This is a genomic window from Drouetiella sp., assembly GCF_059504425.1.
Genome location: NZ_JCACIN010000040.1, coordinates 1 through 229,466, shown reverse-complemented (window position 1 = coordinate 229,466; position 229,466 = coordinate 1). Strand labels below are relative to the sequence as shown.

Genomic DNA, 229,466 nt, shown 5'->3' with positions numbered 1-229,466 from the left:
ATGCTCAAGAACTCTGCTACCAGCCCTTCAATCGGTTTAATTAATGTAATTTCCCGATTACTCATACTGAACCCTCAAGCAGATGCATGACGTTCGCAATCGCCGGGCACAGATAACTTTTTACTAGAAACAGCATACTTTAAAGTCCGGTGCAATACGGTTTTAGATGGTAGGCGATTTGCATGGTTTACGCAGTGGTGGCTCTCCTCCATTTATTAAAGTAATGGCATCCTCAGCTTCCTCACCCACAGACCACCACCCTTCCATAATTGTGTTGTCGGTCTGAGCTAATACTTGGAGTTTTGGCAATGCCTCCTCTATTTTTATCTCACTCACAGCAAAGCATGCCCAAAACCTAATTTCAGCGTCCGAATCATCTAGTGCTTCAATGATGACAGTCAGTGCTTCCTGATATAAATTTGGTACTAACTCGTGAGAGAGCCTATTGCCAAGTCCTTCTGGGGCTTGTGCTCGAACAGAGGGAGCCTCAACCCGATCAGCTGCAACTTTGCTCAACACACAGATCGCTTCTTGGGTTATTTGGCTCTTCGATAGAAAAGAAGGCGCCAAGGCGGTTAGAACGGGGACGTTTATGGTGGGGCGCGCAGCGCCCCACCATAAACGTCCTAAGTAAACTGGCGACAGCTATAGTTGGGGCAATCGCATACTCACCGATCACTGAACTAAACCGGAGCTTATTGGGGAGAAAACTCCCTGTTGCTACGCCATCTGTGAGACTGGAAAGCTAACAGTGACGGGGAGCGGCAGTAGACAACCTTGATCTCAAAATCAAAAGCCCTCGACTGTCCGCTCCACCACATTGCTGGACTGTTGGCACCACTGGTTGGTTTATGGTAGCCAACGCCCCTCAAACCACTTATGGTAGAGGGCATAGTCACCGCCACGAGCAAAAACATCAATCCTGCCAGCACTCCAAGAAACGGCAGCCGGATCAGAAGTCAAAACGCCGCCGAGAGATCCCCAGTCTGACCAACCATTCTCAAAATATTTGTGATAGAGCGCATTGTCTCCACCCCGGACAAAGATATCCAGTCGTCCGGGTGCCCATGAAGAAGCATCAGGGCTGGAAGTCAGCACTCCGCCAAGAGATTCCCAGTCTGACCAACCGTTCTCAAAATATTTGTGATAGAGCGTATTGTCTCCGCCACGAGCGAAAACGTCAATTCGACCATTACCCCAAGAGACCGCACTCGGATCAGATGTCAGCACTCCGCCGAGAGATTCCCAGTCTGACCAACCGTTCTCGAAATATTTGTGATAGAGCGCAGAATCCTCGCCTCGAACAAAGACATCCAGTCGTCCCGGTGCCCATGAACAAACATCAGGCCCAGACGTGAGATAACCGCCGAGAGATTCCCAGTCTGACCAGCCGTTCTCAAAATATTTGTGATAGAGTGCATTGTCTCCGCCACGAGCAAAAACGTCAATTCGACCATTGCCCCAGGAGACCGCACTCGGATCAGATGTCAAAACGCCACCGAGAGACCCCCAATCCGACCAACTATTCTCGAAATATTTGTGATAGAGTGCATCATCGCCACCTCGGACAAAGACATCCAATCGTCCCGGTGCCCATGAACAAACATCAGGCCCAGACGTGAGATAACCGCCAAGAGATTCCCAACTCCCCGCCGGACTGGGAACTCCCTCAATAGAATAAGCAACCACGTACACATTACCTTCAGAAGGCATAGCTACAATCTGATAACGCACGCCTCCCGCATGAGATTTGTCTACTGTCAGTCGTCCTAAGAAATCATCGCCACTGCCAGTGTCATATTCCCAGAAATTTACATCAACAACATCAGCAAAAGGCACCCGCAAATTTGGGCGAACAATTTGCCCGCCATTGATGCCGTAATACTTGCCTGGGGGCCAAATTTTAGCTTTACGCTCTTGGTTAGAAAGACTGAGATAGAGTTCGTCAGGATAGTTACCTGGTACATCAAGTGCGCCAATTAATCCTGGAACTATGCTAACCAATCCCTTTGCGGCTTGTAGGGCAGCACCTACGGCCGCACCTGTCGGGCCAAAGAAAGCTGCTGAGCCAGCGCCGACATCAGCAGCTTTTTTAACGGCGTCAACGACTGCTTGAACAGCACCGGCATCAACCCCAGTCGAAACCACTTTGCAATCGATCGCATGAATAACAAGTTCGGGCACGATTACTACTCCTTGGTAAATATTATTACGAACCTATCCAAATGAAATTAGACTATGTCTCTATGCCTCTTCAGGCAGTTCACCAACTACAACAAAATTGCACAAGAACTCAAGATCACTCTCATCTCCAAATTGAATATTTAGGGCTACAAAAGTAACTAGAGAAAAGCTCTCTACATCTTGATAATCAATATTAAAAAGTGCAAAGATGGTGCCAGATCCTTGCTTGCTATGGACAGTAGCAGTCACAACGGGTTCACTGACAAATCTCGGCAACCGAATCTGTGCTGAACGAGCATGTTTTCCACCGTCTGGAATTGACATTGCGATCGTCCCCGCTAAGGAAACCGTGTTTCCCGTCTGGATTAGATACTGATAGTCGTAGGGCATATTTCCTCGCTGTATTGTCCATAATTTCTGACTAGCCGCAGTATTATCTGAGTAATGCTTGTATTCATTCTGGGCTTCACGATCAAACTTTAGGTAGTACCCCTATGGGTAACTTTCTGTTCAGAACTTACCTTTGATGTTGCAGCCGAGATTGTACTGAGCAGGACTATAGTTTGGATTCTAAAGATAAATCAATACGTATGGATGCGTAGTTTGAGAGGTGGATCTCGACAAACTGCAATGGAGAGGTGTAGACAGCATAAAATAGTGGGTCAGATTTTGGCGATCGCCCCACTCACCTTTACAGTTGCCCTGAAAAATTTAGACAAACATTGCTATCCCCAGCTTCTGAAGTATTTGAGTAATTGCCGCAGAACGGTTATTAACACCAAGCCTGTCATAGATATTCTCACAGTGCTTTTGGACTGTACGGTGACTGAGATGAAGGATTTCACTAATTTGCTGATTGCTTTTATCACGAAAAATCCAATGCAAAATCTCTGACTCGCGCTGACTCAAACCCAGTTTTTGCAATAGCGCAAAAGATAGGTCAAGTGGTGCTTGCTCCTCTAATGTCAATAGATACTGATCATTCGCGGAATCAATGAATAGCCGAACAACAAGTGTATGTTTATCTTGAATCACTCGGAGCAGTGGCGTTGGTGCAGAAAGATCAGCTCCGATCGCCCAATTAGCTAGTCTTTTCTGTAGCCAATCTTTCATCATTTCTGGCAAACTATTTTTTTCATAAGGTGCAGCAGAGAAATATTTTCGCATTAATTTCTCTGCTCGCTCCGTTACAAATTTCGTTGAACCATCGCGATTGATGACAATACTACTGGTCTGGTCTAGAAATTGGTTCAACCGTTTGTACTCCCATTGCATCTGGCTAATCATCTGACTATTTTTATAAGCCTGTAGAATGTGGGGAGCCAGTAAATTTAGAATTTCGCGATCTCGTTCACTAAAGTTACGGCGATCGCGATGAATGATAACTACTAAATCAGGCAGTTCTTCATCTAGACAGACCGATGTAGGCGTTAATTTGACTACCCAATTATTGATTAGTTCGCGATCGAATTCTGTATGCTTTGGCGTGAAGGGTTGTTGTTCAGTGACGACCAACGACATCTGGTCTAACATTCCTAAAGGCTCAAGAAACTCTCCATACAATGCCTCACGCTGATACATCTCTGACTCATTCAGAAAATCAGAAATCTTGTGCGCCCTACTGTCACCCGTTGACAGATAGTGTATCGTCACGGGATTTTGCAAGAAATAAGACATTGATATGTTGGTTCTAGTCAGCATATTAGTGTCATTAGCAACTAAAACCGAAGCCAAGATTTTCTTGCCACTTTGATCATTAGGATTATGCTTAAAACTCCCCACCTGATCAGCAGCGGTTCCAGCCATTAATGTAAAATCGCTCTCGATCACCATCGACAAAATAGACAATAGCCGGGTTGGGAACTCTGATAGGTGAACGATTGTATTGAGCTGCTGTAAGAATTGACAAACTTGCTGTAAATCATATGGCGTTAGAGTTTGCATAAATTGTGATATCCTTTACATAATCTTGGGTGCTTGGTCAGAAAAATGGAATAACAATAGACCTCTTGCAGATTCAAATTTTTAGATTGGGTTGGGCGGGGCTACGCCCCACCCAACCCAATCTAAAAGAGGTTTAATGTAATACTCTTGAGGAAGTGGGCTAACTATGAATAAACCGAAAATTTCTGTATGAGATCTCGGTTTTACTGTTTAAGGGAATTGTTTCCGCATAGTACGCTGCTCAAGCTAGATAGCCCGAATCTTTCCACATATTTTCAGATTTCCGTAGGAAATAGGCAGACGTACTATTGAATGCACAGTACATCTGCCTATTTCTTATGCAGCTATCTCTCGAAAATCATCTGCCCTGTTTGGGTCTTAAATTAGCATTAGTTTTATCAGGAGTGAGGGTTCTATCGCAAAGTAAGATAGCCTCAAACGAGTTTCATTTGTCCTGATGCGTTAATCATTCGAGGTGCCCTAAGTAAAGTATTGATTAACTGACAAAGTTGCACCTGCTAAGGCATCTTGAGGGCGCTGAAAATTCATCCCCGTCACATCAATTACTAGGTCACGCTTCGGATTAAACCCAGCTTGATTGTCATTGACAGACAGATAGGTACGTCTCTTGTGAGCCACAATTACAGCTTCAGACACTCGCGCCCGCTGTCTCCCTGGAATAATTGGGTTGACATCATCGTAGGCTGCTGCGATCGCCTGTACTTGACCTCGCTGCACTGTTCCTCTACCCGGAAGCACAGGCGTTCTGACTTTACCCGCGTTGTGAATGCTGCTAGGAAGCTCAGCCGTACTTAAGTTGTTATCAAAATCGAGTTTGATTCTATCTCCTTCTAGGGCGTTGAAATCTGTGATCTGGTCAAGGCGACGACGAGTCAGTTTTGGAGAATTACTGATCTGAGAATCTGCTAATGCACGCCGCCGACTAACGCCTGTGTAAACAAACTGATCCGCACCTGCACTCCCTGTCACAACATCACCCCCCACGCCGCCCACAATCACATCATTATCCGCGCTTCCCAATAGCACATCCGACCTGTTGGTACCGATGACTCGTTTGGGCTGAGGCGCGATCGCAGGGGGTGTTTGAGGCGCGATCGCAGGGGGCGGATCTCCAACTCCTGGCGGCTGATCGCTGATGATAGGGGAAGTTGTTTCGTATGCGCCAATGTCAAATCCATTCCTTTGCGGACGGGCGACACCGCGTTGATCAACTAAGACATTGGCGTTAGGGTTAGCAGCGTCGATCGCCGGACTGTCGGCAAGCAGAGCATGGGTCGGTGTCGCGCCACCATTATTCTGTAGGGAACCGAGCTGAGGAGCGATCGGAGTGGCGCTGGTGCCTACCTTATTGCCATTCACGCCGTTGGTAAAGCCTGTGCTACCTGTGCCATCGCCAATTAGATTGAAGAGGGCTGTCGTAAAGCTACCCGAAACATCAGAATAGCTGCCTTTTGAACTGTCATTGTCAAAATTTCCGGCAATGATGGTGTTACTGATCGACTGTCCCGTCGCACCATTAATGGCACCCGTCGTTACAGTAGATGAGGCAATGCCGCCACCCGCAAGCGCCGCCTTGTTTTGATGAATGGTGCTGCTGTTGATAATGAGGCGGCTTGTCGCGCCATTATAGATGCCACCCCCCTCTGCATTGGTTTGGTTACCGCTGATGGTCGTGTTGGTGAGTGCGGTTACATGCACAGTTCCCTCGGTGCTGCCGCTCGAAATGCCGCCGCCGCCAAGGGTTGCAACATTGTTATTGATGGTACTGTTGGCAATGGATAGATTGCTGCTGCTGTCGATGCCGCCACCAAAGAGCGCCTTGTTATCTCTGATGACTGTGTGGGTTAGCGTTAGGGATTCTGCATTGAAGATACCAGCCCCACGGGATTGACTGCCGAGCGATTCATTAAGAAATCCATTGGCGATCGTCAGTCCATCAATCACAACTCTACTAGCACTGCTCTGTCCATCATCAATTTTGAAGACACGAGAAGCGTTGTTGCCGCTAATGGTTAATCGATCTGCTCCCAATCCGGTAATGGTTAGCCCTTTATCAACCACTAGGTCACCCTGAGTCAGGATGATAGTTCCACCTGCGAGGCTGGAAGCGAAGCTAATATTGTCTCCAACATTGCTCAGGGCGATGGCTTCTCGTAGCGAAACATTTCCAGCGCTGACGTTACCATTATTTTCATCTAGAAGCGTATCTACAGTGATCGCCATCTTACTGCCCTCGTGTATCGTGAAAGGGACAAAAATAGAACATGCAGTAGCTATCAACCAGAGTATTCAAGAGAATAGCTTTTTTCAGGAGATTGCTTAATCCAACTAGAATGTGGCTTGGTGAAGATAACGCAACTATTCTGTATAAAAGAATACCATTTAAACGCAAAGTTGAGAACAGCTTTTGAGGTAAAGAAAATTGAAGGGAACGTTCAATCGAATGTCGTCGGGACGGTTTGGACAATTACCGGATGAGGAGGTAGACGATGGAGCGATCGTCTAAATTATTGCCGGTTCTTTTCTGCGGCAGATAACCGCTGTAAATTCAAGACGCTCGATCGTCAGAGTGCCTGGATGCCCAGACATTCCCCATGCTTGTTAGACAATCCAGCCTGGTTAAGCCGATCGGGTGGACGCTCGGACAAACATTTGCCGCCAAATATCTCTACGCAAGGTTACAAAGTCTGAGTGAATTTTCCAGCCAGCATATTTTTCAATCAGCATAGATGGATGTTGCTCTCATCAAGAAATCAGGCTATGGCTCATCCAAGATTTTCTGTGGCTGCGATCGCGACCTTTAGCTAATTTTTCCTAACCTTGCATAAGTCAAAACTTTCGATCGTTCCTATCCTCAGAAGCCCAAGAACACTGACACAAAACTAGGAGAAACAACATGCTACGTAAAATCGCTTCAGTCTCAGCTTTGATTCTCGCCGCTGTTCCTGCAATCTCCATGTCTGCCTTAGCCTTGTCTGGCCCCAAAGTCACCGTCTTTAACCAGGGCGGCTATGTTGCGGACTACCAAGTTAGCTACACCGCCAATGGACAACGTAACGAAGTCAAAGTCTCTGGTCTGGTGGTCGGTAAAAAACAAACCGTCACACTGCCTGTGGGCAGCCAAAGCATCAGGGTTCGGGGACAAATGCTCACAGGTTTGTTCTGGGAGCCTAAGCGAGAGCTGTTCAATCAAACTGCCAATGATGGCAGCTGCTTCAAGACCTATGGCACCATTTTCAGAGGTGACTGGTCACGGGACTGTACGGCTGATTTCTAGGCAATACAGCGCTGCTGTGGCGTGGATTTTTCAACAAGCCCTGTCTAGCATGACGCAGCAAACCCCGATCGGTTTTCAATAGGTGAACTTTGCGATCGGGGTCATGCTTCGTGGAACCCGCAACGGGGGAGGCGTTCTTCCTGCAATTTCTTCATGTCGATACCGATTGCTATCAACGGGTTTTGGATGAGAGCGGCTTTAAGATAACCCAGAAGCGTCTGCACAGGAATCCCTTCTTCACTCGCATCTTAGTGACTGCCACTATTTCAATACGATCGCCTCTCCTCCCATTTCCTAACTCTGCACGAATTTATGCCAGTGATTTTTGCTGGGGGAGCGATCGCCTTGCTCTTCTAGGGCAGTACTAGAAAGCTCAAAAGTTTGTTATCGATATCTTCAGCTATGGGACAACAACTCGTGTTGGAGCTTGGGAGCGCGATATAGGCTTTGTTTTTACGACAATGTTTTTACGACGATTTCCACATCTTGACCGTCTGAATTTGGCGGTTACAGTATTGAGGGAACAGATGATTGGAAGATCACATACTATGTCCCTCTATTTCTCAAAGCTGTTGCCTCTGTTTATTTATCCCCTGGGGCTAGCTTGCCTGCTGCTGCTGCTGGCGCTGCTATTGATTTGGAAACGACCAAGGCTCTCGGCTTTAAGCATTGTGATGGCGCTAGCGCTGCTGCTGGTCGGTGGCAATAGTTGGGTCGCCAATCAGCTAACGCGATCGCTAGAGTGGCAAAATATTCCGGCGACACTGCCCAACGCAGAGGCGATCGTCGTTTTGGGTGGCGCAACGCGTCCACAAATCTATCCTCGTCCAGCAGTGGATGTGATGGAGGAAGGCGATCGCATGATTTACGGCGCACAGCTCTACCGCCAGGGCAAAGCGCCGATCGTGATCTTGAGCGGCGGTCGGACGCTGAATTTGCAGGAGGTTAGCTCCTCAGAATCGTCAGATATGAAGACTTTGATCGAAACGATGGGGGTGCCTGCGTCCGCTATTCTGCAAGACGCGACTTCGCTGAACACTTACGAGAATGCTGTCAACGTCAAGAAAATTTTGCAGCAGCGGGGAATTAATAAAATCCTGCTGGTTACTTCCGCTCTACATATGCCGCGATCGCTGAGAATCTTTCAAAAACAGGGGATTGAAGCGATCGCGGCTCCTACAGATTTTCTGGTGTCTCAAGAAGAGCTAGACTTCTCCGAAGATACCTTGGCTTCTACTGTGCTCAATGCTCTGCCAGATGCCAGAAATCTAAATCAGTTGACGCGATCGATCAAGGAATATATTGGTTTGTTTATCTACGGTCTGCGAGGCTGGCTGTAATTCGTTACGCTATTGAAAACGCTTACAGCAGACACCCATAGCAATGTCGCAATCCTGTCATGTCAATGGTTTCTCTTACCTGATTCCGCTTCCCCCCGCCGCGATCGATCCTCGGTTTGAGGTGTATCAAGACACGCGGGCTTTCTATGACGAGGCTCAGCGGCGACAAGCCCACGCTGATCACTGCCGCTGGTATGCCAAAATTGCAGCTCAGCATCGCCAAGAGCTGATACAAATGCAGGGCGAGCTGAACCCACTGCAATGGTTTTATCGGCGGTAGAACCCAAATCACCAGAGACTAGATTACCTCTAGCTCAAAGTCCCGCAGGTGTGCTTTGAATTTGCTCTCAAACTTTACCAGTATCGGGAAATTAGCGCTGATGGGCTTACCGTGATACTCGTTGGCAAAGGCAGCAATCTCGCCTTCCATCCCCTGAATATCGAGGGCTTGATTGCGATGGATGGGGTGGTGGTAAACCAAAACAGATTCTTTGACACGAACGCGATCGCCAACTTTCATAAACGGTTCAGATTCTATCCTAGGTCGGCTGAGCCAATGCTCTAGCCAGTATTGACATCAATTTCTTCCCCTATCCTACCGCTCAATAGACCTCTTGCAGATTAGGGTTTTAGATCAGACTGAGCGAGGGCTATGCTCCCACCCAGGCTAAGGAGATGGGGTGGATGGTTGGGGTAAGGATTGAGGCAATGACGGCGTAGGAGAACTAGATGAGGGCGATCGCTCCATCTGCTGCCAAATTGCCACACCCAAGATTCCGGCGATCGCGGCTAGAACCATCAGCCCTAGGAGTCTTACTCCTAATGTGAGAGGCTTCCAGGAAGAGACAGGGGCAGGGCGAAGGGTGGGCGGCGGTTCCTCGTCATAGAGCAGCGCCCGCGAGGAGTCTGCTAGGCTGTCATCGATATTGGGGAGGGCGATCGATGCTGTTTCGGGAGTGGGTGCGCTGGTGCTGATCTCTGGGCTAGGTGGCTGGCTCACCATACATCGCAGCAGCACGACAGAAGTGTTGTCATGTCCGTTTTTTTCGTTGGCGATGCCAATCCACTGCTGGACGGCTTCTCGCAGCGAGATTTTACCTTCTAGCACAGCTTGAGCGATCGGCTGCCAGGATTGCTCAATGCGATCGTAGTCGCTCAGACCATCAGAACAGAGCAGCAGTAAGCCATCTTCCTCAATGAAGAATCGCTGCACATTCACTTCTACCAAGTCTGCATTGCGGGTGCCGAGCGCCTGAGTCAAGGCTCCACCATCAGAGCGCCGAAGCGCCTCCTGGTAGGGGCTTCTTCCCATCAGCACTTCTCGCGTTGCTACATCGTCATCTAGGGTGAGCTGATGCAAATACTTTGAGGTGATCCAGTAAGCCCGACTGTCGCCGACATGCACTAGATAAAGCTCATGTCCGTTGCCCGTCGCTGGCTCTGATCCTGTCGGAATCTGCTGGGGGAGCTGGAGTGCCATCACTAGCGTGGTACCCATGCGCTGACGAAGTTCGCGCTTCTGAGTGTCGTTTTGGTTGGCAATCAGGTTGTTGACGACGCGCACCGCCTTTGTCAGCTGTTGCTTAACCACAGCGGGAGTCAGTGGTTCTGGCTGTCCAGCTAGTTCTGCTAGCAAGACGCGAATTTGCAGCTGGAGCGATCGCAATGCCAACTGGCTAGCCACCTCGCCGCCCTCATGTCCGCCAATGCCGTCGCAGATGATCCCCACATGGGGAGCCAGCGTCTCATCGGCGGGTGATGCGATCGGAAAGCAAGCATCTTCATTGTGGGTGCGCTGAGGACCTGTGGTGGTGGCTCCAGCAATGTCCAAGTAGAGCGGTAGCCGTGCGGTTTGCGCTAGCAGCAGCTTGTCTAGCTGTGCGGCGATCGTCTCAAAGTCTGCCTCTTCTGAGGTTTGCATCTGCTGGCAAATCTGTTGCAGAGGCTGCGGTGAATCTAGGCTCGACATGACCCAAGTTTGCCAGAGTGCCCCTAGGTCTTTGAGCGAGGGAAGGCTGGATTCCACTGCGGCAGGTTCACCTGGCACCTTCGTGGCAATGGCAGACTCATCATCTGGTAGCTGAGCAGATTGCGGAGGATCTTCAGGGCGATCGGGTAATAGCTCTCGCACCCGCACCCGCCAGCCTTCGATATGCAGGTTGTCAGGCACTAACAGACTGGTTGCCACACCTTGGTGTCTCAGGGGTTGCCAAAGCTGCAATATTTGCCACAGCCAGTAAATCTGCCGCACTGGAGGCGTGGTTTGCCAAGCGGCTTCCAGCATAGGCAGCAACTGCCCAGTTTCGTCAAGTGGAGCATTGTCTAGGAGAGCGATCGCCTCATCGTCTTCAGTTTCTGCGCAAAATCCGTATAGCCCCGGCAAGTGCAAGCGATGGGCGTAGAGGTAGAGATAAGACAGCGCCAGGTTTGGCATCAGGTTTGGCACATCTGCGGCTCTCGCGGGCTGAGTATCTAGCCAAATTTGGGGACGAGTCACCCAGTAGCGATCGGCAACTAGCGTATTTACGGGAATATCCGCAGGATTGGCTGCTCCACTCATGGCTCTGGTTGCCCAGAGGTAGCGGTATACCAGGGGGGTTTGACAGCGATCGCACAGGGTTTGCCCCAGAGCATTGTCTGGATGCAGGCACTCCGAATTAACGCATTGAATTTGCACTGAAGGATGACTCATGAATGAGAGGGGGGCAAGATTCTCTAACTATTATGCGGGAGACGCACGCAAGGACTAATGGTATAGCTAAATCACTGACCTGTTGCGCACTAACGAAGCATTTCTTCTTCACCCAATCTTGACTAAGCCGCCTATGCTCAGTAAAGCGCAACCCGAATCTCTAAAAAGTTGATTTTCAAAGGCGCGAAGCGCCTTTGAAAATCAACTTTTTAGAGCATTAACGAGCATTTGCAATCCACCGATACTCGCAGATAAAATTCCCACAGACGAAAATTCTCAGAGGATAATCACCCCAGGCAGGGGTATTGCTGGACACAAGAGTTTTGCCAGCATAAGCGATATCTTTAACCCAAGGATGCTTTTACGCTAGGCTGTTTTTAGCTGAAAGCCATTTTTGGCTAGAGGGCACAGCACTGCATAACGGTTAATCACAAAACTATTCTTGATCCTAAATTCATGGCTAGGTCGTTTTCTCTCAACAACTCGCAGCCTAGTCGGTGGCAATTGATTTGGCGGGTGGTGCGCCCGATGCTGCTGCTGTCTGTGGGCATCCATGCCTTGGCGCTGCTGGTGCCGCTGCCTCCTAAAGCCGTTGACGCAGAAAAAGCGGCGAAGGAGCAAGCCATTACCATCACGCAACTGCCGCCTGCTGAGCCGTCCACTACAAAGCCCAGTGCCGCCGCTGCCCCCGCTACCGCCAAGCCGACCGTGGCAGCAGTTCCAGCCCGTCCTGCGGTTGCAGTTGTGAGCACTCCTAGACCCACAGTTGTCTCTCAGTCTGCTGTGTATTCCAGCCCGTCCTCTCCTAGCGCACCGACCTCTCCTCAGTTGGTTGCTGCTACGCCCAGCCCGACTGTCGTTGATGCGTTTCCTAGCGACTTTCCCCAATATCCAGATGCACAACCGGGCACTTTTGGCTTGCCCTCTGCCTATGAGCCGTTTGGTCGCAAGACTTCCAAGGAGATCGGTGAGGTAGATGAGTGGTTGCAGCAGCAGTTGGCGCGTCAAGGCTACGGCGTTGAGCCTGTTGAACAGTCTTCTCAACGCATGGTTTACCGGGTTATGAAGGGGGGAGCAACTCAGTTCTTGAGCCTGATTCCCAATGCGGCAGGGGGAACTAATATTTTGGTGATCCCCGATCCGCTGATGCAGAGCGGCGATCAGGCGATTTTGCCGACCGGAGATTCAAAGTTTTTGGCTGACCTGACGAGCATTTTGCCGACTTCTAGCACTAGCGGCTGGCAAACCGTCAGTAACCCCACTGAGCTTTTAGCCGAACCTGGCGCGTTTTTCGAGAATCCGACTGAGGCTTCTCCCCAACTCAAGGCGGACGGAGAGAACGCGGCATATATCGAAAACCAGGATGTTGACGCTGTATTTGGCAGCTTACGACCTAAGTTTCAGGCGGCTGAGATTGACGTGGTGTTGCAAGGCAACTATGGCGGCGGCTTTATCTATGAAGCGATTCGTGGCAGTGACAGCCACTTTTTTAGCCTTGTGCCGACTAAAGACAGTCAGTCAACCCTGCTTGTAGTTTGGAGTAAGTCGCCGCTCTAGGGTGATTGCTCTTGGCTTACCGCTCTAGCCTTTTTCGATCGCCAGAAAAACGCGATCGCCCCCCAAGTCTCTCAGAGTTCTGAGCAGACCCAAGACATTTTCGTACTTCAATCCTTTGTCGGCTTTGAGGGTGACGATGCCCTCAGGGTTTTCAGACAAGAACTTTTGCACCCGTTGCACCACAGCTTGCTCGACCGCAGGCTGATTATCCATCACGGTTTTACCGTCTTTATCTAGCCCGATCGTCAGTTTGGCTTGCTTGGCTTCAGCCTGTTTATCTTCTTCAGATTGCCCGGTCGGTAGACTAACGTTGAAGATCTGTTCCCCTGTCAGTGTCATAGAAACAATGATGAAAAAGGTTAAGACCGTCATCAACACGTCTAGCATTGGAATCAGGTTGATTTCGGGCATTTGAGAATGCGATCGATTATTTTTGGTGCGCATGGGAGATAGACAGGGGGAGATAGACAGGCAAAGCAGGCTGCATTCACCATATCTCAGAACTTGCGCAGATCTGGTATTGGGTACAACACAGGGTGCATCAATTTAGCGTTAGAGTGCGATCGGTTTCAGCCAAAGGATGCGGATTATGGCATTGGGTCGCGGTATCCAGATCGGCGCAATCTTTTCTATGATCACGATGGTGGGTGGAGTCTTTGGCTATACCCTATTTGGCTGTCCGCTTTTTGATGCCATTTATATGGTGGTCATTACCATCTTTGGTATTGGCTATGGCGAATTTTGCCCTATTTCGATCGCCGAAAGGAGTTTCACGATTCTTGTCATTGTTGCTGGAGTGATCTCAGCCGCTTTTGTTGTGGGAGGATTTGTGCAAATGGTGACAGAAGGAGAAATTCATCGAGCCTTGGATAGCCGTCGTAAAACCAAAGATATTGCTCAGTTAGAGAATCACGCGATCGTCTGTGGCTATGGGCGAATTGGGCAAGTCTTAGCCCGCAAGCTAGTCGATGCTGAGCATCCGTTTGTCGTGGTGGACAACAACAGCGATCGCATTGCCAGTGCCGAAGCGATGGGATATCGGGTGTGCCAGGGAAATGCCAGCGAGGAGCAGGTGCTGCAATCTGCCGGAATTGGGCGGGCGAAGGTGCTGGCTACGGTGCTGCCTGATGATGCCATCAACGTGTTCATTACCCTAACGGCACGGGGCTTGAATCCTCACCTGATGATTGTGGCGCGGGGTGAAGTGCCAACCACCGAAAACAAGCTGCGCTTGGCAGGGGCAAATCATGTGATCTCCCCGGCCAGCATCAGCGGGCTACGCATGGCAAATTTGATTACTCATCCCAATACGATCGAATTTCTCGATCAAAGCGAAGAGCGTACCCGTCTGAATGAGCTGTTAGCCCAAATTGATGTACAGGTCGATGAGCTGGCGGTGCCTGCCAACTCGCCTTTGGTGGGACGCTCGATCGCCGACTTAGAGATTCGCGGCAAAGGAACTTTCATTGTTGTGGCGCTTCGCCGTCGAGAAGGCGATTTGCTCACCCATCCTAGCCATCAAGAGATCTTGCAGCCCGGAGATACGGTGATTGTCTTAGGGCATACAGGCGACATTCCGCAATTTTCTCGCCTCTATGAAATGAAGCGCTTGCCGCGCCATCGCGGTGGGTAGGCGCAGACTAGGGGTGGAGGCTACCGTTGGGCATAATGGCTCCTCGCAGGTCGGCGTTGCTCAGATCGGCGAAGAACAGGTCAGCATTTTGCAGGTTGGCTCCTGACAAGTTGGCTTTCGTGAGATTGGTGTTTCGCAGGTTTGCACCTTGCAGATTGGTCTTGCGGAGATCGGCACGGCTAATATTGGCGCCATGCAGGTTTGCGCCAGGGCAATGGGCGCTCGTGAGGTTGGCTCGGCTGAGGTTTGCCCAGCTTAAGTTCGATCGCTCAAGGTCGGCTTCCACAAGCACTGCCCCCACCAGAAAGGCTCGAACCAATTGAGCATCTCTAAACAGGGTGCGGTAGAGACTGGCTTTGGGAAAATAGGCGGCAACTAGCTCAGCACAGCAAAAGTTGGCGCAGCTCAAATTTGCGCCTGTAAAAATCGCGCCATTGAGACGGGCATGGGTCAAGTCTGCTTTCATCAAATTGGCATCGCTACAATCGGCTTCCTTCAGGTTTGCCTGACGAAAGTCGGTGCCGATCAAATTGGCAAGGCTGAGATTTGCGCCGCGCAGGTTGCCTTCTCTCAGATCTGCCCCCCGCAAATTGGCGCCCTGAAGCTCGGTAAAGCTGAGGTTGACCCCGATCAGATGGGCTTCTCTCAAATCGGCACCCGACAGATCGGCCGCCGTCAAATTTGCCTCATACAGGTTGGCATGGCTGAGGTTGGCTTCTCTCAAGTTTGCCCCCATTAAATTGGTTTGCACCAAGCAGGCTCTGCTCAGGTCGGTTTTGCCCAAATCTACCTGGCTCAAATCTAGCTCGCGTAGGTCGGCTGCACTTAGGTCTGGCTCAGCTTGAGGATGCCGCGATCGCCAATCAGCCCAGCCGATCGCCCCCCATTTCAGTAACGCCAGCAATTCTCCACTCGCCATTTTTGCCCTCGCCATTTTTGCCCTCGCCGTTTTTGCCCTCAGAGGCTTCGGCATCAACCCTGTTTAAAACTCATCGTGCTATTCGTTTCGAGCTGCGGGAACCTCTCGTCCGGCGATGTTTTCGATCGCGCCTAGCGCTGCCTGAGAACCCGCCATAATATCTCTCTCTTCGCCGCCTAGATACAGCCGCCCAAAGCTGCCCACTGCCGAGACTTGCAAAATGTTGATCAACGCCGCTTTCTCGGCTTCGTTAGCAGCCAGTGCCGCATAGGCAGCAGGTTCTACCTCCAGCACATACAGCGTCTGCCCTGCCAGGATCATATTGCCTCTGCGGGTGCGGTTAATTAACTGCGTGTGATGGGCATCAATATTGCGAATGATCTGGCTAGAGATGATGCGAGGCTTGAGACAGTCCCGTTCTTTTGCCCCGATCGCATCCAAGATGGCTCGTCCTGCGGCTTTGGTGTTACTCTGCTTGTCAGAGTGAACTTCTAGCAGCCCGTATAAGCGCTCAATCACCAATACGCCAGGGCGAACGGATGCTGCCTTCAGGGCAATATCCAGCAAGCGATTGATTTCAATACCAGGAGAGATTTCTACCCAGAGCGAAGAATCTCCAGGCAAGGGCAGAAATCCCAGAGCCTGAGTGCCTAAGTAGGCAGCGTGCTGACGCTGCAAGTTGTCCAAATAAACGTAGCTGCGAAGGTCAATGCCCAAGGTGGATATTCAGGTGCGTAAGATCATCAACTCAGTTTCCCATTATCCCTGACTTTGTTAACAAGCTTTAAGCGGTTTGGCGATGATCTAGCGCTAAAAATTTGAGGGGAAGTGCGATCGCTGCCGACTCGCGCTGTAGAATGCCCTCAACATTAATCTCGTTAATCCGTCATGCTGACTTTTGTACCGACTGCTATGGCAATTGCCAAGGTGTTGAGGACGGGGACATTTAGGGTGGGGCGCGAAGCGCCCCACCCTAAATGTCCTAAGCAAACTGGCAACAGCTACAGGTGTCTGAGATCACAGAATTGCCGCCGAAAATGAGGAATTCTTGTGTGAAGCAGTGAGCAGTTACAGCGACATTACGACCAAGCTACAACAGCACGTCACCTATCTAGCCCCAGGGTTCCTGCCTGTATGAATAACTCTAACCTGAGCGTTTTGCCCGCCTCCGGCGATCGCTCCTCCACTTCCCGTCCCACTTCTCGAACCTACAATCATTCAACCTTTGCTCCGCCTCAATCCCTAACCGTTGAAGCTGCCCTAGAATTTGACTGGCACAAGCTTACGGCTTTGGGCGTTTCAGCCGATGATGCCCAGGCGATCGCTCAAACCCTTGCCCTAAAAAAAATCATGTTCCTCTACTGGCGACGGCTGCTCAAATGTGGCGCACCTTTTGATGATGCCCGCCGTCTTGCCAGAGCGATCGCCAAGTACGATATTGCTAGACTGCCACCCACTGCTCAACAGCGACAGCTCATCACCCAATATTGTCCTCTCGTCTGTCGAGCAGGGCTTTGGCGAGCAGACCTGTTGCTGTCTGCTCAGCCCAGTCGGAATGCTTGCCAGCCAGAAGTTTAGGATTGCCCTTGCGGTTTGTGTCGATAATCCTCCAAGCGATCGCAGTTCTCCTCCCAGAACTGACGATATGGCATTACGTAATTGAGTTAGGACGAGTTATTTTTTGAGAGCCGCGCGGAGCGCGGCTCTCAAAAAATAACTCATTGGATCTAAGCGCGTAGCGCTGTACTGTTCAAGCCAGTCATTAAATGTCCTTGAGCGATTCTGCGTTGAGCTGGCAAGGTCGCCATTGAGCTTCACGGCTTTGCGTGATCAGTTCAATGAATGTCAAGCCCTTCGAGTGACCTGAGACGATCGCCCTTACGCTACTGTATTAGTGGATTGCGCTTAAAATACTGCGCTCGAAACTCCCTCCGATCTGCTTGATAATCTGGTTTGAAGTCTACAGTGCCCCTCCCCCATGTTTCAGTCCATTTCAAAGCTGCCGCGTCTGCTCACACTTGGGCTGACTTTCCCACTCATTTTCTTGAATGGCTGGCTGCTCTCGCTGCTGGCTCAAGAGCTACAGCCCTTGCTGACCATTTTGATTACAGCAACGCTGCTTGCCTTTTTGCTGGATTACCCCATTCGGTTTCTTAAAGATCGTGGGGTAAAGCGCGGCATTGCTGTTGGAATTGTGCTGCTAGCGTTTCTATTTATTCTGGGGGTGTTGGCAGTCTTTCTGGCGCCGCTGATTTTGCGGCAGGCCAACGAGCTGCTCATTCGCCTACCAGAATGGATTAAGTCGGGTCAGCAGCAGCTTAAAACCATTGAGGATTGGGCGATCGCTCAGCAGTTGCCAATCGACATCAGCACGACGTTCAACCAAACGGTGGCTCGGTTCACGACGGGGCTACGATCGTTTACTAGCCAAGCCTTTAGCATTGTGTTTGGGGCGATCGGCAGTGTCGTCAACGTGTTTTTGACGCTGGTTTTCACGATCTTTTTGGTGCTGCGGGGCGAAAGTCTTTGGGCTGGAATTTTAGGATGGCTACCCTTGGGCTGGAACAACCAGATCCGACAGGCGCTACCGCTTAATTTTGAGCGCTACATTGCAGGTCAGGCAACAATGGCTGCCATCATCAGCCTAGTGCAAACGACGGTTTTGCTGAGCCTTAGAATTCCTTTGGCACAGCTCTTTGGCGTGGGTATTGGGGTGGCTAGCCTGATTCCTTTTGGCGGTACGACGACGATTCTAGTCGTTAGCTTGCTGTTGGCGCTGCAAAATTTTTGGCTAGGCGTGAAGGTGCTGCTGGTGGCAGTCATCATCAACCAGGTGATCGAGAATCTTTTGGCTCCTCGAATTCTAGGAGAGCTTACGGGATTAAATCCGGTCTGGATGCTGGTTTCGCTAGACTTGGGCGTGAAGCTAGGCGGCTTTTTGGGGTTGGTGGTTGCTGTACCGATCGCCAGTTTCATCAAAGGTTCATTTGATGCTATCCGCACGAATCCGCAGGATTTGCAGCTAGTCTCCACCACAATCATGACTGAATCCACTGACCCAGACCTGCCTATGAAGCCTTCTCCGGTGGCTACCGAAGGGGAGTAGAAGTATGGCAAGCGCCAAGGCGGTGAGGAAGGGGACATTTAGGGTGGGGCGCTTCGCGCCCCACCCTAAATGTCCCCTTCCTCAATACCCTAAGCAAACTGGCGACAGCTACAGTTATTCTAAATTTTGAACTCCCCTGAAATCCAAAGTTGATCAGCTCTCCTGTGCCAAAATCCGCGTTGCCTCGGCACAAAGCTGGTCATGGCAAGCGCCGTTGCTGGCAATTAAGCAGCCCCACTGACTGACATCGCCCTGGTTATAGCGCAAGGGTGAGCCATCTGCGTGGGTAAAGCGCCCTCCAGCTTCGGTCAAGATTAGCTCTGGAGCCGCCATATCCCAATCTTTGGGCGCAGACTTGCCCGATAGAGAGAGATAAACCTCTGCTCGCTGCTCCACAATTGCCGCGATCTTGCCGCCAACGCTGCCGACAAAAAGCTGATCTTGGCAGGGAAGCTGTTTGAGGAGTTGGTTAAAGCGATCGTCCCGATGGGTGCGGCTAGCGACTAGCGTTAGGCTGGCAATATTGTCTTGCGACGACACCTGCAGGGGCTGGCTGCCGCCAGAAGTTTCTGCAAATGCCCCCCCGCCTAAAGTGGCGTAGTAAAGTTTTTCTAGCTCTGGGCAAGCTACAACGGTGATGACAGGGCGACCTTGATGGGTAAGCGCTAGATGAAAAGCATATTCGCCTGTTTTGTCAATAAAGTCTCGCGTACCGTCTAATGGGTCTAAGATCCAGACCCAGTCGTAGGGGAGAGGTGTGTCTGCGCCTTGGGCTTTGTAGGTTTCTTCGCTCAAGTAGCCGAAATTCTCTGTGCCAAAGATGGCTTCCAGCTTGCTCAAAACGTAGTGATTGACCGCTAAATCGGCTGCTGTTACAGGCCCATCTTTCTTGTCTTGAATTTCAAGCGATCGCGCCATCCCAGCCGCATCTGGCTCGCCTCGATAGTACGATCGCAAAATGGCTGCCGCACCCCACCCCAGCGAACGGACAACAGATAAGATCTCATCTACGGTCTGATCTGTCATGATCTGAAGTTCTTCCACGATCGCTTCTCCTGTGCTTTTTCGCCCATTATCTCTACAAAGATTGCAGGCGTAACGGCAACCGTCTAAACCTCATGAAATGATTACTTTTAGACGTGATGCTGCCTCCCCTAGACGGCATCACATTTTGCCAGCCCCGCAATTGAGGTGATGCAGAGCCATCCTGAGCGCCTTCATCCGGCAGATACTCAAGCAGATGCTCGCAAGCCCACGGCGGCGAAATCATCGTCACAGGTCAGATAAAGAAAGTAGGGAGCTGCTTTCAGGTGAGGCTGCCAGCGGGCAAAACTCGCGTTAATCTACTATTTAGCAGGTGTGGGAGCAGAAGGCGTTGTCTCTGGCACAGCTTGTTGCAGCTGATCAGGAGCAGGCTGAGCGGTAGGAGGCTCTGTCGAAGTCATGCCGCTGGGCATAAAGTTGGGCAACACATTCCGGGGGCGGTTGGTGGCGGCAATACAGTTTGATAGAGCAGCTGAGGTTGCAAAATCAACCTGGCTCCTTAGCCCCACCACACAAGCTGAAAATCTCAGCGGCAGCAGACTACGGCGGCAGTGATCGACAATGTTGAGCAATGGTGCCGTCTCCGTGGGGTTGTCGATCGCCCCAATGTCTACCACACAGGTAGCTAACTCAACAGGGCGACGAACTCTAGTGCAGTTAGCGATCGCATCTGCTGAAGTCAATGCTGTGCCAGCGTCAATGTTCGTCACGCACTTTGACAAGTCTCTAGGATACAGAGCCGCAGCACAGGCTGTTGCGGCATCGGCGGCAACAATCCCTGCGCCCGTAATTTGAGCAACACAGGTGCGGTAGTCTGCGCTGGTGCTGCGATAGGTTGTGTCAGAAGCGGGAGTGCTGTAGAAAAAGGCAGAAGCCGGGAGCGCAGTAGCCACCAACCCAGCCGATGCCAGTTGCGCAACAGACAGGCGAATCCAATGAGCTTTGCTCAAAAAACGGTGAGGCGATCGCAAATCAGAATTAGGCATAGCGGGAGTTTAGGCTAGACAACTGCAAGCACAGCCATGATACTACAGCCGCGCCACTTACAGCCATCTTCCCATCCGCCCTACAGCCATAATCATCGGGCTTAGAACATTTTTGAGGTCGTGGAGCACGACCTCAAAAATGCCCCTATCCTAACCGCTGTGAACACAGCTATAGATTGAGTTGCAGACCTGTAGAATAAATTTGGCGCTACAGGTCTGCCTCCATAGATTGCGGCTGCATACCATGTAATAATGTCTATAGAAAAGCTGCAAACTTCCTGCTGAGACGGTAGCGGCGATCGCACTCTCTGGTTTCCCCAACCTCGCAGCCTGATGTTTTTGTCTGCCTGATCCTCAATTTAAGAAGCAGACTTAAGAAAAAACGGTCGCATGGCAATACTGAATCTATTGCGGCTGATTGCAGCCTGTAGCGCCCTAAACATCCCATTCAACTGACACCCTTTGGTCAAATCATGACTCAACTCTCTGGAACTTCTGATGTACCCGATTTGGGTCGTCGTCAATTCATGAATCTGCTGACTTTTGGGGCAGTCACCGGAACAGCGCTAGGAGCGCTTTATCCCGTGGTCAAGTATTTTATTCCACCGTCGAGTGGCGGCACGGGCGGCGGCGTGACTGCCAAAGATGCTCTGGGCAATGATATTGTGCTGAGCAAGTTTTTAGAGGAGCACAAAGCGGGTGAGCGAGTTTTGGCGCAAGGGCTGAAGGGCGACCCGACCTACATCACCGTGGAAGGCGCAGATGCGATCGCTAGCTATGGTCTCAACGCTGTTTGCACCCACTTAGGCTGTGTGGTTCCCTGGAACGCCAACGAAAACAAGTTCATGTGCCCTTGCCATGGCTCTCAGTACAACAACGAGGGCAAAGTGGTACGAGGTCCTGCACCTCTGTCGTTAGCCCTGGTACACGCAGCGCCCACCGAAGACGGTAAGGTTGCCTTCAGCCAGTGGACTGAAACTGATTTCCGTACTCAAGAAGAACCCTGGTGGGCCTAGCCTTTAGCCCGCATTTTACGCCGATTGCTATGCCGATCGCCCTCTTCAACTGCCACCCCTTTTGAACTGCCATCCTTTGCAAAGAACGCCACCCATGAGACTAACTTTTTGGTCAACCCTATTGACCCGCAGTAAAAAACTGCTTCTCTGCATTGCTTTAGCGACGATTGCGCTATTCGGCAGCGATCTGGTCGCTCCTCAATCTGCCGCTGCCTATCCTTTCTGGGCACAGCAAAATTACGCGACGCCCCGCGAAGCCACAGGACGAATCGTTTGCGCCAACTGTCACCTTGCCGCCAAGCCTTCTGAGGTCGAAGTTCCTCAGGCAGTGCTGCCTGACACGGTCTTTAAGGCGATCGTCAAAATTCCCTACGACCTTAATACCCAACAGGTTTTGAGCAACGGTGAGAAGGGCGGTTTAAACGTAGGCGCAGTGCTGATGTTGCCAGAAGGCTTCAAGATTGCCCCAGAAGATCGGATTCCGGAGGACATGAAGGAAGAGGTAGGACCTGGCTACTTATTCCAACCTTACAGCGAAACCCAAGACAACATTATTTTGGTAGGGCCTCTGCCCGGTGAGCAGTACCAAGAGATCGTTTTTCCGGTTCTGTCTCCTGACCCAACCACCAATAAAGCGGTGCAGTTTGGCAAATATCAGATTCATCTGGGTGCCAATCGGGGTCGGGGTCAGGTGTATCCCACGGGTGAAAAGAGCAACAACACGGTCTACAACGCGTCTGCGGCTGGGGTGGTGTCGGCGATCGCCAAAAAAGATGATGGTGGCTATGACGTAACCCTCACCAAGGAAGACGGCACGACCGTAACGGATACAATCCCTGCGGGGCCAGAGCTAATCGTCTCTCAGGGCGAAGAAGTGGCGGCAGGTGCTGCCATCACCTCAAATCCCAACGTAGGCGGCTTTGGTCAGAAAGATGTGGAGATCGTTCTGCAAAGCCCCAACCGCGTCAAGGGTTTGCTGGCTTTCTTGGCAGCTGTGACGCTGTCTCAAATCATGTTGGTGCTGAAGAAGAAGCAGGTCGAGCGAGTTCAAGAAGCTGAAATGACCTTCTAGCTTGCTCCGTAGCTCATGAATGTCTGGAAAGCACTCCGCGATCGGGGTGCTTTTTCATGCTTGAGAGCTTTAGAAAATGTAGGGGAATATTAACCTCATCCCTATTTTCATCCCTAATGTAGCTATCCCGTTTACTTGTATAGCTGTCGCTAGTTTGCTTAGGATATTTTGGGTGGGGCGCAAAGCACTCCACCAAAATGTCCTAACCACCTTGGCAGTTGCCCCATACTTAAACCAAGCGCAAAGCGTTGTAAAACATTTTGGCAGTGACTTATCCCTTGAGGGCAGGATGCAAAGATCAATCTGATGGCTAATCAGGCGCATTTGGCACTGCTCAAACAGGGAATTTCTGTCTGGAACAATTGGCGAAATGACCATAGAGAAATTTATCCCGATCTGAGTCAGATTCATCTAGATCAGTTTAATCTCAGGGAGGCAGCTCTCGATCGCACCAACTTGAGAGCTGCCATTTTGCGCCACACCGACTTCTGCATGGCAAACCTGAGTCGGGCAAATTTGCAAAGAGCCAATCTGCAAGCTTCTCTGTTTTATACAGCCAATTTAGAAGCGGCTAATTTGCAGGAAGCCAACTTGTCGGGAGCCGATCTGCGGGAAGCCAACCTACAATCTGCAAATTTGCACAGAGCTAATCTCCAGAATGCCTCCTTACGGCTGGCGAATTTGCGGGAAGCCAACCTGCGGGAAGCCAGCCTACAGGCAGCTAACCTCAGCTTTGCCGAACTCAGCCATGCCGATGGCTGTCTTGCCGATTTGACCAAAGCCGACTTGACCCAGGCTGATCTGACCGCTGCGAAGTTCTACACCGCTAATTTTAGTCATGCAACGCTCTATGCCACCAATTTGAGCCATGCTGATTTGCGGGAGGCAAGCTTTATTCAAGCTAATTTGCGGGAAGCCAATCTGCGAGAAGCTGATCTCAGTGTGGCTGTGTTTTGTCTATCCAATCTGATTGGCGCAACGCTGTACAAAGCCAATTTATCAAAGGCAAATCTCAGCTTGGCAAATCTTTGTATGGCAAATCTGAGCCATGCAAACTTGATGCGATCGACCTTAATTGGCGCAAATTTGATTGGGGCAAATCTCTACACCGCTAATTTTCAGGGCGCAGTGCTCAATGAAGCTGACTTGCGAGAAGCCAGCCTGGGCAAAGCCAATTTAGCAGGGGCAAAACTGGTCAAGGCTGACCTAACCATGGCAAATTTGACGGGGGCAAATCTAACGGGAGCAGACTTGAGCCAAGCCAATTTGCATCAGGCTAATCTTTGGGAGGCTCGGCTAGAAGGAGCCTGTTTGACGGAGGCAATTATGCCCGATGGCAAGCTCCATTGGTAAAACAACCGCCAAGGCGGTTAAGACAGGGACATTTAGGGTGGGGCGCGAAGCGCCCCACCCTAAATGTCCTAATACCAATTTAAGTTGATGAGGCGTCAGATGATTTTCGAGAGCCGTGCGGAGCGCGGCTCTCGAAAATCATCTGACCTGTTTGGGTCTTAAATGTATAGGCAAACTGGCGACAGCTATAAAACTTGAAGGAAAAACTTGCAGCGCGTTTAAGCAGGGGATACTATCGCTTCAATCTCTTCATCTTGACTGCGGAAATAACCGATGCAACGAACTTTTTTAGGGTTGCTGGCTTTAGCTTTGATGCTCTTCTTTCAGCGTTCTCCGACAGTAGCCCAGATTCCCCTCCAGGCAAATCCCGCAGTGGCAATCGGTCATGGCGGCGCGATCGCCTCTGTCGATTCGCGCGCTACCCAGGTGGGTATCGATGTGCTGAAGTCGGGAGGCAATGCTGTTGACGCAGCGGTGGCTACGGCGGCAGCTTTGGGGGTGGTCGAGCCTTTCTCAGCAGGGATTGGCGGCGGCGGCTTCATGGTGGTTTATCTCAAGGATGTCGATCGCGTCATCACGATCGACGGGCGAGAACAGGCTCCGGCAACGGCAACGGTGGATATGTTCAAAAATCCAGATAGTCCGACGGGCGAGCTGCTGACCTTCATGCCCGATCGCATTAGCAACGGTGCCGCGGTGGGAGTTCCGGGTACGCTCTCAGAATGGGCAGAAGCGCTGAGCCGCTATGGCACTTTGAGCTTGTCTCAGGCTCTACAGCCCGCGATCGCCCTAGCGGAGAAAGGCTTCACCGTCGATGCCACCTTTGTCAGCCAGATTGCCCAGAATCAGGCGCGGTTTGCGGCATTTAGCTCTACGCGATCGCTCTATTTGCCGCAGGGCAAGCCGCCTGTGGTGGGCGCGACATTCAAAAATCCTGACTTGGCAAAAACTTACAGGCTGCTGGCAGATAAAGGCATTAACGAGTTCTACCGGGGCGACATTGGCAAAGCGATCGCCCAGACCGTTCAGAATCCTCCCGTCAGCGATCCACCCTTTCGCGTGATTTCGGGCGGCATGACCCTGGCAGATCTCGACCAATATGCCGTGCGGGTGCGACCTGCCATCAAAACCTCCTATCGCGGCTACCAGCTCTACAGTATGGGTTTGCCCAGCAGCGGCGGTATTGCTCTAGGCGAAGTTCTGAAGATGTTGGCAGGATTTGATCTTAGCCAGCTCGATCGCCCTCAAATCTGGCACAATGTCATCGAAGCTGAAAGGCTGGCATTTGCCGATCGCAATGCCTATCTGGGCGACCCAGAATTTGTAGATGTGCCGCTACCGGGCTTACAGAGTGAGAGCTTTGCAGAACTGCGGCGACGGGAGATAGGCGATCGCGCCCCGGCTGACGAGAAAGCCTTTCGCGCGGCTCCTGGAAACCCTTTGCCCCATCAGAAAGACCCTAGCCCCAGCCTGACTGCTCCTCCAGCGGTAGCTATGGCACAAACTCAGGAGGGGCTTTCTACGACACACTTGGTGACGAGCGATCGCTTCGGCAACGTTGTTTCCTACACGCTGACGATCGAGTCCACGGGCGGTTCGGGTATTGTCGTTCCGGGCTATGGCTTTATTCTCAATAATGAGCTGACCGACTTTGACCCCACTAGCCCCCACCCCAACGCGCCAGAACCGGGCAAACGTCCCCGTAGCAGCATGGCTCCGACGATCGCTTTTGCACCAGACGGCAGAGTGCTTGCCTTTGGTTCTCCAGGCGGCTCCACCATCATCACGACGGTAGTGGGCATTGCCGTCAATTTGATAGATTTGGGTTTGCCGATGAATGAGGCGATCGCTGCTCCCCGCCTGTCTCAGCGTAATGGCGGCATTACCCAAGTAGATGGCGGTCTGGAAGCGGAGGAACTGGGTCAGGCTTTGACGGCACTAGGGCATAGTCTGGAACCTGTTCCTGAGATTGGGGCAGCTACGGGACTGGTGATTCAATCTGATGGCACCCTTGTTGCGGTGGCTGAACCTGTGCGCCGAGGCGGCGGCTCTGCGATGACGGTCATGCCCTAGGGCAATCCTGAGCGCCAAGGCAATCCTGAGCGCCAAGGCAATCCTAAGCGCCAAGGCAATCCTAAGCGCCAAGGCAATCTTGAGCGTCAAGGCAACCCTGTGCGCCAAGGTAATCCTGACAGCCAAGGCAGTCCTGAGCGATCGCTTTTCACTCACTCGCTTTCTGCTTGCTAAGATAAATCTGATAACCTATCGGTAAAAATACCAACGTGGTCGTTAAACCAGACTGGCTGCGCGTCAAAGCGCCTCAATGGGAACGAGTCGGCAGCGTTAAAGAAATCCTCAGAGACTTGGCGCTCAACACGGTCTGTGAAGAGGCATCTTGCCCCAACATTGGCGAGTGTTTTAGTCACGGCACTGCCACCTTTTTGATTATGGGACCCGCCTGCACTCGCGCCTGTCCCTACTGCGACATTGATTTTGAGAAAAAGCCGCAGCCCCTCGACCCAACTGAGCCAGCGCGATTGGCAGAAGCCGTGCGCCGGATGAAGCTTAACCATGTGGTGATTACCTCCGTCAACCGCGACGACCTGCCCGACGAAGGCGCATCGCAGTTTGTCCGGTGCATTCAGGCGGTACGAACCGCCTCGCCTCAGACGACGATCGAAGTCCTAATTCCCGATCTGTGCGGCAACTGGGAGGCGCTGGCGCTGATTCTGCAAGCCCAGCCAGAGGTGCTAAACCACAACACCGAAACTATTCCCCGCCTCTACCGTCGGGTACGTCCGCAGGGCGACTATGGGCGATCGCTGGAGCTGCTGCACCAAACGCGCCAGATTTCTCCTGCAACTTACACCAAGTCTGGCATCATGGTGGGCTTGGGCGAAACGGATGAGGAAGTCCGTCAAGTGATGGAGGATTTGCGGGAGGCAAGCTGCGATATCTTGACAATTGGGCAGTATCTTCAGCCTAGCCAGAAGCATCTGGGCGTTCAGGAATTTGTCACGCCGGGGCAGTTTGACGCATGGCGAGAGTTTGGCGAATCTCTGGGCTTCCTTCAGGTAGTGTCTTCGCCGCTGACGCGCAGCTCGTATCACGCCGAGCAGGTGAGAGACTTGATGCAGGAATATCCTCGCTGAGGCTTTAATGCCGCACTAGAAAAAGAGGCGTTGCTGAATAGCGGTATGAGTAGCAAAATCCGCCCTCACCCTAGCCCTCTCCCGAATGAAGAGGGAACAAGAGATCTAGCTCCCTTCTCCTCAAGGAGAAGGGCTGGGGATGAGGGCAATTCATACCTGTATTCAGCAACGCCGAAAAAGAGATGGGGCGACACAAAAAATCCGGGCGGCAAAAACATCGAGCGGCAAAAACATCGAGCCGCTAAAGAATCTGACGACGCAAAAAATCTGACAGCGCCATGCTAACCTGCTCATGCCGATCTTCTTGGGGATAGTGCCCTGCTTCGGTCAGCGGATTCAGCTCTGCGTCAGCCGCAAAAGTTTCGGCCAGACTATAGGGCAGCCAGGGATCGCGCGTTCCCCAAAGCAGCAGCAGTGGCTTTTGCCATTGAGCAAATCCGGCTTGAATTTCGGCAGTTGCATCAGAAAGCTGAAGATTTTTGACAATCGCCAGCAGCGATCGCCCAGCCTCAGAACTTTTCAGAAAAGGACGACGATAAATCTCTAAATCCTCTTCGTCAATTACATAGCCGCCGCCGCCCTCTAGGGTGCGCTCAGTCAGCAATGGGTCTTGCGTTAGCATTTCGCCCACCAGCGGGATGCCCATTTGCCGGATCTTCCAGGGCAGTTTGGCAGCAGTCGTGAGCGGGGCGTTGAGAATGGCAAGGCGATCGATTTGCTCTGGATGGCGCAGCGCATACTGCAAGCCCATTGAACCCAGGAAGCCCTGCACGACGAGGGAGAATTTTTTGAGTTCTAGAGCCTGGACTAACGCTGCTAGCGCTGCAATATAGGCATCAGGGGTGTAGGCAAAATTGCGCTTGTCGGGCTTTGCCGAAGCGCCACAGCCAATCCAGTCGGGGGCGATCGCTCTGAAGCCATGCCCCGCCAGAACAGGCAGAACGTTTCGCCAGCCGTAGCTTTGGGAGGGCAAGCCGTGCAGCAGCAGCACCGGAGATTTCTCTGAAGGGTTCATTGGCTCTGCCGCTCGGTAAAACCACTTCAGCCCACCTACCTCGATCGTGTTTTCCTGCGTCGCCACGGCTTGCCTGTCCAGATTTGCTGACTTTTCATTGACCTTGCTGTTTATTGACCTTACTGTGTTGAGGGTCTCTAGCACAAGTTCTGGCAGACAAGTTCTGCTAGACAAGTTCTCGGCTCAAAGAGTTCAAGATTGCCGTAAACTAGGCTTCACATTGCACTGTAGATTGAGGCGAAACTATGATTCACGTCACGATGGAAACGGATAAAGGCACTATTCGGATTGAGCTGGATGACGAAAAAGCTCCCATCACGGTCAAGAATTTTGTCGATCTAGCGAAGAGCGGCTTCTATGATGGGCTAACCTTTCACCGAGTTGAGCCTGGATTTGTGATTCAGGGTGGTGATCCTGATGGCAACGGCACAGGCGGATCTGATCAAACAATTCCTCTAGAAATTTGGGCAGAAGGCGCGGCAGAACCGACCGTGGGCAAGACCCTCAGCCCCGGACAAAAGCCCATCATTAAGCACGATACGGCTGGCGTGATTTCGATGGCGCGTACCAATGATCCCAACAGCGCCACCAGCCAATTTTTCCTAACTTTGGGCAACGCCTCATTTTTAGATGGACAATATGCTGCCTTTGGTAAATCGGCAGATACAGACGTGATTCAGAAGATTCGCAAAGGCGACAAAATGCTGTCGGTGACGATCGCCCCCTAGCCCTGCTTAAAGAGATTCACCCTTTGCTTACCACTTGCTCACAACCAGACGACTGAGAGATTGAGAGGAGAAAACCATGTCAGAATGGCACGAGATTCCGGGAGGCGTAACGGCTCCCAAAGGATATAGAGCCGCAGGAATTACCGCAGGACTGAAGCCGTCGGGTGCCCCCGATCTGGCGCTGATTGTGTCGGAGGTCGATGCGATCGCCGCAGGAGTCTTTACCACCAGTCAGGTAAGGGCGGCTTGTGTAGACTATTGCCGTCAGCGGCTGCAAGCTAAGGCTTCGGCGCGTGCCATTCTTTGCAATGCTGGACAGGCAAATGCTGCTACTGGGGCACAGGGTTTGGCAGATGCCGTAGAAAGCACGGAACTGGTCGCACAGGCGTTGGGCATCTCGGCAGATTTGGTGTTGGTGGCTTCCACGGGCGTGATCGGGCAGCGGATTAAGATGGACAGTCTGCGAACTGGGATTCCGCAAGTCGTGGCGGCTTTGTCAGAGGCAGGTTCGGATCAGGCGGCTAAGGCGATCTGCACCACGGATTTGCTCCCCAAGACGATCGCCTTGGAAACCACGTTAGATGGTCGCCCCGTGAGAATTGGCGGCATCTGCAAAGGGTCTGGCATGATTCATCCCAATATGGCGACGATGCTGGCGTTTGTCACTTGTGACGCGACCATTTCGCCGCCCCTGTGGCAGCAGATGGTGAGTCGGGCTGCCGACAAGAGCTTTAACCAAATTACGGTGGATGGCGATACCAGCACCAATGACTCGCTGATTGCTCTGGCGAACGGGCAGTCGCGCACCCCTGCCATTACGGAACCGGGCGCAGAGGCCGATAAGCTGGAAGCGGCTCTCACTGAAGTTTGTATGCATCTGGCAAAAGCGATCGCCCGTGATGGCGAGGGCGCAACCTGTCTGATTGAGGTGCGGGTATCGGGAGCGACGGACGATGCGGCGGCGCGGCTAGTTGCTCGAACGATCGCGGGATCGGCGTTGTTCAAAGCGGCGGTGTTTGGACGCGATCCCAACTGGGGCAGAATCGCGGCGGCGGCTGGACGGGCGGGGGTGCCGTTTGAGCAGGATCATCTGCGGGTGCAGTTGGGTGATTTTCTGCTGATGGAGAATGGACAGCCTTTGCCGTTCGATCGGGCTGCGGCGAGTGCTTATATTAAGTCGGCGGCGGCTGGAGAGTATTTGAAAGGGGACACGGTGCTGGTTTCGGTCAGCGTCGGGAGCGGCAGTGGGTCTGGCATGGCGTGGGGCTGTGATCTTAGCTATGACTATGTGAAAATTAATGCGGAGTATACGACTTAAGCTTTTTGGGTATGGGCATCCAGGTCATGGTCTTTTCACCCTACAACAAAAATTATCTTTGTGCTTTCATGTCTAGTAGTGTTGGCAGTAGCTTGAAGCCTACTCATTGGTGTTCAAGATGATGCTAATAAAGCATTGATATGTCTCCGTACAAGGTATTGCTGTTGAATTGCGGAGAACTGCTCAGGGAAGATGACAACTCTAGAACCAATGCCATCTACTAGAGCGATAAGCGCATTGGCTTCAAGGGTTAAATCAAGGTCGGCTCGAATCAGCTTAGCTGTCTGTAAGTCAGCTAACTCTTGGCAAATAATCTGGCACAAAAAGTCATAGCGTCTTTGATGTTCCTGAACCAGATGTTCACGACCGATCGAATAGCCCAAAAACGCCGCCCAAACCTTCCAATCGTCTCTGTCACTTACCTCCAAAGGTAAAGCTGCAAAAATCATCTGCTCTAGTCTGTCAATGCCTTGCCGTTCCTTAGCACAGATCATATTTTCTACGACATTTGCAAACACTTGTTCTAGGGCAAACAGGGTGAGTTCCTCTTTATCTCGAAAGTAGTGGGTGACAACCCCGGTCGAGGAGCCAAGTTCTTGCGCAATTGCCCGCATACTGGTGCGGTCCAATCCTTCGCGGATAATTACCTTCCATGCAGCTTTAGCGACTTCCATACGGCGATCGTCATAACTCATAATTCTCTTGACTCATATCTTTTCTGGGTTTAGAGCAACGTGAAACGTCTATCTTGACATTTTATTACAACAGTTGTTATGTTTTCAATCAGCATAATAACTGTTGTAATGTTATTTCTCTATGATTCGATCCACTACGCCTGATGACATACCTGCATTAATTGCCTTAGCTGAAGCGACTGGTCTCTTTCCGTCGCATGAAACCGAGGAACTCACCCAAATGCTGGTCGAGTACTTCGGCAGCGAAACTAAAAGCCCAGACTTTTGGCTCACTGACGATGATGACGGGCCGATGGGGGTTGCCTATGTCGCGCCGGAGCGAATGACCCAAGGGACGTGGAATCTCTATCTGCTCGCCATTCGCCCTGACCGTCAGCGACAGGGACGCGGTGCCGCACTGCTAGCCCAAGTAGAACAGATGTTGGCGGAGCGCGGTGAACGTTTGCTGCTTGTGGAAACGTCGGGACTGGAGAGCTTCGAGTACGTTCGAGCGTTCTATCGCAAGAGTGGTTACGACGAGGAAGCACGAATCCGCGAGTTCTATAAGGCAGACGATGACAAGATCATTTTCCGCAAGACTCTAACTGCTCAGGGGAAATAAGCCTTGACGGGGAAGATTAGACCGCTGCCAAGACCTGCTGGGAGAGCTGAATTTGATCGGGGCTGAAGCCTGCTTCGTTTAGATATTCTAGAAAGTCTCGATCGGCATATCGGTCGTCTAGGGCGATCGCCTCTCGGTAGGATTCGAGGGCGCTTTGGCGATCGCCTTGACCCCACTGGGCGATGGCGATTGCTACCCAGGGGTGAGGATTGTCGGGTTCTAGCTGGGCGGCTTTTTGGGCTGAGGCGATCGCCCAGGGAAACTGTTGCAGTCTTTGATAGGCGAGGCTGAGGTTGTAGTGGGGGATTTCGTTGTTGGGGTCGAGCCAGCTTGCCCAGGTGTGGGTGAGGACGGCGGCGGCAAGATCATCGTTGACTAGATAAACAATGCCTAAGGCGTTGAAGGTTTTGATGTTGTAAGGGTCGTAGGGAATCGTTTGCTCCAAAACCTGGGCGGATTGGCGATCGCGCTTTGCCAAATGCAGCGTCCAGCCGAGATTGACCCTTCCCTCCAAATTTTCGGGGCTGAGTTCTACGGCTCGTTGAAAGGCGGCGATCGAGGCGGGTAAATCACCCTGGTCGCGGTAGGCGATGCCTTGCTCACGGTAGGGGATGGCTGGGTCTGCCCAGGTGGGTTGGGCGTTGAGGCAACTGAACCCTACCAGAAAGCTAATTATCCAAGTTTTCTGCCTTTCAATCCGCATAATTTTTGCGCTGGGTGATGGTCTAAAGGGGCTGACATTTTAGATCCGCTTAGTCAAGGCTGTTCTTGATCAAAACGATCGCCGTTTTGATCAATATCTCGTTGTTAGACATTGGCTGCTAGCAGAGAACAACAGGAGGATGAATATGAACTTGACACGTTTACAACGCCAGCAAAGCATAAAAGTAAAGCAAGGTCTACACAAGACGCTGAGAGAAGGTGTTAAAAGTGACGATCGCTCCCTGAATTGCTCCTAAGTTCCTCAAGTCTGGGGACTCTGAACAAAATTGGCTACAGGCTTCGCACATGCGATCGAGCGAAAGTCTCCCAGAATTGGAGAGCTGGGTCAATTCATGCTCAAACCCCCCGATAGGAAATCCATAATGAGAACAGCTGGGATTTTGGGGCGGCTCAGTCAGGTTGAGAGCTTGCTTGTATAATAATGGCTTGATATCCCTAGCTCTATATTCTTGGTAATTACGGCAGGGAGATGATTTTTTGGTCTTTGCAGCTTTAACCAGCTTCAAACACGCGCCTCAGTTCCCTAGATTCACGCCCGTAGAACCCGCCCCCAAAGACGTGTAAGAACCGTGATTGCGATTTATCCCGGCAGTTTTGATCCCATTACGCGAGGTCATCTAGATATCATTGAGCGCGGCTATCGGCTCTTTGAAAAGATGATTGTGGTTGTCTTTCGCAATTCCAACAAAACGCCTCTGTTTTCAGTACAAAAACGGATTGAGCAAATTCGTCAGTCTACTCAGCATTTACCTAACTTAGAAGTGGATAGCTTTGATGGTCTCACCGTCACCTATGCCCGGATGCGGAAGGCGAGTGTGCTAGTGCGGGGATTGCGCGCTGTCTCCGACTTTGAAATGGAGTTGCAAATGGCACATACTAACAAAACCCTGGCAAGCGATATCGAAACTGTTTTTCTTGCTACCTCCACCGAATACAGCTTTCTCAGCAGCAGTCACGTCAGAGAAATCGCCAGATTTGGCGGCCCAGTCGATCACCTTGTTCCTCATACCGTTGCCTTAGATCTTCAACAATGCTACGCCAAAACTCCAATCGCACTAGCCAACGACGATCGAATAACACCGGAGGCTCTGCCGGACGCAATCACGGAGAAACCCGCATCGGAGGAATCGATATTCAACGGGAGCTAAACAAGCTAGAAGAAATGATTCTAGACAGCATCCGCGTGCCGTTGAGTCGGCTGACCCTAGTGGATGAGGAGCAGTTGCTTGACCAGCTTGATTTGGTACGGCTTAATCTGCCGACTGCCTTTCAGGAAGCTACCGAAATTGTGCTGCACAAGGAAGATGTGCTCGTTGAGGCAGAGCAGTATGCCCAAGAAATCATCGCCGGAGCCGAGCAGAGATCCGCTCAGATTCTCGACGAAATCAGCATTATTCGTCAGGCTGAAGCCGAAGCCCAGCGCATTCGCCAACAGGTGCAGCTAGAGTGCGAAGCCATGCAGCAGCAAACTTTGGGAGACATTGAGCAGGTGCGGCGACGGGCACAGCAAGAGCTGGAGGAAATGCAGAGAATGGCGCTTGCCGAGTGTGAAGAAATCCAGCGGGGTGCCGATGATTATGCCGATCGCGTCTTACGAGACATGGAAGATCGCCTAGGCGAGATGATGCGCATTATCCGTAACGGTCGTCAGCAGGTGCAAACCAACCCACCAACCCGTCCTCCAGAGAACTATGCGCCTAATCGTTTACCGCCTTCGGGCGGACGATACTAGAGAGTTTACTCTTTGAAGCGGGGCAATCTGCATCCCTTTTCAAAGAGTGGTAGTCCTTACCCCTTAAGGACTACCCAAAGAGTAACTGATATAAAAACCAACGGAGAGGGGGAGATTCGAACTCCCGGTGACTTTCGCCACACTCGATTTCAAGTCGAGCGCATTCGACCACTCTGCCACCTCTCCAAACCTTTTGGGTGCGAGTAGGTGAATTTTACCCTAAATTAGCGTTTGTTTCACTACTGCATCTGTTTTGAGGTGAGCGTAGGATAAGTTATAACCAATCTAAGCGTATTTTCAGACGCACTGACAAACCGGGTTGAAACTGGCTTGGGTATGACGTTAGCAGATGCAGATCTTCTCAATTTCTCTGCTCATGCGAGACTTTTGCTCGCCATGACGGCGATCGTCTGGTTGATTCATTTCATCAATTGGGGCATTTTTGGCGGTTGGCTCAATGATGCTTTTGGTCTACGCCCTAGACACCTTTGGGGATTAGTCGGCATTCTCTTTTCTCCCTTGCTACATCGTAGCTACAAACATCTCACGGGCAATACCCAGGGATTTTTGCTGTTTGGCTGGTTTATCCTCATGCAGGGTATTCACCTGTTTTATGTGGTGACGATCGCCACTGCCTTAGCTAGCGGCATAGGAGCTTGGCTATTTGGTCGCCCTAAAAGCATTGGGGTCGGAGCCAGTGGCGTTGTCTATGGCTACCTTGGCTTTGTACTAATGTATGGCATCAGCTCAGGAAGCTGGGTTGCGCTGCTGCTGGCGCTGATTCTCGCCGTTAGGGATGCCTGGAGAGTGACGGGCAATAGATACAATGAGTCGCAGCTGCTACCTGTGGAGCGATCGCCCAGAATGGGATGGCGATCGCATCTATTCGGATTTATCGGCGGCGTTTTAACAGCTCTAGTCCTCAGCGACATGCGGCTAAGCTAACGGTTTGACCGGATTGCGCCAAATTATAAAGTTTTTAGAAAAAATTATGCCGTCGCTGAAAAAACTGAGATATAAGCCTTCTCAGACCTTTTCGGACTTTGAACTACATGGAATCTGGGGTGCTCACACTGCTCAGGAATTATTTGGAAACTGATCAGTCCAACCTATCTGAGCAGGTTAGAGTTTTGGGTAATCTGTCGGTTTTTACTTGGGCAATCCATACGCTAGATTGGGCCTTCCGAGTTGGAGATGATATGACTGAAGCGGGCAATCTCGGCGGATTTCTAGGAATTCGCCCTAGGGAGTGGACAGGACTGCCGGGTATCGTCTGCGCTCACTTTCTACATGACTTAGAACGACGTAAAGGTGAAACCGATAATTCTCATATTGTGGGCAATAGCGCAACCTTTGCCATACTGGGTTTGTTTCTGGCGCTCCAAGGGCTACGGTTTTTTTATGCGGTTTCGATCGCCGTTCTCTTATCCAGCGGCGTTGGCACCTGGCTGTTTGGTGGAAAAGACACAATTCATGTGGGTGCCAGTGGCGTAATCTACGGCTATATGGGGTTTTTGATGGCGTATGGCTTCACTTCCCATAACATTGGGTCGCTACTCATTGGTTTCCTCACATTTATTTTGTACAGCCGATCCGTGGTAGGAATTTTCCCACAAGATGAAAAAGCTTCCTGGGAAATGCATCTCTTTGGGTTTCTAGGAGGGATCTTCATGGCGCTAGCCCTAACCAGTCTGAGACCTAGCTTCTGAGGGCTAAAGAATTGCTCAAGATCAATGCCTGACCTCTGTAGTCAGACGAGGTTGATGCAAGAGAGTCTCAGTTTCGATCGCAAAATCAGCGCTTAGCCAAACCAGCGATGCCTGCGACACCGCACCTGCCTCTAAAGTCACCAGAGAGAAGTTGCGGATTTTGCCCTGCTCTGTTTCTCTGATGCGAGGGACGCTAGCAGCATTGAGATAAACGGTACCGTTCTGCACTGCGCTCATTTCGCGTAGCCGCTCTTTGGTGTGGCGCAAATTGTGGTGCATATGCCCAAAGGCAACAAGCGGAATACTTTTGCCTAGGGCAAGGGTTTGGGCGATCGCCTCTGCCAAATCGGGATCGCCATGATCGCCGCCGATCGGCTTCCAGTCTTTGCCGCATAGATCTTCGGGCGCACCTCCCAGCCCTGAAGGACCGCAGTGCCCAATGAAAATCAGTGTGTCATAAGCTGCTTTACTTGCCGCCTCGACAATTTTTGCCGTCGATTCTTCAAGGCTGTTAACCCCAAATCGGGACTTATAAAATCCCTCGTGCTTCCAATGTGCCCCGCCCCAGCTAAAGGGACGACCGCCAACCACGCTGACTCCCAAATCCGGAAAATCCAGCTTGCCGTAACCCACATGGGCTGCTCCCAGCAAATCAAGCTGCTTTTGTACGCCGTCCTCCTTAGAGAAAAGCCGCTGCTTTCTCCCCCAGTCTGTGGCGGTATACCAAGCATCGTGATTGCCCAGAATTACGGCTTTGGGCAGGTCGAGATTGGCAACTGACCGCACGACCTCGATCGCCTCATTGCCAAAATCGCCCACCAGCAGCACCAAATCGACTCCCAAATGCTTAAGAGCCGCTTCATCTTGGTCATCCCACAAATCGTGTACATCGCCCACTATGGCGATTTTGATCGAGGGAGAAACCCTGGTGACTATCTGGGCAGAAATCTCAGCAGAAATCTGGGGAGACGAAAAATTAGAGACCATCTATCTTTTCAATATGTTCGCGAATATCGTTGAGATCAATGTAGCGATCGGTAGCGTTCCGTAGCTCTCTGGCAATCATACCTTCTGTAGAAACCACGGTAATGTGCGTGTTTTTCCCCCGCAGCAGCTCGATCGCGCGTTCAAAATCACCGTCTCCGCTAAACAGAATCACGCGATCGTATTGATCGACGGTATTGAACATATCCACCACAATCTCGATATCTAGATTTGCCTTTTGCGACACTCGCCCTGAGTTATCGTCATAGTATTCTTTCAAGATCTTAGTGCGTACCGTATAACCTAAGCTAATCAAGGCATCTCTGAAGCCTCGCTGATCCTGAAGATCCTTTAATCCGGTGTACCAAAAGGCATTCGTCAGCGCCACTTCTGAATCACTCGTGAAATGATCTAGAACTCTTCGAGGATCAAAAAACCAGCCATTCTTCTGTTGTGCGTAGAACATATTGTTCCCGTCTACAAAGATTGAAAGACGGTTCATTGAGGAGAGCGACATATAATTTTTAGACCTAAAATTTTTAGCGGAAATTTCAACTAAGGGATTCAAACTTGACAATTCACTCCGCAGATTATCAACTGGGCAGATTGTTGGTTAGATAAGATTCCAAAGAATCTAATGGCTATTTAAGGTAAAAATCAAAATAGAAAGTAAAAGTTAGGATGTTATTCTAATCAAGTTCCAGAATTATGAATCTCTTAGTTTAGCAATCTCTCTCAATTTAGCTCAGTCAAGCCAATAAAGTTAGCTCAGTCAAGCTGATAGCGCCTGAGAGGTTCGTGGGCGGGGGCTAAAACCTGTCTTGAGAGAATTTTAGGTCGCCTCGTGGGGACAGCAGCGTATTACAAGGAGAAGATTATAAACGGGAGCACCAATCACTCCAGCCCCCGACATATAGCTTTCCTGTATCAATGCCAGCGATCGCCAATGACAGCAAGTTGACGCAGGCGGTCACCCCTGAGCCGCAGTACACCAAAATTTCTTCAGCCTCAGACAGGGCTGCCCAACGCTGCTGCTGTTCAAAGACAGGCTTACAGTAGCCTTGGGCATCTGTCACCTCTTGCCAAGGATAGTTAACGGCTCCTGGAATGTGTCCAGCGATCGGATCGATTGGCTCGCGTTCGCCTCGATAGCGCTCTCCTTCCCGTGAATCGACTAACACCACGCCGGGTAGGTCTTTGCGGCTTTTCACGGCTTCACGATCCACCACCCAATGCGATCGCGTCTGGGGCACAAGCCGTGAGATTTCAGACCCAGTCGTTTTAGCTCTAGACGCTTTAGCTTTAGACAGAGGCACTGCATCTGTAACCGGATAATTAGCCGCTACCCAACCGCTCCAGCCGCCGTCTAAAACCGCGACGCGATCGAAGCCCATGTATCGCAACAGCCACCAGAGCCGCGCCGCAAATCCAAAGCGAGAGTCATCATAGACCACGACCCAGGAGAAGCGATCGCTCTCGGCATCGGCTTCCTCAAAATTCACGCCTACAGACGACAATTTTTCTGCAAGCTGAGCCAGATCTGGCAGAGGATGCCGTCCGCCTTCTTGACCTACCGGACTCGATAAATCCTGGTTTAGATCAAAATAATGCGCTCCTGGAATATGGCTACATTGATACTGCCGCTGTCCCAAATCAGGCTCGGCTAGAGAGAAGCGACAGTCAATAATTACCCCTTGCGAGTCTTGCAAATTTTCGTAGAGCCACATTGCCGAGATAACGGACTCTTGGCTTATGTCGTAATATATACCAGAACTATTTACACTTTTATTCATAATTAAGGTCACAATAGTCAAAACTTAGCCATCGAGTATTCTAGGTTTCTTGCTCCTATTTTTCTCTACAAACTGCTCAGCTATCGATTTTATCGCTTGCCCTAGTCTAAAAAATGTTTCAGCATGTAGAAATATTTCAGTGCTTTATCTTGCAGAGTTGCTTAACACCTTTGTCTCCCTAATCTATCCAGTATCTTCTTAGACTATCCAGCAGCCTACGGTATGTTGCATTTGACTTAAATAAAGCCGTCACCTGAAAGCCTGACAGAGAGCTGCTCTTTAAATAATGGGTCTTTACGCAACTGAAATTTCTACGAACGCGCTCAATAGAGCTTACTTAGCTCAGCGTCAAGAGCGATCGGATTCGATTTGTGTATTATCTATCCAACCGCTAATGGACATGGGAAAGTTAAGGGGTGGAGCCAAGCAAATCTCCGTGAAAAACCTGATCTCCTGTTCACCGAGATTCATCATACTTGTATAGATGTAGGCAAACCTGCGTACATGCTCAGAAGAGTGTGAAACCTTATCGCTATGGGCTTGATCAGTGGCGGTTGATCAATGGCAATTGCTGAAACGGTATTCAGGTAAAGTGTTCATCCGAATCTAGCTCAGTGTCTCTACAGGCTTAGCATCCCATAGGCTTGGCATCTCTACAGATTGATCTCTACGGATTTAAGCGAGAAATTTTGTGAACTGCCTTAATTCTGAAAGACCTAAAATTTTGGTTGTGGATGATCATCCCTCCAGCCGGATTACCGCTGTTGCCTTGCTCTCTATTGAAGGCTACGAAGTTTTGGAGGCAGAGAGTGGGCAAATCGCCTTAGACTCAATTGCCAAGGTTAATCCCGACCTCATTCTTTTAGACGTGATGATGCCCGGAATGGATGGCTATGAAGTTTGCCGTCGCCTCAAGCAAGATGAACAAACTCGCCTGACTCCCATCATATTTGTCACGGCATTGCACGATCGCCGTGCCCGGTTGCGAGGCATTGAGGCTGGAGGCGATGATTTTCTCTGTAAGCCTTTTGACCAGCTAGAGCTGTCGGCTCGCGTCAAGTCGCTGATCTATCAAAGGCGCTTGAACGAGGATCTGGATCACGCGAGCAAGGTGCTATTTTCGATCGCCCGCACCGTCGAGCGCCGAGATCCCAACACAGGCGATCACTGTGAGCGCTTGGTTAGCCAGAGCAAAGCCTTCGGTGAATACCTCCGTCTTCCTCGGCTAGAGGTGCGAGATCTGATCTGGGGTAGCTACCTGCATGATATTGGCAAAGTTGGGATTCCTGACGCAGTGCTGCTCAAGACGGGTTCCCTCACCGAAGAAGAATGGGAAGTGATGCGGCAGCATGTAGTGATTGGAGAGCAGATTTGCCAGCCTTTGCGCACAATGAAAGGCGTTGCGCCCATTGTCCGCCATCATCATGAGCGATGGGATGGATCAGGATATCCGGATGGACTGAAAGGCAGCGAAATTCCGTTTTTGGCTCAGGTGTTTCAGGTCATCGATATCTACGATGCTCTTACCCACGAACGCCCCTACAAACGTGCCTTCACGCCTGAAGAATCCCTGAATATGCTGCTTGAGGAGGTCAAACGAGGCTGGCGTAATCCTGACCTAATGGAAAAATTTACTGCCTTTGTAACCTCAAGCCCCATCCTGATTCCGGTGCGGTAGCGCCAGATGTCGAATCTCACCAGAACCGCGCTATACTCCGGTGAAAAGAGTTATCACAGGCAAGCATGTTAGCGGTAGCAATTCTGGCGGCGGGTCGAGGGACGCGAATGAAGTCCCGCATTCCTAAGGTGTTACATGACTTGGGGGGGCGATCGCTCCTAGAACGAGCGTTAGCCTGTGCCGCTGGGATGCAGCCCTCCAAAGAGCTGGTCATCGTGGGTTATGAGGGAGAAAAGGTGCAGCGATCGCTAGCTCATCTACCCCAATTAGAATTTGTAGAGCAAGCTCAGCAGCTTGGCACAGGGCACGCCGTTCAGCAACTCATCCCTTATCTTCAGGGCTTTGAGGGCGATTTGCTGGTGCTCAATGGCGATGTGCCTCTGCTGCGTCCCCAAACGCTGGAGCTGTTGCTTAAAACTCATCGGGACAGCTACAGCAAGGCGACGATTCTAACGGCGCAGTTGACTGAACCGAAAGGCTATGGGCGTGTCTTTTGCGATGAGCAGGGCATCGTGACGCAGATTGTTGAAGATCGAGACTGCACCCCGGCACAGCGACAGAACAACCGAGTCAATGCCGGGATCTACTGCTTTAACTGGGCGGCACTGGCTGAGATCTTGCCAAAGCTCCAGTCCAATAACGATCAGCAGGAGTTTTATCTGACTGATACCGTCAGTCTGCTCTCTCCAGCCACTGCGGTCGATGTAGAAGACTGGCAAGAAATTTTGGGAATTAACGATCGCCAGCAGCTTGCCACAGCCTACGGCATTTTGCAAACCCGCATCAAGAGAAGCTGGATGGTAGCAGGAGTAACGCTAGTTGATCCAGACAGCATCACGATCGACGATACGGTGCAAATTTCCCCCGATGTTGTCATTGAGCCGCAAACCCATTTGCGCGGCAAAACCGTGATTGCAACAGGCAGCCACATTGGGCCTGGTAGCCTGATTGAGAACAGTAAAATCGGCGAAAACACCACGGTGTTGATGTCTGTAATTACCGATAGCGCCGTTAAGCCCAACAGCCGCATTGGCCCCTATGCGCATTTGCGGGGGCAGGTTCAGGTGGGTGAAGGCTGTCGGATTGGCAACTTTGTAGAACTCAAGAACTCGAAGCTGGGCGATCGCACCAACGTGGCGCACCTCTCCTACCTGGGGGATGCGACCTTGGGCGATCGCGTCAACATTGGCGCGGGCACCATTACCGCCAACTATGATGGCGTGAACAAACATCCGACCGTGATTGGCGATCGCACCAAGACAGGCTCTAATAGCGTGCTGGTGGCTCCAATTACCCTGGGGGCAGATGTGACGATCGCCGCCGGATCAACAGTTACAGAAAGCGTTGCCGATGACTGCTTGGTGATTGCCCGTAGCCATCAGGTCAATAAACCGGGCTGGCGGCTCAAGTTGCCTGCTCCCCAACCTAGAGCTGAATAGCCTCACGCCAAATTGTCCTTAAGGGTTTAGCCCGTAGCTTTACCAGGCTTCTTCGTAATCCAATGCGTCCTCGCTGGGCTGACTTTCCTCCAGTGAACCCTCTTCAGCATCCTCTGAAGAATTGACGGAAGGAGCTGGGACTGGCTGCTGAAGAACCTCTTCGGGTTTCGTGGGTTTGAGCTGCTCCATGGTGATCAGAGATTGCATGACTGACTTGACGATCGGTGCCGCCACTGTGCCGCCATAGGCATCATCCCCCTGCGGCTCATCCACAACAGCCAACACCGCATAGCGCGGAGCTTCAGCAGGCAGCAATCCGACAAAGCTTGTGATTCTGGCTCCTTCAACGTAGCCGCCGTCAATGCTAGCTTTTTGGGCGGTGCCAGTTTTTCCTGCAATCCGATAGCCTGGGATCTGCGCTGCTTTGCCTGTGCCTTCGTTCACCACATGCTCCATCATGCTCACGACGGTCTTGGAGTGTTTTGGAGAAATAATGGTCTTGGGTTCAGGCAAATCAGGTCGCCAGCTAAAGGTGCCCTTAGCATCCACTAAGCCCTCAACTACGTGGGGCGTGACCAGCCGACCGCCGTTCGCAACCATGCTATGCAGCTGAATGAGCTTCATTGGTGTCAGCGAGAACCCTTGACCAAAGGCGCTAGTTGCAGGCTCGATCGCCGCTTCGGTGAACTGCTGATAGGTTTTCATCTGTCCTGAGGCTTCAGCAGGCAAGTCAATTCCGGTTGTTTTATCCAGCCCAATTCGCTCTAGCCAGCCAAAGTAGACTCCTGGATTCATGCGCTGCATGATATGCACCATGCCAACGTTGCTGGAATATTGCAACACTTCGGTCACCGAAAGGTCGCCTCTGCTGCCCGCAGACTCTACATCAGAGTTTTGAATCGGCCAACCTTCAATCTGAATTGCCCCTTCGTCATAGATGGTGCTATCGGCTTTGATGGCGCTAGACTCTAGGGCGATCGCCAGATTTACGGGCTTAAAGGTGGAGCCAGGTTCATACAGGTCGCTAATCACCCAATCCTTGAGTCGCTCTAGCTTAGCTTCATAGAACTTGTTGGGATCATAGGATGGCTCCGAAACTAGCGAAACGATCGAGCCGTCATGCACATTCATGACAATCACCGCACCCCGTTTGGCGCTGTATTTCTTCATCGTCTGCTTCAACGCATAGCGGGTAGCACGCTGAAGATGGGTGTCTACCGTCAGCTGTAGCCGCAAATCATTTTTCTGAGACTGAAGGAAATCTTCAGGCAGACCGACCGGAATGATCGAGCCATCCCCAGCTCGGCTCAGTTCTAAACCCGCGATCGGCTGTTGTAATTCCTTCTCCTGCGAGGCTTCTAGCCCTGCCTGTCCCTGCCGATCAAGGTTGACGTAGCCGACGATGTTGGCAAACAAATCCTGCTGGGGATAAAGCCGCTGCTGATGAGGTTCTAGATCCAGCCCATCCTCACCTAACTCTTTAACGCGGCGAGCCAAATCTTCAGGAATAGCTTCCAAAATGCGAACGCCGCTGTCCCCAGAGCCAAATTTTTTGAGCAACTGATCGATCGGCAAATTTAACACTGGAGACAGCGTAGCTGCGATCGATTCTGGAGTGCCCTCAAACATATAGGGATGGGCATACAGCGTATAGACCGGACGATCGATCGCCAGCACATCGCCTGTGCGATCGACAATAGGACGGCGTGGCGTGATCGGGTTGAACGCCACCATGTGCTGCGATTTTGCCTGGGCTTGCAGCTGAGAAGCCTGAAAAATTTGAATCCGAAGTAGGTTGAAAGCAAGTGCCACCATGCTTACCAGTAAAATGACCCAAACTAGAGCCAGACGTGATTTGGGTGCCCGATCGATCGTGCCTTGAGCTAGGGGAGGCAAGCGTCGTTTCTGAGGCACCGAGCGACTCGAAAACCCCATTGGCTGGTGCGATCGACCAGAATCTAACGATCTCCCTGGCGTTCTGTTAACCCTAGCTTCCGTCTGTCTGCTGGGTCGCCCCGCTCTCATGCCAGCAGCTGTTGCAGACCTGGATAGAGTGCGTTTGACTGCGGCGCGGCGACGAAACGAGGGGAATGAAAGAGCCATCAGAAAACCTCGAAAATATCCTCAAACTCATGAGTAAACTCTGTGCTTAGGCGCTAACCCAGCGGCTAATAACCTGGAGGCTAGTAACCCAAAGGACGGGCTGGAATAGGCTGTGGTGGCGGTAAGTTTACTTCTGGCTCCACCGCAGCACGCTGCGGCGCAGGAGTCAGAAATACGGTATTGCCTGGATCAGGAAGCGCCAAGCCCACATCAGGAGCCTCCGCCTGTTTCGCCATTTGGTTTTTGAGAACCTCACTGGCTGCCGTCATCTGCCGCTCTTGCTTCTGTAGAGACTCTAGGTGGGTGTAGGCGCGTCCCCATCGCTGCTGAGTGTAAACAGTCCAACCATAAACTGCCAATAGCCCGATAATTAAAGAGAACGTCACAAGAGAGGAAGTTCTCTGAACATTCAGCAACATCTTTACCCAAGGTGGCGCTGTCTGAGGTCGAGGGAGCTGCTGAACCACAGAATTTCTAGCCGATTTAACAGCAGAAACATTCTCTGGACGAGGTCTTGCTACCGATCGCCCTGCCCCCGACCTTCTGGAGCTTGATCTCTGAGTGCTCCCTGAAAAGATCGATCGCGGCGCGGGTGGACGGCGATCGGCTGATCCCGGATTAGATCTCATTGCCGATGCCATAGGTTCAGCCTCCCTCGGTGATTTCTCAAATTTGCGATCGTCTTCATGCCTACACTACCTTTATGCCCACACTACCTTCATGCCCACATCACCTACGGCTGAGTCTTTACTAAATCAGCCTATTGCACCGAGGCTGTTCGATATGCTTAACATACCCATAAATATACGCTCAAAAAAATACTGCCAATGCTGTCTGGTCAGACCGTTTCGATATTGGCGATCGACCATCAAGAGCAGCGTCTAAGATAGTTAGTCCGCCACGGAATTAGATTTTCGCGGTGAGAAGTTCCCACAGTATAAGGGGGACTGGCAAAATGATCACCTGTTATAAAAATATCTTTCTCAGCTTTTTGTTCTTTCTCATCTGCACCCCATGCTGACTATCCCTTCCCCTGTTGATGCTCTCCTCAATCGCGCTTTGGCTGGCGAAGATCTGACTGAAGCAGAAGGCGTGGCGCTGTTGCTCCAAACCGATGCTGGAGCGATCGCCGCCATCCGTGAAACTGCCGATCGCCTGCGTCAACAGCAGTCTGGCGAGACGGTCACCTATGTGATCAATCGCAACATTAACTTCACCAACATCTGTGAGCAGCATTGCAGCTTCTGCGCCTTCCGGCGTGATGAAGACGAGGCGGGAGCCTACTGGCTAGATGAAGGGGCGATCTTAGAGAAAGCGGCAGATGCGGTGCAGCGGAATGCCACAGAAATTTGTATGCAGGGAGGGCTGCACGTTAAGGCAAAAGTAGACGATCGTGCCTTGCCTTACTATGTGCGGCTGGTGCAATCGATTAAACAGGCTTATCCTCATCTGCATCTGCACGCCTTTTCGCCGCAAGAGGTGCAGTTTATCGCCAGAGAGGACGACCTGAGCTATGCAGAGGTGATTGCGGCTCTCCAAGAGGCGGGCGTTGGCTCAATGCCAGGAACAGCCGCCGAGGTGTTAGACGATGCGGTACGACGAGTCATCTGTCCTGAAAAGATCGATTCGCAAACTTGGCTAGACATCGTTCAGACAGCGCATCGCTTAGGAATGCCTACGACTAGCACCATGATGTCAGGACACATTGAAACGCCCGCTCAGCAAATGCGGCACCTGGGACTACTGCGATCGCTTCAGCAGGATTCCCTCAGCCAGGGCTATTCTGGCATCAGCGAATTTATTCTCCTGCCTTTTGTCGGGCAAGAGGCTCCCAAACCTCTGCGCCGTCGAGTCGGACGCGATCAGCCGATCCTTGCAGATGCGCTGCTATTGATGGCGGTAGCCCGCATCTTTTTAGGCAATTCTATTCCCAACCATCAGCCGAGCTGGGTGAAGCTAGGTCTGGAGGGGGCAACAGAATCCCTCACTTGGGGCTGTAACGATATCGGCGGCACCCTGATGGAAGAGCACATTACCACGATGGCAGGAGCGATCGGTGGCACCTGTATGGAAGTAGAGACTTTGCGATCGGCGATCGAATCTCTGGGTAGACCCGCACAGCAGCGAGATACGCTGTATGGAGAAATTTTGAATGGAGAAATTTTGTCTGAAGTTGAGGTTTAGGGAAAAGTTAAGGCTTGAGGAAAGGTTCACGAGCTGGGTAAGTCTAGATCAAACAGCGCGGCGATGCCCGGAGATTCGGACGAGTCTGCGCTCTGGGGTGCTAAGGTCGCCAATCCAGAGTCTGACTCAGTTACTGAACTAGAGTGGATCTGCTCCGGCTGACTCAGCTTGGACACAGAAGAAGGCACAGTTCCCCCAAAGTAAGAGATGGTTTTCTCGGCAAACAAACGAGCTATGCCGATATCTTCAGAAAGCTTGTGACTTTCCTGGGCAACAGGTTGAGCAGTGGGTTGGGGCAGTGCAGGTTGAGGCAATGCAGGCTGAAACGGTTCAGGCTGAGGCAAGGATTGAGCGGGCTGGATGAGAGGCTGCTCATGAACGGCAATAGCCCGATCGATCGCCTTCATTCGCCGTTCTTGATCGTGAGTGATGCGCTCCTGAGTGTTACCCAATCCAGGCGCATTCCACCGCTGAAGATTAGGGTCAAAAAACGACTGGGTTCGTGCCCACAGCACCGCATCATCACCCGATAAACCGTTTTGGTGGGCTTTTGCCAACCAGTCAATGTAGCCCTCTCGGTCTAAAACCGCCTTGGGAGCTTGATTGGCGAGATCAATGCCGTTCAGGGCTTCCTCTAGCGTCAGAGAGATGCCCTTAGCTTGAGCTTTGGCTTGCATGATGCTTGCCTGATCTTGCAGCCGATTCAGCTGCTTGGCATCGGCATCTTCTGGCGTAGTGGCTTCATGTTGATAGGAAAAGCTGCCCAGATTCCATGCCTTGTTGCCAGGATCGACATGGCCAAAGTAAGCCGGAGTGCGATCGCCCTCCGGAGTGCGTGTGCCCTCTGCACTACCCACCGCCTTAGCAACCAGTGAATCAGAATGACCGACAAATAGATTGGCTAGGGAGGAAGTACCTACGCCCGGATCTGCTTCAGGAATCGCCGGAGAAACAGGTTCCAGAATCGCTTGAGAACTAGCCGTCTGAGGTTGAAAAGAGGGTTGAGGCGATAGAGCAAAGGCTAACTCAACGGGCTTTGCGGCTGTCTCAGCTTTGATGGTCTGAAGCAAGTTCGCAGCAACAGGAGCCGCTTGCAGACTAGCCTGTTTAGTCTCCGAGACAATGGGCTGAGCAGCAGCCTGAGTTGGAGCAGCCTGAGTTAGAGCAGCCTGATCAGGCGGCGGCAAATTTTCCCAAGAGCGATCGGCAGCCCCTACAGGAATCTCGGCGGCACTCGAAGGAATCTCTAGGCGATCGCCTTTGCCAACCTCAAGACTAACTGGATTAGAAGCCGTGACTAGAATCTCATCTGTCCCGCCTGCCTCTGCCTGAGCAACGGAGCAACAGCCCAAAGCAAGCACCACTAGCGTCACTGGCAGCAAGTGCCGACGCAACATATAAGAACGAGTGGATAGCTCTTCTGAAAACTCTTTTGGAGATCGGCTGTGCCAAACCTGCACAATTTTTAAGATCCAGCTTATCCAGTCAATGTGTTGCATGGTCGTTGCGTTTTAAGAGGGCTTAAGAATGCGTTCCAGAATATCCTTGGCAGGTTCAACGATCGTCCAAGTGCCGTCGGGCTGCTTGCGTAGCGTGGCAAAGTACAGGTAATCGCCTGAGCCGATCGCCTCTCCAGCCTGAACTTCGCCTAGATTAAGCTTGTCTAACCCGCAGAGCCGAAACAGATAAGCGGGCACATCGGGGCTAGAAAAGAGCGCACACTTGTTGCTGCTGGGCTGCACCTTTCCGGCAAAAGGGGCATATGCCCTATCACCTCCCAGTTGAATAGAGATGTCGCCTAATCCGGCAACAACAGAGTGCCCAGCAATGCGATCGCCCGGTTGAATAGCCCAGTTTTGCTGAATCTGGATTTGTCGAATCGGTTCAGAGTTGGGATCAAGACTACAAGCCGTGGTGCATAGCGCGATCGCTATCCCTCCAATCCATTTCTCAATCCCAATCATCCGAACCATAGTGCTTTAAAGGTAGTGTTCTAGACCTATCGTTTATTTTTTGAAAGGGGCGCACTCCATACTTTTCAAAAATAAGCAATGTACTTGAAACACGACCGCTTTACTCTGGAGCTTGAAACCGAAACTGATATCCGGCGTACTCTTCACCCTCATAAAGGATGATTAACCAGGTCTGGGGATCAAAGGCTAGTGGATAGATCTCCCGTTCAGACACTACCCCGGCTCGCACCTCAATGGTTGGCAGCTGGCAATAGGATTGTGGCAAAATTTCCTGGACGCGAAATTTTGGCTCGCGCTCTGATACGGTCAGAAAAGCTGCCAGATTCTCCCTTGAGAGCACCACATCTTCATGGATTTCGCCCTGACAGGTTTCAACTGGGCGAGAAGATTTCAGAGAATTGTCTGCAAAGCTATTCCAGCTCACTCTCCGCACATCCACCATTAGTGCAAACCCTACCAAAACCAGACCCACTAGCAGTAGAAGCTTTAGTATTGGCGGATCGCCCTCAAGATCGCTCATGGCTATTGTCCTTCGGTTCTATGAATGCAAAACAGGCGGTGACAATGAATAGCCACGCAACTCCTAAAATCAACGAACTCATAGTAGACCTCCAATCAAAAATCCAATCATGATGACGATCAACCGACTGCCCCAGGTAAGCGTCAGTTTGGGTGTAACCCTTGACCGATAGACGGCGATCGCTCCAGGAACCACCATTAGGGCAATTGCAGAGAACCGAAAGGCAGGATGAGCCGACAGCAAAAGATTGAGTATTACTCGCACCAGCACTGCGCCAAACAGGAGCGACATCCCCTCTTGAAAGCTGAGGCTGCGAATTTTGCGCTTTTGTCCCCTTGCCTGAGTCGATCGACTGTCTTCAGGGGAAGCTATGCCTTGGGGCGCTGGGCGGGTTTCTGAACTAGGAGCTGACTTGCTTTTCCCCAAGAGCAAGTCCCGCAGCTTTCGCGTCCAGCTCGATCGAGGCTTGAATGGGGGGGCTGTGCGAAAACGCAGCGATTGAGCCGTGATTGCCGCCTCACGCTCAGCTTTAAACAAGTCAATCGATCGATCGGTGAGCATCAAGACACCTACCCGGTTTTTCTCAACCAAGGGGACACTAATCTGTGAATACTCACAAACAGCTGGAATCTCAATATTTGAGGCATCATAACCTGCTCGTGCCGCATTCACGACCTCTAGCGTTTTCCAGTCTCTTTCAATCTGTTGAGCGATCGCCTTAAGTTCTAAAATCGCGGCTTCTTGAGTGATCGCAAGCTGATTGATATGCTGAGCTTGTGCTTCCAGGCGCTTCAGATCCGCGTCAATCTGGACGTTAGACCGATCTGGAGTGGGCTGGACAAACTGCTGCAAATACTGAACAGACTTCTGCTGCAAGCGATCGGCGGTCACATGAGTCTGAGCAACCGGGCGCACAGGCTCCCAATCTACATCTGCTTCAGGGCGATCGGCTGTTGAGCGCTGCGACGGTGGCGATGGGCTAAGCAAACTTGATACAGATGGACTTGTGGCAGGAACAAGCGGTAGATTAATTTGCGGCAGATCCACTGGCTGCCTAGCCTGGGGCGGCTTAATCTGGGGCGGCTTAACCTGGGGCGGCTGCTCTATGTGAGACTGCCTCGGAGGGGAAATCAGCGCAGCTTTGGCTGAAGCGCGATCGGGCTGAGGCAGATCAGCAGAGGCTTGTTCTGATAGCCATTCTGAAAAAGGATGGATAGAGCGAGTCGCCAAATTTTGCGGCTGAGAATGGGAATGGCTCTGATAAGAACTGCCCTGGTGAGAATGGGGCTGATACAACCGTAGATTTTGTTTAATCGCTCTCATTTCTGTCTGCGACTCGCTCATGTTGGCTCCTAGCTCGTGTTTGCTTCAGATATTTGCTTCAGATGTTTGCTTCAAATGGGGGAGCTACCTGACCTATTTGAAGCACAGCAAAACTGCTTTCAGTACCAATGTACTATACCTTAGTACATTGGTACTGAAATTTCAACCCGTTGAGCAAAAATTTTGTGCTAGGAGGAACTTCTCTATGGTTTTTAAGGAACTCCAAGAACTTCGCAAAGCGGTTTACGATAGCCTAAGACAAGCCTCTGAGCCAATCCAGAATGTTTGAATAAATTCCAATCTTTGAAGCAGTCTTAGAGGGGATCTGAAAAGCATTAAATGTTCTGCATTCGCCCCCAAACCTCCAATTCTGGGAATTTTTGAGCTAGTTTTTGTTCACCTTCCGCTTTTAACCCTCCACTTTTTAACCTTCCATGAGTGACTGGCTAGAGTACACCGTTCAAGTTGAAGTTGAAACCCCGATCGCCTTAGTGTGGGGTCTTTGGTCTGATTTAGAGCAAATGCCCAACTGGATGAAGTGGATTGATTCGGTCAAAATTCAGCCTGATAATCCCGACCTATCGCGCTGGAAGCTAGCAACGGGTGGCTTTGAATTTAGCTGGCTATCACGCATCACTAAGATCGTGCCGCACCAGATTATTCAATGGGAATCCGTAGATGGCTTACCCAACCGAGGAGCTATCCGGTTCTACGACCGGGGCGACAGCAGCATTGTGAAACTGACTGTCTCTTTTGCAGTTCCCAGTATTTTGAACAGACTTATGGATAATGGCTTCGTTGGACGTGTGGTGGAATCGACGCTGCAAGCTGATATGAATCGCTTCCGAGATTATGCCCTTAAAGCTAATCAATCAGGCTAATCAAGCGCCAGAGAATTAGTCAAGAACAAATGCGCTCAGGGGGTTTACTCAGGCTTTTGAACTTCAGCGATCGCTCTCTAACCCGCATGATGCAGGTTCAGTTATGGCATCCAATTTGATATCCAATACGTATTAAATTTGTTCGGCATCATCAGGTAGATTTTTTGACGCAAATTTATTTGCCAGGTATCAATGTCAAACTAGAGTGTGAAAAGCAAATGGGTTTATAAGACACGCCTTCATGGCTGAGCAAACGGGTAACACGGAAAAACAGCTTTCTGATCAGACGGATGCAGAGCTATATCTAGGGCTAAAAGCAGGGCACACAAACGCTCTGGGTATCCTTTACGATCGCCATGCCGGATTAGTCTATGGATTAGCCCTCAAAACTCTGGGGAATGCTCAAGAAGCAGAGGACCTGACCCAGGATATTTTTCTGAATCTGATTAAAGCGACAGCATACGATTCGCGTCGAGGGTCTTTCAGAACATTTGTGGCAATCCTAACGCGATCGCGGGCAATTGATCGAGTGCGATCGCGCAGCACGGTTCTTTCTTTTTTAGAGCGATGGAGACCGATTAGTCATTCAGAAAAAACTTCTCAGTCTCCTATTGAGTATCTGTTTCAAAATGAGCAATCCCAGGCAGTACAAACTGCACTTGCACAGCTATCGGAGAGTGAGCAGCAAGTTTTGCGTCTGGCTTACTATGAGGGTCTGAGTCAATCAGAAATTGCTAGGCAATTAGGTATTCCGCTAGGAACGATTAAAACAACGACTCGACGGAGTCTCCTCAAATTACGTCAATTCCTTACGGACTACATTAGATAATCGCAAAAGATACTCAAAACTATGACTTGGTCGATGTCCTCAGAACACTTACAGCTATTGATCGCAGGCTATGTCCTGGGCGACCTCGACCCCGATGAGGCGGCAGAGTTTGAGCGGCATTTGATGGAGCATCCGGCGATCGCAGCAGAGGTGAGCCAGATGCAAAAAGCTCTGGAACTGTCCTATGCACCCGAAGTTGAGCCGCCTGCCCATCTACGGTCAGCTATTCTGAGCGCTGCTCATGAGCAATTGTCTGTGTCAAATACTCCACTTGCTGCGGTCAAAAGACCCAGCCGCCAGTTCTCTTGGAGTAGGGCAATGAATGTCGCAGCCGCAGTGGCGATCGTGGCTCTAGGCATCAACAATTATCGGCTGTGGCAGACTCTACAGGCATCACAGGCTGAAACTCAGCGGTTGGCTGCTCTCACCTACTCCCTTCAGGGGACAAAAGCAGGCAATGGGGCTTCTGCGATCGTCGTCGTAAATCCCAACAATCTGGAGGCGGTTTTGACGGTCAAAAACTTGCCTCCCTTGCCTCCCGGAAAGGTTTATGTACTGTGGACAGTGCTAAAGCAGGACGCTCCCTTCACTACCGATAGCAAAAGCGCGATTCTGACCGAAGTTTTCACGGTTGATTCCCAGGGCAATATTTCCCAAACGATCGTCGTTCCTAAAGCCTTTCGTTCTCAAGGGCTAGTTTCTAACGTGGCTGTCACCGTAGAGGATGCTGCATCGCCTCAGCAGCATCAAGGTGCGCCAGTTATGATTACAAATTTATAAAAGTACGGGCAGTGGCATTTAAGTAAGGATTTTTTATTGCGTGGGCAAAGCCCACGCAATAAAAAATCCTTACCCCTTAAAAACTACCCAAATACGAATGGGCAATCGGCTAAATTAATCGGCTAATTAAAGGCTCAGGCAACCTGTGGCACTCTAACCCATTCTATTTGCGGCTGAGGAATCGTCCTGCCTACAGCTGTGGCGATCGCGCCCAGGCTATGAGCCAGCGTCACCATATCGTCTAACGAGAGGGCTTGTCGAGCGTCCGACACCGACTTTTCGGGTTCGGGATGGCATTCTACGATCACCCCATCAGCACCACAGGCGATCGCTGCTTTTGCCAAATCGGCAACGAGTTCCCGTTTGCCTGCCGCATGGCTAGGGTCAACAATGACGGGCAGATGGGTGATTTGCTTCAGGGCAACGACTGCCCCCAAATCCAGGACATTTCGGGTGTAGGAGTCAAAGCTACGGATGCCGCGTTCGCACATAATTACGTTGGGGTTACCGTGGCTGAGGATATATTCGGCTGCCATGACGAATTCTTCGATCGTTGCGGCAAGTCCACGCTTTAGCAGTACAGGCTTATTGGCTTCGCCTAGCGCTTTCAGCAGGTCGAAGTTTTGCATATTGCGGCTACCTACTTGCAGTACGTCGGCGTAGGCTGCGATATCAGCGATTTGGGAAATTGCCATCACTTCGGTAATGACAGGCAATCCGGAGCGATCGCGTACGCTCTGCAAGATTTTTAGCCCTTCTAGTCCTAAGCCCTGGAAGTCGTAAGGGGAGGTGCGGGGCTTGTAGACACCACCGCGCAGCGCCTGAACGGGGGCGATCGCCAGCCGACTGGCAACTTCCTCCATCTGCGCCATGCTCTCTACGGTGCAGGGGCCGCCAACAATCAGCAAATCCTGTCCGCCGACGCTAACGGAATTGGAGAGCTGGACGATTGTTTTGTGGTCAGCGTTGGCTTTGAGCGCGAGTTTAGCTTTCTGCATTGGAATTCTCCTGAGTTGAGGTAGTGAGATGAGTTGAGATAGTGAAATGAGTTGAGAACCTGGGGGTTAAATACTGGGGTTAGCTGTAGCAACAAAAAACCCGAAGCCTCGCTTGGCTCCGGGTTCAAGAAACGTTTGCACGACTCTCTCATCCAGAGCTTGTAAAGCTCCAGAAGTAAAATCCAAAAAACCAGGTGGAGAGGTAAGTCATGCGGCTGAGAAGATTGCGGTACTGAGATTTGACTGTGAGATTTGAGTAAAAGAGCCTAAATAAAACAAAAACCGCAGAGTTGAGTCTGCGGTTCACCTTGAGGTTCCATGCAAAGCTGGACTCACCTCAGGTGAACCTTGCTAAACCAAAAATAAAAGTACGGAGTTGCGTGGCGCATGACTCTAAAAATTTGCTTTGCTTTTACTTACTGCTTAAACTAACAAATGCTTTGCAGTTCGGTCAAGTACCTTCTAGGGGAAAGCACCTTCTCTCAGGGCACCTTCTTCTCAGGGCACTTTTCAGGGCACTTTAGTCAGGACAAAAATACTGCCCTCATTGCCGCGCCCGATCCGCAAATCTTCGTCCAGATAGGTGATATCTAACCAGCCCTTCTGTTCCCGTCCTGCAATGCTGAAGTCGATCGCCTTGAGGCTACCACCCGACGCAACCTGCTGGACAAAGTTGTAAGCCGCTTTGTCATTGGCAGCACTATAGTCCAACAAGCGCTGTAAGCCAATGATCGATCGCTCAAAGTTGACTTTGACCCGCTGAGCAGATAAGGGCTGAAAGTTTGCTGCAACGCTGACTATGCCTTCGAGATAGGGCAAACCTGAGATCTCGGCAATGTTATAAATTTTGGCGGTCTCCATCTGGATATACTGATAAATTTGTCCCAGCCGGAGCAAAGGAAACTGCTCAATGCCCAGCAAACCTCGGCTGGTGGTGTATAGCAGCCGCCAGTTGCCGTTAAGCCTGTCTGCGGCTTCTGTCGGTCGGGGGGTAGGATTGCGGTCTTCAAGCTGAGCAGCGGCGGCTAAAATCATTTGCCGATCGCGCTCGGATGCCAACAAACCGCGATTTTTCCCGGCGATCGCCTCTAGTAAAGCTGTTTTACCCAGCATGTTGACTCTTCTCCGCTTTACACTGGTAATTGACAGACTGGAAAAACTAAGCTAACACTATCCAGAGCTACTCAGTATCTGCTAGTGAGCTGATTATCTTTTAGTCGCTTGGTAAAGATCGGCTGCGACAGCCGATGTCGCCGAAGCTAATGTCTAAATGCTGTGTGGGAACTATATTTGCACCAATGCACAGATTGCACCAATGCACAGATAGTTTGCACCAATGTACAAACAGTCAGCGCCAGCATCTACACAAAAATTAAGAAACCTAGTGAGATCATTTAGAGAAAACCATGCATAATCCTGCTTTATACGAAGTGCCTCGCAGCCAGCCCGCACCTGTCATTCCCCCTCAGCAAAATGCTTCAATCTTAGATTGGCTAGAGGGTACTGGGCGACTGCTGTCTCGTGACATTGCGGCACCTGACTACCGGGATGATGAGCAAGAAATCAACGAACTCATGGCAGGAGAAGATAATTCTTTTGAAATTGACGACGATGATGACGATGCACTTGATCTAGATGATTGATCTTCATATATTCTTTATGTAGACATTTCTATCCGGAATGTCTACGCAGAGAACAAGCGATCGCCAGATTGCAGGTATTCAGGTCAAGCTTCTAGAACAGGGTGCTTTCAAAGCAAGGCGCTTTTAGCCCAGGTTAGTTAGGTTTCCGAAGAAGGGCTAATTGCCTTTGTAGTGTGTGGAGTGGAGTGGAGTGAGTAAGACGTGGATGCCAAATTAATTCCAGACAGACCCATCGGTCTTTCTGGCAACCATCTGTTTTTAAGCCTGAGCGCCGGACTCAGCATTGCATCTTTAGGATTGGATTGGTTCACAGGGCGACCTTTGCTTTCAGGTGTAGGGCTAACCTTGCCCCTGTGGATTTGTGGGCTGCTCGCTGCGGTTGCGGGTCATTGGGTGGTGCCCATGCTGCGATCGCTGAAGGCAGGGCAGGTGATTCGCCAAGACGGACCGCAGGCTCATCTCAAGAAAGCCGGAACGCCCACGATGGGCGGTATTTTCTTTGTTCCGGTGGCGGTTCTCGTAGCTCTGCTCTGGACAAGATTTTCATCCAACGTTGTAGCAGTTTCGGCTCTGACGCTTGCCTATGGCGCGATTGGCTGGCTGGACGATTGGCAAATTCTGCGCCTCAAATCCAACAAGGGCATCTCCTCAAAGCTAAAGCTGACGCTGCAAATCGCGTTTGGGCTGCTGTTCTGCTTCTGGATGTTTTTGACGCAGCCGATCGAAATTACGACGCTTATTCTACCTTTCGGATTGGCTCTGCCTTTGGGAGCGCTATTCTGGCTTCTAGCTGCCTTTGTGCTAGTGGCAGAGAGTAATGCAACAAACCTAACAGACGGTTTGGACGGCTTGGCAGGAGGAACGGCGGCGATCGCCCTCATGGGTCTGGGTGCCCTGGTTGCGCCCACTTCTCCCGATCTAATGATTTTTTGCGCTTGCTTGAGCGGCAGCTGTCTGGGATTCCTGGCACACAATCACAACCCGGCGCGGGTGTTCATGGGCGACACAGGTTCTCTGGCGCTGGGTGGGGCGTTGGCAGCCGTAGCGCTGTTAAGCCATTCCCTGTTTGGTCTACTGATTCTCAGCGGTATCTTCCTAGCGGAGACGCTTTCAGTCATTGCTCAGGTGACTTACTACAAGGCGACCAAAGACGCGAATGGAATTGGCAAACGACTCCTCAAAATGGCTCCTCTACACCACCACTTTGAGCTAACGGGTTGGTCGGAAACTCAGGTTGTTTCTCGTTTTTACATGATTGGAGGTGTTTTGGCGATTTTCTGTCTGCTGGCTCAGTAGCGATCGCCACGCCAAACTTACAGTAATCTCCAATTGCATAAACCACAGTTATTTTTGCAGAAGCCGCGCGGAGCGCGGCTTCTGCAAAAATAACCCATACTTAACCAAGCGCAAAGCGCTGTGAGATACTGGGTTTGGGGAGCTAAGAAATCTTGGCTCCTTTTTAGTTTCTTTTCGTCAAACTCTTTCAGTTGACTGTGAAGCGTTCTTAACGATAGCTTTAGAGAGCATCTTGTTGAAAATGAAGTCGGAGCGATCGATTCATCAGGTGAATATCAGCAGGTCAGGGAATGAATGTGATTAGGAAACTGTTGCTGCTAGGTGCGCTACTGGCTTTAGCTCAAATCCTTGGAAGAACTGCTCTGGCTCTTAGCTCGGCAGATTCTTTAGAAAATTTGCCTCAGTCACCTTTGGATAGAGCAGAAAATAACTCAGACAAAGCAGATGGCTCTGACAAATCGACCGAAACGCCTAATGCCCCACTCCATCAGTTTCTGCTCTCGACTCTAGTTCTGCCCCTGCCGCCCCTGTTAATTCCCGATCTGCTGCTGCCTCCCTACAACTTTCCCTCGTTTAATAGCCATCGGCTGGATCAGGAGCTAAGACTCTACACGCAGTACCTTAGGACGACCGGAACCCCCGATATTCTGATTGTGGGCAGTTCGCGATCGCTCCAGGGCATTGACCCAATTGCCATGCAGACTGCTTTAGTCAAACAAGGCTACCCCAAGCTCAAAATCTTTAACTTTGGCATTAATGGCGGCACTGCGAAAGTCAATGAGCTGCTGCTGCGCCGCATTCTCACGGCGGAACAGCTCCCAAGGCTGATTATTTGGGGAGATGGATCAAGGGCTTTTAATAACGGGCGACCTGATTTGACCTACAACGGCATCGTTGCCTCTGAAGGCTATCGGCGGCTGGCAAGTGGCGATCGCCCCATTCCCTCTCACGCCCGATGGGATCTGCCCGTCTTACGCGCGGCGGCGAATAAGGCATTGTCTAGCCCCCCTTCAAGTGCAGCTGAACCCTCCTCTGATCTAGATGCCAACGGCTTTCAGTCAATTTCAGGAGTCTATAATCCAGACACTTACTATCAACGCTATCCCTGGGTTCCGGGGTCTTATGATGCAGACTATCAGCGGTTTAATTTAAACGGCGAGCAGCAGAAGGCTACGGTGGCGGTTGCCCAGTTTGCGAAGAGCCGTAATGTGCCGCTAGCGTTTGTCAATTTGCCCCTGACAGCAGACTATTTGGATGCAACTCGACTCAGCTATGAGCAGCAGTTCCGGCAAAGTATGCAGAAGTTGGCGCGGCAGTCAGAGTTCATTTTTTGCGACTTGAGCCAGCAGCAAGATCTGATGCAAAACGCCTACTTTGCTGATCCTAGCCACATTAACCGAGCGGGCGCTGAGGCGATCGCGATTTATCTCACCAGTCTGCGATCGATTCCCTGGACGATGTTCAAGGCAGACTCTGAAGCAAATGCTGCCGCAAATACTGCCGTACCGGATCAGTAGTCTGCGATCAACTCATTTTTTGTATAGTGCTGCGTACTTAGATCCAATGAATTATTTTTCGAGAGCCGCGCGGAGTGCGGCTCTCGAAAATCATCTGCCGCCCCACCATAAATAGTCCTAAGCAAACTGGCGACAGCTATACAACGCGAGAAGTCTTAGGCAGAAAGTTTGTGCTTTCATTCCCAATCATCAGGGTTTGACTTTACGCTGATCAAAGTATGTCTGTTTCCTAGCTGCGTCATGGATCTTCCTTTCGTTTACCATCCCGACTACGTCGTGCCTTTGCCTAACGAACATCGGTTTCCGATGCAAAAATTTAGGCTGCTTCAGGAGATGCTGATTGCCGATGGAGTTGCCGAGAAATCGCAGTTTCATGCCCCAGAGCGTCCTCCGATCGCCTGGATTGAGCAAGTCCATACCCCAGAATATGTCCAGGCATACTGTACGGGAACGCTAGATACTAAGGCACAGCGGCGAATTGGGTTGCCCTGGAGTCCAGCATTGGTAAACCGCACCTGCGTGGCGGTGGGCGGCACGGTACTAACGGCAAAGTTGGCGCTGGAATGCGGATTAGCCTGCAACACAGCCGGGGGAACTCACCATGCTTTTCCTAGCTACGGCTCCGGATTTTGTATTTTTAATGATTTGGCGATCGCCGCCCGCGTTATCCAGCATTTCGGTCTGGCTCAAAAAATCCTGATTGTCGATCTAGATGTGCATCAAGGCGATGGCACTGCGCTAATTTTCCAGGACGATGCTAGCGTATTCACTTTCTCAATGCACTGCGAGGTCAACTTTCCCGGCACTAAGCAAACTAGCGATCTGGATGTGGCGTTACCCGAAGGCATGGAGGATGAGACTTATCTGCAAACTTTAGCGGCTCACCTGCCGGATCTGCTCGATCGTGTTAAGCCCGATCTAGTGCTGTACGATGCGGGCGTAGACGTACATATGGGCGATCGTCTGGGCAAGCTGGCATTGAGCGATCGCGGAGTTTTTTGTCGCGAGATGCAGGTACTAGAAACCTGCGTGGGGCAGGGCTATCCGGTGGCTTGTGTCATTGGTGGCGGTTATGCCGAGGATATCAAGGCGTTAGTGTATCGCCATTCACTGCTGCACCGTGCTGCTAGCGAAGTGTATACGCGTATCTTCTAGAACAAACTTTGGGGTTCCATAAGACATTAAGCAAAGGGGCGACGGCTATATCTGAAAAGCGTTTTGCCCTAAACATGTTGGATGACTTAGGCAACCGAGTAACGCGTAATGAACCTCGATAATCACTACCAGCTACCCCAATCGAGATTGAAGATGGATGTGTCAGGAAACTCGATCGGATTCTCTTGGGCAATCAACTGAGCCTGTAATTTTTGCAGGAGCGGCTCTGGGTTGGGAAGCTGATCGACCAGCTCATAGGGAAAGACGTTCTCCGTCAGAGCAAAAGCTGCCGTTGTGCCTGCTGCTGCACCTGCCGACCACTCAAAGGAATGTACTCGATAGGCTGCTGCCGCCACAAAACTGGTAGCAATACTTTTGCCCGTTACCAGCAAATTGTCGAGCTTCTGCGGAATCATGGCGCGTAGAGGAATCTGCGCTGGATAGGCTGGCCCATGGGCGCGCCGTATGCCTTCCCTCTCGGTGTTGCCAGGAGCTTCGGGAGGTGAAAGCGTCATGCAGGGGTGAAAGTCGATCGCATATTGCGAGATGCCCACTGAATCAGGATAAATTCTGGAGCGAGTCCGCCGCATGATCTGCTCAGAAGGCGTGTTTTTGATCGCAACTTCTGCCGGACGTGCCGAGAGCGCTGTCCAAAGAGCGCGATACATGCGATCGGGTAGAGTGGTCTGATAGTAAGGATCAAGGTAATCGACTTTAGAAATATCAATTTCTGAGATGCTGAAGCCCTGATCGTAACCAAAGGCAGGTCGCCCAATGATCCGTCGTCCCTCCCGCATGTAGGGATATTTTGACAGACCGTGAGCCGTGCCCATAGGCGATTCAAAGCCAGACAGAAAGCGATGGTTAGGCGCGGGTTGCTTGATGCCCTCTCCTAGCTGCGAATCGGTAGTGCCTGCCACCAGCCAGTGATAGAACCCCAGGGCATTTTCTTCGCCCTTGCGCAGAGTTTCGGTGCGCAGTCCGCCCATCCAGCCGCCGGGAGTCAGTTCACCACGCTGTTCTAACTGTTCGCGGGTGTAAACCAAGTTATCGGCAGCAGTGCCAGGGCGATAGTCGTTGCCCCAAGTCCAGTTTTGCATGGAGATGTCGCCTGGTTTGGGCTGCGACACGCCAAAGGCTTTTTGTTTCGATCGCGGCTTGGGGCTGAGAATTCGCCGATAAGTAAACACATAATCAAAATAGTCGTTAGTCGATCGCGGCCTCTCGTAGCTGTAGTAAGGCTGATATTGCGAATACAGCGATGGCGTCGGCTGAGGCTGAGGATCTTGGGTGCGCTCCATGGCAAACGTGTAGGTGAAGCCTTGAGTGCAGTAAGGATCGCCTGTAGTGCTTGGCGACGAAGGATCAAGATAAGACAGCGGATCGATGCCCAAGCGGTAGGGAACATCGGCAAGGGCAATCAGTTCGCCTGTTTCGGTGGCATCAATCACAAACCATTGAGCAGCAGATGAACTTGGCTGAGGCGCAAAGCGAATGATGGTTTTGGTGAAGCGATCGGAATCTTCGTAGCGGTAAGTGTCTTCGATCGCCACAGACAAAGTTTCAGTGTTCAGGGGCGGCGTGCCGGGGGCAGGACTATGTTGGATGGCGATCGCGCCCTCGATTTGCTTACCGTCAGCGCTAAGTTGCAGCTCTTTGATCACCGTTGAGGGAAACCATTTCAGCTTGCCCTTTCCGGCTTTAGCAGCATCCTCTAACTCCTGCCAGAGAATAGCGTGAGCATCTTTGGGCAAAAAACAGGAGGCGCTAACCCAGCAGTCACCCGGATTCAGCATTCTGTACTTTTTTTCAATTCGCTCTCTAAGCTGCTTATAGCCCCGTGAGTAAAATAGTTCTTCCCGCTGGCGCTTGGCCTCATCTAATGCCGAGGTGCCCTGAGACGAAATCTGCCCACCCAGCCAGTCTGTGATTTCTGTTAGGCAAACGGTGCGTCCTGCCATCAAGGCTTCATAGGTCGCTGCCGTGCCTGCCAATCCGCCGCCTGCAACCAGCAATTCACACGGTTCGCCCTGTTGTTCGCCCTGTTGTTTGACCTGATCGGTAGCCTGAATGGCATCTTCTTGAGGAGGAGCTTGGGCAAAGCTCGTTGTAGCCAAAGCAGGTACAGACAGTATCAGCAAGAGGGCAATTAAAAACCAGGAGAAAAAGCGATCGCAACGCATAAAGCTACAAGCTCAGTGTTTAGGCAGAGAAAGAGGCGAATTTAGGATATTTTCCAAGAAACCCCTCTCTGTAGAGTACATTCTTCAGCGCAATGTTCCCCACTCCAAGTAGCTGTGAGGAACAGTCTTTGGACTGTTCCTCGCTCCCCGCTTTCTGGGCATTCTATAGGCATGTTCTGTAGACATGTTTTGTAGACATGTAGACCTGCCAGTCTGCGAAAGGCCATGGCTAAATCACGGAGGATTTGTGGGAATTTTTTGAGTCGTCAAAATTAGGCAATAGAGGCTATATTCTAAAGAACACAGCATAAGCCATTGCTGTCAGTGCTTCGGGAGCATATTTTGGCGGCTTATCCTAGGGTTTACACACTGCAAAGTGGTCTTACACTTCAAGTTTTCTCCTTGCAGTTCTGTTCAACTTTGGGTGTCATTAGGGAAATAGAGCCTTGCTCTAGATCATGCATTTCTCTACTTATATTTTATCCATTGTTTATGGGCAATGCTTTCAGTCAGTTGTTTAGGTTCAGAACAGAGTGATGATAAAGGTGTCGCTGATTTCAGGTATGAATTTTTTTGAAAGGGTTGCTCAGCAATCTTTTCAAAAAAACTCATACCCAGATTCAGCAATGCCATGATAAACATGTTTCAGCGTGCGAACTGCCGCTAAAGTTCACATCCGGTTGAGTTCTACGATCGCGGATTTTTCATATTTTTACTGAGGCTGTTGAGTAGGTGGCACTGACGTTACAGAGGGTTCTGACCCATCACATCACCGTTGCTCGGCTAGGAAATGCCCTTAATTTGAAGGAGAGGCAGACCCTTTCCGTGGACTGGTTGCCATTATCCGAGCCATCACTATCCGAGCCAGTGTCGTTATCCGAGCCAAGGAGATAGGGCGATGATGACAGATACGAATGTGGGGCGTATTCTACAAAATCGCTACCGTCTTTCCCGTATGTTGGGGCAAGGATCGATGGGGCGAGTCTATGGTGCAGAAGATACGGCTCTAGGCGAGGTTCCAGTCGCCATCAAGTTTCTTTCTCAAGCGCTGCTCAACCGCAGGATGCGCGATCGCTTTGAGCGAGAGGCTAAAACTTGCGCCCAGCTTGGTCAGCGGAGCATCCACATTGTTCGCGTCACGGATTATGGCATTGATGAAGAGGGCATTCCGTTCTACGTAATGGAGTATCTGCGGGGCGAAAGCCTTAGCGAGATTGTCAGTCGCCAAGCGATCGTTCTTCCCCGATTTTTGGGCTTAATTCGCCAGGTTTGTCTGGGCTTGCAGTGCGCCCATCAGGGCATCCAGATTGAGGGCAAGGTTTACCCGATCGTCCATCGAGATATTAAGCCTAGCAACGTCTTGGTCAGCCACGACGAGAGCTTGGGGGAGCTAGCCAAAATCTTGGACTTCGGTATTGCCAAAATGCTGCAAGGCGAAGATCAGCAGACGAGCTGTTTCATGGGGACGCTGGCTTATTCCTCTCCAGAGCAAATGGAAGGGCGTGAGCTTGATGCTCGTTCTGATATTTACAGCCTGGGCGTGATGATGTTCCAAATGCTGACGGGCAAAATGCCCCTCCATGCTGACACCCATTCTTTTGGCGGTTGGTACAAGGCACACCACTTCTTTCAGCCCCAAACCTTTGAATCTGCCAATCCTAGCCTCAAAATTCCCAAAGCTTTAGAAATCCTGGTGATGGGATGCCTTGCCAAGGCGGCAGGCGATCGCCCTCAAACAATTGGTGCAGTGCTAAAGGCACTAGAGCCGCTAGAAGAGCGCTTTGGCACTGGACGGCAAATTGCCCGGAGAATTGGAGCTTCCCTCTCGCGCATTCCGGTAACTCCTAGCCTTTCAGAATCTCAGCCAACTCTCTCTGCTGCAACTGCGTCTGCGCAGACTGACTCATTACAAGAGCTGCGACAAGCGGCGGCTTGGCCAGCAAATATGCCGATCGCGGAGATTGTCTTTCCTAAATCTATGACCACCAGCGATGGCACCATTCCTACGCTGTGGGTGATGTTACCCCAGCGAGAAATTGCGAAGCGTCTGGTTTGTACTCGCTACAATCAGTTCCTATTCATGGAAGCGCCCCACCCGATGGCACTATGGCTAACGGTGCTATACAACCGCGAACATGAGCCGCGCTGGTTGCCTTGTTTTATTGATTTAAAGACTCCTGCAGGACGGCAAATTGCCTCGCTTTTGGGCAAAACCGGGCAATATCGCATTATGTTTTTTGCCCAAGAAAGTCCGCAGAGCTGCGCCAACATGCAAACCGTAAGCATCGCGGCGGCTCAATGTCGGCTGCTACAAGATTGGGCAAATATTGGGCAAATGTCCAAGGCTTCACCCAATCCCACTGTTAGCAAAGACTATTTGCGATCGGCGCTAGATGAGATCAAGCCCAAGATTGTGATGAAGCTAGAATCCATTTACACCGATCGCGGCAGTGCGCTGAACTAAGGTGCTCAATGGGTCAGATACAGCGCTACGCTTAGATTCAAAAAATAACCTGTCTTAACTCAATTACGTAGTGCTATGGAGGGGCAGCTCAGCCTCTCTTGGGTGGGAAGTAAAGCACTGGATGCCAACTCCGCTTCAGAATTTCGCTGGCAAAGCTGGGAACTGACCACTCCATCAACGTGCCGAAGCTCCCTGAAGAGCAGACGATCGCGCTAATATCTTCCTCGATAGCAGCGTTGAGAGTCTGAGGAACAGGTTCTCCCTGACTAATTTCGCTAGACACCTGTAGACCCACTGCCTGCAACTCCGTTTGCACAAGCTCTAGCTTTTTGCGGGTCGCTTGGGAACTGCCGCTCTCCAGTAGCTCCGTGTATTTGCCTTCACCGATCACCCAATAGAGCAAGCATTGCTGCAACGATCCAGAGGGTTGATTTTGCGCTAGTTCTTTAACCTGCTCGATAGTGTAATCTGAGGCTTTGCTGCCATCAAAGGGAATCAGCAGATAGCGAAACAGATGACGACAGCGAAGATCTAGCTCTTCGATCGTGTAGGTAGACAGTAGCTGAGGTCTGACAATCAGCAAGGGGGCAATGGCTCGTTTGCTCAGCTCTGAAACGGTGCTGCCAAAAAAGCGATCGCTCAATGCACCCTGGCTGGAGGTGCCCAAGATGAGCAGATCGGGCTGATGAACTTTGGCAGCGTTTAGGATGCAGTCGATCGGTTTGCCGCCCTGAACCTCAACGTTGACCTGCACTGCCCCAGCAGCCTCTGGGGGAATGGAGAGGCGATCGCGCGCAGCCTGCGCCTCAGACTCGTCAATTTGAGGAATAGTCTGCCTCTGAGGAAAGGGAATGGCGTGTAGAAACGTAACCTGCTGAATTCCATTAACGGCTAGGCTGGGGATGAAGTGAACCAAACGCTGTAAGCCATCGGTTAAGTCAGTGCAAATTAGGAGACGCTTAAACATATGAAGAAGTTGGGAGAGCGATTAAGCTGCTCAATAACCCTAGCATTCTTAGCTAAATATTCGATGCTCGTGTAAAAGCTTGTATGGAGGTTGAGATGTTGAGGTATTGAAGTTGAGGTATCGAAGCTTCTTTGGAAACAGCTTTTGTAACGTGAGCGCAGAGCCAGCGCCCCAGCATCCCCAGCTTCTTTCCGGTCTGGAACAAAGCAAGAGAGGGAGGTCGCCTTCTGCGGCGAAATGAACTAGGTTTGAGACCCAGTCTCAATTCCCCACTGATGCTTGAGAAAATGTCTGTACATCGTTTCTTTCAACATCATTTGCTCGTAGAGCTGAACTAAAAAATGCTGAGCCTGTTCACGGCTCATATGCTCCACCTGGGACTCGAACGATCGCAAACTAAACTGTTGCTCTAAGCTAAGCTCGATAGGTTGATTCATTGTGAACTCCTAGTTTTGAGATAAGGAACGCATTGAGCCGATCATGTACCCTTGTGAGGCTTGCGATCGGAGTCTAGCCAGTGAACAAGGCTGTATTTATCAAGATTTCCCTAATCAGCCTTGTACTCACCATAGTATTACAAAAGATAACAATTGTTTGACAAAGTGCCCACCCCCCTAATGGGTACTTCTTGAATTGAGGTAGTTTTAGCAGGCAACCCTAGGGTGGTAATGTTCTGGCTGAACTAAATTAAAAAACCGCCATTCTGCTTAGGCGCAGAAGGCGGGATATCCGTTTTATTTTTCTCGTATTTCTTCTCAGAAGTCAGATAGAAGTCGGCGAGCTGAACTGTCTCAAGAGCTTTCGACCCTAACGGATGGCTAGGATGGAACGATCGCTCAAAGCCAAATGGTCAGAATCCGAAAGACGCTGCTGCTTCAGGGTTCTTACCTGTTGAAGCAGAGCCTCAATTTCAGCGTGAAGATGCAGCAGCTCCACTTGATGGGTTGCCTGGTAGGGAAGCTTAATTGCTCTAGAGAGGGAAGCTTTTGCAGAATCAGAAGAGAAAGAACTGTTGAGATTTTCTTCAGATCCCGTGTCGGGCAGCTGTGCTTCGGAAACTTGAGTAATGATGGGGTCTACTCCAGGGAAGCTAGATATGTTATTGAGCATTTGATTTGGACTAGTCATTATTACTTATTCACACCACGGAGGTATTGTACCCCAAACCGTAAGTCCGATCATATTAGGTGTCTTTAGGCATTTTGAAAACGATGTGGCGGTTTGCAAAGTGGTCGTCACAGCTCTCAGAGTGTATGACATCACGTAATTGAGTTAGTAGGACGAGTTATTTTTGAGAGTTGCACTCCGCGCGGCTCTCAAAAAATAACTCATTGGATCTAAGCGCGTAGGGCTAAATACTAACGGAGTTAGCAGAACGCTTTATCATGAACGCAGAACTCAGCCCAAAGCGGTGTACAGCTTGCAGGATAGCGGCGATTTTGGCACCCATCCGACACACATAACAGCCTGCCTATTCAAACGCTTTTCTCTTGATAGCTTAAAAGCCTGGAAACGCTTTCCTGTTTGGCTTCTAGAACGGAGAGAGAGGGATTCGAACCCTCGTTAAAGTTGCCCCTAAACAGCATTTCCAGTGCTGCGCCTTCAACCACTCGGCCATCTCTCCAGAGCTTGCTTCTGTGGCATCGTCTTGCTCAACCACAGAATTGTAATCCTAGCAGAATTTAAGTCACTCTGAGAACAGGCTTTGCAAATTCCCTATTTTTGTCACAGTATTCAACGCACTATTATAGGGTTTGGGTAAGGGTTAAATCAAAACTTTTTCGGAACTCAAAAGATTCATGACTCGCGTTTTTACCGTTCAAATTTACGATCGCCAAACCAACACTCGCTCTACGATTCAAGCCCCAGAAGACCGCTACATTCTGACAACCGCCGAAGCCCAGGGCAAACCCCTCCCCTTCGCGTGCCGCAATGGAGCTTGCACTACCTGCGCCGTCCGGGTCATCTCTGGAGAAATACACCAACCCGAAGCCATGGGTCTTTCCCCTAAGCTGCGGGAAATGGGCTATGCCTTACTCTGCGTCAGCTATGCGCGATCGGACTTGCAGGTCGAAACGCAGGACGAAGATGAAGTGTATGAGCTTCAGTTTGGGCGCTATTTTGGCAGAGGCAAGGTGCGACGCGGGGTAGTTTTGGATGAGGATTGAGGGGATGGGTAGATGGGCAGATGGGCTTTGTGTACTACGTCGCTTGATCTGTAGCAAAAGTCAAGGGATAACTATTAGGCAGCGCGTCATAGAAACCGAGGCGTTCCCACAAACACGAGTTACCTAATCCCTTACCCCTCACCCTCCTACCCCTTACCCTCCTACCCCTCACCCATCCACCCTTCATTTCCCTCCCATGCCCTACTCCCCTCAGCAGCTCCAAATCTTCCTCGACATTGCCACCGAAGCTGCGATCGCCGGGGGAGCCGTCCTCCAGCACTATGCAGGCAACCTCAAAAACATCCAAGAAAAAGGGCGACCTGGCGATCTGGTGACAGAAGCTGATAAAGCCGCAGAGGCAGCAATTTTGAGCGTCATCGATCGCCATTTCCCCAATCACGCCATTCTGGCAGAAGAGTCGGGAAAAATCGGCGACCAAGCCAGCGAGTTTTTATGGGCGATCGATCCATTGGATGGCACCACCAACTATGCCCACCAATACCCTTTTTACGCCGTCTCCGTGGGGCTGTTGATTAGGGGAATACCTGCGATCGGCGTGATTTTTGATCCATTCCATGAAGATCTATTTCAGGCAGCTCAGGGGCTAGGGGCAATGCTAAACCGTCGTCCTATCCAGGTTTCTCAAGTCACTAACCTGAGTCGAAGCCTCTTAGTGACAGGGTTTGCTTACGATCGCCATGAAACCCCAGACAACAACTACGCTGAGTTTTGCCATCTTACCCACATAACCCAGGGCGTGAGGCGTGGAGGCGCGGCTTCACTGGATTTAGCTTATGTGGCGTGCGGTCGGCTAGATGGATTTTGGGAGCGGGGCTTATCGCCTTGGGACATGGCGGCTGGTGTTGTTATAGTCGAGGAATCGGGGGGTAAGGTCACTGCTTACGATGAAGGGGCGTTTGTCATAGAGTCAGGGCGAATTCTGGCGACCAACGGACATCTTCATGCTGCCCTCAGCCAAGAACTGCTCAAAACTCAGCCTTTAGCAGAGTACAGCTCTTTATAAACCTATCTTCGCCAGCCTATCTCTGCCAGCCTACCTCCGCCAATGTTCTGGCTTTGGCACTCTACGCCATCTGCATGAACACTGCTAAAATGCTCTGCGCGATACATCGGGTAACGAGTTAGACCAAGTAAACTATAGGGAACCCTTAGCGTAGAAGGGTCGTGGGATTAGTAGAATGTCTCTGAAGATTGATCAAGGACTGTTTAATTTAGATTTCACAGACTACCATGCCATTTTGGGTACTGCGGTAGATGCAGACCTCAAAGAGATCCGCAAGCGGTATCTGACAATCGCCCGTCGGCTCCACCCCGATAGCTGCATGACGGAGGATATAAGCGATCGCCAGCGTGCCTCTGAATTGCTCTCTAAGCTCGTCAACCCGGCATACGAAAAGCTGTCCCAGGAAAAAACCTACGCCGAATACTGCATTCTCCTCCGGCTCAAGGGTCAACAGGCAGTCAAGCAGCAAGAAACGATTGTGCTAAACAGCGACTCGGCACGTCTGCTGGCTGCGGCTTCTGACATTGACACCTCCTATCGGCTCGCGTTGAGAAACTTGGCGGAGAAACAGTACAATCAGCTCGATCAAGCCATAGAAATTGCTGGACAAATTAGCGAGCTAAACCTGGTCTACTTGATGCGGAAAGAGAGCCGGGGTGAGGCTGTGGGCACCCGACGAACCGCTGCCCCAAGTGCAGGGGAAAACTCCACTCCCATGCGCTCGCCTACGCCGACGACACCCGTCAGAGTGCCTGCCACTCGTGAAGCGCTGATAGCGGCATACCTGCGGCGATCGCAAGAGTTTGAGACTAAGCAAAACTTTCCCAGAGCCATTCTGGAGCTGCGTGATGCCATTAAGATGGATGCTTCCAGCAGCGAATGTCATAGTCGCCTGGGGCTGATCTACCTGAAGACAAACCAGAACACGATGGCAAAAATCCACTTCAACAAAGCGTTGGAGTTAGATCCCCAAGATGCTGTAGCCTTGGAGGGTAAGCGCAGATTGGAGACACCAACCAGCACAGCGATCGCCCCGGCAAAAGGCAAGCTTGAACCTCAAAAACCTGGGGTAAAAGGCGGCAAACCTGACCCAGGTAAGCTAGATAAGAAGGGCAAGTCAAGCAGCAAGGATAAGCCTGACAATGGCAATGGCGGTCTGTTTGGACTGTTTGGTAGTAAGAAAAAATAGATGTACCAGCCTCCTGTAGGAGCCAGAGACTTATTTCCTCTGGATGTCGCCCAAAAGCGATGGATTGAAGAACGGCTTCAGCATGTGTTTCATAGCTGGGGGTATCACCGTATCATCACCTCGACTCTAGAACGGCTAGATACGCTGATGGCAGGAGGTGCCGTAGAGCAGTCAACCGTGATTCAAGTCCATGATGTGGACAACGTGGGTTTGCGCCCGGAGCTAACGGCTTCAATCGCCCGTGCGGCAGTGACACGTATGGCGGGCGTGACCCATCCGCAGCGGCTATACTACAACGCCAACGTTTTTCGACGAGACGATCGCGGTATCCAAAACCAGCAGCAGGAGTTTTATCAGGCGGGTGTGGAGCTGTTGGGCAGCGGTAGCGTTGCCGCCGATGCCGAAACATTGCTAGTTTTGTCCGACTGTCTGAGAAATCTTCAGCTCGACTCTTGCTACCTGGTGCTAGGTGATGCAGGACTGACGCGATCGCTGCTTTCCCCTTTCCCCAATTCGTTGCGCGATCGGATTCGGGAGGCGATTGCGACCCTCGACCGGGTTACGCTCGAAACCCTGCCTATGTCTGCTGACCTACGCGATCGGGCTTTGCTGTTGCTGGATCTGCGAGGTCAGCCAGGGAATGTTTTGCAGCGCGTTTCTAGTCTGGATTTAGACCCAGAACAGCGGGCGATCGTCAGCAACTTAAAGGCATTGATTGAGCTGCTACAGGGTTCTGAAGCCGCTACTCCTGCTCTAATTCTGGATCTGAGTCTGGTGCAGCTCTTCGACTATTACACAGGCATTGTCTTTGAGGTGGTCAGCGCTACGGAATCAGGCAAGCGTGTTTTAGGGCAAGGCGGTCGCTATGACCAGCTTTTGAGCCTCTACCATCCCCAAGGCGAGTCCTGTCCCGGCATCGGTTTTGTGCTCAACATTGAAGATTTGCATCAGGTCTTGCTCCCCACGGGGCAGCTGCCCAGCCAGACTGAGAATAGCGATCGCCTCCTGGTGCCCACAGACCTCAAAGCCTACGCGGCGACCTTTGCTTATGCTCAAACCCTACGCCAGTCTGGACTGCGAGTTGAGGTGGAGCTTCAGGGACAAAGCGCCTCAGCCATCCGTGAATATGCTCAGCAGCGGCGAATTGCCCAGATTGTCTGGGTGAGTGAAACGGGAGAGCCTCAAAACGAAACGGTGGAATTGCCGACAGGCGTGATTTAGCTTTAGCTCAAATAGCGCTAAGTTCAAATAGCGCTAAGTTCAAATAGCGCTAAGCACGAGCTGTGCCCGTTCGACTTGCCGAGGCGCGTTCATTTGCTGAAACAGGTCGATCGCCGTTCGTAGACAGTTGCGACCTTCCTCTAGCTCATTCATTTGTCGATAGGTGATGCCGAGCTGATAGTTGACCTCGGCTAAATCGCCTTTGGCTTCAATCCGATCGAGCAATCGTTTTGCCGCCAGATGGCTGGCTACCGCGCCTTTGAAGTCTTGCCGCGCTCGACAAATCATCGCCAGTCCGTTGAGCGCCTCGGCTTTGACCTGCGTGTAGCGGCTTTGCTCGGCGTAGGTTTTTGCCAGGTTATACATTTTTTCAGCCTGTTCTGAGTCGCCGACATTCCGAAGCGTAGCGCCCAAATACAGCAAACTATAGCCTCGGCTCCAGGCGTTGCCGCTAATAACCGCATACTCATCTAGCACCCGCTCCACCAGACTCAGGGCTTCTGAGGTTCTGCCCGTGCAGGAGTAGATCAATGCCAGACAAAACCAGCTGCTCACTGCACACCTGTGCCACTCCGTGTTTTCAGCCTGAGTATTGGCTTGTCCAAACAGGGCTTCAGCTTCCGGCAATTCCCAAAGGCTGAGTTTGCATAAGCCAAGGTTAAACAATGCCTGAATTTCTAGATCTTTGAGCTGAAAGGCGATCGCCATCTCCCTAGATTTCTGGTGTGCGACGATCGCAGCCTGCAAGCTGCCCTTCAGCCAGTACAAATTACCCAAAATGTCGTAGAGCTTGCAGAGCGGATATCCAGGCTGAAGGCGATCGAGAAGACGGGTGATGGCGCTAATCATTCGCTGGAGTAAGCCCAAGCGGTAAAACGAGATACCCAGCGGCTCGGCTTTTTCCCACTGGCAGTCGCGTCCGTAGAGAATGACAGCGGCAGCAGAGTCCCAGTCTTCAATCTGCACATAGTGGCGATAGGCTTCGGCAGCCATTAGCGCCTCCTCCACAGTGGCGATCGTCACCACCCGCTCTGTCCAAAAATCGGCAGCTTTGCGGTTCGCCAAGTCCCACTCTTTGGGGTTCGCCCGCAGCATGACTAGCGCCTTAGACTGAATTACGGGGTGCAGTCGATATTCTTCGTCATCCACCTCCACCAAAAATAGGTCGCGCAAAAATCGGACAATGCTCCGGTGCTTAAGCGTTGGTACATCCCAAAGCAAGCAATATAAACTTTCTACGGGCACGGTCGCCACGTCCTGAAACCGATAGCAGCCCATCCGACGCAGCAGCACATGGGCTTCGGGATAGATTTGCTGGAGACGGTTGAAATGACTAGAAACTAGGTCTGCCAAATCAGAGGTGTTTAGCAAATTTGCCTGATGATCGCGCCAAAAGGCATCCATGTCACCGCCGTAGTCAACGTTGATGGCGCTGCAAAGAATCGTCATAGCTTTGGCATTGCCGCTATACGCACGGTGCATCTCGCCCAGCGCCGCAGATGGGGTAGATAGACTGCGGCTCCCCCAAAACTGCCGCCATGCCGTCTCGTCTAGTCCAGAGAGCCTGTAGGGTTGCGAGGCGATCGCGGCTTCATGCAGCGGCTCACGGCTGGTAATCAGGGTGACGCAACCCAGCGCCGGATCGGCTAAAACCTCTAGCAATGCCGCATAGCCGCGATGGGTAGGCAAAATCTGACCATTGCGATCGAGGGCTGGCTCCAGGTTGTCGATCAAGACTCCAATTTTGCCTAGCGCGTGGCTAGGGCTAAATTTTGGGTTCAGATGTCGTCGCAATTGGTCTAGAGAGGCATCAAAAGTCCGTCCTGCCTCTTCTTTGAAGTATTTTTGCAGCCAGCCCAACACCACGCCTTCAGCGGAGGTAATGTTTTGGGTTTCCTTTGCCATCCAGCATTCCAGCACAATATCAAAGCCAGACTGGCTAAAGTATTGCTGTGCCAGAACGGTTTTGCCAACTCCACCTTCACCCAAAATTGTGACAATTTGCGCCTTTTCATCCACCAGCCGCTGGAGATCGGCGATCGCCCGATCTCGCCCGACGAAGTTCAGATCATCTTCTGATCTAGCCTGAAGCTCCTGGGCTTCTGATTCATCTGCCTGATCTAGCTCTGCCTCAGAATCGCCATAGCCGACGACCTCTTTCCAGGACAGATTCAGCGCTTCACAGCAGGTCTGAAAGGTTTTGAGGTAAATGGGTTTGCCCTGAATGAAGCGCTGCCAGGTTTCCGGAGCGATCGCCGACGCACTCTGCAATTCTCGCGATAAAAACTCGGCGATCTGCTTGTCGGCGGCATGTCCCAGAATCCGCGATCGCTGTTCAATCACCTGCCGGACTTTGGTTAGTCCAATGTACGAAGCGCTCAGCAAAAAGGCAGGCTCGACCAGTAGCGTAATATTTTGGATGCCGATGACATCGACTAATTCGTGGGGCGAAATGTTGACGGGCTGATCGCAGCGAGCAAACCAGCGAGAACCCTTAAACCTGACGCGCCCAGGTTTATCTGGCTGAATCATCTGCTCTACGATCGCCTGTCCGCTGTAGTAGCCCAGATTTGCAGGGAGGGGCGATCGCGGGGTGGATCTGACAGTCTTATCTGAAGCTCTAGCGGAAGTCTGAAACGCTTGAAAAACGTTGGTGAAGTTGAAGTTCATCGCCGACCTGCCCCTGATGAATATCTGATAACGATTGCTGCTGCTGGAGAGGATTATGTTCCAAGATAGCGCTACCTCATGACCAGATCCTAGGTTCGATCAGATTTTTATTGCTTGACGCAGCGCTAATTCAGAGCTTCCGCCTGATTTTTACAGATGAGTTCTGCAATTACGCTTGGGTTTTGCAATCACATTGAGAGAGGAGGCTTGCACCGCAACCCTCCTCACAGACCAGCAATAGAGTTAAAGCATTATTCTAAGCTTCAACAACCTCTTCTTCCACTACAGGAGGCTCAGGCTTCAACGTCATGAAGCGGATCACTTCATCGCTGAGGCGCATCGACCGCTCCAGTAGGGCTACAGTGCTTCCGGGTGCCGTATAGTTCATCTGGACATAGACACCTTCGCGGTGCTTCTGAATTTCATAGGCTAGGCGGCGCTTGCCCCGGTGCTGAGTTTCCAACTCTTCAGCGCCCTGCTCACGCAGGATAGCTTGATATTTCTCGATCGCCTGATCAATCTGCTCATCTCCCAAATCGGGGCGCAGAATATACATGGTTTCGTAAAGCGGCATCAACGTTTCTCCTTATGGACATGAGGCTCTTGCCACAAGAATTGTTACCTGATCTTCAATATGCAGCCCAAAGGACTGAAAATTAGAGCGGTCTATACTAGCCTTGACTTGTATTAACCTTGGCTTGTATTAACCTTGAAAGATTGGCAGCTTTTCTTGAGTCAAAAGCAAGGATCTCCAATCATACACCAGGATAAAGACCACACACCAGGACAAAAACAATCCACTATGGCGCAACGGTATGTTCGGTTGCAAAAAACCACAGGAAAACTCTGCTACGGGCTACTTCAGCTCGATCGCCAGGTGCAAGTTTTAGACGCGCCTCCCTGGCTGAGCGGGCAACCCACCGATGAAGTGCTTGCCGCCCATGAATATCATCTCTTGGCTCCCTGTGCGCCTTCCAAGATTGTTGCGGTAGGGCGAAACTATGCCCAACATGCGGCTGAGTTGGGCAATGAAGTGCCAAAGCAGCCTCTGCTGTTTTTGAAGCCTCCGACTACGGTGATTGCCCCGGAAGGAATTATTTACTACCCGCCGCAGTCAAAACGCATTGACTATGAGGGAGAGCTGGCGATCGTGATTGGCGATCGCTGTACCGACTGTCCGCCTGACCAAGCCCAAGCCAAAATTTGGGGATACACGATCGCCAATGACGTGACAGCAAGAGATTTGCAAAAAACGGACGGGCAATGGACAAGGGCAAAAGGCTTTGATACTTTCTGTCCGCTGGGACCTTGGATTGTGCGAGAGCTAAACCCGGAAGCGCGACTGCAAACTTTTGTGAACGACGCACCCAAGCCCGCGCAGTCGGCAGTGATTAGCGCCATGGTGTTTTCGCCCAGCGTCTTGGTCTCCTACATTAGTCAGGTAATGACCTTACTGCCCGGAGATGTGGTGCTAACAGGCACACCCGAAGGCGTAGGAGAACTCCAGGTGGGCGATCGCGTTCGCGTCGAGATCGAGGGGATAGGCTCTCTAGAGAATACGGTCGCTTCCAAGCCTATGCCCTAACGGCTGGTGCTCTATCTCACCTGCATATACACAGCTTCCGAGAGGGTTGGAATTTCTGCATAGCGTCCCAAAGCGGACTGAATAACCGAGTAGACGATCGCCGCAATGGTTCCCAAGAAAATGACGTTAAACAGCGTATCCAGCAGCAGCGTTCCATCGCCCAATAGAGGTCTGAGCAGGTAGTCTACAATGATGCTGCACAGGACTAAAACGATGTCTATGAGAATCGCCTGCATGGCATTGAAGCGAATGAAGTGCGAAATGCTTTCGTTTCTAACGACCAGTAAAAACAGGGCAAAGAAAACAATTAGCCCCATAAAGGGAACGCCGCGATAGATATTTAACAGCGGGATCAGGGGGAGGACAATGGGCTGCAATACGGGGAATTGCTGGAAAAAAGGGCCTGAAAAGGTCAATCCATCCAGAAGGGGCAAGAGATAGGGAAGACAAGCAAAGACGCGATCGAGGGGAGCTGTAGAACCGGACAAAGCCATTTTGCACTCTCCAAAAAATTAGCTAAAAGTCGAACAGGCAAAGCTCAAGACACTCTGCTGCGTAAGCCTCTAGAATAGCTCAATCTCCAGTTTGAAGGGGATGCAGCCGACCTGATCAATCTAGCTAATCAATATTGGCAACCCGGAAACCCATCTGACACTCATACTGCTCCGGCTGGCTGTCAATAGGCTGGGTAAGAGCGCGACCGCAGCGAAGTTTTCCTGGCTGCCACCGAGGTTGACCGCTTTGATCAGCCATCAGGCAGGCCTGACAAACTTTGTACGTGGGGAGGAGTTGATTCTCCATGATGATGACGAGCATAATGACAGCTCCGGTAATCCTATCAGTTCCCTTAGTTCCATCTTATGTCAAGGCTTTGAGACATTGGCGCTATCTTATTGCATCGTCTTATTTAAGCCTTAGTGGACAGAATAGTAGATTCGTGCATGAGTAGAGGTATTCTCTGAGTCAGTTTTACGCTTTTCTTTTTAGGCTTTTTCTAAACCAGACGGCTGAGGAGATCCAGCAACTCGTCAATTTGCGCTAGTTCGCTGCTGACATCTACATCGACCAGCTTAGATTCTTGCAGCAATTTCAGCCAGTAGCGCGTCTCTCTGGCGCTTCTAGAAGCTACTGCCACCCGATCGCCAAAAGTTTCGCGGCTTGGTTCGGCGATCGCCTCTTCCACGCTCACGCCGATGCTAGTGCCGCACTTCAGCAGTTGAGGAGAGAGAATAAACTCCTGCCGTGCCTGCAATTTTTTATAAAGCCGGATGATGCCAAGGGCAAACTCAAAGCTTTTTCGCTGGACAGCCTGCCGGATCAGATATTCTCCCATGGCTCACCGTTTGAGCGGCTCATTATTAATGCACTCTCTAGACCCCTAATTTACCGCACTGAATGAGCCAGATCGATTTTGGACTTTAGATGCAGTCCAAAATCTCAAGCCACAAAATCTCAAGTTACTTGAGGGGAATCGCATATACCCAGTCTTTGTACTCTGCGTCCCGATTTTCAGTGATGGCAGAGAGCTTTTCCCGGAGCTTGTGGGTGATGGGGCGATCGCTCGACAGTTCGTAGCTCTCGACGCGGCGTACGGGCGTAATTTTGGCGGCGGTGCCGCTGAGGAACACTTCGTCGGCGATCATCAGCTCAGTTTTGTCGATGGGGCGCTCGATGACCGGAATGCCCAGGTTACGGGCGATCGTCAAAATGCTGTCGCGGGTGATGCCTTCGAGAACGTCTTGCTCAAATCCTGGTGTAATCAGCTTGCCCTGACGCACGATAAACACGTTCATTCCTGAAGCCTCGCAGACTTTGCCCTGAGCATTCATCAAAATAGCTTCGTCAAAGCCAGAATCAACGGCCTCCGTTTTTGCCAGAGAGGAGGTGATATAGGCTCCGCTAATTTTGCCGCGCAGCGGCAGACTTCGATCTTCCTGGCGGTACCAGGAGCTAATCCGACAAGAAACCCCGTCTGGAGAAAGGTAGTCCCCTAGCTCTAGTCCGTAAACGAAGAAGTTTTTCTCAATGTTGTGTAAGCGAGGGGCGATTCCCAGATCGGAGGTGTAGACAAAGGGGCGGATGTAGAAGGGCAGGGAAGGCTGGTTCTTGTGAACAAACTCAGTAATGACGCTCTGAATTTTTTCAGCGGGTAGATCGTACAGTAAGAACCGAGCACTGTCGCTGAGCCGCTGACAGTGGCGATCGAGTCGAAACAACAAAATCTGGTCGGGATTTTGGGGGTCAGGGATGCCGCGCATACCGCCAAATGCCCCAGTGCCATAGTGCAACGCATGGGTGGCAATGGACACTTTTGCTTCCGCAAACGGAATAAACTGATTTTCAAAGTAGGCGATCGGCAAAAAGTTGTGCATTATAAAAACTCCCATGAGAGGCTAACTTGGCGTTTTGGAATGTTAGCCATTATCACATAAGGGTTAGAAGTTGAGAATCAAAGACGGTCAGCAACTTCTGAGGTCTTGAGGGCAAAGATTTGCTCAATTACCTGGGCAACCACTTTGTCGGGGGTAGAGGCTCCTGAGGTGATGCCCACCACGATCTCTCCAGGTGGCAGCCAGTTCTCCTGAATTTCTAGATCGCGGTGGAGTGGCTTATGCTCTAGGCGATTGCTGGAGAGAATGCGATCGGCGCTGTCGATGTGATAAGAGGGGATGCCGCGCTCAATGGCGATTTCCTGAAGGTGGGTGGTGTTGGAGGAGTTGTAGCCGCCGATTACCATCATCAGATCGAGTTTTTCATCCACAAGCTGAAACATGGCATCCTGACGTTCTTGGGTTGCGTCACAGATGGTGTTGAAGCTGAGGAAGTGCTGATTGAGCTGGTCAGGACCATACTTTCGCATCATTGTATGCTCAAACAGTTTGCCGATTTGCTCGGTTTCACCCTTGAGCATGGTGGTTTGGTTGGCAATGCCCACTCGTTGCAGATCGCGATCGGGATCAAACCCTTCAGAATGGGCACGGCTGAATTTAGCCATAAACTCGTCTCGGCTGCCTCCCTGCAAAATGTAGTCGGCAACGTATTGGGCTTCCGCCAGGTTAAGAACGATCAGATAAGTCCCGGCAAAAGAGCTGGTGGCGATCGTTTCTTCGTGGTTATATTTGCCGTGAATAATTGAAGTGTGGCTAACTTTCTTGTGCTTTTCGACGGTGTTCCACACTTTAGACACCCACGGACAGGTGGTGTCCACGATCGTGCAGCCTTTGTCGTTGAGTAGCTGCATTTCCTGGACGCTGGCTCCAAAGGCGGGCAGAATGACGACATCGCCCTCGGCTACAGCCCCAAAGTCTTTTTTGCCCGCCTCAACGGTGATGAAGCCGACCTCCATCTCGCGTAGGCGCTGATTCACGGAGGGGTTGTGGATGATTTCGTTGGTGATCCAGATGCGATCGGTGGGGAAGTGCTGACGGGTTTCATAGGCCATGGCGACTGCCCGCTCGACTCCCCAGCAAAACCCGAAGGCTTCGGCTAAACGAATGGTGACGTTGCCCTGTTGCAGGGTGTAGTGATTGTCTCGAATCTGCTGGATCAAATCACTCTGGTATTCAGACTGCATCTGCCCAAAGACTTCTGCTTCGTGACCAAAGCCTTTGCGGTGATAGAGTTCAGAGCTGTTGAGCGATCGCTTGAAGGCTTTTGTGTCCATCCTGGGTTTTGGGGTTGATGGGTTGTGAGTGATTGAGTCCTGTTCATCTCAGCGTATCAAACTGGGGACAGGGCGATTGGTAAATTCCTGAAATCTTGCTGAGGATCATAGATTGATTAACTTATTTTATTTTTTAGAAGTGTCGCGTGGAGTGCGACACCTCTAAAAAATAAAATAGCTGTGGTTTATGCAATTGAAAATTGCTGTAAGTGGGGGAAACAGCCGAACAGCCTTGGGGGTCTCCCCCAAACCCCCGGCAGGGGACGGGCACGTCCCCCACACCCCCTCCGCATGAGGCTACGGATGAGTAGCATAGGGCGCTTTGCATGGGTGGGGCGATCGGGCGTGTGGGAGAAAAATTTAGGGAGAAGATGCTTGGGGTGAAGCAGGAGCTTAGGATCTCGATCCTCGATAGATGCGATCGCTCTGTGCTGCCGATAGCCGGGGATTGCCCACGTACTGAGGGACGGTGCTTGGAGTTCCCACTTTTTGAGGCTCTGTGTTCTGAGTCCTTTGTCCAGGCTTCTGAGCTTCAGCCTTTTGAATTCCAGCCTTCTGAGTTCCAACCTTGTGAGTCCCAGCGCCGTTACTCCGATGCGCCATTGCCGCTAGCTCTTCCTCTGTCAGAGGCAACTCACAGGCAACAGGCGGTGCAACCGAGCTAACAGCGCGACTCACAAGTTTCTCATTCTCGGAAACATAGTCAATCTGACTTTGGGGCGCGATGTAGGAGTGTGTGTCTTCGTCGTACGCCAGCACTTCCCCTGTCTCAATCAGGTAAACCCAGCCGTAGATCTTCAGCTTGCCTTGGTACAAGCGCGATCGCACTACAGGGTAGGTCTTAAGGTTCTCAATTTGGGTGAGGACGTTTTCGGCGATCGTGATTTCCAGCAGCTCTTCTTTGTTGCGATCGCCGTAGTTCTCTTTCACCAAGCGCCGCGTCGCCTCTGCGTGTTTCAGCCAGTCATAGACCAGCGGCATTTCTTCTTCCAATTTGCCTAATTGCAGCAGGCCCTTCATCGCACCGCAGTGCGAATGCCCACACACCACAATTTGCTCAATGCCCAACGCATGAATGGCATACTCTACTGCTGCCCCCTCGCCACCATTCGCCGCGCCATAAGGTGGGATGATGTTTCCGGCATTGCGAATCACAAACAGATCGCCCAAATCCGTCTGCGTCATTAAGCTGGGCGAAATCCGAGAATCGGAGCAGGTGATGAACAAGACGCTGGGATCTTGACCATGGGAAAGGTTTTCCAGCAGATCGCGATGAGTTGAAACATAGTTTTCTCTGAACTCATTCACACCTTCGATCAGTTTTTTCATAAAGTCATCACCATCAGCAGCTTGGTCGGGCATTACCCGTAACTTAAACGATCGCTAACCTGATTGTCGCTCAAAAGGTGTCTCTTCAGGTTGCAAGTCATTCAGCAAGTTCAGGTTGGGCATGACGAAACCTGTCAGGCGAGCGACAATAAAATATGCGTTCTGTCTCACCTCTAACCAACAGTGCGATCGCCCCCCGTCTATGACAACAGCCAAGTCTACGACAACAGCCAAATGGTCAGTTGAAGACTATCACCGCTTAATTGAGACAGGGCTATTAGACGATCGCCCGGTTGAGCTGCTGAATGGAGAAATTATTGAGATGACCCCAGAGCGGGAACCCCATGCCAATTCTGCTAGCGAAGCAGGAGATTATTTAAGGGAGTTGTTGGGCGGTCTTGCCAAAGTTCGAGAAGGGCATCCCATCACCATTCCCAGCAGCAATTCTGAGCCAGAGCCGGATCTCGCCATTGTCCGTAAGCGCACCGAGGGATACCGCGATCGGCATCCTTACCCTGCCGATATCTTTTGGCTGATTGAGTTTTCTCATTCCAGCCTCGGCAAAGATTTAAGCCCGAAGGCTAAAGCCTATGCGGCGGCTGGCATTGCTGAATATTGGGTTGTCAACCTGAAGGCGCTGAAGCTAGTCGTCATGCGCGACCCTGCTGAGGATGGATATCGATCGCAGATAGCCTGGACAGAAAATACCATTAACCCGCTAGCGTTTCCTGACTTATCCGTGTCAGTGCGACGGCTAATAAGCTAGAAGCGCTCTTTTATAAAACCCACGCCCCAGACAGGACTCGAACCTGTGACCGATTGCTTAGAAGGCAATTGCTCTATCCATCTGAGCTACTGGAGCCTATACCTTTCAGAGTTTAAGGGTTTGATCCTCATAGGGTTCCCCTAAATCTTCCTTCAATAACTATACTAAACTTCTGAGACAGTCAGTCAATGAAGGTTCTTTCACGAGAAGCAAACGATTTCAAAATATCTCTCGAAATTTTTAAGAACTGGTTCAACCTCATGCCTGTGCCCGAAGCAAACCCAAAGTCAGTGGAGAATTCCGTGCCTCTACTCAATCTCTACGAGGCTGATTTTTATGCCTGGACACAGGAACAAGCAACATTGCTCCGCAGCAAGCAATGGAATCAGGTGGATTTGCCAAACTTGATTGAGGAAATTGAATCTTTGGGGAAGCAGCAGCGCCAAGAACTTCGCAACCGTTTGAGCGTGTTACTGGGGCACTTGCTGAAATGGGAACATCAACCCCAGCGCCGCAGCCGGAGCTGGCTAGCAACCCTGCGCGTGCAGCGGCGTGATACGTTACGACTCCTGAAGGACAACCCCAGCCTCAAGCCTGATCTGGATGATGCGCTGCAAGAAGCATATGAGAATGCAAGAGATTTGGCGATGGGAGAAACTGACCTGCCTCAGCAAACCTTTCCCCTAAGCTGCTGCTACAGCCTGACTGAGATTTTAGACGATCGCTTCTATCCTGGTGAATCTAGTCTACTGCTAGACGATTCTGAATCGTGAAAACACAAATATTTTCACCTCGGCTATTTCGACCTCAGCTCTGGGAACAATAGCCTGAGAGCGGCTGGCTCTGTGTCGATATGCCGATCGCTTTCGTGACCCATATCCCCGTCAGGCTACAGGAAATCTCACAAACTCATGTCGCAGAACTCTGAACCTGGAGTAGTTTGATAACAGGTGTACATTCGTCGCCCTTACACAATCTGCTATGGGCATGGCTGGGCATGACTGGCTAATGTGGCAGTTACGTTGGCGATCGCTTAATCTTATTCATTCTCCGACCTTCAGTAGGAGTCCTTGGCAACGTCATGTTTATCCTGAAACGGCAAGATGTTGAAATTACCAGCATTCAGCACCCTAAGAAGGATCAGCCGATTCCAATTTTGCATTATCAGGGACAGACGTTTCGCCTCATTAGTGTGTTTAATGCTGCTCAAGAGGAAGATGCTAAGGCGTTTTGGCGCGATCTCACCGACAACCGAGGCAAAGCCTGCGTTCTGCTAGAAGAACCCGATCGCTACAGCGTTTGGGGAAAAGTCCGCTTAGAACAGCTCACTGCCGAAGGGGCAGAAGCCCAAGTTGAAGCTGGAGAGGTGGCTCCCACCTTCGTTCAGGCGGCTCTGCTGCTGCTGCAAGCCGTGTACATCGACATTGAAGATCTGCTGGGCGCAAGGCAGGTTGGCGCTTTTCAAAAAGAAATTACGGCAGTTTTTCAACACTGGCGCTTTCCGCAAGCTACCTCTCCCGATGCTATTAATCAGCTTTTGACGGTAGACCCGCTGGGGTTCGCTCAAGTTCCCCTCTGGCAAGAACATCATCTCAACACCCTACTGCAAGAGCTACACCGCCTAGGGAAAGAACATTTTGGCAATGCCAACTTTACGCAGCGCGTCATGGATGCCCTCCAAGATATGCCTGCCAAAGACCGAAATCAATTCCTGACCTGGTTAAAACAGGCTCCGGCAGGCAAACTCTGGCACTAGCCGTTTGCTGGCACTAGCCGTTTGCCTGCCCTGAAAGCGAAAGTCCTGAAAAACAAAAGTTTTGAAAAGCAAAGGTTTTAGAAAACAAAAGCTCAAACTTTCTCAGCTTGGGCATAATACTCTAGATATTGACAAGATCGTCTGCCTTTTCCTCGTCACATTTTGAGGAACCCTCCCTTGAATAACAAAGCCTCTACCGCTAAGTCCGCTCTGTCTGTTCAGACAATCGTCCTGGCATCCACTGCTTGGGCAGTCATATCTCTGCTCTTTTTCCTCCTCTTCAGCATTTCCACCGGGCAAGAACGACCCGAATGGTATAGCATTGTCACCTATTTTTTGGAGGAAATTGCCTATGTGGTGGCAGGTTTTCTGTGCTTCCGCAACTGGCGCAGTTCAGCGATCGTCAGCGGTCGCACGGTTTGGCTAGCGATCGGGCTAGGCATGTTTTTTTACTTCGTTGGTAATTTGTTTTTTGCCTACTGGGAGGTGGGCTTGGGAATTGACCCTGATGTGTCTCCTGGAGACTTCTTCTTTATCCCGGCATACGTGTTTCTAGGCTGGGGCATCTTGCGTGCCGTCATGTCAAAACGGCTCGATCTGACGGCAATTCAGTGGGGGATTTTATCGGCGATCGCTGTTGCAGGAATTGCGATCGCGGTCATTGCAACGCAGCCTTTAAGTGATGCCCAGAGCGATACCCAGAGTGATCCTCAGAGTAGCTCTCAGATAGTCGATCCCTCAGATGCGTCGATATCACAGGCTGCCTCAAGTTCATCTGCACCCAGTCCCCTCGCTGCTGAGCCTCCCTCAGCGCCTGAATGGGCGGTTTCCCTTGAGAGTCAGCTTACGCCTTTTTCAACCTACATTACCTGGCTTTACATTGTGGGAGATGTGATTTTGGTTGTAATGGCAACCACGCTACTGCTGGCGTTTTGGGGCGGGCGGTTCGCCTTGTCTTGGAGGTTCATTGCTTTTGCGGCTTTTTCCTACTACATCGCAGATGTTTGGTTTAACTACGCGACCAATAATATTCCTAATTACCAGACAGGTGCTCTGCCAGAGGTTTTCTGGATATTTAGCGGTTGCTTAATCTCGATCGGTGCAGCCCTAGAGTATGATCTATCCACTCGTCGCCGAACAGGACGCAGACGCGGCTAGTGAGATAAATTGCGAGCGGCATTTAGGTAAGGATTTTTTGTGGCGTGGGCTTTGCCCACGCCACAAAAAATCCCTATCCCCGAAGGACTACCCGCGCAGTCAACCTGGAAGCTGGAGTTGGTAGCATAAAAGATATTGGAATCGAATTGCCTCAAATAAAGACACAAAGCCCCTGTGGCGTTTGCTACAGTAGATAGGCGATTTTGAGATAGGTCATTGAGGTAAGTTGTCGGCATGGCTCCTAGAAAACTATCTGAATCCGATAAACAGGAGATCCTCAGCGCCTATCGCCAGTCGGACGAGACGACATCAACGCTGGCAGGTCAGTATAGCGTCAGCGTCAGTACCATTAGCCGCATTCTGAAGCAGAGCCTGCCAGAGCGCGAGTATGAGATTTTGGTGCAGCAGAAGCGATCGGGTGTAAAAGTTCAACCGGAGCAAGAGCTGCTTCCAGGGATTGAGGCTGAGCTGCCAGACTCTTTGCCAGACCCACAACTGGACGAGATACCTAGCGACCTAGAAGAAGTTCTAGAACAGTCAATTTTGCCCAAGGTAGAAGCTTTAACCGTGGAAGCTTTTATAGAAGACCCTGCGCCAGTGCAGACTGACTCAAAACCCAAACCCCCTCAGTTGCGGCAAAAGCGATCGCACTTAAAAGAAGATCCCGAAGAACAGTCGATTGCTTCGCCAGTCGTCGAGCTAGATGACCCAGTGCCATCGGTGCCAAAGCCTCAGATCGTCAGCTTACCTCGGAGCAAGAACACATTAAAAACGCCTGAAATTCTCAAGTCATCGGCGGCATTAACCCATCAGCTGGAGGGTTTGGGCGGTTTAGACGAAGACTCTCTGGAGGACGAGCTGGATGATGACGATTTAGACGGGCTAGATGATGATGATTTAGACAGCGACCTAGAGGACGAGCTGGATGATGAGACTGATCCCAATGATGAGGGCAGCTTTGCTGAAATGCAGGTTCGGGGCGATCGCAAAATTCAGGTGATGCCGCTGTCAGAAGCGAATATTCCGCGCACCTGCTATGTAGTAGTCGATCGTGCCTCTGAACTCATTACCCGCCCGCTGAAAGATTTCGCCGAGCTAGGGCAAATTCCAGCCGAGGAGATCCAGGAGAAAACTTTACCCATCTTTGATAACCACCGCATCGCCAAACGCTTTTTGCGACGAATGCAGCGCGTCGTCAAGGTTCCAGATGGGCAGATTTTCAAGAAGGTTAGCCCTTACCTCCAGGCAAAGGGAATCACAAGATTGCTGATTGATGGACAAATTTACTCAATTTAGGTCTTGCTCACTCTAAATTTGTCCATTCTGAGGTCTTAGACCTTACTCAAAATCTTCGCGTTCAGAGAGTGCAACAGGTGACCGCAACAGGGGCAGCACGATCGCCATGCCCACCATACCCACTGCGGCGCTAAAGGCAATCACCAAACCCAGGGGCAGCTGCACAGATTGGAATGCCAGAAACCGCAGCGCTACGGGGGCAGCATTCTGCACTGAGAGGAGGGCGATCGCGCTGACCCAGAAGGCAACAATCACCATAATGACCAGCTTTGCCATAAATTAGCCTGAATGCGAACGATAGGTTTATGGACTGGGTGGGGCGCAAGCATCAGTCAGGCAAACGACCAAGACTGATTGAATGGTTGCCTCTGCACGGTAGTTCTCTGTTTCATTGTATTCACTCACAGGCGACCCATAGATACCCGCAGTGCTGGTACTGCCATTACCCGTTGCAAAAGAAATATTGGTGGCGGGCTGGCGCTCAAATCGAGCATATTCCCTCGATTCATTTCCGGTATTGTAAGACAAAGTTGCTTGGCCGTAAGCCTGTGCTGCATCTTGTAGCGTTGTGCCCGCACCCACGCCCTCAGCCGTGCGAAACTTGGGATTGTCGGTAAACACGCCCTGAATTACATCTTGATCAGCAAACGACTGACCCGCCAAGTAAAGAATATAGTATTGGGTCTCGCCTCCTTTGCGGACGGCGATCGCATCAAAATCAACGATAAACGGAGCCTTAACCAAAAATTCTGTGTCCTGACCTAGCTGCTGTTTCAGCTCTCCTAACGTTATGCCTAGCTGAGCAGCCCCCATTCCCTGTGCCGAAATTAAGGGGGCTTCTTCCTGAATCGGCTGTGGTGATTCAGGCGCTGCCGTTGCGGAAGGCGAGGGTGAGGCAGCAATCGGGCTAGGACTCGGCGATTCGGACGAGCTGGAACTCGGCGAACTGTTGCAGCCCGTTATAAGAACTGCGGTGAATAAGAGAGTTGAGCCAATCTTTAGAAGAAAATGCATCAAGTGGTAAGGTCAATAAAGAAACGGCGATCGCTTACTTTGTAGAGCGATTTCGACTAAAGAAGTTCCATTCAAGCTGTGGTACAGATTGGAAATTAGGTCGTTCTTCATTGCCTAGTCTAGCCTTACCTAGGCAAGGGTTGGTGTTCTAAAGCATTTTCCAGTCTTTCTTGAAAATTTCAGAGCTAGTCCAAAATCTGGCGTTGCTGAATCTCTGGAATGATTTTCGTCAAAGAGTAGCTTTTTGCTAAAGAGTGGCAATGTCAAGATCTTTTCTCGCCTCAATCTTTTTTTGCCTTAACACTTTTTTTGCCTTAACAAAGTAAGCGGTATCGCATTGAACTATTAATTAATCGTTAAAACATTTAGGATAACAGCAGATCGGCTCAACTTGACTTGCGCCATCAAGATAAGCCCAGAAAACCAACCTGCTTTACTGAAAATATCACAAGATAAACCATGTCATACGTGAGTGCATCTGCTGCCCAAACCCGCAATCTTCTGCCTCTCCCAGGTGCTATGGAAGCACCTTCTCAGTCTGGCGTTGCCTCTCTAGCTACAATTTGGGCTTCTAGATACGTACGTGTGGTCAATGCTTATGGATGTTCTGAACCCAAATATCTGGTGGAAAGTCCTGATGAGTTAGTGTCTGAATCGGGACGGGCAAAGACGGCGGATCTGGCTTTGAAGCATCTCAATCGGGCAAGTGCTGCGGCTTGGGCATTGACAGATGACCTCCTTTCAGATGAAATCCCCAAGCATGGCATTCCTCCAGAGGCGATCGATCCTTGGCAGATTGCTGCTGATACCCACAGCCTCTTTAAGCTGATGTTTCAAGCCTATGCTGAAGGCAACGTGCCTCAGAGGCTGTCTGTCCTTGTGGGTAGCCGCTTTGGCAAAATTCGTCAGCGGCATACGGCAGGAGATCCGCGCGTCATCGGCTTTGTGAGCATGCATCTGCATTACACCGGGCAAAAGCTTTTAGAGAAACTATCGCCGATGGAGCGATCGCTCGTATGCCCCTACTTTAAGGTGATGGATGACCATATGTATATGCCGCTCCGGGATGCCTGTGAAGCCGCCGCCAACCACGAGATGAATTCCCCGGCGCTGCTTGCCGCTCAGCATCTCTTGTCAGTCAGCACCACGATCGCCCGTGCCGTTTGTAACAACGTCAGTCGCGTTCATGTAGGCTATGAAACTTACAGCGGCCGGCTAATTTCTCCTACGGTACGGACTTCCAGCATCCGCGATGTGGAAATGTTTCAGGTGTATCTTTGCCTTTGCGCTTTAGAGGGCAATTTGCGATCGGTACAGCGAGAACTATTTCCCCTCTGCGTCATGCTTTACCCCAAGCTCAATGTCAGCTGGCAGTTGGTGCAAGATATGCTCAAAGTCTTGCGTTGGGAAATGCACGATCATCTCAGCCCTGAAGATATGCGGACTTTTTTGCCCCATTTGCAAGCATTGACTGAGATGTTCTCTCCTGTCGTCTTTCAGCCCATTTAGTCTTTCAGCCCATTTAGTCGCCAGCCCATCTAGTTGCCAGCTTTTACGCTAAGCTGATTTACTCAGCATCGTCAACAATGCTGAGGGCAAGCTGATAGATTTGGCGGCGCGGCAGAGCAGTTTGCTGAGCAAGCTGGCGGCTAGCTTGCGATCGCGAGATTCCCTGCCCAATGAGAGTTTGCAGTTCGGCAATTAGCGCCGACTCCGAGAGCATAGGCTGCGCTGCTTCATCACCCGCCACAATCAGCGTGTATTCGCCTTGGGGTTCACGGGTTTGGTAATAGCCGATTGCCTCTGCCATGCTGCCGCGCCAAAATTGCTCATGCAGCTTGGTTAGCTCTCTGGCAATCGTAACCAGCCGATCTGTGCCCAGCGTATCTGAAAAATCTTGCAGGGTTTGGCGCAGGCGATGGGGAGACTCGTAAAACACCAGGGTGCGAGATTCGGTGCCTAGAGCCTCTAGGCGATCGCGTCTTTCTTGACCTTTTACGGGCAAAAAGCCTTCAAACACAAAGCGATCGCTTGGCAGCCCTCCAGCACTCAGAGCCGTCGTAACAGCGCTCACCCCCGGAATCGGCACCACTGGAATTCCTGCCTCCACACAGACCTTCACCAGATCATATCCAGGATCAGAAATTCCGGGCATCCCGGCATCGGTGACTAGGGCAATTGCTTGCCCGTCTTGAAGCCGCTGCACTAGCTCAGGGTGACGCGTGCGGCGGTTGTGATCGTGATAGCTAATTTGCGGCGTAGCAATTTGAAAGTGGTGTAGTAGCCTTCCAGTATGGCGCGTATCCTCGGCAGCGATCGCATCTACTTTCTGTAAAACGACTACTGCTCGGAACGTCATGTCCTCCAAATTGCCAATGGGGGTGCCAACAATGTAAAGCGTACCAGCCTGTATATCCATATCTAATGCCAATTTAAGCTGGTTATAAGACAGATATTTTCGAGAGCTGCGCGAATCAAAAATATCTGCCCTGTTTGGACTTTAAAACAGTATAAGCATCTTAGGCTAAGCATTTTATCCTGCACCTGAGTTCTAAAACTTAATGACTAAGCATTCGAAAAATAGGTATAAAATATATCAAGAAGTTGAGGAAACTACGGTCAGTAAAACTAGGCGATCGCGCGCTCATAAATTCTTAATAAAGTGAGGATTTTACAGGTTAGTTTAGGGAGCAGAGTGTTCATACTGCTAAGTAAAATCTATATTTAGCAAGGACTAACTAGAAACTTGCTCTTGGCGATCGATATCTACCTGCTCTTCTCCATGTCACCATGAATACCTCGCGTAAAGTGCATCTTAGCTTCACTTCTTTTCTTAGAAACGTTTGCTTTAATACTCAGCCTCATCGTATTTCTAGCATCCACCCCTCCGTCCGCAGTAAAGCTAAGCGCTACATTGATATTGTTGGAGCGATCGCCGGATTAGCGATCACGGCTCTCCTTTTTGTGCCGATCGCCGCTGCTATTTATTTCAACAATCCAGGCCCTATTTTGTACAGCCAAGTGCGCTGCGGCTTCCGAGGTCGCATCTTCCGCATCTGGAAGTTTCGCTCCATGGTGGTCAATGCCGATCAAATTCAGCATCTAATAGCGAATCAAGCCGATGGTGGCGTTTTCAAAAACGAATGCGATCCGCGAGTAACGGCTGTAGGTCGTTTCTTGCGGCGGACTAGCCTGGATGAATTGCCCCAATTTTGGAATGTGTTGAATGGAGAAATGAGCCTGGTGGGCACTCGCCCGCCAACCTTAGAAGAAGTACAGCGCTACAGCATTCGCCACTGGAGACGGCTAGAGGTGAAGCCAGGAATCACAGGTGAGTGGCAGGTCAACGGTCGGTCGAAGGTGCTAAAGTTTGAGAAAATTGTCAGCATGGATTTGCGCTACCTGCGCCGCTGGTCGATCGCCTATGATCTGAAGCTGATTTTGAAAACCATTCAGGTCGTTGTGCGGCGGGACGGGGCTTGCTAAACACTCAGCGTTGCATAGAGGCAGGAGAGAAGTGTTTTTATAGGGAAAATGCTTTTCTACCAGTCCCCATCTTCCAGCCCGCTAATCACACTCTAACGTCTCGCGCGTGTTGCGTCCCGTGACGGGATTTTTGCCCTCAGCCACTTCGCAGAGCAGATCATGCATATCTTCCCGCATTAGCACATTGGTAAAATCGGCTCCCGCGATCGCCGCTCGATTAAATTTGGCATTGAAGGCAAATGCACCTTCCAAAATAGCGTTGGTCAAGTTGGCATCAACGAGTCGCGCAGAATCTAGGGTGGCGTTGGTCAAGTTGGCACCCTCCAGGTTTGCCGCTTCCAGATTAGTCCCAAAAAAGCGCACGCCCTCCATGTTGGTATGGCTGAGATTAGCGCTACGCATATTGGCTTTAGTGAATTCGTCGCCTGTCAAGTCCTGCCCCGAAAAGTCTTGACCCACCAAAAAAGCGCGGTTGAAATCTTCGGCGATCGCGACTGGCATATATAAGAACGAGAAGAGGCTGATCGCTAGACCTAGCGCCAGACTCACGAAAGAACGACATAATTTGACCATGATCGATCGACTCAAGATATTGAAATAACTCTATTAAAAGTAAGCGCTAGGAAAGTGAGTATCAGAGCCGCATGAGTGTTATCTGATCTTACTTGAATCTGCTGTCGCCCTGAAAATAACTCGTCCTAACTCATACCAATTTAAGACCCAAACAGGGCAGATGATTTTCGAGAGCCGCGCTCAGCGCGGCTCTCGAAAATCATCTGCCGCCTCATCAATTTAAATTGGCATAGCAAACTGGCGACAGCTATATCAATTACGTAATGCCATAGAAGATCATTTAAGGCGATCGGGCATTCTAAACTAGCTACCGATTCTCTACAGCCTCGACTATGCCTGATAAAGCGCTTAAATCACATCGGCAAGCTAGCCTGGAGCTAGGCAAACTGGCAGAGGATCTAGTGGCGCAATGGTTGATCGCTCAAGGTTGGGAGATTTTGCAGCAGCGCTGGCGCTGTCAATGGGGAGAACTGGATCTAGTCATCTATACTGCCAATCCGGCAAGTACCCAAACACCACTGGCTTTTGTAGAGGTGAAAGCCCGGAGCAGCGGTAACTGGGACACCAATGGGCTGCTTTCCATCACTTCTCAAAAGCGAGATAAGCTTTGGCGATCGGCACAATTCTTTCTAACCCAACACCCGCACCTAGCAGCCTTGCCCTGCCGATTCGATGTAGCGCTGGTTTCCTGTCGGCTTATCTCTGGTCAGGAGTCGCGATCGCCTCTGCTGAAAAAAACCTCAGTAGATATCGAAATTGGAAAGGCAGTGACGATCGATCGCCACTGCCTCACCCTTCAGCAGTATATTCCTGGCGCGTTTGACTAACGGCTAAATGACTAACGGCTTGCTAAAGGTTTATGCCAATGTCTCTGGACAGTATCCTAAGCCCTGAACAAACTGCATCCGAAACTCCTCGATCTCAGTGCGATCGGGGTTTCCGTGGGAGACGACAGCCACCTGATAGCGGCGCATCACCTCAACGGGCGATTGCCCTGTTTCTAGCCCCCACATTGCCATGCGCACTCGAATCTCAGGCTCGTAGGGAATGCCCAGTTCATTTAAAAAAGCTCGCAAGTCTCCGTCTTCTTGGGCATCTAAAGTGCCATCCAACTTAACCTTGACCACCCAGCCGTCGATTTGATGGATAACCGTCATGAAGCGAACTGGAAACCAGGGCATCCGATGCAGGTGTTCGACCACTCGTAACGTCAGGCTGGCATTCGCAAGGTAATAAATATATTCCATAGCGGACAGTCCTGGCAAATCCTACTCCTCTATAGTCACCGAAGATGAAGCCAAGCGGCTAGGGGAGAAATCCCACATCTCATAGGGAGTTTCACCCAACTTAATCCAGCTCCCGTCGCCCTTCCATCGCTCGTGCCAGCGTCACCTCATCGGCATATTCCAAGTCGCCGCCCATAGGTAGACCGAAGGCAATGCGGGTAACTTTGGTGAAAGGCTTGAGCAGCTGCCCGACGTAGAGCGTCGTCGTTTCGCCTTCCACGCTGGGGCTGATCGCCATAATCACTTCCTTAATGCTTTGCTTGCTGACCCGCCGCACGAGCTGGGTAATATTCAACTGATCAGGTCCCATGCCGTCCATCGGCGAAATCAGACCGCCCAGCACATGATATTTGCCGCTATATTCACGAGTTCGCTCCAGGGCAATCACGTCTCTAGAGTCACAGACAACGCAGATAGTGTAGGGATCGCGATTGGAGGCGCGGCAAATCTCGCAGACAGGTTCCGCCGAGAGGTGAAAACAGACCGAGCAAAAGCCTACCTGCTGTTTGGCTTCCAGCAGTGCCTGAGCGAGCGCCTGTACGTCGGCTTCAGGACGTTTGAGGATATGGAGTGCCAATCGCTGAGCCGTCTTAGGGCCGACTCCGGGAAGTCTCTGTAACTGCTCAATCAACCGAGCAAGGGGGCGTGTATAAACCGTCAGACTGCCTCCGAGTGCGTCTTTACAAGGCTTGATTCAGAACTCCATGATAGCGTTTGGGGGGCGATCGCGTTTCCCCGTCTAGCCGCTAATTTTAGGGATGATTGTTGAGAGGTGCCTATCCTTCAAAAGCCATCCCATGATGAAGAACTGCCAGCTACTTCGCCTCCATCCAGTTTTGTCCGGCGTGAATTTCGACTAGCAGCGGTACGCTCAGTTCTACCGCTGACTCCATAGCTGACTTAATCTGCGGCTGAAGTTCTGCCCACTCGTCAGGATGGACTTCAAACACGAGTTCATCATGCACCTGCAGCAGCAGATTGGCGCGGTAGGGCTTCAGCACTTCATGCAGCTTCACCATAGCGATTTTGATGATGTCGGCACTGGAGCCTTGGATGGGGGCATTAGCGGCGGCGCGCAGCATTTGGGCATCGTACTGATCGCGGGTTTTGATTTTGCCCAGGTCGATGCTGTGGGGATCTTGACCTCGAAGCGCCTTGAGATTTTCGCTGTTGAAGTTGAAATAGCGGCGACGACCGTGAATCGTGGTGACATAGCCATTGGCGATCGCCTCTCGCTGCATCTGCTGGAGATAGCCGAAGACCTGGGAATAGCGATCGTTGAAGCGTTCGATAAAGCCTTTGGCATCAGCAGATTTGAAGCCCGACTCGCGGGCAAACCGCTGTGCCCCCATGCCGTAAATCACGCCAAAGTTGATCACCTTGGCAAGGCGGCGCTCTTCGGAGGTGATGTTGTCCTTTTCAAACAGCAGTCGAGCAGTGAGGGCATGAACATCCTCATTTTTGCGGTAGGTTTCCAGCAGCACTGGCTCTTGACTCAGATGTGCCAGGATACGCAGCTCGATCTGAGAATAGTCGGCAGCCACCATTAGCCAGCCTGGTTCCGGCACAAAGGCGGCGCGAATTTGGCGACTAAATGCCGTGCGGATGGGAATGTTTTGCAGGTTGGGGTTGGAGGAGGAGAGCCGTCCCGTAGCGGTGATTGCCTGGTTGAAGTCGGTATGGACGCGATGAGTATCAGGACGCGCCAGCAGCGGCAGGGCATCCACATAGGTAGACTTGAGCTTGGCGAGGGTGCGGTTTTCGACGATCGCATCTACAACTGGATGATCGCCCTGAAGTTTTTCCAGGGTGGCGGCATCGGTGGAGTAGCCCGTTTTCATCTTGCGAGACTTTTTGCGATCGAGTCCGAGCTTCTCAAACAGCAGGTCTGCCAACTGCTTGGGCGAACCCAGGTTAAAGGTTTGTCCGGCGGCAGCGTAAGCCTGCTGGGCGATGTTGTCCAAGTCGGTTTCTAGCCGCTTCGAGAATTGCTGAAGGTAAGCAACGTCGATGCGAACGCCGACATATTCCATCTCTGCCAGGACAGGCTCTACAGGCAGCTCGACTTCTCGGAACAGGCGATCGAGTTCGGGGGTGGGCTGGAGGAGCGATCGCAAAATTGGCACGAGCTGAAACACAACATAGGCATCCATGCCGCAGTAGAGAGCCACCTGATCGATGTCAATATCGGCGATGTCTTTGCCTTTGGGCACCAGATCGGTATAGCTCTGAGACTTGAGGCTGAGATGCTTGAGTCCCAAATCGCTGAGGTTATGACTGCTCTCCGGATTGAGTACATAGCTTGCCAGCATCGTGTCAAACACTACGCCCTGAAGGTTCACCCCCTGACACCGCAGAATCAGGCGATCGAACTTGGCGTTTTGCAACGCTTTAGGATGGTCGGCACTTTCCAGAATCGGGCGCAGCGCCTCCAGCGTTTCAGCCTTGTCGAGGTTCTGACCCGATCGGTGCCTCAGCGGAATGTATGCCACCTGATCATATCCGGCTCCCCAGCAGCAGCCGATTCCCACTAGGTCAGCATCTCTGGGATCGAGGGCAGTGGTTTCTGTGTCCCAGGCGACGGGGGTGGCTGGATCTTGCTGCGTTTGCAGGAGCTGGATCAGGGTGGCTAGCTTTGCGGGGGTATCAATGACTTGGGGGGCGATCGCCGCTGTCACTAACTGCTGGCTGTCCTGAGTGTCTTCGGGGGTGAAGAACCAGGTGTCGTCGTTGAAGGAGGGACGAGGAGCCGGGAGCCGGGAGTCAGGAGTCGGGTCTACGGGTGAGTCGGCTGAGGATTCGCCGCTGAAGACGCGCTGAATTTTTTTGATTTGCCGTTGAAAGGTGCGTAGCTCTAGCTTTTCTAGCAGCGGATCTAGCTGAGTGGCATCGAAGCCTTGCAGCTTGCAGTCTTCAAGGTTGACTGCAACGGGCGTATCTAGATGAATCTGCGCCATGTATTGCGAGTGGAGAGCTGAGTCTTTGCCTTCCTCCAGCTTTTTCTTCGTCGCGCCTTTGATCTCCTCTAGCGAGGCGTAAACTTTTTCGAGAGAGCCATAGGTGTTGAGCAGGGTCACGGCTGTTTTGTCGCCAATGCCCCGCACTCCGGGAATATTGTCGGAGCTATCGCCACACAGCGCCTTATAGTCCACCACCTGCGATGGCAAGATGCCCATCTTGTCTTTGACTTCCTGCGTACCGAATTCTTTGGGCAGCGGCGTACCTTTGCCGAAGACCGTGCTGAGGTAGAGGATTTTCACCTGTCCTTCAGGGTCGATGAGCTGGAAGAGATCGCGATCGCCTGACAAGACCTTTACCTGAAAGCCGTCTTGACGGGCGCGGTGGGCGAGGGTGCCAATAATGTCGTCTGCCTCGTAGCCGGGAGCCGTCAGCACGGGCAAGTTTAGCGCTTGCAGCAATTCCTGAAGATTGAGCATATCGGGGGCAAAGTCTTCGGGGGCTTCGGGTCGTCCGGCTTTGTAGGTGTCGTCTGCCTCATGCCGATAGGTGGGGCCGCTGAGGTCAAAGGCGATCGCCAGATACTCCGGCTTTTCGGCTTCCAGGGTGTCTAGTAACGCCTTGAGAAACCCGTAGGAGATGCTGGTGGGGATGCCTGTGGAGGTGCGCAATCCGCCGTCTCGCCCTTTGGAGTGGGCAAAATACGATCGAAAGGCGAGGGAATGCCCGTCGATGAGGAGAATTTTGGGTGAACCAGCGGGAGCGACGGAGGACATAGGCGGCAGGATCAAATCGAGTAAGCCAAATCGAGAATAAGCCTACCGCATCTGAAGACGGCAGGGCTAGAACGCTTGTTCTGCTTCTCTATTGTACAAATTTGTGCAGATTTGATGCTGGGGACGATCGCGCCAAGAGTAAGACCTCCGAGGTTTTCAAAACCTCGGAGGTCTTGGTAGAGCTTGCCTATGGGCGGTCGCTCTCAGGTTTCTTTGCCTTCTTCGCCTGATGTTCTTTGACGGCTTGAGTCAACACATAGGTAGCAAGGCTGCTGATCGATCGGCTTTCTTCAGCAGCCCATTCTTCTAGTGCCTTCTGAATTTCTTCCGGCAGATATGCGGTTACGCGTCCGCGTGAAGCCATTGAACTCAGTCTCCTTTAGACCGTGAATCCTGCTGCCTAACCCACTCTTCTATTAATTCCGCAGCGACTTGACTCATATCCCTGTCTTGCAAAGCGCACAAGGACTTGAATCGAAGCTTTAGAGCTTTGTCAATATAAATCTTAAGCGAGTCTTGAGCCACGTCTAAGTCAAGCGTCAGGTTCCTTCTCAAAAATAGGGCACAAAGTAACTTATCTCTTGAATAGTCACTAAAGTAACTTGTCTCCTAGGAGACTAAGGTCTACAATTCTATTTAATCTAAAAAAGCTGAAAGCCAGCATTCCCAAGTTTCTCAGGCTCCGGGGTGCTGGCTCAGGCTCCATATTCTGCTGGAGACAAATTTATTATGACCTATCGAGATCGCCTTAACCATTGGGCGGTGATTCGGCTGCTGCCCAAAATGCAGCGCGTGGTGGTGGCGAGGTTCAAGAATCGATCGGATGCTGATGGCTATGTGATGACGTTGAGGCGGCTATTTCCTGACGGGGTGTTTGTGGTGGTGTTTGACCCGATCGGAGAGTAAGCCGTGTTTAGGCAGACAGCAAGCGACCTTGGGGTTCAGGAATCGATCGCCCCAATGCCTGAGCTGTTTCAATCCATTCCTGCATAATTACCTCTACGTTCTGAATTGCCTCAGCATAGGTTGAGCCGTTGGCTGCACATCCCGGCAGTTCAGGCACTTCTGCAATGAATGCCTGATCGACGTTGCTCCAATACAAAATAATTTCATAGCGAAGTGCCATCTTGACCTCCTAGCCTGTACTTGAGGATAACGACTTGACGCATTGCTGGATAAAAGGCGATCCCCCTAATCCCCCTTAAAAAGGGGGACTTTGAGTTAGAAAAGGGAAACTTTGAGTTAAAAAGGGGGAGTTTGAGCATATTTTGGTTCAATTCCCCCCTTTTTAAGGGGGGCTAGGGGGGATCATTAACGCTCGATCGCTTAACCGGGAAATATTGCAACGCTGCTAACTCAGCCGTTGAACCTTTGGACTCAGGTGACGCATCTCTGAACATAAGTGATGAGCTTTTGAGGTAAATCGCCCCACCTCCAACATTAACCGTCGAACCTCTGAACTCGGCGAATGAGGCTTTGAGGTGAATCGTTGAGGCTCTGAACTCGGCGGATGAGGCTCTGAACTCGGCGGATGAGGCTCTGAGGTGGAACGATGAGGCTCTGAACTCGGCGGATGAGACTTTGAGGTGGAACGATGAGGCTCTGAACTCGACGGATGAGGCTTTGGACTCGGCGAATGAGACTTTGAGGTGGAACGATGAGGCTTTGGACTCGGCGAGTGAGACTTTGAGGTGGAACGATGAGGCTTTAAACCTCATTCACCACAATATTTGCTGCCATCTAGCCATCCCCAAAGCTTTCATGCTACATCTGTAGCAAATTCTCTCCTAAATTTCCCCTACTCCCTACTGCCCATTCCCTACTTCTCCTCTTGCCTCCATGCCCTCCGATTTCTCTGGTCAAAACCTGCGCGGTCGCAACTTCAAGGGGCAAGATCTGACTGGGGCAAACTTCGCCAATACCGATATTCGAGGGGCAAACTTCACCAATGCGGTGCTGAGGAAGGCAAATTTTACAGGGGCAAGGGCAGGGGTTCAGAGGCGATGGATGATTGTTCAACTCGTCAGCTCTTTTTTGCTCTCTGGGGTGCTGACCTTCGTTTCAGTGCTGTTCAGTGCCGTATTTATTGCCTATTTCTTTACCTCTGATGCCATTCAGCAGTACACAATTTTTCCGGGTATTGCCGTTGTGTGCCTCAATGCTGTCACATTTTTGGCGATCGCCCGTCAAGGGTTGACCACTAAAGCTGCTGGGACAATTGTGCTGGCTATGGCGATCGCCATAGCAGTCGCAGGGGCAGTCGCAGGGGCAGTCGCAGTCGCAGGCACAGTCGCAGGGGCAGTCGCAGTCGCAGTCGCAGGTACAGTCGCAGGGGCAGTCGCAGGGGCAGTCGCAGTCGCAGTCGCAGGGGCAGTCGCAGTCGCAGTCGCAGGCACAGTCGCAGGGGCAGTCGCAGTCGCAGTCGCAGGTACAGTCGCAGCCGCAGTCGCAGTCGCAGTCGCAGGTACAGTCGCAGTCGCAGTCGCAGTCGCAGTCGCAGTTGCAGTTGCAGTTTTGTTACTCAGCTTCTACGTAGCATGGCGAGCCAACAAAGGAGACGAAAAATTTGCGCTAGTTCGCAGCTTTGGCGTAGCGTTTGGGGCTTTGGGCGGCACAAGCTTTTGTGGGGCAGACCTCACCGCCGCCAACTTCACAGGAGCCAACCTCAAAAGCACAAATTCTAATGCCAGTAAGCAAAAGCCGACTATCCTCACCCATGCCTGCTGGAAAGATGCTAAAAAGCTCGATCGAGCCAGAGTCGGCGACTCGCTCCTGGCAAATCCTGCCGTCCGAGAATTACTCGTCACCCGCAACGGCTACAAAAAGTCTTATGTTGAAGCTAAAAACCTTCGAGAAGCCAATCTCTTCGGCGCTAATCTCAACGAAGCCGTCTTGAAATGGACTGATCTGAGTGGCGCTAACTTGCAGCGTGCTGATCTCCGAGGAGCCAATCTCACCGAAGCGCTGGTCATCGGTGCAGATTTGACGGGGGCTGCGCTCACCGGAACTTGTCTCCAGTCCTGGAACATCGACACTTCTACAGTCTTGAAAGACATCGACTGCCAGTATGTTTTTCTGCTAGAGCAGCCCAACGAGTTTGGCAGCCGAGAGCGTCGCCCCCATGATCCCAACAAAATCTTTCAGCCTGGAGACTTCGAGAAATATTTCAAAGAAGTCTTGGACACCGTACAAATCTTGATCCGAGATGGCATCAACCCTGAAGCCTTCAAAACCGCGCTGCAAACGGTTCTAGAGAAATACCCTGAAGCCACCGTCCAAGGCATCGAGGAGCAAGCTCAGGATGTATTGCTCACCCTTAAAGTTGCAGAAAACACAAACAAAGGAGAAGTTGAACAAGACTGGGATGCCGTTTACCAGATCCGATTAGCCGCCGAAAAAAGCGCCGCCTTGCTGGAGTGCGAACAGCGCCATAGCCAAGATCTCAAAGCCATTACCCTCGCCACCGTCACCAACCTTGGCACACTTTTGTCGAACCTCTCCATCAACACCACCGCAGAGAGTAAAGCCATGAACGACAGTACCGACTCTAGCCGCAATCTCACCGTTGACGGCAACCTCAACGCCACAGGTAGCACCTTCAACCTGGGCGAAATCAGCGGCAACGTCACCAACACCCTCAACCAGCTCCAAGCCACCGCCACCCCCGAAGCCGCCCAACTCGCCGCCCTGCTGAAGGAATTACAGGAAGCGATCGCCACCTCTGACCTTACCCCTGCCGACAAAACCGAAGCCCTAGAGCAAGTCAATACCCTGGCAAAAGCCGGACAAAACCCCGCAGACGGCACCCTAAAAAAGCTCTCCGGAACCGCCGTTAAAGTGATCAAAGGGACGATCGCTGCCCTGCCCGACACCACAAAACTCGTCGAAGCTTGCAGTAAATTACTTCCGGCGATCGTCTCTTTACTGGGACTGTAAGCCTTGGAACTGTAAGCCCTTCATAAAAAACACAGCGCGGATAAGCTAGATTGGGAGATCGCCGACCCTATCCAAAACAGATCTAGCTAAATCCTCCATGACTCCATCGGTTCCCGAAGAAAATCTCACACTTAGTAAGTTAGCTCAAGAGCTAGCGAGAGACTTAAAAGCTTTAGATGACAAGCTCTCCAAGCGATTTATTGAACTTGACCCAGACGGCTATTTTTTGATTTATCTCGATCGCCCCACTCAATTAATTTGCGCCAAACACTTCGCCAATATCATTGACGACAAAGGCTTGGCTTGCGACCCTGAAACGGGTAAGCCTCTACCTACCAAAGGCAAAGCTCAGCATACCCACACGGCAGTCTATACGGGACGGACGGCAAAAGAGCTTTGTATCAAGATTTTTGAAGAAACTCAGCCCTGTCCGATCGGCTACCTAGACCATGCGGCATATCTGGGTCGAGAGTTTTTGCGGGCGGAAATTGCGCTAATCAATGGCGAAGAATACGTCCAAGATTAGCAAGATGTCCACCGGACACATAGTTTATAACTAAGGTGAGGGCTTCCCGTACCCGAAACTTTTTACCCCGTCTCACTACTGCCATGATGGAGCTATACCGTTCGGAAGACGCTCAGCAAATTTTGCAAATTGCGATCGCCCGCCAAGCCGAAGTGGGAGAACTGACCCGCACCCAGCTTTTTGAGATTGCCGCCGAGCTAAACATTGCCCCTGCTGACATTCAAGCCGCCGAGCAGGAATGGCTGACCCGTCAAGGAGAATCAGTCGAGCGTAGTGCCTTTGATCTGCAACGACGGCATCGCTTTCAGCAGCGTTTCGCCAAATTTGCGATCGTCAACGGTTTCCTGCTGACCGTGAATTTCCTCAACGGCTGGGGAGTCGGATTCCTGGTCTATATCTGCTTATTCTGGGGGTTAGGCATGGCGCTTGATGCCTGGAAAACCTTCAAGTTAGGCGGCGAAGACTACGAGGAAGCCTTTCTTCGCTGGCGGCAGCGGCGACAGCTCAAAAAATCTGTCTCTAGCCTAGTTAATCGCGTGCTGAGCATTGGCTAGTGATTTAGTCAAATAAGAGTGGATGAGTGGATGAGTGGATGAGTTTTTCCCATCGACCCATCGACCCATCGACCCATCTACATCCACCCGTCAGTTAATAATTGGCAAACCGCTATTGGTATGACCGATTCTCCTCAGTTCCTAAAACCGCTCCAGCGGCGGTGCGTTTTGGTGTGTCAGCATCGCTCCTGTCTCCGCAACGGTTCGGCTGAGGTGTTAGCAGCGTTTCAGGCGACTGTCCCCAATGGCGTATTTGCCAGCGGCAGCGAGTGTATGGGGCAGTGTGCATCGGGAACCACGGTACACATCATGCCCGATAACTTCTGGTATTGCCGGATTAAGCCGAGTGACGTACCGACGATCGTGCAGCAGCATTTATGGAGCGATCGCCCGGTCGAATCTCTTCTCCACCCTCGTTTCCATCCTCCGGCAGAATGGCTCTAAAGTTCACTGGTCTGAAAGGGGCGCAGATTTTTGGATGCGATCGCTCTCTACGATCGTATGTACCTGCCAGCTTGGCTCAGTATTGGGATAATCCAGTCGGTAATGTCCGCCCCGGCTTTCTTGACGAAATGCAGCGCTCTTGAGCATGAGGCAAGCCACGTCTAAAAGATTTCGGGTTTCTGCCCAGGCGCGGAATGTGGGAATAGGATCGGGCAAGTCGAGTCGTAGGGTCGAAAGCGATCGCACCTCTAATAAAGCCTGACTCAGAGGCAAAGCCGCAAACTCCTGCTGCCAGCCTTGGACTTGAGCGATCGCCCCCTCTAAAGTTTTCTGCTCTCGACAAATTCCGGCGCTCTGCCACATCAAGCGAGGCACTTCCTGCCGCCAGTGACGAATTTGGGCTTCTGAGTCTCGCCATTCCTGTAACAAATTCTGGGTCGTGGAAGATGGCGGGAGTTCTGCCGATCGCCACTCTGGCAGCTCTAGCTTCGCTAACTGCGACCCAAACACCAGACACTCCAGCAGAGAATTGCTGGCAAGGCGATTGGCTCCATGCACTCCCGTACTGGCAGTTTCGCCGATCGCATAGAGTCCCGGAATGCTGGTGCGGCACAGCGTATCTGTGGTGATGCCCCCCATCCAATAGTGAGCGGCTGGGGCAACCGGAATCGGCTGCTGAAACACATCCACGCCCCATCGCTGGCAGACCTGAATGATGTTAGGGAAGCGATGGCGAATTCGGTCTGGGGCGATCGGTCGTAAATCTAGCCAGACGTGAGCTGATGCCGGATCGGCTGCACTTTGCAGGTGGCTAAAAATGGCGCGACTGACCACATCTCTGGGGGCAAGTTCACCCGCAGGATGATACTTAAAGGCAAAGCGATCGCCTTGGTCATCAATCAGATGCGCCCCTTCGCCCCGCACGGCTTCGCTGATCAGAAATCGCGGTGCGCTTGGAACCGTTAGCGCGGTCGGGTGAAACTGCATAAATTCCAAATCGCGGAGCTGTGCGCCTGTCCGCCATGCCATCGCTACGCCGTCGCCCGTGCTGACATCGGGATTGGTGGTTTGGGCAAAGACCTGTCCGCCACCGCCTGTCGCCAGCAGCACGGCTCCTGCCCGTAGCCAGATAATTTGCTGTCCCTGCGGTTCTTGATACTGTGATGCTTGATACTGTGATTCTTGATAAAACAGCCGCACTCCCTGACAGCCGTTCTCCTCCATCCACAGATCCAGCACAAAGCTCTGGGGAATCACCCGAATATTTTTGCGGCTTAAAACCTGTGCCGTCAGCGTTGTCACCATGGCGCGTCCGGTGGTGTCAGCAGCGTGCAGCACCCGCCGCCGAGAGTGTGCTGCCTCTAGAGTCATGGCTAGCGCGTCTCCCTGGCGATCGAACCCCACGCCCATTTCCACCAGTGAGCGCACACATTCCGGGGCTTTTTCCACCAGCAGCGCCACGGCTTCTGGCTCACACAGCCCTGCCCCTGCCTTGAGGGTGTCTTCGATATGGAGCTGCGGCGAGTCATCTGGAGCGATCGCTGCCGCAATGCCGCCTTGTGCCCAGTCGCTTGCCGAGAGCGCCAGCGTATCTTTGGTGAGTAGCCCTACCTGAAGGTGCGGAGGCAAACAGAGGGCTGCATAAAGTCCGGCAGCACCGCCGCCAATAATCAGCACATCGAAGGGATTGGACGATAGATCGGTAGACAGAAGAGTTGCAACGCGATCGGGCACGATATTTAACCTACATAGCAACCGCCAAGGCGGTTAGGACGGGGACATTTTTGGATGAATTAACCTGAAGTAATTATTTTGAAAAAGTAGGCGTAGCCTACTTTTTCAAAATAATTACTTGGTTTTATTAAATTTGCGATCCTAAGCAAACTGGCGACAGCCATAGCAACAGGGTTTTGAAGCAGCATTTTGAGAATATAAAAAATTGCCCCTACAGAACCGTGGGCTTGGCTACCGTAAAGCTAGCAAGCACAACGCACAGGATGGGGGCAATTCTTGAAAGTAGTCTTGAGAAAAGTAGTCTTGAGAATTTGAAGACGGCCTTAAACCGCGAATCAGCTTAAGAGACTCTTAGCGATAGATACCATTATTGTAGCGATCGGCACCCTCTACAAACGTAGCTTCTGGCGCAGAAACCGTTAGTTTGTCAAGATTTTTGGTCAGGATATCCTTCTGGCGATCGGTCAAGCCAGGGATTTTTAGCACGTCATCGACGGTATCAAAGGGCGCGTACTTGATGATTGCCTTAGCAATGCTGGGATACATACCGGGATATTGGGTAAAAGCCCGCACATTCGTGTTGTTCAAATCAATTTTTTTACCAAAATCAGTCGCTAGCTTATCATCAGCGCTGTTCCGGGCTTCGGCTAAGACCAGAGATGAAGTATTGAAGCTAAGAACGTTAAACCCTGCTGCGTTTGCGGGTTGAGCGATGCCTAGCCCTCCCAAACAGCTAATCGCCAGCGCGATCGCCATCACCATGCCAAAGAATCGTTTCATTAAAAAGCGTCCTCCCAATTTCGACAAACCAAAATTCATATGTAAGCCCGTACACACAGCTATCTATATAGAGCCTACCACTTTCGACACCTATTTAACGTGAGATTAATTTGAGTCCAGACCGCACTCTTTCACTGGACGTTATCCCACAGACTTTCTGGGTATTCTAAGGACAACTTATTGTCCGTACAGACCGCTCTGTAGAAAACAATCTACCGGAAGTAAATTTATGGGAACGCGCAATCGTCCGATCGCTGATGCGGCTGCCAAGCGAGAAATTGAGCAGTTTCGTCAAGAGATGGATCACAAGCTAGAACATGCGATCGACCATCACGAATTCAAGATGGTATACATCGGCATTGCCACACTGATCGCATTTGCCGCCGCAATTTATGCCGCCTGGAAGCTATAGCGACAGTTTTTAGGGGCATTGCTTAATCTCAGTCGATCGCAAAGCTTACGTTCGATCTCCCCAACCCCCTTAAAAAGGGGGCTTCAGAACTCAAAGATCCCCTTTTTTCTAGCGTGAGCTTAATCTGGGTGTGAATTTTTTTGAAAGGGACGCGGAGCGCCCCTTTCAAAAAAATTCACACCTGAAATCAGCAGCGCCTTTTTAGTGAATATTTTAGAAAATATGCTGACCAACCTCTGGTATGCCGTTGAATTTAGCGCGGTGCTTGCCCAACAGCCCCGGCAAATTACGCTGATGGGCAAAGAATTTGTGCTGTACCGAGACAGTCAAGGGAAGGCGATCGCCCTAGACAATCGCTGTGCCCATCGCTCGGCGGCTCTGGCGCTGGGTCGAGTCGAGGGCGACTGTCTGCACTGTCCCTATCACGGCTGGCAGTATCAGGCGGATGGAGTCTGTGTCAACATTCCGGCAAATCAGCTTGGCATGGAAATTCCAAAACGCGCCCGCGTGGAGCCATACCCAGTGCAGGAGCAAAACGGATTTATTTGGCTGTTTGTCGGCGATCTTCCTGAAAGCCAGCGTCCGTCTCTTCCCGAACTGCCGCAGTTTGCCCCTAACTTCACAGAGTGGCATCAATCGATCGATGAGTTTTGCTGGAACGCAAACTATAGCCGCGTGATTGAAAACAATGTGGATGTTTCCCATCCTCCCTTTATTCATCGAAAATTGGGTCAGCGGGTCAATCAAGATGCCACGATTCAGCTTTTGCAGGTCGAGCCAGTTCAGGGGGGAGCCAGCGTGACGCTAACTGCCAAACTCGCTAAGCTCAAAGGCTTTTGGCAAATGCTGGTGGCACAGCAGGAGGAATTTGGCTCCACGCGTCGTCATAGCTTCTATCTCCCCAACTTCACCACCTTGGAACTCAATTTTGGCAAGTTTAAACTTGCGTTTTTAATGGCGCATGTTCCTGTCTCTGAAACCGTTACCGTTACCAAATCAATTATTCTGCGAAACTTCTTCAAGTGCCGATTATTCGATCGCAGCACCAACCAGTTTGGACGCAAGCTGCTCCGAGAAGATGAGGCGATCGTGAAAACACAGGTGCTCCAGGCGATCGGCACAAACCGCGAGCTGTTAGTCGCCTCAGATGCCATGATCCTGGCTTACCGCAAGCTCCATAAAGAACATGCCGACAAATACCCCACTCTCCACCCCTGAAGCAAGAATTGTTCTAAAATGGTGAGCCTGAGCTATGCCTAGACCTTGCTATGTTGAGACTGACAGAAATAAAGCTGCCGTTGGATCATCCTGAAGGGGCGATCGAATCCGCCATCCTCAAGAAGCTGCAAATTGCTCCAGAAGCGCTAATTCGCTACTCAATTTTCAAGCGTAGCTACGATGCCCGGAAGCGAGAAGACATTATTCTGGTCTACATTCTGGATGTAGAAACGACTCAGGAAAAGCAGATCCTTCAGCGACTCAGGAAAGATCAGCATGTGGTCGCCACACCTGACATGAGCTACCACTTTGAGGTGCAAGCCCCCAGGGACGCAATCAGTGAGGCAATGCGCCCGATCGTCATTGGCACAGGGCCTTGCGGTATGTTTGCGGGTTTGATGCTGGCGCAAATGGGTTTTCGTCCCCTCATCCTAGAACGCGGTAAAGCAGTGAAAGAACGGACTGCCGACACCTTTGGATTTTGGCGGAAAAAAGGGCTGAACCCTGAGTCAAATGCGCAGTTTGGGGAAGGCGGCGCGGGCACCTTTTCTGACGGCAAACTCTACAGTCAGGTAAGAGATTCCCAGCACTACGGACGCAAGGTGCTGACCGAACTCGTCAATGCTGGAGCCTCTCCAGAAATTCTGTACATCAACAAGCCCCACATCGGCACCTTCAAGCTGGTCAAAATTGTTGAGAATATCCGCAACACGATCGTCTCTCTAGGCGGCGAAATTCGCTTTCAGAGTCGTGTGGAAGACTTGGACATTGAGGAGGGGCAAGTTCGCGGCGTGACGCTAGCCAGCGGAGAATATATTCGCAGCGATTACGTCGTTCTGGCAGTGGGGCACAGCGCCAGGGACACCTTTCAAATGCTGTTCGATCGCGGTGTCTATATCGAAGCCAAGCCGTTCTCTATTGGCTTTCGGGTCGAGCATCCCCAGTCCTTGATCGATCGCTGTCGGTTTGGCACCCATGCCGGACATCCGCTGCTGGGCGCTGCTGACTATCGGCTAGTCCACCACTGCTCCAACGGGCGATCGGTCTACAGCTTTTGTATGTGTCCGGGGGGCATGGTGGTGGCTGCGGCATCAGAGCCGGGGCGAGTCGTCACCAACGGCATGAGCCAATATTCCCGCAACGAGCAAAATGCAAATAGCGCGATCGTCGTGGGCATCACCCCAGAAGATTATCCCGGTCATCCTCTGGCAGGGATTGCCCTACAGCGGCAGCTAGAAGAACGCGCCTTTGAGTTGGGCGGCGGCACTTATGAAGCTCCAGGACAGCTCGTAGGTGACTTTATCGCCAATCGTCCCTCTCAGGCGCTAGGTACCGTTACGCCCTCCTACACTCCTGGCGTGCATTTGGGCGACCTAAACGAGAGTTTGCCAGAGTACGCGATCGCTGCCATTCGGGAGGCGCTGCCTGCCTTTGAGCAGCAAATCAAAGGATTTGCCATGGCGGATGCCGTCTTGACTGGGGTTGAAACCCGCACCTCATCGCCGATTCGCATCAAGCGCGGAGAAGATTACCAGAGCTTAAACACAGCAGGGCTTTACCCAGCGGGAGAAGGAGCCGGATATGCGGGCGGCATCCTTTCGGCGGGGATTGACGGTATCAAGGTTGCCGAGGCAGTTGCCCTCAAGATTTCGGGGGGTGCTGTCGCTCAACTCTCAAGCAGTGCGCTCTGAATTAATTTCGTCGCAAGCCGATCGCCCCGGACAGGTCTGTGGCTAACGGCAAAGATCACGGCTTCCCCCTGACGTAATGAGACAATTTCTGCTTGCGACTGCATCCGGGGGCGCTGCATCTTATTTAGTTTGGCGCTGGAGATAGGGATAGTTCAAGGGGATAAGATCGATCGATCGGCTTACTGTGTTGGGATTCCTAATTCTTTGCAGTCGCGATCGGGGTTGACTTTTGCGCTTGGTGGTAATTTGGTTTTGCAAAGCTTGACAAATCTGAGCTTGGTACCTCTGAGGTCAGCACGGCTGATGTTAGCACGGCTGATGTTGGTATTGCTGAGGTCGGCACCTCTGAGGTTAGCACTGCTGAGGTCTGCAGCGCTAAGGTCTGCAGCGCTGAGGTTAACATCGCTAAGGTTGGCACGGCTAAGGTTGGAACCTCTGAGGTTGGCACTGCTAAGGTTAACATCGCTGAGGTCTGCACTTCTGAGGTCTGCACTTCTGAGGTCTGCACCGCTGAGGTCGGCTCTTGCCAGGGAAATTACAATCTGCGTTTTAGCTTCTCCCTTCTTAGGCTCGATCGCAATTAGCTTTAACTCTGATAAAAATCCAATCACTTGCCCCTTTCCGTTTCCGTCTAAGCTAGGGTCTTTCAGCAGCGCTAGCGTGGATGCTCTCGTCACACTCTGTAAGTCCTTATCCTCTTTGATTTTGCCGTCTAGGAAAACAGTTGTGAGCTGGCTCAAATAGGTCTTAATCGCCTCTTGCTGTCGAACCGCTTGATCCTGTTTATCCTTTTGCTCCTGGTAAGACTGGGTTGCGTACCACACCACCACGGGAATTAACAGAACCCCGATCGCCTCAAAGACTGGGCTAAGCCTCTCGACAATTTGGAAGAAGGCTGCGCGTTCAACCAGATTAGCCCCAGGCTCCCAAACCCGCTTCTCCAACATAAGGAACGGTTGATTCAGGAGGGAGGCAACCCAGCGCCAGCCCTTTAATCTTGCCGCCTGTTCTTTCTCTAATTGGAGCTTGGCTTCATTCCAGTCTTCCTCTGATGTGCTGCGTCTGCTACGCGATCGCCATAGCTCATGTGCCCTCTCTCGAATGGCTTCCTCCGAAATAGGCGCAAGGGGTTTTGTACTCTTTGTCTTTTTGGAGGGCTTTGGAGCGGTCATCGCGTATTTCTTTTCATGAGGCTATGCCTACTATTCAACCAGACGAAGTGCATGGGGATTCCGATCGTTGTTCGGTGATGATTCTCGGTCTAGTAATGCGCGCTTGCGCTCAACCCCCCATCGGTATCCGCTCAGCTCTCCATTACTGCGAACCACACGGTGACAGGGGATAGCGACTGCGAGTTTGTTTGCGGCACAGGCCGTCGCAACGGCTCTTACGGCTGTGGGACTGTCAATCTGTTGGGCAACTTCTGTGTAGCTTACAGTTGTTCCGGGTGGGATGGTCTGCAACGCTTTCCAAACTCGCTGCTGAAAGGCAGTGCCCTGGACATCTAGCGGCAAATCCAGCCCACGATCGGGGGTTTCAATCAACGCCATCACCTGCGCTACCCAACCGGAAAAGATCGCGTCTGATTCACGAATCTGGGCGTTAGGAAATCGACTCTGCAATTGCTCAGTCAAAGCCTTGGGGGTATCGCCAAAATCGATCGCGCAAATGCCCTTTTCTGTGGCTGCAACTAAAACCCAGCCCAAAAACGATCGCTCGATCGCAAACTGAATTTCAACATCTGCTGCCCCTGCCTTATATTGACTGGGTACCATACCTAACATATCGATCGCTCCTTCATAAAAATGGCTATTGGTGCCAAACCCTGCATCATAGAGGGTTTGAGTCACGGATCTCCCCTGTTGTAGACCGTCACGCACTCGCTTTTGTCGCTGGGCGATCCCATAGGCCTTGGGCGTGACTCCCACAATTTCCTTAAACAGCCGTTGAAAGTGATATTGGCTTAGTCCTGCAACTGCCGCCAATTCGCTCAATGAAAGCGAGATTTCTGAGGCTTCAATCTTTTTGCAGATTTTAGCGATTAACTGCACCTGCTCCGCGCGTGGCGATGTGGTGTTGGGTTGACACCGCTTACAAGGACGAAAGCCTGCCTGTTCGGCTTCGCTACAGGTTTGAAAAAAGTAGACATTATGGCGACTTGGCAATCGCGAAGAACAAGCTGGACGGCAGTAAACGCCTGTTGTTTTGACGGCATAGACAAAGGCTCCATCCGCCTGACGATCGCGGTTTGCTAATGCCTCCCAACGCAGTTCGTCTGTCGAAAAGAGTTCACCTGTCGCGCTTTGCATGATACGCTCTCCTAGAAATCGGCTAAAAATCGGCTAAAAAATAGTCTGCCTCTACCCGAAAAACCAAGCTCAGTCCGCCTTCAATCCTGATGTTACGGATTGGGGGAGCCAACTGCCATCTGATTCTTGCGGTCTAATTCAGCGGTCTAATTTAGCAGAGCCGATCGCGTAACCCTGCGTAGGTTGTATCATTCTTTTCTATGAGTAGAACCCTCTCTAAGCGAAAAACGATTGCCCAGATCTTAATTAAGTTTCGGCTGCTGTGGCTGATTCTAGTTGCGTTTTTCTTGCTCTCAGGCTGCGTTCGTGATGATATCAGCATTCGATTTAGCGATGCCAATCATGGAAGATTTGTGCAGCAGATTCGCATTGCTCAGCCTGTTACAGAATTGGAAGGCGTGATGGCGATCGCTTGGCTAGAGCGGCTGGAACACCAGACCGAAAGCCTGGGCGGATGGGTACAGCATCCTGGTAGCCAGGAGAGCATCCTGACCCTTCCTTTCTTCAATGTCAAAGATCTAGAAACCAAGTTTAATCAGCTATTTGCATCAGAGTTTGAGACTGGGTTTGACATGGGAAAGCTCAAAAATAACAAGTTTAAAGATAATGAGCGTGAAGCCTTGCCGACGATCGCCTCTCATCTCAAAATGCGATCGGGTAACTGGATTTTCTGGCAGCGAATGGTTTTGGACTGCGAGCTAGATCTGCGATCGCTCAATGAGATCTTTGTGAGAGGCGTTTCAGAACCTGGCGCGAGTTCGGGGATGGCAAAGGTGGCGATCGATCCGCGCCAAATCTTGAGTTTGGAGTTTCGCCTCAGTACGCCTTGGGGTGCGCGGGCGCTGGAGACGGCTCATACCCCGGCGCGGCGCAGTCAGGGACGGCAGCTCATCTGGAAGCTAGAGCCAGGAGAAATGAATCATATTGCCGCCATCTTTTGGGTACCCAGCCCAATCGGCACTGGTGCAATGCTGATTGTCTTTTTGATGCTGATCGGACTATACATCAAGGCTCAATCTCCCAAAGTTTTAACGGACTCGTAGCTAATTTTCCCTTGCGCGTTCCGTGGCAACGCTTCAACGATAACCCAGCGTTTTGGCTGCTTGAACCGACTAAGACGCGAAGCGATCGCTCCTTGAATCTGAGCTACCTCCACTTCTGGATGGCAAGGCACATAAACAGCCGTTACTCCTTCTCCCCACTGGCGATCGGGCAAACCCACTACACAGACATCGGCGACCAGACCCGTTGCCCGAATGGCAGCTTCAACTTCGTCGGGAAAAACATTTTCGCCGCCTGTGATGATCTTCCGGCTGGCGCGCCCCACGATATGCAGATAGCCTTCTGCATCAAGGTAGCCTACATCATCGGTTTGAAATGTCGTTTGGGGAAGTGCGCCCCAATTGCCGTAATAGCCCAACGCTAAGGATGCAGACTGAATGGCGATCGCTCCTACCTGTCCCCGCTCCATAGGCTGATTTTGCGGATCGACAATTTGAATTTTGGCATGGGGTAAAGCCCTGCCGCTGCCTGTTTTTCCTGCCAGGAAGTCTACAGGCTTCAGCGTTGCTACCTGCGAGGCGGTTTCCGTCATGCCATAGGTCGGCGCTAGCTGAATCTGATGCCGCCTTGCTGCCGCTAACAGGTCATCCCAGGCAGGCGCACCGCCCAATAGCACTGTGCGAAATTGAGACAGCCACGCGATCGCCTCTGGGTCTTGTAATAGGCGCTGGAGCTGGGTAGGCACGAGGGAGATAAAGAAGTCGGTTGGGTCAAATTCAGGCGGCTGTTTGAAATCTAGCTGCTTGAACGGCACGATCGCTAGCTTGCCACCTGTGAGGAGCGATCGCAGCATCTGCATTAATCCGCTGACATGATAGAGCGGCAGCGTGCAGCAGGAGTTGATGGTATCAGACTCAAAGTGTTGTTGAAATCCCATCACGGAAGCCGTTAGCGTTTGCCAGGTGTGGACGGCAAAGCGCACCTGTCCAGAAGACCCACCTGTAGGAATCATGATCCAGCCAGGTTCTGGGAGTTTCCCCTTCTTCGACCTTACCCCCTGAAATTCTTTTACCTCTCCCAGAATTACATCTGGCTGAATCTGCTCAAACACTTGCTGCCACTCCGCTTCAACCCAATGAGGATTACCCAAAAAAATCGGGCACTGCGCAGCACAGGCAGCAATAAAGCCTGCCACAAAATCCGCCGGATCGGGTTCAGCCAGCAGCACAGTCGGAGGTTTGCGATCGCCTTCCTGCATCAAGGTCTGCAACTGATCTTCTGCCCGTTTTGTCAGGCTGTGGCAGTCAAGTCCAATCAGCCAGGAATCGCGAGAACGCTGCCGTAGAAGTGCGATCGGAGAAGTCATGGCTGCTATTAAACCATGTATGGCAACCGCCAAGGCTGTTAGGACGGAAACATTTTCGGTGGGGCGCGCAGCGCCCCACCGAACATATCCTAAGTAAACTGGCGACAGCTACGTTAACTCAACCCCATAGCAATTAATCCTGAGCAATCAACCTGGTATCAACCCAGCAATTTGTCGGCTTTTAGCTCTCATTTAGCTTCAGGGAAAAAGAAGAAATTCTTAAGATAGGCTAATTTTTGTGCTTTTAGCTACAGAAATATATTAGGATTATATTAACAAAAAATATTCTTCTAAGAATTTAGCGTTTGGTACGAGAACTATGGCTACTGCACTTCATTTCAACCTGGACGAAATCGACGCTCAGCATCGGGCAGCGATCGCGGCTTCCTTGACCCGTCGTCTAGAAGTCGCTAAAGCGGCTCAGAATTTTCAGCTCATTGCGCTGTTAGAGCAAGAACAGCAACAGCTAGGGCTAGTCAAAAAACAGCATGGCTTGGCTCTTGTTGCCAAAGTCAAGCAGGTCTGGAATTCTTGGATGGATGCGATCGCCCATCACTCCATGCTTTCAATTGACCAAATTATGAGCGATTCTGGCACTGTTCTATGGCGCGCTTACGATCCACGCACAGGCAAAACGCTTTATGCAGAGTCTGAGTCTGAGGTCTTGCAATGGATCGAAGACAATGATCTAGGGCGGTAAGCTTTGGCTAACTCATTCAAGGGATGATTAGCATAGCCCTACGTAATTGAGTTAGGACGAGTTATTTTTTGAGAGCCGCGCGGAGCGCGGCTCTCAAAAAATAACTCATTGGATCTAAGCGCGTAACGCTACACCAGCTAATCATCCCCTGAATCTGCTGAAGTTTCGGCACGTTCGCACTGCGAACGTGCCGAAACTATTGGCATCCTATGCTTCCACCACTAACCGATCGACTGGGCGGGCAATGCAAGACAGGATGTAGCCCGCTTCCTGATCCGCTGCGCTGAGGGCAATAGGCTGACCCGCATACTGCACCTGACCTTCACGCGCCATAACCTTGCAGGCACCGCAGGAACCCACCCGGCAGGCGTTACGAATCGGGATGCCTTCCTGTTCTGCAAGCTCTAGAACAGAAGTATTGCCATCGGCTGGAACGCTGCGATCGGAGTTGGCAAACTTAACCAAGGGCGCAACTTTAACCGAGGTATTCCCCCCTAAAGGACTGGGCAGTAGATCGGGTGACTTGCTTTGACCATTGCGGCTGGGCGCGATCGAACTCTGAGCAGGCGCAGTTTTAGAAGGAGCTGTTTTGCTGACTTTAGACAAATTGGCAGCGCTGATAGTAGATGTATCCTGAGCAGAGACGGCAGGAGCAGTTTTTGCGGCTGGCTTGCCTCCAAAGCTTTCTTGCTTGTATTGCTGCATCGGAAAGTTGACGGACTCCAGCAAAGATTTGAAGGTCTGGACAAAGCCATCAGGGCCACAGGCATAGACTGCGCGATCGAGCAAATCGGGCACAACCACATGCAGCATAGATTTGGAGATCCGTCCCGTTAGTCCCAGCCAGGGATATCTCGCAGAAGGCTGAGTCGTGGTGATTGCCAAACGGAAATTTGACATTTGAGCCGACATCATCGCCAGCTCATCTCGAAAAACAATGTCCTCAGGCTTGCGGGCGCTGTGCAGAAATACAACGTCGCAATCTGCCAAGGTATCCTGTACCCACCGCGCCATTGACATCATCGGCGTGATACCGCTGCCTGCCGAAATCAGCAGGATCTTGGGTGGTAGATCGGGTAGACAGCTAAAGTGACCGAGCGGGGTACCCACAAATTTGACGCGATCGCCCACCTTAAACGAGTTATGCAGCCAGCTAGAAACCAATCCCGGTCGCACTTCTGGATGACCAGAGACTTCACGCTTCACGGTAATATGAATTGCATGGGGACGGGTTGGAGAGGAAGAAATTGAGTAGGGGCGAAGAATAGGCTTGCCGTCAATCTCAACCTCTAAGTTAACAAACTGTCCGGGCTTATAGTTAAACGTCACGGGCGGCTCGGCAACAAAGCAAAACGTTTTGACATCGGGCGTTTCGTCAATGATTCGGCAGCATCGTACCTGCAAATCACCTGATGTCCACTGGGGTTCCATTGCGGTAAGCGATAAGTCTCCCTCTGCAGCAGCAGGCGATGGCGGCTCCATCTCTTCAATGTGAATATAAGTCTCCCCAATTTGGAGCAAGTCTCCTACTCGCAGCGATCGCTTATCGTTCTCCTCAACTAGCTCTCCATTTAGCGATGAGCCGGAGGTGCTGCCATCATCCATAAAGTAATAGGTGCCATCCTGATAAATAATTTTTCCATGCACTCGGCTAACCTCTTGAGCAGACAGAACCAAGTCGCAAGTTGCATATCTTCCGATTACCCACTCTAGCTGTCCGGGACGAGACTGGGTCAGAATATGAGTTCCAAATTCTTGCTGCTCGAAGTTCACCGATTTGAGTTTTAACATATGTAGTCTCCCAGATAGTTTGTGTAGGATGGCGGTGCCGAAGCAGAACTCTTAAAGGAGATGCAAGCTAACGTCGCCGTTTTTGAGGGGGAACAGAGCGAGCAATCGTTCGGTTGGCAGGTTTAGCAACGGTTCTTGCCAGAGTTTCCGAATCTCCATCCGTAGCCGATCGCTCGGTAGAAGCGACCAATAGCTCTGGACGAGTGGTGGCGATCGTCTGGATGGCCGTAAAGTGATCAGAGTCTTGAATCTGGAGATCTTGACGCAGTTTTTTGCAGAACTCAAAACTTTGGGAAGGATCGGTGACGCGCTGTTCCAGCAAGTCTTGCACCACGCCTGTGTAGGTCTGCAACTGGAGCTGCTGCGAGACAGCCAACAAGACTTTTGCCAGTGTATACACCTCATTTGAGGTTAATTCTTCGAGAGAACGCCCATCCAACAGCTTTGGATCGATCGGGAACTGCTGGAGCTGCTTTCTTAGGCTGGTAGACATACTCTCCCGATTGTATTGAGCATGAGTCCGGCTCAGCGTTCGGTAAAGCCAGATTGCGCCCACCAAAACAACCAGCGCATTGAACCCCAGCAGGAGATAGGTTGGCAAGCGATTGAGGGATGGACGCGCACCATAGGAAAAGAACGTCCAGAAGGATATGGCAGTGAATAGTGTAAAAATAACGTGCTGAGCCTGTTCAGCTGAAGCAGGTTTCTTTCGCCATACCGTATATCGACGATAAAGCTTTTCTAAAATCAATCCCCAGACAAAAGTTATGGAAAGCAGAATGGCATAGGTGATGAATACGGCAATAAACTTGGGAATACCGATAGAGTGACCCTGAATGTAAAAGCCTGGATCAAATACTCTGCTCAGTAAATCTCGCTCATGCGTCCACATACCTGTGAAGTAGTAATCCCAATTTCCAGAGTACAGGTAATAGTACAGATAAAAGCCAATGACCATACCTAGATAACCATACTGCACCAGTCGCCGACCCGGTTTTTGCAGCTCTTGCCAGTAGGTTTTTTCAGCATCAATGTCGATACAGGGCAACTTGCAGCCGACGCAAGCACTCTGTTCTTTCCCAGTTTTGGGGTCTACTGTGCGGCACATTGATTGGGTAATACTGGGCTTTGGCGTAGTGTGCGCCTTGCTGCCCATCAGCGATCGCGGACCCGTGTAAATCATTTGTACAGGAGCCATCGGACAAAAGTAATTGCACCAGCTTTTCCCTGCGTAGAGATAGCCAATGAGCATAGCAGAAGCGATCGTCCCGATTAAAAAATAGGCTAGAGCGGTGCGATCGCCGTTGACAAACAGAATTCGTAGCCCCAGCCCCAGAAAAAACAGCCCAGACTGCACATACAGATGATTCTTTCCTAGCCAGGAATTCTCGCCAATTGTTACCAATTCGTACCGCACTGCCTGGGTGACTGGATCAATAACCTTGCGCTTACGCTGCATCCCCAAAGCGCGCGGAATCTGAGATAAAAAGGAGAGCGGGCAAATTCTTCGCCAAAACTCATGTCCAAATACCAGCAGAATAAAGATGCCTGCGGGCACAATCATTGCCCACCACATCAAAACACTCATCGAGTAAGATTCCTGCGGTAAACAGGTTTCTCGAATCTTGACGCACTGATCGAGATTGATGTGAAAGGGGCTAGCTAAGTTATCAGGATGGGTAAAGTGCGGCGTAATGGGGTCATAAAACAAGGATGCAATTAGCAGCAGCCAGCCCAGCGTCAGGAGCCACCGGACTCGGTGCATTGTGGTTTCTGGAACTTTGTTTAGCATCTGGATGTCTCTCTACGGGTAAGCTTCTCGTTACTTGGAAATCAGCATCAGTGGATGCTTTTATGGATTTTGCAAATCTCTAAGCGGATGGTTGAAAAGTTTAACTATGGGTAGCGAAACGTTTCAGATCCCCCTCAATCCCCGTGCTATCGCGCCGCTGCGCTAGAAAAAAGGGGAACTTTGAATTCATTTCGCCCCTTTTTAAGGGGGGCAGGGGGATCAACAGGTGCCTAAAATCACAGCCGACCACTTTTCAAACATCCTCTAACTTTTCAAACCTCTAACTTTTCAAATCTCTAACTCTGCCACTTTTAAGGGATAGCACGGGAACTAATCTGCCAGATTCGCAGTTGATTCTCTCGGTTCACTCCCACGAGATAGCGATGATTAGGGCCGAGGGCAACCGCAACATCTTGACCGCACTTGCTAGGCAACGTGGTCATCAAACTGCCTTGGGGACTCCAGACGCGGATGTTGCCGTCATTGTGAACGGTGACCGCGTGCTGTTTTCCTAGCAGCGTTGTCACAAGCTGGGCAGAATTCTGAGGGAATGCCCGCATCAGACCTTCTTGCTGCAAATCCCAAACCAGCGTCCGATCTTCGCCAAAGCTAAAGAGCATATGATCATCTGCCATACGGAGGCTAACGATCGCCCCTTTATGTCCGGCAAAGGTGCGACGGAGCTGCCCAGTTTGCAAATCCCAAAGCTGCAAATCGCGAGTACTGCCAGCCGTCACCAAACGGTTTGAATTGCCGCCGTAAGTCATTGCCGTTACCGGATTGTCGGTAGCCAAGCTGCGCAAAGGCGCTCCAGTTTGCAAATCCCAAACTCGCAGGGTTCCATCCTCACCGCTGCTGGCGATCGATTTTCCATCGGGACTCATCGCCACGGCTGCCACGGCTCCCGGATGCGCTTCAATGCTCCAGAGCAGCGTTCCGAGCGTCGTGTCCCAAAGCCGCAGGGTCTGATCTTTGCCGCCGCTGACTAATAGACGACCGTCCTGACTCATATCCAAAGCTGTCACTATATCCCTGTGCCCTGACAGAGTTTGCAGCGCCGCTCCGGTGGGCAGAGCCCAGAGACGCAGGGCATGATCCGCCTCTGCCGTAACTAGAAAACGGTTGTCTGGCGCAATCAACATGCGATCGACATTCGAGGGCAGCTTCATGTCATGCACCAGAGTAATGTCTTTTTCTGAGCGGGAGACAAAATGCTCTGCTTGAGACAGCATTGCACCCGCCTGTTCAATTCGGCTAGAGCCATACCATCCGCTCAATAGCAGCAGCGCTGCGACCGTGGGTTTCCAAAGCTGCCGAATAGATAGACTCTGCTTTAAAGACCGCCCTACAGGTTTTTGCTTCACCGGGCGCGATCGCAAATTTACCAAAACCTCGGCAGCACTTTCGTAGCGCTGTCGGGGATGACGCTGCACCATTCGGCTTAGAATTGCAGCCAGGTGAGGATCGATCGATTGCCCTTGCAAATGAACCTGCCAATCTAGCTCACCCGAAATCGGATTTTGCTGAAAATCTTGCGGGTGAACGCCTGTCATCATCTGAATAATCGATACGCCCAAAGCATAAATATCGCTACCAAACTCTGCCATGCCCAAGAGCTGTTCATCTGGCATGTATCCCGGAGTGCCAATGGCAATATCAGCGCTAGGTGCATTCGGCTCAGACACATAGCAAGCCGCTCCAAAATCAATAAGAACGATCGTATTTTTGCTGTAAATTAGATGACTTGGCTTAATATCCCGATGAATCACCTGCTGGGCATGAATGTAATCCAAGATAGGTAAGACTTTTTGTAATACGATGCTCGCCGCTTCTGAATTCAGGTATTGCCCTGGAGCGATCGCATCTTCCAAATTGTCGCCTTCAACATACTCCTGAATCTGGTAAATTCGTTCTTGTTCATGACAGTAGGCAAACAAGATTGGAATTTGGGCATGGTTTTGCCCAAACTGATCCAAAATCTGCGCTTCGGTTGCGAAGAGCTGTTGAGCTGTCTCCTGTGAAATTGTGCTGCTAGGCGATAGCTGAAAGCACTTGACAACGCAAAGCGGGTGACAGGGTAAATATTTATCCCGTGCCAAGTAGGTTTCGCTAAACCCACCCGACCCAAGTTTCTCTAGAATGAGATACCGTTCAGCTAAAAGTTGCCCAATCATATGTATCAAACCTCTGTACAGCCGTCCCGATGCCGAACTAATTTCTGCATCTGTGTTTTGAATAGATCCTTTCGCAAGGGCAATTTTGACAGCCCAATTGCGCTAACTGAGTTGAAAACGTTCAAAGCCTCATCTGTTCTGATGCCCCAAATGCTGCCTAGCAGTTCAGTAGACTGACATTGCTGAACTTACTTAAAGAAAGGAGGAGGGCAATGCTCGGCTCACTAGACCCACACCCAATGGCTGCGAGTCGCTTCTAGCCTGTCTTCTGCGCTTTGTTCATACTACTTATAACAGTTTAAACCACCGAAGATGTGATTTTAGTCACACTTCCAATTAAGTGCCTCTCGCCCACTTAATTGGAACACTATGCAAGATTGTATTCCAATTAGTGAAAAATTACCACTTTTGCACCAATCCGCTTTTGCTCTGTGATTGTCACGTAATTTCTTGCGGTAGCCGTCTATCCGGTAATTGCCCCGATCGCGCCAGCAGCAGCGACCGTTCAGCGATCGAACTGTATGATCAGGCAGATTGCCCCATTACGGATACTATAGACTAATTTTTTAATTGGAACAAGATCAGATAAAGTGTTCCAGACAAAATACCGTATCCTCTCACTGGTATAGCTGTATTCACAGCAGTTAGGACGGGGACATTTTTGAGGGCGCGCTCCGCGCGCCCTCAAAAATGTCCTAAGCCCGATGATTATGGCTACAAAGCTTGACAATAGGGCATTGCTTACAGCAATTTTCAATCGCATAAAACACAGTTATTTTTGTAGAAACCTCGCTCCGCGCGGCTTTTACAAAAATAACCCACACTCAACCAAGCGCAAAGCGCTGTAACAGAGGGATGTTTTTTTGTTGGAGAGGAGTACTCCGTGCTCCTCTCCAACAAAAATGGCGCTGCTGAATTGAAGTATGAATCTATCTGAGTTGACAGTTTTCTCGCCCCCTAAATCCCCCAATTCTGGGGGACTTCCGAGCCATTCAAAGTCCCCCAGAATTGGGGGTTGGGGGGCTTTCATACTTGTACTCAGCAACGCCCAAAAAATCATCCCAGAGATCACCAATGCCGACGATGGTTTGGGTCAGCTCTAATTCAGCTAATCTGGCTTCATGAACTGACTGAAGCTAAAGCATCCTGTAATCAGAAAGCATCTTTGATAGACACCCCACTATCCACCCCAGAAACATCTTCAATAAGGAGAATTTTGACAAGAGAGTTGCACCTGCTCAAAGATTATGAATAAAGAGCACTTCAAAACTCCCCGATCTACCTATCAATGCGACGCGCTTTTTCCATCCCATCCACCATCTCATGCGGAGGGGGTGTGGGGGACGTGCCCGTCCCCTGCTGGGGGTTTGGGGGAAACCCCCAAGGCTGTTGGCTCCTCAAGGCTGTTTCCCCAAGGCTATTCCCCGAAGCCATTAAGCCTAACCCAACACCCAATTCACCAGCGATCGCACCGGATACCCCGTCCCACCCGCATTGTTATAGCCACTCTCCTTATCCGTCCAAACTGGTCCAGCAACATCCAAATGCGCCCAGGGCGTATCCTTCACAAACTGCTTCAGGAACAGCGTCGCCGTAATTGCTCCTCCCGGTCGCGGTCCTGTATTCTTCATGTCCGCCACCACCGACTTCAGCCCCTCAAAATATTTCTCCTCGATCGGCATCCGCCAGAACTTCTCGCCCGCCAGATCTGCCGCCTGAGAAAACTGAGACGCGATCGCCTCATCTTCCGTCCAGATCCCAGCAATGTCTTCACCCAAAGCCACGACACAAGCTCCCGTCAGCGTCGCCAGGTCAATCACGGCATCCACCCCTAGCTTGTCAGCATAGACCAGAGCATCCGCCAAAGTCAGACGACCCTCAGCATCCGTATTGTTGACCTCGATCGTTTTGCCATTCGATGCCGTCAAGATGTCTCCTGGGTGCATCGCATGACCGCTAATCATGTTTTCCGTCACGGCGCTAATGAAGTGCACCTCCACATCCGGCTGAATGGCCCCGATCGCCTTTGCCGTCCCCAGAGTCGCAGCAGCACCCCCCATATCGGTCTTCATCATCTCGATGCCGCTACCTGCTCCCTTGATATTGAGACCGCCGCTGTCAAAAGTCACCCCTTTGCCCACGATCGCCAACTTCTTGCGAGGCGTTCCTGCCGGACGGTAGGTGAGGTGAATGAACTTAGGCGGCAAATCCGAAGCCTGCGCCACGCCCAAAAATGCCCCCATCCCCAGCTTCTCGCAGTCCGCTTTTTCTAAAATTTGTAGCTCTAAGCCGTACTCCTGGGCGATCGCCTCTGCTGCCTCTGCCATCATCAGCGGCGTAACGATATTTGCCGGAGCCGAAACCAGCTCCCGCGCAAGAATCACCCCTAGACTAATCTGACGGGCACGGGCGATCGCCTCATCTGCATTGGCAAAACCTTCATGACCAAACCCCAGAAGCTCAATCTGCTCCAGCTTCAGCTCCTTCTCTTCCTCCGACTTAAAGCGGCTGTCCTGATGTAGCGCTAGCTCGATGCCCTCAACGATCGCCTGGATGGTCAGAGCCGTATCTCCATTCCAGCTTGGCAAACTTAAGCCCAGGGTTTTCACCTTTTCCTTTTTACCCAGCCGCGCTGCCGCCGCCGCCGCTCGACGCAGAGCATCTAGCTTAAAGGGTTCAGCTTTGCCCAGACCCACGATCGCAATTTTGCGAATGCTGCTGCCGCCACCAACCCTGGTCACGGCGCTGCTCCCCTCCTTGCCCTTAAACTCTGCTTCAGCGATCAGTTCGGTTAATGTGCCGGACAGCTTTTGATCGAGATCCGTCAAATCGTCTGTCAGCTCGACAGCATCCTCAAACAAACCAATGACCAGACAATCTCCAGACCACTCTAAGCGCGGCGTATCTATCCCTCGAAGATCCATGATTGATGCGACTTGTAATTACGTATGGGTTAACTTGTGCTTCCAGTATTGCGCAAATTAATCTGCGGTTGTGTAGCAGTGAGCGATCGATTTTCAACAGAAGCGCTAGGATGGGGAGCCAGAGCCTTGTATATATTACGAGGTAGATTACTCGGCTGTAGATTGCGGGATGACTGAGCAAACGGATGGTAAATCAGTACAAGAAGCAGGTTTGGCTGGCGGGTATTGGGCTAACGGCGCTAACGGTGGGCGCAGGCGTTTCATCGCTCAATCTTGTGAGCGGGTTTCAAATTCCTTTCCAGATTCCTTTGGTGAAGGAATGGCTTTCGGTTGCCCCTGCTCCCGCCAATTTAGAGTTAACCTCAGACCCTAACTCGCAGGTTTTAGCCCTCGCCACTCAGACTGCCAATCGCGCCTCCAAACTAGAGGCGATCGCCAACGGACTGCCCTCGGTCGATCGGAGTCGTGCCCGCTACCTGTTAGCAACTGACTTGATTCAGCAAAATCATGGCGGCAAAGCGTTGCCCTGGCTAGCAGGATTAGAGCAAAACTATCCGGTGCTGGCGGCACAAATTTTGGCGAAGCGCGCCCAGGCTTACACCTCAACGGGCAACAGCGCCAAAGCCACAGAAACCTGGAAAGAATTGCTTCAGCAGTACCCCAAAGACTGGGCAGCCGCTGAAGCGCTCTATGCCCTCGGCAAGACCAGTCCGCAGTACTGGGATCAGGTGCTTGCGCAATTTCCTAGCCATCCCCGTGCCGTGGACATTGCCTCAGCGCGGCTAGAGAAAAAGCCCGATCAACCTCAGCTCTTGATGCAGATTGCGCGGCACGGCATTTACACTCCTGGCATTCTCAATGTGCTGAATCGGCTGAAGGAGGAATATGCCCCTAAGCTAACTCCGGAAGACTGGGAGGCGATCGCCTTTGCTTACTGGGAAAAAGGCTACTATGGCAGCGCGGGAGCTGCCTACGGTAAAGCCCCCAACACGCCGCTAAACATGTATCGCACTGGACGGGGTGCGCAGCTTGGCGGACGGGACAGGGATGCGATCGCGGCATACCAACAGTTGCTCCAGGCATACCCCACCACCAAAGAGGCAGGACAGGCGCTCATCAAAATCGCTGAACTGGTCGATAAACCTGAAGAAGCGGTTCCTTTTCTCGATCAGGCAATCAACCAGTTCCCCGACAAAGTTCCTGAAGCCCTAGCCGCTAAAGCCGATGTTTTGCTGGCGCTGAATAGTGCGGAGTCGGCCCTGCAAGCTCAGCAGTCCGTCATTACTCAGCATAGTAAATCAGAGACAGCCGCCAAGCTGCGCTGGGAGCAGGCAGAAGAGCATGTTAAAAAAGGCAACATCAAGGCAGCCTGGGAATGGGCACGACAGTTGGCACAGGAAAATCCAGACAGCGAATTCGCGCCCGAAGCCTCTTTTTGGATCGGTAAGTGGGCGGCTCAGCTAGGGCAGCAAAAAGCGTCCCAACAAGCCTTTGAATATGTGTTGAGCAACTATCCCAGCTCTTACTATGCATGGCGATCGGCAAGCTTGCTGGGTTGGGAGGTCGGCGACTTCACTACGGTACGCACCCAGTCGCCACAAATTGCTGGGTCTTTTCGGCGATCGACTCCGCCAGCCGGATCGGCTGCCACCAAAGAGCTGTATCTGCTGGGGCAAGATCAGGATGCCTGGACGCGCTGGCAGGCTGAATTCACCAACCGCGTTCAGCCGACGGTCGCAGAGCAATTCACGGATGGGTTGATGCGTCTGGGCGTTGGCGATAATCTAGACGGTATTTTTATGTTGTCTAACCTGTCCTCTAGAGAATCTGCTGCCGAGAAAGCCCAGTACAAAACGATTCGAGAACAGGCTGGATACTGGCAGGCGCTCTATTCTTTTCCGTTTGAGGATATGATTAAGCGATCGTCGAAGGAAAATCAGCTCAATCCAATCTTGGTCACAGCTCTGATTCGTCAGGAGTCGAGATTTCAACCCAAGATTCAATCTTCAGTAGGCGCAACAGGATTGATGCAGGTGATGCCAGAAACCGCTGACTGGGTATCTAAGCAAGCGAAGATTAAAGACTATAAGCTCGATAACCCTAGCGACAACATCAAGTTAGGTACCTGGTACCTAGATTATACCCATCGAGAATATAATAATAACTCACTGTTTGCAGTAGCTAGCTACAACGCTGGCCCCGGCAGCGTTGCTGACTGGATCAGCAGATTTGGCTTCAGCGACCCCGATAAGTTTATTGAGCAGATTCCGTTTCCAGAAACCAAAGGCTACGTTGAGTCTGTATTCGGCAACTATTGGAACTATCTGCGGCTCTATAACCCAGAGGTTTCCAAAAAGCTGGCTCAGTATTCGTCAGAGCATTCAGCTTTATCGAGTTCAGTACCCTAGAGTCCTGCCGTAATTTAGCCGTTACTCGGCGGAGGCGATCGCGCAAAGATGCAGTGGTTTGTAGATGAGCTTCTATATTTCCGAGGAATTGTGTTTGTCAAAGGCTGGGCTAATTGCCTAGAGCAACCCATTGTCTCAATGGCGTATCAATTTCCTGGCGCTGAGGCGATCGCCGTTCAAGGGTATGGATTGCCCAGCCCCGATTTAGAGCCGCAGTTTGGCGCGTCAGCTCTGAACAGCCGCTTTGAATTTCATGCTGCTGTTAATCTGCCCCCGAAACAAGTCAGCCAAATGCAGCTTATCTTCAGCTTTGCAGATGGTTCAACTCACACCGCAACAGAATTGGTTGAGCAGAAAATCAGTACCGATCCTTATCATGCGCTGCATCGGCGCTTCTTTGAGCAAATTCGTTCTCAACCGCCTCCCTTTAGAGTTCTCGAAATTGGATCGCGCAATCGATCGGGAAATGTTCGTCGATCGCTATTGGGCGATCGCATTGAGTATGTTGGCATGGATATCGTTGCTGGAGAAAATGTGGATGTCATAGGAGATGCCCATAATCTATCAGGTCTATTTCCTCATGGGAGTTTTGATGCCGTTTTCTCCATATCTGTATTTGAGCATTTGTTGATGCCTTGGAAGGCTGCTATTGAAATCAATCATGTCTTAAAGCCAGGTGGGTGGGTAATGATCGCCACGCATCAAACGTTTCCCCTGCACGAGGTGCCTTGGGATTTTTGGCGGTTTTCCGATCAAAGCTGGCATGGGTTATTCAACTCTCAAACGGGATTCAAGATTTTAGAGACTGCCTGTGGAGAATCTGCTGCCATTGTTGCCCACCTGCTCCATTCCGTAACGGCTGACATGGATATCCATCCTGCGTACCTTGCAACGGCTGTACTGTGTCAAAAAACTCAGGATACGACGCTTCGTTGGGATGCGGATCTACAGGACATTCTTGAAACCATTTATCCCGTTTAAGTGCTACTGATTAAGCCCACTGATTAAGCCACACTGATCAAGCTTTGCGCTCCCAGCGAAACTTGCGATCGGTTTCTAGAATCGGCATATCGTTAATGCTGGCTTCCCGCCGCTGCATCAAGCCGTTTTCTGCAAACTCCCACTGTTCATTGCCATAGGCGCGATACCAGTAGCCAGAGTCGTCATGCCATTCATACTCAAAGCAGACCGAGATCCGATTTTCAGTAAAGCTCCAGAGTGTTTTCTTCAGTCGATAATCCAGTTCCTTCGCCCATTTTCGCTTCAAGAACTCCCGAATTTCTTCCCGTCCGCTCAAGAATTCGGCACGATTACGCCATTGAGAGTCTTCGGTGTAGGCGAGGGCAACCTTATCTGGATTGCGGGTATTCCAGGCATCTTCTGCGGCTTGCACTTTGGCTTTAGCGGTTTCGATCGTAAAAGGAGGCAATGGGGGCTTAGTTTCCATGAGTTTAGGCTTGAGTTTAGGCTTGAGTTTAAGCTTGGGTTTAGAGGTGCCGATCTAGCTAATATTGGTCTAGCTAGTATTGATCTAGCTGGCATGTGCAGATTTTATGTCTAAATCCTGATCAGGGGCTAGTCCTACTCACAGCGCTTTGCGCTTGATGAAGTATGAGTTATTTTTGTAGAAGCCGCGCGGAGCGCGGCTTCTACAAAAATAACTGTGGTTTTTGCAATTAAAAATTGCTGTAAGAGCATTCTGAAACTTCTGGAACTATCGTGAGATTTAAATTACTGCAAATCCTTATAGGTCTTTTCCTATTGCTCCTCAGCGGCATCGGTCTGTTTTTGAGTGTCTGGATTGTGGTTCCGGCACCGACGTTTAGCCTGCTGCCGCTGGGCGTAGGTGCGCCAGAGATTAGTCCGTGGCTGTTTGGATTCAATGCGATCGCTCTCCTTCTGCTCCTCTTCAGCCATTCCAAGGGCTGGATTTTTTCGCTGGCGATCGCCTGTAGCGTTGCGGGGTTAGTTTTGACCGCTTATCCGCTCACACAGGTTGCCGCCGCCAGTCAACAGGCAAGCAACGCCATGTATCAGGCAATTGGCATTGATTATCTGGCAAAGATTCCGCCACCACTTCAGGCTCAGATGCGTCCACAGCCCTTTGTTCTGGCAGATGTATTTCGGGGCATTCCCTTTCGCAGCATTCCCTTTCGTGACAGTCCAGCGGCGAACAATCTGCGGCAGCGGGCTATTGAATTTGCCCAACCCGATGGCGTACCCCTATCTTTGGAAGTCTACCAGCCGCCTAAACCCGGCATCTACCCGACGATCGTCACTATCTACGGAGGCGCTTGGCAAAATGGCAAGCCCACCGCCAATGCAGAGTTCAATCGCTACATGGCGGCACAGGGCTACACCGTGGTAGCTATCGACTACCGCCATGCGCCCCAATACCAGTTTCCAGCCCAAATTGACGATGTGCGCCTAGCCTTGACCTACATTCAAAAAAATGCCAAGTCGCTAGAAGTTGATCTCGATCGCGTCGTGCTCATGGGACGATCGGCAGGGGCGCAGCTGGCGATGATTGCCGCATACTCAGCCGCCATGCCCGTCAAAGCGATCGTCAATTACTATGGCCCTGTAAACTTAACGAGCGGCTATCGCGAGCCACCCCAGCCCGATCCCATTAACTCAAGAGCCGTGTTGGAGGCATTTTTGGGCGGTACTCCCGATCAAAAACCTGAACTCTATGACAAAGCTTCACCCTACACCTACATCACGCCTAAAGCGCCGCCCACGCTGCTCGTCTACGGCGGTCGTGATCATGTAGTGCAGGCAAAATATGGCAGAGGATTGCGCGATCGCCTTCAAACCGCGGGCAATATTGCCGTTTATGTGGAGCTGCCTTGGTCAGAACATGCCTTTGATGCGCTGTTTAGCGGATTGGGAAATCAGATCGCGCTGTACTACACAGAGCGGTTTATTGCCTGGTCGGTTAGCGGTCAGTAGAGATATGCGGTGCTGCTGAAGGTCTGCATGGCAGAGGGACTTCCAGAACTCAAAGTCCCCCAGAATTGGGGAATTGAGGGGGCTGAGGGGATTAAGATATTGCACAGCAAACTTGTGTATACACAGAATCTTAGTGCAACATCTTAGTATAGATCTCCGTTTCCTGCTCTTCCTCTCTCCCTTCATACAGCTCTTGCATTAACACCGTGCTCATCTACATTGCCATTGCAGAGGGTTGCATTGCCATTGCAGAGGGTTGCAGTGCCATTGCAGAGCGTCACATTGCCATTGCAGGGCATCACATTGCCATTGCAGGGCATCACATTGCCATTGCAGCGAATCGCAGCGCTATTGTGGTAGGTTACAATGCCATTGCAGCGAATCACAATTCTGTTGTATAGCCTACGATGCCATTGCAGCAGGGTATAATGCCGTTGCACTACCGCCCATTGAGATTGCTTGAGAATGGGAAAGTCAGACTCCTCAAACGCTTTTAGAGATCGCTTCAATATTTCTAGATGGGCGATCGATTATCCTTGGCTCACGATCGGCTTTTGGCTGGCGGTGACGGTTGCTGGTCTGCTGGCGTTCAGTTCTCTGAAGTATGCGCTGTTTCCAGACATTACGTTTCCGGTCGTGGTGGTGAATGCCTCCGCGCCCCTAGCGGCAGTATTGGACACTGAATCGCAGCTGACTCAGCCGATTGAGCAAGAGCTGAAGTCTTTGCCGGGGCTAGATGAGATTCGCTCTACGACCTATCCGGGGCAAACGGTAGTCAGTCTGGCATTTGCGGTTGGCACTGACTTAGAAGAATCTAGACAGCAGGTAGAATCTGAGGTTAAACGCCTAGAGCTGCCTACGAGTACTGCATTTCAGGTGATTCCGCTCAACCTAAACGAGTCGGCGGTGGTGAGCTATGCGATCGAAAGTAGCCAGCCCTTGGCAGAGATCGTGCCGATCGCCCAGCAGCAGATTGTTCCGGCGATCGCCAAGCTCCCAGGGGTACTCAAGGTTGAGCTGCTGGGGGTTGCCTCTGCCACCAGTCCGGTGGCTGTTCGGTTCAATGGTCAGGAGGCTCTAGCAATTCAGGTGATCAAGCGAGGGGATGCCAACGCTTTAGAAGTTGTGAGCCAGGTTGAAAAGACGATAGAGGCACAGAATTTTCCTGAGATTACCCTGACTCAAGCTGCTACTCAAGCCGACTATATCCGAGAAGCAACCGACGCCACGATCGAAGCGCTAGGACTGGCGATTGTCCTATCCGTTCTCGTGATTTTCCCGTTTCTCTGGAACTGGAGAGCAACGCTGATTTCTGCCCTGGCGATTCCCACGTCATTGCTGGGAACCTTCATTGTCATGGCGATATTTGGCTTTAACCTGGAGACTATTACGCTGCTGGCGCTGGCGCTGATTGTTGGCATTGTTGTCGATGATGCGATCGTGGACGTGGAAAACATTGCCCGTCACTTGGAAGCGGGAGAATCGCCGCGTCATGCCGCCATTACGGCAACGAGTGAGATTGGGCTAACGGTGACGGCAGCAACTCTGACGATCGTGGCGGTGTTTTTGCCTGTAGGTCTGATGGGCGGCGTGATCGGTCAATTCTTCAAGCCTTTTGGCATCACCGTTTCCGCTGCCGTAATGGTTTCACTGCTGGTTGCCCGCACGCTGTCGCCTCTGCTAGCGGTGCGCTGGCTTAAGCCGCAATCCGAGCAGTCTTCGCCGCCGCAATTGGACTCTTGGAACAAATTTACGCAAGCCTACTACAGGCTGCTAGACTGGGCTTTGCGTCATCGAGGCTGGGTAATCAGCTTGGCTGTTTTAAGTCTAGCGCTGGGAATTGGGCTAATCCCGTTCATTCCTAAAGGGTTTATTCCTAAGCTCGATCGGGGTGAGTTTAATATTCGGTATACTGCGCCGCTGACGATCGATCCGAGACAGGCTGCTATTTCACGGGGTAATCCACCGAGTAGTTCGCCAAGCAATCCATCAGGCAGTTCACCGAGCAATCTACCCAGCAATCCACCCAGCAATCCACTCAATGATTCACTGAAGGTTGCTACAGAGCTAGAGGCTTTTGTAAGAAAATCTCCCCAAGTGCAGACGGTATTCACGATCGTCGGTTCACGGCAGGGAGCGCCCAATCAAGGCACGCTGTACGTCAAGCTCAAGGGCGATCGCACTTTGCCAACGGCGGAAGTCCAGGATCAGTTTCGTCAGCAGATCCCTAAGCTTGCAGGCGTAACCACCAGCATCGAAGATATTCAATTTGTGGATACAGGCGATGAAAAGCCGCTGCAAATTACGCTGCAAGGTAGCAATCTGGCTGCCCTAACGCAGACGGCTCAGGCGATCAAATCCCGGATTCAAGAGCTTCCGGGGTTGGTGGAAATTACGGCAACCGGAGATGACACTCAGCAGGGCAGTGAGCCGATCGCCGTTGAGCATTTGGGCACGCAGCGAGTTGCCTATGTCAGAGCTAATCTCAGTCAAGAATCTGAAATTGGGGATGCGACCGATCAGGCAGTGGCGATCGCCCAAACGCTGCTGCCGCCGGGAGTCTCGATCGATCTGGGCGGCGACTCTGCCCGAATCAGCGATATTTTTGGCAGCTTTGGCGTGACGCTTGCCTTGTCGGTTGGGTGTATCTTGCTCGTGCTGTTCCTCCTGTTCCGCAACTGGGTTGATCCGTTGGTGATTGCCTTCTCCCTGCCGCTTTCCTTGGCGGGTGCCATGCTGGCAATCTGGGCTACAGGCAGTCCGTTTGGCATGATTTCCGTGATTGGCATCATCTTTTTGCTGGGTTTGACCAACAAAAGTGCAATTTTGATTGTGGACTACATCAATCAACTGCGTCAGGGCGGGATGCCTCGAACAGAAGCGATTTTGACCGCAGCGCCAGTTCGACTTCGACCCATTTTGATGACGACCGCAGCTACAATTTTGGGAATGCTGCCGATCGCGCTGGGATGGGGAGCAGGCGCTGAGTTGAGAGCACCCATGGCGATCGCTATCATTGGCGGATTGGTGGCTTCTACTCTGCTGAGTTTGCTGGTTGTTCCCGTCATCTATGCTGTGCTGGATGATGTGCCATTCCTCAAACGGAGGTTTGCCCGGTGACGCGGGTGTTTGTCACAGGCGGCACGGGTTTTATTGGCGCAAATTTAGTGAGGCTGCTGCTGCAAGAGGGCTACAGCGTCAGGGCATTAGTGCGCTCTGAGAGCCGTCTAGAGAATCTGCAAGGATTAGAGATCGAGCGGGTGACAGGCGATTTGAATTCTCCCCAGCTCTGGCAGCAGATGCAGGGATGCCAGTTTTTATTTCATGTTGCCGCCCACTATTCGCTCTGGCAAGCCGATCGGGACTTGCTGTATCGCCACAACGTTTTGGGCACCCGCAATGTCTTAGCCGCCGCCCGTCAAGCTGGAATTGAGCGAACGGTCTACACTAGCTCTGTCGCCGCCATCGGTGCCGGACAGGCTGGGGCGATCGCCAATGAAACCTACCAAAGCCCGGTCGAGAGTCTGGTGGGGCATTACAAAAAGTCCAAATTTTGGGCAGAGCAAGAAGCCCTGAACGCAGCCCAGACGGGGCAAGAGGTGGTGATTGTCAATCCGACTAGCCCAATTGGCGCTTGGGACATTAAGCCGACTCCCACGGGCGATATCATCCTGCGGTTTCTGCGGCGGCAAATGCCTTTTTATATGGAGACGGGTCTCAATTTTATTGATGTTCAGGATGTTGCCTGGGGGCATTTGCTGGCGCTGCGGCAGGGGAAGTCGGGCGATCGCTATATTCTGGGACACCAAAATCTGACGCTGAAAGCCCTGCTGGATCAGCTTGCCCAGCTCACGAATCTGCCAGCTCCTCAGCGATCGATACCCGCATGGCTACCCCTTGGCGTTGCCTGGGTGGATGAAAAAGTCCTTGCGCCCTTGGGCAAATCTCCTTCTGTTCCGCTGGATGGGGTGCGGATGGCGCAACAGGTGATGTACTATGATTCTGCTAAAGCGCTTCAGGAATTGGGGCTTCCCCAAACGCCGATTCGGCAGGCTCTCCAGGAAGCGATCGCTTGGTTTACCTCACGGGGATACGTGCAGGAGGGTGAAATTGCCTCAAAATCATAGTCTCTCCATAATTCAGAGTCCCTTTGTCATGAGCGATTCATCTCTAGCTTCTAAATTCAGGTAGCCTCTAGATTCAGATCTTCTATTCTTTTTGTTCCCTCAACCATACTCCTGGAGCATCCAAGTTATTATGGCGATTCAACTCAAACAGGCTCTCGACATTGGCAAATACCTCGTCACGCAGCGATTAAAAGGACGTAAGCATTTTCCGCTGATCCTGATGCTGGAGCCACTGTTTCGCTGTAATCTTGCCTGTCCGGGCTGTGGCAAAATCCAGCATCCTGCCGACATCCTCAGGCAAAACCTTACCCCTGAGCAGTGTTTTGCTGCCGTGGAAGAATGCGGTGCGCCTGTCGTCTCCATTCCAGGTGGAGAGCCGCTGATGCATCCCCAGATTGCCGAAATCGTGAAAGGGCTGATCGATCGCAAAAAGTATGTCTACCTTTGCACCAACGGACTGCTGCTAGAAAAAAGCCTAGACAAATTTCAGCCCTCGCCCTACTTTGCCTTCACGGTTCACCTGGATGGCTTGAAGGAGCATCACGATCAGTGTGTCGATCGCAAAGGGGTATTTGATACGGCAGTCAAAGCCATTCGTGCGGCAAAAGCCAAAGGGTTTCGCGTCACGACCAACACGACCGTTTTTGAGGGCACCAATCCTGAAGAAATGCAGGAATTTTTCGACTATCTAGAAGTCTTAGGCACCGACGGCATGGCGATTTCTCCAGGCTATAGCTACGAACGAGCGCCCGACCAGGATCATTTTCTCAAGCGTGAACAAACCCATCAGCTTTTTCGGACGCTTCTGGCTCCCCTCAAGGCAGGCAAAAAAAACTGGGACTTCAACAATAGCCCCCTCTTTCTGGACTTTTTGACAGGCGAGAAAGACTACGAATGTACGCCCTGGGGTAGTCCTAGCTATAGCGTCTTGGGCTGGCAAAAACCTTGCTATCTGCTGAGCGAAGGCTATTACGCTAGCTTCAAGGAGCTGGTTGAGAAAACAGACTGGAGCCAATATGGTCGCGCTAGCGGTAATCCCAACTGCGCGGACTGCATGGTGCATTGCGGCTATGAACCGACTGCCGCTCTAGATGCCATGCAGCCTGCCAATATTGCCCGATCGCTCGGCAATATGCTGGGAATGGCTCACTAGCTCCATCTGAGACTCCATCTAAAACTCTACCTGATTGCCAGGTGCGCTATATTCAAGCTATGGCATTCAAGCCATAGCACACTTTGCTCAAGATAGATTGCTCAAGATAGATTGCTCAAGATTGCGATCGCGCAATGTTGTGATTGCTACAGACTAGATGAGGTAGTCTAGTTTAGAGCTTTACACGCAAAAGCTAAGAGTAAAAGTTAAGAGCAAAAGTTAACGGCGAATAACCGCAGGTAAAGGCAGTAGGCTGATTATGGGCACCCTCGCAAAACTCCGACTTCTGGGAACCGCAACCCTGGCTTTGGTCTTAGTCAATTCTCTCGGCTTAGGCATTTCCCAGAGGGCTGACGTGAAATATGGCTTGCCCGATCGATCGCTGGGGCTTGTCGCCGAAGGCGATCGGGCTGAAGCCCGCAGCTCTGGAGGTCGAGCGGGTGGCGGTTCCTTTAGTAGGCCTTCGGGCGGAGGCAGCAGCGCCCCTTCCCGGTCTGCACCCTCCTACAGCAATCCTGCCCCCTACAATCCTTCCTATAGAGACTCCTATCCGCGCTCTTATCCAGTACCTGTACCGATTCCAGGCGGCTATGGCGGCTACGGCGGCTATGGCTACGGAATTGGGGGTGGCTTTGGCTCCCTTTTGCTGCTGCTCATCGTAGGCGGTGGCGCAATTCTGCCGATCATGTGGATGTATTTCATGCGATCGGGCGGCAGAGGTCTGTCTAGCGGCTATGGCAGCGGCGCAGCGGCAGGCGAACTCGACAATGATATTGTTACCGTGACGCGGCTTCAGGTGGCTCTGCTGGCGCAAGCCCGATACATTCAGGAAAACCTGACTGAGCTGACGGAACAGGCAGATACCTCCACTCAGACGGGTCTTTCTCAGCTTTTGCAGGAAACGGTGCTGGCGCTCCTGCGTGCCCCCGAAAACTGGACGCATGTGCGCGTCAACTCTCAAACTGTCAAAAGCCGCGAACAGGCAGGGCAAGTCTTTCAGGAGATTTCCATCGAGGAGCGCAGCAAATTTAGCGCTGAAACGCTGGCAAATGTCGGTGGACGGGTGCAGCGTCAGGCTCCAGCCAAGAATGATGATGATGCGCCTGCTTCCTATATTGTCGTCACGCTGATTTTGGGAACAGCCGACGATCGCCCCCTCTTTACGGATAAGATTCTCTCTGCCCAAGATTTGCAGGCTGCCCTGAAGCGCATTGGCGGTATTTCGCCAGACTATCTCATGGTGTTTGAGCTGCTCTGGAGTCCACAAAATAGTGCCGATAGCCTGACTTATGATGAGCTGCTGACGGAGTATCAAGGGCTAGTGCAGATCACTTGAGTAGAGCGATTTGTGTCGCCAACAGGCTGAGTCCGAGCAAAACCTCTACGCCAGAGCCAACGCTAGGCCCTGCTTTTGTAGTAGTTGGAACTGCGCTCCCTAGCATCATGAGGAGCGCTCCCCAAAACATCCATGACCAGCCAAGCTGCTGCCAAACTACTGCACCGATCGCCCCCACGCAGAGTATGACTAAAATCACCGGAATCTCTTTGCTAGGAACCACTTCTTTATAGCGCAAAGTTCCGGCAAAGGTGATAGGTTTGAGATTAAGCTTGATCATCCGATCGCACACTTCAATAACAATGAGTGTGAACGCTAGAGCAACACTGAGGCGATCGCTCCAGGGAGAATCCCATCTGACATGAGCTGTATGAAGAACTTGTACTGCGAATACTAGAAGCAGCGGCGAGAGCAAGCCATGTAGCCAGTAGCGAATTTTATGGAGGAAGAGCAGGCGATCGCCCATCCCTATCGAGCCGCCGATAAAAATAATTAAATTATCGTAGACTAAGCCGCCTAAAACGAGCAGCAAGATTGCTAGGCTGGGGCTAGGAAATTGAGCGAAATGATAAGTTCCCCAAGCTAGAAGCGTCAGATGAGCCAGGGTATAGAAGGAATAAATGAGTTTACCGATCGAGAGCAGATTAAATTGCAGCTTCTGGGTGAGCATGGCGCAGGTTAACTAAAGTACAAACGAGAGCTAATAAGATAAATACCGTTCCAAAACAGAAGGGGAAGATGGCGCCTAGGTGATCGAAGCTCCAGCCTGCCCACAAAGGCCCTAGAATCGTCGCAATGCTTTGAATCCCCTGAGCGCTGCCAATGGTTCTGCCCTGTTCGCGATCGGATACGCGGTTAGAGATCAATCCCCGGAGGCAGGGCAGCAGCAAGCCAACTCCCAGGGACAGCAAGCCCTGACTGGCGTAGAGCGTCGGGTAGAACAGCACAGAGTTTGCAGGAATTAGCACAATTAAGCCAAAGCCGATCGCCAGGGTGATAAAGCCCGCAATCGTCAGTTTCGCTTCGCCATAGCGAGGAATGAGCTTACGAATTAAGCCGCCCTGCACAACGGTGGACACTACGCCGATGAAGACAAATACCAGTGCCGCAGAAGAGGCTTGGAAGCCGAAGCGATCGCTCAAGAACAGCACAAAGATACTGGTGAATCCAGAGAAGGCGAAATTGAACAAAAAAGTTGCCCAGAGCAAGCCCCTAATTTTTTCGTTTTGCAGCAGATCGGTAATTTGATTGAACGGATTTAAGTCTTGGAGGTGACATTTGCGACGCTTCTCAGGGCTGAGCGATTCGGGTAGGGTAAAGTAGCCCAAAATTACGTCTATCAGCGCCAAAGTTCCGGCAAAAAACACGGGCAGTCGGAGATCAATTCCGGCAAGTGCGCCCCCTAGTGCGGGACCTAGGACAAACCCCAAGCCAAACGCCACGCCCGTTAGACCAAAGTTTTTCGATCGCTCTCCTGGCGCAGAAGTATCGGCAATATAGGCTTGAGCCGTCGCTGCAACACCGCCCGTGATGCCATCAATGATGCGAGAGAGGAACATCACCCACAATGCACCCGCCCAGCCAAACATGAAGTAGGAAATGGCGCTGCCGAGAACGCAAATCAGCATCACCGGACGACGACCATAGCGATCGGAAAGGGCGCCGATCGCCGGAGTTGCGAGGAACTGAGCGATCGCAAAAGAGGAGGTCAGTAGTCCCAAGGTTAAGGCATCTGATCGAAACTCTGCGATAAGGAAAGGGAGAACTGGAAAGAGAATACTAATACCGATTCGGTTGATCAGAATCGTGAGGAAAATGAAAACGAGAGGCGATAGTTTTTTCAAAAGCTGCGGCTCAATGCAGGATATTAATCTTGAACAGGAGAGGCGATCGCCTTTTCACTAAACCACTCCAGCAACAGCGGATTGATCACTTCTGGGGCTTCGTCTTGCGGACAATGACCAATGCCCTCTAGCGGCATGAAGCGATCGACTGCCGCAAATTCTGCCAGCTTTTGACCCAGAGCAAACGGCTCCCAGGGATCGACTTTGCCCCACGCCAGCAAAACAGGACACTGAATCTGAGGCAGCAAGTCTTCGGGCAACGGCCCTTGAGAATAGGTGATGAAGGACAAAAACACATCTGCCGCACCCGGATCACGAGCGGGTTTCAGCAAAATTTCTACTAGCTCGTCGGTAACGGCTTCCTTACGTCCGTATGCTTTGAGCAACGCCTGCCGAATGACTTTAGGTTGGGCTAACTTAGAGAAAAAGAAACGTCCGATCGGGGGATAGGCAAGAATCTTTTGTATCCAGGGAAAGGTCAGCTTGCGATACCAGGACAGCTTACGCTGATGCTGGAGCCGTAGAGCGCAGTCTAGCAAGGCGATCGCTTTCACCTGCTTGGGCTGGAACACTGCTGCCTGGAGCGCCACCAAACAGCCGATGGAGTTACCCACCAGAAAGACCGATTCGCCAATCACCTCTCGGCAAAAATCATTAATTTGTTCGCCCCAGGTTTCAAAACGGTAGTTGATTGCCTCTCCGGGCTTTGGCTTAGCCGACTGCCCAAAGCCAATCAGATCGATCGCATATACCCGATGGTGTTGGGCGAGTGCTGCAATGTTTTTGCGCCAGTGATCGCTAGATGCACCCAAGCCGTGGATCAGCAGTACAGCATCTCCCTGAGTGCCCGCCGTCTGATAGCCAATGGAGAATCCGCGCCACTGCCAAAACTGGGTAGGGCAAGGGGATTCGATCGCGACATCGTGAGTAATCATAATATTTCTTGTGGAAAGCGTGTGTTTGAAGCCTCGAACCTAGTTCTCTAGCGCATCCCAAATTTTGCTGGGAACCTGCCGCCCGACACGAGTAATTAACCGAGGCTGATAGGACAATTCGCCATTTTTTTCGCTCAATTTGATAAAGCCCTCAGCCATTAAGCCTTCTAAAAGCAGCTCAGCAGCTTCAGGAGTTTGTGATAGATAGGCAACCAGTTCCGACAACGTAGCGCTCCGCTGGCGCAGCAGCCAATTCAGGAGCGATCGCTCTACCTCAGGTAAGAACAAAAGATCGGCGATTGATCGGGTAGGCGGCTGAGGCGTATTAGGTGTCATACGCAGCGTTACCCAATAATTTTTTTGGCGACAGCATGAACCTCTTGGCTAAAGGGATGATCGGGATGATGCAGCCAGAATACGCCGCTGCTTGCCAATTCCAGCATTTCCTCATTTTCGTAAAATAAGCCACCTACAGGAACACCGTAGCGGTGAGAAACTTGACTCATGACAGTATTGCGATCGAATACAGGCGGCGTTTTATTAACGAGCAGCAAAATCTCCGGCACATCTAACTTTTGTGCCACTTCTAGGGTGACTGCTGTTCCCAAAAAGTCTTGGCGATCGGGACGCAGAATAATCACCATGGCATCTGAAATGGCGATCGATAACAGCGTTTCTTCATTCAGTCCAGGATGGGTATCAATAAACAGGTAATCTAGATTGAGGCGCTCCGTTAATTCCTGAAAACCATCGTTGAGCAACCCCACATCAAATCCTTCTCGCAGGATCTTGGCAATCTCTCCTGCCTTCAAGCTAGAGGGCACAAGATAGACCGTACCTGACAGATCTGCCGTTGAGCCATTGCCCGTCTTCAGTTCTGACGTAACATCGTAAGCCGCTTTTTCAATGCTGCACTTGTCCCAAAGATAGTCATTTAGCGAATAGCTAAAAGTCTCTTCATCCAATCCAAAAATGATATGAATTCCCGGCGACTGAATGTCGGTATCGACGATCGCCACTCGCTTGCCCTGACTTGCAACTGCAACCGCAATGTTTGCAGTCAGGTTTGATTTGCCAGTCCCTCCTCGAAAGGAATGGACTGAGATAATTTGTGACATAAACAACTCCTACAGAGCGCGGTGGGCGGCATCAGTTAGCTTTTGTGCTGCCCGATAGACTTGGATACAGTATGGGAACAATAGCCGCAAAACTATCGCAAATCCGAAAAATATTAGGACTCATGGAAAAGCGCACCTACACTGCGGGCGAAGTCATCTACGCTGAAGGCGAGACAAGTCAAGCTGTTTACCTGATTAAGAGCGGCAAAATTGAGCTGATTGATACCTATCCCGAAACGGGGCAGGTGGTGGCTAAAGCGATCGGTGCAGGTAAAGTATTTGGCGAAGTTGAGCTCATCGATCGCAAAGTTCGCTCCTCAACCGCAAAAGCCGCTGAAGCGACTAAAGTGATCATCTTTAGCCATGAAGAAATTCTAGATACCTTGTTTAACCATCCTGAAAACAGCCTGGTGATGGCGCGGGATGTGTTCGATCGCCTCCGTCAGCTTTACAGCACGGACAGCCTGGATGCAGAGCTAACCAAGCTGCGAGAAGAGATGCATGAGACGATCAAGAAAGCGGTTGTCAGCCATGAATCGAGAGTGTTCAAGAGTCACAACGGCATGGCGGCGATCGCGATTCCCATTGTCATGCTGGTGGCGATCGTCATTGGCATTCGATTTTACCTGCATTAACTCAGATGGCGATTGTAGGACAAAAGCAGCTTATCCCTGGCATTTTGGGTGGGCTGGGACCCTTGGCGCACATTGAGTTTGAGCGGCGGCTAATTGCCAAAAATGTTGCGCGGGGAGCCTGTGCCGATCAGGATCATCCGGTCTGGATTTTGGTAAGCGCGAGTTCTATCCCCGATCGGACTCAGAGCCTCGCCGGACAGGTATCCGACTGTACCCCCTGGCTAGTGCAATATGGGCAAATCCTAGAACGAGCAGGTGCAGACTTTTTGATCATTCCCTGCAATACAGCCCATGCTTTCTATGCCCAGGTGCAGCCTCATCTACAAGTTCCCTGGCTGCATCTGATGCACTGCACCTCTCGGTTCATCGCCGAACAATATGACGTGAAACGAATCGGCATTTTAGCCACTGACGGCACGTTGCAGACAGGCTTATATAGCCGCAGCTTGCTGAATGTTGGGTTGATTCCCATCTGTCCGGCGATCGCTTCTCCCCCTCAGCAGCAGGTGATGCAGAGCATTTATCATCCGAAGTGGGGGATTAAATCCTCTGGCATTCAAGTCTCTAACCGAGCGCTGGCTCATCTAAAACAGGCGGTGGAGTGGCTGCAACACCAAGGGGCGGAGCTAGTGATCGCAGGATGCACAGAACTCTCCGTTGCCCTACCCCAAATTGCTGATCCGTCCTTGCCCTGGATCGATCCGCTAGATGTCGCCGCCGATCTAGCGCTGGACTTGTGTTGGGGCGATCGCGTTTTGCCGTTACTTCCAGAGGTTTACCAACCGCGCACCTCAACTGAACATTCTATATTTTGTCCTCCAGCCTCTCAATTTCTGCAAGGTTTGAAAAGGTTAGAAGTTTCTCAAAATCAGGGTGGTTAATTTTTTTTGAAAGGAGCGCTCCTTTCAAAAAAAATTAACCATGAAAGCAGCATGGTATGTGTATCTGGAGGAAGTGAGCATCAGTGCCCCCAGGAGGCGGTAGAGTGGCAGCGATCGCCAAAACTAGATCCTAAAGGTAAAACATGACTGAAACCACCATCCGCATCACACAAGCTCAGGTACCTAACGGAGATTTGCAGATCTCTGCCTACTTGGCAGAACCGATCGCCACCTCAACCTTCCCTGCAATTATCGTCCTCCAAGAGATTTTTGGGGTCAACGCCCACATCCGCGATGTTGTAGAGCGCTTTGCTAAAGCGGGGTATGTGGCGATCGCGCCTGCCCTCTATCAGCGCCTTGCCCCCGGCTATGAAAGCGGGTATGACCCTGAAGCCATTAAGCAAGGACGGATTTATAAAGACCAGACTCGCGCCGATGAGCTGATTTCAGATATTCAAAGTACGGTGGATTACCTTTATACTCTGCCTTCCGTGACAGGGGCAATCGGCTGTATTGGCTTCTGCTTTGGCGGACATGTTGCCTACCTAGCGGCGACGCTGCCAGGTATCAAAGCCACGGCTTCGTTCTACGGTGCGGGCATCCCCACCTTTACGCCCGGTGGTGGCGAACCGACGATCGCCCACACGCCAGAGATTCAGAGCATCCTTTACGCCTTTTTTGGGCTGGACGATGCCAGCATTCCGCCAGACCATGTGGAGCAAATTGAGGCGGCACTGCAACAGCACCAGATTCCCCACAAAATCTTTCGCTATGCCGGAGCCGAGCATGGGTTTTTCTGCGATCGTCGTCCTGCCTATAATCCCACCGCCGCCGCCGATGCCTGGACACAAGTTCTAGCACTGTTTAGCCAGCTTTAGAGTCTAGCTTTAGGCGATCGAGGCTTATAGCTTCAAACTATCTGGATTGTAGATTGTTGACAATCTACAATATTTCTTCTAGACTGACCTCTATGGTTTTGCTCTAGGCAAGTAATCTACAGGCAAGTATCTTATGCGCCAGTCGATCGATCTGACTCTCCAGAACTGTATGCCACCCGCAAAAGCCTTAGACGAACAGGCTTTGCGAATTCAGCTTGCTGCCACCTATCGGCTGATCGACAAATTTCGCATGTCTGATCTGGTCGAGACTCACATTTCGGTGCGGCTGCCCGGAACCGATCACTTTTTGCTGAACCCCTACGGCATGATGTTTCACGAGATTACGGCTTCTAGTTTGCTCAAAGTGGATCTAGAGGGAAATCTTGTTGAACCTGGCAGCCAGATCGTCAACCCTGCGGGATTTGTCATTCACAGCGCTATTCACGCGGCACGTACCGACATTTCTTGTGTGCTGCACACCCATTCCCGCTATGGCACTGCCGTTTCGCTACTAGAATGCGGTTTGCTGCCCGTTTCCCAATTTGCGCTTCAGTTTTACGATCGTCTTGCCTATCACGACTACGAAGGGGTGTCGCTTGATCTTGCCGAACGAGAACGCTTGGTGAACAATTTGGGGAAGCGTAAGGCAATGATAATGCGCAATCACCGGCTACTCACCGCAGGACGCACTATTCCTGAAGCTTTCATTCTCATGTACTACTTAGAGAAATCCTGCGAGATTCAAATCTTGGCACAATCCAGCGGCAGCAAGCTGGTTATGCCCTCAGCGGCAGTGTGTCAGACCTCAGCTCAGCAACAGGATATCGATATGGAGAATCTAGGACAGCTCCAGTGGGGGGCGTTGATGCGTCTGCTCGATCGCGATGATTCCTCCTACCGAGACTAAACTCCTGCACAATACTTTTGCGCAAGACCCCTGCACAATTGGGTAGTCCTCAAAGTGTAATGAATGTAAAGCGTAATGAATAAAAGTGTAATGAATACCAGTCCCCACAATTGAAGGTCACAATGAACGCCAAACAAAAGCCTGCCATTATTCCCCGTAGCCTCGATGTGCAGGTGGCAGATCTACTGCGAAATGAAATTCTTAGCGGCGTGCTGCCACCCGGTGAGCGCCTGTTAGAAGTTGACTTGTCCGATCGGCTCAGCCTTAGTCGCGGCACTATTCGATCGGCTTTGCAGCAGTTGACCCATGAGGGGCTAGTGGTGCAGTTTCCCTATCGCGGCTGCCTTGTGGCGGGGCTAACGGCACAAGATGCCTGGGAGCTTTACACGTTGCGTAACGCTCTAGAAAGCTTGGCAGCTCGACTAGCAGCCGAAACCATGACGCTCGAAAAAGCAGCAGTGTTAGAGGCGGCACTGCAAGAACTGATTCAGACTGCAAAAACGGCAGATTGGCAGGCGATCGCTGACGCTGATTTTGCTCTCCACACCACGATCTTTCAGCTTTCAGGACACCGCCGTCTTCAGCAGCAGTATCAGATTGTCGGACATCAAATTCGGCTCTATATTGCCTCCTGTAATGCCCTGCAAGCCGACCTGACAGAAATTGTGGCGCAGCACATTGACCTAGTGAAAGCCATTTGCTCCGGTAATTCTAGCCTTGCCGAACAGATTGCACGAGAACACAATACGGAAGGTCAAGCCTTGATTGATCAACTGCAAGCCGATGAAGAGGGGGGGAGGTAAGGGGAAGGGAGTGGATGGGTGGATGGGTAGGGTGGTCAAAATAGATATCAAATATGATAAATATCCTTCTCACTCATCCACTCCCCACCTATCCACTCCTCACCCATCCACTCCTCACCCACCCACTCCCCACCCATCCACTCCCCACCATGACTCATCCGATTCCTCGCTTTCATCTAGCATTTCCCGTGATTGACTTAGCGCAAACGCGATCGTTTTATTGCACCGTACTGGGATGTGCAGTCGGACGAACGAGCGATCGCTGGATTGATTTTGACTTCTATGGTCATCAAATTACGGCGCACCTAAAGCCCGAATTATGCGCTGCCACTGACACAAATCTTGTGGACGGGGATGCTGTTCCCGTGCGGCATTTCGGCATCATTTTAGAGTGGGAGATCTGGCATCAGTTGGTCGATCGCCTCAAAGATCAGACTTTCATAATTCCACCCCATATTCGGTTTACAGGTGAAGTGGGTGAACAGGCGACACTCTTTATTCAAGATCCCAGCGGCAACGCTCTAGAGTTCAAATCATTTCGAGATCAGTCGAGTATTTTTGCAGCTTAAGTTAACGCATTTCTACCGCTTAAATTACCTAATTTTTACCCATGCTGAATTTTGATCAATACCAGGTTCTAACGTTTGACTGCTACGGGACTCTGATTGATTGGGAAGGCGGAGTATTAACCGCTCTACGTGCCATTTTTGCCTCCCATAATATTCAAATAGAAGATGAGAAAATTCTTGAGCTGTTTGCAGAATTTGAATCCGCTGAGGAAGAGGAGTACAAGAGCTACCGTGAAGTACTGAAGGGGGTAGTCAGGCGGTTTGGCGATCGCCTCCACTTCCAACCTTCTGCCGCTCAGCAAGAGGCTTTGCCGAACTCCATCCAACACTGGCAACCCTTCCCAGACACCGTTGAGGCGCTCAAGCAGCTCAAGCAGCGATTCAAGCTGGTGATTATTTCCAACGTTGATGATGATCTGTTTGCAGGTACGGCTGAGCATTTGCAGGTCGAATTTGATCAGGTGATTACGGCTCAGCAGGTAAAAAGCTATAAGCCGTCCCTCAATAATTTTCAGGTGGCTTTCGATCGCATTGGCTTACCCAAAGCGCAGATTCTCCATGTAGCCGCCAGTTTATATCACGATATTGCGCCTGCAAATGCCTTAGAGCTTGCCAATGTCTGGGTCAACCGCAGAGTCGGCATGACGGGATCAGGAGCGGCAAAGGAAGCGATCGCGCAGCCCAACCTGGAAGTCCCCAATCTTCGTGTCCTTGCTGATTTAACTGCCGACGCGGGGTAGCTGAGCCTTTATCGCAACCGCCAAGGCGGCTAGGACGGGGACATTTTGGGTGGGGAAGTGCAGCGCCCCACCCAAAATGTCCTAAGCAAACTGGCGACAGCCATAACTTAAATAGTTACACCCGAAGGGAACTCGATAAAATAGGGAGTGCCCTCAATCCTCCATCTCCCTGTGACTCAACCCGAAGTTCTCCAAGATCTGCTCAACGCCGTGGCTCTGGGAGAAGTTAGCCCAGAGGCAGCCCTTGATAAGCTCAAACACTTTGACTTTGAGCCTGTTGCCGAATTTGCCAAAGTTGATCACCATCGATCGCTGCGCACAGGTTTCCCAGAGACAATTTGGGGCTTGGGCAAAACGCCTGAGCAGATTATTCAGATCATCCTGACCATGCGGCAGCGTAGCCCGATCGTCATGGCAACCCGAATTGAGCCAGCGGTTTACGCCGAGCTTCAGGCAAAAATTCCAGATTTGCGCTACTACAAAATGGCAAAAATCTGCGCTCTGCATCCGTCTGAGCTACAGCCAAAGTATCTGGGCACCATCACGCTGCTGTCCGCCGGAACGGCAGATCTTGCGGTGGCGGAAGAGGCGGCAATCACGGCAGAGCTTTCAGGGTTTCAGGTAAAGCGGCTCTGGGACGTGGGCGTGGCGGGTATCCATCGGCTGCTGGATAACCGCCAAGTGATCTATGATGCTGATGTGCTAATTGTGGTTGCAGGGATGGAAGGGGCATTACCTAGCGTAGTTGCGGGTCTAGCCGATTGCCCCGTGATCGCGGTTCCTACCAGCATTGGCTATGGGGCAAGCTTCAACGGACTTGCGCCGCTGCTGACCATGCTCAACTCCTGCGCGGCGGGCGTGGGTGTCGTAAATATCGATAATGGATTCGGAGCAGCCATATTAGCCGGACAAATTCTGCGCACGGCACAAAGGGTTGGAAAGTCTTAGCGCTTCCGTCCATACGTTCAAGCCGTAATTTTACAATCTTTATTTCAAAATCTCTACTGCCACCTGGGAGTTAGCCCATGCCCCATATCTCATGCCACATCATTGTTGAAGGCAATCCAGCCATCATTTACGCCAGCCGCAACGGCTCACCGGATAAAGTACTACCCACGCTGAGCCAATTTTTGGAAACCTTCTGGCAAGAGCGCGACACATTGGGAGAAATCTGCGATACGCCAGAGTGTTTGGTGGCTCAAATTGTCGTCAGGTTTGGGTTTGAGATTTGCGAGGACGATTACTCTAATCTGCGGGTGGGGGTGCAGTATGACCCAGAGGTGAAATATCTTTACTGGATTGGGAGCGATCGCCAACTTCAAGTCTGGACACCCGAAGCCCTCTACCGACAAAATCCCAGTTTGGGTCTGAAAGCCTGTCGAGAATTAGTTTTAGACGCAATCTGAGCCAACCTTATCTCAAGCATCGGGAACTTTTCGGCAGAATCTCGGTCACGACGGTCATCGCAGCTAGAATTTTGGCGAAAGCCAGAAGCTGTGTTGACTGACGCTTTTAAAAACTAAGATTTCAAATAGTGGAGGAAGGTTAATGGTATCTCTTCGATTTTGGCAGTCTGCCCATGCTTTTACGGGTGCTGCTATGGTAATGACGATCGCCTCGTCTCTACTTGTTCCTGTGGCGGCTGCGATCGCTCAGACCTCCATTCCAACTCCGCCGCCGCCATCGTTCCCCACACGAACTTCTCCAGCGCAGACTTTCCCAGATACCTGGCGGCGATCGGCAGTGCCCACCGGAACGCTGATTCCGCTACGCTACGACAAAGCAGAGAGAATTATTCTGAAAAAAGATGAAACGCTGCCTGTGACGCTGACCGTGACGCGAGATGTATTAACCGCAAGAGGCACCGTGCTAATTCCGACAGGTAGCCAAATTGAAGGCAAATTTCAGCCCGTAGAGGGCGGCACGCAGTTTTTCGCCGAAAACGTCATTCTTCAGAACAATCGCAGCGCCATTGATGCCACCTCTAGCCCTATCACGAAGACTGAAACCATCAGCAGGCGCAGCAATCCCGACATTCTTAGAGGTGCGGCGATCGGGGGCGGTGCGGCAGCCGTCTTGGCAGAAATCTTTGGCAAGATCAATCCTCTAGAAGTGATTGGCGGCGCGGGACTAGGCGTTTTGGCAGAAGTGCTTTTGCGCGGACGGCAGGAGGTTGAAGTGGTGGTAGTAGAGCCTGAAACCGATATTGATCTGCGGCTCCGCTCGGACTTTTCCCTAAATTAAAGGAAATTGTCGGCATTCTCGAAATTCTTGTTCCTTCTTTAGCCAGGATGACTATCATTTGAAGTCAGGGATCTCTGCTGGGTTTTGAGGCGCGACCCTTAAGTGCTCCTGAAAAATATGGTGAGGAAGGTTAACAATGAAGGCGCAATCGATGAAAATCAGGCATATCAGGATCAGACCGGGAATGAGAGTAAGCCAGGTGAGGCAAGTTGGGGCGATCGCCAGCACAGCTTTTCTCTTATCTGTAGCGGCGGGCTGCACCAGCCGCCCTGCCAACGTATCGACTCCCGAAGTGTCGCTAGAAAATGCAGTGGCTCCGCCAGCTATTCAGCAGCCTTTGACCTCGACGGCGCTGAAGCCAGTTCCTGTTCCTAACTTGATTCCGGCCACTGCCGCCCCGGAGCGTCTGCCGGAGGTGGTAACGAATCGCCCTGATCCCTTCGCCCCGCTCCTAATGGCTCCGACCAGCATCACAAGAGCTGCCGTTCAAACCCCGCCGATCGCACCTAGCGTTATCCCCCTTCCTGCGTCCTCTGCGCCAGCCACTGCAACGGTTTCTGTCCCTAGAACCTTCCCGGCATTCCAGCCTCCGGCAAGTGTGACCGCACCTACCAGCGCTATTCCTGCCGTGCCACCCATTAGCGCTGCTCAGGCGATCGAGGTTAGCGGAGTCGTTCAGGCTGGAAACACCACTAGCATTATTATTAAAGCTCCAGATGAGCGCACCAGCCGCTATGTCAGCGTGGGCGATCGTCTGTCAAATGGCAGAGTTCTGGTGAAGCGCGTCGAAATGGGCGCTGAGCCTGTGGTGATTTTGGAACAAGATGGTGCAGAGGTGATTAAGGCGATCGGCTCCCGTGGGTAGATCAGACCTACTAAGTAGCTGAGATAGGATAAGTAGCTGAGATAGGAGGATAGGTCTACAATTTGGACAGCACCTTAGCGATCGTGCCGTCTCAAACCCTATTTTTAAACCCCTTGCCCAAGACACCGCTTCAGCCTACATCGACCCTGCTGTCTGAGTCTGCTCTCAACTATCAGGACTCCTACGTCTGTCCGGTCTGTCGGCATGGTCAAATTTCGGCAATGACGCTGATGGATGCATTTGCTTGCAGCTTTTGTCGGCATATTTTTAGCGCCAATTTGCCCACCCAATCGATTCAGGTGGTCGATAGCTCTCAGCCGATGTCTTGGCGATGGAACGGTCAAAAGTGGCAATCGGTCTACCGAGATGCCCCTAGCCTGACGTTGGTGGTTTGGCTGATTGGCATTATTTTAGTGACGCTACCTGGCTCGATCGTCTGGCTGTCCTCAGCGCTCTTTCCGCCCTTACCCACCAGCACTTGGGCTTGGTTCCCAAAAGTCTGGGTCATCTGCACGTTTGGCATTCATTTTCTGATGGTGAGCTGGCTTGTGGTCGAGCATTATCAGCTACCGCTCTATGTCTCGACGCGCATCCGAGTTGCGCAATGGTTAGGGCGACGCTGATTGAGGGGCGCTGTGCGGCTCTGCAACAGGCAATCCTGCCTGAGAAACCTGCCGATTAAACAGCACCATTGTGGTACTGGAATTGCACTCAAACCCAATGCGCTCGTAAAAATGCTGCTGATGCGTTGTCATCAAATAAACGCGTTCCACACGATTCATGTGAGGGTGCATGAGGACGGTTTCTACCAGCTTGCGCCCCAGTCCGGCTCCTTGATAGTCGGGATGAATGACCACATCCCAGATTGTGGCGCGGTAGATGCCATCAGACGTGGCGCGAGCAAAGCCAATTAGCCGATCGCCATCCCACACGGTGACGACAGGCTTGCTGTGGGCGATCGCCGTTGCCCAGTCTTCAAGGGAGCGATCGCTTGCCCAGAAAGCCGTGACCTGAAATAAAGCCTGCAACTGGTTAAAATCGATCTCACGGGCACTGGATTCGCTGGCGCTAACTTGACTGGCGCTAACTTGACTGGCGCTAATTGGACTAATGCTTCCATCGTGGATGCAAAACTGCACGTGGCGACAATCGGTGATAGTCAATCTTTCTTCCTCCAGAAAAGCTGATTGAGGCAGGAGAAACAGACCTTGATTTTCGCTCCTTTTTGTGGAACCAATATGTAGCCAAGTTGCCATTCGGCTGCATTATGCCCCTTTAAATTTGCGATTTTGGATTTTAGGGCGATATTTTGGAGATCTACTCATGAGTTTGCTTAGGACATTTTGGTGGGGCGCTTCGCGCCCCACCAAAATGTCCCCGTCCTAGCCGCCTTGGCGGTTGCCATTGATGAGAGATGCGATCGCCAATCGGAAGAAATTCATGACAAACTGACCTTGCAGAGTTATCGTGCTAGAGACTTCTAGATTTCAGCCATAGATTTAGGTGGCACGCAAACTTATGCCATTTCGACTGCCTCAACTTAAGGTTTTGCCGCCCCGTCGCCAGTTTCGCCGCCGCCCTGTGATTCTGTTCTTCCTCGTTCTCTGTTGGAGCGCTCTCTTGGGCTGGGGTTTGGCTCAAGCCCAGATGCCTGCCGCAATCGTAGAGACGGCTACAGAAACAACCGACATCGTTCCGGCTCGCTATCAGCTTGGGCAAGAGCTTTATCTAAAAAACTGTGCCACCTGTCATGTCGCCTTACCGCCTGCCGTCATGCCCCTCCAGACCTGGGCGCAGCTCTTGCCGGACTCGCAGCACTACGGCGCTCAGCTTACAGTGCTAACTCAGCCTTCGCTAGAAATTGTTTGGAAATACATTTCAACTTATTCCCGTCCTACAAACCAGGGTGAGCAGGTGCCTTATAGGCTGCGGCAGTCTCGCTATTTCAAAGCGCTGCATCCCAAAGTCGAGTTTTCCCAGCCCATTAATGTGCAGAGCTGTGTCGCTTGCCATCCGGCGGCAGCACAATTTAACTATCGCAGCTTGACTCCTGAGTGGGAGAACGCGCCTTAGGCGGCAGGAGAAAAACCATGCAGATGGGCAAGATTTTCAAAAGCCTTTTTTCGACGGGAACAGTAGAAGGGTCGGCGGAAATCGCCAAAGCCACCTTTGAACTTGCCGATGCTCTGGAAAAGCCGGAGATTCGCAAACTTGCGCCGCTGATTCAGCAGGGTGGCTCTTTGCTAGAGGTGCTGAACTCGCCGCTGGCAGAATTGGCGGAATCGACGCTGCCATTCGTCAAGATTGCCACAGGGCTGCTGAAATTTGCCCTAAAGGTGACGAAAAAACAGCCGACCTTGGCACAGACGATCGCCCTAGTCAGTCAGGCAGCTTACCTGGAAAGCTTCAAAGTCAAGTTCTTGGATGTTCCCCAGTACCGAGAGCGGCTGAAGCGACAGGGTAACAAACCTGCTTCAGCACTAACGACACAAGAACTGCAACGGTTGGACGATTTGGAGTTGAGTGATCGCCAAGCGCAAGCAGCCCTCCTGTTTTTCCAGGATTCAACCCTGGCAAAGGCATATAACGCGATTTTGATCGCCCGCTTGCAGGAGTTGGGCGCTAAGCCAGAGGCAGCCCAAAAGCTTGCCAAGCAGGTGGCACAAGACACGAATCGCTACATGGATGCTGCCCTTGCTGAGATGGGTGAGGACGTACAGCGGTTGCGAGAATGGTATCGCGGCAAGAGTCGAGAGGAGTTTGAAAAGTATCTCAGCATCGACACCTACCTGGAAGAGCAGATTAAGCCACGACCAAGCGAACCCGTTTTCAACGAGTCGTTTACGTTTCGCCAGATCTATGTGCCGCTGAAGGCGCAGCGGCTCAAGCCAGACGGAGAGCCGGATCAAACTCCGCCGATCGCCATTGAAGACTGGGCAAGGCAGGCTTTGAACGACGATCGCCAGCAGGACAAAGTTCTCTTCATCCAGGGCAATCCAGGGCGCGGCAAGAGCGTATTTTGCCGGATGTTTGCCGACTGGGTGCGGCAACATGAGCATCCGCGCTGGACACCCATCCTGATTCGGCTGCGGGATGTGCGATCGCTCGCCAAAGATTTTGAGGAGACGCTGCGCAAAGCCGTCGATCGAGACTTTGCCGACAATGATCCGGGCTGGCTGACCGATCGCAATCTGCGGTTTGTGTTTCTGCTGGATGGTTTCGACGAGCTGCTGATGGAGGGCAGAACCAGCGGCGGCTTGGAGGACTTTTTGCGCCAGGTGGGCAGATTTCAGGAAAGCTGCGCCCAAAACTCTGAGAAGCGTCATCGGGTGATAATTACGGGGCGATCGCTCTCTCTGCAAAGCGTGGAGCGCCTGATGCCGCCCAATCTGGCGCGAGTCGAGCTGCTACCGATGGATGACGAGCTTCAGGCACAATGGCTGGGGCAGTGGAGCCAGCTCGTCCACACCAATACGGCTTACCTGACCAGTATTTTGCAGGATGAGCGGTTGCCCGATCGTGTTCGTGAGCTATCTCGTGAGCCGCTGCTGCTGTACCTGCTTGCCGCCATGCATCGAGATGGCGAACTGTCCGTCGAGATGTTTGAGGCGGCGGAGGGAACCAACGCCAAAGTCTTAATCTATGAGAAAACGCTGAATTGGGTGCTGACCAAGCAGCGTCCTGAGCTGCTGAACCGAGATTTGACCGAGCTGGAAACCGACGGACTGCGGCGAATTCTGGCGGAGGCGGGTCTATGCGTGGTGCAGTCTGGCGGCGAATGTGCAGCGATCGCCATGATCGAAGAACGCCTGAAGGGAGATGATACGGCGCGATCGCTTTTGGAGCAAGCCCAAACTCGCCTAAGCGAAAGTCCGCTGCGGAATGCCCTAGCCGCCTTTTACATGCAGCCCGGACGCAAAGGCAGCGGCTCCGTGGAGTTTGCCCACAAGAGTTTCAGCGAGTTTCTCTGTGCAGAGCGGTTGAAGGAGGCGATCGAGGATTGGTCTACTCAAATTGAGGTGAAGCGTCAGCAGCAGGACTTGATCCCTGATAGCGCCATAGCCCAGCAAATCTACGATTTGCTGGGCTATGGCGGACTAACCCCAGAAATTGTGGAATACCTGATGGCGCTGCTCACCCGCAGCCCAGAGTTTAATCCCGTGCGCCTCTTCAAGCGGCTGGAGAATTTCTATCTGCGCTGGTGCGATGGCGAATTGATTGATGCCCCGCCAGAAAATCTGCCGCAGAAAAAGATGCGGTTATTGAAGGAACAATTGAAGGATTCAGGAAAGGCGATCGGGTTGCGGCAGGTGGATGTGTATGCCGGATTGAACGTGATGATCTTGCTGCTGGAATTGAATCGATATGGGCGATCGAGAGAGGACTTGAAAGAGGCAATCGTTTTTTATCCTTGTGGTTTATCCAATACAACAGAGTTTCAAGCAGAGAGATTGCTTAAAGTCATTGGGTACAGTTACTGCGTTAGCACTACTGCTTTTAGATCAATTGCTGGGACATTTTTGAGTAACATAAACCTTAGCGATGCAGATCTTAGTAGTGCAAATCTCAGCGGCGTAAATCTTAGCAGTGTAAATCTCAGTGGCGCAATTTTAGCCAGTGCTGATCTGACAAATGCTAACTTATCTCACGCAGATCTTTTTCGCGCAAATTTGATTAGCGCAGATCTTTCCTATGCAAATCTCCAGAGTGCTGACCTCAGTGGCGCACTTCTCTATGATGCAAAGCTGTATGGCTCAAACCTAAGCCATGCAAATTTAAGTGATGCGACTTTAAATTATGCAAATCTTCGCAGCACAATTCTACAAAAGGCAAATCTTCATGGAGCAAGTCTCGATGGGGCAAATCTTGATAGCTCTAATCTTCGTAATGCAAATTTCCGTAGTGCTGGCCTTCGTAGTGCAGATTTAGGCGGTGCAGATTTAGGCGGTGCTAATCTTAGGAAAGCAGATCTCAGTGGCGCAAATCTCAGCGATACCAACCTTAAAGAAATTTTCTGGGATGAGGGTACAGAGTGGGATGAAGTTCGAGGATTAATGATGTGGAGTAGGATACCAGAAGCGCTAAAGCAACAGTTAGATCTAGAGTAAAGTGACTTCATCTAGATCCCTCACCTGACCCGCAGCGATCTGCGCCTCAGCCCGATGAATCAAGCCATCTAGCCGTCCTGCTGCAACGTCACCCGCAAGCTGCTGATCCCAATTTTCTTCTAGATAGTCTTGTAGCCACACAGCCAGCTTACGAACGTCAGGGTCAGGGAGTTGGGCGATCGCCTCTGTAATTTCCGCTAGTGCAGCCATATTCAAAGCCTTGCATTTATCTTTGTCGATCGTACTCAATCACTAGCGATTCTAGAATAGATGGCAACCATAAACTGACACTAATACAATCCATCTAGCTCCCCTGCCGATCGCTGCCCATGCGCCGAGACTCCATCTTTTACAGGCTGTTCCAGCAATCTCCAACACTCCTGTTTGAACTGCTCTCAACTTTGCCCGCCAATGCAGCAGACTATCGCTTCGATTCTGTCGCCGTCAAAGAACCCAAGTTTGAAATCGACGGCGTGTTTCTGCCGCCCGACACCGGAAATCCAGGAGTCGTCTACTTCTGCGAAGTGCAGTTCCAAAAAGACGAGCAGCTTTACGAGCGGCTGTTTGGCGAAGCTTTTCTCTATTTCTACCGCAACCGCGATCGCTTCTCAGATTGGCAAGCTGTCGTGATTTATCCAGGGCGATCGGCAGAACAAAGCGAGGTGCATCCCTATCGATCGCTTCTGGGCAGCGACCAGGTGCATCGGGTGTACTTGAATGAATTAGGCGACATCCGCCAGTTGCCCATGGGTATGGCGCTCATGCTGCTGACTACAGTGCAAGACAATCAGGCACCCGAAGAAGCCCGCTACCTATTGGAGCGATCGCGCCAGGAGGAAATAGCCCCCGGCACAAGTCGCTCCATAATGGAGTTAGTAACCACAATTATGGTTTACAAATTTACGCAGTTGAGCCGAGTGGAGGTAGAAGCAATGCTTGGACTGAGTCTTAAGGAAACCAGAGTTTACCAGGAAGCCAAAGAAGAGGGCAAACAAGAAGGACGGCAAGAAGGACAACAAGAAGGACGGAAAGACGAAGCTGTTCTCCTGATTTTGAGGCAATTGACTCGTCGGCTCAAACAGGAATTGCCTGAAGAGGTGCGATCGCAAATCAAAAGTCTATCTCTACCCACCTTGGAGGAATTAGGTGAATTCCTAGTTGATTTCGAGCGACTAGAGGATCTGCTGGCTTGGCTAGATCAGCACCGCACTCCATAAAGCCACTCTAAGCAAATGACTCTACAACTCCTGCATCAGCCGCAAGTAGTTCTGTTGCAGATTCGTGTGAGTTGCCACCATTTGCTCAGACATATCGCGCTCAACATCAGAGATTTGCTCCCAGAAGGCAGCCGATCGCCTTGCTGCAATCACATCCTTCCAGGCTAGAGCCAGCAATTCTGCCGCTAAGGGGTTCTCGATCGCCAGACTAGACTGAAGCTCGGCAAACAATTGGTGCGCTTCGAGATGTCGAGTAACGTCAGGTGCCAGCGCCAGACAGGCTTGAAATTGGGCGATCGCATCGGTGGAAATAAGAGCCATAGTGGAACCTCTGTTTTTGAGGAGACGGCGCTCCTACATGATTTGTGAACTGTTACATTTCTTAAACTATAGTTAATTTAGACCAATCGGTGTTGCGGAGCAATGTTCGGGTTAATGTTCGGGTTTCACTCCTCGGACAGAATTCTTTAAGCAAGGCGTGACGAATGGGCGATCGCTCAGGCAAAATGGCGAAATAATAGAGAGATAGGTGTTCACTGACAGGTCAAGTGGGAGTTTGAGTTCGTACCTATGGGCAAGCCGCGCATCTTTTCTGGAATTCAGCCAACGGGAGACATTCACCTAGGTAACTATTTGGGGGCAATTCGCAACTGGGTTGAAGGACAGAGCAATTATGAAAATTTCTTTTGCGTGGTCGATTTACACGCCATCACAGTGTCCCATGATCCCAAAGCTCTAGCGACTGACACGCACAAAGTGGCTGCGCTCTACTTAGCTTGCGGCATTGACCTAGAACACGCCAGTGTCTTTGTCCAGTCCCATGTTTCTGCCCATAGTGAACTGACTTGGCTGCTCAACTGCATTACGCCCTTGAACTGGCTGCAAGATATGGTGCAGTTTAAAGAAAAAGCGATCAAGCAAGCTGAAAATGTCGGGACAGGCTTGTTGGATTACCCGGTGCTGATGGCGGCAGATATTTTGCTCTACGACACTGATAAGGTACCTGTAGGCGAAGATCAAAAGCAGCATCTAGAGCTGACGCGAGACATTGCTGCGCGGCTAAACTATCTCTACGGCAGTGAAGAGCAGCCAGTGCTGAAGCTGCCGGAACCCATGATTCGTGCAGAAGGGGCAAGGGTGATGAGCTTGACAGATGGCACCCGCAAAATGTCGAAATCTGACCCGTCGGAGCTAAGTCGAATTAATTTGCTCGACCCGCCGGAGGCTATTCAGCAAAAGGTTAAGCGCTGCAAAACTGATTCGGTGCGCGGTCTGACTTTTGATGACCCAGGGCGTCCAGAGTGCCACAACCTGCTAACGCTCTACATGATTTTGTCCAATCAGACCAAAGAAGCTGTCACTCAAGAATGCGCTGACATGGGCTGGGGACAGTTCAAACCACTGCTGATGGAGACGACGATCGCCGCCCTCAAGCCCATCCAGGACAAATATCAGGACATTATGGCTGAGCCGGGATATCTGGAAAGCGTCTTGAAGCAGGGGCGAGAAAACGCTGAGGCGATCGCCAACCCCACCCTTGCCCGCGTTAAAGCGGCTTTGGGCTACTCTGTTCCGCTCTAAAATCGCTTCAAAGTGCTTCAGCAAAGCGTCCTAGTCGAATTCGGGTGCCCAGATGCTGGAGACTTCCATTTCCCACTCTGGCAGCAACTCTGGCAAAGCCAACACATCACCATCTCGAAGGACGATCGCTTCTTGTTCCGCATGGTGGACTTCTAGCGCATGGATTCTGGGATCTACCAGAATGCCAACCTGAGTTCCTAGCTCTAAGAAGGTGCGGATTTTGATGCGGAGTTTTTCAGGTCGATCGCTCTTTGAGGCAACTTCAAACATGAGATCTGGGACAAGCTGAGCAAACTCGCTGGTTGTGCGTTTGAGGCGATCGGCTCGGATAAAGGAAGCATCAGGGGCACGAACATCTTCATTAGCATTAGGCAAGATATATCCGGCACTAGAGGCGAGAACTCTGCCCAAACGTCGAGGACGTACCCAGTTGCCCAACTGCCGGATGATTTCGGCGGCTACCTCATTGGACTCAAATCCAGATGGACTCATAACAATAATTTCTCCGTCAACTAGCTCTAGACGGTAGTCAGGGTGATCCTCTTGAAAGTGCTGGAGATCCTGAATGGTAAGGGGCATGATGTATTTTTTCGGAGGAGGCAGAGGAGAAAACGATTTTAGATTTTGGATTGAGGCTAAAATCCAAAATCTAAAATTCTCATCTAGAGCGTGTAAGTAAATCCGTCCGCAAGAATGCCCGGTGCCCAAACTCCACCCAGCGATCGCTGATCATAAGTGCCAACCTCTGGAATGAATTCCTGGAAGGTAGTCAGCGCCACCAGATTATCGCCAAAGCAGCGATACAGGCTTTCGTCAAAACGCAAGTTTTCAATCGGTGCAATGATTTCGCCATTTTCTACCCAGAAACAGGCATAGCGAGTCATGCCCGTGACACGTCCGGTAGGACGATCGCTCCAGTTCAGATAGTGCAGATTGGAGAGATATAGCCCTGTGCCTAGTGCCTGTAGAATCTCTGCGGCGGGCAGATTGCCAGGAGAGAGATCGGGCGATCGCAATGACTCGATGCCGTTGGCTCCGTTGGCAGTTTTGCCATACTCTTTGGCGGTACGGGAGTTGATCAGCGTGTTAACCAATTCACCCTGTTCAATCAGGGGTAGCTCCATGGGTGCAATTTCTCCCCAGTCATTAAATCGGGGCACCAGCCCATGCCGAAAATTTTCGGTCAGGGTGAAGTGAGGAGAAAGCTTTTTCTCGCCCCGTTGCAGCATGGTCAAAGCGCTGTCTCCCCGCTGCAACGCCGATTCACTCACGCCGCCCCAGGAAAACATTCCTAGCAGATCGGCAACGGCAGAGGGCGCGAGATAGGTGCGATATTGTCCTCTGGGCACAGCTTTGGGCGATCGCCCCAGTCGCTCTAGCTGCTGCTTCGAGTCGGCAAGCTTGGCGGTGTATGCCTCTGCATTCCATTCGTTTCCGGCAAAGGTGCCTTTCACGGCCTGTCCATCTGCCGTAAACAGAGAATAGTCCAGCGCAAAAGACTCGGTGGCAAACCAGTGTTTTTGTCCGGCAGAGTCAGCAAAGGCACGAACTTGCAAACCCGCCGCGTAAATTCCCGTAAAGTCTAGACCCACCACATCAGGCAAAATAGCGCTCGTGACCTGCTCTGGAGCCAAGAGCTTGCCTGTATGAATATCATTACTGGTGGCATTGCCTGCTGGCAGCACTAAATAGGGATCTTCAGGCAACTGAGGCACTTCTTGCCGTAATTCAGCCAGTGCCATGCTAGCCTGCCGCCAATCTACCTCCCAATCTCCCGTAAACGGAAAGCTGCGATAGGCATTGCGGCGATCGTCCATCAGGGTCAGGCTAATCTCGCCGTCGGTGACGCAGCCCGTCTGCCGCACTCTGGCATTGTTAAACCGGACAAACTGGCTCTGTTCGCCCGTCAGCTCTAGCTTTGCCTGCTCACCCGACTGTAAGTCAGACAGCAGAGCTTCCACCAGGCGATCGAATATGGCTTCCCGATGGGCAATATCGGCGCTCAAATTTGCTTGCTCAACTAATTTCATGCCCCACCTCCAAACACTTCTACATCCGAAAATACGCAGGCTGGAGAACCATGCCCTACCCGAATTGCCTGATTAGGTTCGCCCTTGCCGCAGTAGGGAGTGCCGTACATTTGCCAGGTCGATTCGTCGCCCACGCGAGTCAAGCTGTGCCAAAACTGGGGAGTTGTGGCGCGGTAGTTGGGGTTGCGCAAAGTCTTGGTGAGTTTGCCTTTTTCGATGAGCTTGGCGTACTCACAGCCAAACTGGAACTTGTGGCGCTGGTCGTCAATTGACCAGGAGCAGTTTGACTCCATGTAGACTCCCGACTCAATGTCTCCAATCAAGTCTTCAAAGGAATCTGTTCCTGGCTCCAGATTGAGGTTCGCCATCCGATCGATCGGCGGACGGTTCCAGGAGGAGGCACGGGCGCAGGATACGCCCGGAATTCCGGTTCTCGTCTGGCTTTCCAGACTGCCTAAGCCCCGCAGCAACACGCCGTCCTGAATCACATGCTCACGGGTGGCGGGTGCTCCAGTGTCATCAAAGCTGTAGCTGGCAAACTCTCCGGCGATCGTCGGATTAAAGGTGACGTTCATCAGCTTGGAGCCATAGACTAGTTCTCCAAAGTCGGAAGCCTTGACGAAGCTGCCCCCGGCATAGTTGCGCTCGTCACCCAAAATGCGATCGAGTTCTAACGGATGCCCAATGCTCTCATGAATCTGCAGCATCATCTGATCAGGTGCTAGAACCAGTGTGGTGGTAGTTGCCGGACATTCTTCAGCAGTCAACAGCTCTACTGCCTGTTCGCCAACCTGCTGTGCCCGCTGCCACAAATCTGCTTTGGGGAAAAGCTCCCAGCCGCCCTGATAGCAGTGCGCCAAATAGCCATTATTGCTCCGCTGCTGCACGATCGCCCCGTCCTGAGCCGTTGCGCCATAGTGCGTTTCCAGCATCAAAAACTTTTGGTAGACCTCTGAGCCGTTGCTGCTGACAAACCAGGATTCTGTCTCATTAGCGATCGCGGTGGCATTGGTCTGCACAATCTGGTCAGACACCTTGAGGGTTTGACACAGCCGCACCAGCAAATCATTAATTTCGCCGGGAGTCATCGCGTCTAGGGGTTTCACAAAAGGCGAAAGGTATTGACCCACTACCTTGGGGCGAACGGCAGTCGTCAACGGGTGAAGAGACCACTCGCTGGCGGCTAATGCCTGTCGGTACGCCGTTTGAGCTGCCGATCGGATGCTGTCTAAGGTCAGAATATTGGTCGCGCCATAGCCAATTTGCCCTTGAGCTAGCACCTCCACCATAATTCCACGGTTAAGGGATTTACCGTTCGTTTGGGGATTGCCGTCCCGGACATGGCGATGCCCAACCGTTTCTTTGACTGCCCGCAGCCCGATCCAGTCTGCGGGAATATCCTCTAGAGCAACGATCGCGTTTGATAATTCAGGAATCATTAGAGTGGGGATATGCAACTTCGGAGTAGAGCACAACCTCAACCGAGCCTTTTGCCAGATGCGTTTTGGCAAAGGCGCTAGTAGAAGTCGTTATCTCTTCATCTTATCGATTTAATCTTAAGACTTTGACAAACCTATATTGAGACAATGATTTCTACAGATTTCCTGCCTGAGAAATTTCGCAGCGCTATTCAACTGCGAGCAACCTCAAAAAAGCTTCTTGGCTCTCTCCAAATTGGAAGATTGCAAAAGATTAAGAAAAAATTACTATAATGGTTACAAAACTAAATAATTTAATTATTTTTCTACCGGGGCGATGACTTGCAGGTATGTCACTAAGTTGAAGCTCAGAGGCGATGCCTGAAGTTCACACTCGCTTTAGATCTACGACTCTTCAAACCGCATCCCCAAACCGCATATGAGAACCATAGAGTACCGATTTGCGCTACAGCGCAGTGCCACCGTTTTAGCAGTTGCCGCCTTCTCCCTCGTCATTCTGGCGGGTGTCACGGGCATTTTGCTTTCTTTTTATTATGAACCTACCGCAGGCGGAGCTTTTACCTCTCTTCGTCGGATCACAGAAATGATTCCTAGCGGCGTTCTAATCCGCAGCTTGCATGATTTGGCGGGTAATGGTCTTATCGTGATTGCGCTACTGCAAATTGTCGTGATGTTTTTAGGACGGCAGTTTCGCCCAAGCTGGATTGCCGCCTGGATTAGCGGAATTTTCTATGCGCTTGTGGCGATCGGTCTCAGCTGGACTGCTATTATTCTGGACTGGGATCAGGTAGGCTATTGGCGCTACAAGGTAGAGCTGAAGACGATCGAGATTATTCCACTCATTGGCTCTTACCTGCGTGACATTCTTACGGGTGGCAATGGCGTAAATTCCATCACGGTTCAGCATATGTATACGCTTCACAGCTATGTGCTGTCTGGGGTGGCGATCGTGCTTTCCGTCATTCACTTAGGTGCGCTGATCTACCAGGAACAAGAGCGTCGTCAGGTGAGAACCCGTCTGAATACCGTAGTTTCGAGAGCCGCAGGATTGTCAGTGACAGAGGAGGAAGCCTCTGAACAAGCTGAAGCCTCTGTCTGAATTTTCTATGCAGTAGCTTTAGCATCTAGAGTTCAAAACAATGGGTTGAGGGCTGAGCTTTGACTAGATAGAGTCAAAGCTCAGCCTTTTGCCGTTATGCCACCTATGACTTCTGGCAAGGCATCTTTATGGGAGCAAGATTGGGAAGACTAGACTGAACACATTCTTCACCGTCGGGCTGCACCCCGTAAGTCTATGGCTTCCTTACGCGATCGCTCCGCCATTCTTCGGCTGACTCCAGAGCAATTGAGCCGTTCTGAGTTGCTGGTGGGATTGGACTCGTGGATGCGCCTTTCTCTGCTATCTGACATACAGGTTGTGGAGTTTTGCCAAAAGTACCTGACTTGTCCGGTGCCAGCTTATCCAGTCGCGATCGCGGAGCCTATTGCCGAGAGGAACCTTGCCGCTTCTGCAATGGCTTTGGAGCCTGTCGCCGCTTCTACAGATTTTGCCGATGCTCTCCAACGTCCTGACTCTTCGCCCCCTCCTGTCCTAGCCTCATCTCCTCGCCCTCCCAGCCGCTTCACCCGATCGCTCCGATCCTTTATGGCAGAGGTCAGCATTATCTGGCTGCTGATTCTGGGCGTGTTTATGGTGGTCGTTTCTTCAGGCGTTTTGGCGGCGACTCAGTGGCAGAACTTTTCGGCGATCGGACAGTATGGCATTTTGTTTGCCTACACGATCGCCTTTGCGCTAGCGAGTTTCTGGACAGCCCGACAGACCCGCTTGCGCCTCACGTCACGGATGTTGCAGCTTGCCACGCTGCTAATTATTCCCGTCAACTTTTGGATGATGGATGGCTTGAGGGTGGGGGCGAGTTTTGTTGGAGTGGTGGTTTGTGCGATCGCTGCTCTGAGCTTGACTGCCATTCTGCTACGGCTTTTGCATCCGCGCCTGGGGCTGACTTCCGGCGATCGCTTTCGGCTGATTGCGGTCAACAGCATTGGTTTAAGCTGGCTGCACTGGGGCTGGGGCTGGGAAAGCGTGCCGCTAATTGCCACCTATCTTGGCACGGTGGGAACAGCCGTTTTGCTGTGGAAACAGTCTCAGCTTCATCAGTCTCACCCTAAGCAGTTTCAGCCTAATCAGTCTCAGCACGCAGAGGCAGGAGGCTTAGAAACAGGAGAGACAAAGGCAGGAGGCGCAGAGCTGGGAAGCGCCCCGGATGTACCGCCTAAAAATGGGTCTGCTCAAGACTCTCCTTTACCCAACGTCGTCATTATTCTGGCGGTGCTACTGCTGATTGGTCGGGCTATCTTGGCGGCGCAGGTTCCTGTTGATCAGCTTGGGTTGGCGCTGAGCATTTGTGGCTGGGTGCTGGGCTGGCTGAACCGTCGAGAGCAGATGCAGATCTGGCGCTGGGTAGGAAGTGGGCTGTTGTTGCTGGGCTGGCTTGTGTCTATCTCTGCTGAGCCGCCTTGGCAAGCGATCGCCATTAGCGGCTTGATTCTGTGGCTGCTGATCGATGGGATGCAGTCTCAGCTTATGCAGTCTCGATCGAGCTTATTTACGGTAGCGGCAATCTTTGGGGTGGGGTTACAGACCTATGTTTTGCTGTGGCGCATGGTGCCGGAAGGCTTGCGACAGCAGATTGTCGAATGGGCAATTCAGACGGGGGGCGATCGCGGGATGCCAGATGCTCTAGTGGGAGTGGGTGGGTTTCCTTACATTCTGCTGACCTTGGGTGCAGCAGTCTGGCTACGGCGAAGATCAGTTTCAAACGAGATTTCAGGCGCAAGTTTAGCGTCAAGTTTAGCGTCAGGCTTCTCTCGATCGTCTCGTCAGGTAGAGGCTTTAGCGCTGATTTTGGGGCTGGGTCTAACGCTGATGAGCTGGGAGAATCTGCTGTTGCGATCGCTCAACCTGACGCTTTCTGCCCTAACGCTGTTTTTCGCCTGTCGCAAGCGGCGATCGCCTTTGCCTATTTTGTATCTCACTCACATCATCGCTTTGGTGGGAGTTCTCTGCTGGATTAAGCTGCTGTTCCCCGGACTGAGTGATCTAGCCAATGCCAGGATTTTGCTGGTGGGCATGGCGATCGAGTGGTTTTTGAGTCAGGGAACTAGCCGCTGGCAGCGTAGCGCTTGGCATCTGGGGCTTGTTTTGGCAGGATGGGGCTATTTTGCCCTATTCCTGAGCGCGAGTTCGGCTTACGAAAATCTGGTCGGCTTGCTGATTCCGATTGGATTGACGGGACTATCGTATTCCAGCCGTTCTCCCAACAGACGATTTGCCGCATGGTTGAGCGCGGCAATGCTAATCGCTCAACTGCTCTTGCTGAATGTATTGAACGCTTGGCTGATTAGCCTGGGTGTGGCAACAGTTTTGATGCTGCTTAATACCCGCCTTTTGCGCCGCCGATTTGCCGCTTTCTTAACGGTTGGGTTTGCCCTGAGTTTCGAGGGGGTGGCGATCGCTCTACAGGATCAGTTCACGGACATAGTTTCCTTGAATCTTTTGGCTGCAAATCTTTGGCTGCTCTGGCTGCTGCGAGACGGGCTGTTGCGGGGCAGATTGCCGTCACAAGACGAACTACAACGCCAGTCAGAGCAACCGATCTTGCTGGAACTTTATGCTTTTGCGGTCAATATTTGGGCGATCGTCCTCTGTATTCTCACTCTGTTAGTGCTGACTGTCCTTTGCCTATTTGAGCCAACTTGGAGCGTCGCGACAGCTGCCGGATTAACGATTGGAGCGATCGCCTATCGCATTTGGCAGCAGCCGACTAACCTCGGTTTCTGCGGCATGGCTTGGGGAACTGAGATCCTGGTGATCGCCCTAGTTCAGCTCAGTCAGGGCGGCATTACGGAAATGGCGATCGTCACTCTGGGTTTAGGGTTACTGACCCAGCTTGCTGGAGATATTTGGGTGAGACGTTCTAGTCAGCCCTACCGCTTTAGCTGGCATCTGATTCCGTTGGGCTATGCGGGCTTAGGCTGGCTGATGGGACACACCAGTTTCGCAGCAACCACAGGGCTATATACTCTGGCGACCGCGTTGATTGGCATAGGGGTGGGACGGCGATCGCTTCGCCTCAAGCCCTTCTCAGTTCTGTCCATTCTGCTGATCTCTGTAGCCGCCTACGAACTGCTGATCTATCAGCTCCTTCAGGCTAAAGGAGGCAGCACAGGCGATGGGGTGATCCTGCTTGCCGGACTAGCCGCCTTCATCGCGATCGCTAATCGGCTGTTATCGCGCTGGCTGGTCCCCTACCTGCGCCTTACCTCCGCCGAACTTCAGAGTATTGCCCATCTGCATTGGGCGATCGGCAGCGGTTTAGCTCTGCTTGCCATCCCCTTTAGCCTCAGTAACCAGGGCGCTGTTTTAGGGTTGGGCACAGTGGGTGCGCTTTCGGGCTATGCCTTAGCCATGGGTAGAGGCACTCCGGCTTCAGAAAGCTCGACAGCCCAAGGCTGGACATATGCCGGAATCTGGGAAGCGATCGCGGCTCTCGGCTATATGTTCTATCGCTGGGTTCCAGAGTGGGCGGGCTGGACAGGGGCGATCGCCTCTCTCCTAGCGATCGGGCTGTACTGCTTGCCCTGGCAGCGAGGGGGTTGGTCGGTGCGCCCGTGGAAAAACACTGCCGTCATCCTTCCAGGCATAGCGATTCTCTTGACGATCGGGACTATCACCCTTCAAAGCCTGCTGATTACGGCTGCTTTCTATGCTTGGTTAGCTCAAGCTACGCGCCGAATTCGCCTCAGCTATCTCAGTCTTTTGCTGTTCGACTGGGCAATTTTGCGCTACCTAAATCAGCAAGACTGGCTGACCTTACTAGGATTCAGCCTTGTTTTCGGTGGTTCACTGCTGTACATTGCCCAAGTCGATCCAGCTTTGCAAAGCGCTTCGGCAAGGCAGCAACGACACTGGATGCGATCGATCGCCACCGGACTCATTAGCCTTACAGCCTATTACCAAGCCGAGATTGAAACGGGTGCCGCCTGGGTCATGGGTGGCTTGGCGCTGGGGCTAGGGTTGGGATTAGTATTCCTGGGAATCATTCTGCGAGTGCGGGCATTTCTCTATATTGGTACTGCTGCCTTCATGCTGCGTATTTTGCGGTTGCTCTGGCTCTTCATCTACACCTATTCGGCGCTGCTTTGGGCATCAGGGATTGTCCTAGGATTACTGCTCATCTGGACAGCCGCAACATTTGAGGCGAGACGGAGCCAAATGAACGCGCTGTTGCAGTATTGGATGAGCGAATTAGCAAGCTGGGAATAGAAGCGATCGCTGGTTTGAAATTAGCGGTGAAAACTATTTCTGGAAATCGTCTGGAAAGCGATCGCTGGGTCAAGTCTTGCCTGTAAACATGGCGGTTAGAACGGGGACAGTTAGGGTGGGGCGGAAACGCCCCACCCTAACTGTCCAAGCAAACTGGTGACAGCTATAAAATCATTGACGCAGCCGTTGCCAGAAAATTGGGTAGATTGGCGATCGCGATTCAGTAGGCATACTCAATTGGCATACAAAGCGTGAAATAATCAATGGTTCAGTCCTTCCTTCAGTAGAATTGCAGTAGCTTGATACAGATTAAGCCCTGCCCTGATTGCCGTTATCTGTAAAAATCTGGCTTAGCTAAACGCCAGAGCGTCGTGGAGGCTTCGATGGTTCGGTTTCATATTCAACCGGATAGCGATATCCCTGCATCTTCTCAGCTTTATAGTCAAATTCGCTTTGCGATCGCCTCTCGTCAATATCCGCCCGGTCATCGGTTGCCCAGCACGCGACAGCTGGCAATGGAAACTGGGCTGCATCGCAACACCATCAGCAAAGTTTATCGCCAGCTTGAAGAAGATGGCATTGTGGATGCTCAGGCGGGTTCGGGTATCTATGTGCGGGCGCAGGGCGACGAGGGCGGGAATGCTAAGGGACGATCGCCTTCCCCCATCATGGATCAGCACCCCGAAGCCCATAAGCTGGTGCAGCGCAGTCTAGATGAGCTATTGGGGCAAGGCTGTTCTCTTACCCAAGCACGAGAGCTGTTTTTGGCAGAAATTGATTGGCGGCTGCGGTGCAGTGCCCGTGTGCTAGTGACGGTGCCCACTCAAGATATCGGCGTGGGTGAGCTGATGGTGCAGGAATTGGAGCAGGCGCTCAATATCCCAGTGCAGCTCGTGCCCATGGAAGAACTGGCTCAGGTGCTGGATCAAGCGCGATCGGGTACGGTTGTCACCAGCCGCTACTTCATTGGAGAAGCGGAGGCGATCGCCTCTCCCAAATCCGTGCGCGTCATCCCAATCGATATCTATGACTATGCCCAAGAGATTCAAAAGCTGCTGAAGCTGCCCAAAGATAGCTGCTTAGGGCTAGTCAGCCTCAGTCCCGGAATTTTGCGGGCTTCGGAGGTAATTGTTTACAGCCTGCGGGGTGAAAGCCTACTGATTATGACGGCACAGGCTAACGACACCTATCGTCTGAATGCGATCGTGCGAAGTGCCCAGACTGTCTTTAGCTTTGATCAGGCAAGCTGTAGCGCGGTCAAGGCGGCAGTCAGCGTTGCCAGAGATGATCTGATTCGTGCCCCAAATCTCATCTGCTGCGACAACTATATTGGCGCAAAGTCAATCAGCCTCCTCAAACGAGAGCTGGGACTAGAGTAAGCTTTAGCCGATCGCCTGGGGCAGACGCAAGAACTGCCGTAGTTCTTGGAGGTAGGTTTCTGTATCCTCCAGCATGGGAAAATGCGCTGTGTTGCTCATCACCACCTGCTGAATGCGATCGTTTAACCCAGCTGCGCGTCTACCCAGCTCTGCTGGGATAATCTGGTCGTATTCCCCAGAGATCAGCAGCGTCGGGACAGGCAGCTGAGCGAATTCTTGGGGCATTTCCTCGGCAGCTCTTTGGCTAACCGCCGTGTAGACAGTGCCCAGAGCGGCCTCGTAGTCTGCGGCGACAAAATCTTCAAGGAAGGCTTTTCGAGCTGCTCCCGGTATGGGACGACGCAAGAACCGCGTCATGAACATCCGGTCAGCCCCTGGAACTTTGGTCATCCAGCCTGGACGAAAGCCCACCACATATTTGCTGGCCTGATGAAAAAGCTTGAACGATCGCGCCTCATATTCAAAAATGCCGCTGCACGTCAGAATCACCTGCTCAACCCGTTCAGGATAGCGATTGACAAACAGGACGGCGATCGAGGCTCCGGTAGAGTGGGCGTTAAGATAAATCCGTTTCAGGTTTAGGGCTTCTAGCAGCAGCGCCAAATCATCGGCGTAGCCCTCTAGCTCATAGCCCAAAGCCTCTACTTCTGCCGGAATCGGTCGGGGGAGGAGCGATCGCCCAAACCCCCGCAGATCGTACAGCAAACAGTCAAACTGATCAGTTAGCGCCCGTGCCGTGGTTTCCCAATAGCGTGTAGAACCTGCCCATCCGTGAATAAATACCAAGGTGGGCTTGTCTGAAAGCGGGTTTCTATCTAGAGAATTGTCGGCGGTAATCCATTCGTAGTAGTGATCAACACCGCGCACACTGATGTAAGGCATTTTGGGGAATGTCGGAGTTAGGCAGATTCGGGTTTCGGCAGTGAAGAAGGGTGAACCAACAGCTCAGCCGTCGATCGCTTCTCTACCATCTCACGGGTAATCGCACAGCGCGTTACATCCTTGCGGGAAGGCAGCTCATACATCACGTCTAGCATTAGCTCTTCCACAATGCTACGCAGCGCTCTGGCTCCCGTTTTGCGACGGTAAGCCTCTTTAGCGATCGCCCGTACCGCATCCGGCTTAAACTCTAGCTGCACGTTATCCATTCGCATCAGCTTCTGGTATTGCTTCACCAGAGCATTACGAGGTTCCGTCAGAATTTCTGAAAGCGCATCCTCATCTAGCGGATCGACGACCGCCATCACAGGCACCCGACCAATGAACTCTGGAATCATGCCAAACTTCACTAAATCGTCTGGCTCCATGTGCTTTAACACATCCGCCGCCCGTTTTTCCTTAGGCTGCCCCTCTCCTGGCTGTACAAAGCCGATCGATTTCTTGCCTAGCCGCTGCTCGACTGCCTTGTCCAGCCCCACAAATGCCCCACCGCAAATAAACAGGATATTGCTGGTGTCAATCTGGATGCAGTCTTGATAGGGATGCTTGCGTCCTCCCTGGGGAGGCACATTGGCGATCGTTCCCTCCAGCATTTTTAGCAAAGCCTGTTGAACGCCCTCGCCTGAGACATCTCGCGTAATTGAAGGATTCTCGCTCTTGCGGGCAATTTTGTCGATCTCGTCAATGTAGATAATGCCGCGCTGAGCCACTTCCACATCCAGATCGGCGACCTGTAATAGCCGCAGCAGGATGTTTTCCACATCTTCGCCCACATAGCCCGCCTCGGTTAGCGTCGTGGCATCGGCGACCGCAAAGGGTACATCTAGCATCTCTGCCAGGGTTTGCGCCAGCAGCGTCTTACCACAGCCTGTAGGCCCGATCAACAGAATATTGGACTTTTGCAGCTCCACCGTATCTTCTTGCTTTGCGGCTCCCTTGCTCTGAATAAAGCTCAGCCGCTTGTAGTGGTTGTAAACCGCAACAGAAAGCACCTTCTTTGCCTCATCCTGACCAATCACGTTCTCATCCAAATGCTTCTTGATTTCCCTTGGCTTGGGAATCTGATTCATGGAGAGACTGGGCGATCGCACCGGGCGTTTGTCTGAATGATTGTCACGTCGAGCCGAGGGCTGAGGCACCGTTGCGCTAGAGTCAAACAACTCCTCATCCAAGATTTCATTGCAGAGGTCAACGCATTCGTCACAGATATAGACACCAGGCCCCGCAATTAGCTTGCGAACTTGCTCCTGCGACTTACCACAGAATGAACATTTGAGATGGGAGTCATACTTAGACATATTCGCCCCTCACTTGACTGCGGTAATGGACTCTCCGGGCATGGGCAGGTTGTGGCGAACAACGACCTGGTCAATCAACCCGTAGTTTTTCGCTTCTTCTGCGGACATGAAAAAATCGCGTTCGGTATCAGCCTCAATTTTCTCAAACGGCTGTCCTGTATGATAAGCCAACAATTCGTTTAGCGTTCGTTTAAGATACAGAATTTCTTTTGCCTGAATCTCAATATCTACCGCCTGGCCCTGCGCCCCACCTGAAGGCTGATGGATCATGATGCGCGAACTGGGCAAAGACAACCGCTTTCCGGCTGCACCTGCTGCCAGCAGGAATGCGCCCATGCTAGCCGCCAGACCGTAGCAAATAGTAACGATGTCAGGACGAACTTGCTGCATCGTGTCGTAAATTGCTAGACCTGCCGTTACCGAACCGCCTGGAGAGTTGATGTAGAGCTGAATATCGCGCTCTGGATCTTCCGCATCTAGGAACAGAAGCTGGGCAATAATCGAGTCTGCTACGGTGTCATCGACAGGTGTTCCTAAAAAGACGATGCGCTCCCGCAGCAGTCGAGAGTAGATATCAAATGCCCGATCTCCTCTGCCAGATTGCTCGACCACCATCGGCACAACGGCTTCAGCCCCTCGCGAGGTGGACTGAGCTAGCACCCGATCGGATAAAGACCGCTCTGAAGGTCTGAAATCAGAGAAGGGGAATTGAGAAGACTGAGAATTTGCCATAAATTAGGAGAAAAATAAACTCCAAATAAGCGGATCTATTTGACCATTATGCCTCAACTGCACAGGCACTAGGGGAATCCAGAAAAATCCCCCGATTAAGAGCATTCCTTTAAGAAACCCACCTTACAGCAATTTTCAACTGCACAAACCACAGTTATTTTTGTAGAAGCCTCGCTCCGCGAGGCTTCTACAAAAATAAGCCATATTTAACCAAGCGCAAAGCGCTGTAAGGAGTGAACTGTCTGTGAAATCAAGGCAATGGAATCAGGCAGTCACACCTCAAAGGACAGGTTAGGACTTTGCTGACTTACCTTTCGGTTTTCCAGAAGGGGGATTTTCTAGAGGCTCAGTTGACTCAACTGCTGTAGATTGAGGCTCAACTTCAGCCTCAGCTCCAGCCTTAGCCTCAGCCTCAGCTTCAACTGTCTCGATCGCTTCTGCAGGAACCTCTACAATTGCCTCAGCACTCACATCAAGGGTTGCTTCTGCTGCATCGATCTCCAAAACTTCGTCGATCGCTAGCTCATCTACCGTTTCATCAGCCGCAGGCTTCAGGCTGCCTTCAGGCACAAGCTCGATGTTTGCCTCTGCTTCAAGCCAGTCGAGAATCTTGTCTCGTAACAGATCATCTTCAATCGCTTGACGAAGGCGATCGACATCAATATCCTGGCGATCGGCTTCTGGCTGACTCGCCATTTCAGCCATGACTTCACTGACTTTCGCCGTCACCTCCTCAGGGGTAACTTGAATAGATTCCTGTTTGACAACCTCTCCTAGAGCCAATGTCCGCTGAAGGCGCAGAATGGCTTCGGGTCTTGCCTGTTCGCGCAACATCGACACAATCTGATCGGTGAAGGTTTTGCGAATATCTAGCCCCTGCTGACTCAGGCGCATGGCGGTCTGGGTAATGGAGTAATCTACCTCTTGTTTAACCAGCGTTTCCGGCAGATCAACCTCCAGGTATTTGACCAGCTCATTTAGCAGAGCCTCTTGTTTATTGCTCTTAGTCTTAGCTGCTGCTTCGTCCTGATAGCGCTTCTCCAAAGATTCTCGCAGTTCTGCCAAAGTCTCAAATTCGCTGACATCTTGGGCAAAGTCGTCATCTAGCTCAGGCAGCTCACGCGCTTTCAAGTCTTTCAGCGTAATCGTGAAAACTGCGGGCTTACCTGCCAAATCTTCCTGGGCATAAGGGTCGGGAAATGTGACGGCAATATCCTTGGTTTCACCCAGAGCCATGCCAATGATGCCCTCAATGAAGCCTGGAATGAAGCCGCCTTCCACCAGTTCGATTTCAAAATCTTGGGCGCTGCCCCCCGGAATTTCGGCGGGTTCTGTCTCGCCTTCAGCTGTCTCTGCCAAGCGTCCGGCAAAATCCACCGTTGCCATATCGTTTTCCTCAGCTGGACGTTCCACAGGCACTAAAGTAGACGATCGCTTCCGATAACCTTCCAGCACCTTATCTACCTGCTCTGGGTCATATTTCACTTCTTCAGCTTTAGCTTCCAGCCCTTTGTACTGGCTCAGCGTTGCATTGGGAGCCACATCAACTGCCGCCAAGAAAGTCAGTGCCGATCCAGGTTCAAACTGGACAACTAACTCGTCAAACGAAGAACGCAGCTGAGGAGTGCCGATCGCCTCAATTTTTTCCTGGTCTAGCGCTTGCTTAATCCCATCCTGAATCAGGTCTTCTACAGCTGTTGCCTTAATTCGCAGAGAGCCAAACCGTTGAATCAACACCTGACGGGGGACTTTGCCCTTCCGAAACCCAGGAATATCGGCAAATCGAGTCAGCTCCTTGAGGGCTTTTTCGTAGGCTTGCTTCGACATCTCAGAGGGGATCTCAATTTCTAGACCAATTTGGCTAGCGGGTAATTTTTCCTGGGTAACTTTCATCGCAATTCTCGTCGCAGGTTGTATTAGACTGCTAAGCAAACTATCCGGGTAGACCGCTGAATAGACATGGAGAAAACTCAGCTTTGCCGCAATTAGTTATGTTAGCCGATTCTGCCTCTAACGAAAGCTAGACCGCAGTAAATCTCATTAACTTCTCACCTCTGAGGGTTCAGCGCCCTATGTTTCGGAACGTGAAGGAGAGTAGAGCATGGTATAAGATAGGCTTGTAGGCATCCAAGGCTTTGTGAGCTAGCGGCGATCGCTCCATGCCAAGCTAGGCTCAAAGCTACTGGCAAGTTCAAGCAGCAATAAGTTAAGCAGCAACAAGAGAATAGTAGATATTGATATGAGACTGACTGGAGGAAATTAACTTGCCCCGACCTTACCGAGTTGCTATTCTGGGAGCGACGGGCGCTGTGGGTACTGAACTACTCAGCATCCTAGAGCAGCGCCGCTTTCCAATCGCAAACCTAAAGCTTTTGGCTTCTCCTCGCTCAGCCGGACAGCGGCTAAAATTTTCAGGCGAAGACCTAATCGTCGAAGCTTTGGACAATCGCGCCTTCGAAAATGTTGATCTGGTCTTGGCTTCGGCGGGTGGCTCTATTTCTAAGATCTGGGCGCCTAAGGCAGTTGAGGCGGGCGCAGTTGTCATTGACAACTCCAGCGCTTTTCGGATGGATGAACAGGTGCCGCTGGTGATTCCTGAAGTTAACCCAGAGGCAGCGATCGCCCATCAGGGCATTATTGCTAACCCCAACTGCACGACCATTCTGATGGCGGTTGCTATCTATCCACTCCATCAGGCTCAGCCGATTCGCCGAATTGTGGCTGCCACCTACCAATCAGCAAGCGGTGCAGGGGCGCGGGCAATGGAGGAAGTTAAGGTTCAGGCACTTGCCATTCTGCAAGGTCAGCAGCCCAAGACTGAGATCTTCCCCTATCCTCTGGCATTCAATCTTTTTCCCCACAACACCAAACTCAACGATTTGGGGTATTGTGAGGAAGAAATGAAAATGGTGAACGAAACGCGCAAGATTTTTGGAGTTCCTGGTCTGCGAATTACGCCCACCTGTATTCGGGTTCCCGTCTTGCGCGCCCATTCGGAAGCTATTAACCTAGAGTTTGATCAGCCGTTTAGCGCGGTTCAGGCGAGAGAGATTCTCAATCATGCACCCGGAGTTCAGGTAGTTGAAGATTGGGGAGCCAACTACTTTCCGATGCCGATCGACGCAACTGGCAAAGACGACGTGCTGGTTGGTCGTATCCGTCAAGACATTTCCAATCCCAATGGCTTAGAACTTTGGCTGAGTGGCGATCAAATTCGCAAGGGTGCTGCGCTCAACGCGGTTCAAATTGCTGAACTGCTAGCTAATCAGAGCTTAATCTACCCAACCCAGTCGGCTGTTGCGTCTACCTAGTTTTAGCCGGAGGGATGCAGCTAAAGAATTGCAGCCAGGAAATTATGACCGGATGTGCAGGGTAAAGATTTTTGACGTGAGTCTTTAGGACAGCGACCATCAGTGCAAGTGAGGAGTGAGTAGAGTGTGACGAGTTTTGGACGTGTTTCGACCGCTTTGGTCACGCCGTTTAATCAGGATGGTAGCGTCAACTACGATGTTGCCGAAAAGCTGGCGGTTCATTTAGTGGAGCATGGCACTGATACTTTGGTGGTGTGCGGCACAACGGGTGAATCGCCGACGCTGAGTTGGGATGAGGAATATCACCTGTTTCAGGTGGTGCAGGGGGCGATCGCCGGAAAAGCCAAGGTAATTGCCGGAGCCGGATCCAATTCAACTGACGAAGCAATTGCCGCCACTCAGAAAGCAAATAAGCTACAATTGGATGGAACGCTTCAAGTCGTTCCTTATTACAATAGACCTCCCCAAGCGGGTCTGTACAAGCATTTCCGGGCGATCGCCGAGGCAGCTCCTGAAATGCCTCTAATGCTTTATAACATTCCGGGGCGCACAGGTCAGAATCTACTGCCTGAAACGGTAGCCCGTTTAGCGGAGATTCCAAATATTGTTGCGATTAAAGAGGCTAGCGGTAATTTAGATCAGGTTAGTCAGGTTAAGTGCTTAACTCCTCCTGAATTTGATATTTACTCTGGAGATGACTCGTTGACGTTGCCAATGCTTGCCGTGGGGGCTTGCGGGGTGGTTAGCGTAGCGAGCCATCTGGTAGGTCAGCATTTGCAGCAGATGATCCAGGCTTTTGAGCAGGGGAAAGTGCAGAGTGCAACGCAAATTCACCTTCAGCTTTTCCCTTTGTTTAAGGTTTTGTTTGCTACGGCCAATCCTATCCCTCTGAAGGCGGCTTTGAGACTGCAAGGTTGGCAAGTGGGCTTGACTCGATTGCCACTTGAAGACGATTTAGGTAGCCTTGTCCCAGATCTTGAAGCTGTCATGGCAAATTTGGGATTACTAGAGGCAGCCTAGGCTGACCGATTGGCGCCTTTCTCGTCGAGCGCTTTTAGCAAGTACTGCTACGAATGCGGCGATCGCCTAACGCACAATTACAAGTTTCTAGACAACTAAATAGCTTTGTTTTCCCATGCTGTGCCTTAGACCGACAAGGCTGAGTTTTTGTAAAACCTCACCGAAGTTTTGTCTGCCCAGCATCGTCTTTTGTACCATTCACTAAATTCTTTTTAATCTATTGCTGCACTCCACTTCTCATCCTATTAGCCTCAAAAATAAAGTTTCTACACCTATTGCTGAAACAATGACACATATGAATCAAAACGGTTCTTCTAACGCTCTGAAAGTTATTCCCTTGGGCGGTCTGCACGAGATTGGCAAAAATACCTGCGTATTTGAATACAACGACGAAATTGTTCTTTTAGATGCAGGTCTTGCATTTCCAACAGACGGTATGCATGGGGTGAATATAGTTCTACCCGACATAACCTATCTGCGAGAAAATCGCCACAAAATCAAGGGCATGATTGTTACCCATGGTCATGAAGACCATATTGGCGGCATTGCCTTTCACCTAAAGCAATTTGATATTCCCGTCATTTACGGGCCTCGGTTGGCAATGGCGCTGCTGCAAGACAAGCTGGAGGAAGCAGGTGTTTCCGATCGCACTGAGCTACGCACGGTTCGCCCCCGCGACATGGTAAGAATTGGCTCCTCCTTCCTGGTGGAGTATATGCGCAACACTCATTCCATGGCGGACAGCTTCACGGTTGCTATTCATACTCCTGTTGGAGTGGTGATTCACACCGGTGACTTTAAGTTTGACCACACTCCAGTAGATGGCGAACATTTTGACTTTCAACGCTTGGCTGAGCATGGTGAGAAAGGTGTGCTTTGCCTAATTAGCGACTCAACCAATTCTGAAGTGCCAGGTTTTACTCCATCGGAGCGATCGGTTTTTCCTAATCTCGATCGCGTTTTTTCTCAGGCTGAGGGTCGGCTACTGGTGACGACGTTCGCGTCTTCAGTTCACCGCATCAATATGATTTTGGAACTCGCCAAGAAGCACAAACGCGCCGTATCGGTCATCGGTCGCTCGATGCTCAACTTGATTGCCCATGCTCGTAACTTGGGCTACATCAAATGTGAGGACGATCTGTTTGTGCCGCTGAATGTGGTTAACAAAATGCCTGACAGCAAGGTGTTAATCTTGACGACCGGATCGCAAGGTGAGCCAATGGCAGCCATGACCCGGATCGCCAATCAGGAGCATCGTCAAGTGAAAATTCGGGAGGGCGACACGGTTGTCTTCTCGGCAAACCCGATTCCTGGAAACACGATCGCTGTCGTCAATACCATTGATAAGCTGATGATTTTGGGAGCCAAAGTTGTCTACGGACGCGACAAAGGTATTCACGTTTCGGGTCATGGTGCTCAAGAAGACCAGAAGCTGATGCTGAGTTTGACCCGTCCTAAGTTTTTCCTGCCTGTGCATGGCGAGCATCGAATGCTGGTGAAGCATTCTGAGACGGCTCAGAGTATGGGCATTCCTGCCGAAAACATGGTGATCATCAACAATGGCGACGTGGTGGAGCTGACTCCAGAAAGCATAGCTGTGACTGGCAAGGTACCTTCTGGTATTGAGCTAGTAGATTCTTCTCGTTCAGGAGTTGTGATCGATCGCGTTCTCAAAGAACGGCAGCAGTTAGCTGAGGAAGGTATTGTGACGATCGCCGCTTCGGTGGGCTGGACGGGTGAACTGGTCGCTACTCCAGAGATTCACCTGCGTGGCGTTGCGGCTGCTATCGACAAAGCTAAGCTAGAAAAGACGGTTGATCAGACCATCAAGCACATGGTGAGCGATCGCTGGTCGGAAATCTCTCAAACGCTGAGCAATGGCGTAATTGACGTGAACTGGGTAAAGCTTCGCGCTGATGTTGAGGCTGAAATGCGCCGTCTGCTGCGACGCGAGCTGCAAAGCAATCCAACTTTGGTCTTTTTGCTGCAAACTCCGATCGAGCAGCCAGCCAATGTTACCCGACGGCAGCGATCGGGGGCTAAAGTGGCTTCTGTTGCCTCTTAGACTCACCTCATATAGCAACTGCCTTGGCGGTTGGGACAGGGACATTTATGCACCAAAAGTGTCCTAAGCAAACTGGTGATAGCTATGGTTGATAAAAACTGCCGTTCCCTTAGGGAACGGCAGTTTTTTGAGTGGAGTTCAAACCCGTAGATCCTCTGAGATGACTGACGTTTCTCTGGCGAAATTTGAGTAATCCTACAGGCTAAAAGCGATCGCGGCATTGGGCAAGATTACAAAGTCAGCGTACCTAATGTCTGCAAACGCGACCCAAACTTGAGGAAGCTTGCGAACTTTATTTTCGGTAATTGCGTCTCCTAGCTTGTAGATAATCTAGGAATTCCAATAGTTTTTGCTTCCTATGTACCGTATCCCGGAGTAGAGGAAAAGATGATGCCTGCATTTGAAAAACATGAAACGGCAGATAGCGCTTTTGTGAGCTGGGGGTGGATTAACCCACCTGATGCTGGCAACGATGCCGACGCAGCTGCTCATGCCGCTCCTCCAATGCCATCGCGATCGTTTGATCTTCTAAAGCCTATCCGGCAGCGCTTGGATAACATTAAAGTCCAAGATGCTGAATTCGCTAGATTCCTATGCAAGCGAATTCCTTCGCAATGTCCCTTCGAGCGCGATATTAAGCTTTTTGGCTACACAATTCTTCATATTCCACCTCTTTGCAAGCTCAACCCCCTCTACGACGAGGTTGTGGCACTGCGCTTCCGCGCCCTCTGCTATTTGGCAGATAGCTGTGGTGAGGATGTCACTGTCTACTGCTAGACCCTATATTTTTCATTGAATTTCATTTTCCAGCTCTCCTCCAAAAGTCAAAGTGCAGAATCCTAGGATTCTGCACTTTTTTTAATGAGTCACGCGATGTGCGCCTCTTTTTCCAAAGCTCTTGATCTACGTGGGGCAGGTCAAGATGCCTACCCAGATTCGGACGGGCAAGATGCTCATCCTACAAGACTTTCAGACCAAACACTATGTTTTCCAGAAGAACTTCTGGCGCGTACAGAAACTGGTGAAAAGGGCGATCGCCCCTGTGTAAGCAACTCCTTTCAAAACGCCCAAGATCGGCGTTCCAGTTTGGGCGATAATCCAATCTTCAAGCCCTAAAAGTTGCAGAATCGGCCAGAGTAAATTTGCAAAGGCAACATAGGCAATCATCGGATTTTGACCATTTTCAATGAGCAGTTTGAGAAACCGCTTTTGATTAAAACGCTCAATCAAAATGGTAGATATTATCAAGAGGAAAAAGGCGATCGCGATTGTCACAAAATAATAGCTATAGGTAGAGGGGTCTTTCTTGATACCCGCCTGAAAGGGTTCAAAACATAGTCCTAATGCCAACCAATAGACCCCCCACTGATAGAACTGCTTAATGATCTGCTCAGTCTCATGCTCTGTTTTTGTAAACAATAGGCTAATAGCTGCTGCCATAACGCCGCTGATCAGGGTCGTTTCTAATGTCCATCTTGCCTGTAATCCCACCAGCAACGTAATGCACAGCAGCAGCAGCGAACCTATGATTAAAATGAGCTGCGATCGACTCCAGGCTGTTGGAGCGGATTGAGGATGATCAGGCTCAAAGGCTTCAGTTAGAGCCGTTTCGTTCTGCGCCTTTTGGAGAATTAAATCTCCGGCGATCGTTCCGGGAATTACGATAAACAAATACTTGAGATAATAGAATTTAAAAATCCAGGGAGCTGGGGAAAATCTCCAGAGGTTTTGCACCCAACCTTCTGAGCCTGATGCAAATTGCAACGCCAATAAGATTACCAAGCAACCCAGTCGCAACATCCAATTTGAGCGGGTGAATAGCCAAAGAAGAGAGCCAAAAACCGCCATGTTTGCTAGCGATATCAGAATCGGATCACTGCGATCGAGCGAGAATCTCTCACCGTCATAGTCGAGCTGCGACAGCAGAACAAAGCAAGCTGCCCAACCTGTTAATGTGATCAGTCCTTGATATCGACTCAGCTTCCAGGAAGCAGGTAAACGACCGAGCATTAAACACAGCAAGGCAAACCCTATCATTGCCAAAATCCAGGTTTCGCGAGTAGGTTCTGCATCCATTACAGAAGGACGAAGGTGCTGTAAGATGATGGCGAATGCTCCTAAAATTGTCCCTCGCCTGAAAATTTGTAGAATAATTTTTGGCATTGACCAACCTTCAGCTATTCGTCGGGACAGCGCTAGGGGAATAGCTGCTCCCATAGCAAACAGGAAGACCGGAAATACCAGATCAACCCAGGTTAAACCCGGCAAAGTTTTATTGAAGACATGATTGGGAGGTGGCACTTGGGCGTGATACATCCAGGTGGGCAAAATTTCGTAGCGAATGGTTGCTGAAAATACCATTGCCAGAATTGCCAATCCTCTAAGAGCATCTAATGCGTTCGCGCGAGGCAAAGCGTTTGTATTTTTTAGGGTCACAGAATTTCCTCTTTCAGTCCCATAGCAAACTTTTCCTATGATATTTGAGGAGCAATGTTCAAGTAATGATTTTTTGTTGTGAAGCCAAAGCCTCTACAATAAAAAATATCATAGGCATTCAACTTATCTAGAGCAGGGTTGATCACGTTTAATTTCCATGGCTTGATCTACTACTTGAATGAGGCGATCGACTGATTTATTCCGATTTGTAGTCAGCCGAGAAATGCGATAGTGATCTTTTAACCAACAAAATCTTAGGATTCTACTGTTATAAAGATAGCCTGAATGATAGTACTTAGAGGCTACTGATGCTACATGATTGTTCATGCTGCCATAGGGATAAGCCAGATGAGCTGCGATCGCTTTTTCAGGCGCCAATCCTGCCATGCAGCTACGCAACTGAGTCTGAGCCTGCACTAATTCTTCTAACAGTTCGCGATCGCTAATCTTTGTCAGATTCTTGTGGTTTTGTCCATGGGATTGAATATCGTAATAGCCTTTTTCATATCCTGACTGCAAATCTTTGCAGCTTAGATAAAGGGTAGAAGGGTGATTGGGTTTAGCCAGCGTTCCTGGGTTAATGAACAGCACCATTTTCGCCTTGTGCCCGTACTGTTTTTCTAATCTCTCAAGAATTGGAATAACGTTGGTATATACCGTTTTATAACTATCATCAAAAGTCACCATGACAGGTTTTTGACTCTTGTGATCTGCGGGAATAGACTGCGACTTTTCTATAAAAAAATCCTGCATTTCCTGAGCCGAAAGAAACCAATAATGACTGCGGACTAAATACTCTAGAAGCTTCTCTAAATCCTGCATTGGATAGGTCATGCGTTGAGCCGTTGGATTCAGAATGGCTCCCAAAGCAGGATGTGTTAAATCGATAATGCCATGAAATCCAATAATAGGAATTCTGGGCGTGACCCAGTAGGAAAACAGCAGCATCAGAAGCAGAAAACTGCTAATAAATAGAACGATCGCTACGGTCAGAGATAATTTTCTTCTTCTCTGATGTCTGTGCATAGGCAGCATATATGCCTCACGTTTGTCAACACTCCATAGACCGTTGCGCTTCAAGTTATGGTGTCACGGTCAGCTTGAATATTATCGCAAGCTAGAGAAAACGCAGAAGAGTATTAAGCCAATGACAATCCCCATTTCCGATGTCCAGACACTACGACGTCAAACAGCCTCACTTTTGCTTTACCAATCTGTTCTAGAAAATGACGTAGGCAAAGCCTTTCTAAATTTGCTGCAAGCTTTATTAGAACCCCATTCGGCAGAATCTAATGACCGGGCAGTTCTCTGTTTATGTGCCTATGGACATTGGTTTAATCTGATGGCTTCAAGCAACATAACCTGGCAGGCGTATCTGATTTCTAAGGTGCTGGAAGCGGATAACCCTTTTAGTCGGCAGGTACAGCAGGCTGAATGTGGCGCTCTTCCAGAGGCATTACTGGCAGCAGCACGACAAGATTTGCGATCGCTCCAAGCTCTCTACAGCTGCCATTGGCAGATGAGTCACTGGGTGCAAAGGGCGGCTGAGCTACCTGATGCTCCTATAGCTTGGGATTTGCCGCGTCCGTCTACCGCTGTCCTAGATACGAACCTGAGCGCAAAGTTTGCCGCCTCAGACGATTGGGCAACGCTACTGGAGCCTTTAGCTGCCCATTATCGTCAAGTCGGTACGGGCATATTTGCCGCCTTCCGCGCCTTTCGCTGGCAGTCAGAGCTTGTGGGCATTGCCTACCCTGACCCCATTCAGCTGCAAAACCTTACAGGATACGAATGGCAGAAAGCGGCTTTGACCAAAAATACGGAGGCTCTGCTGGCGGGCGCTCCAGCGCTGCATGTGTTGCTGTATGGCAGTCGCGGCACGGGCAAATCTTCTTTGGTCAAAAGTTTATTGGGGGAGTATGGCGATCGCGGTTTGCGGCTGATTGAAGTTACTAAAACCGACCTACAGGATTTGCCTACTATTGCCGATCGCCTCCGTACCGTACCCCAGAAATTTATTCTGTTTGTGGATGATTTGTCTTTTGAGGAAGATGAGGATGCCTTCAAAGCCCTCAAGGTTGTTTTAGAGGGCAACCTAACGGCGCGTCCGCAGAACGTTGTCGTCTATGCTACCTCTAACCGTCGCCACCTGATCCGCGAGTTTTTTGGCGATCGTCCTGCGCCAAGAGACGCTGACGAAATTCACGCCTGGGACACGATTCAGGAGAAGCTGTCCTTTAGCGATCGCTTTGGCTTGACCCTGACCTTTGAGCCAGCCGACCAGACAACCTACCTCGATATCGTGCGGCACTTGGCTCAGCAGAGCGCAATCGCCCTTGCGCCTGAAGAGCTAGACCAGCGGGCGCTGCAATGGGCAACGCGCCACAACGGGCGATCGGGACGCACTGCCAGACAGTTTATTGATTTCTTGCAGGCAGAGCTACGACCCTAATCACGACAACGTTTGCCAGTCTCTGGTCCTGCCCAGACGCTGTTAACCATTCGCCCAAAGGTTACAGGGCGATCGTCTGTCACTGCGATCGTCTGCCCTGTGGTATCGACGGCGTAAAGCGACCAATCCCGATCGCCCATCATCCCCGCCCGAAACAGAACGCGATCGGGATAGCACTGGCTCCAGCCCAGCAAAATGGCGTTGGTATACTGAATCTTGTTCGGCATAATCGTGTGTGCCCGATTCGATCGCTGCTCCCAAACCACGCCAAAATCTGAGGCAATATCGCTGCCTAAAAAAGACTCAAACTCACGAGCCAGAAGACGATCGCCCGTTTCTGACCAGGCAACCGGGATCAGGATGGCAATGATTCCTGACCGATCGACCTCTACTGGCTCTACACCATCTGCACTCAATGAATCCTCAGCAAACGGATTATCGGCAAACGGAGACGAAGCCGCGATGTTCTGCAAGCTGCCCGTCTGCAAATTCTCTAGGAAAAGGGTGCTGCTAATGCGGCTTTGGGTGAAGTCCCTAGCCAGCTTTATTTGAATGCGGCTATAGGCTGCATACCGACCGTCAGGTGACAGCAGCGACTGGCTGCGATAATGACGCACTTTGGGGAATGTCGATCGCTCCGACAGCATTGACATCACCCACTTCCAAGGAACGGGATGAGGACTACCCAATGGATCAAGTTGAAGAGGCTGAGAAATCATGGCAAGGGGATAAAAATGGGAGGACAAATCTGAAGCACGACCCACCCCACACAAACTTCGAGAAACTGTTCAAATGCTGTTCAAACAAAGGCGGAGACAGTTGCTAGAATCTTTTCACGTAGCCGATCGCTGCACCCCTGTATCGATGGCTATGGGCATAGACGCTCGACAGAGCTAAATTTAATGGCTGGCTAAATTTAATTTTTGAGAACGCAGCAGAGCTAAGCGGTAGATATGACCTAATGGTGTATCACAGAATTGAGCGATCGCCCCACTCATTTCAACCAACTTCGCTAATCTTAATTAAGGTAGTTAAGGGCGTATTTCAAATCTGTGGCAAGCTATCATGGCATGGCATCTGGAGGTAAGCTATATGACCCCATCCTTAACGCCCCAACCCTCAGTCTCTCAGCAAAAACCGCCTCGGTCTTCAGCAGGTTGGGGATTTTTGGTCTTCATTTTCAGGCTTTTGCTGCTGGGAGTCGGCGGCAGTTTTGCGGCTTTGTTGGGGGTAGCCATCGCCCAATTCTACCCGGCACCCAAAACTCAGGAGCCTCCCCTGGTCGAGAAAGTGATGCAAGGCTCGCGTGCGCTGTGGTCAGAGCTACAGCAAATACCCACAACGCTAGGTCTAACGCCGCCCAGCGCGATCGCCCCTTCGACTGCCAGCCCAATTCCCTCTACTCCTTCCCGTTCTGAAGTAGACAAGCAGCGGCTTCAAACCGAGCTAACTCAGATGCAGGAGGAATTGGCAAACTTGCGCGCTCGCCCTCAAATTGCAGAAGATCAAATTGCAGAAGATGAGCGGGCAAAACAGGCGTTAGTTCTTGAAGAACGCATTCGATCGCTTCAGCAACAGCTTGACCCGACTGGATTTGCCGTACCCATGGTGCCGCCCGCTGGAGGAGCTGCCGGAGGAGCAGGGCAAACGGGCATTCCACCCGCCACGACCAGAGTTTCGAGCAGAGATACGCTGATGGTGACGCTCCCCACAGACGCTTTATTCGATCGCGTCGGCGACCAGACGACCCTCCAGCCCAATTCACAAGCTATCCTAGACACTATCTTGACGGATTTACAGCGCTATCCCGGTGCCACCATCCGCGTGGCAGCTCATAGCGACAATCAAGGCTCTGAAGGGGGCGATCGTGCCCGTACGTTTGCGCAAGCAACTGTCGTTGAGCAATATCTCTCAAGCAAGCTGGGCGAGGATTATTACTGGACGGTTGCCGGATATGGGCACAGCAAGCCTCTCGTGGATGACGCAACTGAGGTGAGCCGCCAGCGCAACCGCCGCGTTGAAGTTGTGATTGAACCCCGTCGGTAGGGTCGGTGCTCAGTAGCATTGGCGCTTGGTAGCGTTGGCGGATAGAATCTCTGCGAAATTGCAAATGAAAATTGTTTTCTTGGGTACGCCTCAATTCGCGGTTCCTAGCCTGGAGCGGCTGATTCAACATGAGGCGTTTGAGGTAGTGGCTGTAGTGACACAGCCCGACAAGCGGCGTGGGCGCGGTAATGACCTGATTCCCTCTCCGGTAAAGAGCGTCGCTCTCAGCTACCAGCTTCCAGTCTGGCAGCCGCGTCGCATCAAAAAAGACGAGGAGGTGTTAGCCCAACTCCGGACGGCTAAAGCAGATGCCTTTGTGGTGGTCGCCTATGGGCAAATTCTTTCACAAGAAATCTTGGATATGCCGCGCTTAGGCTGCATCAATGCCCATGGTTCCCTATTGCCTAAATACCGAGGAGCCGCGCCGATTCAGTGGAGTCTCTACCATGGCGAACTGGAGACGGGCATTACTACCATGCTGATGGATGCCGGAATGGATACAGGAGCCATGCTGCTGAAATCTGTCACCCCGATCGCTCCCTTAGACCATGCGCTGGATCTGGCAAAAGCTCTGTCTGTTTCTGCCGCAGATTTGCTGGTGGATACGCTGCTGGGTTTGCAAGAGGGCATTCTTCAGCCCGTACCGCAGGATAATGATGAAGCAACCTATGCGCCGCTGATCCAAAAAGCCGACTATCAACTGGATTGGGCAAAACCCGCGATCGCTCTCCACAACCAAATTCGAGGGTTTTATCCCCACTGTGTGACCACACTCCGAGATCAGTTGCTAAAGGTGACGGCTACAGCGCCCGTTGAGCCTGACCCTATTAAGCCTGATCTGCTTGAGCCTGATCTGCTTGAGCCTGATCTCCCTGAACAATCTGAGGCACCTGGAGCGGTAATTGGCTTGCTGAAGGGACAGGGGGCAGTAATTCAGACAGGCGACGGCGCACTACTGCTGAAAGAAGCGCAGCTGGCGGGAAAGCGATCGCAGTCGGGCTGGGATTTTGCCAATGGCGCTCGGCTGCAAGTAGGAGAGATCTTGGGTGGTGCGACATTAAGCTAGCGGCAAACTCAAACTTTTCCTAATATTGCTGCCCATTCTAATAAAAGGGTGTAATGCTAAAATTAGAGGTGTGTTTGGAATTCACCGTAATTCCAATCGGAATACCGTTAATAACAAGATTTGCTTAGCTAATAGAAAATGGTTATTACTCCTGCTGAAGTCCTCAAGGCTGACAAAGTTTCCAAGGTCGAAGGCATCAAAGAACGCAGTCATGCCCTGCGTGAACCTGTCGCGACTGAATTGCTTCAAGACACTACACACTTCAGCGAAGACGGCATCCAAATCCTCAAGTTTCATGGTTCATATCAGCAGGACAACCGCGACAACCGCGTTAAAGGTCAGGAAAAAGATTTTAGCTTCATGCTGCGCACCCGCAATCCGGGGGGCTACATTCCGGCTCAGCTTTACCTGGCGCTAGATAAATTGGCGGATGAGTATGGCAACCATACCCTGAGAGCCACGACTCGCCAAGGATTTCAGCTTCATGGAGTGCCCAAGCAAAACCTGAAAACGGTGATTTCTAGCATCGTTCGTAACCTAGGATCGACTCTGGGAGCCTGCGGTGATGTTAGCCGCAACGTCATGGCTCCAGCGGCTCCCTACAAAAATCGCCCTGAGTACGTGCTGGCGCGTGAGTATGCCGATCGCTTTGCCGATTTGCTCACTCCCCAAACCGATGCCTACTACGAGATTTGGCTAGATGGCGAGAAGGCAATTACTGCCGAGCCGCATCCTGACGTGATTGCTGCCCTGCACCGCAACGGCAACGGCACGATCGTTCACGACACCGCCGAGCCGATTTACGGCGTTCACTATATGCCGCGCAAGTTTAAGGCTTGTGTCACTGTTCCGGGTGACAACTCGGTAGATTTGTTTTCCCAAGATCTGAGCCTAGTGGTGATTACCAACAGCCAGGGCGAGCTGGAAGGATTCAATATCTATGCCGGAGGCGGTCTGGCGCGCACCCACAACAAAGAAGAGACGTTCCCCCGTCTCGCTGACCCGATCGGCTATGTGGACAAGGAAGACGTATACGATGCGGTTAAAGCGATCGTGGCGACTCAGCGAGACTATGGCGATCGCTTTAACCGCCGTCATGCCCGTCTCAAGTACTTGCTGCACGACTGGGGTGTAGACCAGTTCCGCGAAAAGGTGGAGAGCTACTTGGGTAAGCCTATGCATCCCCTCAAGCCCACGCCAGAGTTTGAATATAAAGATTATTTGGGCTGGCATGAACAGGGCGACGGCAAGCTGTTTTTGGGGATCTCGATCGAAAACGGTCGGGTGAAGGACGAGGATGCTTGGCAGCTTAAGACGGCGCTGCGAGAGATTGAAGAGAAGTTTCAGTTGCCCATTCGGCTTACCCCTAGCCAGAGCTTAGTGCTTTACGAGATTGACCCAGCAAACCAGGAAGAGATTCAGGGTATTCTCGATCGCGCTGGCATCAAACGCCCGGAGCAGGTCGATCCCCTAGTGCGGAATGCCATGGCTTGTCCGGCACTGCCTACCTGCGGTTTAGCCGTTACTGAGTCAGAGCGAGTCATGCCCAGCATTCTCGATCGCATTCGGGTTTTGCTAGACAAAGTAGGTCTGCCTCAAGAGAGCTTCATTACCCGGATGACGGGTTGCCCCAATGGCTGTGCCCGTCCTTATCTAGCAGAGCTGGGCTTTGTGGGTCAGTCTCCTGAAGCCTATCAGATTTGGCTAGGGGCTGCCCCTAACCAGACTCGGCTGTCTCAGGCTTATGTTGATAACATGGCGATCGCTGATTTAGAAGTCACGCTGGAGCCGCTGTTTGTCTACTTCAAGAAGCATCGCAAGCAGGGCGAGAGCTTTGGCAACTTCTGCGATCGCGTCGGGTTTGAAACCTTGCGGGAGTTTGCTGCCACCTATGAGTCGGGAAATACTGGACTGAAGGCGCTAATCAGCGGCAAGCCTCGCTATCGGGTGGGCATCCGGGATGGCGTATACGATCGGCTCAAGGCAGCAGCCGTTGAGCAGGGCAAGCCAATGACGGATATTGTTAATGAGGCGGTCGAAGCGTACTTGCAAAGCCTGAAGTAGTTACCAATAAGCAGATGCGTTAAGTTCCCACCTAACGCATCTGTTTGTTCGGTTGCAAACGCAGCATTAGACTAAAGACTTTTCATAGATGCGGTAGGTTTTACAGATTTTGCCTCCTGCAGCTTCCACCACTTTGCGAGAAGGCATATTGTCTTCATACACATACCCCAGCTCCGATCGCTTATAGGGCTTCCCTTTCTTAATACAGCCTTGCATCCCCAGATAGACCAGTGCCAAGGGCACCATTTTGCGACGCAACTCTGGCAGCGCACAAATGACCAGCACTCGCCCTTGGTCAATCTGACGACGGAACCAAAGGAATTTTAGAATGCCCAGCCAGTTTAGCTTGCCACCCACTTGCTTCAGTGGAATGTTGTAGTCGGGCAAGCTCATGAAGAAACCCACCATTTCGCCCTTATATTCGGCGATCGGAAACACATCTGGATCAACCAAAGTTCTCAGGTCTTTTGCCTCTTCCATGAACTCTTCTAGGGTGCGAGGCGTAGCGCTATAGTTGTTGGCAAACAGAGTGTTAAACAGGTGATACATCTTCGTCACATCCTGCTCAAAGGCTTCTCCCTCCAGGTGAATCGGGCGAAACGTCACGCCTGATTTGCAAGCAATCCGGTAGCCTTTCTCAAACTCGCTGGGTAGCCCTGGCCCCAAGGGCAAACCATAGGAGTATGCATCTTTTGCTTTCGTCCAGCCATCCTGCTCAATGAACTGCGGATAGTAGGGTGGGTTGTAGGGCATCATCACCATGGGCGGTGAGTCAAAGCCATCTACCAAAAAGAGGCAATTGTTGTGGGTTGAGAGATCAATTGGCCCTCGCACTGAGGTCATGCCCTGCTGCCGTAGCCACTCACAGGCAGCTTGCCAGAGTGCCTGCGCCACGCCGAAGTCATTGACGCATTCAAAATAGCCAAATATGCCGACATTCTGCCCCTGTCGCTCAACCAGACGATCGTTCACGGCAGCTACAATTCGCCCGATCGCCCGCTCAGTATCAGGTGCGATCGCAATGAACCGCTGCAATCTGCCGTACTGAAAAAACGGACTTTCTGGCGCTAGCTGTTTGGCAATGCTGCTGCGGAGGGGGGGCACCCAGTTTCGATCGCCCGCATACACTACAGCCGGAACGTCCAAGAATCGCTCAGCATCTGCTGGAGTCGTCACGACACGAACCTGAACAGTGGAAGCGTGAGCAGAAGCGCGACGAGATTCAACCATATTTCCCCTTACACCCTGTTTAATCTAGGAGATTACAATCTGGGATATTCAGTTAATACAAGCTAGCTAGACAAGCTGTACTGCTTGATAATCCTTTCTAGCACAGCCTCAAGCTCTGCTGAAGTGGTGCGAAAGTCTTCACGACTGTAGAACTTTTCCATCCGGCATAGGACTTTGCCCTCATCAAACAGCATCACCATGGGTAGCGTATTCAATTTGTAGGTGCTAACTAGCTTCAGGTTTTCATCGGCATTGATGCTGACAAGCTGAAGTTGCCCTTTCCACTTTTCCTGAGTTTCCAGCAAGATCGGGTCAAGCAATCGGCATAGCCCACACCAAGGTGCCCAGAAACTGACCAGAACAGGAATAGAAGATTCTAAAACTTCTTGTTTGAATGTTGCTTGGCAGACCGATAGCGCCATTGATACCTCTTGTTAATTTGCTAGTTTTTTAAAATGAATTAACTGGAACTAAATTTTGGGTCTGAACTTGGTGTCTAAAACTCAGTTTCTAAAGGGATCTTTAAAAAGGCTTGGGATCATGCTACCAGGCTATATTGCCAGCTGCACGAATGAATAGTGGGTGTGCCCACCAAAATAACAGCACAAATGCTGTCACTCCCAAATACGCAGGACGCAGAAACTCTTGCCACTTCAGCGTTTGACGACCTTGCACAACCGCCAAAAATGGAATTACGGAAGTTCGGGATCTCAAGGAATCAAAGGATTCTCCATAGCGGGCAGATAAACGGCGATCGCCATGCCAAACGGCAAACAGGTGATGCAAAATCAGCCCCAATGAGGTTACAAGCGTGAAGCTGGTTCCCACCCAAAGCAAATGGGCAATGCACCAGATCACCTGACCCACCATCTGAGGATGTCTCGTAATCCGAATGATCCCCGTTTCGTAGATGTGAACCTGCGGCTTCTGAATGGCTGCCACCTCTAGTAGATTAAAAGTAGCTGGATAGAGAAAGAGGAACGAAACCGCCGAAAGCAGCCAGACAAAGGACTCAACGCCTCTCACGCCCTGAACATTCCAGAATCGCAGTCCGTCGTAGCGGTGATTGATGAAATAAGCCACCAGAACGATCGCGAAGGGCAGACTCACCCCTGCAAAGAGGACTCGATACAGGCGGGCACCAATTTTCTGCTCTCCCCAAGGTCTTAAAGCTGCCAGACCGCTGTGGGCGATCGCAAACCCTAGCAGTAGCCCAAAAATAACAAAGTGGCTAGGAGTTAGCCAATCATCAGGCATAAATTCGTGTTTCCAGGGAATATCTAGTGTTAAATTCAGACCCTGACTCGGACTGTAAACGATCCGGACTCAAGTGTAAATAGGAATAAACCACTTTGGGATCAACGTTTAGATAGAGACTAGGTTATTTTGTGGGTCATTTCGACTAAATCTGTTGGGGATCGCAATCGCGGTTCACCCATTCCCTGAATTTGTTCCCGAATTGGAGTTGCAGTGTATCTCCTTTAAGGGTTAAAATCTTAGACTGTGCTAAATCAAAAATAGAAACTACCTCAAGCTCATGCCAAAGCTTAAGACTCGCAAAGCAGCCGCTAAGCGGTTTCAGAAAAGTGGTACAGGTAAGCTGATGCGTCGTAAGGCGTTCAAGAATCACCTCTTGCAGCACAAAACTGCAAAGCGCAAGCGCACCCTATCCGGGATGGCTGTCGTGAATGAGCGCGATGCTGAAAACGTACAGCTCATGCTCCCTTACCTCTAAACATTGGAACTCGTCAGTTCAGATTCTTAAGGATTCCTTTCTGGTCTAGCTCCACAGAACACCATATTCAAGGGATCGGGTTTTCTCCGCCACCTGATACCTGAAGAACACGACAAACGCATTCACATAACCCATACGGCATATACGCCATAAGGAAGTCTCACTATGACACGTGTAAAGCGCGGTAATGTTGCTCGAAAACGCCGCAAAAAAATTCTTAAGCTTGCTAAAGGCTTCCGGGGTTCTCACTCCAAGCTCTTCCGCACAGCAAACCAGCAGGTGATGAAAGCCCTGCGAAACTCTTACCGCGATCGCCGCAAACGCAAGCGCGATTTTCGTCGTTTGTGGATTACTCGCATCAACGCTGCGGCTCGTCAGCACGGCATTAGCTACAGCAAGCTGATGGGGGGTCTGAAAAAAGCAGACATCCAGATCAACCGTAAGATGCTGGCGCAGATGGCGGTTCTTGATCCGACTGGCTTTCAGAAAGTGGTCGAGATTGCAGCAAACCCTAGCTGATAGCTTTAGAGGGCAAGTATCTCTAGCAATTTGGAGGCTATCAGAGTTGCGCCGTAAACTACTTCTGAAGCTGTTAACAGCTCTGATTTTGGTAGCTAACGCTGGGATATTTGCCCAGACTGCCTCAGCGGCAGAACTCCAGGAAATAATTGAACGAGGTCATTTGGTCGTGGGGGTGAAAGATAACCTGCGACCTTTGGCTTTTAGAGATGCACAGGGAGAGTTCAAGGGCTTTGAAATTGACCTTGCTCGTTATCTAGCTCAAGAGCTACTGGGGGACTCGGAAGCCTTGGTGTTGAAGCCCTTAGCCAACTCAGAAAGACTGTCTGCGGTGCTGGATGGAGAAGTTGATGTGACGATCGCCCAACTTGCCACCACCATGTCTCGATCGCGCCTTGTTAGCTTCAGCACTCCCTATTATCTAGACGGCACGGCATTTCTGACCCACCCTAGCATTCAAAACTTCAAAGATCTGCAGAATCAGACGATCGCCGTTCTAAATGGCTCAGATACCATAGCAAAGGTGCGATCGCTTTTCCCCAATGCTGTACTGATGGGCGTTGTGTCTTACCAGGCAGCAAAAGATGCTTTAGATTCTGGTCAGGCGACTGTCTTTGCTGCCGATGCTAGCGTTTTAACGGGCTGGGTACAGGAAGACCCGCGCTATGCTCTCCTGCCTAATCTAATTAGCGCTGAGCCGCTGGCAGTGGCGCTGCCTAGAGGCGTGCAGTATGACGAGCTGCGTCGAGGGATCAATCGGGCGATCGATCGCTGGCAAACTGAAGGAGCTTTGCGACAGCAGGTGATCAATTGGGGCTTGCCTGATGCAGGTGTACCTCGCCCTGCTAATTCACCAAATTTTCTGAACGGTAGTTGATAGCTGTAATCAACAACAGGTTGTGAGCCACAAAACCCTAAAAGCTGGATTTCAAAGGCGCTCTGCGCCTCTGAAATCCAGCTTTTGGAAAAACCTAGGATGACTTTGTGATCTAACGCGATGTGCAACTTGGGCTGAAAATCTTGTAGGACGGGTATCTTGCCTGCCCCACGCAGATCAAGAACCTTAGGAAAAGAGTCGCACATCGCGTAATCTACTGAACATTCATTGGTAGAGGTGAAGGACTAGGCAAGGCATTTGCAGGAGAAGCGGATTCTGTGGCTTCAGGATTTTCCACTGCAGGAGCTGAGGTTTCAGAACCCAAAACAGGCAGCGCATCTTGCCCCAAGCGAATTGTGATATCTGACTCTAAGTTGCCTGTACTTTCGGTAAGAACTTCTCCAAACCCTAAAACTTTGTGAATGGCTTCACCTGCCGATGCATTGCCCTGTTGCACAATAATTCGAGTTTTGGCTAACGGTTGACTCCAGGGATTATCCACAAATGTGTTGCTGTAACCGTCCTCTCCTAGGGATTTCAGCGTTGCTTGCGCTAGCTCAGTCTGTCCAGTGCTATCTTGCAAGGCGATTCTGACCAGAGGTGCGGACAAGCTATCGCCAGCATAATCTGGTGCAGGAATGTCGAAATAGTGGCTCACCAGAGCAGTAATCTTGTCCTCACTAGGCAACCAGTAACTTGTTTCAGACTGGTCGCTGGAGCTAAAGTCTCCAGGCACCATGAGCATTTGAACTTTAGCGCGATCGGTTTTGGCAGCAAATCCCGTTAGAGCAATTAGTTCCTCGATGCTGAGATTTGTATCAATATTGGACTGGATGACGGCAAGAATTTGAGGCAGCTTAGCAACCGTTGCAGGTTTTAGCGTTTGTTCCATCAGCGATCGCATCAACATTTGCTGGCGCTGAATTCTGCCAATGTCGCCATACTGATCATGGCGAAACCGTAAGAGCTGAAGCGCCTGGTCGCCATTAAGATGCTGTTCACCTTTCTTCAAATTGATGTAGAGATGCTGGGTATCATCCTGGTAGCGCATATCTTGCGGCACATAGGTCGTTACGCCCCCCAGAGCATCTACCAGTTTGCCGACGCCTAACACGTTGATGCGAACATAGCGATCGATGCCAACTCCCCCTAATAGATCACTGACTGCTTTAGCGGCTGAGGCAGGTCCCCCTACTGCGTTGGCTTCGTTGATTTTGGTTAGCCTTCCTGCGACCAAAGTGCGCGTATCTCGCGGGATGGACAGGGCGATTAGCTTCTGATTAGCGGGGTCAAACCGCAGCAGCAGCAGCGTGTCCGACAACCCCTCCAGAGAGTTAATCGTGGGTTCATAGCCGAGGTTCTTGGAGCTACTGGGTGGATTGGCAACATCTGAGGACAGCACCTTTGTGCCCAAAATCAAAATATTGACTGGCCGAGTCAGAACAGGCAGTTGCAAATCGCCGCTAGAAATTTCTCCCTGGTTGAAGACTTTGGCTTCCTCTGATGTCAAATGCCGCTGCGCTAATGGCTGACTAGACATAGATACTGCCAGTAGCGCCCCGGCTGTAGCCGATATTGCGGCAACTCCTACTATTCCTAGCGTTAGCCATAGCCAGCGACGGTGCTGTACCTGCTCTGGCGGTGGTGTAGGAGAAGGAGAAGAATTAAAGACGTTCAGGGTCACGGACTTCCTCGCACGCTAGGGGTAGGGAGAGCATAAGAGCAAACGAGATTCAAGTCTAGTCTGGAATTGGCAAATTAGAACTTGAAACTCACAAACTTAAACTTCCCTACATGGCTGTCGCCAGTTTACTTAGAACATTTAGGGTGGGGCGCGAAGCGCCCCACCCTAAATGTTCCCGTCCTAACCGCCTTGGCGGTTGCTATGTTTGCAGGAAAGATTTCAAGGAAGGCGATCGCCCCATTGACTCAATCCCGGTAGGCGCAAAGCCTTGTGCTGCCAGAGCCGTACCATCAGCACAATATTGACCACGAAGTAGCCAGAGGTCAGCAGGCTTGCCATAATCAAGAGCTGAAGGCTGATGCCGTCGAAAGCTGTGGCTCCGGCTCCTAGCAGCAGATAGCCTAGCAGCCAGCCTCCTGCCAGGGTCACAGTCAAGCGACTGGCATTGAGCAGCTCCCGATCGCCTTTGCCACGATAGAGTGTCCAGAGAGCCGGAAAAAATCCCACGACCGGAACCAAATAGATAAACATCTGGAGGCGTTTCAGATTTTCTTCTTTGAGGCGATCGGGATTGTTCATAGATTTCTATAAGAGATGTGAATTTGGATACAAAATCAGTCTCCATAGCAAGGAATGCTTAGAGACTAATCAGTTGAGTATCGCTAGCTATCTAGCAGGAGTTCAGACCAGGAGTGAAAATATGCGATCGGGCAACCGCCATAAGTTGCATTTTTCAACGCAAGCTATCGCTATTGGCTAGAGAGACAGTAGGATATCAGCTAAGTTAGCACTTGAACTGTGGGGAAATTCTCTCACCAGGTGCTGGTCAGATTCTAGAGATAGTCAATTTCTGTAGATAATCTTCTGTAGTTAATAAGTTTTCTTTTCCAGTTGTAAGGAGCTAAGTACAAGAACATGCGTAAGTGGAATTCTACACTGCTAGCTGTTTCGCTTTCAGTGGCAGCTTTAACAGCCTGTGCTGCGCCAACGACAACAACGACTGCCTCTCCTGCCGGGTCCGCCTCTCCTGCTGCCGGGTCTGCCTCTCCTGCCGTTACCGGGTCGCCTGGTCGCCTGGGCACCATCTTGTCGCGGGGCTCACTGATTTGTGGCGTCGAAGGTACCATCCCAGGATTTAGTTTCGTGGATTCCAGCGGTAAATACACCGGACTGGATGTGGATGTGTGCAGAGCAATTGCTGCCGCTTTATTTGGCGATCCTGAGAAAGTTGAGTTTCGCAACCTAGACTCGACTGCTCGCTTTCCGGCAGTAGCGAGCGGCGAAGTAGATTTGCTGTCTCGTAACACCACCTGGACAGCCAGCCGCGATGCTGCGGGGGGCAATGGTTTAGAGTTTGCTCCCACCACTTTTTTTGATGGTCAAGGGGTGATGACTTCTAAAGCTAGCGGCATTACTGACTTTAGAGGGCTAGATGGCAAAGCCGTCTGTGTTGAGACAGGTACTACAACTGAACTCAATCTGGCAACCCGCGCCACAGAGGCAGGAATTAAGATCAACGAAGTCAAATTCCAGGACTCCAACGCTGGCTTCGCGGCATACCAGGAAGGACGCTGTGAGGCGATTACTTCCGATCGCTCTCAGCTGGCAGCTAAGCGGACTGCCCTGCCTAATCCAGATGACAACATTCTGCTAGAGGATGTGTTGTCGAAGGAGCCTCTAGGTCCTGTCACCGTCAATAACGACTCTCAGTGGTTTGACGTGGTGCGCTGGGTGACCTATGGACTCATTCAAGCCGAGGAGTTTGGCATTACCCAAGCCAATGTCGAGCAGAAGATCCAAGATAAAAGCCCAGATATCAAGCGCTTCCTGGGAACAGATGGCGACTTGGGCAAGCAGCTTGGTCTGGCACCTGACTTTATGGTCAATGCCATCAAGGCAGGGGGCAACTACGGCGAGATCTATGAGCGCAACATCGGTGCGGGTTCTCAGCTGAAGATCGATCGCGGTTTGAACAAGCTCTGGACAGATGGAGGGTTAATGTACTCTCCGCCTTTCCGTTAAAGGGTTAAGAGCCTTCTACAGCGTCCAGACGCTGTAGAAGGCTCTCCTTAGCAATATTTCTTAAAGTCTTTATTTTTAAGAAAGTCCCTATATTTTAAAAATCAGCAAGAATCAGCGTTCTTCACTTTGCAAAGCCACGCAGTATGACCTTATCTAACGACGGCAGTGAGAAGATTCCTTTTTGGCGAGATGATCGCTATGTACGGATTGCTGTACAGGCGATCGTAGTGCTGATTCTAATGGCTATCTTCAGCTTTTTTAGCGGCAATATGTTCCGCAATCTAGAGCAGCAGGGGCGGCAGTTTAATTTTTCCTTCTTGCAGCAAGGGGCAGGCTTCAATATTGGGGAAACCGTCATTCCCTACGAGACTAACTCTCCCTACTATTGGGCTTTTGTCGTTAGTTTGGTCAACACTCTGCGGCTCATCCTGGTTGGTTTCATTGCCACGACGATCATTGGAGTCGTAGCTGGAATCGCCAGTTTCTCTGACAACTGGCTGCTGCGAAAGTTGAACCTTGCCTATGTGGAAATTGTTCGCAACACGCCGCTGCTACTTCAGCTCTATGTTTGGTACTTTGCGGTTTTCTTCGGCTTCTCGGACAAGGGCACTGTGGCAGAGCTGCCGGGTTCTATTTTGGTCAGTAAAAAGGGGATTGTGATTCCTTGGTCGAACGGTTCGCCGATCGCCTGGATTTCTGCGGCAGCGCTATTGATTGGGGCGATCGCCGCTTTTTTCATCTGGCGACGGCGGATCAAAATCATGGAGGAGCAGGGCGCATCCGGACAGCGTGAGTTTGTTGCTCTGTTGAGTTTGGGCATTGTGGGGCTGCTGCTTTTCCTATTTGGCTTGGGCTGGCAGTTTCCTAGAATTGCGGCTTCTGGCAATGTTGAAGGCGGTCTGCGCATGTCTTTGGAATATGGATCGATGCTGGCAGGTTTGGCTTTCTACACGGGAGCATTCATTGCAGAGATTGTCCGAGCAGGCATTCAGTCAGTGTCTAAGGGGCAATGGGAGGCGGCTAAGGCTTTAGGGCTACAGCCTGCTTCCTCCATGCGGCTGGTGGTGTTTCCTCAGGCAATGCGGGTGATTATTCCCTCCCTCAGCAGCCAGTATATGAACTTGGCGAAAAACTCTAGCTTGGCGCTGGCGATCGGCTATCCCGATATTTTTGCTACCTCCCAGACCAGCCTTAATCAGACGGGTCGAGCAGTTGAGGTGATTCTGCTAATCATGGCAATTTATCTGACCATCAGTTTGATTATTTCCGTGATCATGAACTTGCTGAATAAAACCGTGCAGTTCACAGAGCGATAGATGATCAGTTTCTAGCCTTTGTTACCTCCATACCTCAGCAATTTCACTCCCTTCCCATGACTACTGCTCCTCCGTCTCTCTCCTCCACGCGTCCTCCTGCTGCTCAGGTGGGCGCGATCGCCTGGCTTCGCAAAAACCTGTTTAGCAATTGGTTTAGCGCACTGCTCACGGTTGTCCTAGGGCTGCTGTTAGTCAGAACCTCCCTGGGATTTCTGACTTGGGCAACCACAACGGCTCAATGGGCGGTTATTCCAGCCAACCTGCCGCTGTTTTTTGTTGGACGCTATCCGGTTGCTCAGTATTGGCGCATTTGGGCAATCGTCGGCATCTTAGCAACGCTCTCAGGGCTATCTTGGGGCATTCTGTCGCGCAATTTGGCTAAGCTGTTTGACCGCAATATTTTGATCGGGTTTGGGGTGGCTGCTGCGATCGCTGTTCTGATTCCTGCGCCGATTCCTTACCGGATCTTGCTTTTGGCTCTTTTGGGGCTAGTATTGGCGAGTGCTTGGATAGGTCGATTGGTCGGTCAGCGCATGCCACAGCTGGGGCAATGGCTGTCTCTAGGCTGGGGATTATCTCTTTTGGTGGTGTGGTGGCTGATTGCGGGTGGTATTGGTCTGCCGGGGGTGCGAACCAATGACTGGGGCGGCTTGATGCTAACGATGTTTATGTCGGTGACCAGCATTCTGCTTTGCTTCCCTCTGGGAATTTTGCTGGCATTGGGCAGGCAGAGCAAGCTGCCTGTCTTGCGGTGGATTGCGATCGCTTTTATTGAGGTAATTCGCGGCGTTCCTTTAATCACGCTGCTGTTTGTGGGAGCCTACATGGTGCCACTGTTTTTGCCAGGAGGTATTCGACTCAATCAGCTGCTTTTGGCGATTATCAGCTTGACGCTCTTTAGCGCGGCCTATCTGGCAGAAAATGTCCGGGGGGGGCTGCAATCAGTGCCTCGTGGACAGGCAGAGGCAGCAAATGCTCTGGGCTTAAACTCTGTCCTGGCGACTATTCTGATTGTCCTGCCCCAAGCGCTAAAAGTTTCGATTCCCACAATTGTCGGTCAGTTTATCAGTCTGGTGCAGGATACGACCCTCGTAGGGCTTTTGGGTGCATTTGAGATGCTGGGCATTAGCCGCTCGATTTTGGCTAACCCATCGTTTATTGGGCGCTATGCTGAGGTATATCTGTTTATTGGAGCGATCTACTGGGTGCTGTGTTATGCCATGTCGCTGGGTAGCCGTCGCTTAGAGAAGCAGCTTAATACGACGCATTAATGTCTTGCGAAATGCCTTATCTTGCGAAATGCCTTATCTTGCGAAATGTATTGCAAAGGCGATCGCCCCTTTCGTGTTGCCACCTTCATATCGCCAATTCCTATACCGTATAAGTTAGGCGCAACCAGTAAGCTACTGAAAAGCGCAACTCAATCTTCTAGACTTTTGCAAGCTTGAATATTTGACTGATTCAGGAGACTCCATGACCCAACCTCAAACTGAACTAATGACTAGCTCCACAGGCACAGAGACCATGATCGTTGCTGAGAATGTTGAGAAGTGGTACGACAACAACTTTCACGTTCTGCGGGGAGTAAGCATGACCGTTGCCAAGGGCGAGGTCGTGGTCGTCATGGGGCCTTCTGGCTCTGGAAAATCGACGTTTATCCGTACCTTTAATGCCCTGGAAAGCTACCAGAAGGGAAGCATTACGGTCGATGGCATCAAAATTTCCCATGATCTGAAAAACATTGATACCATTCGCCGAGAAGTGGGCATGGTGTTTCAACAGTTCAACCTGTTTCCCCATCTCACGGTGCTGCAAAACGTGACCCTATCCCCCATTTGGGTGCGGCGATGGCCCAAGGCAAAGGCTGAAGAGGTTGCCATGCAGCTTCTAGAACGGGTCGGCATTCTTAGTCAGGCGCAGAAATTTCCGGGTCAATTGTCGGGGGGGCAGCAGCAGCGGGTGGCGATCGCCCGTGCCTTGGCGATGCAGCCCAAAATTATGCTGTTCGATGAACCGACTTCAGCACTTGATCCTGAGATGGTGCGAGAAGTGCTAGATGTGATGCGGACTCTGGCAGATTCTGGCATGACGATGGTTTGTGTCACCCATGAGGTCGGGTTTGCTCGTGAAGTTGCCGATCGCGTGGTGCTCATGGCAGATGGATTGCTGGTGGAAGAAGGCACCCCAGATGAATTTTTTGGCAATCCTAAAGAGGATCGGACGAAGAAGTTCTTGTCGCAGATTCTTCATTGAGAAGCAGAGGCTAGAATTGAGGGCATAGCAACCGTCCAGGATGTTGTCTGTTGCTGATTTTTTACGCCCTGGCACCTAATCTTGAATGGCAACTTCTGAATTGTCCGCACAGCCGTTGGATCCGCTTCGTGAAGATAAGCCTGGGGATCGCAGTCATAGGGATCATGGGCAAGGGGATCAGGATCATGAGGAGCATAGCCATGAGGGCGAGGCGATCCATGTCCATGTCCACAGCGATGAGTCGCTGCGACGGATTGTCAATCGCCTATCGCGGATCGAGGGGCATATCCGTGGCATTAAGACTATGGTGCAGGAAAGCCGTCCTTGCCCTGATGTGCTGGTACAAATTGCGGCAGTCAGAGGAGCGATCGATCGTGTCTCTCGCGTCATTCTGGATGAGCATCTGACTGAATGCGTGGCACGAGCCGCAAAAGAAGGCAATATTGAGGCAGAAATTGAGGAACTGAAGACAGCACTCGATCGGTTTTTGCCTTAAAAACTCAGCATGTTTTGCAGGATCAGGGGAAAAAGCGATCGGGGTGGTGTATCTAGGCAGAAGAATGGGAATGCTTGGCAATATTTGCCTAACCTCTATGAATTTGATTGTCTATGCTGTGAAGCAAGCCTTGTAGCTGCTGGCTTTCGTATAGCCATCATTCAGAATCTCATGACCTACTCACGTCTTAGGTAATCTCTTATGCCGTTGACTCGCATTATTCAAGGCGTGAATCAATTTCATGAAAATTATTTTGCGGCTCATCAAGAACTGTTTGAACAACTCTCGCAAAGTCAATCTCCAGACGTTTTATTTATTACCTGTTCAGATTCTAGAATTGACCCGTTCTTGATTACGCAATCTCCGCCTGGTCGCCTATTCGTGATTCGTAATGTGGGCAATATTGTCTCAACCTATGGGTCTTCCAGCATTACAGAAGCCGCTGCTATTGAATATGCAGTTCAGGCACTAGGAGTCAAAGAAATCATCGTTTGTGGACATTCCCATTGTGGCGCAATGCGCGGACTGCTCCAGGTCGGCAGTCTTGTGGAAACAATGCCCATGGTGTACACCTGGCTGCGGACACATGCTGAAGCCACTCGCCGCCTGCTTATCGACAACTATCCCAATGAGACCCCAGAGCGTCTATTGAAGATCGCGATCGAACAAAACATCTTGTCGCAGATTGAAAACCTAGAAACTCATCCCGTCGTACGTTCTCGTCTCCATGCAGGTACGCTTAATCTCCATGCCTGGATGTATGAGATTGAAACGGGCAGTGTCTATGCCTTTGACGCAGCCCATCACAAGTTTTCACTTCTAGAGCAGCGATCGTTCCCGGTTCCCGACCCACTTATTCTAAGATAGGCAGAAGATAATACGCTCGTATGCGCTCATACACTTACCGAGAGATTAACGGCACTTCTAAATCTGGCTATAGCAATCGCCAAGGCGATTAGGACGGGGACATTTATGGTGAGGCGCGAAGTGCCTCACCATAAATGTCCTAAGGATCGTGGGTTAAATAGCCTGTACGATCGATCTGACTATGGGCTTAGCATTGCTAAGCCCGTACCCCAAGAATTACATCTTGTTAAATCCATGTTCCTAAGCAAACTGGCAACAGCTACAAATTAGGGAACTGAATTGGGCGTTGCTGAATCTCGGATATGCTCTAAAGTCAGGATGCCGACGGGTGAACCTTGGTCTAGGACGGTCAGCTTTTTAGCGCCCGTTTTCAAAATCAGCGAGAGCGCGTTGCGCAAGCTATCCCGCTGCTCAACGGTCGGTTCCCCATTTAGGCTAGCCCCCGGCGATCGCTGCATGGCGGTTTCAACGCGCAGCAGACCGAGCTGACGCACTCTGTCATCTGCACCCATCAGGTGGTAGACAAATTCGTTGGCAGGTCGAGTCAACACGTTAAAAGGCGTATCGTATTGAACAATCTGCCCTTTTTCCATGATTAGGAGGCGATCGCCTAGCCTCAAAGCCTCCTCCACATCATGGGAGACAAACAAAATGGTTTTCTGGAGCTGACACTGAAGCCGCAGCACCTCATCCTGGAGAGTGGCGCGGGTAATGGCATCGATCGCCCCAAAGGGTTCATCCATCAGCATAACTGCCGGGTCGCCTGCCAAAGCCCGCGCCAAGCCCACGCGCTGCTGCTGTCCACCCGACATCTGTGCGGGGTAGCGATCGCGGTATTCCTGCGGCGGCAGCTGCACCAAGGTCAGCAATTCATCGATTCGCGCTTGAATTCTAGAACGCGACCAGCCCAGCAGCTTGGGCACCACGGCAACATTCTGTGCCACCGTCATGTGAGGAAACAAACCCGACTGTTGAATCACATAGCCAATTTGCTGCCGGAGCTGGGTTACTTTGACCTGACGGATATCCTGTCCATTCAGGTAAATCTTGCCAGATGTCGGTTCATACAGTCGGTTCACCATCTTTAGCAGCGTCGTTTTGCCACAGCCCGAAGGCCCCAGAATGACAACCAATCTGCCCGTGCTGATCTCACAGCTACACTGATCTACCGCAGGACGAGCCGCACCGGGAAACTGGAGAGAAACTTGGTCAAACTGGATAGCGCTCACGTAAGGATGGGGGTAAAAGAATTAGCTAAATCATTCCGGCTTTAGTTAAGAACTCTTTGGCAACTTCGGCAGGCTCTCGCTGCTTGCCGCTGACTTCATAGTTGAGCTGCTGCATGATTTCGTTGGTCAATTGGGGCGCAAGAGCATTTAGCGCTTTCGCCAGCTCTGGGTTTGCATCTAGAGTCTGCTGCCGGACAACAGGGGCAACTTGGTAGGGTGGAAATAGGTTTTTGTCATCTTCTAAAACCACGAGCTTGAAGGCGTTGATCTCTCCATCTGTGCCGTAGGCAACGGCAACATCAGCTTCGTTATCTGTCAATCCTTTGTAGCGCAAGCCAGAATCTACTGCTTTGTAAGCCTTGAGCTTAAAGTCGCCATATTTCTTTTTAATTCCAGGCAAGCCGTCTTCTCGTACCTCGAATTCTGGCGCACCAATCATGGTGAGTTGATCTGCTTTTGCCGCCATCTCTGAAATGCTCGTGATGCCGTACTTTTTGGCTCCTGCTGCGGTCATTGCCAAAGCCTGAGTATTGTTCATGGGGGCGGGATCAAGCCAGGTCAAATTGAACTGCTTTTTGTACTCAGCGGCAACGGTTTCAAAAACCTGTTTGGAATCGCTGCTCACAGGAAGCTTCAGCACAGTCAACAGCCCCGTGCCCGTGTACTCAGGATAGAGGTCAATCTCGCCGCTGGTGAGCGCTGCCTGCGCTACCGGGGTTCCGCCCAGGTTGAGCTTGCGCTCTACTGTGAAACCTGCCTTCTCTAGCACTAGCGAATACATTTCGCCCAGAATGAACTGCTCGGTGAAGTCCTTAGAGCCAACTTTGATAGGCGCTTTGGCGGTCGGGGTAACGCCTCCAGCACAGGCAATTAGGATCGATGCAGTCACGATCGCCAAAATCGGCAGAATTAAAAAGCGGCGAAATCTTTTCATGAACGGTGTTCTCAACGAGAATAGCTGGAATCTTAACAAAGCTAGTCTTGACATCATACCGAGACTTGCAGGCAAACGCTCTTTGAAAAAACAAGAATCCATTTCAAGAAGCCACTTAGGGAAGCCACTGGGGTCGCAAACCCATTAGCCCCACCTCTTGAGGCTCGGCCGGAAGCGGTCTTCCCTGCGGGTCTTGTAGAGCCGGGACAAACCAGAGCCTGCTGGTGGCGATCGCCTTCCCTTCACTGCCTCTCACTGCTCCCGCTTGCTGAGAGCTGGCGGCATCCGTGGCTTGATCAAACAAAATGCCTAGCCCGTCTGGAGAAAGACTCATCTGCACATCGCGCTGAAGGGGCAGCTTCAACAGGTCAATTACTTCGGGGTCACTGGCTTTGGGATTACTGGCTTTTGGGTCATTGGCAGTCGGTAGATGAATTGCCGTCAGGTAGGGCTGCTCTTGATAGACATCGCCAGGAATGCGGCGAGTCATTAGGCAGTAAAGATTTTTCTTAGCAGGATCGAATTGAGCGCTAAGAATTGCCCCGTCGGTTTTCAATAGCTCTTTGTCAGTGCCCTGATTGTTGACCAAAAAGAGCGATCGCGTCGGATTTGCCGGATCGGTATTAAATTTCACCATGGCGGCAGCTGAGCCATCGCTGGCAAAGGTCAGCACTACGCCAAATTTGGGCAAAAAATCCATCGCTTTAGAGGTTTCGGCTGTTTGAGTTGAGTCAGCTTGAGCTGAGCTAGCTTGAGTTGGATTAGCTTGAGTCGGGTTGGCCTGAGTCAAGTCAGCCAGAGGCAAAATTGCCATTCCCTGCCCCTGAGACATGGCTAAAGCCTTGCTGTCTGGCGTGATCATGAAATCGCCGCCTGGTTCTGTTTTTATAGGCTTAGGTGGCGCTCCGGACTGCAAAAGCCAAATGCCAAACTGTCCAGGATCTTGCCGATTGACGCGCTGTACGAGAATGCTCTGCCCATCGGGAGATAGATCGAACTTAAGATTTTGAAATTCTTTGTTATCTAAGAGAAGTTCTACTATTTTGGCTGGCTGGGAGGTGCGTTGAACAGCGCTAGGTGCAATGCCACCCGGTGTGCTGGCGGTCGGCCGGATCTGAATACCTGTGGTCACGGTGTAGAGCTGTTGATCCAGTAGACCCGCTTGAGTCGTACGCTCGATCGCTGAAAACAGAATCCGATCGCCCTCCGGGTAAGGCTTGAAATCCATCACCACCAAATTTTCAGGCGTTAAAACTTCCTGCTTCTGGGAGGTCAGATTTTGCAGAACCAGCCGCCCTGTCTCACTGCCCTCTACACCCAGATACACAAAGGCGCGATCGCGAGTGCTGAACTCTCCCACAAATGGCTGCATCTGGCTCCGGGCATCCTCAGTTTTGCTGAAACGATCGCGTGCCCCCTGAAGCTCTAGCTTAAAGGTTTTGCCATAGGGCGCTGGCGCGTCTAACGTGTATGCCATGCGTCGCCCCGCCCAGCTAAATTTTCCGGGAACAGGAGGGTCAATGCGCAGGTTTTGCTCAACGCTGGGCTGATCCATAGGGCGACTGAAGGTGAGGACAAATGCCGCATCTTCCGCCCCCACCTGCCGATTCTGCCAGCTAAACTCCCGCACTCTCGGAGCCGTGCGATCGCCCTTCAGCACAAGTCCACCAATCAGGAGGCTCAACAGCAAAATGAGTAAAATTGCCGTGCGATCGAGCGGCTGGAGAGATTTTCGCAGGTTAGTAACAGGGTTAGACATATCGCAGGATTAGACTTATTGCAGGATTAGACTTATTGCAGGATTAGACCTATTGGGAAAATTGACGAACGGTTTGGCAATTAAGGCTTTAGCAATCAAGGCTTTGGCAGTCAAGGCAATGTACTAGGCGATCGCCAGTCTCTCAAAAACAGGGACAATGCCTATCACTTTGGCATTGAGCTTTAAAGGAAGATTTCTAGCGTAATATCTCGCGTGACACAAATTACTTTACCCATTCGTGTATTCATCACCTTTGGTGTGTTTCTTCTTCTGCTACTTTTGACTCCCCACTTCCCCTTTCTATAGTTCGTCTAAAGTTAAGCCGCTTCTTGAGAATGCCTTCCTAATATTAGAGAGTGGATCAAGATATGAAAAGCGAATTCAGCAAAACTAGACGAGGCTCAAAAATTTCCTGGCGGGAAGAAAACCGCTGGTCAAGCTGATCAGTTCAGGCTGGTAGACCCTTATTCTCTGTGGTAGTTCTCTGTTGTGGCGATCGCTCTCAATCACTTAGTAAGACCTGATACAACACTCTTCAGACAGTTCCCTGTTACTATCAAAGCCGATAGCCTACTGTTTCTCATGGGTCGGTTTTGATACGCCACACCTGCACTGAACGCTAGATTTTGTAATCCAGATTTCCCCTAACCCTAACCCCGGATTTCTATGATTTCTTTGATCGAAAACCCCCTTCGCGTAGGTCTCCAACAAGACCGTGTTCCTGAGCCTCAAATTCTTGTAATCTTTGGCGCATCGGGCGATCTAACTCAGCGCAAGCTGATTCCGGCGCTCTATCAAATGAAGCTGGAGCGTCGTCTGCCTCCCGAAATTACTATTGTGGGCGTGGCTCGGCGGGAATGGAGCGATGACTTTTTCCGCGAACATATGCGCGAAGGAGTCGAGCAATTTGGCGGCGGTCTGGGTAAGCCAGAAGTTTGGGATGACTTCGCGCGGGGTTTGTATTATTGCTCTGGCGATATGGACAGCCCCGAAAGCTACCAAAAGCTCAAGGATCTCTTGAAGAGACTAGATGAAGAGCGGGGCACACGCGGCAATCGAGTCTTTTACCTGGCGGTGGCTCCGCGCTTTTTCCCGGAAGCGATTTTGCAGCTCGGAGCGGCAAATATGCTGATCGATCCGGATAAACAGCGCCTAGTGATTGAGAAGCCGTTTGGCAAGGATCTCAACTCTGCTCAATCTCTCAACAAGGTGGTGACGCAGGTTTGCTCGGAGCGGCAGGTTTACCGGATTGACCACTATCTGGGCAAAGAAACCGTACAGAATCTGATGGTGTTTCGGTTTGCTAACGCCATTTTTGAGCCGCTGTGGAACCGCCAGTTTGTCGATCATATTCAAATCACGGTATCGGAAACGGTTGGTCTGGAAGGGCGGGCAGGCTACTACGAGACGGCAGGGGCTCTGCGCGACATGGTGCAAAACCACCTGATGCAGTTGTTCAGCCTGACGGCTATGGAGCCACCCAACTCGCTGGATGCCGACAGCATCCGAAATGAGAAGGTGAAGGTGCTGCAAGCTACCCACCTGTATGACATTGAGCGGCTTGATCTCTCGGCGATTCGTGGGCAATACACTGCCGGATGGCGCGACAACAAAAACGTTCCTGGCTATCGGCAAGAGGAGGGAGCCAGCGCCGAATCGACTACGCCTACCTATGCTGCGCTGAAGCTGAGCATCGATAACTGGCGCTGGAAAGGGGTGCCTTTCTTTTTACGCACGGGAAAGCGGATGCCCAAAAAGGTTTCAGAGATCGCTATTCAGTTCCGGGAAGTCCCGTTTTTGATGTTTCAGTCTGCCTCTAAGCAAGCTAATCCTAACGTCCTAGCGCTCCGCATTCAGCCAGATGAAGGGATTTCGATGCGCTTTGATGTCAAGACTCCGGGCACGTCTCTGAGGACGCGATCGGTTGATATGGAATTCCGCTATGACACTGCCTTTGGGCAAGCCAACACCGATGCCTATGCCCGTCTGCTGGTGGACTGCATGTTGGGTGACCAGACTCTCTTCACACGCGGCGACGAAGTTGAGGCTTCTTGGCGGATTCTCACGCCATTGCTGAGCGTTTGGGATGCCCCTGCCGACCCTGAATCAATTCCGCTCTATGAAGCAGGCACTTGGGGCCCGATCGAAGCTGAGCTGTTGCTCAATCGAGATGGGCGGCGGTGGCGCAGGCTCTAGGCTTGGTTTAGGGTTGGGCTTTAGGCTTGGGCTTTAGGCTTGGGCTTCAGGTTTCACCGATTTTCTGACTCTTCCTGATCAAATAATCTAAAACTCCCAGACCCATGACAACGACACCTCTTGTTACCTTACAAAAGCCTAAAGATATCTCTCTGAGCGAAATTGAGACGGAGCTAAGTCAGATTTGGCACAGCCAAAATGGCGACAAAGGCGCTCCGGCTGCGGTTCGAGCCACAACTTTTAGCATGGTGGTCTACGAGCCAGAAGAATTTCAGCAGCTGCTGGCCATTCTGGGATTCTATACGGGGCCGATCGATGGTATTCATGGCCCCTCGACTAAGCAAGCCGTGATGGAGGCTCAAAAAACGTTCGGTCTGCTGATGACGGGTCGGATCGATCCCGACACCTTGGCGCGGTTGCGGGAGGAAGTGGCAAAGCAGCCTGCCGATCGCCTCAAAATTTCCAACATGAATGCCAGAGGCTATAACCTCAGCGATGCGATCGCTGTCCAAAACCCCTGTCGCATCATTACTCTCTGCCCGATTCTGGGCGAAGATGAGGGCGTAACCGCAGAAGTTTCAGCCTATTGCCCAATTCAGAAGACCACCTCTAATGGCAGCTTGATCTGCTGCGAGTACATTACGCTGCGGGGCACTAAGAGCGCCCTGAACCGCGTTGGTAATACGGTAGCTTCGCTGCTAATTCCAGGATTGCCCAAGTTCGTTTGGTGGAAGGCTACCCCCAACCCAGAGCAAGAGCTGTTCAAAAAGCTGGTGGAAAGCTGTAACTGCCTGATTCTGGACAGCTCCTACTTTAGCGATCCCGAATCAGAGCTGGTAAAGATTCAAGAGCTGATCGAAACCGATAACTATGTGGCCGATCTCAACTGGCATCGACTGGCACTCTGGCAAGAGTTAACGGCTTCTGGCTTTGATCCACCAGAGCGACGGGCGGCCATTATGGAGGTCGATCGCGTCACGGTGGATTACGAGAAAGGCAACGATGCCCAAGCGCTAATGTATGTGGGCTGGTTGGCGAGCCGCCTCAACTGGGAACCTACCTCCTTTGTGGAGACAGGCGGTGACTATGATTTGAAGCATATTCAATTTACTGGGCAAGATGGGCGCGTAATTGAAGCAGAGCTAGCGGCTATCCCGATCGCTGACACGGGAGAAATCTTGGGCGACCTGATTGGCATTCGTCTGGCATCCACCAATCTGCATGCCGACTGCTGCACGATTCTCTGTTCAGAATCGACAGGCTGTATGCGAATGGAGGCAGGAGGCAGCGCTCAGGGGGCACGAACTGAGCAAGTAACGGCTGTCAACGACCAAAAAGCCGAATTCTTGCTAGCTCAGCAGCTTCAGCGCTGGGGTCGTGACTCGTTGTATGAGGAAAGCTTGGCGGTTGTTGCTGCGTTGCTTAAGTTACAGCATCGGTAAATTTGGCATCAGGCTTTTTTGAAGGGGTTGCTCTGCGACCCTTTCAAAAAAGTCCCAGCGGTGAGTTAGGGAATGGCGATCGATCGCAGCAATCTCTCCATAATCAGCTTAGTTTTGCGTCCGCCTGTAGGAATTATCCGGTGGCATAAGACATAGGGGGCAAGAAATTTCACGTCATCTGGAATCGCGTAATCTCGCCCTTCCAGAAAAGCAAAGGCTTGTGTTGCCCGGTGTAGCGCCACCGTGCCTCTGGGGCTGACTCCCAGCAAAATATCTTCATCCTGACGGGTTGCCCGCACCAAGTCCAGCATGTATTGCCGGAGGTGGGTTTCCACTTTGACTTGGCTACATAAACGGCGCAACTCCTGGACTGCAAAGACCGAGATGCAAGGCTGAAGCACTTCAGCGTTGGCAGTGCCCAATCGCTCCAACATTTGCAGTTCCTCTGCCTCGCTGGGATAGCCCAAACTTAAGGACAGGGCAAACCGATCCATTTGCGCTTCGGGCAGGGGGAAGGTGCCCTGATATTCCACAGGATTTTGGGTGGCAATTACAAAGAAGGGATTGGGAACCGATCGCGTTTTTCCATCGATCGTGACCTGGTGTTCCTCCATCACCTCCAATAACGCTGACTGGGTGCGCGGCGTGGCTCGGTTAATCTCGTCTGTGAGCAGCACGTTAGCAAACACTGGCCCTGGCAAAAACTCAAATTCGCCCTGGCGCGGATTCCAGATATTGGTGCCCGTCACATCGGCTGGCAGCAGGTCAGGCGTACATTGAATTCTCTGAAACTGTCCGTCGATCGATCGCGCTAGCGACTTTGCCAGCAGGGTTTTGCCAACTCCCGGCACATCTTCTAGCAGGACGTGCCCCCCCGAAAACAGCGCCACCAGCATCAGGCGAATCGCCTCCTGCTTGCCGACGATCGTCCGTCCTAAATTTTCGATCAGCAATTCAATGCTTTCTTTCATGGCACCTGGGGCGACTGAATTATATCTGGCTGTTTTTGAAACGCAGCGATACCCCTAGTATGCCCTTAGCCTAGCGAATCTACCGCAGCCGCGATCGCGCCACCTCGCTATCTTGAGCAATTTGCGTCTTCAATTCCTCCAGCGAAGCAAACTTTTGTTCCGATCGCAGAAAGCTCTCCAGGCTGACTGCCAAGGTCTGCCCATACAAATCGCCCGCCCAGTCCAGTAGATGCACTTCGATCGTCTGCTGTATGCCGTTCACGGTCGGACGGTTGCCAATGTTCATCACGCCAGGTTGCGCAGCGCCCTCGAAGCCGCCAATCTGCACCCAAACGCTATACACGCCCTGCCGGGGCAAAAACTTTTCTACTGGAACCTCCAGATTTGCTGTGGGAAAGCCGATCGTTCTTCCTAACTGCTGTCCCTGCGCCACCTGACCTAGGAGCGTAAACGGTCGCCCCAACAGCACATTAGCCTCTTGCACATTGCCTTGCTCTAGATTGTGCCGAATTGCCGAGCTGCTGATCCGCTCCCCCTCGCAGGTCTGCAAGGGCGCAATCCTGACTGGAATTTGGTAAGAGGTGGCGATCGCCTCCAAATCTGCGGCAGTGCCAGCCCGCTTTTGCCCAAACCTAAAATCTTGACCGATGCTAATCTGCCTAACCTGAAGCCGCTGAATGAGGATTTTCTCGACAAATTCTTTCGGGCTGTGGCTGGCAAGCTCTTGGTCAAAAGGCAGCAGAACAAGCTGCTCTACGCCGATCGCCTTCAAATAATGAATCTTTTCAGCCAGGGGGGTCAGCAGCAGACGGCGCGTCCCGGTGAAAAATTCTTGTGGGTGAGGGTAAAAGCTAACCACGGTCGCCAAGGGTGAGGCAGAGGATTGGGCGATCGCGGTTTTGCCTAACCGATCGCTTCCTAGAGCCATCGAGAAAATTGGCTGAATGACCTGTCGATGCCCCTGATGTACGCCATCAAAATTTCCCAGGGCAACGGAGGTTGGAGTTTTAATCGTATCGAGAGAGTCGGCAATCCACACGCTTTACATTCTGACACATTTCCAGCTCTGAGCCGAACCAAACTTTCCGAGCAAAATTTTAGGCTGATTACTTTAGGCTGATTACTTTAGGCTAATCGCTTCAGACCGATTACATTAGACCAATTAAATGAGCGACTGCAAATCCAGCTCCATCCCTTCCCAAGCCACAATGCTGTTAGAGAATTCGCGGGCGGTATCCTCTTTGAGCTGATCCATAAAGTTATCATCGTGCAGCGGATCGTGATGGAAGATCACCAGCTTTTTGACGTTGGCAGCTTTTGCAACTTTCACCGCTTCTTGCCAGGTCGAGTGCCCCCAGCCCACCTTGCTCGATCGCGGGTCATGATACTCGGCATCGGTATAGGTAGCATCGTAGATCAAAATATCGGCATCCCGCGCCAGCCACAGCACATTTTCATCCAGGCGATCGGGAAAATGCTCGGTATCTGTCACATAGGCCGCCGCATGTCCATTCCAGCTCACCCGATAGCCGATCGCTTCCCCAGGATGATTCAGCAAGGCATTCTCTACCAAAACATCGCCCAACTGCACCGCTTCGCCTACTTCTAAATCGTAAAACTTGAGATCAGCTCCCATAATTTGCAGTGGCACTGGAAAATTGGGATGCAGCATCTGGTCATTCAGGCGTTGCTCGATGGTGGAGCCGTTAGGGGCGATCGCTCCATAAATATGAAAGCGGTTAATCTTGACAAAAGCCGGGACAAAGAACGGAAAACCCTGGATGTGATCCCAATGGGAGTGCGTAAAAAACATATGGGCTTCGATCGGCATTTCGGCTAACAGCTTTTGTCCTAGCACCCGTAGCCCTGTGCCGCCGTCAAACGTGAGCCGATGTCCGCCGACGCGCATCTCAACGCAGGAGGTGTTGCCGCCATAGCGTACTGTATTTGACCCCGGACAGGCGATACTTCCCCTAACGCCCCAAAAATGAACTGTAAATTGATCTTGCATGTCAGACATTTTTAGGTTAGACATAAGCGTTTTTCGCCAGATTCCCCCAAGTCTCGGTCAAAGCATCCTGTGTTTGTAGCCTGGTATGCTGTCCACTGCTTTATACCCTTTGCCACTCTGTACCATCTGTCACTTCTGGGGATAAACTTTGCCTGAGGCATCCTTTGTCCATTGTGCCCAAACTTTTACCAAACTATCTCCTAAGTTTCGGTAATTTCAAGGGTAGGTGTTAAGTGACATGCTTAGCGCGATCGCTTGTGACCCGACTCAAGACCCCGACTCAAGGCAAGTGACTCATCTTTCAGCTCTTCACTTCTGAGAACTTCACCTCTTTACCCACAAACTTACCCTAAATCTTCAAAGATAGACTGAGGTGGTAAGCTCCATTTCAGACGTTTGATTATCAGGTCGAGAATTACCTTTTCTTACCGGGATGGGCTAGAAGTTTCAGGATCTACACAGAAGATTTATTGAGAAAAGCTATCCTGCCAGCCCTGTAGAGAAACTAAACCGGATGCACAGGTCAAATTGTATTGCAGTGGCGTAATTGTGATGTAATTCTGTCGAATTGCCTGCACATCTGTGGGTGCTTTCCGAAACCACTCTAGCTCAATTCCTGCCGCTTTTAGGCTCGCCATTTCTGGTGAGGCTGGCTCAGCCTCATCTGTATCTTCGATGACTTCGCCCGATAGCCAGTAGTAAGTCTTGCCTCGCGGATCAAGACGTTTCTCAAAAACATCAAAATATCGGCGAATGCCTTGGCGAGTCATGGCAACTCCGGCAATGTCTTGTTGTGGCACGGCTGGAATATTGACGCTAAGCAAGCTAATCTGCGGTAGAGGATGCCTGTGCAGGTGAGTGGCTAGCTTATTGGCGAAGTCTGCAGCAGGCTGAAAGCCTTGAGAAGAATAGCTGGCAAGGCTGAAGGCGATAGAGGGAATTCCCTCAAGTACGCCTTCCATTGCCGCCGATACTGTGCCCGAATACAGCACATCTGTGCCCAAGTTCGCCCCATGATTAATCCCAGAAAGCACCATATCGGGTGGGTTGTCTAGTAAGGTTCCTAATGCCAGCTTGACGCAATCAGAGGGCGTGCCTGAACAAGCCCAGGCTTTGATGGATGCGTGAAATGCAGATTCTACGACTTCTGCCCGAATTGGATCATGGAGCGTCAATCCGTGACCTGTGGCAGACCGTTCTCGATCGGGGCACACAACCGTTACCTGATGTCCGGCGATCGCCAAGGTATTTGCCAATGTCTGCACACCCAGGGCAAAAATGCCGTCATCGTTACTCACCAGAAGATTCATGGAAGAAGAAATCTATAGTCCAGCTCTAGTGTAGTCAGCGCTGTCAAGGTAGAAAAGCGCTTAAGGTCTTTGCAGTGATAGCGGATACAGTTCCGCTGAGTGGCTCTACTCGACTTATGTGGGTTTAGCTAGATTAAAGAAACAAAAATGTCTGTAGCGATACATTATTCGCCGTCTTACTAATTTGCTGTCTTATCTATAAAGCTGCTGTGTTTAGAGAGTGAGTTTTGACCCGTGAATGACCACGCAAACGCCCAAATCTTGTCGGACTTTTATCAGGGTTGGTTGATTGAAATTTCTTTTGCAGAAGGTGGCTTTCAGATTGTTTGCTTTTCTCCCTGCCGAGAAAGAATCAGAGATTTTATTCCCTGTAAGTCTGTAACGGAAGCTCTAAAAGTCGCCCAAGATGCTGTTAACTGGCGGATGGCTTGTCAGGCGTTATCTGGTTTTTTGCGAGAGCGCTTTGAGGCGAAGGGCTTGTGTTTTGAGGAGTGGCGATCGCTTCACCAGTCGCTACTGGGCATTACTCAAGCCTCTTAGAAATTCAGGGCATTGTTTCATAGCTAAAATCAGCGTCACCAGATTTAGGCACGGCTGCTCAAACAGCCGTGCCTGAATCTGATTCAAACCTGTGAAACCTTTGACCCAGACGGGATTATGGCAAAGGCGATTAAAGCCGCTACCCACAGGCTGGAGGCTGACGCAGAATTGGGGATTGGCTTCATTCAGATTGGCGAGGATATGATTGCCAGAGGCTTATCTTCTCAGCGTGCTATTCCTTCCCCTGTTGAAGGACGGTTTTGGAGGCAATCCGCGTTTTCTTGCGGTCAGCATCAGACAAGTCCTCGCCAGATTGCAAGCGAGTGGCGTTGTCTTGCAGCACGGTAGCTGCGTTTTTATCGCCCATTTGCAGGGCAGTTTTAGCAGCAGATTGCAGCATAGTGGCTGCTCCAGCGCGATCGCCCTGCTGTAGCTTCGTTTCAGCAATTTGAGTTTGACGATACTTTGCCAGCGCTAGGATATGCTGCTGCACCTCGGCATTGGGAGCAGGCTGATAGAGCCGCAGAGAGGTCACCTCAATTGGAATGCTTTCAGAGAGTAGACCTGTCTGACCTGTCATTGGATTGTCGTAGCGCACCTGAACTTGGGCGATCGGATGGATGCCCTCTGGCAACTGCCGAATATAGAGGTTTGCTAGCACGACTCTGGGGCTATCTGTCATCAGATCGCCTAGCCGCACGACATATTGCCCATTTTCTGGAAGAGCAGTCAGCTCAATGGTGTCTGGAACGACTTGGGCGATCGGCTTTAGCTCCGCCAGACTCGCCTGGGGCGTGAGGGAAAGCATCAGGTGAGCATTAGTCAGCCCCACCGACTGAATGCGGGTGAACAGACGGCTAAAGGCACTAACGGCAGCTTCGGGCTGTTGAATGTAGGAAAGAGAGCCGCCCCCGGCATCGGCAATTTTCTCCAGGATGTCCTGGTTCCAGCGATCGCCAAATCCCAGCGCGTTGAGAGTAATGCTGTAGTTAGCCGCTAGACCTGCCAGCTTTAGGCAGCGGGAATTATCGCCATGCTCGTTTTCGCCATCCGTTAGCAAAAAGGCTTGAGAGATGCTGTCTTTCTTGCCCTTTGCCAGTTCCTCAATGCCAAGACGCATCCCTTCATCGATCGCCGTACCACCGCTAGCCTGGAGGCGCTGAATGTCTCGCTTGATGTCTGCCGGATTGTCGATGAGCTGATTGGGCACCAGCACTTTGGCATGGTGATCGAAGACTACGATTGAGAGGCGATCGCCCGGTGAAAGGCTGTCTACAATATGTTGCGCCGCCTGTTTCACTGTTTCCAGGGCGCGCCCGTTCATCGAGCCGCTGTGATCCAGAATCAGGCAAAGATTGAGGGGAGCAGTGCGATCGCTCCCATCGGCAATTGCCGATAGCGAGACGGCTAGCTGTCTCTGGCTGCTGGCTTGAGTGGCATCTAAATTGACATCCCCCAACGCAGCTTGCAAACCGACTCTCATGGCAAAAAGCTCCAACGTTAAAGATTATGAGATGTTAAAGATTATGAGATTGAGAAGAGCTGCTTTAGGTAAAGCATGGGGTCAGAAGAATGTTCACGGCGCGTCTTAAATCGAGACGTTTAGATGAATGCTTTGGATAAAAAGTTGGTTTTTTGCAGCGCTTTTTCAGAAAATTCTCTCATCGGCTTGAGATGACCGACTGACTGAATCATCTTCAGATCATCTGCTGAGATAAGACACTATTACCAGATGTAGCTTCATTTTGCCATCCTAGCTTTACGGAGAGATTTTGCGACTAGCCGAAGGTCTGAAGGTTCGGATATCCCTAGCTGTATCTCTTCTGTAGGCGGCAATGGTTGCCCATGGCTTTACGTTACTATGGTAAAAACAATGCTCCTTTTTCAGGTAACAGCACGCTATGGGTTCTATTAAAGCTGTTCAGTCTCAATACTATGGAGATGCTTCTTATCGCACTCCGCCGCCTGACCTGCCTTCACTGCTGTTGAAGGAGCGCATTATTTACCTAGGGCTACCATTAGTTTCATCGGATGACTTCAAGCGTCAGTTAGGTGTTGATGTCACAAAGCTGATTATCGCTCAACTGCTGTATCTGCAATTTGAAGATCCCGATAAACCGATCTTTTTCTACATTAATTCGGTGGGTACTTCTTGGTATACCGGAGATGCGATCGGTTATGAAACTGAGGCATTTGCTGTCTGTGACACCATCAATTACATCAAGCCTCCTGTCCACACGATTTGTTTAGGTCAGGCGATGGGTACAGCAGCCATGATTTTGGCGGCGGGTGCAAAAGGCTTCCGAGCCAGTCTTCCCCATGCCACGATCGTCTTAAACCAGCCTCGCACAGGCGCACGGGGTCAGGCAACCGATATTCAAATTCGGGCAAAAGAAGTGCTAGAAAACAAGGCGGCAATGCTGGACATTTTGGCTAAAAGCACTGGACAACCTGCCGAGAAGATTGCCAAAGATACCGATCGCACTCTCTATATGACTCCCCAGGTGGCAAAAGAGTATGGGCTGATCGATCGCGTGCTGGAAAGCATCAAAGACTTGCCTAAGCCACTCCCTGCAATCGTTTAAAGCCTCTACTCTTTACTTTTAAGCAGGGGTTGTTCACATCCTCTATTTTCTAGACCTATGTCTGTCGATGATGTTTTACGGGTTCCATACAACATTCCGGGTAGCCAAAACTGGCAGTGGGTGAATATTTTCACACGCCTGAGCCAGGAGCGGATTATATTCTTGAATCAGCCCCTGACAGACGGCTTGGCGAATTCAATTATTTCCGCGCTGCTCTACCTCGATTCAGAAGATCAGACCAAGCCGATTCGCCTTTACATTAATTCACTGGGTGATCCGGTGGATGCCGGGATGGCGAATATTACGGCTGGCAACATGTCGATTATGGCGGGCATGGCAATCTACGACACCATGCGGCATATCAAATCACCTGTGATGACGATCTGTCTAGGTCAGGCAGTGGGCATGGCGGCAATGCTGCTGGCAGCAGGTACGGCGGGCAATCGCGTGAGTCTACCTCATTCCACGATCGTCCTAGATCATCCTCGAATTGGCGGTCAAGGACAGGCGACCGATATTGACATTACGGCGAAAGAGGTGATGTCCAAGAAAGCGCTGATGCTGGAGATTCTTGCTCAAACGACAGGGCAAACGGTTGAGAAAATCACGCTGGATACAAATCGCACCCTGTACATGACGCCCCATCAAGCAAAAGAGTACGGATTAATCGATCGCGTCCTTGAAAGCCCCAAGGATCTGAATATCCCTGCAGCAGTTTTAACCTAAATTCTTCTACCTCTATCCCTCTAAACCTATGCCTATCGGAGTTCCCAGCGTTCCATACCGTCTTCCAGGCAGCTCCTACGAGCAGTGGATCAATATCTATGAGCGCCTGTTCCGAGAGCGGATTATCTTCCTTTCTGAAGAAGTTGATGATGGCATTGCTAATGCGATCGTTGCCTATATGCTCTATCTCGATTCAGACGATCAAAACAAGCCCATTTACCTGTACATCAACTCTCCAGGTGGCTCGGTAACGGCTGGCATGGCAATCTATGACACCATGCAGCATATCAAATCAGAAGTGGTCACCATCTGCGTGGGCTTAGCGGCTTCTATGGGTGCATTCTTGTTAACCGCTGGCAGCAAAGGCAAGCGTCTGGCTTTGCCCCACTCGCGGATCATGATTCACCAGCCTCTAGGCGGTACAGGTGGCCGTAGACAGGCAACCGATATTGATATTGAAGCCAAGCAAATTCTGCGTGTTCGCCAAGAGCTAAACGAGCTAATGGCGCACCACACCGGAAAATCCGTTGAGCAGATTGCCAAAGACACCGATCGCGACAACTTCATGTCTGCCGAAGATGCCATGGCATACGGATTGATCGATCGCGTTGTCTATCAGACTACTTAAGTCCAACCACCTAAAGTAGACACCTGAGTCCGATCGCCCAATTTTTATTTATCGCGAGTGGCAGAATTATCGATAATTCTGCCATTATTCATATTGATGGAGATTGTAGACTGTTATCGAGTTTTGGGATTGAGAATGGGGGCTTCCTACGAAGACATCAAAGCCTCCTATCGTCGTTTGGCAAGAATCTACCATCCAGACTCCAATCCAGAAAACCAGCAGCAAGCAAAAGAAAAATTTATTCAGCTCACAGATGCTTACCGACAGCTCATTAGCATTATCCAGCCGCCAGCAGATGGAGTAGACTCGCCCACCGTCAATCTCACTCAACGATCGTCACCCTCCCAGCCGCCGCAAGTTAAAGTATCAGTCAAGCCCAAATCGCCTCCCCTACAAAACTCTCCAGAGCTATCGCCTACCGATCGCAAGCTCAAGCGAGATGCCTACATCCAGCTTCAGCAGATGCTAAAAGAGCAGCGGTTCCCCAGAGCGATCGCCCTAGTAGAAGGACTCTCACAGCGACTACCAGAAGACCCAGAAGTACGCCAGTGGCAAGCCATCACCTATCAGCGATTTGCCCGATACTTGATTCAGACCCAGCAGGGTGAAAAAGCCAGAATTTACCTCAAAAAAGCCCTACGCACCGATCCCCACAACAAATCCCTTTGGCAAGAAGTCAATCGAGACTTCCTGCGTCTAGAGCAGCTCGATTTGTTCTAGTTTTTACTCAATCCATGAACTCCTTACCGCCTATCAATGCGAAGCGCTTTCTGCTGCACATCCACTAACTCGTGCGGAGGGGGTATGGGGGACGCGCCCGTCCTCCATCGGGGGTTTGGGGGAGACCCCCAAGGCTGTTGGCTGTTGGCTGCTAGCTATGCGATCGCCGCTTCCTGTATCTGCCGAGGCACCAGCAACTCGTCGCTAACTCCGTAAACCTCACAAGAATTATTTGGGCTTTCAATCAGCTTAATTTTGTGAAGCGTCGCACCGATCGCCCGAATCGGCTCCTGAAGCAAATCCCGAATATGAATCGCAATATTCTCTGCTGTCGGCACCACCTGCTCAAAGTAAGGAATATCTTTATTCAGAAACGTGTGGTCAAACGGCTCAACCACATAATCCTCAACCGCCTTCTGAAACGCTACCAAATCCGCAATCATCCCCGTCCGCGCATCCATCTCACCCTTAATCGTCACCTCTAGGTGATAGTTATGCCCATGCCCATTCACCCGCGCGCACTTGCCGTAAATTTCAGAATTTTGCTCCAGCGTTAAAGTTGGCAACGCCAAACGGTGAGCTGCGCTGAAGTGAGTGCTGATAGTCAGATACGCTTCCATGTCATTTCCCTCATAGTCTGCCCAAAGTTCAGGATGTTCAAAAAGTTGGATACGGGTGATCGGTAAATGTGGAGCCAGCCTTGTCCAGATCACCCGCGCAATATTTTCGGTCGTCGGCAAAGTCTGTTTAAACTCCTCCCACGCCTGATTGAGATAGGAAAAATCAAGCTGACTTGTCACCTCTCGCTTAATCACCTGCTTCACATCAGACAGGTTTAAGACCATACCGTATTCATCCAGATCTCCCTCCATCGACACATACAGCACATAGTTGTGCCCATGTCCGGGCGATCGGACACAAGGCCCAAACTTCTCGGTATTCTCCGCTTCACTTAGCTCCGGCAGCCAGTAGCGATGGCTCGCCGAAAACTCTGCCCGACGATTAATGATGCACTTCATATCACCTGTTAAGTTATGTGAACATCCCTTCAGGATAGCAGGGGAGCGGTTGTTCTAGAGCGATTCTAGAACGGGAGCGGCAGGGTTAAGCCAGCGTTAGCAAGACCAAGAGCCATGCCTCTGTCCATTCGACCACTGCTCCATAGGTATCTCCAGTATGCCCCCCCAGCTTTCGATGAAACCAGGCGGGAATGAAGAGAGCGATCGCCCCTCCTCCCAAAATTAGCAGCAAACTCAGATCAATATTGCTTGGATGAACTAGAGCAGGAATCGCGCTCAGCCCCAGCAACATTCCTAAGCTAGGCAACGTCTCTTGAAAGGAACGAATAGCCGACTGATGAAATGCCCCTTTACCTGTGGGCTTTAGGTAGGGATAGCGGGCGATCGCCACCTGCTGTCCCCAGCGCCCCCAGCCTGCCACCAGCATCAGCAATAGCCATCGCTGGGTAGACAAGTCTGTGAGAGCAGCGGTTTTTAGTAGTAGCAGGGCGATCGCTGTCATTGCGCCAAAGGCTCCAGTCGCGCTATCAGACATCACCTCCAAGCGGCGTTTTGGATCGGTCACTGCCAGTCCATCGGCTGTATCCATTGCGCCATCTAGATGTAACCCCCCCGTAATGCCGACCCAAGCCAACACAATGACGACGCTACGGGTTAGAACGGGCATTTGAATAGCCTGTAGACCGCAGTCCATTAGACCCAGCAAGCCGCCAATGAACAAACCTATACTGGGTGCAAATCGAGCGACAATCCGGAAGTCTCCTACCCACTTAGCAGGGATAGGGAGACAGGTATAGAAAACGATCGCTGCCATTAGCCTCGCTAGCACTTCCATGTCATCCACTCCGCTTCATCTAGAAGTGCTTAATCTAGCAATACTGACTTCATCGATAACAGACCCTTAATCCTCCACCTTATCGTGTAATGTGAGTGGAAAAAGTAAAAAAATTGCAGTAGCCTATGAAGAGTAGACCATTTCTTTTGGAAATTCCTTCTATTTCGACGCTGCATAAGTTTAGGCTGATTATTTCTTGAGCTTTATCCAAAGCAGCAGTCTTTGAAGCAGTAATCAGCAGCACAGGGTAGCTACCGCGCATTGGGTGCCTAAAAACGATTCTTAAGGCAAACATTTTGATGGGGTAGGTGCTATGAAGAATACTCGCAAAGATGAAGTCATTTGGCTATATGAATTAGGAGAGCGCAACTTCCAGCGGCAAAATCTGAGAGGAAAATGCTTCAGAGGAGAAAATCTCTCAGGCGCAGACTTTAGTGGGTCTGATATTCGAGGAGCCGATTTTACAAATGCCATCCTTGAGGAGACTCAGTTTGTCAACGTAACTGCAGGCTTACAGAAGCGGCAAGCCACTATTCTTTTAAGCCTTTTGTTTCTATTTGCAGTTTTTCTAGGCTCAGCAGCAGGATGGGTTGGCGCATTTGCTGAGGTAAGATTCTTTGCTTTTCACCAGACCGAACAAGCCAATTTTGCTTGGATCACGCCGATTATTATTATTGGATTTACCTTTGTGGCGCTGACCCGCAGCATGGCGATCGGATTTAGCATCTTTGGACTCGCATTTCTGGTTGCGACATTAGCTGCTTTAGCCAGTTCGGCGGCTATACCCATAGCAGGCAATATCGCCATATTAGTGGTAGTCAACGCGATCGTCACCTCTGCCACAGCCGCCATGAGTGCTTTAATGGTTGCGGCTGTCATGGCGTTTAGAATTACCGTGGCATTGCTGCTAGCTCTAGCTTTCGTTGGGTCATTTGCTTTAGTCATTGTGTTGACAGAAACCTTTTCACCCAGCAGCAGCATTAATTCTGCGATCACCGTGGCATCGATCGTGCTGCCTCTGGCGGGTTACATTGGTTGGCGAACTTTGAAGGGCGATCGCAAACATACTGTCACCTGGCTCATTGCCAATTTCCTATCAACCAAGTGGGGCACCAATTTTCGGGGTGCTAACCTCACCAATGCCGACTTCAGCAGAGCTGTCCTTCAAAGCACAGACTTTAGCAAAGCTAACGTCACCAACACTCGTTGGGATAAGTGCCAATGGACTGGAAACTCTCTTAGCTAGATATGGCTCCAGTTGGCTTAAGACATTTGTGGTGGAGCGCGGAGTGCCCCACCACAAACGTTCCCGCTCTAACCGCCTTGGCGGTTGCCATATCCCATCTGCAAAATCATTCATTGAGCCATTCAAGCTGATGCTCAAATGTGTTTTTGATTCTTGCGAAGAACCCAAAACACGCTTGAAACACCGCCCTATTTAGCCGCAAATCTTCCGGATAATCGATCGCTACCGCTGTTCAAATTAGAAGCCCTTTATGATGAGGGGTTTTGCCCCCTTAATTTTCTCTCGCGAATAGTGCATTCTTAGATGAGTTGAGCCTAAAGATCTTCCATTAGGCTCTTGACAAAAGTATGGACTTTCACAACTTATTAAGACGAGGTGCAGATCAATGAGGTGTAGACAGTGAATTCAGCAATGATGCTTAATCCGTCGCGTCCGACAACTTTAGAGCAAGCTGCCCGACGCATTCTATCTTCTGGCAAGATCACGACCGCCGATCGCACTTGCCTACTACAGGTTGCCCTGACCGATCACCCGATTTTGCCTCAAGACTCTGTTCAGGTAAGACAAATTCTCGATCGCCTCCAGATGGGCTTACTGAGAATCGTTGATTAGCCTTTAGAGAATGACTTGCCACAGTAGCATCGTAAAGCCCAGAGTTGTCATGTGCTGTGATACTAGCGATTGCCACGACTGATGGGCAATTTTTTGGGTCAAGATGATGCTGAGCAGTGCTGTTGCTATCATCACTGTGCCCTGAAGAAAGGCAATGACCGCCGGATCAGCCACAATGACCGGAGCCGAGATTCCGCTAAGACCGATCGTTGCCAGGGTAACAGGAGCTACGCGCCCCATTTCACTCAAACCCAGATGCAGGTAGTGCGCTATGTTTGCCCCCAGCACCAGCGGCAAGTAGCCATAGGCAAGCCTGACAAAATTGAAAGATTTAACGTTACGCGGATTGAAGAGACGAATGAGCTGGTGGCAGAGAAGAGCGATCGCTCCTGGTGCTATTAGCATGACGATCGACAGGCTGACGTGGATGCCAAACTGCTTTAGGTCGATCGGCAGACCGATGGCGCGACTGAGCCAATCGGCAATTTGAGGCAAGTGGTGCAGAAAAACCGCTCCCAGCAGCAGAAACAGGAGGGCAACCTCATGAGGGGTGGGTGTGTGGGTTGTCCAGAGTTCAATTCCCGGTGGGCGCAGGTTTAGCTCAACCGATCGATGGGGACAGGCTTTGAGGCAAGTCATGCACAGTACGCAGTCGCGGTTGTCTTGGAGCTGTGCCGGATGAGAATAGACCGGACAGCCGCCCGTTTCTAAACCTTCGCCTTTTTGAGGACCGCCCTTATAGCATTGATAGGTGGTGCAAGATGCGGCGCAAATGCCTTGCTGGGCACGCAGCTCAACCATGGCTAGCTTGCCAAACATACCGTTCATACCGCCGATCGGACAAAGATAGCGACACCAGAAGCGGCGCTCGAACAATGCCGAGAAGATCATGGCTCCAGCAGTAATCAGCAGCAGTAGACAGGCAGACAGATAGGCAGTATTTTCCAAATTCCAGAGTTCTTCCCAGAGTAAAATTAAAGCGAATAGCCCGTACAAGAACCAGCCGCCCCACTGTTCTGCCTGCTGACGAGGCCAGGGGAGCAGCTTGCGCGGAAATAGCTTCAGCGAGAGCTTTTGAGTCAGTTCGCCGTAAATCATAAAGGGACAAACGGAACACCAGAGCCGCCCGACAAACGGAAATGCCACCAGCACCAGCAGCCACCACCATGCCCAGAAAAAATTCAGGGCAATATTGGCATCGCGGCTTTGAGGACCTAGAAACAAAACGGCAAGGACGATCGCAAAAAACCAGGATGTAAACCCATAGTTAATGCGATCGGGCCACCAGGGACTCCTCAAAAACTGCCGTAAATTGGGATAGGCATTGAGCAAATTCAGCCGAAACCTTCTACCCTTGGTGCTCGTAGACCAAAACACCTCTTCAGTTAGGACGGGCGCACCGTTTGATTGAATGATGGCTCGTCCTACCAGGCTTTCCAGCTCCGCCAGGTTGCCGGGAAAATCGTAGCCTTGCAAACGGCGCAGAGCCTCTGGCGCAACTTTAGGCTGAGGCAATCCTTTACCGCGACAGAAAAGGCTGATGTAGTAGGTGACTTGTGCTGCAATATCGGCTTTGATGACGCGCAGGGGCGGCACTTTGATCACCTGAGTTCCCAGCTTTTTGTCGTCCAAGGCGGTTGGCAGATTGCGCTCGGCAGTCATTAGGATGCGGGCTTGCGATCGCTTCACTTCTAGCGCTTCCGCCCCTTCTCGACTCACAGGCAAATACTCTCCGGTGGCTAACACCTGCTGAATTTTGCTTTCTAGATCTTTGGGCAAGTCCTGGGCATTGTTGAGCATCAGCGTCCCTGTGCCCAGCCACTCCAATAGCCCTGGCTTGCCGCCCGATCGCCCAAACAGCTCGACTCCGTTAGGTTGTAGCGTGTCGCAGTTGACTTTGATCAAGGGCTGCTTGCGGTCACTGGAGCCGAAGTGAATTAGGGCAGCAATATTGTCTTTGCCTAGCCCCGGTTCGCCAAAGATCAGCACAGGCTGGCGATTGCCAGAAGCTTTACGAACCTCTTGCCGCAATCGCACGGCATAGCGACTTGCTCCCACCACACCCTGCCTCACTTTGGGCATAAGATAGGGACGCAGTGCGGTCTGCCGCTCTTGTTCAAAGGCAAGCTGTGTGGTTGCTTGCTCCAGTTCTGCTGCCAACTGCTGCGAAAAGCTGCGGCTGATTTCGGGATATTGCTGGGCGATCGCTACAAATTCCTGCCGTGGAATTTCCCAAATTTCGCAGTCGCATAGAGTGATGACTGTTTGCTCTGCGGGTCGATCGAGCAGCAGCTCTTTCAGATGTAGCACGGAGCCGGGTAGCAAACTGCTGGCATGGGCGAGACTGTCGGCGCTGGTGCGATAAGCCTCTAGCCGTCCGGATTTGAGAATATACAGCGCGGCTGGAGACGTGTCTTCCAGGGCTAAGCGGCGGTTCTCTTGCAGGATTTTGACTTGCAGGGCTGAGGCGATCGCTTCTATCCCCTGCTCAGACACAGAGCCGAACGGAGTATTTTGCTGTAGCCACTGGATGCGATCGATCCTTTCCATGCTTCTGGCTCCTCAGACAAGATCCGTTCTTTCAGGCTATGCCGATCTGCCTGGAGGTGTCGTTAAATTTGTTGAAGCTCAGTAGATCACAAAACCCTAAAAGCTGGATTTCAAAGGCGCAGAGCGCCTTTGAAATCCAGCTTTTAGAAAAAATTAGGAGGACTTGTGATCTACTGAAGCTAGCTTGCCTTGCTTTTCTCTAAAATACGTACCCCAATTACGGGCGCATTGAAACGATAGGTCTGTCCCTCTAGCTCCATCGGTGTGCCAATTTTGATTTTGTTGTTGCCGAGCACAGGCCCATCGTTCACAATTTGCGCATCGCCGCCCAGCGTCACGACCATATCCAACGTGTAATTTAGCTCTGGGCGTGGGTCAGGTAGCGGCTTCACGGAACCATCAGGTTGAGGCACAGCCACGGTGCGCGGTAGCGACTTGACGTTGAGAATTTTGACTTCTCCATAGGGCTGATTGCGGATGATGATGTTGGTTTTCTTTTCATCTGCCAGCGCTTTCAGCATCACTTGAGGTTCGGCTACCGTTAGTCCCCGCACAATCACATCAACTTCGATCGGCTGAGTGGCACCCGTCTGCACGATAGAGGAGCCAGAGCTACCGGGCAATAAAAATAGTCCGCCCACGACGAGTAAAATGACCAGTGCCGCCCCAACGTCCAGGAGGCTGACTTTGCCGAACAAGCGACCTTTAGAATCTAAAATAGACATGCAGCAACGTTCCCGCTAGTGAAACGATATAAGGCTTTCGCGAAACTCTCATCACAAGATGCAATTTAATATGCATCAATTCAATTTGAACTTTAGCAGCAAAGTTGCCTTACAGAGCAAAGTTGTCTCGGAGATTTATAGCTGCCGCCAGTTTGCTTGGGACATTTTTAGGGGAGCGCTTAGTGGTTGCCATCCCTACAGGAATACCAGCGTTAGGGTGGTAGTAGGCAAGTGTCAGCGGGGCACAATATCAATACAAAATCAAAAATATTATGATCCAGTACAGAAACAAAAGGATGGCGATCGCCGTCTCTATCTACTGAATCTCTCTACCTTGAGTCTTTTTCTGCGTAATCGCTCTGGTTGTGATCCTGGATTTTATGATAGATTTCTTGGCTAACTTTTCTGCTCAACTGCGTCGGCGCTGGCTCTATGGGATGATCTCAATGACGATCACCCTAGGTTTAATTATGGGTACGCCCAGACCTGCTCCAGCGATCCCCATCATAGAGCTGCTGTTTCGCGGAATTCAGCTCATTCAGCTTTCCAATATGTCGGATTCCCAAGAAGTTTCGCTGGGGTCGCGGATTAATCAGCAGTTGACCAGGAGTGAGCTAAAGCTGTACTCCGATCGCGCCGTCACGGAGTACGTTAATCAAATTGGGCAAAAGCTAGTGCCTCAAAGCGATCGCCCCAACATTCCCTACGTGTTCCAAGTCGTAGACATGGATGCCGTTAATGCTTTTGCGACGATGGGTGGCTATGTATACGTAACGAAGGGCTTGATGAAAACCGCAGACAATGAAGCCCAGCTTGCTAGCGTCATTGGGCATGAAATTGGGCACATTGCGGCGCGTCATGCCGTTGAGCAAATGCGGCAAAAGGCTCTGGAGGCAGGTTTGGCTAGCGCGGCAGGACTCGATCGCAATACAGCAGTCAATATTGGCGTAGAGCTGGCAATCAACCGTCCGAACAGCCGTCAGGCAGAGTTTGAAGCTGATCAGAAGGGCTTAGTCAACCTGGAAAGAGTGGGTTATGCCCCTAGCGCCATGGTGGCTTTCATGGAAAAGCTGCAAAGTCAGCGCTCTGTGCCGACATTTCTTAGCACTCATCCGGCGACAGGCGATCGCATTGAAGCCCTTAATCAGGAAATTGATCCGGCGACAGCTAACAGCGGTACCGGGCTAGATACAGCCGCCTATCGCTCAAAAATTAGCTCAATTCGCTAGGACGATTTTGCCAAAATTGTCCGAATTTCATTTACAACGGCTTCAGATTGCTCCACCATTGCCAAATGCCCACAGTTGGGAATTTCAACGACGTTGTTGCCGCAACAGGCAAAGGATGGATGAAAGCTGGCGAGATGGCTCACGTACTGGGGTTCCATAATTTTGTCGTTAGCACCTGCTATGAAGTAGGTAGGTTGATGCAGCCGAGACACAATTTGGGGCAGGTAGTGAACTTCAGTTTCAGTCGTGGAGTCTAACAATGTGCCGATCGCTGCTTCAGATTGGGCGTTCAATAGATCCAGCAAGCGCTGTCTCCCCCAACGGCGAGCGACTGGCTGAGCCACATTCATGCGAGACAAAATGACATCTAATAGCGGAATGTAGGCAAGCCACTGTCGGCGCAGATTAATGATCTGCTGTCCGGCAACGCGAAATTTCTCAAATTCTTCTTTGATGTAAATGCCACCGCCGACATTAACGCAAATTACGCCAGCGATCGTTTCGGGTAACTGATCTGCTGTCCATAGCGCAATGCTGCCCCCCAGAGAGTGACCCACCAACCACGCCTTTGCAATCTTTAGCTCTTTAAGCAGCACGGCTAGATCTTGGGCATAGGCTGCAAGTGTGTAGCTGCTGGGAGTACTAATAACCGCCACAGGTGTTTCTGCCGCGACTTCTGTAGCCGCGACTTCTGTAGCTGAAACCCTGGAGCGCCTAGCGAGCGAGGGCTGAGGGGCGATCGCCTCCGGGGCAGCTTCTTTAACGCGGCTGATTTGAGATTCCCCAAAGCCTCGCATGTCATAGCTTAAGCATGAATAGTCTGCGGAAAGCCTCTGAATCACAGGCTGCCAGTAGGCACGGCTCAGCAGCCATCCATGTAAAAACACTAGAACCGGGGAAGAGCTAGGAGGAGATGACAGCTCGTAAGCATGAGGGAATCCTAGAATGTTGATGGTATTGACCATACAGGTGTGGCGTGTTCCGTTGCTTTTAGCTCAGCTTGCTATCTCCATCATAAATTCGCAAAGGCTTTGTTTCCAACCGGATTAGACGGTATTGGCTAGGTACTAGATGTCACGCTTGGCACGGAATGACGCTACCTAGCCTAACGATCGCCAACCTCTTCAGGTTGCTTGTTTCAAAAACTGTGACGGTTTCATTAGGACAAACTGCTCAGAAAATCATCTAAAAAGATTCCCCACATGGGCACTTGTCTACTTCTCTCTGCGTCTAGGCAAACTAAGCGCGGATGATCTAACTCAGATTTTTATTAGCTCAGATCTCTACGGGTTCAGATTCATAACTGACCCCAAGTTTCATAACGGGCATTGCTGAATCTGGGTATGAATTTTTTTTGAAAGGGACGCTCCGCGCCCCTTTCAAAAAAAATTCATACATAAAACCAGCAACGCCTCATAACGCATCGTGACGGTATTAGGTATCAGATGTTACGGGAAAAGCTATGTCAAGAACCACTGATAATAGCCTGAAGCGGGCAGAGGCGATCGCCCTCAACCCCCAAGGAAAAGGCTTCAAGAACGAATTTGGTGACGCTGCTACCCAGGTGTACAGCGTCCGGATCAAGCAGAAAAGCAGCTTTAATTTGCGGCTGACAGGGAATGCCTCTGCTGAGCTGGTGCAGGATCGCAATCGCAATGCCCGAATTGACTCAGGGGAGACTCTGGGACGCTCTCAGCTCAGTCAGGGTAAGAACTCTCTCAAGCTCAATAGCGTTAATAAAGGAACTTATTTCCTCAAGGTGAACGGGGGAGGCGATCGCCCTGCTACCTATCAACTGACTCTATCCACTCAACCCGTTAGCCTATCTAGCACCTCGCAGTCTGGAGGCTATCAGTACCTAAAAAGCTCTTCTAGTCAGTCTCGTGGTCTCTTGAGCGATTTATTTGGCAACCTATTTGGCGGGTCTTCCAGCCGATGGAACGGTAGCTTTATTAACCGCACTGCTGGCAATGTAGACGACTACAACAGCTACAACTTTAGCCGCCCGGATCTGAAAAAAGATTTAGGTGGACGAGGTAAGAGCGGCAAGACTTTGGCGCGGTTAAAACTCAACTATGGGTCGGGTAGCCCCGGATCGGGCATTAACAGCGACAACTATGCCCTTCAAACCTCGACGCAGGTTTCGCTCAAGGCGGGCAAGTTCTACGAGGTCAAGAGCGATTCTAATGACGGAACGCGGTTTTTCTTTCGCAATCGCCAGACGGGAAAAGTCGTGACGAGCCTCAATGGCGACTGGCGCGGCAACAGCAGCGGAGCTTGGACGCAGTTGTTGAGCGTCCCTGAAAATGCGGGTGGCTCATTTGATTTCTATGTTCAATACTATGAGCGGACGGGTGATTCGGCGATCGATGTTTCCCTTAAGGAAGTTCAGCCCACCGCCAAAGTGGTGACATCAACGCTCAATCTTCGGTCAAAAGCTTCAACGGTGAATAATTCGCCGATCGCAGCCTTGAACTCTGGTACAAATCTCAAAATCCTTGGCAAAGTGAAATCCTCAGACGATACAAGCGTTCCAGACTGGTATCAGGTGAGTACGTCTGATGGTAAACGAGGCTACGTGGCGGCTCAATCTAACTTGGTGCAGGTAGATGGCAATAGCAGCATTGCCAATTTTGGCAACGGCAGCAGCAATGGCGGTAGTAGCGGTAGTAGCGGCAGCAATAATAACAACACCAACAATAACAGCGGCGGCATCCAGTCTGGGGGTACCACCAGCAATCCCACTCCGCGTCCGACAGGAGGCAGCGGCAGCTCTGATGGCAGCATTAACTCCAAAGGTTTGAACGTGCTTAAATCTTTTGAGGGGCTGCGTTTAGACTCCTATCTTGACCCCGTGGGCGTTTGGACGATCGGCTATGGCACTACCTCTGGAATTAGAGCCGGAATGCGCATTACTGAAGCGCAAGCTGAAAGCTACCTTAAGCAAGACTTGGATAGATTTGAGCGGGCTGTGAAAAGTGCTGTGAAAGTGTCCTTAAACAGCGATCAATTCTCGGCTCTAGTCTCGTTTACCTACAACGTGGGTGAAGGGGCATTGAACAGCTCTACGCTGCTCCGTAAGCTAAACCAGGGCGATTATCAGGGTGCAGCCAACGAATTTGCCCGATGGAACAAAGGGGACGGAGTAGAGCTGCCGGGACTGACGCGCCGCCGTAGCGCAGAGAAGGCGCTGTTCTTGGGGCAAGATTACACTGCCTTTCTGTAGTCTGCGTCTTTGTGAACCGCAATTTGTGAACCGCAATTTAGTGGATCAAAAGGGGTTGTAGCCCACTCTGCCTGAAGCTTTGATTCCTCCTTGGTTGAGCCAGCACCTGATAAAAGAGCGCTAACGCTACTTTGTCAGGTGCTTTTTTGAACGAAATTCTGCCAAAACTGAGACTGGCAGAATAGTACAAAAATACTTTATCTTTAGGAAGTTCAGTCTTTAGGAAGTTCAGTCTTTGGGAAGCAATGCCACAATCTGATCCACAAACTGCTGGTGATCGACAACAGGCTTGGAAATATAGTCGTCTGCGCCGCTTTGTTTCAAAAAGTGTTCGCGATCGCCTTCCATCGCATGAGCCGTTACCAAGATAATGGGCAGATCAGCCGTTTGCGGATCGGCTTTCAACATTTGAGTAATTTTGATGCCATCCACAGGCTTGCCCTGGTACATGCTGTGAGAGAGGGAAACATCCATCAAAATAATGTCGGCAGTTCGAGCCTGAGCAATTTCCATCACTTCTTCCACATTTTCAGTGTGCTTAACTTCTAGCCCACCTCGTTTGGTCAAAATTTTGGAAAAGACGCGCGCATTGATCAAATCATCTTCCACAATTAGAACGGTCTTCATATCGCTTTTCCTATCTGCCTAATCCAGTCTAATTTCAGCATGAATGATCTTTGTCGTCGCAGTTTGATACTACTGTGAAATTAAAGTGAAAGTTATGTGCCATTTGCTGAAATCCCTCCGCCTGACCGAGAATTCTTAAACTTTCCTACAATCGTGACCCGCAAATTTGAAGGACATAAACCGCATGGCTGAACAGTTGAGCATCCTTACGGCAGGACAAATCATCCCAACTGCCTTGCATACGGAAGTCCAGCGCTCATACCTTGAGTATGCCATGAGTGTCATTGTGGGGCGGGCGCTGCCTGATGTGCGAGATGGATTGAAACCTGTGCATCGGCGAGTTCTGTACGCCATGCACGAGCTGGGCTTGACTCCCGATCGCCCCTATCGAAAGTGCGCTCGTGTGGTGGGGGATGTACTAGGCAAATATCATCCCCACGGCGATCAGTCGGTCTATGACGCGCTGGTGCGCATGGTGCAAGACTTTTCCAGCCGCTATCCCATGCTGGAGGGACATGGCAACTTTGGCTCGGTGGATGACGACCCTCCAGCCGCGATGCGCTATACCGAAACTCGCCTTTCGCCTGTCGGCAATGAGGGACTGCTAGCTGAAATTGGTGAAGCTACGGTAGACTTCATCGGCAACTTCGACAACTCCCAGCAAGAGCCGATCGTTTTACCTGCTCAGCTGCCTTTCCTGCTCCTCAACGGCTGTTCGGGCATTGCGGTGGGGATGGCAACCAATATTCCGCCCCACAACTTAGGCGAGGTAATTGATGGCTTAATTGCTCTGATCGATCGCCCTGACCTCCCTGACAAAGAGCTGTTTAAGCTCATTCCTGCGCCCGATTTTCCCACAGGCGGCGAAATTACGGGCAGGTCTGGCATCGAAGAAGCCTATAGCACCGGGCGCGGAAGCATTTCGGTGCGTGGCGTGGTTCGACTAGAGGAAGTTCCTGTGGGGCGAGGGCGGCAGCGGTTAGCCATTATCGTCACAGAGCTGCCTTTTCAGGTCAACAAGGCAACCTGGATTGAAAAAATTGCTGAATTGGTCAACCAGGGCAGGATTGAAGGTATTGCCGATCTGCGAGACGAGAGCGATCGCGACGGAATGCGGGTCGTCATTGAGCTGAAGCGAGATGTTCAGCCTGCCGTGATTCTAGAGCGGCTTTATAAGCTAACGCAGCTACAGTCTAATTTTGGTGTCATCATGCTGGCAATTGTCGATGGACAGCCGCGTCAGTTGCCTCTGCGGGAGATGCTTCAGGAGTTTCTTAGCTTCCGGGAAACGACGCTGACCCGGCAATATCGCTTTGAGCTGGATAAATCAGGAGAGCGGGCGCATGTGCTGGAGGGCTTACTGCGATCGCTCGATCGGCTAGATGACGTGATTGATATCTTGCGCCACGCTCCCGACGGCAGCACCGCCAAAGCTACGATGAAAGAGCGGTTTGAATTTAGCGATCGTCAAGCTGACGCGATTTTGGCGATGCCGCTGCGCCGTCTCACGGGACTAGAGCGACAAAACCTACAAACTGAATATGACGACCTGACTCAGCGAATGCAGGAACTTCAGCGGCTTTTGGACAACCGCAAGGAGCTGCTGAAGTCGCTGAAGAAAGACCTGCGCACCCTCAAGCGCAAGTACGCCGATCCCCGCCGAACTCGCTTGCTGACTGCCGAAGAGCAGGCGATCGAACTTGCCCAACTTGCCGAAGTGGTTGCTGAAGGAGAAGCAGAGACTCAAGAAATTGTCTTGGAGTTCACCCATCGCGGCTATGTGCGTCGGTTGTCACCCAAGGTCTTTCAGCGTCAGATGGCTAAGCAAGAGTTGCCGCCCGTTCAAACCCTAGTGCAAAACGAGGACTTCACCACCCTTGTGGAAATGGCGACTGCCAACCAGGAATTGCTGGTGCTGACCCGTAGCGGCAGAGCGTACACGGTAAAAGTCAGCGATATTCCGCCTACGACTCGGCAGTCTAAAGGTACGCCGCTAGTAACTCTGCTACCTGCCACTGCTCAGGGCGATCCTGAAACGATCGTTACCCAGTTTGTTCTTTTCCCAAATGATCTAGAAACGCTCGATTTGATTATGCTGACGCGTCAGGGACGGCTGAAGCGAATGCCGCTCTCAGAATTTACAAATCTCACCGGGCGAGGGTTGGCGGCACTCAAACTCAAAGACGACGACGAGCTTCGCTATGTGACACTAGCAGAAGTAGGAGAGCAGCTTGTTTTGGCAACTTCTGGCGGGCGCATTTTGCGGTTTACCATCAATGATGAGCAGGTGCCTGTGATGGGGCGATCGGCTCAAGGTAATTTGGCTCTGCGCTTGCCAAAGCAAGAAGAGCTAGTAGGCTGTCTGGCACTGACTGCATCCGATGATTTGCTGCTCATTTCTGCCCAAAGCAATGCTAAGCGTATGCCCATCAGCAATATTAAACCCGGCAATCGAGGCGAAATTGGAGTTCAGGCAGTTCAGTTTTCGATCAAAACCGATCGTCTGGCGGGAATCGCGCTAGCTGCCCCTGGTATGGAGGTAAGAGTGCTAACGGATGTCGATCGCATGGCTCGACTGCTTCCAGAACAGATCCCGGTACAAACTAGAACGGGTAGTGGCGATCGCCTACTCAACTTAGACAAAAAAGAAAAGGTGGCGGAATGGGTGGTTGCTTATCTGCCTCTTCTCAACGGTGAAACTCAAGCATCAGAAGAACTGGCTCATCTCAAAACTTCCCCTTAAACCTCACTTCCTAACGTCGCTGCCTGTTTCCATAACCGATTTCCATAGCTGAAATCTCTGTGGCTCTACTAAAATGGCTTTAGCAAGATTTAAAGAATCAAGCTAAAGTCATAGGTAGGATATCAACTGCAAAAAAACTGAATCCCTTTTGGGTATGTAACGCAGTATGGCAAAGTGGGCAGATACAGATTTTCTAGAGCACCGATCGCCTCAGCCGATTGTTGCGGCACTGTGCCTTCCAGCTATTTACCAACTTCCACTTATCTCTCAACTTTTATTTAATCATCTTCAAGAGCACTTCCCCGTGGAGGATTCTGTCGGTTAACCCTTATTCACCTGATCTAACGGAGGCTGAGGATAAATCACCTGCCTCCGTGGTTTTGTTGACTGCTCAAGCTTCTGCCGCCCTGCCGCCTATCGATTCAGTGGCAGTTGACGGGTTGGAGGCAGACACAGTCGCAAATTCAACGGAAATTTGGCTGACTGACGAAGTTTTATTTAACTATCAGCGTTGTCCTCGTCGAGTATTTTTAGACCGATACGGCGATCGCCAACACCGCGCTTCTGCGCCCGACTACTTGCAAAAACTGCGCCAAGATAGCTATTTGCACCAGCGAGAGGTTCTCTCTCAAGCCTCCTTCCACGAACCAAGTTACCCAAAGCGAGATTGGGTAGCGGGAGCTGCCGCTACAACAGCACTCATGCAGCAAGGAGTCGATCGCATTGCCAATGCCGTTCTTCAAATTACCTTAGAGAATGGCATTCACTTAGTCAGCTGCCCCGATCTCCTGGTTAAACAGCCAGGGTATTCCATCTGGGGCGATTGGATCTACGCTCCCATCGATATTCGTCTCGGCAAACGCCCAAAGCTGGACTATCAGGTCGCGGTTGCTTTTCATGCCTATGTGCTAGCTGCCGTCCAAGGCATGTGGGCAGAAACAGGCTGGCTGATCCTGCGACAGCGCGGCACCTATGGGGTTAGCCTCGTGGATGTGCTGCCCCGTATGGAAGAAATTTTGCAAAGCTGCATGGAAACTTTGCTTCAGCAGCAAGAACCTGAGGTCTTTATTTCCCACAGCCGCTGTGATCTTTGTCATTGGTTTAGCCGTTGCTATGCCCTGGCTCAGAGCGATCGCCACCTCTCCCTTCTCCCTGGCATAACGCCTAGTCGCTATGTCCATCTCAAAGCCCTTCAGCTTAAAACCCTGGAAGATATTGCGATCGCCCCTCCCAAGCAGCTTGAACCCCTACCCGGATTTGGGGCACAGGTTGCTCAGCGTTTAGTCAAACAAGCCCAGGCTGCGCTTCAGAATCGGGCGATCGCCCATGTAGAGTTTCCGGTTTCGCCCACATCCCCCCTGCTATCCGAAGCAGAGCTACCCACTGCAAACGTAGAACTCTACTTCGACATTGAGGCAGCGCCAGAGCAAAATTTGGTCTACCTGCACGGAGTTTTGGTGGTCGATCGACTAACTCAAACCGAAATCTTTCACCCCTTCCTAGCTAAGTGTCAGGATGATGAAGGCAAAGTCTGGAACCAATTTCTGGAGTTAGTCTGGCGCTATCCCCATGCCCCCATCTTTCACTTCTGTCTCTACGAAGCTCAGACCGTTAAGCGGCTAGGTGAATACTATGGCACGCCCAGCGATTTAGTTGAGTCATTGCTGAGCCGATTTGTCGATTTGCATGAACGAGTGACACGAGTCGCCATTTTGCCGATCGAAAGCTATGCCCTCAAATCGATTGCCCGCTGGCTTGGCTTCAACTGGCGAGACTCAGAAGCGAATGGCGCTCAGTCCATCTGCTGGTACGACCAATGGCTAACCACAGGTGATCACACTTATCTAGAGGCAATCCTTCGCTACAACGAAGACGACTGTCGAGCAACCTACCGAGTGAAAGATTGGCTTGTGCAGTTCACCCAGCTCGATATTGAGTCATTTTCCTAACCTCCGCTCCCTAACCTCCGCTAACAGGAGGGATCAAGACGACTTCATCCCCATCTTGTAAAACAGCGCCAGGTTCTACAAACTGAAGATTCAAGCCAAACCGAGTCACGTCACGCCATTGCTCTAACTCAGGATATTGCTCAATTAGGCGATCGCGTACCTGTCCTACAGCTGCCCCAGAGGGCAAATGCAGAATCAATGCTGGTACCCCACACGCCTCCTGATAAGCTGCAAAAAGTTTCACCATCACTTTAATTTGATCGCTCATTGACTCTCCTCCGTTACGCTGCAACTCTTTGTTAGCCTGTAAACACAGATTAGCCTACCGCCTTTACCGCTAAGTCACTAAAGTACAAAACTCAAAATCCACGACCTATCCTGAAATTAACTATGCTTGGCACCTTCCAACAAAGTAACCTTCGTATTGAAATCGCTGCCTCAGAACAAAAAATCTCTGACAGTCTGCTCTGCCCCAGCCAATTTCAGCAATGGCTTTTCCCCCAAACATTCTCCCCAGGAATGCCAGAGCGGCTCGATTCAGGAACCCTCTTTACAAGCTGGCTTGGTCCTGTGCCAATTCAGCATCAGGTAAAAACAGTTAGCTCCAACGAACTGCAAATACTAATGAGCAAAGGTGTCGATGGCTATCAAGAATGGCACTGGGGCGAGGGATGGATTCAGTCTCGTTTAGCTGGAGTCTCTGCTCTGCAGCTCAATCTGGGACAGACCGTAACTTTGCTGCGCCTAAAGATGTTCCTAACGCGGTAAGCCTGTCTCTGCTTTGCTCTGGCAAGCTTGCCAGAGGCACAAGCAACCAATGCTCAGAAGCATTACCTACTAGCCGTTTCACGGCTTACTGAAAATTCCTTGACCCAAGGGTTGACACCCCAGTAATTTCTCCGCTATATTGATAAAGCGGTCGAGGGGGGACGAAGCGAAGCGAGAGCGGAGC

214 protein-coding genes, 3 tRNA genes and 1 pseudogene (1 of these 218 running past the window's edge) are annotated in these 229,466 nt (G+C 51.2%); 114 read left to right on the top strand and 104 right to left on the bottom strand.

Features of this window, described 5'->3' with window-relative positions:
• The 6 genes from AC5JMP_RS09825 to AC5JMP_RS09800 form a co-directional block, all read right to left on the bottom strand.
• Positions 1-65, bottom strand: the start of a protein-coding gene (locus tag AC5JMP_RS09825) for a GNAT family N-acetyltransferase (RefSeq protein WP_495851269.1). It extends 451 nt beyond the left edge of the window; only the first 65 of its 516 coding nucleotides appear in the window; it begins with the start codon at positions 63-65; the stop codon falls past the left edge of the window.
• A 97-nt stretch (positions 66-162) separates the two neighbouring features.
• Complete coding sequence (locus AC5JMP_RS09820; protein ID WP_495851268.1) at positions 163-570, bottom strand: HEAT repeat domain-containing protein; 408 nt, start codon at positions 568-570, stop codon at positions 163-165.
• A gap of 279 nt (positions 571-849) precedes the next feature.
• On the bottom strand, positions 850-2,184 hold the full coding sequence (locus tag AC5JMP_RS09815) for a PLL family lectin (RefSeq protein WP_495851267.1): 1,335 nt from the start codon (positions 2,182-2,184) through the stop codon (positions 850-852).
• 60 nt (positions 2,185-2,244) lie between these two features.
• Complete coding sequence (locus AC5JMP_RS09810) at positions 2,245-2,508, bottom strand: hypothetical protein (protein WP_495851266.1); 264 nt, start codon at positions 2,506-2,508, stop codon at positions 2,245-2,247.
• 387 nt (positions 2,509-2,895) lie between these two features.
• Complete coding sequence (locus tag AC5JMP_RS09805; protein WP_495851265.1) at positions 2,896-4,128, bottom strand: response regulator transcription factor; 1,233 nt, start codon at positions 4,126-4,128, stop codon at positions 2,896-2,898.
• 480 nt (positions 4,129-4,608) lie between these two features.
• A complete protein-coding gene (locus AC5JMP_RS09800; protein WP_495851264.1) occupies positions 4,609-6,372 on the bottom strand; it encodes a choice-of-anchor Q domain-containing protein in 1,764 nt (587 codons plus the stop codon).
• Positions 6,373-7,045: 673 nt separating this feature from the next.
• Here AC5JMP_RS09800 and AC5JMP_RS09795 point away from each other — a divergent pair.
• The 4 genes from AC5JMP_RS09795 (at position 7,046) to AC5JMP_RS09780 (ending at position 9,046) form a co-directional block, all read left to right on the top strand.
• A complete protein-coding gene (locus AC5JMP_RS09795; protein ID WP_495849849.1) occupies positions 7,046-7,426 on the top strand; it encodes a thiol-activated cytolysin C-terminal domain-containing protein in 381 nt (126 codons plus the stop codon).
• A gap of 110 nt (positions 7,427-7,536) precedes the next feature.
• Complete coding sequence (locus AC5JMP_RS09790) at positions 7,537-7,794, top strand: hypothetical protein (RefSeq protein WP_495851263.1); 258 nt, start codon at positions 7,537-7,539, stop codon at positions 7,792-7,794.
• A gap of 180 nt (positions 7,795-7,974) precedes the next feature.
• Positions 7,975-8,766: a YdcF family protein gene (locus tag AC5JMP_RS09785; RefSeq protein ID WP_495851262.1), complete on the top strand. Its 792-nt coding sequence runs from the start codon at positions 7,975-7,977 to the stop codon at positions 8,764-8,766.
• Between the two features lie 43 nt (positions 8,767-8,809).
• Positions 8,810-9,046 carry a hypothetical protein gene (locus AC5JMP_RS09780; RefSeq protein WP_495851261.1) on the top strand — a complete coding sequence of 79 codons (237 nt, stop codon included), beginning with the start codon at positions 8,810-8,812 and terminating at the stop codon, positions 9,044-9,046.
• A gap of 18 nt (positions 9,047-9,064) precedes the next feature.
• Here AC5JMP_RS09780 and AC5JMP_RS09775 read toward each other — a convergent pair whose 3' ends face one another.
• Positions 9,065-9,286 carry a ferredoxin-thioredoxin reductase variable chain gene (locus tag AC5JMP_RS09775; RefSeq protein ID WP_495851260.1) on the bottom strand — a complete coding sequence of 74 codons (222 nt, stop codon included), beginning with the start codon at positions 9,284-9,286 and terminating at the stop codon, positions 9,065-9,067.
• A 147-nt stretch (positions 9,287-9,433) separates the two neighbouring features.
• Positions 9,434-11,458, bottom strand: a complete 2,025-nt coding sequence (locus AC5JMP_RS09770) for a PP2C family protein-serine/threonine phosphatase (protein WP_495851259.1) — start codon at positions 11,456-11,458, stop codon at positions 9,434-9,436.
• Positions 11,459-11,914: 456 nt separating this feature from the next.
• Between AC5JMP_RS09770 and AC5JMP_RS09765 the strand changes: the two genes are divergently transcribed.
• The gene (locus AC5JMP_RS09765; protein ID WP_495851258.1) at positions 11,915-13,015 is read left to right on the top strand and encodes a hypothetical protein; all 1,101 of its coding nucleotides are present in this window, start codon (positions 11,915-11,917) and stop codon (positions 13,013-13,015) included.
• Between the two features lie 24 nt (positions 13,016-13,039).
• Here AC5JMP_RS09765 and AC5JMP_RS09760 read toward each other — a convergent pair whose 3' ends face one another.
• The gene (locus AC5JMP_RS09760) at positions 13,040-13,459 is read right to left on the bottom strand and encodes an ExbD/TolR family protein (RefSeq protein ID WP_495851257.1); all 420 of its coding nucleotides are present in this window, start codon (positions 13,457-13,459) and stop codon (positions 13,040-13,042) included.
• A gap of 145 nt (positions 13,460-13,604) precedes the next feature.
• Between AC5JMP_RS09760 and AC5JMP_RS09755 the strand changes: the two genes are divergently transcribed.
• On the top strand, positions 13,605-14,648 hold the full coding sequence (locus AC5JMP_RS09755; RefSeq protein ID WP_495851256.1) for a potassium channel family protein: 1,044 nt from the start codon (positions 13,605-13,607) through the stop codon (positions 14,646-14,648).
• Positions 14,649-14,655: 7 nt separating this feature from the next.
• On the opposite strand, the gene AC5JMP_RS09750 is transcribed toward AC5JMP_RS09755, so the two are convergent.
• Together AC5JMP_RS09750 and ccmP are read right to left on the bottom strand one after the other, a co-directional pair.
• The gene (locus tag AC5JMP_RS09750; RefSeq protein WP_495851255.1) at positions 14,656-15,621 is read right to left on the bottom strand and encodes a pentapeptide repeat-containing protein; all 966 of its coding nucleotides are present in this window, start codon (positions 15,619-15,621) and stop codon (positions 14,656-14,658) included.
• 24 nt (positions 15,622-15,645) lie between these two features.
• Positions 15,646-16,284 (bottom strand): beta-carboxysome protein CcmP, encoded by a 639-nt coding sequence (gene ccmP, locus AC5JMP_RS09745; RefSeq protein WP_495851254.1) that lies wholly within the window; start codon positions 16,282-16,284, stop codon positions 15,646-15,648.
• Between the two features lie 417 nt (positions 16,285-16,701).
• Between ccmP and AC5JMP_RS09740 the strand changes: the two genes are divergently transcribed.
• Together AC5JMP_RS09740 and AC5JMP_RS09735 are read left to right on the top strand one after the other, a co-directional pair.
• On the top strand, positions 16,702-17,145 hold the full coding sequence (locus AC5JMP_RS09740; protein WP_495851253.1) for a hypothetical protein: 444 nt from the start codon (positions 16,702-16,704) through the stop codon (positions 17,143-17,145).
• 400 nt (positions 17,146-17,545) lie between these two features.
• Positions 17,546-18,673: an AI-2E family transporter gene (locus AC5JMP_RS09735; protein ID WP_495851252.1), complete on the top strand. Its 1,128-nt coding sequence runs from the start codon at positions 17,546-17,548 to the stop codon at positions 18,671-18,673.
• A gap of 153 nt (positions 18,674-18,826) precedes the next feature.
• On the opposite strand, the gene AC5JMP_RS09730 is transcribed toward AC5JMP_RS09735, so the two are convergent.
• The 3 genes from AC5JMP_RS09730 to AC5JMP_RS09720 form a co-directional block, all read right to left on the bottom strand.
• Positions 18,827-19,699 (bottom strand): 3'(2'),5'-bisphosphate nucleotidase CysQ family protein, encoded by an 873-nt coding sequence (locus AC5JMP_RS09730; RefSeq protein WP_495851385.1) that lies wholly within the window; start codon positions 19,697-19,699, stop codon positions 18,827-18,829.
• A gap of 52 nt (positions 19,700-19,751) precedes the next feature.
• Positions 19,752-19,949, bottom strand: a complete 198-nt coding sequence (locus tag AC5JMP_RS09725) for a hypothetical protein (protein WP_495851251.1) — start codon at positions 19,947-19,949, stop codon at positions 19,752-19,754.
• Positions 19,950-20,019: 70 nt separating this feature from the next.
• Positions 20,020-20,703 (bottom strand): hypothetical protein, encoded by a 684-nt coding sequence (locus AC5JMP_RS09720; RefSeq protein WP_495851250.1) that lies wholly within the window; start codon positions 20,701-20,703, stop codon positions 20,020-20,022.
• A 473-nt stretch (positions 20,704-21,176) separates the two neighbouring features.
• Between AC5JMP_RS09720 and petC the strand changes: the two genes are divergently transcribed.
• The 5 genes from petC to lipA all read left to right on the top strand — a co-directional run bounded on the left by petC (position 21,177) and on the right by lipA (position 27,296).
• Entirely contained in the window at positions 21,177-21,719 is a 543-nt protein-coding gene (gene petC / locus AC5JMP_RS09715) for a cytochrome b6-f complex iron-sulfur subunit (RefSeq protein ID WP_495851249.1), read from the top strand.
• 94 nt (positions 21,720-21,813) lie between these two features.
• The gene (gene petA / locus AC5JMP_RS09710) at positions 21,814-22,791 is read left to right on the top strand and encodes a cytochrome f (RefSeq protein ID WP_495851248.1); all 978 of its coding nucleotides are present in this window, start codon (positions 21,814-21,816) and stop codon (positions 22,789-22,791) included.
• A 306-nt stretch (positions 22,792-23,097) separates the two neighbouring features.
• Entirely contained in the window at positions 23,098-24,144 is a 1,047-nt protein-coding gene (locus AC5JMP_RS09705) for a pentapeptide repeat-containing protein (protein WP_495851247.1), read from the top strand.
• A 273-nt stretch (positions 24,145-24,417) separates the two neighbouring features.
• Positions 24,418-26,217, top strand: a complete 1,800-nt coding sequence (gene ggt, locus AC5JMP_RS09700; RefSeq protein ID WP_495851246.1) for a gamma-glutamyltransferase — start codon at positions 24,418-24,420, stop codon at positions 26,215-26,217.
• Positions 26,218-26,426: 209 nt separating this feature from the next.
• Positions 26,427-27,296: a lipoyl synthase gene (gene lipA, locus AC5JMP_RS09695; protein ID WP_495851245.1), complete on the top strand. Its 870-nt coding sequence runs from the start codon at positions 26,427-26,429 to the stop codon at positions 27,294-27,296.
• A 241-nt stretch (positions 27,297-27,537) separates the two neighbouring features.
• Here the strand turns inward: lipA and AC5JMP_RS09690 are convergent, their stop codons facing one another.
• The gene (locus tag AC5JMP_RS09690) at positions 27,538-28,377 is read right to left on the bottom strand and encodes an alpha/beta fold hydrolase (protein ID WP_495851244.1); all 840 of its coding nucleotides are present in this window, start codon (positions 28,375-28,377) and stop codon (positions 27,538-27,540) included.
• A 179-nt stretch (positions 28,378-28,556) separates the two neighbouring features.
• Between AC5JMP_RS09690 and AC5JMP_RS09685 the strand changes: the two genes are divergently transcribed.
• On the top strand, positions 28,557-29,039 hold the full coding sequence (locus tag AC5JMP_RS09685; RefSeq protein ID WP_495851243.1) for a peptidylprolyl isomerase: 483 nt from the start codon (positions 28,557-28,559) through the stop codon (positions 29,037-29,039).
• 76 nt (positions 29,040-29,115) lie between these two features.
• A complete protein-coding gene (argJ, locus tag AC5JMP_RS09680) occupies positions 29,116-30,357 on the top strand; it encodes a bifunctional ornithine acetyltransferase/N-acetylglutamate synthase (RefSeq protein ID WP_495851242.1) in 1,242 nt (413 codons plus the stop codon).
• A gap of 113 nt (positions 30,358-30,470) precedes the next feature.
• Here the strand turns inward: argJ and AC5JMP_RS09675 are convergent, their stop codons facing one another.
• A complete protein-coding gene (locus AC5JMP_RS09675; RefSeq protein WP_495851241.1) occupies positions 30,471-31,052 on the bottom strand; it encodes a TetR/AcrR family transcriptional regulator in 582 nt (193 codons plus the stop codon).
• 121 nt (positions 31,053-31,173) lie between these two features.
• Between AC5JMP_RS09675 and AC5JMP_RS09670 the strand changes: the two genes are divergently transcribed.
• Positions 31,174-31,653, top strand: coding sequence for a GNAT family N-acetyltransferase (locus AC5JMP_RS09670; protein ID WP_495851240.1), 480 nt, complete (start codon positions 31,174-31,176; stop codon positions 31,651-31,653).
• 16 nt (positions 31,654-31,669) lie between these two features.
• Here AC5JMP_RS09670 and AC5JMP_RS09665 read toward each other — a convergent pair whose 3' ends face one another.
• Positions 31,670-32,356 (bottom strand): tetratricopeptide repeat protein, encoded by a 687-nt coding sequence (locus AC5JMP_RS09665; protein WP_495851239.1) that lies wholly within the window; start codon positions 32,354-32,356, stop codon positions 31,670-31,672.
• Positions 32,357-32,552: 196 nt separating this feature from the next.
• Complete coding sequence (locus tag AC5JMP_RS09660; protein WP_495851238.1) at positions 32,553-32,705, bottom strand: hypothetical protein; 153 nt, start codon at positions 32,703-32,705, stop codon at positions 32,553-32,555.
• 240 nt (positions 32,706-32,945) lie between these two features.
• Between AC5JMP_RS09660 and coaD the strand changes: the two genes are divergently transcribed.
• Positions 32,946-33,524 (top strand): pantetheine-phosphate adenylyltransferase, encoded by a 579-nt coding sequence (coaD, locus tag AC5JMP_RS09655; RefSeq protein ID WP_495851237.1) that lies wholly within the window; start codon positions 32,946-32,948, stop codon positions 33,522-33,524.
• On the top strand, positions 33,407-34,108 hold the full coding sequence (locus AC5JMP_RS09650; RefSeq protein WP_495851236.1) for an ATP synthase subunit B family protein: 702 nt from the start codon (positions 33,407-33,409) through the stop codon (positions 34,106-34,108). Before coaD ends, AC5JMP_RS09650 begins: the two co-directional genes overlap by 118 nt.
• Before the next feature lie 101 nt (positions 34,109-34,209).
• Here the strand turns inward: AC5JMP_RS09650 and AC5JMP_RS09645 are convergent.
• Positions 34,210-34,294: transfer RNA gene (locus AC5JMP_RS09645), tRNA-Ser, on the bottom strand.
• Positions 34,295-34,444: 150 nt separating this feature from the next.
• Between AC5JMP_RS09645 and AC5JMP_RS09640 the strand changes: the two genes are divergently transcribed.
• Both AC5JMP_RS09640 and AC5JMP_RS09635 read left to right on the top strand, forming a co-directional pair.
• Positions 34,445-35,053 carry a rhomboid family intramembrane serine protease gene (locus tag AC5JMP_RS09640; protein ID WP_495851235.1) on the top strand — a complete coding sequence of 203 codons (609 nt, stop codon included), beginning with the start codon at positions 34,445-34,447 and terminating at the stop codon, positions 35,051-35,053.
• 119 nt (positions 35,054-35,172) lie between these two features.
• Positions 35,173-35,817: a rhomboid family intramembrane serine protease gene (locus tag AC5JMP_RS09635; RefSeq protein ID WP_495851234.1), complete on the top strand. Its 645-nt coding sequence runs from the start codon at positions 35,173-35,175 to the stop codon at positions 35,815-35,817.
• Positions 35,818-35,838: 21 nt separating this feature from the next.
• Here AC5JMP_RS09635 and AC5JMP_RS09630 read toward each other — a convergent pair whose 3' ends face one another.
• The 3 genes from AC5JMP_RS09630 to AC5JMP_RS09620 form a co-directional block, all read right to left on the bottom strand.
• Entirely contained in the window at positions 35,839-36,804 is a 966-nt protein-coding gene (locus AC5JMP_RS09630; RefSeq protein ID WP_495851233.1) for a TIGR04168 family protein, read from the bottom strand.
• Positions 36,794-37,303: a LabA-like NYN domain-containing protein gene (locus tag AC5JMP_RS09625; protein ID WP_495851384.1), complete on the bottom strand. Its 510-nt coding sequence runs from the start codon at positions 37,301-37,303 to the stop codon at positions 36,794-36,796. The genes AC5JMP_RS09630 and AC5JMP_RS09625 overlap by 11 nt, the downstream gene beginning before the upstream one ends.
• A 373-nt stretch (positions 37,304-37,676) precedes the next feature.
• On the bottom strand, positions 37,677-38,594 hold the full coding sequence (locus AC5JMP_RS09620; protein ID WP_495851232.1) for a sulfurtransferase: 918 nt from the start codon (positions 38,592-38,594) through the stop codon (positions 37,677-37,679).
• Positions 38,595-39,285: 691 nt separating this feature from the next.
• On the opposite strand from AC5JMP_RS09620, the gene AC5JMP_RS09615 reads away from it, so the two are divergent.
• Both AC5JMP_RS09615 and glmU read left to right on the top strand, forming a co-directional pair.
• Positions 39,286-40,272, top strand: coding sequence for an HD domain-containing phosphohydrolase (locus tag AC5JMP_RS09615; protein WP_495851231.1), 987 nt, complete (start codon positions 39,286-39,288; stop codon positions 40,270-40,272).
• A 65-nt stretch (positions 40,273-40,337) separates the two neighbouring features.
• On the top strand, positions 40,338-41,711 hold the full coding sequence (gene glmU, locus AC5JMP_RS09610) for a bifunctional UDP-N-acetylglucosamine diphosphorylase/glucosamine-1-phosphate N-acetyltransferase GlmU (RefSeq protein ID WP_495851230.1): 1,374 nt from the start codon (positions 40,338-40,340) through the stop codon (positions 41,709-41,711).
• A gap of 39 nt (positions 41,712-41,750) precedes the next feature.
• On the opposite strand, the gene AC5JMP_RS09605 is transcribed toward glmU, so the two are convergent.
• Together AC5JMP_RS09605 and AC5JMP_RS09600 are read right to left on the bottom strand one after the other, a co-directional pair.
• Positions 41,751-43,814: a peptidoglycan D,D-transpeptidase FtsI family protein gene (locus tag AC5JMP_RS09605; RefSeq protein ID WP_495851229.1), complete on the bottom strand. Its 2,064-nt coding sequence runs from the start codon at positions 43,812-43,814 to the stop codon at positions 41,751-41,753.
• A gap of 80 nt (positions 43,815-43,894) precedes the next feature.
• Entirely contained in the window at positions 43,895-44,455 is a 561-nt protein-coding gene (locus tag AC5JMP_RS09600; protein WP_495851228.1) for a hypothetical protein, read from the bottom strand.
• A 373-nt stretch (positions 44,456-44,828) separates the two neighbouring features.
• On the opposite strand from AC5JMP_RS09600, the gene cofH reads away from it, so the two are divergent.
• Positions 44,829-45,998: a 7,8-didemethyl-8-hydroxy-5-deazariboflavin synthase subunit CofH gene (gene cofH / locus AC5JMP_RS09595; RefSeq protein ID WP_495851227.1), complete on the top strand. Its 1,170-nt coding sequence runs from the start codon at positions 44,829-44,831 to the stop codon at positions 45,996-45,998.
• A gap of 26 nt (positions 45,999-46,024) precedes the next feature.
• On the opposite strand, the gene AC5JMP_RS09590 is transcribed toward cofH, so the two are convergent.
• The 4 genes from AC5JMP_RS09590 to AC5JMP_RS09575 all read right to left on the bottom strand — a co-directional run bounded on the left by AC5JMP_RS09590 (position 46,025) and on the right by AC5JMP_RS09575 (position 49,835).
• A complete protein-coding gene (locus tag AC5JMP_RS09590) occupies positions 46,025-47,497 on the bottom strand; it encodes a hypothetical protein (protein ID WP_495851226.1) in 1,473 nt (490 codons plus the stop codon).
• A 12-nt stretch (positions 47,498-47,509) separates the two neighbouring features.
• The gene (locus tag AC5JMP_RS09585; protein ID WP_495851225.1) at positions 47,510-47,971 is read right to left on the bottom strand and encodes a hypothetical protein; all 462 of its coding nucleotides are present in this window, start codon (positions 47,969-47,971) and stop codon (positions 47,510-47,512) included.
• A 100-nt stretch (positions 47,972-48,071) separates the two neighbouring features.
• Complete coding sequence (locus tag AC5JMP_RS09580; protein WP_495851224.1) at positions 48,072-48,491, bottom strand: hypothetical protein; 420 nt, start codon at positions 48,489-48,491, stop codon at positions 48,072-48,074.
• A gap of 78 nt (positions 48,492-48,569) precedes the next feature.
• Positions 48,570-49,835: a hypothetical protein gene (locus AC5JMP_RS09575; protein ID WP_495851223.1), complete on the bottom strand. Its 1,266-nt coding sequence runs from the start codon at positions 49,833-49,835 to the stop codon at positions 48,570-48,572.
• Between the two features lie 413 nt (positions 49,836-50,248).
• On the opposite strand from AC5JMP_RS09575, the gene AC5JMP_RS09570 reads away from it, so the two are divergent.
• The 3 genes from AC5JMP_RS09570 to AC5JMP_RS09560 all read left to right on the top strand — a co-directional run bounded on the left by AC5JMP_RS09570 (position 50,249) and on the right by AC5JMP_RS09560 (position 52,304).
• The gene (locus tag AC5JMP_RS09570; protein WP_495851222.1) at positions 50,249-50,695 is read left to right on the top strand and encodes an SRPBCC family protein; all 447 of its coding nucleotides are present in this window, start codon (positions 50,249-50,251) and stop codon (positions 50,693-50,695) included.
• A 241-nt stretch (positions 50,696-50,936) separates the two neighbouring features.
• Complete coding sequence (locus tag AC5JMP_RS09565) at positions 50,937-51,524, top strand: sigma-70 family RNA polymerase sigma factor (RefSeq protein WP_495851221.1); 588 nt, start codon at positions 50,937-50,939, stop codon at positions 51,522-51,524.
• A 21-nt stretch (positions 51,525-51,545) separates the two neighbouring features.
• Positions 51,546-52,304 (top strand): anti-sigma factor, encoded by a 759-nt coding sequence (locus AC5JMP_RS09560; protein WP_495851220.1) that lies wholly within the window; start codon positions 51,546-51,548, stop codon positions 52,302-52,304.
• 134 nt (positions 52,305-52,438) lie between these two features.
• On the opposite strand, the gene aroF is transcribed toward AC5JMP_RS09560, so the two are convergent.
• Complete coding sequence (gene aroF / locus AC5JMP_RS09555; RefSeq protein WP_495851219.1) at positions 52,439-53,302, bottom strand: 3-deoxy-7-phosphoheptulonate synthase; 864 nt, start codon at positions 53,300-53,302, stop codon at positions 52,439-52,441.
• A gap of 510 nt (positions 53,303-53,812) precedes the next feature.
• A complete protein-coding gene (locus AC5JMP_RS09550) occupies positions 53,813-54,415 on the bottom strand; it encodes a PAP/fibrillin family protein (RefSeq protein ID WP_495851218.1) in 603 nt (200 codons plus the stop codon).
• A 293-nt stretch (positions 54,416-54,708) separates the two neighbouring features.
• Here AC5JMP_RS09550 and AC5JMP_RS09545 point away from each other — a divergent pair, with 293 nt between their 5' ends.
• The 4 genes from AC5JMP_RS09545 (at position 54,709) to AC5JMP_RS09530 (ending at position 58,913) form a co-directional block, all read left to right on the top strand.
• Positions 54,709-54,945, top strand: a complete 237-nt coding sequence (locus tag AC5JMP_RS09545) for a DUF3134 domain-containing protein (protein WP_495851217.1) — start codon at positions 54,709-54,711, stop codon at positions 54,943-54,945.
• Positions 54,946-55,146: 201 nt separating this feature from the next.
• Positions 55,147-56,241: a phospho-N-acetylmuramoyl-pentapeptide-transferase gene (gene mraY / locus AC5JMP_RS09540; protein WP_495851216.1), complete on the top strand. Its 1,095-nt coding sequence runs from the start codon at positions 55,147-55,149 to the stop codon at positions 56,239-56,241.
• Positions 56,242-56,531: 290 nt separating this feature from the next.
• Positions 56,532-57,758: a hypothetical protein gene (locus tag AC5JMP_RS09535; protein WP_495851215.1), complete on the top strand. Its 1,227-nt coding sequence runs from the start codon at positions 56,532-56,534 to the stop codon at positions 57,756-57,758.
• A 240-nt stretch (positions 57,759-57,998) separates the two neighbouring features.
• Positions 57,999-58,913, top strand: coding sequence for a histone deacetylase family protein (locus AC5JMP_RS09530; protein ID WP_495851214.1), 915 nt, complete (start codon positions 57,999-58,001; stop codon positions 58,911-58,913).
• Positions 58,914-59,038: 125 nt separating this feature from the next.
• Here AC5JMP_RS09530 and AC5JMP_RS09525 read toward each other — a convergent pair whose 3' ends face one another.
• Complete coding sequence (locus AC5JMP_RS09525; RefSeq protein WP_495851213.1) at positions 59,039-61,096, bottom strand: FAD-dependent oxidoreductase; 2,058 nt, start codon at positions 61,094-61,096, stop codon at positions 59,039-59,041.
• A gap of 468 nt (positions 61,097-61,564) precedes the next feature.
• Entirely contained in the window at positions 61,565-61,729 is a 165-nt protein-coding gene (locus tag AC5JMP_RS09520) for a hypothetical protein (protein WP_495851212.1), read from the bottom strand.
• A 265-nt stretch (positions 61,730-61,994) separates the two neighbouring features.
• On the opposite strand from AC5JMP_RS09520, the gene AC5JMP_RS09515 reads away from it, so the two are divergent.
• Positions 61,995-63,560 (top strand): serine/threonine protein kinase, encoded by a 1,566-nt coding sequence (locus AC5JMP_RS09515; protein WP_495851211.1) that lies wholly within the window; start codon positions 61,995-61,997, stop codon positions 63,558-63,560.
• Between the two features lie 88 nt (positions 63,561-63,648).
• Here AC5JMP_RS09515 and AC5JMP_RS09510 read toward each other — a convergent pair whose 3' ends face one another.
• From AC5JMP_RS09510 to AC5JMP_RS09495, 4 genes are all read right to left on the bottom strand, one after another.
• Positions 63,649-64,527 (bottom strand): universal stress protein, encoded by an 879-nt coding sequence (locus tag AC5JMP_RS09510; protein ID WP_495851210.1) that lies wholly within the window; start codon positions 64,525-64,527, stop codon positions 63,649-63,651.
• Positions 64,528-64,769: 242 nt separating this feature from the next.
• Entirely contained in the window at positions 64,770-64,964 is a 195-nt protein-coding gene (locus tag AC5JMP_RS09505; protein ID WP_495851209.1) for an NblA/ycf18 family protein, read from the bottom strand.
• A 370-nt stretch (positions 64,965-65,334) separates the two neighbouring features.
• On the bottom strand, positions 65,335-65,655 hold the full coding sequence (locus AC5JMP_RS09500; RefSeq protein WP_495851208.1) for a hypothetical protein: 321 nt from the start codon (positions 65,653-65,655) through the stop codon (positions 65,335-65,337).
• 409 nt (positions 65,656-66,064) lie between these two features.
• Positions 66,065-66,151 (bottom strand) — tRNA-Ser (locus AC5JMP_RS09495).
• Between the two features lie 175 nt (positions 66,152-66,326).
• On the opposite strand from AC5JMP_RS09495, the gene AC5JMP_RS09490 reads away from it, so the two are divergent.
• From AC5JMP_RS09490 to AC5JMP_RS09475, 4 genes are all read left to right on the top strand, one after another.
• A complete protein-coding gene (locus AC5JMP_RS09490; protein ID WP_495851207.1) occupies positions 66,327-66,695 on the top strand; it encodes a 2Fe-2S iron-sulfur cluster-binding protein in 369 nt (122 codons plus the stop codon).
• Between the two features lie 196 nt (positions 66,696-66,891).
• Positions 66,892-67,719: an inositol monophosphatase family protein gene (locus AC5JMP_RS09485; RefSeq protein WP_495851206.1), complete on the top strand. Its 828-nt coding sequence runs from the start codon at positions 66,892-66,894 to the stop codon at positions 67,717-67,719.
• 175 nt (positions 67,720-67,894) lie between these two features.
• Positions 67,895-68,908 (top strand): DnaJ domain-containing protein, encoded by a 1,014-nt coding sequence (locus tag AC5JMP_RS09480; protein WP_495851205.1) that lies wholly within the window; start codon positions 67,895-67,897, stop codon positions 68,906-68,908.
• Positions 68,909-70,129 (top strand): ATP phosphoribosyltransferase regulatory subunit, encoded by a 1,221-nt coding sequence (locus tag AC5JMP_RS09475; RefSeq protein WP_495851204.1) that lies wholly within the window; start codon positions 68,909-68,911, stop codon positions 70,127-70,129.
• 39 nt (positions 70,130-70,168) lie between these two features.
• Here AC5JMP_RS09475 and AC5JMP_RS09470 read toward each other — a convergent pair whose 3' ends face one another.
• Positions 70,169-72,799: an NfeD family protein gene (locus tag AC5JMP_RS09470; protein WP_495851203.1), complete on the bottom strand. Its 2,631-nt coding sequence runs from the start codon at positions 72,797-72,799 to the stop codon at positions 70,169-70,171.
• 256 nt (positions 72,800-73,055) lie between these two features.
• Positions 73,056-73,373, bottom strand: coding sequence for a 30S ribosomal protein S6 (rpsF, locus tag AC5JMP_RS09465; protein ID WP_495851202.1), 318 nt, complete (start codon positions 73,371-73,373; stop codon positions 73,056-73,058).
• 228 nt (positions 73,374-73,601) lie between these two features.
• Between rpsF and AC5JMP_RS09460 the strand changes: the two genes are divergently transcribed.
• Positions 73,602-74,384 carry a fumarylacetoacetate hydrolase family protein gene (locus tag AC5JMP_RS09460; RefSeq protein WP_495851201.1) on the top strand — a complete coding sequence of 261 codons (783 nt, stop codon included), beginning with the start codon at positions 73,602-73,604 and terminating at the stop codon, positions 74,382-74,384.
• An 11-nt stretch (positions 74,385-74,395) separates the two neighbouring features.
• Here AC5JMP_RS09460 and AC5JMP_RS09455 read toward each other — a convergent pair whose 3' ends face one another.
• The 6 genes from AC5JMP_RS09455 to AC5JMP_RS09430 form a co-directional block, all read right to left on the bottom strand.
• Complete coding sequence (locus tag AC5JMP_RS09455) at positions 74,396-74,878, bottom strand: Tic20 family protein (protein WP_495851200.1); 483 nt, start codon at positions 74,876-74,878, stop codon at positions 74,396-74,398.
• Between the two features lie 124 nt (positions 74,879-75,002).
• A complete protein-coding gene (locus tag AC5JMP_RS09450; RefSeq protein WP_495851199.1) occupies positions 75,003-75,200 on the bottom strand; it encodes a hypothetical protein in 198 nt (65 codons plus the stop codon).
• A gap of 178 nt (positions 75,201-75,378) precedes the next feature.
• The gene (locus tag AC5JMP_RS09445) at positions 75,379-75,717 is read right to left on the bottom strand and encodes a four helix bundle protein (protein ID WP_495851198.1); all 339 of its coding nucleotides are present in this window, start codon (positions 75,715-75,717) and stop codon (positions 75,379-75,381) included.
• 124 nt (positions 75,718-75,841) lie between these two features.
• Entirely contained in the window at positions 75,842-76,756 is a 915-nt protein-coding gene (locus AC5JMP_RS09440) for a branched-chain amino acid transaminase (protein WP_495851197.1), read from the bottom strand.
• Positions 76,757-76,833: 77 nt separating this feature from the next.
• The gene (locus AC5JMP_RS09435) at positions 76,834-78,048 is read right to left on the bottom strand and encodes a 4-hydroxy-3-methylbut-2-enyl diphosphate reductase (RefSeq protein WP_495851196.1); all 1,215 of its coding nucleotides are present in this window, start codon (positions 78,046-78,048) and stop codon (positions 76,834-76,836) included.
• A gap of 393 nt (positions 78,049-78,441) precedes the next feature.
• Positions 78,442-79,377, bottom strand: a complete 936-nt coding sequence (locus tag AC5JMP_RS09430) for a carbonic anhydrase (protein WP_495851383.1) — start codon at positions 79,375-79,377, stop codon at positions 78,442-78,444.
• A gap of 121 nt (positions 79,378-79,498) precedes the next feature.
• On the opposite strand from AC5JMP_RS09430, the gene AC5JMP_RS09425 reads away from it, so the two are divergent.
• On the top strand, positions 79,499-80,143 hold the full coding sequence (locus AC5JMP_RS09425; protein ID WP_495851195.1) for a Uma2 family endonuclease: 645 nt from the start codon (positions 79,499-79,501) through the stop codon (positions 80,141-80,143).
• 22 nt (positions 80,144-80,165) lie between these two features.
• On the opposite strand, the gene AC5JMP_RS09420 is transcribed toward AC5JMP_RS09425, so the two are convergent.
• Positions 80,166-80,239 (bottom strand) — tRNA-Arg (locus AC5JMP_RS09420).
• Positions 80,240-80,403: 164 nt separating this feature from the next.
• On the opposite strand from AC5JMP_RS09420, the gene AC5JMP_RS09415 reads away from it, so the two are divergent.
• The 3 genes from AC5JMP_RS09415 to AC5JMP_RS09405 all read left to right on the top strand — a co-directional run bounded on the left by AC5JMP_RS09415 (position 80,404) and on the right by AC5JMP_RS09405 (position 83,057).
• Positions 80,404-80,916 carry a DUF29 domain-containing protein gene (locus tag AC5JMP_RS09415; protein ID WP_495851382.1) on the top strand — a complete coding sequence of 171 codons (513 nt, stop codon included), beginning with the start codon at positions 80,404-80,406 and terminating at the stop codon, positions 80,914-80,916.
• A 308-nt stretch (positions 80,917-81,224) separates the two neighbouring features.
• Positions 81,225-81,899, top strand: a complete 675-nt coding sequence (locus tag AC5JMP_RS09410; RefSeq protein WP_495851194.1) for an Npun_F0813 family protein — start codon at positions 81,225-81,227, stop codon at positions 81,897-81,899.
• Positions 81,900-82,076: 177 nt separating this feature from the next.
• The gene (locus AC5JMP_RS09405; protein ID WP_495851193.1) at positions 82,077-83,057 is read left to right on the top strand and encodes a hypothetical protein; all 981 of its coding nucleotides are present in this window, start codon (positions 82,077-82,079) and stop codon (positions 83,055-83,057) included.
• Here AC5JMP_RS09405 and AC5JMP_RS09400 read toward each other — a convergent pair.
• Positions 83,054-83,293 carry a hypothetical protein gene (locus AC5JMP_RS09400; RefSeq protein ID WP_495851192.1) on the bottom strand — a complete coding sequence of 80 codons (240 nt, stop codon included), beginning with the start codon at positions 83,291-83,293 and terminating at the stop codon, positions 83,054-83,056. The two genes, AC5JMP_RS09405 and AC5JMP_RS09400, sit on opposite strands and share 4 nt — an antisense overlap.
• Here AC5JMP_RS09400 and AC5JMP_RS09395 point away from each other — a divergent pair.
• The gene (locus tag AC5JMP_RS09395; RefSeq protein ID WP_495851191.1) at positions 83,292-84,353 is read left to right on the top strand and encodes a transposase; all 1,062 of its coding nucleotides are present in this window, start codon (positions 83,292-83,294) and stop codon (positions 84,351-84,353) included. The genes AC5JMP_RS09400 and AC5JMP_RS09395 overlap by 2 nt on opposite strands.
• Before the next feature lie 42 nt (positions 84,354-84,395).
• On the opposite strand, the gene AC5JMP_RS09390 is transcribed toward AC5JMP_RS09395, so the two are convergent.
• Both AC5JMP_RS09390 and AC5JMP_RS09385 read right to left on the bottom strand, forming a co-directional pair.
• Positions 84,396-84,629 (bottom strand): lipopolysaccharide assembly protein LapA domain-containing protein, encoded by a 234-nt coding sequence (locus tag AC5JMP_RS09390; RefSeq protein WP_495851190.1) that lies wholly within the window; start codon positions 84,627-84,629, stop codon positions 84,396-84,398.
• Between the two features lie 27 nt (positions 84,630-84,656).
• Positions 84,657-85,367: a hypothetical protein gene (locus tag AC5JMP_RS09385; RefSeq protein WP_495851189.1), complete on the bottom strand. Its 711-nt coding sequence runs from the start codon at positions 85,365-85,367 to the stop codon at positions 84,657-84,659.
• Between the two features lie 459 nt (positions 85,368-85,826).
• Here AC5JMP_RS09385 and AC5JMP_RS09380 point away from each other — a divergent pair, with 459 nt between their 5' ends.
• A complete protein-coding gene (locus AC5JMP_RS09380) occupies positions 85,827-86,876 on the top strand; it encodes a hypothetical protein (protein ID WP_495851188.1) in 1,050 nt (349 codons plus the stop codon).
• 58 nt (positions 86,877-86,934) lie between these two features.
• Here the strand turns inward: AC5JMP_RS09380 and rsmI are convergent, their stop codons facing one another.
• A complete protein-coding gene (gene rsmI / locus AC5JMP_RS09375) occupies positions 86,935-87,786 on the bottom strand; it encodes a 16S rRNA (cytidine(1402)-2'-O)-methyltransferase (RefSeq protein WP_495851187.1) in 852 nt (283 codons plus the stop codon).
• 371 nt (positions 87,787-88,157) lie between these two features.
• Here rsmI and AC5JMP_RS09370 point away from each other — a divergent pair, with 371 nt between their 5' ends.
• The gene (locus tag AC5JMP_RS09370; protein ID WP_495851186.1) at positions 88,158-88,853 is read left to right on the top strand and encodes a sugar transferase; all 696 of its coding nucleotides are present in this window, start codon (positions 88,158-88,160) and stop codon (positions 88,851-88,853) included.
• A gap of 81 nt (positions 88,854-88,934) precedes the next feature.
• Here the strand turns inward: AC5JMP_RS09370 and AC5JMP_RS09365 are convergent, their stop codons facing one another.
• The gene (locus AC5JMP_RS09365) at positions 88,935-89,426 is read right to left on the bottom strand and encodes a pentapeptide repeat-containing protein (RefSeq protein WP_495851185.1); all 492 of its coding nucleotides are present in this window, start codon (positions 89,424-89,426) and stop codon (positions 88,935-88,937) included.
• Between the two features lie 332 nt (positions 89,427-89,758).
• Here AC5JMP_RS09365 and AC5JMP_RS09360 point away from each other — a divergent pair, with 332 nt between their 5' ends.
• Positions 89,759-90,253 (top strand): YraN family protein, encoded by a 495-nt coding sequence (locus AC5JMP_RS09360; RefSeq protein WP_495851184.1) that lies wholly within the window; start codon positions 89,759-89,761, stop codon positions 90,251-90,253.
• Positions 90,254-90,283: 30 nt separating this feature from the next.
• Here AC5JMP_RS09360 and AC5JMP_RS09355 read toward each other — a convergent pair whose 3' ends face one another.
• The 4 genes from AC5JMP_RS09355 to AC5JMP_RS09340 all read right to left on the bottom strand — a co-directional run bounded on the left by AC5JMP_RS09355 (position 90,284) and on the right by AC5JMP_RS09340 (position 94,810).
• Positions 90,284-90,673 carry a hypothetical protein gene (locus AC5JMP_RS09355; protein ID WP_495851183.1) on the bottom strand — a complete coding sequence of 130 codons (390 nt, stop codon included), beginning with the start codon at positions 90,671-90,673 and terminating at the stop codon, positions 90,284-90,286.
• Between the two features lie 100 nt (positions 90,674-90,773).
• The gene (recR, locus tag AC5JMP_RS09350; RefSeq protein ID WP_495851381.1) at positions 90,774-91,373 is read right to left on the bottom strand and encodes a recombination mediator RecR; all 600 of its coding nucleotides are present in this window, start codon (positions 91,371-91,373) and stop codon (positions 90,774-90,776) included.
• Positions 91,374-91,527: 154 nt separating this feature from the next.
• Positions 91,528-94,446: a DNA polymerase I gene (gene polA, locus AC5JMP_RS09345; protein ID WP_495851182.1), complete on the bottom strand. Its 2,919-nt coding sequence runs from the start codon at positions 94,444-94,446 to the stop codon at positions 91,528-91,530.
• A gap of 187 nt (positions 94,447-94,633) precedes the next feature.
• Positions 94,634-94,810, bottom strand: a complete 177-nt coding sequence (locus tag AC5JMP_RS09340; RefSeq protein ID WP_495851181.1) for a ribbon-helix-helix domain-containing protein — start codon at positions 94,808-94,810, stop codon at positions 94,634-94,636.
• Between the two features lie 365 nt (positions 94,811-95,175).
• Between AC5JMP_RS09340 and AC5JMP_RS09335 the strand changes: the two genes are divergently transcribed.
• A complete protein-coding gene (locus AC5JMP_RS09335; protein ID WP_495851180.1) occupies positions 95,176-95,352 on the top strand; it encodes a hypothetical protein in 177 nt (58 codons plus the stop codon).
• Positions 95,353-95,359: 7 nt separating this feature from the next.
• On the opposite strand, the gene AC5JMP_RS09330 is transcribed toward AC5JMP_RS09335, so the two are convergent.
• Positions 95,360-95,572, bottom strand: coding sequence for a type II toxin-antitoxin system HicB family antitoxin (locus AC5JMP_RS09330; protein ID WP_495851179.1), 213 nt, complete (start codon positions 95,570-95,572; stop codon positions 95,360-95,362).
• A 713-nt stretch (positions 95,573-96,285) separates the two neighbouring features.
• On the opposite strand from AC5JMP_RS09330, the gene AC5JMP_RS09325 reads away from it, so the two are divergent.
• From AC5JMP_RS09325 to AC5JMP_RS09310, 4 genes are all read left to right on the top strand, one after another.
• On the top strand, positions 96,286-98,382 hold the full coding sequence (locus AC5JMP_RS09325) for a pentapeptide repeat-containing protein (RefSeq protein ID WP_495851178.1): 2,097 nt from the start codon (positions 96,286-96,288) through the stop codon (positions 98,380-98,382).
• A 97-nt stretch (positions 98,383-98,479) separates the two neighbouring features.
• A complete protein-coding gene (locus tag AC5JMP_RS09320; RefSeq protein ID WP_495851177.1) occupies positions 98,480-98,908 on the top strand; it encodes a DUF4346 domain-containing protein in 429 nt (142 codons plus the stop codon).
• An 83-nt stretch (positions 98,909-98,991) separates the two neighbouring features.
• Entirely contained in the window at positions 98,992-99,462 is a 471-nt protein-coding gene (locus AC5JMP_RS09315; protein WP_495851176.1) for a 2TM domain-containing protein, read from the top strand.
• Between the two features lie 120 nt (positions 99,463-99,582).
• Positions 99,583-99,906, top strand: coding sequence for a (2Fe-2S) ferredoxin domain-containing protein (locus AC5JMP_RS09310; RefSeq protein WP_495851175.1), 324 nt, complete (start codon positions 99,583-99,585; stop codon positions 99,904-99,906).
• 3 nt (positions 99,907-99,909) lie between these two features.
• On the opposite strand, the gene nadB is transcribed toward AC5JMP_RS09310, so the two are convergent.
• Both nadB and psbU read right to left on the bottom strand, forming a co-directional pair.
• A complete protein-coding gene (gene nadB / locus AC5JMP_RS09305; protein WP_495851174.1) occupies positions 99,910-101,640 on the bottom strand; it encodes an L-aspartate oxidase in 1,731 nt (576 codons plus the stop codon).
• Between the two features lie 351 nt (positions 101,641-101,991).
• A complete protein-coding gene (gene psbU / locus AC5JMP_RS09300; RefSeq protein WP_495851173.1) occupies positions 101,992-102,420 on the bottom strand; it encodes a photosystem II complex extrinsic protein PsbU in 429 nt (142 codons plus the stop codon).
• Between the two features lie 229 nt (positions 102,421-102,649).
• Here psbU and AC5JMP_RS09295 point away from each other — a divergent pair, with 229 nt between their 5' ends.
• From AC5JMP_RS09295 to AC5JMP_RS09285, 3 genes are all read left to right on the top strand, one after another.
• Positions 102,650-102,832: a hypothetical protein gene (locus AC5JMP_RS09295; protein ID WP_495851172.1), complete on the top strand. Its 183-nt coding sequence runs from the start codon at positions 102,650-102,652 to the stop codon at positions 102,830-102,832.
• A gap of 204 nt (positions 102,833-103,036) precedes the next feature.
• Positions 103,037-104,050 carry an aromatic ring-hydroxylating dioxygenase subunit alpha gene (locus AC5JMP_RS09290; RefSeq protein WP_495851171.1) on the top strand — a complete coding sequence of 338 codons (1,014 nt, stop codon included), beginning with the start codon at positions 103,037-103,039 and terminating at the stop codon, positions 104,048-104,050.
• A gap of 50 nt (positions 104,051-104,100) precedes the next feature.
• Positions 104,101-105,741 carry an NAD(P)/FAD-dependent oxidoreductase gene (locus AC5JMP_RS09285; protein WP_495851170.1) on the top strand — a complete coding sequence of 547 codons (1,641 nt, stop codon included), beginning with the start codon at positions 104,101-104,103 and terminating at the stop codon, positions 105,739-105,741.
• A gap of 17 nt (positions 105,742-105,758) precedes the next feature.
• Here AC5JMP_RS09285 and AC5JMP_RS09280 read toward each other — a convergent pair.
• From AC5JMP_RS09280 to ada, 3 genes and pseudogenes are all read right to left on the bottom strand, one after another.
• Positions 105,759-105,857, bottom strand: a pseudogene (locus tag AC5JMP_RS09280) (2OG-Fe(II) oxygenase); the annotation flags it as partial.
• Positions 105,858-105,920: 63 nt separating this feature from the next.
• On the bottom strand, positions 105,921-106,913 hold the full coding sequence (locus AC5JMP_RS09275) for a pentapeptide repeat-containing protein (protein WP_495851169.1): 993 nt from the start codon (positions 106,911-106,913) through the stop codon (positions 105,921-105,923).
• 30 nt (positions 106,914-106,943) lie between these two features.
• Complete coding sequence (gene ada, locus AC5JMP_RS09270) at positions 106,944-108,050, bottom strand: bifunctional DNA-binding transcriptional regulator/O6-methylguanine-DNA methyltransferase Ada (protein ID WP_495851168.1); 1,107 nt, start codon at positions 108,048-108,050, stop codon at positions 106,944-106,946.
• A 200-nt stretch (positions 108,051-108,250) separates the two neighbouring features.
• Between ada and AC5JMP_RS09265 the strand changes: the two genes are divergently transcribed.
• On the top strand, positions 108,251-109,093 hold the full coding sequence (locus AC5JMP_RS09265; protein WP_495851167.1) for a DUF3153 domain-containing protein: 843 nt from the start codon (positions 108,251-108,253) through the stop codon (positions 109,091-109,093).
• Here AC5JMP_RS09265 and AC5JMP_RS09260 read toward each other — a convergent pair.
• Complete coding sequence (locus AC5JMP_RS09260) at positions 109,063-110,418, bottom strand: 2-succinylbenzoate--CoA ligase (protein WP_495851166.1); 1,356 nt, start codon at positions 110,416-110,418, stop codon at positions 109,063-109,065. The genes AC5JMP_RS09265 and AC5JMP_RS09260 overlap by 31 nt on opposite strands.
• 319 nt (positions 110,419-110,737) lie before the next feature.
• On the opposite strand from AC5JMP_RS09260, the gene AC5JMP_RS09255 reads away from it, so the two are divergent.
• Positions 110,738-111,118 (top strand): hypothetical protein, encoded by a 381-nt coding sequence (locus AC5JMP_RS09255; protein ID WP_495851165.1) that lies wholly within the window; start codon positions 110,738-110,740, stop codon positions 111,116-111,118.
• A gap of 207 nt (positions 111,119-111,325) precedes the next feature.
• Here AC5JMP_RS09255 and AC5JMP_RS09250 read toward each other — a convergent pair whose 3' ends face one another.
• The 4 genes from AC5JMP_RS09250 to AC5JMP_RS09235 all read right to left on the bottom strand — a co-directional run bounded on the left by AC5JMP_RS09250 (position 111,326) and on the right by AC5JMP_RS09235 (position 119,799).
• Positions 111,326-112,909 (bottom strand): FHA domain-containing protein, encoded by a 1,584-nt coding sequence (locus AC5JMP_RS09250; protein ID WP_495851164.1) that lies wholly within the window; start codon positions 112,907-112,909, stop codon positions 111,326-111,328.
• 67 nt (positions 112,910-112,976) lie between these two features.
• Positions 112,977-114,701: a hypothetical protein gene (locus AC5JMP_RS09245; protein ID WP_495851163.1), complete on the bottom strand. Its 1,725-nt coding sequence runs from the start codon at positions 114,699-114,701 to the stop codon at positions 112,977-112,979.
• A gap of 311 nt (positions 114,702-115,012) precedes the next feature.
• The gene (locus tag AC5JMP_RS09240; protein ID WP_495851162.1) at positions 115,013-116,875 is read right to left on the bottom strand and encodes a protein kinase domain-containing protein; all 1,863 of its coding nucleotides are present in this window, start codon (positions 116,873-116,875) and stop codon (positions 115,013-115,015) included.
• A gap of 1,439 nt (positions 116,876-118,314) precedes the next feature.
• Positions 118,315-119,799 (bottom strand): leucyl aminopeptidase, encoded by a 1,485-nt coding sequence (locus AC5JMP_RS09235; protein ID WP_495851161.1) that lies wholly within the window; start codon positions 119,797-119,799, stop codon positions 118,315-118,317.
• Between the two features lie 185 nt (positions 119,800-119,984).
• Here AC5JMP_RS09235 and AC5JMP_RS09230 point away from each other — a divergent pair, with 185 nt between their 5' ends.
• Entirely contained in the window at positions 119,985-122,207 is a 2,223-nt protein-coding gene (locus tag AC5JMP_RS09230) for a transglycosylase SLT domain-containing protein (protein WP_495851160.1), read from the top strand.
• 48 nt (positions 122,208-122,255) lie between these two features.
• Entirely contained in the window at positions 122,256-123,188 is a 933-nt protein-coding gene (locus tag AC5JMP_RS09225) for a class I SAM-dependent methyltransferase (RefSeq protein ID WP_495851159.1), read from the top strand.
• A gap of 37 nt (positions 123,189-123,225) precedes the next feature.
• Here AC5JMP_RS09225 and AC5JMP_RS09220 read toward each other — a convergent pair whose 3' ends face one another.
• A complete protein-coding gene (locus AC5JMP_RS09220; RefSeq protein WP_495851158.1) occupies positions 123,226-123,654 on the bottom strand; it encodes a nuclear transport factor 2 family protein in 429 nt (142 codons plus the stop codon).
• 272 nt (positions 123,655-123,926) lie between these two features.
• On the opposite strand from AC5JMP_RS09220, the gene AC5JMP_RS09215 reads away from it, so the two are divergent.
• The 6 genes from AC5JMP_RS09215 (at position 123,927) to AC5JMP_RS09190 (ending at position 131,775) form a co-directional block, all read left to right on the top strand.
• Positions 123,927-125,159, top strand: a complete 1,233-nt coding sequence (locus tag AC5JMP_RS09215) for an alpha/beta hydrolase fold domain-containing protein (protein WP_495851157.1) — start codon at positions 123,927-123,929, stop codon at positions 125,157-125,159.
• A gap of 206 nt (positions 125,160-125,365) precedes the next feature.
• Positions 125,366-125,560 carry a hypothetical protein gene (locus AC5JMP_RS09210; RefSeq protein WP_495851156.1) on the top strand — a complete coding sequence of 65 codons (195 nt, stop codon included), beginning with the start codon at positions 125,366-125,368 and terminating at the stop codon, positions 125,558-125,560.
• 64 nt (positions 125,561-125,624) lie between these two features.
• On the top strand, positions 125,625-128,279 hold the full coding sequence (locus tag AC5JMP_RS09205) for an efflux RND transporter permease subunit (protein ID WP_495851155.1): 2,655 nt from the start codon (positions 125,625-125,627) through the stop codon (positions 128,277-128,279).
• Positions 128,276-129,286: a hopanoid-associated sugar epimerase gene (gene hpnA / locus AC5JMP_RS09200; protein ID WP_495851154.1), complete on the top strand. Its 1,011-nt coding sequence runs from the start codon at positions 128,276-128,278 to the stop codon at positions 129,284-129,286. Before AC5JMP_RS09205 ends, hpnA begins: the two co-directional genes overlap by 4 nt.
• 130 nt (positions 129,287-129,416) lie before the next feature.
• A complete protein-coding gene (gene hpnH, locus AC5JMP_RS09195) occupies positions 129,417-130,439 on the top strand; it encodes an adenosyl-hopene transferase HpnH (protein WP_495851153.1) in 1,023 nt (340 codons plus the stop codon).
• A gap of 259 nt (positions 130,440-130,698) precedes the next feature.
• Positions 130,699-131,775 (top strand): DUF1517 domain-containing protein, encoded by a 1,077-nt coding sequence (locus AC5JMP_RS09190; protein WP_495851152.1) that lies wholly within the window; start codon positions 130,699-130,701, stop codon positions 131,773-131,775.
• Here AC5JMP_RS09190 and AC5JMP_RS09185 read toward each other — a convergent pair.
• The 5 genes from AC5JMP_RS09185 to AC5JMP_RS09165 are packed head-to-tail and all read right to left on the bottom strand — an operon-like array spanning position 131,768 to position 135,672.
• Positions 131,768-132,445 (bottom strand): hypothetical protein, encoded by a 678-nt coding sequence (locus AC5JMP_RS09185; protein ID WP_495851151.1) that lies wholly within the window; start codon positions 132,443-132,445, stop codon positions 131,768-131,770. The two genes, AC5JMP_RS09190 and AC5JMP_RS09185, sit on opposite strands and share 8 nt — an antisense overlap.
• Positions 132,420-133,619 (bottom strand): MFS transporter, encoded by a 1,200-nt coding sequence (locus AC5JMP_RS09180; protein ID WP_495851150.1) that lies wholly within the window; start codon positions 133,617-133,619, stop codon positions 132,420-132,422. The genes AC5JMP_RS09185 and AC5JMP_RS09180 overlap by 26 nt, the downstream gene beginning before the upstream one ends.
• A 23-nt stretch (positions 133,620-133,642) precedes the next feature.
• Positions 133,643-134,554 carry an alpha/beta fold hydrolase gene (locus AC5JMP_RS09175; protein ID WP_495851149.1) on the bottom strand — a complete coding sequence of 304 codons (912 nt, stop codon included), beginning with the start codon at positions 134,552-134,554 and terminating at the stop codon, positions 133,643-133,645.
• Between the two features lie 39 nt (positions 134,555-134,593).
• Positions 134,594-134,890, bottom strand: coding sequence for a hypothetical protein (locus AC5JMP_RS09170; protein ID WP_495851148.1), 297 nt, complete (start codon positions 134,888-134,890; stop codon positions 134,594-134,596).
• An 8-nt stretch (positions 134,891-134,898) separates the two neighbouring features.
• On the bottom strand, positions 134,899-135,672 hold the full coding sequence (locus tag AC5JMP_RS09165) for a MinD/ParA family ATP-binding protein (RefSeq protein WP_495851147.1): 774 nt from the start codon (positions 135,670-135,672) through the stop codon (positions 134,899-134,901).
• A 71-nt stretch (positions 135,673-135,743) separates the two neighbouring features.
• Here AC5JMP_RS09165 and AC5JMP_RS09160 point away from each other — a divergent pair, with 71 nt between their 5' ends.
• From AC5JMP_RS09160 to AC5JMP_RS09105, 12 genes are all read left to right on the top strand, one after another.
• The gene (locus AC5JMP_RS09160; RefSeq protein WP_495851146.1) at positions 135,744-136,307 is read left to right on the top strand and encodes a cyclic nucleotide-binding domain-containing protein; all 564 of its coding nucleotides are present in this window, start codon (positions 135,744-135,746) and stop codon (positions 136,305-136,307) included.
• A gap of 5 nt (positions 136,308-136,312) precedes the next feature.
• Positions 136,313-137,188 carry an aspartate/glutamate racemase family protein gene (locus AC5JMP_RS09155; protein WP_495851145.1) on the top strand — a complete coding sequence of 292 codons (876 nt, stop codon included), beginning with the start codon at positions 136,313-136,315 and terminating at the stop codon, positions 137,186-137,188.
• Between the two features lie 143 nt (positions 137,189-137,331).
• Positions 137,332-138,066 carry a dienelactone hydrolase family protein gene (locus tag AC5JMP_RS09150; protein ID WP_495851144.1) on the top strand — a complete coding sequence of 245 codons (735 nt, stop codon included), beginning with the start codon at positions 137,332-137,334 and terminating at the stop codon, positions 138,064-138,066.
• 133 nt (positions 138,067-138,199) lie between these two features.
• The gene (locus AC5JMP_RS09145) at positions 138,200-138,973 is read left to right on the top strand and encodes a class II aldolase/adducin family protein (RefSeq protein ID WP_495851143.1); all 774 of its coding nucleotides are present in this window, start codon (positions 138,200-138,202) and stop codon (positions 138,971-138,973) included.
• Between the two features lie 122 nt (positions 138,974-139,095).
• A complete protein-coding gene (locus AC5JMP_RS09140; RefSeq protein ID WP_495851142.1) occupies positions 139,096-139,776 on the top strand; it encodes a GntR family transcriptional regulator in 681 nt (226 codons plus the stop codon).
• Between the two features lie 149 nt (positions 139,777-139,925).
• On the top strand, positions 139,926-140,345 hold the full coding sequence (locus AC5JMP_RS09135) for a VOC family protein (RefSeq protein WP_495851141.1): 420 nt from the start codon (positions 139,926-139,928) through the stop codon (positions 140,343-140,345).
• A 41-nt stretch (positions 140,346-140,386) separates the two neighbouring features.
• Entirely contained in the window at positions 140,387-141,085 is a 699-nt protein-coding gene (locus AC5JMP_RS09130) for a haloacid dehalogenase type II (RefSeq protein ID WP_495851140.1), read from the top strand.
• A 171-nt stretch (positions 141,086-141,256) separates the two neighbouring features.
• A complete protein-coding gene (gene larB, locus AC5JMP_RS09125; protein ID WP_495851139.1) occupies positions 141,257-142,033 on the top strand; it encodes a nickel pincer cofactor biosynthesis protein LarB in 777 nt (258 codons plus the stop codon).
• 77 nt (positions 142,034-142,110) lie between these two features.
• The gene (locus AC5JMP_RS09120) at positions 142,111-142,491 is read left to right on the top strand and encodes a histidine kinase (protein WP_495851138.1); all 381 of its coding nucleotides are present in this window, start codon (positions 142,111-142,113) and stop codon (positions 142,489-142,491) included.
• Between the two features lie 142 nt (positions 142,492-142,633).
• Positions 142,634-143,329: a hypothetical protein gene (locus AC5JMP_RS09115; protein ID WP_495851137.1), complete on the top strand. Its 696-nt coding sequence runs from the start codon at positions 142,634-142,636 to the stop codon at positions 143,327-143,329.
• A 184-nt stretch (positions 143,330-143,513) separates the two neighbouring features.
• Positions 143,514-144,194, top strand: a complete 681-nt coding sequence (locus AC5JMP_RS09110) for a hypothetical protein (protein WP_495851136.1) — start codon at positions 143,514-143,516, stop codon at positions 144,192-144,194.
• Between the two features lie 62 nt (positions 144,195-144,256).
• Positions 144,257-144,817, top strand: a complete 561-nt coding sequence (locus AC5JMP_RS09105; RefSeq protein WP_495851135.1) for a hypothetical protein — start codon at positions 144,257-144,259, stop codon at positions 144,815-144,817.
• On the opposite strand, the gene AC5JMP_RS09100 is transcribed toward AC5JMP_RS09105, so the two are convergent.
• Positions 144,803-145,237: a GNAT family N-acetyltransferase gene (locus AC5JMP_RS09100; RefSeq protein WP_495851380.1), complete on the bottom strand. Its 435-nt coding sequence runs from the start codon at positions 145,235-145,237 to the stop codon at positions 144,803-144,805. The genes AC5JMP_RS09105 and AC5JMP_RS09100 overlap by 15 nt on opposite strands.
• 30 nt (positions 145,238-145,267) lie before the next feature.
• On the opposite strand from AC5JMP_RS09100, the gene AC5JMP_RS09095 reads away from it, so the two are divergent.
• From AC5JMP_RS09095 to AC5JMP_RS09080, 4 genes are all read left to right on the top strand, one after another.
• On the top strand, positions 145,268-145,381 hold the full coding sequence (locus AC5JMP_RS09095; RefSeq protein ID WP_495851134.1) for a hypothetical protein: 114 nt from the start codon (positions 145,268-145,270) through the stop codon (positions 145,379-145,381).
• Between the two features lie 159 nt (positions 145,382-145,540).
• On the top strand, positions 145,541-145,678 hold the full coding sequence (locus AC5JMP_RS09090) for a hypothetical protein (RefSeq protein WP_495851133.1): 138 nt from the start codon (positions 145,541-145,543) through the stop codon (positions 145,676-145,678).
• A 34-nt stretch (positions 145,679-145,712) separates the two neighbouring features.
• The gene (locus AC5JMP_RS09085) at positions 145,713-146,267 is read left to right on the top strand and encodes a diheme cytochrome C (RefSeq protein ID WP_495851132.1); all 555 of its coding nucleotides are present in this window, start codon (positions 145,713-145,715) and stop codon (positions 146,265-146,267) included.
• A 17-nt stretch (positions 146,268-146,284) separates the two neighbouring features.
• Entirely contained in the window at positions 146,285-149,302 is a 3,018-nt protein-coding gene (locus AC5JMP_RS09080; RefSeq protein ID WP_495851131.1) for a pentapeptide repeat-containing protein, read from the top strand.
• On the opposite strand, the gene AC5JMP_RS09075 is transcribed toward AC5JMP_RS09080, so the two are convergent.
• Positions 149,294-149,512 (bottom strand): hypothetical protein, encoded by a 219-nt coding sequence (locus tag AC5JMP_RS09075; protein WP_495851130.1) that lies wholly within the window; start codon positions 149,510-149,512, stop codon positions 149,294-149,296. The two genes, AC5JMP_RS09080 and AC5JMP_RS09075, sit on opposite strands and share 9 nt — an antisense overlap.
• Positions 149,513-149,631: 119 nt before the next feature.
• Between AC5JMP_RS09075 and AC5JMP_RS09070 the strand changes: the two genes are divergently transcribed.
• A complete protein-coding gene (locus tag AC5JMP_RS09070; protein ID WP_495851129.1) occupies positions 149,632-150,519 on the top strand; it encodes an Rpn family recombination-promoting nuclease/putative transposase in 888 nt (295 codons plus the stop codon).
• Between the two features lie 21 nt (positions 150,520-150,540).
• Here AC5JMP_RS09070 and AC5JMP_RS09065 read toward each other — a convergent pair whose 3' ends face one another.
• Complete coding sequence (locus tag AC5JMP_RS09065) at positions 150,541-150,840, bottom strand: hypothetical protein (protein ID WP_495851128.1); 300 nt, start codon at positions 150,838-150,840, stop codon at positions 150,541-150,543.
• A 249-nt stretch (positions 150,841-151,089) separates the two neighbouring features.
• Between AC5JMP_RS09065 and trpS the strand changes: the two genes are divergently transcribed.
• Positions 151,090-152,100: a tryptophan--tRNA ligase gene (gene trpS, locus AC5JMP_RS09060; protein ID WP_495851127.1), complete on the top strand. Its 1,011-nt coding sequence runs from the start codon at positions 151,090-151,092 to the stop codon at positions 152,098-152,100.
• A 30-nt stretch (positions 152,101-152,130) separates the two neighbouring features.
• On the opposite strand, the gene AC5JMP_RS09055 is transcribed toward trpS, so the two are convergent.
• The 3 genes from AC5JMP_RS09055 to AC5JMP_RS09045 form a co-directional block, all read right to left on the bottom strand.
• Positions 152,131-152,679 (bottom strand): Uma2 family endonuclease, encoded by a 549-nt coding sequence (locus AC5JMP_RS09055; protein ID WP_495851126.1) that lies wholly within the window; start codon positions 152,677-152,679, stop codon positions 152,131-152,133.
• Positions 152,680-152,762: 83 nt separating this feature from the next.
• Positions 152,763-154,130, bottom strand: a complete 1,368-nt coding sequence (locus AC5JMP_RS09050) for a TldD/PmbA family protein (protein WP_495851125.1) — start codon at positions 154,128-154,130, stop codon at positions 152,763-152,765.
• Positions 154,127-155,569, bottom strand: a complete 1,443-nt coding sequence (locus AC5JMP_RS09045) for a TldD/PmbA family protein (RefSeq protein ID WP_495851124.1) — start codon at positions 155,567-155,569, stop codon at positions 154,127-154,129. Before AC5JMP_RS09045 ends, AC5JMP_RS09050 begins: the two co-directional genes overlap by 4 nt.
• A 418-nt stretch (positions 155,570-155,987) precedes the next feature.
• On the opposite strand from AC5JMP_RS09045, the gene AC5JMP_RS09040 reads away from it, so the two are divergent.
• The 3 genes from AC5JMP_RS09040 (at position 155,988) to AC5JMP_RS09030 (ending at position 162,274) form a co-directional block, all read left to right on the top strand.
• Complete coding sequence (locus AC5JMP_RS09040) at positions 155,988-156,668, top strand: cytochrome b N-terminal domain-containing protein (RefSeq protein ID WP_495851123.1); 681 nt, start codon at positions 155,988-155,990, stop codon at positions 156,666-156,668.
• Positions 156,669-156,863: 195 nt separating this feature from the next.
• A complete protein-coding gene (locus AC5JMP_RS09035) occupies positions 156,864-160,895 on the top strand; it encodes a hypothetical protein (protein ID WP_495851122.1) in 4,032 nt (1,343 codons plus the stop codon).
• A 383-nt stretch (positions 160,896-161,278) separates the two neighbouring features.
• A complete protein-coding gene (locus AC5JMP_RS09030) occupies positions 161,279-162,274 on the top strand; it encodes a GntR family transcriptional regulator (RefSeq protein ID WP_495851121.1) in 996 nt (331 codons plus the stop codon).
• A gap of 3 nt (positions 162,275-162,277) precedes the next feature.
• Here AC5JMP_RS09030 and AC5JMP_RS09025 read toward each other — a convergent pair whose 3' ends face one another.
• The 4 genes from AC5JMP_RS09025 to tig form a co-directional block, all read right to left on the bottom strand.
• Positions 162,278-163,156, bottom strand: a complete 879-nt coding sequence (locus AC5JMP_RS09025; protein WP_495851120.1) for an alpha/beta fold hydrolase — start codon at positions 163,154-163,156, stop codon at positions 162,278-162,280.
• A gap of 17 nt (positions 163,157-163,173) precedes the next feature.
• A complete protein-coding gene (gene clpX / locus AC5JMP_RS09020; protein ID WP_495851119.1) occupies positions 163,174-164,511 on the bottom strand; it encodes an ATP-dependent protease ATP-binding subunit ClpX in 1,338 nt (445 codons plus the stop codon).
• 9 nt (positions 164,512-164,520) lie between these two features.
• The gene (gene clpP, locus AC5JMP_RS09015; protein WP_495851118.1) at positions 164,521-165,243 is read right to left on the bottom strand and encodes an ATP-dependent Clp endopeptidase proteolytic subunit ClpP; all 723 of its coding nucleotides are present in this window, start codon (positions 165,241-165,243) and stop codon (positions 164,521-164,523) included.
• Positions 165,244-165,534: 291 nt separating this feature from the next.
• Complete coding sequence (gene tig, locus AC5JMP_RS09010; protein WP_495851117.1) at positions 165,535-167,136, bottom strand: trigger factor; 1,602 nt, start codon at positions 167,134-167,136, stop codon at positions 165,535-165,537.
• Between the two features lie 371 nt (positions 167,137-167,507).
• On the opposite strand from tig, the gene AC5JMP_RS09005 reads away from it, so the two are divergent.
• The 4 genes from AC5JMP_RS09005 (at position 167,508) to AC5JMP_RS08990 (ending at position 172,416) form a co-directional block, all read left to right on the top strand.
• Positions 167,508-168,554, top strand: a complete 1,047-nt coding sequence (locus AC5JMP_RS09005) for an aspartate-semialdehyde dehydrogenase (RefSeq protein ID WP_495851116.1) — start codon at positions 167,508-167,510, stop codon at positions 168,552-168,554.
• A 126-nt stretch (positions 168,555-168,680) separates the two neighbouring features.
• Positions 168,681-169,574: a 4-hydroxy-tetrahydrodipicolinate synthase gene (dapA, locus tag AC5JMP_RS09000; RefSeq protein WP_495851115.1), complete on the top strand. Its 894-nt coding sequence runs from the start codon at positions 168,681-168,683 to the stop codon at positions 169,572-169,574.
• A gap of 295 nt (positions 169,575-169,869) precedes the next feature.
• A complete protein-coding gene (locus AC5JMP_RS08995) occupies positions 169,870-171,639 on the top strand; it encodes a ribonuclease J (RefSeq protein ID WP_495851379.1) in 1,770 nt (589 codons plus the stop codon).
• 387 nt (positions 171,640-172,026) lie between these two features.
• On the top strand, positions 172,027-172,416 hold the full coding sequence (locus tag AC5JMP_RS08990; RefSeq protein ID WP_495851114.1) for a Mo-dependent nitrogenase C-terminal domain-containing protein: 390 nt from the start codon (positions 172,027-172,029) through the stop codon (positions 172,414-172,416).
• A 204-nt stretch (positions 172,417-172,620) separates the two neighbouring features.
• On the opposite strand, the gene AC5JMP_RS08985 is transcribed toward AC5JMP_RS08990, so the two are convergent.
• Together AC5JMP_RS08985 and AC5JMP_RS08980 are read right to left on the bottom strand one after the other, a co-directional pair.
• Positions 172,621-174,075 carry a DUF5009 domain-containing protein gene (locus AC5JMP_RS08985; RefSeq protein ID WP_495851113.1) on the bottom strand — a complete coding sequence of 485 codons (1,455 nt, stop codon included), beginning with the start codon at positions 174,073-174,075 and terminating at the stop codon, positions 172,621-172,623.
• A 123-nt stretch (positions 174,076-174,198) separates the two neighbouring features.
• Positions 174,199-175,101, bottom strand: a complete 903-nt coding sequence (locus tag AC5JMP_RS08980) for a polysaccharide deacetylase family protein (protein WP_495851112.1) — start codon at positions 175,099-175,101, stop codon at positions 174,199-174,201.
• Between the two features lie 121 nt (positions 175,102-175,222).
• Here AC5JMP_RS08980 and AC5JMP_RS08975 point away from each other — a divergent pair, with 121 nt between their 5' ends.
• Entirely contained in the window at positions 175,223-176,527 is a 1,305-nt protein-coding gene (locus AC5JMP_RS08975) for an ATP-binding protein (RefSeq protein WP_495851111.1), read from the top strand.
• Here AC5JMP_RS08975 and AC5JMP_RS08970 read toward each other — a convergent pair.
• On the bottom strand, positions 176,524-177,246 hold the full coding sequence (locus tag AC5JMP_RS08970) for a hypothetical protein (RefSeq protein ID WP_495851110.1): 723 nt from the start codon (positions 177,244-177,246) through the stop codon (positions 176,524-176,526). The genes AC5JMP_RS08975 and AC5JMP_RS08970 overlap by 4 nt on opposite strands.
• 373 nt (positions 177,247-177,619) lie before the next feature.
• On the opposite strand from AC5JMP_RS08970, the gene AC5JMP_RS08965 reads away from it, so the two are divergent.
• From AC5JMP_RS08965 to sir, 3 genes are all read left to right on the top strand, one after another.
• Positions 177,620-178,573, top strand: coding sequence for an OmpA family protein (locus AC5JMP_RS08965; RefSeq protein WP_495851109.1), 954 nt, complete (start codon positions 177,620-177,622; stop codon positions 178,571-178,573).
• Positions 178,574-178,637: 64 nt separating this feature from the next.
• Positions 178,638-179,639: a methionyl-tRNA formyltransferase gene (gene fmt / locus AC5JMP_RS08960; protein ID WP_495851108.1), complete on the top strand. Its 1,002-nt coding sequence runs from the start codon at positions 178,638-178,640 to the stop codon at positions 179,637-179,639.
• A gap of 138 nt (positions 179,640-179,777) precedes the next feature.
• Positions 179,778-181,703 (top strand): sulfite reductase, ferredoxin dependent, encoded by a 1,926-nt coding sequence (sir, locus tag AC5JMP_RS08955; protein WP_495851107.1) that lies wholly within the window; start codon positions 179,778-179,780, stop codon positions 181,701-181,703.
• Positions 181,704-181,769: 66 nt separating this feature from the next.
• On the opposite strand, the gene AC5JMP_RS08950 is transcribed toward sir, so the two are convergent.
• The 3 genes from AC5JMP_RS08950 to AC5JMP_RS08940 all read right to left on the bottom strand — a co-directional run bounded on the left by AC5JMP_RS08950 (position 181,770) and on the right by AC5JMP_RS08940 (position 184,190).
• Positions 181,770-182,933: a hypothetical protein gene (locus AC5JMP_RS08950; RefSeq protein WP_495851106.1), complete on the bottom strand. Its 1,164-nt coding sequence runs from the start codon at positions 182,931-182,933 to the stop codon at positions 181,770-181,772.
• A gap of 62 nt (positions 182,934-182,995) precedes the next feature.
• Entirely contained in the window at positions 182,996-183,355 is a 360-nt protein-coding gene (locus AC5JMP_RS08945) for a thioredoxin family protein (protein WP_495851105.1), read from the bottom strand.
• 121 nt (positions 183,356-183,476) lie between these two features.
• Positions 183,477-184,190 (bottom strand): NnrU family protein, encoded by a 714-nt coding sequence (locus AC5JMP_RS08940; protein ID WP_495851104.1) that lies wholly within the window; start codon positions 184,188-184,190, stop codon positions 183,477-183,479.
• A 280-nt stretch (positions 184,191-184,470) separates the two neighbouring features.
• On the opposite strand from AC5JMP_RS08940, the gene rpmI reads away from it, so the two are divergent.
• From rpmI to AC5JMP_RS08925, 3 genes are all read left to right on the top strand, one after another.
• The gene (gene rpmI, locus AC5JMP_RS08935; RefSeq protein WP_495851103.1) at positions 184,471-184,668 is read left to right on the top strand and encodes a 50S ribosomal protein L35; all 198 of its coding nucleotides are present in this window, start codon (positions 184,471-184,473) and stop codon (positions 184,666-184,668) included.
• Between the two features lie 165 nt (positions 184,669-184,833).
• The gene (gene rplT / locus AC5JMP_RS08930; RefSeq protein ID WP_495851102.1) at positions 184,834-185,187 is read left to right on the top strand and encodes a 50S ribosomal protein L20; all 354 of its coding nucleotides are present in this window, start codon (positions 184,834-184,836) and stop codon (positions 185,185-185,187) included.
• Between the two features lie 46 nt (positions 185,188-185,233).
• Positions 185,234-186,064, top strand: coding sequence for a transporter substrate-binding domain-containing protein (locus AC5JMP_RS08925; RefSeq protein ID WP_495851101.1), 831 nt, complete (start codon positions 185,234-185,236; stop codon positions 186,062-186,064).
• Positions 186,065-186,278: 214 nt separating this feature from the next.
• On the opposite strand, the gene AC5JMP_RS08920 is transcribed toward AC5JMP_RS08925, so the two are convergent.
• Positions 186,279-187,748 (bottom strand): LCP family protein, encoded by a 1,470-nt coding sequence (locus tag AC5JMP_RS08920; RefSeq protein WP_495851100.1) that lies wholly within the window; start codon positions 187,746-187,748, stop codon positions 186,279-186,281.
• A 219-nt stretch (positions 187,749-187,967) separates the two neighbouring features.
• Positions 187,968-188,327, bottom strand: coding sequence for a hypothetical protein (locus AC5JMP_RS08915; RefSeq protein ID WP_495851099.1), 360 nt, complete (start codon positions 188,325-188,327; stop codon positions 187,968-187,970).
• A 336-nt stretch (positions 188,328-188,663) separates the two neighbouring features.
• Between AC5JMP_RS08915 and AC5JMP_RS08910 the strand changes: the two genes are divergently transcribed.
• The 6 genes from AC5JMP_RS08910 (at position 188,664) to AC5JMP_RS08885 (ending at position 194,702) form a co-directional block, all read left to right on the top strand.
• Positions 188,664-189,770, top strand: coding sequence for an amino acid ABC transporter substrate-binding protein (locus tag AC5JMP_RS08910; protein ID WP_495851098.1), 1,107 nt, complete (start codon positions 188,664-188,666; stop codon positions 189,768-189,770).
• A 143-nt stretch (positions 189,771-189,913) separates the two neighbouring features.
• Positions 189,914-191,086 carry an amino acid ABC transporter permease gene (locus tag AC5JMP_RS08905; RefSeq protein WP_495851097.1) on the top strand — a complete coding sequence of 391 codons (1,173 nt, stop codon included), beginning with the start codon at positions 189,914-189,916 and terminating at the stop codon, positions 191,084-191,086.
• A 56-nt stretch (positions 191,087-191,142) separates the two neighbouring features.
• Positions 191,143-192,357: an amino acid ABC transporter permease gene (locus AC5JMP_RS08900; RefSeq protein ID WP_495851096.1), complete on the top strand. Its 1,215-nt coding sequence runs from the start codon at positions 191,143-191,145 to the stop codon at positions 192,355-192,357.
• A gap of 202 nt (positions 192,358-192,559) precedes the next feature.
• Positions 192,560-193,339, top strand: coding sequence for an amino acid ABC transporter ATP-binding protein (locus AC5JMP_RS08895; RefSeq protein ID WP_495851095.1), 780 nt, complete (start codon positions 192,560-192,562; stop codon positions 193,337-193,339).
• An 85-nt stretch (positions 193,340-193,424) separates the two neighbouring features.
• On the top strand, positions 193,425-193,835 hold the full coding sequence (locus AC5JMP_RS08890) for a metal-sensing transcriptional repressor (RefSeq protein ID WP_495851094.1): 411 nt from the start codon (positions 193,425-193,427) through the stop codon (positions 193,833-193,835).
• A gap of 201 nt (positions 193,836-194,036) precedes the next feature.
• Positions 194,037-194,702 (top strand): carbonic anhydrase, encoded by a 666-nt coding sequence (locus AC5JMP_RS08885; protein ID WP_495851093.1) that lies wholly within the window; start codon positions 194,037-194,039, stop codon positions 194,700-194,702.
• Between the two features lie 266 nt (positions 194,703-194,968).
• On the opposite strand, the gene AC5JMP_RS08880 is transcribed toward AC5JMP_RS08885, so the two are convergent.
• The 3 genes from AC5JMP_RS08880 to AC5JMP_RS08870 all read right to left on the bottom strand — a co-directional run bounded on the left by AC5JMP_RS08880 (position 194,969) and on the right by AC5JMP_RS08870 (position 198,624).
• Positions 194,969-195,931 (bottom strand): ABC transporter ATP-binding protein, encoded by a 963-nt coding sequence (locus AC5JMP_RS08880; RefSeq protein WP_495851092.1) that lies wholly within the window; start codon positions 195,929-195,931, stop codon positions 194,969-194,971.
• 25 nt (positions 195,932-195,956) lie between these two features.
• The gene (locus tag AC5JMP_RS08875) at positions 195,957-196,865 is read right to left on the bottom strand and encodes a glycine betaine ABC transporter substrate-binding protein (RefSeq protein WP_495851091.1); all 909 of its coding nucleotides are present in this window, start codon (positions 196,863-196,865) and stop codon (positions 195,957-195,959) included.
• A gap of 115 nt (positions 196,866-196,980) precedes the next feature.
• Entirely contained in the window at positions 196,981-198,624 is a 1,644-nt protein-coding gene (locus tag AC5JMP_RS08870) for a hypothetical protein (protein WP_495851090.1), read from the bottom strand.
• Positions 198,625-199,290: 666 nt separating this feature from the next.
• Here AC5JMP_RS08870 and zwf point away from each other — a divergent pair.
• Both zwf and opcA read left to right on the top strand, forming a co-directional pair.
• Positions 199,291-200,820, top strand: a complete 1,530-nt coding sequence (gene zwf, locus AC5JMP_RS08865) for a glucose-6-phosphate dehydrogenase (RefSeq protein ID WP_495851089.1) — start codon at positions 199,291-199,293, stop codon at positions 200,818-200,820.
• 104 nt (positions 200,821-200,924) lie between these two features.
• On the top strand, positions 200,925-202,262 hold the full coding sequence (gene opcA, locus AC5JMP_RS08860; RefSeq protein WP_495851088.1) for a glucose-6-phosphate dehydrogenase assembly protein OpcA: 1,338 nt from the start codon (positions 200,925-200,927) through the stop codon (positions 202,260-202,262).
• A 65-nt stretch (positions 202,263-202,327) separates the two neighbouring features.
• Here opcA and AC5JMP_RS08855 read toward each other — a convergent pair whose 3' ends face one another.
• From AC5JMP_RS08855 to surE, 4 genes are all read right to left on the bottom strand, one after another.
• Positions 202,328-203,233 carry an AAA family ATPase gene (locus tag AC5JMP_RS08855; protein ID WP_495851087.1) on the bottom strand — a complete coding sequence of 302 codons (906 nt, stop codon included), beginning with the start codon at positions 203,231-203,233 and terminating at the stop codon, positions 202,328-202,330.
• A 79-nt stretch (positions 203,234-203,312) separates the two neighbouring features.
• Positions 203,313-204,272, bottom strand: coding sequence for a bifunctional riboflavin kinase/FAD synthetase (locus tag AC5JMP_RS08850; protein WP_495851086.1), 960 nt, complete (start codon positions 204,270-204,272; stop codon positions 203,313-203,315).
• Positions 204,273-204,395: 123 nt separating this feature from the next.
• Positions 204,396-205,253, bottom strand: a complete 858-nt coding sequence (locus tag AC5JMP_RS08845; protein WP_495851378.1) for an MBL fold metallo-hydrolase — start codon at positions 205,251-205,253, stop codon at positions 204,396-204,398.
• Positions 205,254-205,711: 458 nt separating this feature from the next.
• The gene (surE, locus tag AC5JMP_RS08840; RefSeq protein WP_495851085.1) at positions 205,712-206,554 is read right to left on the bottom strand and encodes a 5'/3'-nucleotidase SurE; all 843 of its coding nucleotides are present in this window, start codon (positions 206,552-206,554) and stop codon (positions 205,712-205,714) included.
• A gap of 234 nt (positions 206,555-206,788) precedes the next feature.
• Between surE and AC5JMP_RS08835 the strand changes: the two genes are divergently transcribed.
• Positions 206,789-207,094 (top strand): hypothetical protein, encoded by a 306-nt coding sequence (locus AC5JMP_RS08835; RefSeq protein WP_495851084.1) that lies wholly within the window; start codon positions 206,789-206,791, stop codon positions 207,092-207,094.
• Between the two features lie 232 nt (positions 207,095-207,326).
• On the opposite strand, the gene AC5JMP_RS08830 is transcribed toward AC5JMP_RS08835, so the two are convergent.
• On the bottom strand, positions 207,327-208,577 hold the full coding sequence (locus AC5JMP_RS08830; RefSeq protein ID WP_495851083.1) for a vWA domain-containing protein: 1,251 nt from the start codon (positions 208,575-208,577) through the stop codon (positions 207,327-207,329).
• Positions 208,578-208,995: 418 nt separating this feature from the next.
• On the opposite strand from AC5JMP_RS08830, the gene AC5JMP_RS08825 reads away from it, so the two are divergent.
• The 4 genes from AC5JMP_RS08825 (at position 208,996) to AC5JMP_RS08810 (ending at position 211,753) form a co-directional block, all read left to right on the top strand.
• Entirely contained in the window at positions 208,996-209,679 is a 684-nt protein-coding gene (locus AC5JMP_RS08825) for an ATP-dependent Clp protease proteolytic subunit (RefSeq protein ID WP_495851082.1), read from the top strand.
• 57 nt (positions 209,680-209,736) lie between these two features.
• On the top strand, positions 209,737-210,405 hold the full coding sequence (locus tag AC5JMP_RS08820; RefSeq protein WP_495851081.1) for an ATP-dependent Clp protease proteolytic subunit: 669 nt from the start codon (positions 209,737-209,739) through the stop codon (positions 210,403-210,405).
• A 28-nt stretch (positions 210,406-210,433) separates the two neighbouring features.
• On the top strand, positions 210,434-211,033 hold the full coding sequence (locus tag AC5JMP_RS08815) for an ATP-dependent Clp protease proteolytic subunit (protein WP_495851080.1): 600 nt from the start codon (positions 210,434-210,436) through the stop codon (positions 211,031-211,033).
• A gap of 96 nt (positions 211,034-211,129) precedes the next feature.
• On the top strand, positions 211,130-211,753 hold the full coding sequence (locus AC5JMP_RS08810) for a J domain-containing protein (protein ID WP_495851079.1): 624 nt from the start codon (positions 211,130-211,132) through the stop codon (positions 211,751-211,753).
• 155 nt (positions 211,754-211,908) lie between these two features.
• On the opposite strand, the gene AC5JMP_RS08805 is transcribed toward AC5JMP_RS08810, so the two are convergent.
• A complete protein-coding gene (locus tag AC5JMP_RS08805; protein ID WP_495851078.1) occupies positions 211,909-212,772 on the bottom strand; it encodes a 6-pyruvoyl trahydropterin synthase family protein in 864 nt (287 codons plus the stop codon).
• Positions 212,773-212,857: 85 nt separating this feature from the next.
• On the bottom strand, positions 212,858-213,607 hold the full coding sequence (gene cobS, locus AC5JMP_RS08800) for an adenosylcobinamide-GDP ribazoletransferase (RefSeq protein WP_495851077.1): 750 nt from the start codon (positions 213,605-213,607) through the stop codon (positions 212,858-212,860).
• 313 nt (positions 213,608-213,920) lie between these two features.
• Between cobS and AC5JMP_RS08795 the strand changes: the two genes are divergently transcribed.
• Together AC5JMP_RS08795 and AC5JMP_RS08790 are read left to right on the top strand one after the other, a co-directional pair.
• A complete protein-coding gene (locus AC5JMP_RS08795) occupies positions 213,921-214,853 on the top strand; it encodes a pentapeptide repeat-containing protein (protein WP_495851076.1) in 933 nt (310 codons plus the stop codon).
• 411 nt (positions 214,854-215,264) lie between these two features.
• Positions 215,265-215,465, top strand: a complete 201-nt coding sequence (locus AC5JMP_RS08790; RefSeq protein WP_495851075.1) for a hypothetical protein — start codon at positions 215,265-215,267, stop codon at positions 215,463-215,465.
• A 3-nt stretch (positions 215,466-215,468) separates the two neighbouring features.
• Here the strand turns inward: AC5JMP_RS08790 and AC5JMP_RS08785 are convergent, their stop codons facing one another.
• Both AC5JMP_RS08785 and AC5JMP_RS08780 read right to left on the bottom strand, forming a co-directional pair.
• The gene (locus AC5JMP_RS08785) at positions 215,469-218,015 is read right to left on the bottom strand and encodes a sigma 54-interacting transcriptional regulator (RefSeq protein WP_495851074.1); all 2,547 of its coding nucleotides are present in this window, start codon (positions 218,013-218,015) and stop codon (positions 215,469-215,471) included.
• A gap of 179 nt (positions 218,016-218,194) precedes the next feature.
• On the bottom strand, positions 218,195-218,740 hold the full coding sequence (locus AC5JMP_RS08780) for a DUF4330 domain-containing protein (protein ID WP_495851073.1): 546 nt from the start codon (positions 218,738-218,740) through the stop codon (positions 218,195-218,197).
• 380 nt (positions 218,741-219,120) lie between these two features.
• Here AC5JMP_RS08780 and AC5JMP_RS08775 point away from each other — a divergent pair, with 380 nt between their 5' ends.
• Positions 219,121-219,969, top strand: a complete 849-nt coding sequence (locus tag AC5JMP_RS08775; protein WP_495851072.1) for a M48 family metallopeptidase — start codon at positions 219,121-219,123, stop codon at positions 219,967-219,969.
• Here AC5JMP_RS08775 and AC5JMP_RS08770 read toward each other — a convergent pair.
• Positions 219,966-220,934: an alpha/beta fold hydrolase gene (locus AC5JMP_RS08770; protein WP_495851071.1), complete on the bottom strand. Its 969-nt coding sequence runs from the start codon at positions 220,932-220,934 to the stop codon at positions 219,966-219,968. The two genes, AC5JMP_RS08775 and AC5JMP_RS08770, sit on opposite strands and share 4 nt — an antisense overlap.
• Before the next feature lie 497 nt (positions 220,935-221,431).
• On the opposite strand from AC5JMP_RS08770, the gene AC5JMP_RS08765 reads away from it, so the two are divergent.
• Positions 221,432-223,195, top strand: a complete 1,764-nt coding sequence (locus tag AC5JMP_RS08765) for a glycoside hydrolase family protein (RefSeq protein WP_495851070.1) — start codon at positions 221,432-221,434, stop codon at positions 223,193-223,195.
• A gap of 228 nt (positions 223,196-223,423) precedes the next feature.
• Here AC5JMP_RS08765 and AC5JMP_RS08760 read toward each other — a convergent pair whose 3' ends face one another.
• On the bottom strand, positions 223,424-223,822 hold the full coding sequence (locus AC5JMP_RS08760) for a response regulator (protein WP_495851069.1): 399 nt from the start codon (positions 223,820-223,822) through the stop codon (positions 223,424-223,426).
• Between the two features lie 184 nt (positions 223,823-224,006).
• Here AC5JMP_RS08760 and gyrA point away from each other — a divergent pair, with 184 nt between their 5' ends.
• Both gyrA and AC5JMP_RS08750 read left to right on the top strand, forming a co-directional pair.
• The gene (gyrA, locus tag AC5JMP_RS08755; protein ID WP_495851068.1) at positions 224,007-226,565 is read left to right on the top strand and encodes a DNA gyrase subunit A; all 2,559 of its coding nucleotides are present in this window, start codon (positions 224,007-224,009) and stop codon (positions 226,563-226,565) included.
• A 380-nt stretch (positions 226,566-226,945) separates the two neighbouring features.
• Positions 226,946-228,514, top strand: coding sequence for a TM0106 family RecB-like putative nuclease (locus AC5JMP_RS08750; protein WP_495851067.1), 1,569 nt, complete (start codon positions 226,946-226,948; stop codon positions 228,512-228,514).
• A gap of 10 nt (positions 228,515-228,524) precedes the next feature.
• Here the strand turns inward: AC5JMP_RS08750 and AC5JMP_RS08745 are convergent, their stop codons facing one another.
• Positions 228,525-228,782, bottom strand: coding sequence for a MoaD/ThiS family protein (locus AC5JMP_RS08745; RefSeq protein ID WP_495851066.1), 258 nt, complete (start codon positions 228,780-228,782; stop codon positions 228,525-228,527).
• A gap of 122 nt (positions 228,783-228,904) precedes the next feature.
• On the opposite strand from AC5JMP_RS08745, the gene AC5JMP_RS08740 reads away from it, so the two are divergent.
• On the top strand, positions 228,905-229,282 hold the full coding sequence (locus AC5JMP_RS08740) for a hypothetical protein (RefSeq protein WP_495851065.1): 378 nt from the start codon (positions 228,905-228,907) through the stop codon (positions 229,280-229,282).
• Positions 229,283-229,466: the final 184 nt, after the last annotated feature.

Coding starts and splice junctions, on each gene's coding strand:
- clpP (WP_495851118.1), bottom strand. CDS start 165,243: ATGGCAAATTCTCAGTCTTCTCAATTCCCCTTCTCTGATTTCAGACCT.
- AC5JMP_RS09685 (WP_495851243.1), top strand. CDS start 28,557: ATGATTCACGTCACGATGGAAACGGATAAAGGCACTATTCGGATTGAG.
- AC5JMP_RS08975 (WP_495851111.1), top strand. CDS start 175,223: ATGACAATCCCCATTTCCGATGTCCAGACACTACGACGTCAAACAGCC.
- AC5JMP_RS09310 (WP_495851175.1), top strand. CDS start 99,583: ATGACCGATTCTCCTCAGTTCCTAAAACCGCTCCAGCGGCGGTGCGTT.
- AC5JMP_RS09325 (WP_495851178.1), top strand. CDS start 96,286: ATGCCCTCCGATTTCTCTGGTCAAAACCTGCGCGGTCGCAACTTCAAG.
- AC5JMP_RS09315 (WP_495851176.1), top strand. CDS start 98,992: ATGATGGAGCTATACCGTTCGGAAGACGCTCAGCAAATTTTGCAAATT.
- fmt (WP_495851108.1), top strand. CDS start 178,638: ATGAAAATTGTTTTCTTGGGTACGCCTCAATTCGCGGTTCCTAGCCTG.
- AC5JMP_RS09040 (WP_495851123.1), top strand. CDS start 155,988: ATGAGAACCATAGAGTACCGATTTGCGCTACAGCGCAGTGCCACCGTT.
- petC (WP_495851249.1), top strand. CDS start 21,177: ATGACTCAACTCTCTGGAACTTCTGATGTACCCGATTTGGGTCGTCGT.
- AC5JMP_RS09395 (WP_495851191.1), top strand. CDS start 83,292: ATGGCTCCTAGAAAACTATCTGAATCCGATAAACAGGAGATCCTCAGC.
- AC5JMP_RS09520 (WP_495851212.1), bottom strand. CDS start 61,729: ATGGCATTGCTGAATCTGGGTATGAGTTTTTTTGAAAAGATTGCTGAG.
- AC5JMP_RS09565 (WP_495851221.1), top strand. CDS start 50,937: ATGGCTGAGCAAACGGGTAACACGGAAAAACAGCTTTCTGATCAGACG.
- ggt (WP_495851246.1), top strand. CDS start 24,418: ATGCAACGAACTTTTTTAGGGTTGCTGGCTTTAGCTTTGATGCTCTTC.
- AC5JMP_RS09730 (WP_495851385.1), bottom strand. CDS start 19,699: ATGACAGATCAGACCGTAGATGAGATCTTATCTGTTGTCCGTTCGCTG.
- AC5JMP_RS09440 (WP_495851197.1), bottom strand. CDS start 76,756: ATGCACAACTTTTTGCCGATCGCCTACTTTGAAAATCAGTTTATTCCG.
- aroF (WP_495851219.1), bottom strand. CDS start 53,302: ATGCAGAAAGCTAAACTCGCGCTCAAAGCCAACGCTGACCACAAAACA.
- AC5JMP_RS08875 (WP_495851091.1), bottom strand. CDS start 196,865: ATGAAAAGATTTCGCCGCTTTTTAATTCTGCCGATTTTGGCGATCGTG.
- AC5JMP_RS09030 (WP_495851121.1), top strand. CDS start 161,279: ATGGTTCGGTTTCATATTCAACCGGATAGCGATATCCCTGCATCTTCT.
- AC5JMP_RS09545 (WP_495851217.1), top strand. CDS start 54,709: ATGCATAATCCTGCTTTATACGAAGTGCCTCGCAGCCAGCCCGCACCT.
- AC5JMP_RS09560 (WP_495851220.1), top strand. CDS start 51,546: ATGACTTGGTCGATGTCCTCAGAACACTTACAGCTATTGATCGCAGGC.
- AC5JMP_RS09625 (WP_495851384.1), bottom strand. CDS start 37,303: ATGAACCGTCTTTCAATCTTTGTAGACGGGAACAATATGTTCTACGCA.
- polA (WP_495851182.1), bottom strand. CDS start 94,446: ATGTCCTCCGTCGCTCCCGCTGGTTCACCCAAAATTCTCCTCATCGAC.
- AC5JMP_RS09385 (WP_495851189.1), bottom strand. CDS start 85,367: ATGCATTTTCTTCTAAAGATTGGCTCAACTCTCTTATTCACCGCAGTT.
- AC5JMP_RS09070 (WP_495851129.1), top strand. CDS start 149,632: ATGCGCCGAGACTCCATCTTTTACAGGCTGTTCCAGCAATCTCCAACA.
- AC5JMP_RS09075 (WP_495851130.1), bottom strand. CDS start 149,512: ATGGCTGCACTAGCGGAAATTACAGAGGCGATCGCCCAACTCCCTGAC.
- AC5JMP_RS08940 (WP_495851104.1), bottom strand. CDS start 184,190: ATGCCTGATGATTGGCTAACTCCTAGCCACTTTGTTATTTTTGGGCTA.
- clpX (WP_495851119.1), bottom strand. CDS start 164,511: ATGTCTAAGTATGACTCCCATCTCAAATGTTCATTCTGTGGTAAGTCG.
- AC5JMP_RS08945 (WP_495851105.1), bottom strand. CDS start 183,355: ATGGCGCTATCGGTCTGCCAAGCAACATTCAAACAAGAAGTTTTAGAA.
- AC5JMP_RS09525 (WP_495851213.1), bottom strand. CDS start 61,096: ATGCGTTGCGATCGCTTTTTCTCCTGGTTTTTAATTGCCCTCTTGCTG.
- AC5JMP_RS08845 (WP_495851378.1), bottom strand. CDS start 205,253: ATGTCTGACATGCAAGATCAATTTACAGTTCATTTTTGGGGCGTTAGG.
- AC5JMP_RS09365 (WP_495851185.1), bottom strand. CDS start 89,426: ATGGTCAAATTATGTCGTTCTTTCGTGAGTCTGGCGCTAGGTCTAGCG.
- AC5JMP_RS09160 (WP_495851146.1), top strand. CDS start 135,744: ATGGGAACAATAGCCGCAAAACTATCGCAAATCCGAAAAATATTAGGA.
- AC5JMP_RS09770 (WP_495851259.1), bottom strand. CDS start 11,458: ATGAGTCATCCTTCAGTGCAAATTCAATGCGTTAATTCGGAGTGCCTG.
- AC5JMP_RS09185 (WP_495851151.1), bottom strand. CDS start 132,445: ATGCTCACCCAGAAGCTGCAATTTAATCTGCTCTCGATCGGTAAACTC.
- AC5JMP_RS09400 (WP_495851192.1), bottom strand. CDS start 83,293: ATGCCGACAACTTACCTCAATGACCTATCTCAAAATCGCCTATCTACT.
- AC5JMP_RS09170 (WP_495851148.1), bottom strand. CDS start 134,890: ATGACACCTAATACGCCTCAGCCGCCTACCCGATCAATCGCCGATCTT.
- glmU (WP_495851230.1), top strand. CDS start 40,338: ATGTTAGCGGTAGCAATTCTGGCGGCGGGTCGAGGGACGCGAATGAAG.
- rpsF (WP_495851202.1), bottom strand. CDS start 73,373: ATGCCGCTTTACGAAACCATGTATATTCTGCGCCCCGATTTGGGAGAT.
- AC5JMP_RS09485 (WP_495851206.1), top strand. CDS start 66,892: ATGCCCTACTCCCCTCAGCAGCTCCAAATCTTCCTCGACATTGCCACC.
- AC5JMP_RS09120 (WP_495851138.1), top strand. CDS start 142,111: ATGCCCCATATCTCATGCCACATCATTGTTGAAGGCAATCCAGCCATC.
- AC5JMP_RS08795 (WP_495851076.1), top strand. CDS start 213,921: ATGAAGAATACTCGCAAAGATGAAGTCATTTGGCTATATGAATTAGGA.
- AC5JMP_RS08895 (WP_495851095.1), top strand. CDS start 192,560: ATGACCCAACCTCAAACTGAACTAATGACTAGCTCCACAGGCACAGAG.
- AC5JMP_RS09250 (WP_495851164.1), bottom strand. CDS start 112,909: ATGTTAAAACTCAAATCGGTGAACTTCGAGCAGCAAGAATTTGGAACT.
- AC5JMP_RS09320 (WP_495851177.1), top strand. CDS start 98,480: ATGACTCCATCGGTTCCCGAAGAAAATCTCACACTTAGTAAGTTAGCT.
- opcA (WP_495851088.1), top strand. CDS start 200,925: ATGACAACGACACCTCTTGTTACCTTACAAAAGCCTAAAGATATCTCT.
- AC5JMP_RS09080 (WP_495851131.1), top strand. CDS start 146,285: ATGCAGATGGGCAAGATTTTCAAAAGCCTTTTTTCGACGGGAACAGTA.
- AC5JMP_RS08965 (WP_495851109.1), top strand. CDS start 177,620: ATGACCCCATCCTTAACGCCCCAACCCTCAGTCTCTCAGCAAAAACCG.
- AC5JMP_RS09460 (WP_495851201.1), top strand. CDS start 73,602: ATGGCGCAACGGTATGTTCGGTTGCAAAAAACCACAGGAAAACTCTGC.
- AC5JMP_RS09720 (WP_495851250.1), bottom strand. CDS start 20,703: ATGCCTAATTCTGATTTGCGATCGCCTCACCGTTTTTTGAGCAAAGCT.
- AC5JMP_RS09205 (WP_495851155.1), top strand. CDS start 125,625: ATGGGAAAGTCAGACTCCTCAAACGCTTTTAGAGATCGCTTCAATATT.
- AC5JMP_RS09425 (WP_495851195.1), top strand. CDS start 79,499: ATGACGAAACCTGTCAGGCGAGCGACAATAAAATATGCGTTCTGTCTC.
- AC5JMP_RS09550 (WP_495851218.1), bottom strand. CDS start 54,415: ATGCTGGGTAAAACAGCTTTACTAGAGGCGATCGCCGGGAAAAATCGC.
- surE (WP_495851085.1), bottom strand. CDS start 206,554: ATGAATCTTCTGGTGAGTAACGATGACGGCATTTTTGCCCTGGGTGTG.
- AC5JMP_RS09055 (WP_495851126.1), bottom strand. CDS start 152,679: ATGCCCCTTACCATTCAGGATCTCCAGCACTTTCAAGAGGATCACCCT.
- AC5JMP_RS09515 (WP_495851211.1), top strand. CDS start 61,995: ATGATGACAGATACGAATGTGGGGCGTATTCTACAAAATCGCTACCGT.
- AC5JMP_RS09115 (WP_495851137.1), top strand. CDS start 142,634: ATGGTATCTCTTCGATTTTGGCAGTCTGCCCATGCTTTTACGGGTGCT.
- AC5JMP_RS09600 (WP_495851228.1), bottom strand. CDS start 44,455: ATGGCATCGGCAATGAGATCTAATCCGGGATCAGCCGATCGCCGTCCA.
- AC5JMP_RS08740 (WP_495851065.1), top strand. CDS start 228,905: ATGCTTGGCACCTTCCAACAAAGTAACCTTCGTATTGAAATCGCTGCC.
- AC5JMP_RS09225 (WP_495851159.1), top strand. CDS start 122,256: ATGCAGTGGTTTGTAGATGAGCTTCTATATTTCCGAGGAATTGTGTTT.
- AC5JMP_RS09175 (WP_495851149.1), bottom strand. CDS start 134,554: ATGATTACTCACGATGTCGCGATCGAATCCCCTTGCCCTACCCAGTTT.
- AC5JMP_RS09190 (WP_495851152.1), top strand. CDS start 130,699: ATGGGCACCCTCGCAAAACTCCGACTTCTGGGAACCGCAACCCTGGCT.
- AC5JMP_RS09435 (WP_495851196.1), bottom strand. CDS start 78,048: ATGGACACAAAAGCCTTCAAGCGATCGCTCAACAGCTCTGAACTCTAT.
- AC5JMP_RS09735 (WP_495851252.1), top strand. CDS start 17,546: ATGTTTCAGTCCATTTCAAAGCTGCCGCGTCTGCTCACACTTGGGCTG.
- AC5JMP_RS09505 (WP_495851209.1), bottom strand. CDS start 64,964: ATGAATCAACCTATCGAGCTTAGCTTAGAGCAACAGTTTAGTTTGCGA.
- AC5JMP_RS09255 (WP_495851165.1), top strand. CDS start 110,738: ATGGCTACTGCACTTCATTTCAACCTGGACGAAATCGACGCTCAGCAT.
- AC5JMP_RS09570 (WP_495851222.1), top strand. CDS start 50,249: ATGAGTGACTGGCTAGAGTACACCGTTCAAGTTGAAGTTGAAACCCCG.
- ada (WP_495851168.1), bottom strand. CDS start 108,050: ATGCAAAGCGCGACAGGTGAACTCTTTTCGACAGACGAACTGCGTTGG.
- AC5JMP_RS08770 (WP_495851071.1), bottom strand. CDS start 220,934: ATGGTCAATACCATCAACATTCTAGGATTCCCTCATGCTTACGAGCTG.
- cofH (WP_495851227.1), top strand. CDS start 44,829: ATGCTGACTATCCCTTCCCCTGTTGATGCTCTCCTCAATCGCGCTTTG.
- rpmI (WP_495851103.1), top strand. CDS start 184,471: ATGCCAAAGCTTAAGACTCGCAAAGCAGCCGCTAAGCGGTTTCAGAAA.
- zwf (WP_495851089.1), top strand. CDS start 199,291: ATGATTTCTTTGATCGAAAACCCCCTTCGCGTAGGTCTCCAACAAGAC.
- AC5JMP_RS08790 (WP_495851075.1), top strand. CDS start 215,265: ATGATGCTTAATCCGTCGCGTCCGACAACTTTAGAGCAAGCTGCCCGA.
- AC5JMP_RS09285 (WP_495851170.1), top strand. CDS start 104,101: ATGTTGAGACTGACAGAAATAAAGCTGCCGTTGGATCATCCTGAAGGG.
- AC5JMP_RS08995 (WP_495851379.1), top strand. CDS start 169,870: ATGAATCAAAACGGTTCTTCTAACGCTCTGAAAGTTATTCCCTTGGGC.
- AC5JMP_RS08910 (WP_495851098.1), top strand. CDS start 188,664: ATGCGTAAGTGGAATTCTACACTGCTAGCTGTTTCGCTTTCAGTGGCA.
- AC5JMP_RS09535 (WP_495851215.1), top strand. CDS start 56,532: ATGAATGTGATTAGGAAACTGTTGCTGCTAGGTGCGCTACTGGCTTTA.
- AC5JMP_RS09510 (WP_495851210.1), bottom strand. CDS start 64,527: ATGTTTAAGCGTCTCCTAATTTGCACTGACTTAACCGATGGCTTACAG.
- AC5JMP_RS09775 (WP_495851260.1), bottom strand. CDS start 9,286: ATGAAAGTTGGCGATCGCGTTCGTGTCAAAGAATCTGTTTTGGTTTAC.
- AC5JMP_RS09390 (WP_495851190.1), bottom strand. CDS start 84,629: ATGGCAAAGCTGGTCATTATGGTGATTGTTGCCTTCTGGGTCAGCGCG.
- AC5JMP_RS09165 (WP_495851147.1), bottom strand. CDS start 135,672: ATGTCACAAATTATCTCAGTCCATTCCTTTCGAGGAGGGACTGGCAAA.
- AC5JMP_RS09670 (WP_495851240.1), top strand. CDS start 31,174: ATGATTCGATCCACTACGCCTGATGACATACCTGCATTAATTGCCTTA.
- AC5JMP_RS08785 (WP_495851074.1), bottom strand. CDS start 218,015: ATGGAAAGGATCGATCGCATCCAGTGGCTACAGCAAAATACTCCGTTC.
- AC5JMP_RS08870 (WP_495851090.1), bottom strand. CDS start 198,624: ATGTCTAACCCTGTTACTAACCTGCGAAAATCTCTCCAGCCGCTCGAT.
- AC5JMP_RS08885 (WP_495851093.1), top strand. CDS start 194,037: ATGCCGTTGACTCGCATTATTCAAGGCGTGAATCAATTTCATGAAAAT.
- AC5JMP_RS08780 (WP_495851073.1), bottom strand. CDS start 218,740: ATGTCTATTTTAGATTCTAAAGGTCGCTTGTTCGGCAAAGTCAGCCTC.
- AC5JMP_RS09575 (WP_495851223.1), bottom strand. CDS start 49,835: ATGAGCGAGTCGCAGACAGAAATGAGAGCGATTAAACAAAATCTACGG.
- AC5JMP_RS09470 (WP_495851203.1), bottom strand. CDS start 72,799: ATGAACTTCAACTTCACCAACGTTTTTCAAGCGTTTCAGACTTCCGCT.
- AC5JMP_RS09355 (WP_495851183.1), bottom strand. CDS start 90,673: ATGGAATATATTTATTACCTTGCGAATGCCAGCCTGACGTTACGAGTG.
- AC5JMP_RS08980 (WP_495851112.1), bottom strand. CDS start 175,101: ATGCACAGACATCAGAGAAGAAGAAAATTATCTCTGACCGTAGCGATC.
- AC5JMP_RS09765 (WP_495851258.1), top strand. CDS start 11,915: ATGGCTAGGTCGTTTTCTCTCAACAACTCGCAGCCTAGTCGGTGGCAA.
- AC5JMP_RS09240 (WP_495851162.1), bottom strand. CDS start 116,875: ATGATTGGGCAACTTTTAGCTGAACGGTATCTCATTCTAGAGAAACTT.
- AC5JMP_RS09480 (WP_495851205.1), top strand. CDS start 67,895: ATGTCTCTGAAGATTGATCAAGGACTGTTTAATTTAGATTTCACAGAC.
- AC5JMP_RS09245 (WP_495851163.1), bottom strand. CDS start 114,701: ATGCTAAACAAAGTTCCAGAAACCACAATGCACCGAGTCCGGTGGCTC.
- AC5JMP_RS09530 (WP_495851214.1), top strand. CDS start 57,999: ATGGATCTTCCTTTCGTTTACCATCCCGACTACGTCGTGCCTTTGCCT.
- AC5JMP_RS09430 (WP_495851383.1), bottom strand. CDS start 79,377: ATGAAAAAACTGATCGAAGGTGTGAATGAGTTCAGAGAAAACTATGTT.
- AC5JMP_RS09805 (WP_495851265.1), bottom strand. CDS start 4,128: ATGCAAACTCTAACGCCATATGATTTACAGCAAGTTTGTCAATTCTTA.
- hpnH (WP_495851153.1), top strand. CDS start 129,417: ATGGCGATTCAACTCAAACAGGCTCTCGACATTGGCAAATACCTCGTC.
- AC5JMP_RS08745 (WP_495851066.1), bottom strand. CDS start 228,782: ATGAGCGATCAAATTAAAGTGATGGTGAAACTTTTTGCAGCTTATCAG.
- AC5JMP_RS09705 (WP_495851247.1), top strand. CDS start 23,098: ATGGCTAATCAGGCGCATTTGGCACTGCTCAAACAGGGAATTTCTGTC.
- AC5JMP_RS08815 (WP_495851080.1), top strand. CDS start 210,434: ATGCCTATCGGAGTTCCCAGCGTTCCATACCGTCTTCCAGGCAGCTCC.
- AC5JMP_RS09650 (WP_495851236.1), top strand. CDS start 33,407: ATGCTACGCCAAAACTCCAATCGCACTAGCCAACGACGATCGAATAAC.
- AC5JMP_RS09135 (WP_495851141.1), top strand. CDS start 139,926: ATGACTCATCCGATTCCTCGCTTTCATCTAGCATTTCCCGTGATTGAC.
- AC5JMP_RS08890 (WP_495851094.1), top strand. CDS start 193,425: ATGGCAACTTCTGAATTGTCCGCACAGCCGTTGGATCCGCTTCGTGAA.
- AC5JMP_RS09370 (WP_495851186.1), top strand. CDS start 88,158: ATGAATACCTCGCGTAAAGTGCATCTTAGCTTCACTTCTTTTCTTAGA.
- AC5JMP_RS09335 (WP_495851180.1), top strand. CDS start 95,176: ATGACCTATCGAGATCGCCTTAACCATTGGGCGGTGATTCGGCTGCTG.
- AC5JMP_RS09445 (WP_495851198.1), bottom strand. CDS start 75,717: ATGGGAGAATATCTGATCCGGCAGGCTGTCCAGCGAAAAAGCTTTGAG.
- AC5JMP_RS09235 (WP_495851161.1), bottom strand. CDS start 119,799: ATGGATCTTCGAGGGATAGATACGCCGCGCTTAGAGTGGTCTGGAGAT.
- AC5JMP_RS09800 (WP_495851264.1), bottom strand. CDS start 6,372: ATGGCGATCACTGTAGATACGCTTCTAGATGAAAATAATGGTAACGTC.
- AC5JMP_RS09630 (WP_495851233.1), bottom strand. CDS start 36,804: ATGGTCTCTAATTTTTCGTCTCCCCAGATTTCTGCTGAGATTTCTGCC.
- AC5JMP_RS09260 (WP_495851166.1), bottom strand. CDS start 110,418: ATGACTTCTCCGATCGCACTTCTACGGCAGCGTTCTCGCGATTCCTGG.
- argJ (WP_495851242.1), top strand. CDS start 29,116: ATGTCAGAATGGCACGAGATTCCGGGAGGCGTAACGGCTCCCAAAGGA.
- AC5JMP_RS09450 (WP_495851199.1), bottom strand. CDS start 75,200: ATGCTCGTCATCATCATGGAGAATCAACTCCTCCCCACGTACAAAGTT.
- AC5JMP_RS08855 (WP_495851087.1), bottom strand. CDS start 203,233: ATGAAAGAAAGCATTGAATTGCTGATCGAAAATTTAGGACGGACGATC.
- sir (WP_495851107.1), top strand. CDS start 179,778: ATGGTTATTACTCCTGCTGAAGTCCTCAAGGCTGACAAAGTTTCCAAG.
- AC5JMP_RS09605 (WP_495851229.1), bottom strand. CDS start 43,814: ATGGCTCTTTCATTCCCCTCGTTTCGTCGCCGCGCCGCAGTCAAACGC.
- AC5JMP_RS09755 (WP_495851256.1), top strand. CDS start 13,605: ATGGCATTGGGTCGCGGTATCCAGATCGGCGCAATCTTTTCTATGATC.
- AC5JMP_RS08765 (WP_495851070.1), top strand. CDS start 221,432: ATGTCAAGAACCACTGATAATAGCCTGAAGCGGGCAGAGGCGATCGCC.
- AC5JMP_RS08905 (WP_495851097.1), top strand. CDS start 189,914: ATGACCTTATCTAACGACGGCAGTGAGAAGATTCCTTTTTGGCGAGAT.
- AC5JMP_RS09155 (WP_495851145.1), top strand. CDS start 136,313: ATGGCGATTGTAGGACAAAAGCAGCTTATCCCTGGCATTTTGGGTGGG.
- AC5JMP_RS09740 (WP_495851253.1), top strand. CDS start 16,702: ATGAATAACTCTAACCTGAGCGTTTTGCCCGCCTCCGGCGATCGCTCC.
- AC5JMP_RS09050 (WP_495851125.1), bottom strand. CDS start 154,130: ATGAAATTAGTTGAGCAAGCAAATTTGAGCGCCGATATTGCCCATCGG.
- AC5JMP_RS09760 (WP_495851257.1), bottom strand. CDS start 13,459: ATGCGCACCAAAAATAATCGATCGCATTCTCAAATGCCCGAAATCAAC.
- AC5JMP_RS09380 (WP_495851188.1), top strand. CDS start 85,827: ATGTCATACGTGAGTGCATCTGCTGCCCAAACCCGCAATCTTCTGCCT.
- AC5JMP_RS09665 (WP_495851239.1), bottom strand. CDS start 32,356: ATGCGGATTGAAAGGCAGAAAACTTGGATAATTAGCTTTCTGGTAGGG.
- AC5JMP_RS09085 (WP_495851132.1), top strand. CDS start 145,713: ATGCCATTTCGACTGCCTCAACTTAAGGTTTTGCCGCCCCGTCGCCAG.
- AC5JMP_RS09045 (WP_495851124.1), bottom strand. CDS start 155,569: ATGATTCCTGAATTATCAAACGCGATCGTTGCTCTAGAGGATATTCCC.
- AC5JMP_RS08900 (WP_495851096.1), top strand. CDS start 191,143: ATGACTACTGCTCCTCCGTCTCTCTCCTCCACGCGTCCTCCTGCTGCT.
- AC5JMP_RS09295 (WP_495851172.1), top strand. CDS start 102,650: ATGGGAACGCGCAATCGTCCGATCGCTGATGCGGCTGCCAAGCGAGAA.
- AC5JMP_RS09590 (WP_495851226.1), bottom strand. CDS start 47,497: ATGCAACACATTGACTGGATAAGCTGGATCTTAAAAATTGTGCAGGTT.
- AC5JMP_RS09455 (WP_495851200.1), bottom strand. CDS start 74,878: ATGGCTTTGTCCGGTTCTACAGCTCCCCTCGATCGCGTCTTTGCTTGT.
- AC5JMP_RS09500 (WP_495851208.1), bottom strand. CDS start 65,655: ATGACTAGTCCAAATCAAATGCTCAATAACATATCTAGCTTCCCTGGA.
- AC5JMP_RS09340 (WP_495851181.1), bottom strand. CDS start 94,810: ATGGCTTCACGCGGACGCGTAACCGCATATCTGCCGGAAGAAATTCAG.
- AC5JMP_RS09675 (WP_495851241.1), bottom strand. CDS start 31,052: ATGAGTTATGACGATCGCCGTATGGAAGTCGCTAAAGCTGCATGGAAG.
- AC5JMP_RS09330 (WP_495851179.1), bottom strand. CDS start 95,572: ATGGCACTTCGCTATGAAATTATTTTGTATTGGAGCAACGTCGATCAG.
- AC5JMP_RS08950 (WP_495851106.1), bottom strand. CDS start 182,933: ATGGTTGAATCTCGTCGCGCTTCTGCTCACGCTTCCACTGTTCAGGTT.
- AC5JMP_RS09145 (WP_495851143.1), top strand. CDS start 138,200: ATGCGCCAGTCGATCGATCTGACTCTCCAGAACTGTATGCCACCCGCA.
- AC5JMP_RS09640 (WP_495851235.1), top strand. CDS start 34,445: ATGACGTTAGCAGATGCAGATCTTCTCAATTTCTCTGCTCATGCGAGA.
- AC5JMP_RS09580 (WP_495851224.1), bottom strand. CDS start 48,491: ATGAGCGATCTTGAGGGCGATCCGCCAATACTAAAGCTTCTACTGCTA.
- AC5JMP_RS08820 (WP_495851081.1), top strand. CDS start 209,737: ATGTCTGTCGATGATGTTTTACGGGTTCCATACAACATTCCGGGTAGC.
- AC5JMP_RS09585 (WP_495851225.1), bottom strand. CDS start 47,971: ATGGTTCGGATGATTGGGATTGAGAAATGGATTGGAGGGATAGCGATC.
- AC5JMP_RS08970 (WP_495851110.1), bottom strand. CDS start 177,246: ATGATTTCTCAGCCTCTTCAACTTGATCCATTGGGTAGTCCTCATCCC.
- AC5JMP_RS09795 (WP_495849849.1), top strand. CDS start 7,046: ATGCTACGTAAAATCGCTTCAGTCTCAGCTTTGATTCTCGCCGCTGTT.
- gyrA (WP_495851068.1), top strand. CDS start 224,007: ATGGCTGAACAGTTGAGCATCCTTACGGCAGGACAAATCATCCCAACT.
- AC5JMP_RS09620 (WP_495851232.1), bottom strand. CDS start 38,594: ATGAATAAAAGTGTAAATAGTTCTGGTATATATTACGACATAAGCCAA.
- AC5JMP_RS09265 (WP_495851167.1), top strand. CDS start 108,251: ATGAGTAGAACCCTCTCTAAGCGAAAAACGATTGCCCAGATCTTAATT.
- trpS (WP_495851127.1), top strand. CDS start 151,090: ATGGGCAAGCCGCGCATCTTTTCTGGAATTCAGCCAACGGGAGACATT.
- AC5JMP_RS09140 (WP_495851142.1), top strand. CDS start 139,096: ATGAACGCCAAACAAAAGCCTGCCATTATTCCCCGTAGCCTCGATGTG.
- AC5JMP_RS08810 (WP_495851079.1), top strand. CDS start 211,130: ATGGAGATTGTAGACTGTTATCGAGTTTTGGGATTGAGAATGGGGGCT.
- AC5JMP_RS08805 (WP_495851078.1), bottom strand. CDS start 212,772: ATGAAGTGCATCATTAATCGTCGGGCAGAGTTTTCGGCGAGCCATCGC.
- tig (WP_495851117.1), bottom strand. CDS start 167,136: ATGAAAGTTACCCAGGAAAAATTACCCGCTAGCCAAATTGGTCTAGAA.
- rplT (WP_495851102.1), top strand. CDS start 184,834: ATGACACGTGTAAAGCGCGGTAATGTTGCTCGAAAACGCCGCAAAAAA.
- AC5JMP_RS09780 (WP_495851261.1), top strand. CDS start 8,810: ATGTCGCAATCCTGTCATGTCAATGGTTTCTCTTACCTGATTCCGCTT.
- AC5JMP_RS08760 (WP_495851069.1), bottom strand. CDS start 223,822: ATGAAGACCGTTCTAATTGTGGAAGATGATTTGATCAATGCGCGCGTC.
- psbU (WP_495851173.1), bottom strand. CDS start 102,420: ATGAAACGATTCTTTGGCATGGTGATGGCGATCGCGCTGGCGATTAGC.
- AC5JMP_RS09415 (WP_495851382.1), top strand. CDS start 80,404: ATGCCTGTGCCCGAAGCAAACCCAAAGTCAGTGGAGAATTCCGTGCCT.
- AC5JMP_RS09220 (WP_495851158.1), bottom strand. CDS start 123,654: ATGGAAACTAAGCCCCCATTGCCTCCTTTTACGATCGAAACCGCTAAA.
- AC5JMP_RS09360 (WP_495851184.1), top strand. CDS start 89,759: ATGCCTGATAAAGCGCTTAAATCACATCGGCAAGCTAGCCTGGAGCTA.
- AC5JMP_RS09230 (WP_495851160.1), top strand. CDS start 119,985: ATGGTAAATCAGTACAAGAAGCAGGTTTGGCTGGCGGGTATTGGGCTA.
- AC5JMP_RS09475 (WP_495851204.1), top strand. CDS start 68,909: ATGTACCAGCCTCCTGTAGGAGCCAGAGACTTATTTCCTCTGGATGTC.
- AC5JMP_RS09035 (WP_495851122.1), top strand. CDS start 156,864: ATGGCTTCCTTACGCGATCGCTCCGCCATTCTTCGGCTGACTCCAGAG.
- AC5JMP_RS09750 (WP_495851255.1), bottom strand. CDS start 15,621: ATGCCGAAGCCTCTGAGGGCAAAAACGGCGAGGGCAAAAATGGCGAGG.
- AC5JMP_RS08775 (WP_495851072.1), top strand. CDS start 219,121: ATGATAGATTTCTTGGCTAACTTTTCTGCTCAACTGCGTCGGCGCTGG.
- AC5JMP_RS09410 (WP_495851194.1), top strand. CDS start 81,225: ATGTTTATCCTGAAACGGCAAGATGTTGAAATTACCAGCATTCAGCAC.
- AC5JMP_RS09065 (WP_495851128.1), bottom strand. CDS start 150,840: ATGGCTCTTATTTCCACCGATGCGATCGCCCAATTTCAAGCCTGTCTG.
- AC5JMP_RS08915 (WP_495851099.1), bottom strand. CDS start 188,327: ATGAACAATCCCGATCGCCTCAAAGAAGAAAATCTGAAACGCCTCCAG.
- AC5JMP_RS09130 (WP_495851140.1), top strand. CDS start 140,387: ATGCTGAATTTTGATCAATACCAGGTTCTAACGTTTGACTGCTACGGG.
- AC5JMP_RS09110 (WP_495851136.1), top strand. CDS start 143,514: ATGAGAGTAAGCCAGGTGAGGCAAGTTGGGGCGATCGCCAGCACAGCT.
- AC5JMP_RS09275 (WP_495851169.1), bottom strand. CDS start 106,913: ATGACCGCTCCAAAGCCCTCCAAAAAGACAAAGAGTACAAAACCCCTT.
- AC5JMP_RS08830 (WP_495851083.1), bottom strand. CDS start 208,577: ATGAGAGTCGGTTTGCAAGCTGCGTTGGGGGATGTCAATTTAGATGCC.
- AC5JMP_RS08825 (WP_495851082.1), top strand. CDS start 208,996: ATGGGTTCTATTAAAGCTGTTCAGTCTCAATACTATGGAGATGCTTCT.
- rsmI (WP_495851187.1), bottom strand. CDS start 87,786: ATGGATATACAGGCTGGTACGCTTTACATTGTTGGCACCCCCATTGGC.
- petA (WP_495851248.1), top strand. CDS start 21,814: ATGAGACTAACTTTTTGGTCAACCCTATTGACCCGCAGTAAAAAACTG.
- AC5JMP_RS09150 (WP_495851144.1), top strand. CDS start 137,332: ATGACTGAAACCACCATCCGCATCACACAAGCTCAGGTACCTAACGGA.
- AC5JMP_RS09490 (WP_495851207.1), top strand. CDS start 66,327: ATGACTCGCGTTTTTACCGTTCAAATTTACGATCGCCAAACCAACACT.
- cobS (WP_495851077.1), bottom strand. CDS start 213,607: ATGGAAGTGCTAGCGAGGCTAATGGCAGCGATCGTTTTCTATACCTGT.
- AC5JMP_RS09025 (WP_495851120.1), bottom strand. CDS start 163,156: ATGCCTTACATCAGTGTGCGCGGTGTTGATCACTACTACGAATGGATT.
- AC5JMP_RS09810 (WP_495851266.1), bottom strand. CDS start 2,508: ATGTCAATTCCAGACGGTGGAAAACATGCTCGTTCAGCACAGATTCGG.
- AC5JMP_RS09785 (WP_495851262.1), top strand. CDS start 7,975: ATGTCCCTCTATTTCTCAAAGCTGTTGCCTCTGTTTATTTATCCCCTG.
- AC5JMP_RS08990 (WP_495851114.1), top strand. CDS start 172,027: ATGATGCCTGCATTTGAAAAACATGAAACGGCAGATAGCGCTTTTGTG.